This window comes from Staphylococcus sp. LKG3-1 (assembly GCF_048568385.1).
GTDB lineage: Bacteria > Bacillota > Bacilli > Staphylococcales > Staphylococcaceae > Staphylococcus > Staphylococcus saprophyticus.
Genome location: NZ_CP183796.1, coordinates 288357 through 519042 on the forward strand (window position 1 = coordinate 288357; position 230686 = coordinate 519042).

Annotated in this window: 202 protein-coding genes, 4 pseudogenes and 2 riboswitches (2 of these 208 only partly in view); of the genes and pseudogenes, 174 read left to right on the top strand and 32 right to left on the bottom strand. The window is 32.8% G+C overall.

The features are described 5' to 3' along the window. The 5 genes from pyrF to ACM595_RS01445 form a co-directional block, all read left to right on the top strand. Window positions 1–318 carry the 3' portion of an orotidine-5'-phosphate decarboxylase gene (pyrF, locus tag ACM595_RS01425; protein WP_002483524.1) on the top strand. The gene continues 375 nt to the left of window position 1, outside the view, so only the last 318 of its 693 coding nucleotides appear in the window; its start codon lies off the left edge, out of view; its stop codon occupies window positions 316–318. A 1-nt stretch (window position 319) separates the two neighbouring features. Continuing rightward, window positions 320–931 (top strand): orotate phosphoribosyltransferase, encoded by a 612-nt coding sequence (gene pyrE / locus ACM595_RS01430; protein ID WP_115338573.1) that lies wholly within the window; start codon window positions 320–322, stop codon window positions 929–931. 22 nt (window positions 932–953) lie between these two features. Beyond that, window positions 954–1139 carry a hypothetical protein gene (locus ACM595_RS01435; RefSeq protein ID WP_002483522.1) on the top strand — a complete coding sequence of 62 codons (186 nt, stop codon included), beginning with the start codon at window positions 954–956 and terminating at the stop codon, window positions 1137–1139. A 521-nt stretch (window positions 1140–1660) separates the two neighbouring features. Beyond that, window positions 1661–2515, top strand: coding sequence for a YitT family protein (locus ACM595_RS01440; protein WP_002483521.1), 855 nt, complete (start codon window positions 1661–1663; stop codon window positions 2513–2515). Between the two features lie 92 nt (window positions 2516–2607). Then, window positions 2608–3015 carry a VOC family protein gene (locus ACM595_RS01445; RefSeq protein ID WP_115338572.1) on the top strand — a complete coding sequence of 136 codons (408 nt, stop codon included), beginning with the start codon at window positions 2608–2610 and terminating at the stop codon, window positions 3013–3015. A gap of 102 nt (window positions 3016–3117) precedes the next feature. Here the strand turns inward: ACM595_RS01445 and ACM595_RS01450 are convergent, their stop codons facing one another. Further along, a complete protein-coding gene (locus tag ACM595_RS01450) occupies window positions 3118–4815 on the bottom strand; it encodes an Rqc2 family fibronectin-binding protein (protein ID WP_115352987.1) in 1698 nt (565 codons plus the stop codon). A 159-nt stretch (window positions 4816–4974) separates the two neighbouring features. On the opposite strand from ACM595_RS01450, the gene gmk reads away from it, so the two are divergent. The 15 genes from gmk to ACM595_RS01525 all read left to right on the top strand — a co-directional run bounded on the left by gmk (window position 4975) and on the right by ACM595_RS01525 (window position 20367). After that, on the top strand, window positions 4975–5598 hold the full coding sequence (gene gmk, locus ACM595_RS01455) for a guanylate kinase (RefSeq protein WP_002483518.1): 624 nt from the start codon (window positions 4975–4977) through the stop codon (window positions 5596–5598). Beyond that, a complete protein-coding gene (gene rpoZ / locus ACM595_RS01460) occupies window positions 5598–5810 on the top strand; it encodes a DNA-directed RNA polymerase subunit omega (RefSeq protein ID WP_002483517.1) in 213 nt (70 codons plus the stop codon). The genes gmk and rpoZ overlap by 1 nt, the downstream gene beginning before the upstream one ends. Window positions 5811–6046: 236 nt before the next feature. Beyond that, on the top strand, window positions 6047–7255 hold the full coding sequence (coaBC, locus tag ACM595_RS01465) for a bifunctional phosphopantothenoylcysteine decarboxylase/phosphopantothenate--cysteine ligase CoaBC (RefSeq protein WP_041080427.1): 1209 nt from the start codon (window positions 6047–6049) through the stop codon (window positions 7253–7255). Between the two features lies 1 nt (window position 7256). Next, entirely contained in the window at window positions 7257–9665 is a 2409-nt protein-coding gene (priA, locus tag ACM595_RS01470) for a primosomal protein N' (RefSeq protein WP_037538565.1), read from the top strand. A 375-nt stretch (window positions 9666–10040) separates the two neighbouring features. Further along, window positions 10041–10379, top strand: coding sequence for a hypothetical protein (locus tag ACM595_RS01475; RefSeq protein WP_228481169.1), 339 nt, complete (start codon window positions 10041–10043; stop codon window positions 10377–10379). Then, on the top strand, window positions 10304–10999 hold the full coding sequence (locus ACM595_RS01480) for a GNAT family N-acetyltransferase (protein WP_002483513.1): 696 nt from the start codon (window positions 10304–10306) through the stop codon (window positions 10997–10999). Before ACM595_RS01475 ends, ACM595_RS01480 begins: the two co-directional genes overlap by 76 nt. Window positions 11000–11298: 299 nt before the next feature. Then, window positions 11299–11787 (top strand): peptide deformylase, encoded by a 489-nt coding sequence (locus tag ACM595_RS01485; protein ID WP_002483512.1) that lies wholly within the window; start codon window positions 11299–11301, stop codon window positions 11785–11787. Next, a complete protein-coding gene (fmt, locus tag ACM595_RS01490) occupies window positions 11780–12712 on the top strand; it encodes a methionyl-tRNA formyltransferase (RefSeq protein WP_002483511.1) in 933 nt (310 codons plus the stop codon). The genes ACM595_RS01485 and fmt overlap by 8 nt, the downstream gene beginning before the upstream one ends. 2 nt (window positions 12713–12714) lie before the next feature. Then, window positions 12715–14022: a 16S rRNA (cytosine(967)-C(5))-methyltransferase RsmB gene (gene rsmB / locus ACM595_RS01495; RefSeq protein WP_232010403.1), complete on the top strand. Its 1308-nt coding sequence runs from the start codon at window positions 12715–12717 to the stop codon at window positions 14020–14022. 3 nt (window positions 14023–14025) lie between these two features. Further along, window positions 14026–15120 (top strand): 23S rRNA (adenine(2503)-C(2))-methyltransferase RlmN, encoded by a 1095-nt coding sequence (gene rlmN / locus ACM595_RS01500; protein WP_037538561.1) that lies wholly within the window; start codon window positions 14026–14028, stop codon window positions 15118–15120. A gap of 4 nt (window positions 15121–15124) precedes the next feature. Next, the gene (locus tag ACM595_RS01505) at window positions 15125–15868 is read left to right on the top strand and encodes a Stp1/IreP family PP2C-type Ser/Thr phosphatase (RefSeq protein ID WP_002483508.1); all 744 of its coding nucleotides are present in this window, start codon (window positions 15125–15127) and stop codon (window positions 15866–15868) included. After that, complete coding sequence (pknB, locus tag ACM595_RS01510; protein WP_115338570.1) at window positions 15865–17919, top strand: Stk1 family PASTA domain-containing Ser/Thr kinase; 2055 nt, start codon at window positions 15865–15867, stop codon at window positions 17917–17919. Before ACM595_RS01505 ends, pknB begins: the two co-directional genes overlap by 4 nt. 286 nt (window positions 17920–18205) lie before the next feature. Continuing rightward, on the top strand, window positions 18206–19081 hold the full coding sequence (gene rsgA, locus ACM595_RS01515; protein WP_002483506.1) for a ribosome small subunit-dependent GTPase A: 876 nt from the start codon (window positions 18206–18208) through the stop codon (window positions 19079–19081). Further along, window positions 19082–19726 carry a ribulose-phosphate 3-epimerase gene (gene rpe, locus ACM595_RS01520; protein WP_002483505.1) on the top strand — a complete coding sequence of 215 codons (645 nt, stop codon included), beginning with the start codon at window positions 19082–19084 and terminating at the stop codon, window positions 19724–19726. It begins immediately after the preceding gene. A gap of 5 nt (window positions 19727–19731) precedes the next feature. Beyond that, a complete protein-coding gene (locus ACM595_RS01525; protein ID WP_037538558.1) occupies window positions 19732–20367 on the top strand; it encodes a thiamine diphosphokinase in 636 nt (211 codons plus the stop codon). 98 nt (window positions 20368–20465) lie between these two features. Here the strand turns inward: ACM595_RS01525 and rpmB are convergent, their stop codons facing one another. Then, window positions 20466–20654, bottom strand: a complete 189-nt coding sequence (gene rpmB, locus ACM595_RS01530) for a 50S ribosomal protein L28 (protein WP_002483503.1) — start codon at window positions 20652–20654, stop codon at window positions 20466–20468. 250 nt (window positions 20655–20904) lie between these two features. On the opposite strand from rpmB, the gene ACM595_RS01535 reads away from it, so the two are divergent. From ACM595_RS01535 to recG, 5 genes are all read left to right on the top strand, one after another. Next, window positions 20905–21276, top strand: a complete 372-nt coding sequence (locus ACM595_RS01535; RefSeq protein ID WP_002483502.1) for an Asp23/Gls24 family envelope stress response protein — start codon at window positions 20905–20907, stop codon at window positions 21274–21276. A gap of 14 nt (window positions 21277–21290) precedes the next feature. Further along, the gene (gene fakA, locus ACM595_RS01540; protein WP_419744420.1) at window positions 21291–22949 is read left to right on the top strand and encodes a fatty acid kinase catalytic subunit FakA; all 1659 of its coding nucleotides are present in this window, start codon (window positions 21291–21293) and stop codon (window positions 22947–22949) included. A gap of 333 nt (window positions 22950–23282) precedes the next feature. Further along, window positions 23283–23948: an L-serine ammonia-lyase, iron-sulfur-dependent subunit beta gene (gene sdaAB, locus ACM595_RS01545; protein WP_002483500.1), complete on the top strand. Its 666-nt coding sequence runs from the start codon at window positions 23283–23285 to the stop codon at window positions 23946–23948. 12 nt (window positions 23949–23960) lie between these two features. Next, complete coding sequence (sdaAA, locus tag ACM595_RS01550; RefSeq protein WP_002483499.1) at window positions 23961–24830, top strand: L-serine ammonia-lyase, iron-sulfur-dependent, subunit alpha; 870 nt, start codon at window positions 23961–23963, stop codon at window positions 24828–24830. A 2-nt stretch (window positions 24831–24832) separates the two neighbouring features. After that, window positions 24833–26878, top strand: coding sequence for an ATP-dependent DNA helicase RecG (gene recG, locus ACM595_RS01555; protein ID WP_419744421.1), 2046 nt, complete (start codon window positions 24833–24835; stop codon window positions 26876–26878). Window positions 26879–27041: 163 nt separating this feature from the next. Here the strand turns inward: recG and ACM595_RS01560 are convergent, their stop codons facing one another. Then, on the bottom strand, window positions 27042–28604 hold the full coding sequence (locus ACM595_RS01560) for a M4 family metallopeptidase (RefSeq protein ID WP_115338569.1): 1563 nt from the start codon (window positions 28602–28604) through the stop codon (window positions 27042–27044). Between the two features lie 356 nt (window positions 28605–28960). Between ACM595_RS01560 and fapR the strand changes: the two genes are divergently transcribed. The 10 genes from fapR (at window position 28961) to ffh (ending at window position 40340) form a co-directional block, all read left to right on the top strand. After that, the gene (gene fapR / locus ACM595_RS01565; RefSeq protein ID WP_002483496.1) at window positions 28961–29530 is read left to right on the top strand and encodes a transcription factor FapR; all 570 of its coding nucleotides are present in this window, start codon (window positions 28961–28963) and stop codon (window positions 29528–29530) included. Further along, a complete protein-coding gene (gene plsX / locus ACM595_RS01570) occupies window positions 29523–30509 on the top strand; it encodes a phosphate acyltransferase PlsX (protein WP_002483495.1) in 987 nt (328 codons plus the stop codon). Before fapR ends, plsX begins: the two co-directional genes overlap by 8 nt. Then, window positions 30502–31428: an ACP S-malonyltransferase gene (gene fabD / locus ACM595_RS01575; RefSeq protein ID WP_002483494.1), complete on the top strand. Its 927-nt coding sequence runs from the start codon at window positions 30502–30504 to the stop codon at window positions 31426–31428. Before plsX ends, fabD begins: the two co-directional genes overlap by 8 nt. Beyond that, window positions 31421–32155 (top strand): 3-oxoacyl-[acyl-carrier-protein] reductase, encoded by a 735-nt coding sequence (gene fabG, locus ACM595_RS01580; RefSeq protein WP_002483493.1) that lies wholly within the window; start codon window positions 31421–31423, stop codon window positions 32153–32155. Before fabD ends, fabG begins: the two co-directional genes overlap by 8 nt. 243 nt (window positions 32156–32398) lie before the next feature. Then, window positions 32399–32632 carry an acyl carrier protein gene (locus tag ACM595_RS01585; protein WP_002483492.1) on the top strand — a complete coding sequence of 78 codons (234 nt, stop codon included), beginning with the start codon at window positions 32399–32401 and terminating at the stop codon, window positions 32630–32632. Window positions 32633–32859: 227 nt separating this feature from the next. Then, complete coding sequence (gene rnc, locus ACM595_RS01590; protein WP_011303283.1) at window positions 32860–33594, top strand: ribonuclease III; 735 nt, start codon at window positions 32860–32862, stop codon at window positions 33592–33594. A 244-nt stretch (window positions 33595–33838) separates the two neighbouring features. Next, a complete protein-coding gene (gene smc / locus ACM595_RS01595; RefSeq protein ID WP_041080439.1) occupies window positions 33839–37408 on the top strand; it encodes a chromosome segregation protein SMC in 3570 nt (1189 codons plus the stop codon). Beyond that, on the top strand, window positions 37405–38625 hold the full coding sequence (ftsY, locus tag ACM595_RS01600; protein WP_002483489.1) for a signal recognition particle-docking protein FtsY: 1221 nt from the start codon (window positions 37405–37407) through the stop codon (window positions 38623–38625). The genes smc and ftsY overlap by 4 nt, the downstream gene beginning before the upstream one ends. Then, the gene (locus ACM595_RS01605; RefSeq protein WP_011303280.1) at window positions 38612–38944 is read left to right on the top strand and encodes a putative DNA-binding protein; all 333 of its coding nucleotides are present in this window, start codon (window positions 38612–38614) and stop codon (window positions 38942–38944) included. Before ftsY ends, ACM595_RS01605 begins: the two co-directional genes overlap by 14 nt. A gap of 28 nt (window positions 38945–38972) precedes the next feature. Further along, window positions 38973–40340: a signal recognition particle protein gene (gene ffh / locus ACM595_RS01610; RefSeq protein WP_041080441.1), complete on the top strand. Its 1368-nt coding sequence runs from the start codon at window positions 38973–38975 to the stop codon at window positions 40338–40340. Between the two features lie 125 nt (window positions 40341–40465). Here ffh and ACM595_RS01615 read toward each other — a convergent pair whose 3' ends face one another. Together ACM595_RS01615 and ACM595_RS01620 are read right to left on the bottom strand one after the other, a co-directional pair. Next, window positions 40466–41764 (bottom strand): LLM class flavin-dependent oxidoreductase, encoded by a 1299-nt coding sequence (locus ACM595_RS01615; RefSeq protein ID WP_419744422.1) that lies wholly within the window; start codon window positions 41762–41764, stop codon window positions 40466–40468. A gap of 21 nt (window positions 41765–41785) precedes the next feature. Then, window positions 41786–42538: a 3-oxoacyl-ACP reductase gene (locus ACM595_RS01620; protein ID WP_041080443.1), complete on the bottom strand. Its 753-nt coding sequence runs from the start codon at window positions 42536–42538 to the stop codon at window positions 41786–41788. Window positions 42539–42644: 106 nt separating this feature from the next. Next, window positions 42645–42743, bottom strand: a riboswitch (TPP riboswitch). A gap of 213 nt (window positions 42744–42956) precedes the next feature. Here ACM595_RS01620 and rpsP point away from each other — a divergent pair. From rpsP to rplS, 4 genes are all read left to right on the top strand, one after another. Continuing rightward, window positions 42957–43223 (top strand): 30S ribosomal protein S16, encoded by a 267-nt coding sequence (rpsP, locus tag ACM595_RS01625; protein ID WP_002483484.1) that lies wholly within the window; start codon window positions 42957–42959, stop codon window positions 43221–43223. Window positions 43224–43448: 225 nt separating this feature from the next. Next, window positions 43449–43955 (top strand): ribosome maturation factor RimM, encoded by a 507-nt coding sequence (rimM, locus tag ACM595_RS01630; RefSeq protein WP_002483483.1) that lies wholly within the window; start codon window positions 43449–43451, stop codon window positions 43953–43955. Then, window positions 43955–44692: a tRNA (guanosine(37)-N1)-methyltransferase TrmD gene (gene trmD, locus ACM595_RS01635; protein ID WP_002483482.1), complete on the top strand. Its 738-nt coding sequence runs from the start codon at window positions 43955–43957 to the stop codon at window positions 44690–44692. Before rimM ends, trmD begins: the two co-directional genes overlap by 1 nt. A 103-nt stretch (window positions 44693–44795) precedes the next feature. Then, complete coding sequence (gene rplS / locus ACM595_RS01640; RefSeq protein ID WP_069821928.1) at window positions 44796–45146, top strand: 50S ribosomal protein L19; 351 nt, start codon at window positions 44796–44798, stop codon at window positions 45144–45146. A gap of 138 nt (window positions 45147–45284) precedes the next feature. Here rplS and ACM595_RS01645 read toward each other — a convergent pair whose 3' ends face one another. Further along, window positions 45285–47906, bottom strand: coding sequence for a YfhO family protein (locus ACM595_RS01645; protein WP_041080444.1), 2622 nt, complete (start codon window positions 47904–47906; stop codon window positions 45285–45287). A 42-nt stretch (window positions 47907–47948) separates the two neighbouring features. Continuing rightward, a complete protein-coding gene (locus ACM595_RS01650; protein WP_069838012.1) occupies window positions 47949–50528 on the bottom strand; it encodes a YfhO family protein in 2580 nt (859 codons plus the stop codon). A gap of 367 nt (window positions 50529–50895) precedes the next feature. Here ACM595_RS01650 and ylqF point away from each other — a divergent pair, with 367 nt between their 5' ends. The 26 genes from ylqF (at window position 50896) to ACM595_RS01780 (ending at window position 83137) form a co-directional block, all read left to right on the top strand. After that, window positions 50896–51756, top strand: coding sequence for a ribosome biogenesis GTPase YlqF (ylqF, locus tag ACM595_RS01655; RefSeq protein WP_037538552.1), 861 nt, complete (start codon window positions 50896–50898; stop codon window positions 51754–51756). A gap of 6 nt (window positions 51757–51762) precedes the next feature. Next, entirely contained in the window at window positions 51763–52533 is a 771-nt protein-coding gene (locus ACM595_RS01660) for a ribonuclease HII (protein WP_041080446.1), read from the top strand. Between the two features lie 107 nt (window positions 52534–52640). Beyond that, window positions 52641–53807, top strand: a complete 1167-nt coding sequence (gene sucC / locus ACM595_RS01665; RefSeq protein ID WP_002483476.1) for an ADP-forming succinate--CoA ligase subunit beta — start codon at window positions 52641–52643, stop codon at window positions 53805–53807. 21 nt (window positions 53808–53828) lie between these two features. Further along, window positions 53829–54734 carry a succinate--CoA ligase subunit alpha gene (gene sucD / locus ACM595_RS01670; RefSeq protein WP_002483475.1) on the top strand — a complete coding sequence of 302 codons (906 nt, stop codon included), beginning with the start codon at window positions 53829–53831 and terminating at the stop codon, window positions 54732–54734. A gap of 307 nt (window positions 54735–55041) precedes the next feature. Continuing rightward, window positions 55042–55917, top strand: a complete 876-nt coding sequence (dprA, locus tag ACM595_RS01675; protein ID WP_041080447.1) for a DNA-processing protein DprA — start codon at window positions 55042–55044, stop codon at window positions 55915–55917. A 205-nt stretch (window positions 55918–56122) separates the two neighbouring features. Further along, complete coding sequence (gene topA, locus ACM595_RS01680; RefSeq protein WP_002483473.1) at window positions 56123–58189, top strand: type I DNA topoisomerase; 2067 nt, start codon at window positions 56123–56125, stop codon at window positions 58187–58189. Window positions 58190–58343: 154 nt separating this feature from the next. Further along, window positions 58344–59651 carry an FADH(2)-oxidizing methylenetetrahydrofolate--tRNA-(uracil(54)-C(5))-methyltransferase TrmFO gene (gene trmFO, locus ACM595_RS01685; RefSeq protein WP_041080450.1) on the top strand — a complete coding sequence of 436 codons (1308 nt, stop codon included), beginning with the start codon at window positions 58344–58346 and terminating at the stop codon, window positions 59649–59651. 118 nt (window positions 59652–59769) lie between these two features. Next, complete coding sequence (xerC, locus tag ACM595_RS01690; protein ID WP_037538546.1) at window positions 59770–60660, top strand: tyrosine recombinase XerC; 891 nt, start codon at window positions 59770–59772, stop codon at window positions 60658–60660. A 3-nt stretch (window positions 60661–60663) separates the two neighbouring features. After that, the gene (hslV, locus tag ACM595_RS01695) at window positions 60664–61206 is read left to right on the top strand and encodes an ATP-dependent protease subunit HslV (protein WP_041080451.1); all 543 of its coding nucleotides are present in this window, start codon (window positions 60664–60666) and stop codon (window positions 61204–61206) included. 112 nt (window positions 61207–61318) lie between these two features. Beyond that, a complete protein-coding gene (gene hslU, locus ACM595_RS01700) occupies window positions 61319–62731 on the top strand; it encodes an ATP-dependent protease ATPase subunit HslU (RefSeq protein ID WP_115338566.1) in 1413 nt (470 codons plus the stop codon). A 23-nt stretch (window positions 62732–62754) separates the two neighbouring features. After that, the gene (gene codY / locus ACM595_RS01705) at window positions 62755–63528 is read left to right on the top strand and encodes a GTP-sensing pleiotropic transcriptional regulator CodY (protein WP_115338565.1); all 774 of its coding nucleotides are present in this window, start codon (window positions 62755–62757) and stop codon (window positions 63526–63528) included. Between the two features lie 238 nt (window positions 63529–63766). Next, the gene (gene rpsB / locus ACM595_RS01710; RefSeq protein ID WP_194375940.1) at window positions 63767–64555 is read left to right on the top strand and encodes a 30S ribosomal protein S2; all 789 of its coding nucleotides are present in this window, start codon (window positions 63767–63769) and stop codon (window positions 64553–64555) included. Between the two features lie 93 nt (window positions 64556–64648). Continuing rightward, on the top strand, window positions 64649–65527 hold the full coding sequence (gene tsf, locus ACM595_RS01715; RefSeq protein ID WP_037538543.1) for a translation elongation factor Ts: 879 nt from the start codon (window positions 64649–64651) through the stop codon (window positions 65525–65527). Between the two features lie 134 nt (window positions 65528–65661). Continuing rightward, window positions 65662–66384 carry a UMP kinase gene (gene pyrH, locus ACM595_RS01720; RefSeq protein WP_002483465.1) on the top strand — a complete coding sequence of 241 codons (723 nt, stop codon included), beginning with the start codon at window positions 65662–65664 and terminating at the stop codon, window positions 66382–66384. A gap of 16 nt (window positions 66385–66400) precedes the next feature. After that, window positions 66401–66955: a ribosome recycling factor gene (frr, locus tag ACM595_RS01725; protein ID WP_002483464.1), complete on the top strand. Its 555-nt coding sequence runs from the start codon at window positions 66401–66403 to the stop codon at window positions 66953–66955. 229 nt (window positions 66956–67184) lie between these two features. Beyond that, window positions 67185–67949: an isoprenyl transferase gene (locus tag ACM595_RS01730; RefSeq protein WP_011303261.1), complete on the top strand. Its 765-nt coding sequence runs from the start codon at window positions 67185–67187 to the stop codon at window positions 67947–67949. A gap of 17 nt (window positions 67950–67966) precedes the next feature. Beyond that, window positions 67967–68749 (top strand): phosphatidate cytidylyltransferase, encoded by a 783-nt coding sequence (locus ACM595_RS01735; RefSeq protein WP_419744423.1) that lies wholly within the window; start codon window positions 67967–67969, stop codon window positions 68747–68749. Between the two features lie 323 nt (window positions 68750–69072). Continuing rightward, window positions 69073–70359 carry an RIP metalloprotease RseP gene (rseP, locus tag ACM595_RS01740; protein ID WP_115347413.1) on the top strand — a complete coding sequence of 429 codons (1287 nt, stop codon included), beginning with the start codon at window positions 69073–69075 and terminating at the stop codon, window positions 70357–70359. Between the two features lie 19 nt (window positions 70360–70378). Next, window positions 70379–72079, top strand: a complete 1701-nt coding sequence (locus ACM595_RS01745; RefSeq protein ID WP_002483460.1) for a proline--tRNA ligase — start codon at window positions 70379–70381, stop codon at window positions 72077–72079. A gap of 406 nt (window positions 72080–72485) precedes the next feature. Next, the gene (locus tag ACM595_RS01750) at window positions 72486–76802 is read left to right on the top strand and encodes a PolC-type DNA polymerase III (RefSeq protein WP_419744424.1); all 4317 of its coding nucleotides are present in this window, start codon (window positions 72486–72488) and stop codon (window positions 76800–76802) included. A 290-nt stretch (window positions 76803–77092) separates the two neighbouring features. Continuing rightward, entirely contained in the window at window positions 77093–77560 is a 468-nt protein-coding gene (gene rimP, locus ACM595_RS01755; protein ID WP_002483458.1) for a ribosome maturation factor RimP, read from the top strand. 23 nt (window positions 77561–77583) lie between these two features. Then, entirely contained in the window at window positions 77584–78777 is a 1194-nt protein-coding gene (gene nusA / locus ACM595_RS01760; RefSeq protein WP_002483457.1) for a transcription termination factor NusA, read from the top strand. A gap of 17 nt (window positions 78778–78794) precedes the next feature. Then, the gene (gene rnpM, locus ACM595_RS01765) at window positions 78795–79079 is read left to right on the top strand and encodes an RNase P modulator RnpM (RefSeq protein ID WP_002483456.1); all 285 of its coding nucleotides are present in this window, start codon (window positions 78795–78797) and stop codon (window positions 79077–79079) included. Further along, window positions 79076–79393 carry a L7Ae/L30e/S12e/Gadd45 family ribosomal protein gene (locus tag ACM595_RS01770; protein WP_002483455.1) on the top strand — a complete coding sequence of 106 codons (318 nt, stop codon included), beginning with the start codon at window positions 79076–79078 and terminating at the stop codon, window positions 79391–79393. The genes rnpM and ACM595_RS01770 overlap by 4 nt, the downstream gene beginning before the upstream one ends. Before the next feature lie 4 nt (window positions 79394–79397). Then, a complete protein-coding gene (infB, locus tag ACM595_RS01775) occupies window positions 79398–81503 on the top strand; it encodes a translation initiation factor IF-2 (protein ID WP_069825856.1) in 2106 nt (701 codons plus the stop codon). A gap of 638 nt (window positions 81504–82141) precedes the next feature. Further along, complete coding sequence (locus ACM595_RS01780; RefSeq protein ID WP_228481172.1) at window positions 82142–83137, top strand: hypothetical protein; 996 nt, start codon at window positions 82142–82144, stop codon at window positions 83135–83137. Between the two features lie 49 nt (window positions 83138–83186). Here ACM595_RS01780 and ACM595_RS01785 read toward each other — a convergent pair whose 3' ends face one another. Further along, entirely contained in the window at window positions 83187–84059 is an 873-nt protein-coding gene (locus ACM595_RS01785) for an HTH domain-containing protein (protein WP_002483452.1), read from the bottom strand. 442 nt (window positions 84060–84501) lie between these two features. Here ACM595_RS01785 and rbfA point away from each other — a divergent pair, with 442 nt between their 5' ends. The 18 genes and pseudogenes from rbfA to rny all read left to right on the top strand — a co-directional run bounded on the left by rbfA (window position 84502) and on the right by rny (window position 105192). Then, window positions 84502–84846, top strand: coding sequence for a 30S ribosome-binding factor RbfA (gene rbfA, locus ACM595_RS01790; protein ID WP_002483451.1), 345 nt, complete (start codon window positions 84502–84504; stop codon window positions 84844–84846). Between the two features lie 238 nt (window positions 84847–85084). Then, window positions 85085–86002, top strand: coding sequence for a tRNA pseudouridine(55) synthase TruB (gene truB, locus ACM595_RS01795; protein ID WP_037538533.1), 918 nt, complete (start codon window positions 85085–85087; stop codon window positions 86000–86002). Window positions 86003–86015: 13 nt separating this feature from the next. After that, window positions 86016–86987, top strand: coding sequence for a bifunctional riboflavin kinase/FAD synthetase (locus ACM595_RS01800; RefSeq protein ID WP_069821935.1), 972 nt, complete (start codon window positions 86016–86018; stop codon window positions 86985–86987). A 104-nt stretch (window positions 86988–87091) separates the two neighbouring features. Continuing rightward, complete coding sequence (rpsO, locus tag ACM595_RS01805) at window positions 87092–87361, top strand: 30S ribosomal protein S15 (protein WP_002483448.1); 270 nt, start codon at window positions 87092–87094, stop codon at window positions 87359–87361. A 154-nt stretch (window positions 87362–87515) separates the two neighbouring features. After that, window positions 87516–89609 (top strand): polyribonucleotide nucleotidyltransferase, encoded by a 2094-nt coding sequence (pnp, locus tag ACM595_RS01810; protein ID WP_041080458.1) that lies wholly within the window; start codon window positions 87516–87518, stop codon window positions 89607–89609. A gap of 380 nt (window positions 89610–89989) precedes the next feature. After that, window positions 89990–91663, top strand: coding sequence for a ribonuclease J2 (gene rnjB, locus ACM595_RS01815; protein WP_041080459.1), 1674 nt, complete (start codon window positions 89990–89992; stop codon window positions 91661–91663). Between the two features lie 301 nt (window positions 91664–91964). Beyond that, a pseudogene (locus ACM595_RS01820) lies at window positions 91965–92850 on the top strand (cell division protein FtsK); the annotation flags it as partial. Window positions 92851–92951: 101 nt separating this feature from the next. Then, window positions 92952–94415 (top strand): annotated as a pseudogene (locus ACM595_RS01825) (DNA translocase FtsK); the annotation flags it as partial. Window positions 94416–94417: 2 nt separating this feature from the next. Next, window positions 94418–95131, top strand: a complete 714-nt coding sequence (locus ACM595_RS01830; protein WP_002483444.1) for a GntR family transcriptional regulator — start codon at window positions 94418–94420, stop codon at window positions 95129–95131. Window positions 95132–95162: 31 nt separating this feature from the next. Then, window positions 95163–96431, top strand: a complete 1269-nt coding sequence (gene yfmF / locus ACM595_RS01835) for an EF-P 5-aminopentanol modification-associated protein YfmF (protein WP_228161107.1) — start codon at window positions 95163–95165, stop codon at window positions 96429–96431. Then, window positions 96431–97723 carry an EF-P 5-aminopentanol modification-associated protein YfmH gene (gene yfmH / locus ACM595_RS01840; protein ID WP_002483442.1) on the top strand — a complete coding sequence of 431 codons (1293 nt, stop codon included), beginning with the start codon at window positions 96431–96433 and terminating at the stop codon, window positions 97721–97723. Before yfmF ends, yfmH begins: the two co-directional genes overlap by 1 nt. A 2-nt stretch (window positions 97724–97725) precedes the next feature. Beyond that, window positions 97726–98430 carry an elongation factor P 5-aminopentanone reductase gene (gene ymfI / locus ACM595_RS01845; protein ID WP_002483441.1) on the top strand — a complete coding sequence of 235 codons (705 nt, stop codon included), beginning with the start codon at window positions 97726–97728 and terminating at the stop codon, window positions 98428–98430. 341 nt (window positions 98431–98771) lie between these two features. After that, window positions 98772–99602, top strand: coding sequence for a DUF3388 domain-containing protein (locus ACM595_RS01850; RefSeq protein WP_002483440.1), 831 nt, complete (start codon window positions 98772–98774; stop codon window positions 99600–99602). A 32-nt stretch (window positions 99603–99634) separates the two neighbouring features. Then, a complete protein-coding gene (locus tag ACM595_RS01855; RefSeq protein WP_002483439.1) occupies window positions 99635–100027 on the top strand; it encodes a helix-turn-helix domain-containing protein in 393 nt (130 codons plus the stop codon). Between the two features lie 50 nt (window positions 100028–100077). Further along, on the top strand, window positions 100078–100659 hold the full coding sequence (pgsA, locus tag ACM595_RS01860; RefSeq protein ID WP_037538519.1) for a CDP-diacylglycerol--glycerol-3-phosphate 3-phosphatidyltransferase: 582 nt from the start codon (window positions 100078–100080) through the stop codon (window positions 100657–100659). A gap of 229 nt (window positions 100660–100888) precedes the next feature. Further along, window positions 100889–102031, top strand: a complete 1143-nt coding sequence (locus ACM595_RS01865; protein WP_002483437.1) for a CinA family nicotinamide mononucleotide deamidase-related protein — start codon at window positions 100889–100891, stop codon at window positions 102029–102031. A gap of 175 nt (window positions 102032–102206) precedes the next feature. Continuing rightward, window positions 102207–103256 carry a recombinase RecA gene (gene recA, locus ACM595_RS01870; RefSeq protein ID WP_002483436.1) on the top strand — a complete coding sequence of 350 codons (1050 nt, stop codon included), beginning with the start codon at window positions 102207–102209 and terminating at the stop codon, window positions 103254–103256. Window positions 103257–103632: 376 nt separating this feature from the next. Next, a complete protein-coding gene (gene rny / locus ACM595_RS01875) occupies window positions 103633–105192 on the top strand; it encodes a ribonuclease Y (protein ID WP_037538515.1) in 1560 nt (519 codons plus the stop codon). A gap of 281 nt (window positions 105193–105473) precedes the next feature. On the opposite strand, the gene ACM595_RS01880 is transcribed toward rny, so the two are convergent. After that, window positions 105474–105689 (bottom strand): hypothetical protein, encoded by a 216-nt coding sequence (locus tag ACM595_RS01880; protein WP_002483434.1) that lies wholly within the window; start codon window positions 105687–105689, stop codon window positions 105474–105476. Window positions 105690–105851: 162 nt separating this feature from the next. On the opposite strand from ACM595_RS01880, the gene ACM595_RS01885 reads away from it, so the two are divergent. The 20 genes and pseudogenes from ACM595_RS01885 to hfq all read left to right on the top strand — a co-directional run bounded on the left by ACM595_RS01885 (window position 105852) and on the right by hfq (window position 128812). After that, complete coding sequence (locus tag ACM595_RS01885) at window positions 105852–106640, top strand: TIGR00282 family metallophosphoesterase (RefSeq protein ID WP_002483433.1); 789 nt, start codon at window positions 105852–105854, stop codon at window positions 106638–106640. 115 nt (window positions 106641–106755) lie between these two features. Then, window positions 106756–108516, top strand: coding sequence for a 2-oxoacid:acceptor oxidoreductase subunit alpha (locus ACM595_RS01890; protein ID WP_011303240.1), 1761 nt, complete (start codon window positions 106756–106758; stop codon window positions 108514–108516). Then, complete coding sequence (locus ACM595_RS01895) at window positions 108517–109383, top strand: 2-oxoacid:ferredoxin oxidoreductase subunit beta (RefSeq protein WP_002483431.1); 867 nt, start codon at window positions 108517–108519, stop codon at window positions 109381–109383. It abuts the gene before it with no gap. 160 nt (window positions 109384–109543) lie between these two features. Continuing rightward, a complete protein-coding gene (locus ACM595_RS01900; protein ID WP_002483430.1) occupies window positions 109544–110170 on the top strand; it encodes a poly-gamma-glutamate hydrolase family protein in 627 nt (208 codons plus the stop codon). Between the two features lie 80 nt (window positions 110171–110250). Beyond that, a complete protein-coding gene (locus ACM595_RS01905) occupies window positions 110251–110871 on the top strand; it encodes a poly-gamma-glutamate hydrolase family protein (RefSeq protein ID WP_002483429.1) in 621 nt (206 codons plus the stop codon). A gap of 71 nt (window positions 110872–110942) precedes the next feature. Further along, window positions 110943–111326 carry an RrF2 family transcriptional regulator gene (locus ACM595_RS01910; RefSeq protein ID WP_002483428.1) on the top strand — a complete coding sequence of 128 codons (384 nt, stop codon included), beginning with the start codon at window positions 110943–110945 and terminating at the stop codon, window positions 111324–111326. A 216-nt stretch (window positions 111327–111542) separates the two neighbouring features. Further along, the gene (locus ACM595_RS01915) at window positions 111543–111839 is read left to right on the top strand and encodes a thiamine-binding protein (RefSeq protein ID WP_002483427.1); all 297 of its coding nucleotides are present in this window, start codon (window positions 111543–111545) and stop codon (window positions 111837–111839) included. A gap of 794 nt (window positions 111840–112633) precedes the next feature. Further along, window positions 112634–114175: a tRNA (N6-isopentenyl adenosine(37)-C2)-methylthiotransferase MiaB gene (gene miaB, locus ACM595_RS01920; RefSeq protein WP_002483426.1), complete on the top strand. Its 1542-nt coding sequence runs from the start codon at window positions 112634–112636 to the stop codon at window positions 114173–114175. Next, on the top strand, window positions 114175–114525 hold the full coding sequence (locus ACM595_RS01925; RefSeq protein ID WP_002483425.1) for a RicAFT regulatory complex protein RicA family protein: 351 nt from the start codon (window positions 114175–114177) through the stop codon (window positions 114523–114525). Before miaB ends, ACM595_RS01925 begins: the two co-directional genes overlap by 1 nt. Window positions 114526–114564: 39 nt before the next feature. Then, the gene (gene thiW, locus ACM595_RS01930) at window positions 114565–115053 is read left to right on the top strand and encodes an energy coupling factor transporter S component ThiW (protein WP_002483424.1); all 489 of its coding nucleotides are present in this window, start codon (window positions 114565–114567) and stop codon (window positions 115051–115053) included. Between the two features lie 468 nt (window positions 115054–115521). Then, window positions 115522–117892 (top strand): annotated as a pseudogene (gene mutS, locus ACM595_RS01935) (DNA mismatch repair protein MutS); the annotation flags it as partial. 305 nt (window positions 117893–118197) lie between these two features. Further along, entirely contained in the window at window positions 118198–120165 is a 1968-nt protein-coding gene (gene mutL / locus ACM595_RS01940; protein ID WP_002483422.1) for a DNA mismatch repair endonuclease MutL, read from the top strand. A gap of 11 nt (window positions 120166–120176) precedes the next feature. Then, window positions 120177–120710 (top strand): glycerol-3-phosphate responsive antiterminator, encoded by a 534-nt coding sequence (locus tag ACM595_RS01945; protein ID WP_002483421.1) that lies wholly within the window; start codon window positions 120177–120179, stop codon window positions 120708–120710. A 204-nt stretch (window positions 120711–120914) separates the two neighbouring features. Beyond that, a complete protein-coding gene (locus ACM595_RS01950) occupies window positions 120915–121949 on the top strand; it encodes a S66 family peptidase (protein WP_419744425.1) in 1035 nt (344 codons plus the stop codon). A 171-nt stretch (window positions 121950–122120) separates the two neighbouring features. Next, window positions 122121–122939, top strand: coding sequence for an MIP/aquaporin family protein (locus ACM595_RS01955; protein WP_002483419.1), 819 nt, complete (start codon window positions 122121–122123; stop codon window positions 122937–122939). A gap of 177 nt (window positions 122940–123116) precedes the next feature. Next, window positions 123117–124619 carry a glycerol kinase GlpK gene (gene glpK / locus ACM595_RS01960; RefSeq protein ID WP_419744426.1) on the top strand — a complete coding sequence of 501 codons (1503 nt, stop codon included), beginning with the start codon at window positions 123117–123119 and terminating at the stop codon, window positions 124617–124619. Between the two features lie 146 nt (window positions 124620–124765). Further along, the gene (locus ACM595_RS01965; protein WP_002483417.1) at window positions 124766–126439 is read left to right on the top strand and encodes a glycerol-3-phosphate dehydrogenase/oxidase; all 1674 of its coding nucleotides are present in this window, start codon (window positions 124766–124768) and stop codon (window positions 126437–126439) included. Between the two features lie 242 nt (window positions 126440–126681). Next, window positions 126682–127608: an alpha/beta hydrolase gene (locus tag ACM595_RS01970; protein WP_037538506.1), complete on the top strand. Its 927-nt coding sequence runs from the start codon at window positions 126682–126684 to the stop codon at window positions 127606–127608. A 21-nt stretch (window positions 127609–127629) separates the two neighbouring features. Next, a complete protein-coding gene (gene miaA, locus ACM595_RS01975; protein WP_037538505.1) occupies window positions 127630–128586 on the top strand; it encodes a tRNA (adenosine(37)-N6)-dimethylallyltransferase MiaA in 957 nt (318 codons plus the stop codon). Window position 128587: 1 nt separating this feature from the next. Then, the gene (gene hfq, locus ACM595_RS01980) at window positions 128588–128812 is read left to right on the top strand and encodes an RNA chaperone Hfq (RefSeq protein ID WP_002483414.1); all 225 of its coding nucleotides are present in this window, start codon (window positions 128588–128590) and stop codon (window positions 128810–128812) included. A gap of 154 nt (window positions 128813–128966) precedes the next feature. On the opposite strand, the gene ACM595_RS01985 is transcribed toward hfq, so the two are convergent. Then, the gene (locus ACM595_RS01985; RefSeq protein ID WP_370874426.1) at window positions 128967–129443 is read right to left on the bottom strand and encodes a glutathione peroxidase; all 477 of its coding nucleotides are present in this window, start codon (window positions 129441–129443) and stop codon (window positions 128967–128969) included. Between the two features lie 101 nt (window positions 129444–129544). On the opposite strand from ACM595_RS01985, the gene hflX reads away from it, so the two are divergent. The 9 genes from hflX (at window position 129545) to ACM595_RS02030 (ending at window position 138388) form a co-directional block, all read left to right on the top strand. Then, window positions 129545–130780: a GTPase HflX gene (gene hflX, locus ACM595_RS01990; protein ID WP_047503666.1), complete on the top strand. Its 1236-nt coding sequence runs from the start codon at window positions 129545–129547 to the stop codon at window positions 130778–130780. A 15-nt stretch (window positions 130781–130795) separates the two neighbouring features. Further along, window positions 130796–132034 (top strand): aminotransferase class I/II-fold pyridoxal phosphate-dependent enzyme, encoded by a 1239-nt coding sequence (locus ACM595_RS01995; protein WP_011303221.1) that lies wholly within the window; start codon window positions 130796–130798, stop codon window positions 132032–132034. A 259-nt stretch (window positions 132035–132293) separates the two neighbouring features. Continuing rightward, complete coding sequence (locus tag ACM595_RS02000) at window positions 132294–132662, top strand: MerR family transcriptional regulator (RefSeq protein ID WP_037538495.1); 369 nt, start codon at window positions 132294–132296, stop codon at window positions 132660–132662. A gap of 20 nt (window positions 132663–132682) precedes the next feature. Continuing rightward, a complete protein-coding gene (gene glnA / locus ACM595_RS02005) occupies window positions 132683–134023 on the top strand; it encodes a type I glutamate--ammonia ligase (protein ID WP_270908650.1) in 1341 nt (446 codons plus the stop codon). A gap of 639 nt (window positions 134024–134662) precedes the next feature. Next, window positions 134663–134860 (top strand): hypothetical protein, encoded by a 198-nt coding sequence (locus ACM595_RS02010; RefSeq protein WP_002483408.1) that lies wholly within the window; start codon window positions 134663–134665, stop codon window positions 134858–134860. 235 nt (window positions 134861–135095) lie between these two features. After that, complete coding sequence (locus ACM595_RS02015) at window positions 135096–135962, top strand: ABC transporter ATP-binding protein (protein WP_069821949.1); 867 nt, start codon at window positions 135096–135098, stop codon at window positions 135960–135962. A gap of 1 nt (window position 135963) precedes the next feature. After that, the gene (locus ACM595_RS02020; RefSeq protein ID WP_115343853.1) at window positions 135964–136698 is read left to right on the top strand and encodes an ABC transporter permease; all 735 of its coding nucleotides are present in this window, start codon (window positions 135964–135966) and stop codon (window positions 136696–136698) included. After that, on the top strand, window positions 136695–137786 hold the full coding sequence (locus tag ACM595_RS02025; protein ID WP_115347398.1) for a sensor histidine kinase: 1092 nt from the start codon (window positions 136695–136697) through the stop codon (window positions 137784–137786). The genes ACM595_RS02020 and ACM595_RS02025 overlap by 4 nt, the downstream gene beginning before the upstream one ends. Beyond that, window positions 137786–138388 (top strand): response regulator transcription factor, encoded by a 603-nt coding sequence (locus ACM595_RS02030; protein WP_037538489.1) that lies wholly within the window; start codon window positions 137786–137788, stop codon window positions 138386–138388. Before ACM595_RS02025 ends, ACM595_RS02030 begins: the two co-directional genes overlap by 1 nt. A gap of 82 nt (window positions 138389–138470) precedes the next feature. On the opposite strand, the gene ACM595_RS02035 is transcribed toward ACM595_RS02030, so the two are convergent. Next, window positions 138471–138662 (bottom strand): hypothetical protein, encoded by a 192-nt coding sequence (locus tag ACM595_RS02035; protein ID WP_011303215.1) that lies wholly within the window; start codon window positions 138660–138662, stop codon window positions 138471–138473. A gap of 171 nt (window positions 138663–138833) precedes the next feature. Between ACM595_RS02035 and nucI the strand changes: the two genes are divergently transcribed. Next, on the top strand, window positions 138834–139364 hold the full coding sequence (nucI, locus tag ACM595_RS02040) for a thermonuclease NucI (protein ID WP_037538487.1): 531 nt from the start codon (window positions 138834–138836) through the stop codon (window positions 139362–139364). A 262-nt stretch (window positions 139365–139626) separates the two neighbouring features. Here nucI and ACM595_RS02045 read toward each other — a convergent pair whose 3' ends face one another. Then, on the bottom strand, window positions 139627–140490 hold the full coding sequence (locus ACM595_RS02045) for an NERD domain-containing protein (RefSeq protein WP_037538486.1): 864 nt from the start codon (window positions 140488–140490) through the stop codon (window positions 139627–139629). 223 nt (window positions 140491–140713) lie between these two features. Between ACM595_RS02045 and ACM595_RS02050 the strand changes: the two genes are divergently transcribed. Next, window positions 140714–141214 carry a hypothetical protein gene (locus ACM595_RS02050; RefSeq protein ID WP_002483400.1) on the top strand — a complete coding sequence of 167 codons (501 nt, stop codon included), beginning with the start codon at window positions 140714–140716 and terminating at the stop codon, window positions 141212–141214. Window positions 141215–141324: 110 nt separating this feature from the next. Further along, window positions 141325–141918: a hypothetical protein gene (locus ACM595_RS02055; RefSeq protein ID WP_037538483.1), complete on the top strand. Its 594-nt coding sequence runs from the start codon at window positions 141325–141327 to the stop codon at window positions 141916–141918. Between the two features lie 174 nt (window positions 141919–142092). Here ACM595_RS02055 and ACM595_RS02060 read toward each other — a convergent pair whose 3' ends face one another. Next, window positions 142093–143460: an aspartate kinase gene (locus ACM595_RS02060; RefSeq protein ID WP_002483398.1), complete on the bottom strand. Its 1368-nt coding sequence runs from the start codon at window positions 143458–143460 to the stop codon at window positions 142093–142095. A gap of 188 nt (window positions 143461–143648) precedes the next feature. Between ACM595_RS02060 and ACM595_RS02065 the strand changes: the two genes are divergently transcribed. From ACM595_RS02065 to ACM595_RS02080, 4 genes are read left to right on the top strand one after another with little or no spacing between them, the layout of a single operon-like run. Then, window positions 143649–144929 (top strand): homoserine dehydrogenase, encoded by a 1281-nt coding sequence (locus ACM595_RS02065; RefSeq protein WP_002483397.1) that lies wholly within the window; start codon window positions 143649–143651, stop codon window positions 144927–144929. 5 nt (window positions 144930–144934) lie between these two features. After that, window positions 144935–145996, top strand: a complete 1062-nt coding sequence (thrC, locus tag ACM595_RS02070; protein WP_002483396.1) for a threonine synthase — start codon at window positions 144935–144937, stop codon at window positions 145994–145996. A gap of 1 nt (window position 145997) precedes the next feature. Beyond that, window positions 145998–146915, top strand: a complete 918-nt coding sequence (thrB, locus tag ACM595_RS02075; protein ID WP_002483395.1) for a homoserine kinase — start codon at window positions 145998–146000, stop codon at window positions 146913–146915. A gap of 47 nt (window positions 146916–146962) precedes the next feature. Then, the gene (locus tag ACM595_RS02080) at window positions 146963–147766 is read left to right on the top strand and encodes a Cof-type HAD-IIB family hydrolase (RefSeq protein ID WP_002483394.1); all 804 of its coding nucleotides are present in this window, start codon (window positions 146963–146965) and stop codon (window positions 147764–147766) included. Window positions 147767–147906: 140 nt separating this feature from the next. Here the strand turns inward: ACM595_RS02080 and ACM595_RS02085 are convergent, their stop codons facing one another. After that, window positions 147907–148221, bottom strand: coding sequence for a hypothetical protein (locus tag ACM595_RS02085; RefSeq protein WP_011303205.1), 315 nt, complete (start codon window positions 148219–148221; stop codon window positions 147907–147909). A gap of 148 nt (window positions 148222–148369) precedes the next feature. After that, window positions 148370–149815 (bottom strand): amino acid permease, encoded by a 1446-nt coding sequence (locus ACM595_RS02090; RefSeq protein WP_037538480.1) that lies wholly within the window; start codon window positions 149813–149815, stop codon window positions 148370–148372. Window positions 149816–150040: 225 nt separating this feature from the next. On the opposite strand from ACM595_RS02090, the gene ACM595_RS02095 reads away from it, so the two are divergent. Continuing rightward, entirely contained in the window at window positions 150041–151528 is a 1488-nt protein-coding gene (locus tag ACM595_RS02095) for a catalase (RefSeq protein WP_047503682.1), read from the top strand. Between the two features lie 427 nt (window positions 151529–151955). Here ACM595_RS02095 and rpmG read toward each other — a convergent pair whose 3' ends face one another. Further along, window positions 151956–152105, bottom strand: a complete 150-nt coding sequence (gene rpmG / locus ACM595_RS02100) for a 50S ribosomal protein L33 (protein ID WP_011303194.1) — start codon at window positions 152103–152105, stop codon at window positions 151956–151958. A 215-nt stretch (window positions 152106–152320) separates the two neighbouring features. Here rpmG and rpsN point away from each other — a divergent pair, with 215 nt between their 5' ends. The 3 genes from rpsN to ACM595_RS02115 all read left to right on the top strand — a co-directional run bounded on the left by rpsN (window position 152321) and on the right by ACM595_RS02115 (window position 154792). Further along, window positions 152321–152590, top strand: a complete 270-nt coding sequence (gene rpsN, locus ACM595_RS02105) for a 30S ribosomal protein S14 (protein ID WP_002483389.1) — start codon at window positions 152321–152323, stop codon at window positions 152588–152590. Window positions 152591–152779: 189 nt separating this feature from the next. Then, window positions 152780–153766, top strand: coding sequence for a GMP reductase (guaC, locus tag ACM595_RS02110; RefSeq protein WP_041080496.1), 987 nt, complete (start codon window positions 152780–152782; stop codon window positions 153764–153766). A 3-nt stretch (window positions 153767–153769) separates the two neighbouring features. Next, entirely contained in the window at window positions 153770–154792 is a 1023-nt protein-coding gene (locus ACM595_RS02115) for a CAP-associated domain-containing protein (RefSeq protein WP_037538476.1), read from the top strand. 199 nt (window positions 154793–154991) lie between these two features. Here ACM595_RS02115 and lexA read toward each other — a convergent pair whose 3' ends face one another. After that, the gene (lexA, locus tag ACM595_RS02120) at window positions 154992–155615 is read right to left on the bottom strand and encodes a transcriptional repressor LexA (RefSeq protein ID WP_002483386.1); all 624 of its coding nucleotides are present in this window, start codon (window positions 155613–155615) and stop codon (window positions 154992–154994) included. Between the two features lie 142 nt (window positions 155616–155757). Here lexA and sosA point away from each other — a divergent pair, with 142 nt between their 5' ends. The 9 genes from sosA to sbcC all read left to right on the top strand — a co-directional run bounded on the left by sosA (window position 155758) and on the right by sbcC (window position 164676). Continuing rightward, the gene (gene sosA / locus ACM595_RS02125; protein WP_037538473.1) at window positions 155758–155991 is read left to right on the top strand and encodes a DNA damage-induced cell division inhibitor SosA; all 234 of its coding nucleotides are present in this window, start codon (window positions 155758–155760) and stop codon (window positions 155989–155991) included. 120 nt (window positions 155992–156111) lie between these two features. Next, a complete protein-coding gene (locus tag ACM595_RS02130) occupies window positions 156112–156357 on the top strand; it encodes a DUF896 domain-containing protein (protein WP_002483384.1) in 246 nt (81 codons plus the stop codon). A gap of 79 nt (window positions 156358–156436) precedes the next feature. Continuing rightward, window positions 156437–158425, top strand: coding sequence for a transketolase (gene tkt / locus ACM595_RS02135; RefSeq protein WP_002483383.1), 1989 nt, complete (start codon window positions 156437–156439; stop codon window positions 158423–158425). A 206-nt stretch (window positions 158426–158631) separates the two neighbouring features. After that, complete coding sequence (locus ACM595_RS02140; protein WP_041080499.1) at window positions 158632–158871, top strand: YneF family protein; 240 nt, start codon at window positions 158632–158634, stop codon at window positions 158869–158871. A 190-nt stretch (window positions 158872–159061) separates the two neighbouring features. Beyond that, window positions 159062–159286 carry a hypothetical protein gene (locus ACM595_RS02145; protein WP_126424484.1) on the top strand — a complete coding sequence of 75 codons (225 nt, stop codon included), beginning with the start codon at window positions 159062–159064 and terminating at the stop codon, window positions 159284–159286. Window positions 159287–159516: 230 nt separating this feature from the next. After that, window positions 159517–159702: a hypothetical protein gene (locus tag ACM595_RS02150; protein ID WP_002483380.1), complete on the top strand. Its 186-nt coding sequence runs from the start codon at window positions 159517–159519 to the stop codon at window positions 159700–159702. A 234-nt stretch (window positions 159703–159936) separates the two neighbouring features. Continuing rightward, window positions 159937–160404 carry a CcdC family protein gene (locus ACM595_RS02155; RefSeq protein WP_002483379.1) on the top strand — a complete coding sequence of 156 codons (468 nt, stop codon included), beginning with the start codon at window positions 159937–159939 and terminating at the stop codon, window positions 160402–160404. Between the two features lie 111 nt (window positions 160405–160515). Beyond that, entirely contained in the window at window positions 160516–161646 is a 1131-nt protein-coding gene (gene sbcD, locus ACM595_RS02160) for an exonuclease subunit SbcD (RefSeq protein ID WP_037538469.1), read from the top strand. Continuing rightward, complete coding sequence (sbcC, locus tag ACM595_RS02165) at window positions 161647–164676, top strand: exonuclease subunit SbcC (RefSeq protein WP_069825864.1); 3030 nt, start codon at window positions 161647–161649, stop codon at window positions 164674–164676. Window positions 164677–164813: 137 nt separating this feature from the next. On the opposite strand, the gene mscL is transcribed toward sbcC, so the two are convergent. Beyond that, on the bottom strand, window positions 164814–165167 hold the full coding sequence (gene mscL, locus ACM595_RS02170; protein ID WP_002483376.1) for a large conductance mechanosensitive channel protein MscL: 354 nt from the start codon (window positions 165165–165167) through the stop codon (window positions 164814–164816). A 207-nt stretch (window positions 165168–165374) separates the two neighbouring features. On the opposite strand from mscL, the gene ACM595_RS02175 reads away from it, so the two are divergent. The 3 genes from ACM595_RS02175 to menI all read left to right on the top strand — a co-directional run bounded on the left by ACM595_RS02175 (window position 165375) and on the right by menI (window position 170566). Next, the gene (locus tag ACM595_RS02175; protein ID WP_002483375.1) at window positions 165375–167018 is read left to right on the top strand and encodes a BCCT family transporter; all 1644 of its coding nucleotides are present in this window, start codon (window positions 165375–165377) and stop codon (window positions 167016–167018) included. Between the two features lie 261 nt (window positions 167019–167279). Beyond that, on the top strand, window positions 167280–169988 hold the full coding sequence (gene acnA / locus ACM595_RS02180) for an aconitate hydratase AcnA (protein WP_002483374.1): 2709 nt from the start codon (window positions 167280–167282) through the stop codon (window positions 169986–169988). A 119-nt stretch (window positions 169989–170107) separates the two neighbouring features. Next, the gene (menI, locus tag ACM595_RS02185) at window positions 170108–170566 is read left to right on the top strand and encodes a 1,4-dihydroxy-2-naphthoyl-CoA hydrolase MenI (protein ID WP_011303179.1); all 459 of its coding nucleotides are present in this window, start codon (window positions 170108–170110) and stop codon (window positions 170564–170566) included. Between the two features lie 78 nt (window positions 170567–170644). On the opposite strand, the gene ACM595_RS02190 is transcribed toward menI, so the two are convergent. Then, entirely contained in the window at window positions 170645–170941 is a 297-nt protein-coding gene (locus ACM595_RS02190; RefSeq protein WP_002483372.1) for a HesB/YadR/YfhF family protein, read from the bottom strand. 331 nt (window positions 170942–171272) lie between these two features. Beyond that, a complete protein-coding gene (gene plsY / locus ACM595_RS02195) occupies window positions 171273–171881 on the bottom strand; it encodes a glycerol-3-phosphate 1-O-acyltransferase PlsY (protein ID WP_002483371.1) in 609 nt (202 codons plus the stop codon). Window positions 171882–172081: 200 nt separating this feature from the next. Here plsY and parE point away from each other — a divergent pair, with 200 nt between their 5' ends. From parE to glcT, 4 genes are all read left to right on the top strand, one after another. Beyond that, complete coding sequence (gene parE / locus ACM595_RS02200) at window positions 172082–174076, top strand: DNA topoisomerase IV subunit B (RefSeq protein WP_100217393.1); 1995 nt, start codon at window positions 172082–172084, stop codon at window positions 174074–174076. Further along, window positions 174073–176475 (top strand): DNA topoisomerase IV subunit A, encoded by a 2403-nt coding sequence (gene parC, locus ACM595_RS02205; protein ID WP_002483369.1) that lies wholly within the window; start codon window positions 174073–174075, stop codon window positions 176473–176475. Before parE ends, parC begins: the two co-directional genes overlap by 4 nt. Window positions 176476–176723: 248 nt before the next feature. After that, window positions 176724–178166: an alanine/glycine:cation symporter family protein gene (locus tag ACM595_RS02210; protein ID WP_037538464.1), complete on the top strand. Its 1443-nt coding sequence runs from the start codon at window positions 176724–176726 to the stop codon at window positions 178164–178166. 199 nt (window positions 178167–178365) lie between these two features. Beyond that, on the top strand, window positions 178366–179211 hold the full coding sequence (glcT, locus tag ACM595_RS02215) for a glucose PTS transporter transcription antiterminator GlcT (protein ID WP_011303175.1): 846 nt from the start codon (window positions 178366–178368) through the stop codon (window positions 179209–179211). A 163-nt stretch (window positions 179212–179374) separates the two neighbouring features. Here glcT and ACM595_RS02220 read toward each other — a convergent pair whose 3' ends face one another. Further along, window positions 179375–179944: a hypothetical protein gene (locus ACM595_RS02220; protein WP_002483366.1), complete on the bottom strand. Its 570-nt coding sequence runs from the start codon at window positions 179942–179944 to the stop codon at window positions 179375–179377. A 255-nt stretch (window positions 179945–180199) separates the two neighbouring features. Here ACM595_RS02220 and ACM595_RS02225 point away from each other — a divergent pair, with 255 nt between their 5' ends. From ACM595_RS02225 to ACM595_RS02260, 8 genes are all read left to right on the top strand, one after another. Continuing rightward, entirely contained in the window at window positions 180200–181300 is a 1101-nt protein-coding gene (locus ACM595_RS02225; RefSeq protein ID WP_002483365.1) for an acyltransferase, read from the top strand. A 306-nt stretch (window positions 181301–181606) separates the two neighbouring features. Then, window positions 181607–182833, top strand: coding sequence for an AI-2E family transporter (locus ACM595_RS02230; protein WP_002483364.1), 1227 nt, complete (start codon window positions 181607–181609; stop codon window positions 182831–182833). 271 nt (window positions 182834–183104) lie between these two features. Further along, window positions 183105–185630, top strand: a complete 2526-nt coding sequence (gene mprF / locus ACM595_RS02235; RefSeq protein ID WP_419744427.1) for a bifunctional lysylphosphatidylglycerol flippase/synthetase MprF — start codon at window positions 183105–183107, stop codon at window positions 185628–185630. Between the two features lie 510 nt (window positions 185631–186140). Further along, window positions 186141–187106, top strand: a complete 966-nt coding sequence (locus tag ACM595_RS02240) for a LacI family DNA-binding transcriptional regulator (protein ID WP_069821963.1) — start codon at window positions 186141–186143, stop codon at window positions 187104–187106. A gap of 41 nt (window positions 187107–187147) precedes the next feature. Further along, a complete protein-coding gene (rbsD, locus tag ACM595_RS02245; RefSeq protein WP_002483361.1) occupies window positions 187148–187537 on the top strand; it encodes a D-ribose pyranase in 390 nt (129 codons plus the stop codon). A 15-nt stretch (window positions 187538–187552) separates the two neighbouring features. Continuing rightward, window positions 187553–189043 (top strand): sugar ABC transporter ATP-binding protein, encoded by a 1491-nt coding sequence (locus tag ACM595_RS02250; RefSeq protein WP_069825867.1) that lies wholly within the window; start codon window positions 187553–187555, stop codon window positions 189041–189043. Further along, the gene (locus ACM595_RS02255; protein WP_069821965.1) at window positions 189030–189971 is read left to right on the top strand and encodes an ABC transporter permease; all 942 of its coding nucleotides are present in this window, start codon (window positions 189030–189032) and stop codon (window positions 189969–189971) included. Before ACM595_RS02250 ends, ACM595_RS02255 begins: the two co-directional genes overlap by 14 nt. 15 nt (window positions 189972–189986) lie before the next feature. Next, window positions 189987–190895 (top strand): D-ribose ABC transporter substrate-binding protein, encoded by a 909-nt coding sequence (locus tag ACM595_RS02260; protein ID WP_002483358.1) that lies wholly within the window; start codon window positions 189987–189989, stop codon window positions 190893–190895. Between the two features lie 62 nt (window positions 190896–190957). Here ACM595_RS02260 and msrA read toward each other — a convergent pair whose 3' ends face one another. Then, window positions 190958–191473 (bottom strand): peptide-methionine (S)-S-oxide reductase MsrA, encoded by a 516-nt coding sequence (msrA, locus tag ACM595_RS02265; protein WP_011303165.1) that lies wholly within the window; start codon window positions 191471–191473, stop codon window positions 190958–190960. 139 nt (window positions 191474–191612) lie between these two features. Between msrA and ACM595_RS02270 the strand changes: the two genes are divergently transcribed. Then, complete coding sequence (locus ACM595_RS02270; RefSeq protein WP_037538458.1) at window positions 191613–192596, top strand: LCP family protein; 984 nt, start codon at window positions 191613–191615, stop codon at window positions 192594–192596. Window positions 192597–192732: 136 nt separating this feature from the next. Here ACM595_RS02270 and ACM595_RS02275 read toward each other — a convergent pair whose 3' ends face one another. Then, window positions 192733–192918: a 2-hydroxymuconate tautomerase gene (locus ACM595_RS02275; protein ID WP_002483355.1), complete on the bottom strand. Its 186-nt coding sequence runs from the start codon at window positions 192916–192918 to the stop codon at window positions 192733–192735. Window positions 192919–193067: 149 nt separating this feature from the next. On the opposite strand from ACM595_RS02275, the gene ACM595_RS02280 reads away from it, so the two are divergent. After that, the gene (locus tag ACM595_RS02280) at window positions 193068–194330 is read left to right on the top strand and encodes a Y-family DNA polymerase (RefSeq protein WP_002483354.1); all 1263 of its coding nucleotides are present in this window, start codon (window positions 193068–193070) and stop codon (window positions 194328–194330) included. Window positions 194331–194478: 148 nt separating this feature from the next. Here the strand turns inward: ACM595_RS02280 and ACM595_RS02285 are convergent, their stop codons facing one another. Further along, window positions 194479–195570: a prephenate dehydrogenase gene (locus ACM595_RS02285; RefSeq protein WP_002483353.1), complete on the bottom strand. Its 1092-nt coding sequence runs from the start codon at window positions 195568–195570 to the stop codon at window positions 194479–194481. A 175-nt stretch (window positions 195571–195745) separates the two neighbouring features. On the opposite strand from ACM595_RS02285, the gene ACM595_RS02290 reads away from it, so the two are divergent. The 15 genes from ACM595_RS02290 (at window position 195746) to ACM595_RS02360 (ending at window position 210991) form a co-directional block, all read left to right on the top strand. Next, complete coding sequence (locus tag ACM595_RS02290) at window positions 195746–196678, top strand: D-2-hydroxyacid dehydrogenase (RefSeq protein WP_069821969.1); 933 nt, start codon at window positions 195746–195748, stop codon at window positions 196676–196678. 767 nt (window positions 196679–197445) lie between these two features. Next, window positions 197446–198483, top strand: a complete 1038-nt coding sequence (locus ACM595_RS02295) for a M42 family metallopeptidase (protein WP_002483351.1) — start codon at window positions 197446–197448, stop codon at window positions 198481–198483. Window positions 198484–198530: 47 nt separating this feature from the next. Then, window positions 198531–198713: a hypothetical protein gene (locus ACM595_RS02300; protein WP_011303159.1), complete on the top strand. Its 183-nt coding sequence runs from the start codon at window positions 198531–198533 to the stop codon at window positions 198711–198713. Between the two features lie 262 nt (window positions 198714–198975). Beyond that, entirely contained in the window at window positions 198976–199872 is an 897-nt protein-coding gene (locus ACM595_RS02305; RefSeq protein WP_037538456.1) for an ABC transporter substrate-binding protein, read from the top strand. Between the two features lie 298 nt (window positions 199873–200170). Continuing rightward, the gene (locus tag ACM595_RS02310; protein ID WP_011303157.1) at window positions 200171–200383 is read left to right on the top strand and encodes a hypothetical protein; all 213 of its coding nucleotides are present in this window, start codon (window positions 200171–200173) and stop codon (window positions 200381–200383) included. Between the two features lie 592 nt (window positions 200384–200975). Beyond that, window positions 200976–202382 carry an anthranilate synthase component I gene (locus ACM595_RS02315; RefSeq protein ID WP_206237139.1) on the top strand — a complete coding sequence of 469 codons (1407 nt, stop codon included), beginning with the start codon at window positions 200976–200978 and terminating at the stop codon, window positions 202380–202382. Continuing rightward, the gene (locus ACM595_RS02320; protein ID WP_115338542.1) at window positions 202379–202975 is read left to right on the top strand and encodes an anthranilate synthase component II; all 597 of its coding nucleotides are present in this window, start codon (window positions 202379–202381) and stop codon (window positions 202973–202975) included. Before ACM595_RS02315 ends, ACM595_RS02320 begins: the two co-directional genes overlap by 4 nt. Continuing rightward, window positions 202944–203960: an anthranilate phosphoribosyltransferase gene (trpD, locus tag ACM595_RS02325; RefSeq protein ID WP_206237138.1), complete on the top strand. Its 1017-nt coding sequence runs from the start codon at window positions 202944–202946 to the stop codon at window positions 203958–203960. The genes ACM595_RS02320 and trpD overlap by 32 nt, the downstream gene beginning before the upstream one ends. After that, entirely contained in the window at window positions 203944–204726 is a 783-nt protein-coding gene (gene trpC, locus ACM595_RS02330) for an indole-3-glycerol phosphate synthase TrpC (protein WP_194379242.1), read from the top strand. Before trpD ends, trpC begins: the two co-directional genes overlap by 17 nt. Then, the gene (locus tag ACM595_RS02335) at window positions 204723–205352 is read left to right on the top strand and encodes a phosphoribosylanthranilate isomerase (RefSeq protein ID WP_002483344.1); all 630 of its coding nucleotides are present in this window, start codon (window positions 204723–204725) and stop codon (window positions 205350–205352) included. The genes trpC and ACM595_RS02335 overlap by 4 nt, the downstream gene beginning before the upstream one ends. Window positions 205353–205355: 3 nt before the next feature. Continuing rightward, window positions 205356–206570 carry a tryptophan synthase subunit beta gene (gene trpB / locus ACM595_RS02340; protein WP_115343841.1) on the top strand — a complete coding sequence of 405 codons (1215 nt, stop codon included), beginning with the start codon at window positions 205356–205358 and terminating at the stop codon, window positions 206568–206570. After that, the gene (trpA, locus tag ACM595_RS02345; RefSeq protein ID WP_115343840.1) at window positions 206563–207288 is read left to right on the top strand and encodes a tryptophan synthase subunit alpha; all 726 of its coding nucleotides are present in this window, start codon (window positions 206563–206565) and stop codon (window positions 207286–207288) included. The genes trpB and trpA overlap by 8 nt, the downstream gene beginning before the upstream one ends. 135 nt (window positions 207289–207423) lie before the next feature. Continuing rightward, on the top strand, window positions 207424–208080 hold the full coding sequence (locus ACM595_RS02350) for a type 1 glutamine amidotransferase domain-containing protein (protein ID WP_115343839.1): 657 nt from the start codon (window positions 207424–207426) through the stop codon (window positions 208078–208080). A 361-nt stretch (window positions 208081–208441) separates the two neighbouring features. Then, entirely contained in the window at window positions 208442–209704 is a 1263-nt protein-coding gene (locus ACM595_RS02355) for an aminoacyltransferase (RefSeq protein ID WP_002483340.1), read from the top strand. A gap of 27 nt (window positions 209705–209731) precedes the next feature. Next, window positions 209732–210991 carry an aminoacyltransferase gene (locus ACM595_RS02360; RefSeq protein ID WP_002483339.1) on the top strand — a complete coding sequence of 420 codons (1260 nt, stop codon included), beginning with the start codon at window positions 209732–209734 and terminating at the stop codon, window positions 210989–210991. 366 nt (window positions 210992–211357) lie between these two features. Here the strand turns inward: ACM595_RS02360 and ACM595_RS02365 are convergent, their stop codons facing one another. Continuing rightward, window positions 211358–211879: an HdeD family acid-resistance protein gene (locus ACM595_RS02365; protein WP_041080531.1), complete on the bottom strand. Its 522-nt coding sequence runs from the start codon at window positions 211877–211879 to the stop codon at window positions 211358–211360. A gap of 923 nt (window positions 211880–212802) precedes the next feature. Between ACM595_RS02365 and ACM595_RS02370 the strand changes: the two are divergent. Beyond that, window positions 212803–213809, top strand: a pseudogene (locus tag ACM595_RS02370) (siderophore ABC transporter substrate-binding protein). A gap of 76 nt (window positions 213810–213885) precedes the next feature. Here the strand turns inward: ACM595_RS02370 and ACM595_RS02375 are convergent. Further along, window positions 213886–214236: a membrane protein gene (locus tag ACM595_RS02375; protein ID WP_011303144.1), complete on the bottom strand. Its 351-nt coding sequence runs from the start codon at window positions 214234–214236 to the stop codon at window positions 213886–213888. Window positions 214237–214485: 249 nt separating this feature from the next. Between ACM595_RS02375 and pepF the strand changes: the two genes are divergently transcribed. Continuing rightward, window positions 214486–216297 (top strand): oligoendopeptidase F, encoded by a 1812-nt coding sequence (gene pepF / locus ACM595_RS02380; RefSeq protein ID WP_115338538.1) that lies wholly within the window; start codon window positions 214486–214488, stop codon window positions 216295–216297. A gap of 54 nt (window positions 216298–216351) precedes the next feature. Here the strand turns inward: pepF and phoU are convergent, their stop codons facing one another. The 6 genes from phoU to cvfB all read right to left on the bottom strand — a co-directional run bounded on the left by phoU (window position 216352) and on the right by cvfB (window position 222247). Continuing rightward, complete coding sequence (gene phoU / locus ACM595_RS02385) at window positions 216352–217002, bottom strand: phosphate signaling complex protein PhoU (RefSeq protein WP_002483334.1); 651 nt, start codon at window positions 217000–217002, stop codon at window positions 216352–216354. A gap of 7 nt (window positions 217003–217009) precedes the next feature. Beyond that, window positions 217010–217885, bottom strand: a complete 876-nt coding sequence (gene pstB, locus ACM595_RS02390) for a phosphate ABC transporter ATP-binding protein PstB (protein WP_011303141.1) — start codon at window positions 217883–217885, stop codon at window positions 217010–217012. Between the two features lie 108 nt (window positions 217886–217993). Then, window positions 217994–218911: a phosphate ABC transporter permease PstA gene (gene pstA, locus ACM595_RS02395; RefSeq protein WP_011303140.1), complete on the bottom strand. Its 918-nt coding sequence runs from the start codon at window positions 218909–218911 to the stop codon at window positions 217994–217996. Window position 218912: 1 nt separating this feature from the next. Then, entirely contained in the window at window positions 218913–219842 is a 930-nt protein-coding gene (gene pstC / locus ACM595_RS02400; protein ID WP_115338537.1) for a phosphate ABC transporter permease subunit PstC, read from the bottom strand. A 128-nt stretch (window positions 219843–219970) separates the two neighbouring features. Continuing rightward, window positions 219971–220930, bottom strand: coding sequence for a PstS family phosphate ABC transporter substrate-binding protein (locus tag ACM595_RS02405; RefSeq protein ID WP_002483330.1), 960 nt, complete (start codon window positions 220928–220930; stop codon window positions 219971–219973). 417 nt (window positions 220931–221347) lie between these two features. Then, entirely contained in the window at window positions 221348–222247 is a 900-nt protein-coding gene (gene cvfB / locus ACM595_RS02410) for an RNA-binding virulence regulatory protein CvfB (RefSeq protein WP_069821978.1), read from the bottom strand. Between the two features lie 144 nt (window positions 222248–222391). Here cvfB and ACM595_RS02415 point away from each other — a divergent pair, with 144 nt between their 5' ends. From ACM595_RS02415 to ACM595_RS02450, 8 genes are all read left to right on the top strand, one after another. Next, on the top strand, window positions 222392–223996 hold the full coding sequence (locus tag ACM595_RS02415; protein WP_002483328.1) for an ABC-F family ATP-binding cassette domain-containing protein: 1605 nt from the start codon (window positions 222392–222394) through the stop codon (window positions 223994–223996). A gap of 220 nt (window positions 223997–224216) precedes the next feature. Continuing rightward, entirely contained in the window at window positions 224217–225047 is an 831-nt protein-coding gene (locus ACM595_RS02420; protein ID WP_002483327.1) for an aldo/keto reductase, read from the top strand. Window positions 225048–225227: 180 nt separating this feature from the next. Further along, window positions 225228–225406: riboswitch (Lysine riboswitch) on the top strand. Between the two features lie 82 nt (window positions 225407–225488). After that, window positions 225489–226697 (top strand): aspartate kinase, encoded by a 1209-nt coding sequence (locus tag ACM595_RS02425; RefSeq protein ID WP_164548945.1) that lies wholly within the window; start codon window positions 225489–225491, stop codon window positions 226695–226697. A 50-nt stretch (window positions 226698–226747) separates the two neighbouring features. Beyond that, the gene (locus ACM595_RS02430) at window positions 226748–227737 is read left to right on the top strand and encodes an aspartate-semialdehyde dehydrogenase (protein ID WP_002483325.1); all 990 of its coding nucleotides are present in this window, start codon (window positions 226748–226750) and stop codon (window positions 227735–227737) included. Between the two features lies 1 nt (window position 227738). Continuing rightward, window positions 227739–228626 carry a 4-hydroxy-tetrahydrodipicolinate synthase gene (gene dapA / locus ACM595_RS02435; protein WP_002483324.1) on the top strand — a complete coding sequence of 296 codons (888 nt, stop codon included), beginning with the start codon at window positions 227739–227741 and terminating at the stop codon, window positions 228624–228626. Beyond that, window positions 228623–229345, top strand: coding sequence for a 4-hydroxy-tetrahydrodipicolinate reductase (gene dapB, locus ACM595_RS02440; RefSeq protein ID WP_002483323.1), 723 nt, complete (start codon window positions 228623–228625; stop codon window positions 229343–229345). The genes dapA and dapB overlap by 4 nt, the downstream gene beginning before the upstream one ends. Window positions 229346–229367: 22 nt before the next feature. Then, the gene (gene dapD, locus ACM595_RS02445; protein ID WP_069837999.1) at window positions 229368–230087 is read left to right on the top strand and encodes a 2,3,4,5-tetrahydropyridine-2,6-dicarboxylate N-acetyltransferase; all 720 of its coding nucleotides are present in this window, start codon (window positions 229368–229370) and stop codon (window positions 230085–230087) included. 278 nt (window positions 230088–230365) lie between these two features. Next, a protein-coding gene (locus tag ACM595_RS02450; protein ID WP_041080545.1) for a M20 metallopeptidase family protein crosses the window boundary here: on the top strand, window positions 230366–230686 show its 5' portion. It continues 837 nt past the right edge of the window; 321 of the gene's 1158 nt are visible here — the first part of the coding sequence; the start codon lies at window positions 230366–230368; the stop codon falls past the right edge of the window.

Genomic DNA, 230686 nt, shown 5'->3' on the forward strand with positions numbered 1-230686 from the left:
AAGGAACAAAACATTCAAACTTCAATTGAGGAGGCTGTTTTGAACTATGCAACTTTAGCACAATCATCAGGTTTGGATGGCATCGTATGTTCACCACTAGAAGCAGAATTAGTGAAAAATGAATTAGGTAATGACTTTTTAAAGGTAACACCTGGTATCAGACCAAAAGATGCTAGTTCAGACGACCAAAAACGTATTACAACACCAGAAGATGCTAAAGAATTAGGTTCAACACATATTGTTGTTGGAAGACCAATCACCAAAAGTGAAAACCCAGTAGCAAGTTATCATAAAATCAAAGAAAGTTGGTTAGGTTAATATGGCTAAAGCAATTGCAAAAGCATTATTAGAAATTGAAGCAGTATCACTATCCCCGAATGATCCATTTACTTGGAGTTCTGGTATAAAATCACCAATTTATTGTGATAATCGTGTAATACTTGGATATCCAGAAGTACGTCAACATATTAGAGATGGACTGTGTGACTTAATCGAAACATATTTTGGAGACGTGGAAATAGTTTCAGGTACTGCCACAGCTGGTATACCCCATGCTGCGTATGTTTCTGAAAAATTAGCTTTACCGATGAATTATGTTCGTTCTAAAAGTAAGAGTCATGGCAAACAAAATCAAATTGAAGGTGCTTTAAGTAAAGGAAAAAAAGTAGTTGTTATTGAAGATTTAATTTCAACGGGTGGTTCATCAATTACCGCAGTCGAAGCTTTAAGAGAAGCGGGGGCAGATGTTATTGGTGTCGTAGCTATCTTTACTTACGGTTTAAAAAAAGCAGATGAACAATTCAAACAAGCGCAAATGCCATTTTATACATTAAGCAATTACAATGAATTAATTGATGTTGCAAAAGAAAATGGAGAAATTTCTGATAATGATATTAGGTCTTTAGTTGATTGGAGAGACAACTTGTCATAATATACTAAGTGGAGGGGATGTTATGACAAAAGACCCGAAAGAAGCTTATAATCATTTCGCACATTTGAATAAATTTTTGAATAAAAATGAAGATTATAGAGACCAAAACACATCAGATATTGATTACGAAATGTTAAAGCAAAAATCAGAAGAAAATATATATAAAAAATCTAAATCAACTATAAAGCAAAAAGGGCATATTAAATAATAAGCCAAGCGAATAGACGATTTAAGTTAACAACATGTCAAATAAGTAGGGGCTAACCAAATTTATTTTATTAAATAAGTTTGATTAGCCCTATTTGAAATAAGAATGGGAACAACATTTATATTGATTATCATGAATTGTTGATTTCAATTATAGGTGCCCCGTACGTTATAAATTTTTTAATAGCGTATTAGCGGATCATTATTTTAATGATGATATAGCCTACAAGTAATACAAGGGCTGCAATAAGTAAAGGAATAATATAAAAAGACATGAACATTACCTCCAATGTAATTTAATTTCATTTTAACTATAGAAGTTAAAATGGTAAAAGAAAAAGCTATTAGTTTAAGTATAACAGTTAATAAGTATATTCATATGATATGCTTAGTTTACTAAAAAAAATTATTAAAGTATCAAATGATTTATAAACTATGTAGTTAAGATCTATATACTTATTTTAAAATAAATTGTAAAAATAAGATATTAAAGCTTTGATATTTTGGTAAGAGGGGACTTGTATGCAAAAAATTCGACAGTTACTTAAAAACAATACAAAAGATATGATCATTTGTCTTATTGGTTCTTTTATTAGTGCTATTGCAGTCAATTGCTTTATTCTAGGGTCAAATTTAGGTGATGGTGGCACCGTCGGCATGTCGTTAGCGCTTAAGTACGCTTTCGGTTGGTCACCAGCACTTACATCTTTAATTATTAATACCCTCGTCATTATTGTTGGCTGGAAATTTTTAAGCACAAGAACGGCTATTTATACTGTGGTCGCTAATACTTCCATTTCTATATTTTTAGATTTAACTGAACATTGGAAGACAGGGGTAGATAATTTTGTAATTAATGCAACGTTTGGTGGTGTACTAGTCGGTGTGGGCATTGGGTTAGTTATTGCATCCGGTGGTGTTATAGGTGGTACATCAGTTATTGCAAAAATGCTTAATAAGTATTTTGATATTAAAACAGCACAGGGTATTTTTGTATTAGATGGTTTAGTCGTACTATCATTTTTATTTGTATTGCCACTCACGAACGTGCTATTTACAATTATAATGATTTTCATTACTGAGCGTGCAACCTCATTTATAATTGAAGGTTTTAATCCCAAAAAGGCAGTTACAGTCATTTCTAGTAAAAACGAAACGATTAGTGATAAAATCAACAGTTTCACAGGTAGAGGCTCTACGATACTAAACGGTAAAGGTGGTTATGGTAAACATGAGACAAGCATGTTATACGTTGTTGTGCCACAATCACAAGTAACAAGAGTTAAAAAGTTAGTAAATGAAGAAGACGAAAATGCATTTTTAGTGATTCATGATGTACGTGACGTACTTGGTAATGGATTTATTAACTTATCTTAAATTTAGAAATTTACGAACATAAAATGCATAAATTCGATTTTTGATAGTATATCTTTTATTCTAAAGTGTATAAAGGTTTAGGAGGTAGAATAATGGCAATACCTAAGATAACAACTTTTCTGATGTTTAACGGCAATGCAGAAGAAGCTATTAATTTATATGTTAATACATTTGAGGACGCTGAAATATTAGCGTTGGTAAGATATAGTGAAAGTGATGAAGAACCAACAGGCGCTGTTCAACATGCCATTTTTAGATTAAAAGATCAAGTATTTATGGCAATTGATAATATGAATGGGGTAGATATTGAGATGAACCCTGCAATGTCATTATACGTGACAGTTGATAGCGCAATTGAAATGGAGAGATTATTTAGTAAACTGAAAAGTGGTGGCGCCATTTTAATGCCAAAAACAGAAATACCACCTTTTAGAGAATTTGCATGGATTCAAGATAAGTTTGGTGTTAATTTCCAATTAGCCTTACCTGAGAAAAATTAAATACTAATATAGAAGCGGGACGATGAAATCAACATTTCTAAAATTGATCTCATCGTCCCGCTTTTGTTTGTTATAGGATACAACCGTAATATTATATCGTATTTACTTTACTTTCATTTTTTGAATGTGATCATAATCGGGTGTTGCATAAAGTGTTTTTTGGTTATCATAAGTTACAAAACCTGGTTTTGCACCTGAAGGCTTATGCACGTGTTTAATTTCAGTAAAGTCAACTGGAATTTGAGCTGAACTACCTGCTTTTGAGAAGTAACCAGATAACATGGCCGCTTCTTTAATTGTTTCTTCACTCGGATCATCACTTAATATGACGACATGTGATCCGGGAATATCTTTCGTATGGAACCAAAGTTGATGTTTCTTAGCTAATTTATTCGTTAAATAATCATTTTGTTTATTGTTTTTACCAACCATGATTGTATCTCCATCTGTAGATACGTATTCTTGTAACTGCATAGTTTGTTTCTTTTTCTTCTTACTCTGTTTACGTTGTTTCATATACCCTTGCTCGGCTAATTCATCGCGAATGTCATCAATATCATTGACTGAAATATGAGCAAGTTGTTGTTCTATACTTTCAAAATAATTAATGTTTTCTTTGGTTAAATCGATTTGATGGTGCAATTCATGTTCTCTTGTCTTTAATTTATTATACTGTTTGTAATAATTTTGTGCATTCACTGCTGGTGCCTTTGTAGGGTTAAGCGGTATAGTGACTTCTTCACCAGTGTAATAATTTAAGGCTGTGACCGATTTGTCACCTTGTTTAATACGATAAATGTTAGCAGTGATAAGTTCCCCATACAATTGTTGTAATTCTTTTTCTTTTGTACCTTCTTGTTCATCAATCAATTTATTTAATTTATTTTGAAATTTATGCAATTGTTGTTGTACAAATTTCACTAAATCATTTGCACGTTGTTTTACACGCTCTCGCTCTCCACGTGCATCATAATAACGGTCTAATAAATCATGTAATGAGTCATATTCTGTTACATCATCATAAAATTGATTTAATTTCATAAAGTAAAAATCTTCTTTACCCGTCTCGTGATTTTTATGAAAAACGGGTGTAGATGTATGGTTAATTTCATTGATGACTTCATCAAATGCTTCTGGTAACGTATCATTTGTCATAAATCGTTTGCGATTCACAATTTCATTTGTAATTAATGGACTAAAGCCTTCGAAATGATCAAGAAGTTGACGTGCAATTTTGCCCTTATTGAAATCGATATATTGTATGACTTTATTACCAGTTATTTCAAAAGGATTAATTTTATTTTGAGTTGGTGGTGTTTCATATTGAAAGCCAGGCATTACTGTGCGATATTGATTGGTATTCGGTGTTAAATGCTTAAAGCCTTCAATGATTTTACGCTGATCATCAACTAATATTAAGTTACTGTGTTTACCCATAATTTCTAAAATTATAGTTCTATATATTGTATCTCCAATTTCATCTTTGCTTTGAACATCAATTTCTACACGTCTATCATTCCCAATTTGTCTTACTGCTTTAACGATACCACCTTCTATATGTTTACGGAAAACGCGTGCAAACATGGGTGGATCAAATGGATTATCATATTTTTTATTTGTTAAATGCATTCTAGCAAAGCTAGGATGAATAGAAAGTAGAAGCTGATGATTTTTTCGGTTTTGTCGAATAACGACAAGAAGCGTGTCGTTTTCTGGTTGATTTATTTTATGGATTCTTCCGTCTACAAGAAATTGTAACGATTCCACCATTTTTCTTGTAAATAAACCATCATATGCCATTACTATCAGCCACCTTATTTTTTGTCATTCATCATATTGTAACATGGCATAAAGAAATGGTCATGACCAAAGTTTGTGCTGTTGGACGCTATACAACTAAATGAAAATTGTGGTATCATAGTTTAATAATAGAAGAATAGTTTAGAGAGGTAGTAAGTCATGGATAATGAGAAAGGTTTGTTGATTGTACTATCTGGACCTTCTGGCGTTGGGAAAGGTACAGTTAGAAAGAAAATATTTGATGACCCGTCCACATCTTATAAATATTCTATTTCGATGACGACACGTGATAAGCGTCAGGGTGAAGTCGATGGTGTTGATTATTTCTTCAAAGCAAAATCAGAGTTTGAAGAGTTAATAAAACAAGATCAATTTATAGAATATGCAGAGTACGTAGGAAATTATTATGGGACGCCTGTGCAATACGTTAAAGACACTATGGATCGTGGGCACGATGTATTTTTAGAAATTGAAGTAGAAGGTGCAAAACAGGTACGTAAAAAGTTCCCAGATGCATTGTTTATTTTTCTTGCGCCACCAAGTTTAGATCATTTACGTGAGCGCTTAGTAGGTCGTGGTACAGAATCCAGTGAAAAAATTCAAAGCCGAGTGCATGAAGCTCGTAAAGAAGTGGAAATGATGAATTTATATGATTATGTTGTAGTTAATGACGAAGTTGAGTTAGCTAAGCAACGTATTCAATCTATTGTTGAAGCTGAACATTTGAAGAGAGAACGTATAGAAGCAAAATATAGAAAAATGATACTGGAGGCAAAAAAATAATGTTACAACCACCATTAAACCAATTAACATCAAAAATAAATTCAAAATATTTAATTGCAACTACAGCTGCAAAACGTGCGCGTGAAATAGACGAGAAACCTGAAAGTGCATTATTAACAAAATACATTTCAGAAAAACCTGTTGGTAAAGCTTTAGAAGAAATTGCTGACGGTGAAGTTTTCCCAGACGAACTATTCTTAAAAACGTATTAATTAAAAAGCATAGATATTGAATTTTATATAGCCATCTATGTGTTATTAAATGAATATCTTTCAAGTGCACACCATGCAGTCGCAAGGTGTGCTTTTTTTATTTAACTGATAAATTGTGTATAATGAACAGTAATCGAAAAGTTAATTTAATTATGAGGGACATACATTTTGATTTTCAATTATAAGAGACGTCACCCACGTCTGATCTAATTCAATCGAAGGAGAATGACTATATAATGAAACGAATATTACTTGCTGTTACAGGTGGTATAGCTGCATATAAAGCAATTGATTTAACGAGTAAACTGACGCAGGCTGGATTTGATGTCAGGGTCATGCTTACTGATCATGCTCAGGAATTTGTTACCCCACTAGCATTCCAAGCTATTGGGAGAAATCCCGTTTATACGAGTACATTTATAGAGCAAAATCCTCAAGAAATTCAACATGTTGCGCTGGGTGATTGGGCAGACGCAATTATCGTAGCGCCAGCAACTGCAAATACAATTGCTAAATTAGCAAATGGCATTGCAGATGATATGGTTACGTCAACGTTGTTAGCAACTGAAACGCCTAAATTTATTGCACCTGCAATGAACGTGCATATGTATGAAAATAAGAGGACACAACATAATTTAGCGACTTTAAGTTCAGATGGTTACTATTTTTTAGAACCTGGAGAAGGTTTTTTAGCATGTGGATATGTAGCGAAGGGGCGTATGGAAGAACCTTTACAAATTGTAGAGCGCATAAAGCAATACTTTAATGACATAAAACAAAAAGCTGTGCCAGCATCAAGTAGCTTTATTGGTAAACATGTATTAATTACTGCTGGACCCACTGTAGAAGAATTAGATCCAGTTCGTTTTTTATCAAATCGATCTTCAGGTAAGATTGGATACGCGCTTGCTGAATCTTTAGCTAAACGAGGTGCAGAAGTTACTTTAGTTTCAGGACCGACACATTTAACACCACCGAAGCATGTTGATGTAGTACACGTACAAAGTGCAGAAGAAATGTTCGAAGCGGTTCGAAGTCGTTTTGCTAAACAAGATATCGTTTTTAAAGCTGCTGCCGTGTCAGATTATGCGCCAGTAGAAATGTTGGATCATAAATTAAAAAAACAAGATGGTACTTTATCTGTAGAATTTAAACGTACACCAGATATTTTGAAATATTTAGGAGAACATAAAGAATCACAATACTTAGTTGGATTTGCAGCAGAAACACAAAATATTGAAGCTTATGCACAAAAAAAATTGCATAATAAAAATGCAGATGTGATTATTGCGAATAATGTTGGAGACCGTACGATTGGCTTTAGTTCCGATGACAATGATTATACGATGTATTATAAAAATGGAGACGCTATACCTTTAGGCAAACACAAAAAAGTCGAATTAGCTGAGCATATATTGAATAGTTTAGAAACAAGGTGGAAATAAAATGATAGCAAAAGTAATTGTTGATATACCTTCTAAGAGTGTTGATTTTACATTTGATTATATAATTCCTATAAGGTTACAATCAATGATTCAAATAGGTATGCGTGTCATTGTTCCATTTGGACCAAGAACAATTCAAGGTTATGTTATGAAGATAACAGACCAGCCTGATAGCAATATAGATATAAAAAAATTAAAAGAAATTAAAGAAATTCAAGATATAAAACCCGAATTGACTGAAGAATTAATTCAATTTACTGAGTGGTATAACAATTACTTCGTTACAAAACGTATTTCAATGCTTGAAGTTATGCTGCCAAGTGCAATTAAAGCAAAATATACCAAGGTCTTTTCTATTGAAGATACGAATGCACTGCCTGAAACTTTAGCAGGGAAATTTGACTCATCAGGACACTATGCATTTAAAGCAGCACAGCAAAATGATGATTTAACACAAATTGCGCCATTATTAAAACAAGGTATTGTATCTGAAGTAACCTTACTATCACAAAATGTAAATAAGAAAAAACAACGTGCCATATGTGTTGTTGAAGGATTTAACTATGATAGTGTGCTAAATTCATTAGAAAAATCTAAGAAGCAATATGAATTATATGCCTTTTTATTAGATGAACAACATCGCATCGTTTTACTTAAAGAGATAGAAGCAATGGGTTATTCAAAATCTAGTGTAGATACATTAATTCGCAAGGGCTTTGTTGAAAAATATGATGCTGTCGTTGAACGTGATCCATTTGAGACTAGGGTCTTTGAACAAGATGTGAAACAACATCTGACTTCAGACCAACAACGTGCATTTGAAGCCATATCAGAAAAGATACATGCTCATGAACAATGTACCTATTTATTGCATGGTGTGACAGGATCAGGCAAAACAGAAGTGTATTTACAAACAATTGAAGAAGTACTAAATCTTAATAGACAAGCAATGATGTTAGTTCCAGAAATTGCCTTAACACCACAAATGGTATTAAGATTTAAACGTAGATTTGGAGACGAAGTTGCTGTACTACATTCTGGATTATCCAAAGGTGAACGCTATGATGAATGGCAAAAGATTAGAGACGGTAAAGCACGTGTGAGCGTAGGTGCACGTTCAAGCGTCTTTGCACCATTTAAAAATTTAGGGATGATTATTATAGATGAAGAACATGAATCTTCGTATAAGCAAGAAGATTATCCTAGATATCATGCAAGAGATATCGCGCAATGGCGTAGTGAGTATCATCAATGTCCTTTAATATTAGGCAGCGCGACACCAAGTTTAGAATCATTTGCACGAGCTGAAAAGGGTGTATATGAGTTACTATCGTTACCTAACAGAGTTAATCAACAAGCTTTACCTGAGGTAGAAATTGTAGATATGAGAGAAGAATTGAACTCTGGAAATCGCTCTATGTTCTCTAATCAATTACGAGATGCAATACAACAACGCTTAGATAATCAGGAACAAATTGTACTCTTTTTAAATCGACGCGGTTATGCTTCATTTATGTTGTGTAGAGATTGTGGGCATGTTCCACAGTGTCCGAACTGTGATATTTCATTGACTTATCACAAATCAACAGATCAATTGAAATGTCATTATTGTGGTCATCAAGAAGTACCACCTAATCAATGTCCTAATTGTGAAAGTGAGCATATTAGACAAATGGGTACTGGCACACAGAGAGTTGAAGAACTTTTACAAGAAGCGTTTCAAGAGGCTCGTATTATACGGATGGACGTGGATACTACTTCTAGAAAAGGTGCTCATGAAAAGTTATTAAATGATTTTGGTTCAGGAAAAGGGGATATCTTGTTAGGGACACAAATGATTGCTAAAGGATTGGATTTTCCTAATATTACGTTAGTAGGTGTTTTGAATGCTGACACAATGTTGAATTTGCCAGACTTTAGAGCAAGTGAGCGAACATACCAATTGTTAACGCAAGTTGCTGGTCGAGCTGGTCGTCATGAAAAAGAAGGACAGGTGCTTATTCAAACATACAATCCAGATCATTATGCTATTAAAGATGTCCAAGAGAATGATTACACAGCCTTTTTCCAAAAAGAAATGAATTATAGGAAAATTGGAAAGTACCCACCGTATTTCTTTTTAATTAATTTTACTATTGCGCATAAAGAAATGAAAAAAGTTATGGAAGCATCCAAGCATATTCATAAAATATTACTGCAACATTTAACAGACAAAGCACTTGTACTTGGCCCATCTCCGGCCGCATTATCAAGAATCAATAACGAATATCGCTTTCAAATATTAGTGAAATATAAACGAGAACCTGCATTACACGAAGCATTAAAATATTTAGACGATTATTATCATGATCAATATTTAAAAGAAAAATTATCTTTGAAAATAGATATCGCACCGCAGATGATGATGTAATATTAAGCACGTTATATAACGAAGCTAATGTATACTGACTTTTGTATAAAAATATTAGAAAAAAGAACAAATTGTTTTGCTAGGTAAATGATTAGCCATTAAAATAGTTTGTTCTTTTTTTTTGGACAAAAAAACATAAAAGTTAGATATAAATATGAAGTATAGTGATGGCGCTATGGATATAATCTTAACAATTAACTAATATTTATTAAAATTTATAAAAAATAATTTGCTACATTTTTTGCATTTAATATTAATTAAAGTTATATTAAAGAGTAACGAGTCACGCATAAATGATTAGAGTACGTATTGAGAACGACAATAACGATTAAGAAAAGCAACCGACTAAGTGAGAAATGAGATCAATATCTTTTTATGTCTAATCTAAGTAGTACGCCTATGAGTTTAATTCGAAATAGAAAAGCAATTGGATTAAGTATCAATGAGTTGTCAAACAGAATTACGTCCCTTTACGATATCGTATTAAATCCAGAGATGATTAAGCAAATTGAACAACAACAATTAACACTCAATCAAAATGACGCTAAAATATTAGCTGTTTTTTTATTACGACTGCGGAAGATTTACTTTAGTATAGTAACGTTAGTTTATGCTTTAGGGAAAAAAGGAGTGTTCATGTGCGATATAATGAGTTTAAGCAACCCATTGGTGAAGAACAAAATGAGTTTAAACAAGCTCATTTACCCAATGTGAAAGTTTTAGAAGGGCAATATTGCAGATTAGAAAAGTTAGCGCAATGTCATATTCAAGATTTATTTAATTATTTTTCTGATGAAGCGGATGCGCCGAATTGGACATATTTACCTGATGAGCAACCTCACGACTTTCAAGCATTTGAAAATTATATAGATAAGAAAATCAATTCTACTGATCCGTATTTTTTCGCCATTATTGATAAAGAAACATCTGAAGCAGTGGGCATTTTATCTTTACTCAGAATTGATCGCCATAATGGTTCAATTGAAGTTGGTCATATACATTACGCTAATGTCATGAAACAAACACGTATTGCCACGGAAGTGCAATTTTTATTAGCCAATTATGTATTTCAAACATTAGGTTATAGAAGATATGAATGGAAATGTGATGCTTTAAATGAACCGTCTATTAAAGCAGCCCAACGGCTAGGGTTTAAATTTGAAGGTATTTTTAGAAATCATAAAGTGTATAAAAATCGTAATCGTGACACATATTGGTTAGCAATGATTGATAAAGAGTGGCAGCAAAATAAACTTAAATTTGAAAGTTGGTTAGCAGCACAAAATTTCGATGAACTTGGTAATCAAGTGAATCGGTTAACGATTCTAGATTGATGAAAAACAATAAGCTTAAAGAACGATCAATGCTCAATATATAATGAAAAATGTAAAGGTTTGAAATATGTCTTGTATACTATGAACATCGTTTTAAAGTGCAGTATAGATAAAAAGCCCATTTAAATATGAGCAGATATCTATTTCTGCACTTTTTATATTTTATGAATATAGATTGAATGAAGACTTATCCTACTACTTACTCAATATGTTCAGTAAAGTATTCTTTCAATGAATGGTGCAATTTCCACTAAAATAAGTTATAATAATATGATGAATTTTTATGAGGAGAAATCGATATGACAATCAAACAACTTGTAACAAGCAAACACCCTATTCTTAATAAGCCTATACCGGATGTGACAAAATTTGATGAAAATTTAGAACAATTATTGTTAGATTTAGAAGATACAATGTATGATGTTGAAGCATCTGCGATATGTGCGCCGCAGATAGGTGTTGCACAAAAAGTAGCGATGATAGATATGGAAATGGATGGATTGTTACAACTGATTAATCCTCAAATTATAAGTGAATCGGATACAAAAGTGACTGATTTAGAAGGGTCTATCAGTATACCTAATGTTTATGGTGAAGTGGAAAGAAGTAAAATGATTGTCGTTAAGAGTAATGATAAAAAAGGTAATGAAGTTGAGATGACTGCATATGATGATATCGCGAGAATGATTTTACATATGATAGATCATTTTGAAGGAAGATTGTTTACTGAACGTGTAGAGAAATTTTTAAGTGAAAGTGAAATGGAGGCGTATTTTGATAATGAGTAAAGTCATTTTTATGGGAACACCAGATTTTTCAACAAAAGTGCTAGAAATGTTAATTGCTGAACATGATGTGATTGCAGTAGTCACGCAACCAGACAGACCAGTGGGTAGAAAACGTGTTTTAACACCTCCACCAGTGAAAGAAGTTGCAATTAAGCACGGTTTACCAGTATATCAACCAGAAAAATTAGCCCAATCATCAGAGTTAGAACAACTTATTGACTTAGAAGCAGATTTAATCGTAACTGCAGCCTTTGGGCAAATATTGCCTGAATCATTATTAAATGCGCCAAAGTTAGGGGCAATCAATGTCCACGCGTCGTTATTACCTAAATATAGAGGTGGAGCGCCGATTCATCAAGCTATCATGGATGGTCAAACAGAAACAGGTATTTCTATAATGTATATGGTTAAGAAATTAGATGCAGGAGATATCATTTCTCAACAAGCAATAGAAATTGAGCACCAAGATGATGTCGGTACCATGCATGATAAATTGAGCTTTTTAGGTGCAGAATTATTAAAAGAGACTTTACCTTCTATTATTAATGGTACAAATAACCGCATTACACAGAATGAAAGTGAAGCTAGTTTTGCTACTAATATAAGTAGAGAACAGGAAAAGATTGATTGGTACCAATCGGCTGAAGTTATTTACAACCATATAAGAGGTCTGTCACCATGGCCAGTAGCTTATACAGTTATGGATGATGGTAACATGAAAGTATATGCATCCCGAATTGAAAAAGGTAAAACAGGTGAACCAGGTACAATTATTGAAACAACGAAAAAAGCAATCATCGTTGCGACAGGTTCCGACGATGCAATTGCATTAACAGATATTCAAGTTGCAGGGAAAAAACGTATGTTAACTGCAAACTACTTAAGTGGCGTGCAAACTTCACTTGTTGGGAAGGTACTAACATGACAATAGAAACAAATGTGCGAGCGTTAGCATTTGAAACCATTCAAGATATTATAAATGATAAAGCCTATAGTAACATCATCATTAATGATGTGTTATCAAATAATGAATTAAATAGAGCAGATAAAGGATTATATACAGAATTAGTATATGGCACGTTAAAAAGAAAATATACTTTAGATTATTTGCTGAAACCTTTTGTTCAAACAAAGTTAAAAGGTTGGGTCAGACAGTTACTTTGGATGAGTATTTATCAATATGTCTATTTAGATAAAATACCTGAACACGCGATTATTAATGAAGCCGTTGAAATTGCTAAATATAAAGGCGGTCCGCATAATGGTAATGTTGTGAACGGTATACTAAGAAATATTATGCGCAGTGACTTACCAGATTTTACTGAAATTACAGATGACAAAAAACGTATCGCGATCGAATACAGTTTACCCAAATGGTTGGTTGATCACTGGACAACGCATTTTGGTATTGAAAAAACAGAAACAATTGCGCAATCATTTTTAGATAAAGTAACTACAACCGTACGTGTTAACTTAACTCGTATTTCAGTAGACGATGCTATTAGAAGACTCACTGATGATGATTATATTGTAGAACAAGATAGAGAAATCGAAACTTGTCTACATATTAGTGGTAAGTCAATTATTGAATCTCGTATGTTTAAAGATGGACTGATATCTATTCAAGATAAGAGTTCAATGTTTATTGGTGAATTAATGGCATTAAAAGAAGGTGACCAAGTTTTAGATGCTTGTAGTGCACCTGGTGGAAAAGCTTGTCATATTGCTGAAATATTAAATGGTACTGGACAGGTTGATGCGACGGACATTCATGAACATAAAATAGATTTAATAGATTTTAATATAAGAAAATTACGTTTATCTAACATTTCTGCATTTGAACACGATGCAACTGAAAAATATGATAAAGTGTATGATAAGATTTTAGTAGATGCGCCATGTAGTGGTTTAGGTGTTTTAAGACATAAACCAGAAATAAAATATGAACAATCGCAACATGCAATTGAATCTTTGGTTGAAATTCAATTGGAAATCTTAAATAATGTGAAATATAATGTGAAACCTGGTGGTACAATGATTTATTCAACTTGTACGATTGAGCAAATGGAAAATGAAAATGTTGTATATACATTTTTAAAAGAAAATAAAGATTTTGAATTCGATCAATTTGAACATCCAATAACTGGAGAAAAAGTAAAAACGATGCAAATTTTACCTCAAGATTTTAACTCTGATGGCTTTTTCATAACTAGGATAAGAAGAAAGGAAAATTAAAATATGATAACTGCAGAAAAGAAGAAAAAAAATAAGTTTCTTCCCAATTTTGAAAAGCAATCAATTTATTCATTAAGATACGATGAGATGCAAGATTGGTTGGTACAAAATGGTCAGCAAAAATTCAGAGCGAAACAAATTTTTGAGTGGCTTTACGAAAAACGCGTCGATGACATTGATGATATGACAAATTTATCTAAAGAATTAAGAGAAGTACTTAAAGATAATTTTACAATGACAACCATGACAACAGTTGTAAAACAAGAAAGTAAAGACGGTACAATTAAGTTTTTATTTGAATTACAAGATGGTTATACAATTGAAACGGTCCTTATGAGACATGAATACGGGAATTCTGTTTGTGTAACCACACAGGTTGGTTGCCGTATTGGTTGTACGTTTTGCGCTTCTACATTAGGCGGTTTAAAACGTAACTTAGAAGCTGGAGAAATTGTTTCTCAAGTATTAACAGTTCAAAAAGCTTTAGATGAAACAGAAGAGCGTGTATCACAAATCGTTATCATGGGTATTGGAGAACCATTTGAAAACTATGATGAAATGATGGATTTCTTAAAAATTGTTAATGATGATAATGGACTAAATATTGGAGCGCGTCATATTACAGTGTCAACTTCAGGAATTATTCCAAGAATATACGATTTCGCTGATGAAGATATTCAAATTAATTTTGCGGTTAGCTTACACGGTGCAAATGATGAAATTCGATCACGTTTGATGCCGATAAATAGAGCATATAATGTAGAAAAATTAATGGAAGCTATTCATTATTATCAAGAAAAAACAAATAGACGTATTACTTTTGAATATGGTTTATTTGGTGGCGTCAACGACCAAATTGAACATGCTAGGGAATTAGCGCATTTAATTCAAAAATTGAATTGCCATGTTAACTTAATACCAGTGAATCACGTACCAGAAAGAAATTATGTGAAGACACCTAAAGAAGATATCTTTAAATTTGAAAAAGAATTGAAGCGTTTAGGGATAAATGCAACAATTAGACGTGAACAAGGTGCCGATATTGACGCTGCTTGTGGTCAATTAAGAGCTAAGGAACGAAAAGTAGAAACGAGGTAGGGACATGCTAAAAGCACAATTTTTTACTGACACGGGTCGATACCGTGATAAAAATGAAGATGCAGGTGGCGTATTTTATAATCGTACAGAGCAACAGCTATTAGTGCTTTGTGATGGTATGGGTGGTCACCTAGCAGGAGAAGTTGCGAGCCAATTTGTCACTGATGAGCTTCAACGTCGTTTTGAAGTGGAAAATCTTATCGAAGCTGATCAAGCTGAAAATTGGTTGAGAACAACTTTAAAAGCTATTAATCGTGAGTTATATGAAATGTCAGTAGAAAACCCAGAATATAAGGGTATGGGTACAACTTGTGTCTGTGCTTTAGTATTTGATAACTATATTGTAGTCGCAAATATTGGTGATTCACGAGCTTATTTAGTGAATAGTAGAGAGATTGAACAAATTACGAATGATCATTCGTTTGTTAATCATCTCATGATGATTGGGCAAATTACTGCTGAACAAGCATTTAATCATCCTCAACGAAATATCATTACCAAAGTGATGGGGACTGATAAGTTAGTGACGCCAGATATATTTGTGAAAAAAACGAATTTCTATGATTATTTAATGTTAAATTCTGATGGTTTAACCGATTTTGTACGTAACCATCAAATTCAAGAAACATTGGTACAAGCGAAAGAATTAGAGACACACGGTCAAGACTTAATAGAACTTGCACTATCTGAAGATACGAATGACAATGTAAGTATTGTATTGGCTGAGATTGAAGGTGATAAAGTATGATAGGCAAAATAATAAGTGAGCGCTACGAGGTCATTAAAAAACTCGGTGGTGGCGGAATGAGTACTGTCTATCTTGCCGAAGACACAATTCTCAATCGTAAAGTAGCGATCAAAGCAATTAGGATTCCTGCTGGTGAGAAAGAAGAAACTATTAAACGTTTCGAAAGAGAAGTACATAATTTAACACAACTATCACATAAAAATATAGTGAACGTGTTTGATGTTACGGAAGATGATGATAATTTCTATTTAGTAATGGAATATATAGAAGGACCGACATTATCTGAATACATTCAAAAAAACCAACCTTTGGAGACCACAACAGCACTCAACTTTACCAATCAAATTATTAATGGAATTAAACATGCTCATGATACTAAAATCGTACACCGTGATATTAAACCACAAAATATTTTAATAGATAAGCACCAGACTTTGAAGATTTTAGATTTTGGTATTGCGAAAGCTCTAAGCGAAACAACAATGACACAAACGAACCATGTATTAGGTACAGTTCAATATTTATCACCCGAACAAGCACGTGGTGAATCGACAGATAATGGTACCGATATTTATTCAATTGGTGTTGTATTGTATGAAATGCTTATTGGTAAACCACCGTTTTCTGGGGAAACAGCAGTAAGTATTGCAATTAAGCATATCCAAGATCCTATGCCTAATATTACTGATGAACGCTCGGATGTACCTCAAGCACTAAGTAATATTGTACTGAAAGCAACGGAAAAAGATAAGACGGTGCGTTACCAATCAGTAAGAGATATGCAAAGTGATTTAGAAAATGTATTGTCTGAAAATCGTGAGAATGAAGCGAGGTATCAATCCGTTGAGGAGAATACCAAGACAATTCCTATAAATAAATCAGATATTGTCAACCAGACGAGAGATGAAGATAAAGGAAAAAACATAAAAGAAACAATGCAGATTCCTATCGTCAATCAACAACAATTTCAATCAAGTGAAGAACATATTTATGAGGTACCACAAAAAAAGCGTACAAAGAAAAAGAAGTTTTTCTATACACTTATAATCGTCTTATTGCTGTTTGGTTTATTTGGATTCATGGCAATGGGTATGTTTGGAAATAAATATTTAGAAACACCAGATTTATCAGGTAAGACAGAAAAAGAAGCAGAACATATTTTAAAAGAAAATAAATTACAAATGGGTAATATATCGCGTGAATATAGTGATAAATATCCAGAGAATAAAATTATAAAAACGACGCCTGAGAAAGGGGATCGTTTAGAACAACAAAGTAAAGTTGACATTGTTTTATCTAAAGGACCTGAATTGACGGAAATGCCAAATTTATTTGGTATGACAAAATCCGAAGCTTTAGATAAATTAAAAGATTTAGGCATCAAAGATTCAAAAGTGAAACAAGCGTACACGAAACAAAATATCGCTAAAGGTTTAATTGAATCACAAAATGTGAATCCTGGAGATAAAGTGAAAGTGAATGATAGTAATATAGAACTTACTGAATCTTTAGGGACAAAACAAGTTTACGTTGATGACTATGAGAATAAAGCTTTTAAAACGGCAAAATCAGAGTTAGAGGCAAAAGGATTCAAGGTAGTTGTCACTCAGGAAACTGAGGACAAGAAAGTTAAAAAAGATAATGTTATCAGCCAATCGCCAAAAGATGAAGAAATAGACGAAGGTTCAACAATTGAATTCACCGTTTCAAAAGGCGCTCCAAAATCTGATGATGATAAAGAAGATGAGGAAAAAGACGCTGACGATAAAGATAAAGATGACAAAGAATCTAAAGATGATGAACCAGCGACTAAAGATTATACAGAAACGTATGAAGTTCAATATACTGGTAAAGATGACGACAGCCAAGAAGTAAAAGTGTTTGTAAGAGACAAAGATGGCGAAGGGACATCACCTTCACAAACATTTAAAATAAAAGACAATAAAACCATTAAAATACCGATGACAATAGAAAAAGGTAAAACGGCTGGTTATACCGTTCGTGTAGATGGTAAAGTTGTTGCTGATAAAGATATACCTTATGATTTTTAGCGACACTTAGCGAGCGAAGAGAGCATAGTGTCGCTTATGCAAGAGCGAAAGCTCTAGCGAACCACAAATAGAAGATATAAAATGAGCACCAATTTAGTCGAATTTGGATTAAATTGGTGCTTTTAATTTATTATCTCAATTTCATTCATAGAATAATTAAGTGGAAAAGTATCGTTATCGATATTTACAACTGAAAATTTAGCCGAAATCGTTTCAAATCATATTTAAATCAAAAATGCTTTGCTATAATATAAATGGTAAAAGTATTTAAAAGAGGGGTGCCTAAGTGAAAACAGGACGCATCATAAAATCAATCAGTGGTGTTTACCGAGTTGATGTAGACGGTGAAATGTATGATACAAAACCACGTGGCCTTTTTAGAAAAAATAAATTTTCACCTATTGTAGGTGATGTCGTTGATTTTGAAGTAGAAAATGTAACGGAAGGTTATATACATCATGTACATGAACGAAAAAATGAAATAAAGCGACCGCCTGTTAGTAATGTCGACCATCTCATTCTTGTAATGAGTGCTGTAGAACCAGATTTTTCTACACAGTTACTAGATAGGTTTTTAGTAATTGCGCATTCTTATCATATGCGTCCGCGTATTCTTGTAACTAAAAAAGATTTGACATCTTTGGAAAAACAACACGATATTGAAAAATTGCTAGAAGTTTATGAGAATATGAGCTATAAAACACAATTCATAAGTATTAATGAAGATATTGAACAAGTCTTTTCAAGTTGGGGTGATGGTTTAGCTGTGTTGAGTGGTCAATCAGGTGTTGGTAAATCAACGTTATTGAATAAATATTTTCCTAATATAGAGATTGAAACACAACACATTTCTAAAGCGTTAAATCGTGGTCGTCATACAACACGTCATGTTGAATTGTTTGAGAGAGCTAAAGGCTTTATAGCAGATACGCCAGGCTTTAGTGCTTTGGATTATGATCATATACAAAAAGATGAAATCAAAAATTATTTCATGGAAATACATGAATATAGTGCGACATGTAAGTTCAGAGATTGTAACCATATTAATGAACCGAAATGTAATGTTAAAGCTGAATTGGAAAATGGCAATATTGCCCAGTTTAGATACGATCATTATTTACAGCTATTTAAAGAAATTTCAAATAGAAAGGAAAGATATTAAGTGGCAAAATTATATCCATCATTATTATCAGCAGATTTTTTGAATTTACAACAAGAGTTAACTGCTTTAGAAAAGGCAGGCGTTGATGGGGTACATTTTGACGTCATGGATGGACAATTTGTACCTAACATTTCAATCGGACTACCTATATTGGATTCAGTACGTAAAGGTACAGATTTACCTATTGATGTGCATCTTATGATAGAAGAACCTGAAAAATATGTTGAATTATTTGCTGAGCATGGCGCTGATATGATTTCAGTACATGTTGAAGCAACACCCCATATTCACAGAGTGATTGAACAAATTAAGAATAAAAATGTAAAAGCTGGTGTGGTGATTAATCCTGGGACGCCAGTTGATTCAATTCGTCCGGTATTAAAAATGGTAGATTATGTATTGGTTATGACAGTAAACCCTGGTTTTGGTGGTCAAACATTTATAAATGATTGCGTAGAAAAACTGGATCAATTATCTGAAATCAAAAAAGCGCAAGGCTTAAACTTTGATATTGAAGTAGATGGTGGTATTAACAATAACACTGTTGAAACTGTAGTTAACCATGGTGCGACAATGTTAGTTGCAGGGTCATACTTTTTTAAACACGATGAATATCAAACGGTAACTAACACATTGAAAGGTTGACATAGATGAAAGCCAATTTATTATGTGGCAATAGAAATTTGCCCAAGCATATTTTAGTGGAACATAAACATGAACATTGGATTGGTATAGATAGAGGCACCTTGATCTTGCTAGAATCTGGGATTACACCTCAATTTGCAGTCGGTGATTTCGATTCTATTTCTGATTCAGAGAGGAACTTTATACAACAACAGATAGAGATAAATCCTTATAATTCTGAAAAAGATGACACAGATTTAGCTTTAGGCATTGATCAAGCAGTAAAGCGTGGCTATCGAAATATTGATGTTTATGGTGCGACGGGCGGTAGACTAGATCATTTCATGGGCGCCTTACAAATACTGGAAAAACCGGAATATACAAAAATGAATATCAACATTAAATTAATAGATGACACAAATGAAATTCAATTTATACAAAAAGGTCAGTTTAATGTGACATATAGTGAACAATTTCCATATATTTCATTTATACCAGTCATCTATCCAACTGTAATTTCATTGAAAGGCTTTAAATATAACTTACAAAATGAAACACTGAAACTTGGTTCAACGCTTACTATTTCAAATGAATTAAGTCAATCTTGTGGGAATATAGAAATAATTGAAGGCAGTGTATTGATGATTCGAAGTAAAGATTAAATGAGGATTTTTAAATATACGCTGATATCTAAAAGAAAATGAAATAAAAAAAGACCAATCCTCCACATAAGGATTGGTCTTTTCGTGCATTATATTTATTAAACTCTAGTTACTTTACCAGATTTTAAAGCACGTGCAGAAACCCAAACTTTTTTAGGTTTTCCGTCTACAAGAATTCTAACTTTTTGAAGGTTAGCATTCCATCTTCTTTTAGAAGAATTTAAAGCGTGAGAACGATTGTTTCCAGTTGAAGCTTTACGACCTGTTACGAAACATTGTTTGCCCATGAAAGTACCTCCTTTAATAAATATAAATACACGTATCTACTACATACTTGAATAATGTACCACAAATAAGTATAGATAGCAATAAAACGAGAAAAATTTTTCGTTTACATGAATAATACTTTTGTTAATATTAAATTATGGTATAATTGTAAACTGTGGATAAATATAGTATTTTTTTAATAAGATAATCAAGACGCATTGTTTATTATTGGCGATTATGATATAACCATAAACTTAGGAGGCCCATTTTATGACATTAGAAATCACAAATGATTACGGTAGTATAGACATTTCAAACGAAGTAATATCTTCAGTTGTGGGTAGTAAAGCAGTAGAATGTTATGGAATTGTAGGCATGGCTTCTAGACAACAAGTTAGAGATGGCATTGCAGAAATACTCGGACATGAAAATTATGCTAAAGGTATCATTGTACGAGAAGATAATGGCGTTGTTGATGTAGATATGTACATTATTGTAAGCTTTGGAACAAAAATATCTGAAGTAGCTAGCAATGTACAATCAACTGTAAAATATACATTAGAACAAACATTAAAAATAAAAGTAAATTCAATCAATATATTTGTACAAGGTGTGCGCATTAATAATGGCACGAAAAACTAGGAGGACATTACGCAATGGTAAGCAAAATAGATGGTAAATTATTTGCCGAGATGATTATACAAGGGGCGCAAAATTTATCAAATCATGCAGACTTAGTTGATTCATTGAACGTTTATCCAGTACCAGATGGAGATACTGGGACGAATATGAATTTGACGATGACATCAGGGAGAGAAGCAGTCGAAAACAATTTATCTCAACAAATTGGTGAACTAGGTAAGACATTTTCTAAAGGTTTATTGATGGGTGCTAGAGGGAACTCTGGTGTGATTTTGTCACAATTATTTAGAGGGTTTAGTAAAAGTTTAGAAACATATGAAACAATTAATGCTAAACAATTTGCTGAAAGTTTTAAAGCAGGTGTAGATACAGCGTATAAAGCAATCATGAAACCAGTTGAGGGAACGATTTTAACAGTAGCAAGAGATGCAGCTGATGCAGCTATACTAAAGGCAGAAGAAACCGACGATTGTATTGAATTAATGGCTTACATTCTCGAAGAAGCAGAAGTCTCACTTGAAAACACACCGAATTTATTACCAGTATTAAAAGAAGTCGGTGTTGTAGATAGTGGAGGTAAAGGCTTAGCTATTGTTTACGCTGGATTTTTAAAAGCATTAAAAGGTGAAACGGTATCTGCACAGTCACCAAAATTAAATAAAGAGTCTTTAGTTAATGAAGAACATGATTTTCATGGCGTAATTAATACGGAAGATATCGTTTATGGCTATTGTACTGAAATGATGGTTCGTTTTGGAAAAAATAAAAAAACCTTTGATGAGCAGAGTTTTAGAGAAGACATGAGCCAGTTTGGGGATTCTTTATTAGTTATCAACGATGAGGAAATTGTTAAAGTACATGTGCATACAGAAAAACCAGGTGACGTATTTAACTATGGTCAACAGTATGGTGAATTAATTAAGTTAAAAGTCGAAAATATGCGTGAACAACATCGTGAAGTTGTGAAAAAAGAACATGACGGTGGCAAAGCAACATCTACAGAAGAAACGCAGGCAGTCGACACTGCAGTCATTGCAATCTCCATGGGTGAAGGTATTTCAGAGATTTTCAAGTCAATGGGTGCGACACACATGATTAGTGGTGGACAAACAATGAATCCATCAACAGAAGATATTGTCAAGATTATTGAACAATCACAATGTAAACGTGCAATCATTTTACCTAATAATAAAAACATTCTAATGGCTAGTGAACAAGCTGCTGAAATTGTAGAAGCTGATACTATAGTCATTCCGACCAAATCAATACCACAAGGCATTGCTGCGTTATTTAATTATGATGAAACTGATTCACTCGAATCTAATAAATCAAGAATGGTGGAATCTTTAGAAGCAGTACGTTCTGGTTCAGTGACATACGCTGTGAGAGATACTAAAATTGATGGTGTTGAAATTAAAAAAGACGCATTTATGGGCTTGATTGAGGATAAAATTGTAACAAGTCATGCTGATCAATTTGAAACGGTTAAGGGATTAATGGCAGAAATGATTAATGAAGATAGTGAAATCATTACGATGATCGTTGGTATGGATGCTGATAAAACAGTTACTTCAGACATTGAAGATTGGATGGAAGCAACATATCCAGACGTTGAATTAGAACAACATGATGGTCAACAACCTGTTTATCAATATTTGTTTTCTGTAGAATAATATAAATTACAGCATTAGAATCTTAAAAGAGTATCATTTATACAATAGTATATGACTTCAAAAGGAAAAACATCGACTATATCAGTCATGTTACAGATGGGAGTGAGAAAATCAGATTTTAAAATTTGATTAATTCTTACTTCCATATTTTTTTGAAATAATGACATTTTTTAAATAGTTTTAAGGTTGTCAGCAATTTAATTTTGCATTTAATAAGAACAATACAACCAGTTTTGGTTTATAATGTTTATTGAACTTGTTATAATAAACAAGATGTTTAAGAATGAAAGCGCAACACTTTAGAAACATTAAAAATAAGAGTGGGGTATAATTATGAAATATAAAACAGTCTTCGATATAATTGGTCCTACAATGGTAGGCCCTTCGTCTTCTCATACTGCAGGCGCAGTGAGAATTGGTTTAGTAGCTAGAGACTTATTTAATCAATTACCGAAACAAGCTGATATATATCTTTATGGTTCATTTATGGAAACATATAAAGGACATGGCACTGATGTTGCTTTAGTCGGTGGCTTGTTAGGCTACGATACTGATGATGATCGTATACAAACAAGTTTGGAAACTGCTGAGGAAGCTGGGATGAAAGTCAACTTTATTGAAATGGCAGAAGAAAGATCACATCCGAACACGGCTATTATTAATATGCGTGATGGAGACAAAGAAATATCCGTTGAGGGTGTTTCAATTGGTGGCGGAAAAATTGAAGTAGTAGCAATCAATGGATTCAATATCGCGATTAGTGGTAATTACCCGGCATTACTTGTATTCCATAAAGATACGTTTGGTACTATTGGTCGTGTAGCCAATATACTGGGAGACTCAAGTATTAATGTAGGTAGTATGCAAGTATCTAGGAAAGAAAAAGGCGATCAAGCATTAATGACTTGTGAATTAGATGATGCAGTGAATGATGAAATAATAGAGAAAATTAAAAACGTCGATGGTGTAGTGACGGTTTCACTCATGGGAGACGCCTAATGGAGGTATTGCATGTTTAAAAGTGTGAAAGAATTAGTAGAAATGTGTGAAGAGCAAAATAAAAAAATCCATGAAATTATGCTTGAACAAGAAATGGAAGTTACAGGACTATCTGAAGCAGATGTTTATGCACATATGGACAAAAACTTACAAACGATGGAGAATGCTTTAGACGAAGGTTTAGCAGGGGTTACATCTACAACAGGGCTCACTGGTGGAGATGCTGTACTAATTAAAGAATATTTGAAAACGGGGAAATCACTCGCAGGACCAACTTTGTTAGACGCAGTTAGTAAAGCTGTTGCGACAAATGAAGTCAATGCAGCTATGGGGAAAATTTGTGCAACACCTACAGCAGGTTCTGCAGGTGTTGTACCAGGCGTGTTATTTGGTCTTAAACCGCGTTTAGAACCATCAAGAAAAGATATGTTAAATTTCTTATTAACTTCAGGTGCATTTGGTTTTGTTGTTGCCAATAATGCATCTATTTCAGGTGCTGCTGGTGGTTGTCAAGCAGAAGTCGGTTCAGCTGCGGCGATGGCAGCTGGAGCAACTGTAGAACTTGCAGGTGGAACGCCGCAACAGTCAGCTGAAGCTTTTGCAATTTGTTTGAAAAATATGCTAGGTTTAGTATGTGATCCAGTAGCTGGTTTAGTAGAAGTACCTTGTGTTAAGAGAAATGCTGCAGGTGCATCAAATGCAATCGTATCTGCGGACATGGCTTTGGCAGGTGTGACTTCAAGAATTCCTACAGATGAAGTGATTGAAGCAATGTATAAAATCGGTCAAACGATGCCATCCGCTCTACGTGAAACAGGTCGTGGAGGTTTAGCAGGTACACCTACGGGTCAGCGCCTAAAACAAGAAATATTTGGTGATTAATTATGTCAAAAGTCAATTTAATTGAAAGTCCATTTCCATTATCTCAAATAAAAGGATTAGGTCCGAAACGCTTAGCAGTATTGAATGAATTAAATATTCATACTGTTGAAGATTTAATTCTATATTTACCAACACGTTACGAAGATAATACTGTAATTGACTTAAATAAAGCTGAAGATCAAGCGATAGTGACAGTGGTGGGTGAAGTTTATTCAACACCAACTGTCGCTTTTTTTGGTCGTAATAAATCTAAATTAACAGTACATATCATGGTCGACCAAATTGCTGTGAAATGCACATTTTTCAATCAGCCTTATTTAAAAAAGAAAATAGAATTACATGGAACCGTAACAGTCAAAGGAAAATGGAATAGAGCAAAGCAAGAAATCAACGGTAACAGAATGTTTTTTAGCCAACAAATGGATGAGAGCGGACAATATGAACCTGTATATCGCATTAAAGAAGGTATTAAACAAAAGCCTTTAAGAGATATGATTAGACAGGTACTAGATCAGGTGACGATTCAAGAATGGCTCTCTGAAGACTTAAGAAAAAAATACAAATTAGAAACTTTAGAAGATACAATTAAAGCTTTGCATTTTGCAACTGATAAAGCATCTTTACTGAAAGCACGTAGAACATATGCTTTCACAGAATTATTTATGTTTGAATTAAGAATGCAGTGGTTGAATCGTCTTGAAAAAACATCAGATGAAGCAATTGACATAGACTATGATATTAATTTAGTTAAACATTTTATAGATAGTCTACCGTTTGAATTAACAGACGCTCAGAAACATAGCGTGAATGAAATATTCAGAGATTTGAAAGCACCCATTCGCATGCATCGTTTATTACAAGGCGATGTAGGTTCTGGTAAAACAGTTGTCGCTGCTATTTGTATGTATGCCTTGAAAACAGCAGGCTATCAGTCAGCTTTAATGGTTCCGACAGAAATATTAGCGGAGCAACATGCAGAAAGTTTAGTTGACCTATTTGGTGATAGAATGAACGTGGCTTTATTGACTGGCTCTGTTAAAGGAAAAAAACGGAAGCTGTTATTAGAACAACTGAATAATAATGAAATTGATTGTATCATTGGAACACATGCATTAATTCAGGATGATGTTAAGTTTAATAATGTGGGTCTTGTTATTACAGATGAACAACATCGTTTTGGTGTTAATCAGCGACAGTTGTTAAGAGAAAAAGGTGCTATGACCAATGTCTTATTTATGACAGCAACGCCGATACCAAGAACATTAGCCATTTCAGTATTCGGTGAAATGGATGTTTCTTCAATTAAACAATTGCCTAAAGGTAGAAAACCAATCATCACTTCTTGGTCTAAGCATGAGGCTTATGAAAGTGTATTAAATCAAATGACTTCAGAACTGAAGAAGGGTAGACAAGCTTATGTCATTTGCCCACTGATTGAAAGTTCAGAGCATCTTGAAGATGTACAAAATGTTGTTGAATTATATGAATCATTGCAATCATATTATGGAGTTGAAAAGGTTGGTCTGCTTCATGGTAAATTACATTCAGATGAGAAAGATGAAGTGATGCAACGATTTAGCAATCATGAAATTGATATATTAGTGTCAACAACGGTAGTTGAAGTAGGTGTGAACGTGCCAAATGCGACGTTTATGATGATATATGATGCTGATCGTTTTGGTTTGTCTACGTTACATCAATTGCGTGGACGAGTGGGGAGAAGTGAACAACAAAGTTACTGTGTATTAATCGCATCACCGAAAACAGAAACAGGTATTGAACGTATGAATATCATGACCCAGACTACAGATGGCTTTGAACTTAGTGAACGTGATTTAGAAATGAGGGGGCCAGGCGATTTCTTTGGTGTAAAGCAGAGCGGTTTACCTGATTTCTTGGTTGCAAATGTAGTGGAAGATTATAAAATGCTAGAAGTTGCTAGAGATGAAGCCGCCGAATTAATACAGTCGGGTGTCTTCTTTGAACCACAATATAATATATTAAAATCTTTTATTGAAGAAAATTTATTGTATATGAGTTTTGATTAAAAATTGTTGGTTTGTATTTCATGCAAATCCATTGTATACTTTCTATTATATTCTAAATAAAAATGACACTCGTAAATAATTTAATTATTTACGAATGCCATCCGAAGTTAGAATATGATTTATTGTGGGAGTCTGTTAGATAATTAATTATTTAACAGGCTTTTTAATTTACGCCAACTTCTGTCCAAGCCTTATCAATAGCGTCAGCTTCAGCGCTATTATCACCATAAAGTTTATTTGCGGCTTCTTTTAAAGCTGTTTTAGCATCTGAAAATTCTGAATTTTGCGTCAGATATTGAGTTAATGCAAGGTAGTAAATTTGTTCAGCTTTATCTTTTCCAATTTCATTAATTGTCAGATATGCAGCCTTGTTAGGAATACCACTATTTGTGTGTACACCACCATTATCCTGACTACCTGATTGATATTGATCCATGTGTGCCGGTTGATTATATCTTTCAGGGTCTTTTAAGCTTCTAAGACCATCTCCTTCAGTTCCAGGTGTATATACATCTTCACCCATTAACCAGTCATCTGGATCTACAAAATACCCAAATACATCTGAAAATGATTCATTCAAAGCGCCTGATTGATCTTGATATTTTAAGTTAGACGTACGCTCAGTTACGGCATGTGTTAATTCATGAGCGATGATATCATTGGCTCCTGATAATGCTTTGAAGGTTTGTCCATCACCTTCACCGTATATCATATATTGCCCTGTCCACGCAGCATTATTGTAATCTTTATCATAGTGTACGACAGAGTCAATCTTTCCTCCGGCGTTATCATAACTATCACGATGATGTTTATCTAAATAATAGTTATACACTTCATTAGCATAATAATGTGCATCTACGCCAGCCTTGTGTTCTTCCTTGTCGAAATTATTACTATCGTTTGTGATTTCTGAAAAATCATCTGTAATATTATTAGCAGTTTGTGTATGCATTTCTGCATTTTGCGTTGTATCTTTTAATGTGTATTCACCATTATTCTCTGTTAAATTCAATGGTGACTTTTCATCATCGTTCACGCCTGTACCTTTTCCTGTTGCTGAGGCATTTTTGATGACATTTTCTTTATTCAATATTTCTCCAGTGCTAGCATCGACTTGAATTTTCCAATGAGCGGCCTTAGGTGAAATATAGTTTAATTCAACATCGTATACAAGTTTTTGACTGTCGCTGTTAATATCTAATTTGTTTTTATTTACGATATCATAGCCTTTGATATTGTTAACATCTGCCTTGTTTTTTCCTATAGCTTTAAATGCGTTATTTTCAGCATCAACTGCAGAAATTTTCACTTCGTTGTCAACCTTGACAGTTGGTTTATCAATGCTACCGTTTATTAAAGTGACATCACCTTGTTTGTTTACATGAACTTTTAATGCGCTATCTTCAGCAGTTATACCATTGACTTTGGGTTTCAAGGTATAATGAGTGATTCCAGTAGCGTCTTGTTGTTTATCTGTAATTTCATATTGCTCAAATGCATTATCTTTAACATTAGCATTTCCAGATTCTTTAGATTCCTTGATAATCTTTGATACATTATTTTGTAAATATGCTTTTACATCTTGATTATTATGAACTTTTGTATTTATGGGTTTCTTGAGACTTTCTGGTTTGATGCTATTGTTTTCTTGCGCATGTGCTTGTAATGATGTGACAGATATCAGTGAACATGTTACGAGTGTTGTGGTAATCAATTTCTTCATCATGTAATCCTCCTAATTATTAATCTTTTGGCTTTAGAAACAATTGCTTTTCATATAAATATTTATTTACATAAAATATCACACCCTTTTAAATTATTTTGAATTATACGTTCCAAATATTTTTATTTCAATAGTGCACTACAAATAATCTTTTAATTGTTACATTTGTAATAAAATAGTAATGTTAAAAGAGTTTTTTTGATACTATATAAAAAACTTATTATTAAACTGAGCTAATGCTAAAGCAAATTTAATTTAGCGACAGCATATGTTTTTTGTTGAGCAAATGAAATAGAAAGTGTTATGATATGTTAGGAATGTTTAAGACTTGGTACTAAAAACATGGGAGTTTGAATGCGATGAAATTAAAAAAACAAGAACGACGTAATGAAATAAAAAAAGAAATAGAGAAAAATCCTTTTATTACTGACTTAGATTTAAGTGTGTTGTTCTCGGTGAGTATTCAAACGATTAGACTTGATCGTACACATTTAAATATTCCTGAGCTAAGAACACGCATTAAAACTGTTGCAAAAGAAAATTACGAAAGTATTCGCTCTATAGAAGGTAGTGAAATTATTGGGGATGTAATCAATGTACAACCTGATCAAACTGCCACTTCAATTATAAGAATAGACGAAGAATCTGTGTTTACTAGAAATAAAATTGCTAGAGGACATGTATTGTTCGCACAAGCAAACTCCCTGTGTGTGGCACTGATACATAAACCAGTTGTTTTAACAAGAGATAGTAATGTAACATTTATAAAAACAGTAAAATTAAATGAAACGGTACGTGCTGATGCACAAACTATTGAAATTACAGATAAATTTTATACGATAAAAGTGCGATCATATGTAAAAGATACGCTCGTTTTTAAGGGAACTTTCAAAATGTATTATACAAGTGAGGATGAACAAAATGGTTAAATTAGCGATTGATATGATGGGTGGAGATGATGCACCTGGAATCGTTTTGGAAGCTGTTGAAAAAGCGGTTAATGATTTTAAAGATTTAGAAATAATTTTATTTGGAGATTCATCGCAATGTACATTAGAACATGATCGTGTAGAAGTGCGTCACTGTACGGAATCTATCACGATGGATGATGAACCAGTAAGAGCAATTAAACGTAAAAAAGACAGCTCTATGGCGCGTATGGCTGAAGCAGTTAAGTCGGGTGAAGCCGATGGATGTGTTTCTGCTGGTAATACTGGCGCACTGATGTCTGCTGGACTATTCATCGTTGGTCGTATTAAAGGTGTAGAACGACCTGCATTGGTTGTTACGCTACCGACTGTATCAGGTAAAGGTTTTGTATTTATGGATGTAGGTGCTAATGCTGATGCAAAAGCAGAACATTTATTGCAATATGCTCAGTTGGGTAATATTTACGCTCAAAAAATTAGAGGTATTGCTGAACCATCTGTAAGCTTGTTAAATATTGGTACAGAAGCAGCGAAAGGTAATAGTTTAACTAAGAAAGCATACCGTTTAATGGAAGATCAACATGATTTTAACTTTACAGGTAATGTCGAAGCGAAAGGTTTAATGAATGATGTTGCTGATGTTGTAGTCACTGATGGCTATACAGGTAATATGATTCTTAAAAATCTAGAAGGTGTTGCAAAAGCAATGGGTAAAATGTTTAAATCTACACTGTTAAGTAGTTTTAAAAATAAAATGGCAGCACTGATTTTACGCAAAGACTTGAACGGTTTAATGACAAAAATGGATTATGCAGAATATGGTGGTTCAGTATTGTTAGGATTAAATGGTACGGTAGTAAAAGCACATGGCAGTTCAAGTGCAAAAGCATTCTATTCTGCAATTCGTCAGGCAAAAATTGCTGGTGAACAAGAAATTGTGAAAACAATGAAAGAAACGGTGGGTACAGAAAATGAGTAAAACGGCAATTATCTTTCCAGGTCAAGGTTCTCAAAAAGTTGGTATGGCGAATGATTTATACGAACATAATGAAGCAGCGACTACAATTTTAAATCAAGCCCAAAATGCTGTGGATTTTGATATTTTAGAAACGATGTTTACAGATAAAGAAGCAAAGTTAGGCCAAACAGAAAATACGCAACCAGCTTTATTAACGCATAGTTCAGCTTTATTAAACGCCCTTAATGATTTAAATGCAGATTATACTATGGGACATAGTCTGGGGGAATATGTGAGTTTAGTTGCAAGTGGTGTATTGAAATTTGAAGATGCAGTAAAAATTGTAAGAAAACGTGGTCAACTTATGGCAGAAGCCTTTCCAGATGGTGTGGGTAGTATGGCAGCCGTACTTGGACTGGATTATGAAGCGGTTGACGCAATTTGTAAACAGCTTTCTACAGAGAGTGAAATTATTGAACCAGCTAATATCAATTCACCGGGTCAAATTGTTGTATCTGGCCATAAATCATTGATTGATCAGTTAGTTGAAGAAGGGAAATCGCTAGGTGCTAAACGTGTAATGCCATTAGCAGTTTCAGGTCCATTCCATTCATCAATGATGCAAGTTATCAAAGATGATTTTGCAGATTTTATTGACCAGTTTGAGTGGTCTGATGCTCAATTCCCGGTTGTACAAAATGTGCATGCACAAGGTGAAACAGATGCAAATGTAATTAAAGCGCATATGATTGAACAATTATATTCACCAGTGCAATTTATTGATTCTACAGAGTGGTTAATTGAACAAGGTGTTGATCATTTCATCGAAATTGGTCCTGGTAAAGTACTTTCAGGATTAATTAGAAAAATTAATAAAAATGTAAAAGTTACCTCAATTCAAACATTAGAAGATGTGAAAGGTTGGAATGAAAATGACTAAAAGTGCATTGGTTACAGGTGCTTCAAGAGGAATAGGACGCAGTATTGCTATACAATTAGCGGAAGAAGGCTATAAAGTTGCAGTGAACTATGCTGGAAATAAAGAAAAAGCAGACGCTGTTGTGGAAGAAATCAAAGCTAAAGGCGTTGAAGCTTTTGCAATTCAAGCAAACGTTGCAAATGGTGACGAAGTTAAAGCGATGATTAAAGAAGTCGTTAGCCAATTTGGTTCAGTAGATGTGCTTGTTAATAATGCAGGTATCACACGCGATAATTTATTAATGAGAATGAAAGAACAAGAATGGGACGATGTCATTGATACAAATTTAAAAGGTGTATTTAATTGTATTCAAAAAGTAACACCACAAATGTTAAGACAAAAGAGTGGCTCAATTATTAACTTATCAAGTGTCGTGGGTGCAGTAGGTAATCCTGGACAAGCTAACTATGTTGCTACAAAAGCGGGTGTAATTGGATTGACTAAATCAGCAGCTAGAGAGTTAGCTTCTAGAAATATTACAGTGAATGCTGTAGCACCTGGTTTTATTGTTTCTGATATGACAGATGCTTTAAGTGAGGAACTCAAAGCACAAATGTTAGAACAAATTCCATTAGCTAAATTTGGTGAAGATTCTGATATAGCCAATACTGTAGCGTTTTTAGCTTCAGAGAAAGCAAAATATATTACTGGACAAACGATTCATGTCAATGGCGGCATGTACATGTAAGTTGATTTAGAAAAAATAATCATCGCTACAAGCTTTTAAACAATAGTGGTATGACTGATTATATTTTTTAAGTAAAATGTCATTTTGGATGTCTGACACATGCGTCATGATACGGTATAATTGTCAAATTTAGTAGATTATGTGTATTTCTAGTGTATCAATTGAAATACTACTTGTATTTCAATTGATAAAATGGGAAAATATAAAAGTCTATCAATAGACTTTTAAAGGAGGTGAATCGACGTGGAAAACTTCGACAAAGTAAAAGATATCATCGTTGACCGTTTAGGTGTTGACGCTGAAAAAGTAACTGAAGATGCATCTTTCAAAGATGATTTAGGCGCTGACTCACTTGATATCGCTGAATTAGTTATGGAATTAGAAGATGAATTTGGTACTGAAATTCCTGATGAAGAAGCTGAAAAAATCAACACAGTTGGTGACGCAGTTAAATTTATCAACAGTATTGAAAAATAATAAACAAATATCTGAGTCGTTGTCATTACGGCTCAGATTTTTTGTTTTTTTGATAGAATCAATGAATCTTAACGCATGATTTTTTGTACCTTCGATATTAACTACATCCATGACTTGTCGCTGTTTTACATGCGAAAAACAACAGTTTTTTCTTTAGTTTTGATGTGATTTCACGTAAAATATAAAGGTATACAGAATCCTAGCGCTATTTCTGAGGAGGAACTAGATTGACCAATCAAAAAAAGAAAGAAATGGTACAAACATTCCAAAATAAGTTTGAAAAAAAGATGCAAGAATTAAATTTAGATTTTAACCGAGTAGATTTATATCAACAAGCTTTTTCTCATTCAAGCTTTATCAATGACTTTAATATGAACAGGCTTGACCACAATGAGCGATTAGAATTTTTAGGAGATGCGGTATTAGAATTGACGGTTTCACGCTATTTATTTGATAAATACCCAGAATTGCCTGAAGGTAATTTGACTAAAATGCGTGCAACAATTGTTTGTGAGCCCTCACTTGTAATATTTGCGAATAAAATTCAGCTCAACGATTTAATTTTATTAGGTAAAGGCGAAGAAAAGACAGGTGGTAGAACACGACCTTCACTTGTATCCGATGCGTTTGAAGCATTTGTCGGAGCGTTGTATTTAGACCAAGGATTAGAGGCAGTCTGGCAATTTTCTGAACAAATCATTTTCCCATATGTGGAAGATGATGAATTGGACGGTGTTGTAGACTTTAAGACGCAATTTCAAGAATATGTGCATAGACAAAATAAGGGAGATGTCACATATCGTCTGATAAATGAAGAAGGACCGGCGCACCATCGTCTTTTTACTTCTGAAGTGATTCTAGAAGAAGATGCCGTAGCAGAAGGTAAAGGTAAAACAAAAAAAGAATCTGAACAAAAAGCTGCAGAACGTGCATATAAAATATTGAAAAATAAAAACGCTTAACATTGGGTGCGTTTAAACATCATGATTCACTAGATGGAAATATCATAGTTATAAGTATGATTAATGATGACATAGCATTTATATAATTAAAAATTGCGTTTTTAAATATACAGCTAAGATTAAATAATTAAGTTAATCATAATAAGATGGAATAAGTGTTATGAATGGCGAATGAAGTTAAAATGAATTAGCCATTTCATTCCCGTGCTGTAGAACAGTCAGGAATATTTTAAAGGAGAATAGTATGGTTTATTTAAAATCTATAGATGCCTTTGGTTTTAAGTCATTTGCTGAACATACAAATGTCCAATTTGATGAAGGTGTAACAGCAATTGTTGGACCTAATGGTAGCGGTAAAAGTAATATTACTGATGCGATAAAATGGGTGTTAGGTGAACAGTCAGCTAAATCATTACGTGGCGCCAAAATGGAAGATATTATATTTTCAGGCGCCGAGCATAGAAAAGCTCAAAATTATGCAGAAGTAAAATTGAAATTAGAGAATAGTTCTGGAAAGTTACAAGTTGATTCAACTGAAGTAACAGTTACACGTCGTTTGTATCGAAGTGGCGAAAGTGAATATTATTTGAATAATGATAGAGCAAGATTGAAAGATATCATTGATTTATTTTTAGATTCAGGGTTAGGAAAAGAAGCGTTCAGTATTATTTCGCAAGGACGTGTAGACGAAATATTAAATGCTAAGCCTATAGATAGAAGGCAAATATTAGAAGAATCTGCTGGAGTTTTAAAATATAAAAAAAGAAAAGCAACTTCTGTTCAAAAATTGGATCAAACAGAAGATAATTTGTCACGCGTAGAAGATATACTTTATGACTTAGAAGGTCGTGTAGAACCATTACGTGAAGAAGCCGCGATTGCAAAAGAATACAAACACTTATCCAAAGAAATGGAAAAAAGTGACGTCTTAGTAACGGTCCATGATATAAAACAATATAGTGACAATATTAATGAATTAGATGATAATTTAAACCATTTAAAAAGTCAGCAGGCAACAAAGGATGCTGAAAAAGTACAACATACACAATCTTTAAATAAATATAAAGCTGAAAGACAACAATTAGATACACGCATCGAGTCATTAAATTTCGAGTTGGTCAAAGCAACTGAAGAAGTAGAAAAATTCACAGGACAGCTCAATGTATTGGAAGAACGAAAAAGAAATCAATCGGAAACGAATGCACGCTTTGAAGAAGAACAAGAAAGTCTATTAAATCAAGCTGAGAATTTAAATAAAGAGAAGACAGAAGTTCAGTTAGAAATCGATAGATTAAAAGCCCAACAAAAAGAATTAAATGAAAAAGTGCAATATTTAGAATCACAATTGTATGTTACTGATGAACAACATGATGAAAAACTTGAAACCATTAAAGATGAATATTATCAACTTATGTCTGAACAATCAGATGTAAATAATGATATTCGCTTTTTAGAACATACGATACAGGAAAATGAATCAAAACAATCACGTTTAGATTCAAGGTTAGTAGAGGCGTATGAACAATTAAAGCATATTCAATCTGATATTAATGAGGCAGAAAAGCAAAGCACAACAACGAAAAAAGAACTGAAAAACGCAGAACAACAATTGAATGAATACGAACGTAAATTAACACAATTAAAACAACAACGTAGTGAATATGAAGAAAAATTACATCAAGCATATCGTTTTAATGAAAAGTTAAAGTCTCGTATTGATAGTGCGGCAACACAACAAGAAGAATATAGTTATTTTTTTAATGGTGTAAAGCATATTCTGAAAGCTAAAAACAAACAACTTACAGGTATACGAGGGGCAGTTGCTGAAGTTATTCAAGTACCTTCTGATTTAACAAAAGCGATTGAAATAGCTTTAGGCGCCTCTTTACAACATGTAATAGTAGATTCTGAAAAAGATGGCAGACAAGCGATTCAATATCTTAAACAAAATGGATTGGGTAGAGCGACCTTTTTACCTTTAAATGTGATACAACCAAGACATATTGCGAATGATATTTTAAATTCTGCAAAAACGTCCCAAGGATTCATTAATATTGCATCAGAGGCTATCCAAGTCGATTCAGATTATCAGAATGTATTACAAAATTTATTAGGAAACACCATTATTGTCGATGAATTAAAAAATGCAAATGAGTTAGCAAGAAAAATTCGTTATCGCACTAGAATTGTTACGCTCGAGGGCGATATCGTTAACCCAGGTGGATCGATGACTGGTGGTGGTGATCGTAAAACTAAAAGCATATTGGCACAAAAAGATGATCTAGCTAAAATGCGAGCACAACTAGAAGACTATCAACAACAAACCATTGAATTCGAAAAGCAATTTCAAGCAATTAAAGAAGCGTCAGATCAAATTAGTGAAAATTATTTTGAAACAAGTCAACAATATAATTCTGCAAAACAAAGATTACATGATTTTGAATTAGAATTAGACCGTTTGAGAAAAAGTGAAGCACATTTGAAAGATGAACATGAAGAATTTGAATTCGAAAAAAATGATGGTTATCAAAGTGAAACAAGTAAGCAGACGTTAACAGAAAAGAAACAAAGACTTGACCAAATTAAAGCGCAATTACTTAAACTTGAAGAAGACATCAATCTTTACACTAAATTATCAAAAGAAGGTAAAGCAAGCACCACTCAAACCCAACAACAATTACATCAAAAACAGTCAGATTTAGCTGTCGTAAAAGAACGTTTAAATGCCCAAAAACAATCTCTTACAAAAATCACTAAACAATTGGAAAGTGTAGAGAAGCAACAAGAAAAATTGGATGAGCAAATTAAATTATTTAACTCAGATGAAATGACTGGGGAAAAAGCATTTGAAACGATTCAAAGTCATATTGAACAAAGTAAGGTTACTAAAGAAAAACTTACTGTTGATATAGAAGACGTTAAATCGCGCAGACTAGAATTGAATGATACAATTGAAGAGACAGATCAAAAACTTCAAGAGGCTAACCAAGATATATTATCTATTGAAAATCGCTATCAAGATATCAAGGCAGAACAGTCACGTTTGGATGTGTTAATCAATCATGCGATTGACCATTTGAGCGATGATTATCATTTAACTTATGAACGTGCAAGTGAATTATATGAATTAGATGAAGCGATTGATGTATTACGTAAAAAAGTAAAATTAACAAAAATGTCAATAGAAGAACTAGGGCCTGTTAATTTGAATGCAATTGAGCAATTTGAAGAAATTAATACGCGCTATACGTTTTTAGATGAACAACGTGCTGATTTAAGAGCAGCTAAATTAACTTTAGAACAATTGATTGATGAAATGGATCAAGAAGTAAAAGATCGTTTTAAAGAAACGTTCCATGCAGTACAAGGCCACTTTGCTGATGTGTTTAAATCTCTTTTTGGTGGCGGACAAGCAGAACTACGCCTTACTGATGATGATTATTTATCAGCGGGTGTGGATATTATTGTGCAACCACCTGGTAAAAAACTACAGCACTTATCGTTATTAAGTGGTGGGGAAAGAGCACTAAGTGCTATCGCATTATTATTTGCCATACTTAAAGTACGCTCAGCACCATTTGTAATTTTAGATGAAGTTGAAGCCGCTTTAGATGAAGCTAATGTAATACGTTACGCGCAATACTTAAAAGAATTATCAGATCAGACTCAATTTATAGTTATTACACATCGTAAAGGCACAATGGAATTTTCAGATAGATTATATGGTGTGACGATGCAAGAATCTGGCGTATCTAAATTAGTGAGTGTTAATTTAAATACAATTGATGAAGTCATTAAGGAGGAACAAGTATGAGCTTTTTCAAACGGTTAAAAGATAAATTTGCTTCTTCATCAGAAGCGGAAAATAAGCAAGAAGATTTAGAGCAATTACCTGAATTAGAACAACAAGATACGGATCAAACGAAAGAAGACGAACCAAAGAAAAAACCTAAAAAATTAAAAGAAGCCGATTTTGATGATGATGGTCTAATTTCTATAGAGGATTTTGAAGAGATAGAGGCACAACAATTAGGTGCGAAATTTAGAGCAGGTTTAGAAAAATCAAGAGAAAATTTCCAAGCACAACTAAACAACTTAATCGCACGTTACCGTAAAGTAGATGAAGAATTCTTTGAAGCATTAGAAGAAATGTTAATTACTGCAGATGTTGGTTTTAATACAGTTATGCAGTTAGTTGAAGAATTAAGAGAAGAAGCACAAAAACGTAATATATCCGAAACAGAAGATTTACGTGAGGTTATCGTAGAAAAAATTGTTGAAATATACCATCAAGATGATGAACACTCAGAAGTCATGAATATAGAAAACGAAGGTCTGAATGTTATTTTAATGGTTGGTGTAAATGGCGTAGGTAAAACAACTACAATTGGTAAGTTGGCTCATCGTTACCAAGCTGAAGGTAAAAAAGTTATGCTTGCTGCAGGTGACACTTTCAGAGCAGGCGCAATCCAACAGTTAAAAGTATGGGGAGAACGCGTTGGCGTTGATGTTATGAGTCAAAATGAAGGTTCAGATCCTGCTGCTGTGATGTACGATGCAATTAATGCAGCGAAAAGTAAAGGCATTGATATTTTAATTTGTGATACAGCGGGTCGTCTACAAAACAAATCTAATCTGATGAATGAATTAGAAAAAGTAAAACGTGTTATCAGCCGTGCAGTACCTGAAGCACCACATGAAGTACTGTTATGTTTAGACGCAACAACTGGACAAAATGCCTTATCACAAGCTAAATCGTTTAAAGAAGTGACTAATGTAACAGGGATTGTGTTAACTAAACTAGATGGAACTGCTAAAGGTGGTATTGTATTAGCGATACGTAATGAATTGCACATACCAGTTAAATATGTTGGCTTAGGTGAAAAATTAGATGACTTGCAACCATTCAATCCTGAAAGTTATGTATATGGTCTGTTTGCTGATATGATAGAGCAAAATGTAGAAGAAGTCGATGATGTAACTGATGAACAATCGAACGAAATTGAAGGTCAATCTGATGAGTCAAAATGATTTAATAAAAACAATTCGTATGAATTACTTGTTTGATTTTTATCAAGCCTTGCTCACTAAGAAGCAAAGAAATTATTTAGAATTATTTTACCTGCAAGACTATTCATTGAGTGAGATAGCTAATACATTTGATGTGAGTCGCCAAGCAGTGTATGATAACATAAGAAGAACTGGCGATTTAGTGGAAGATTATGAGGAAAAATTGGGATTATATCGAAATTTTGAACAAAGACAGAACTTATATGAACAAATAAAACAACATATTAATGATCCAGAACAAATAAAAAAATATATTCAAGCACTTGAAGATTTAGATTAATTAGAGAACAAAAAGGAGGGTATTTGATATGGCATTTGAAGGATTATCCGATCGTTTACAAGGAACGATGCAAAAAATCCGTGGTAAAGGTAAAGTGACAGAAGCAGACATTAAGCTAATGATGCGTGAAGTTAGACTCGCATTATTAGAAGCCGATGTTAACTTTAAAGTTGTAAAGGATTTTGTCAAAACTGTATCAGATAGAGCTTTAGGTTCAGATGTTATGAAATCATTAACACCTGGACAACAAGTGATTAAAATTGTTCAAGAAGAACTTACCCAATTAATGGGTGGGGAAAATTCAACAATTACGATGGCAAATAAACCACCTACTGTTGTGATGATGGTTGGTTTACAAGGTGCCGGAAAAACAACAACTGCAGGTAAACTCGCATTATTAATGCGTAAAAAATACAATAAAAAACCTATGCTGGTAGCTGCTGATATTTATCGTCCGGCTGCAATAGATCAATTGCAAACAGTTGGTAAACAGATTGATATACCAGTTTATAGCGAAGGTGACCAAGTCAAACCGCAGCAAATTGTAGAAAATGCAATTAAGCATGCTAAAGAAGAACATTTAGACTTTGTTATTATTGATACAGCAGGTCGTTTACACGTTGATGAAGCATTAATGCAAGAGTTAAGTGATGTTAAAGAAATCACAAAACCTCATGAAATCATGCTTGTCGTGGATGCAATGACAGGTCAAGATGCAGTTAATGTTGCACAATCCTTTGATGAACAATTAGAGGTATCTGGTGTAACGCTAACTAAACTCGATGGTGATACGCGCGGTGGTGCTGCGTTATCCATTAGATCCGTAACTCAAAAACCAATTAAATTTGTTGGTATGAGTGAAAAATTAGACGGTTTAGAACCATTCCACCCTGAACGTATGGCATCTCGCATTCTCGGTATGGGTGACGTACTAAGTCTAATAGAAAAAGCACAACAAGATGTAGATGAAGACAAAGCAAAAGATTTAGAAAAGAAAATGCGCACGTCTTCCTTCACTTTAGATGACTTTTTAGAACAACTTGATCAAGTGAAAAATCTTGGTCCTTTAGATGATATTATGAAAATGATACCGGGTATGAACAAGATGAAAGGTATCGATAAACTTAATATGAATGAAAAGCAAATCGATCATATTAAAGCAATTATACAATCCATGACACCAAGTGAACGTAACGATCCAGATACTTTAAATGTATCTCGAAAAAAACGTATCGCTAAAGGCTCAGGACGTTCAGTTCAAGAAGTTAACAGATTGATGAAACAATTCAATGATATGAAGAAAATGATGAAACAATTTTCCGGTGGCGGCAAAGGTAAAAAAGGAAAACGTAAACAGATGGAAAATATGATGAATGGTATGAATTTACCGTTTTAAAATGTGTTTCTTAAATTGAGTAATAATTAAAAAGTAGTAATCCACAGCAGAGTCGTGGATTACTACTTTTTTTGTGCTATATCCAATCTATAAACTAATAGAAAGCGTACGATGTTGAATCACTATTAAATTCCAATATTTTCTCTAAATGTTGTACCTTCGTATTCAGTACGATACAATCCACGTTTTTGTAATTCAGGCACAACATCATCGACAAAATCTTCAAAACTATTTGGAAATTCTGGAGGCATTAAGTTAAAACCATCCGCAACACCCGCGTCAAACCAGCGTTCCATTTCATCTACAATATCCTTTGGTGTTCCGATGAGTGTTAAATGCCCACCTCCAGCACTTAAATAACCTAATAACTCACGTAATGTTGGATTTTTATCTTTAATGATTTCTAGCACAGTTTGATAGCGTCCTTTAGGTCCTTTAAAAGATTCGACAGGTGATAATGGTGGTACCGGTTCATCCAAATCCCAGCTATGGCAATTTTGACGAATAAAAAAGGCTAATTGATTTAAAGCGGTATCAACTTCTAAAGATTCATCGAGTTTTTGTTTTTTTGCATAAGCTTCTTCATAAGTTTGTCCGACATATGTAACTAATCCAGGAAATACTTTCAAACTATCTTTGGGCTTACCTTCTTGTATCAATTTTTGATTTAATTTGTTCTTGAAAGCGCTTGCTTGATTGAAATTCCAAGCAACAGCATAAACTGCATCAGCATATTTAGTTGCTAATGCGATACCAGGATCGGAGGCGCCCGCTTGCATTGCAATGGGTTTCCCTTGAGGGCTACTTGGGGTTGTTAAAGGTCCACGGACATTGAAATGTTCTCCTTCATGATTAATAGCGTTGATTGCTGATGGATTGATTAACTTATTATCTTCTTTATCGTGTAAAAAGTCATCCACTGACCATGATTCGAGTAAACGATTCATCACTTGTGCAAATTCATCTGCTTTTTTATAGCGTTCCTCGTGTTCAGGTAAATGGTCCATACTATGATTAGCAGCTTCCATATCAGTCATTGACGTTACTAAATTCCAACCAGCACGACCTTGACTCATATGGTCTAGACTGAGTAGTTGTCTAGCAGCTGTGAATGGATTGGAGAATGTACTAGATATCGTAGCAACTAGGCCCACATGTTGTGTAACTTGCGATATTGCTGCTAAATTAACGAGGGGATCAAACCAAAATGCAGGCATATCACTTTTCGAACTAGCTGGAAAAGATTGATTGTCAGCAAAAAATATGGCATCAAATAAGCCTTGTTCTGCAGTTCTTGCTAATGATTGATAATAAGTAATATCACCAATACGCTCAATGCTTGAATGTGGCATACGCCATGCAGCCTGATGATGGCCACAAGCATAGATAAGTACACCGATGTTTAAATGTTGTGCTTGTGTCATTGAATGACTCAGTCCTCCTTATTAGTTCATTGTTAAGCCACCGTCGACTGTAAAATTTTGACCTGTGATGCCATTTGCTTCATCTGATAAGAGATATGCAACCATATTAGCAACATCTTGTGGTGCGGTTACCTTTTTTATTGGAGTGGTTTGAGCAATTAAATCGAATACTTCAGTAGTGGTACTTGCACTTGCATCCGTTGTCTTTAATAAGCCGCCAGAAACGACATTAGATGTGATACCATATTGACCTAATTCTGCAGCTAAATTGCGTGAAAAACCAATCAAACCAGCTTTAGCTGTTGTATATTCATGATAAGGGACGACAGGATTTTGAAATAAATTTGTACCAATTGAAATGATATGGCCATTTTGTCTTTCGATGAATTGAGGTATAACACTTTGACACAAATTAAAAGCAGCTTTCAATGTACCATCAATTTGTTGTTGATAATCCTCCCATGTAAGGTCAACAAATGCTTGTTGTTGAACAGGGTCAAATTTAAAGCCAACAAGTGCATTATTGACTATAGCATCTATGTGACCAAAATATTGCGTAGCTTTCTCAACTAACGCGTCTATTTCATTGCGTTTTGTAACATCTGCTTGGATAGCGATTGATTGATGAGTTCCAATTTCATCTACAAGTTGTTGTGCAGCTTGTCTGCTGTTGTGATAGTTTATGACAACGTTATGTCCTTGTTGCGCTAATGTGTTCACGATTGTCGCACCTAATCCTCGACTGCTACCAGTTACAATTACAGTTTTTTTCATTTTATACACTCCTTATTTTCTATAAAAAAATACACAACGCTCCTGAAAGAAGGTTGTGTATAATGAATATAGACATATGTATCAAAGTACTTCAAAATATTGAAATATGCTAGACTTCACACTTTCCTCCGCTAGTTTAAACTAGATCAGGTTCAAAGGGTTTGAGTCAGACTCATCTCAGTTAGAAACACCCCTAGTGCATTTGTTATGTAATTTAAGTTAAATGTATATTTTTTAGTGAATTATGTCAAGTTAAGGGTGATTAAGGAGATGTGGCTTCCCAAGAATTAAAGTAGAAAAAGAATTTTGCGTAATAATGAAATTGGTAAAGAAGAAACTCTTTACAAATTATTGAATTACTGTTATTATTATTTCTTGTAGAAAATAAAAACTATGAAAACAAAAGGAGCGAATATAAATGGCAGTTAAATTACGTTTAACACGTTTAGGTTCAAAAAGAAATCCATTCTATCGTATCGTAGCAGCTGATGCTCGTGCACCACGTGACGGTCGTAATATCGAACAAATCGGTACTTACAACCCAAACAATGTGAATGCAGCTGAAGTTAAAATCGACGAAGAATTAGCACTTAAATGGTTAAAAAATGGTGCGAAACCAACTGATACAGTTCATAATATCTTATCAAGAGAAGGCATCTTGAAGAAATTTGACGATCAAAAATAGGATTTCGACAAATAAACAAATATATGATTTGTAAGGGTACCTTGAAGGGTACTCTTTTTTTATAGACATTATCGATAATAATATAAGCAAGTTGATATTTTAAAAATGTCATTACATGAATATTGTATTTGTGTCACTGCGTATAACTTCACATGTTATAATAATAAGACAAATCATAGCATACATAATCAATTTTAATAGATAAATAATAGTGGAGGCACGTATATGAAGGTAGAGATAGGTAAAATTGTTAATACACATGGTATTAAAGGAGAAATAAAAGTAAAATCAAATTCAGATTTTACAGAAACACGCTTTCAGCCTGGGGAGCTTGTAATTATTGAACGTAAAAATAAAGAGCCATTAGAATTCACAATTGCTTCTTATCGTATGCATAAAGGTCTTCATATGTTGACATTTGAAGGCATTAATAATATTAATGATATTGAATATTTAAAAGGTGAAACCATTATGCAAGAACGAGATCATGAAGAAATAGAACTCGGTGAACATGAATTTTATTATTCAGATATCATTGGTTGCACTGTATTTGATGACGATGATACACCAATTGGACGCGTTACAGAAATTTTCGAAACAGGCGCAAATGACGTGTGGGTAGTTAAAGGTGACAAAGAGTACTTGATTCCATATATCGCTGATGTTGTTAAGGATATTGATGTAGAGGGTAGACGTATTCAAATTACACCAATGGAAGGATTGTTGGATTAATGAAGATTGATTTTCTAACTTTATTTCCAGAAATGTTTAATGGTGTTTTAAACCAATCCATTTTAAAGCGTGCACAAGATAAAAATATGTTAACAGTCAATACAGTTGATTTTAGACATTTTGCAGAAAATAAACATAATCAAGTGGATGATTATCCTTTTGGTGGTGGTCAAGGCATGGTATTAAAGCCTGAACCCATTTTTAATGCAATGGAAAGTATTGAAAAAACAGATGACACAAGAGTGATTTTAATGTGTCCGCAAGGCAAACCATTTACACAAGCGATAGCAAATGAACTAAGCCAATCAGAACATGTAGTGTTTATTTGTGGTCATTACGAAGGCTATGACGAAAGAATACGTGAACACTTAGTTACAGACGAGATTTCTATGGGAGACTATGTATTAACGGGAGGCGAATTACCTGCAATGGTGATGACAGACGCCATAGTGAGATTATTACCAGGTGTTTTAGGTAACCAACAATCTCATGAAGATGATTCATTCCAAGATGGCTTATTAGAATTCCCACAATATACAAGACCACGAGAATATAAAGGGATGAGTGTACCGGATGTATTACTTTCAGGTAATCATGCTCATATTGATCGATGGCGACATGAACAAAAAATTCTACGTACATTTGTAAAACGACCAGATTTATTAGAACGGTATCCAATGACAGTTGAAGAAAAAGATATTGTAGAAAGATACAAAAAGCAATTGAAAAAAGACTAGCAATGTGCTAACATATTTTAAGTGTGCGACACACGAAAAATCACTATGATCCGCTGCTATATTTTGTCGAGGCAAGAACATAGGTTGAAGGAGAGAAAAAATAATGAGTAATCACAAATTAATCGATGCAGTAACTCAATCGCAATTACGCACAGATTTACCTTCATTCCGTCCAGGTGACACTTTAAAAGTGCACGTACGTATTATTGAAGGTACACGTGAACGTATCCAAGTATTCGAAGGTGTAGTAATCAAACGCCGTGGTGGAGGTATTTCAGAAACTTTCACTGTTCGTAAGATTTCTTCAGGTGTAGGTGTGGAACGTACTTTCCCATTACACACACCAAAAATCGAAAAAATCGAAGTTCCACGTCGTGGTAAAGTTCGTCGTGCTAAATTATACTACCTACGTGAATTACGTGGTAAAGCTGCTAGAATTAAAGAAATTCGTTAATCAGCATATTAAGCATATAAAAAGCGGTTCTCATTATGAGAATCGCTTTTTTATTTAAATATATAGCCCACGACGATTAGTAAATGGCAAAGTCGTGGGCTTTTAATATGACCAAATAGGGACTAAAAAAATATGTCCTTAAATTTCTCTTTTTGAAGATTTTGAAATGCGCTTTGTAAAAATAATATTTGAGATGATACCTATCACCGTCAAAATAATTAATGTTTTATGGTAAGGTGGTGCATATTTGAGTTTGATTATTTCTTGTCCTTTATCAACAGGAATGACAGTCATTATACCATTACCTTGCTTTACAGTGACTTTTTTATCTCCTTCATAGGCTTGCATCCCATCTCTATACGCCATTGGCAAGACTAAGTAGCCTGCATCATTTTTATGCTTATGAATCGTATAGCCATTACGTTGTTGTGTGACTTTAACAGCGTCTAATGAACTAGATGCATGGCGCAAGGTATGATAATCTTCGCCATATATGCCTTTAACATTCACTCGATACTTACCTTTAGACAATTTAAGATTAAGTTTTTCGTTTGCTTTAACCCTCATTGTGACTGGTGTTACAAAACGTCTATATTTATAAGATAACTCATTACGATGTTGATTGTATTCGTTAATACCAACGTCATGTTCCTTATCTGGAGAAAGTAATTCAACATCCATTTCAACGTACATATCTTTATATTTATTAGCAATAGACGAAGGCAATTGGTAACTTATACCACCATTGTCTTTTTCTATAATCAGTTGATGATTATCTAATCTATGTGCATCTTTTAGTGTTGCAGAAGTATCGGATAATAAGTTTTTATTCGGCTTGAACGATTGATTGGCTTCTGTATTATTGTCAAAAACGACACCTTGTAGCATGGCTTGTTCTTTATCTAAGGGTGATTTTAAATCATTCGCATTATAAACCTTATTAGTAATGTGTGCACTTGGATAATGGATTTGATTAACTGAATGTATAAATGATTCTTTTTTAGAATGATGAACTATATCTTTCTGTGTAAATCCATAGGGCATATTTAAATCATCAGGCCGACGAATACGGTCCTCTACATGCCATAAAGCCATTAAGTTGGCGCGATTAGATAATAAACGATACGTGCTGTTTTTATCTGTATGCATATTGATTTGTAGTGTTTTATCATAATATTTTAAAATATCGCCATCGAAAATACTTGAATATAAAGCAATGCCATTAAAATGGTAAATCATTGGTGAATTTAATCCATATTGAGACATATAATCGATACGATGTAATGGATCATCTTGCTGGTGGTTGATTGCATTTATTTTTTTGGCTAAAGCTGGGCTATGATAATCAGAGTCCTGTATGGCTTGTTTTGTAGATTCATATCTTTTCACATTATTATAGTAATCATTAGATAATATGAATGCTTGTTGAATTACAAATAAAACTATTATGGATACCTTAAACCAATGATTTTGTAATAAGTTTTTCTTAAATAATAATAAAGCGATAAATACCATAAGTATGAAACAAATAATCATCCATGACATTTTTTGATCTGTAACGATAATATTCATGACTAGCATGATGATACATACTGGAATGCAGGTTAAGATATAGGGTTTCAGAGTTAATTCCGATAGGTGCTGGATAAATAGGGCGATTAAGCCAGCAGACATGATTGCAAATATGTATACCCATCTACGTTCTGGAGTTGAAAATCCATTGAATATGCTATCGAAATGTGGTGTAAGTGACCCAATCAACATGATCCACGTAGCAATTGCAAATAATCTATAATAATAATGTTTGTATAGTTTAAAAGATAATAAAGCGACCACAGTTATTATAGACACTGTAATATAAAAACCATTTGTGAAAAAATGCTTTTGACGTGCGAAATCAGTGAACAGTGGAATTTTAAAATACGGGTTACTAACTCGATCGTTATTGAAAAATGAAGTAACGCCCGTATAAAAGCCCCAGATGCCTATTAAAGTACTTAAAATAACTGCAATAGGAATCAAAATAAGTTGTTGTTTCCGAGAAACCAAATCAGTTGGATGTGGAAAGATAAACCTATAAGCGACGTATGCTAGGAGGACAATCGCTTCGTAATAACTAAAATAAAAATTTGAAAATAAGGTTAGTGCAATGGCGAATATGAATAAACCAATTTTCTTTTCTTTATAAAATCGTTCAACACCTAGTAATGATAAAGGAAGGAAAATAAGTAAATCACCGTAATACGACCAAGTGAAATTAAAATAAATCACAGTCGTTGATGAAGCATAAAGCATTGCAGCAAGCAACGTAGCATAATTTTTAAATTTTAAATATCTAAAAAAGTAAAATGAAATGACAAACGTGACAACACCTTTGACAAAAGCAACAATAATTTGATTGCTTGCCCAATAACTTATTTGGTTAGGATGACTATTAAATAAAATCTCTGAAAACCAAACAAAAATGAAGTTAATCCATGTTAAAGGTGAGGTCGAATAATAATATGATAAGTCTTTAACATAATCGCCACCTAGCCCAAATGAGTGATCATAAAATTGTTTGAATTGGCTAAAGTGTTCATAAAGGTACATTTGAAAGGGCATCATTTGCCTAAAACCGTCACCTGATCCACTAAATACATTACCTTGCGTTATATATCGATAGATGTACGGTGTAAATGTTAATAGTGCAACTAAAATGCCCATTGCTATAATACAAAATAATCTTGAAACTTTGTGAGACCAAAGTTTACGAAACATGGTTATACCTCATCTCCGACAAACTCCTTTTAAATTATGAATTTATTTGTTTTTATATCTCTTTCTCATAAACCATGATAGCGATCCTATAATGAAAATAATTGAAATAGCAGTAACCGTATACCAATATTTTGGACGATATTTGATTATGATTTCTTTGCTATCTTTTGAAACTGGCACGCCAGTCATCATATAATTCACATTTAATGGTTTAATTTTTTTGTTGTCGACATATGCAGTCATGCCTTCACGATACGGTATATTAATCGTAGCGATTCCTTTTTCGTGAGGACCTAACTTAACCTTCACGCCATTTTTAATATCTGTATAATGTCCATCGTTATTTTGCTTTGCATATGCTGATTTTAAATGATTGTAGTTTTCACCATGCAAACTTTGAATATCTAGATAGTAATTACCTGTTGGGCTTAGCCCAACATTTATATTACCATTTTTATCAGGTTGTGTTCTATAAAGTTGTGTATCCACACCTGTTCGATAAGTCGAATTGTTGTACAAGCGGTTATTTGTATAGTTATTTATTTGGACTGAAAAATTACTATCTGGTAGACCACGTTTGACTTTAATCGTTAAATAAAAGTCATGATAACGTTGTCTTAAATGTTTAGGTATATGAATTTGTACATGGCTATCGTTTTTAGAAGCATGTATTTGATGATTGCGTTTGTTATCTATATCTTTGTACGTGATACGAGTTTGATTTAATAAATTTGGTGCCTTTGCCGTATAAGATGCACCTTTATTATTTAAAATAACGCCATCCATCATTGCATGTTCTTTATCAATAGGGTTATGTAAATCATTTGAATTATACTTTTTATTAGAAACACGTACAGATGGTAAATTTAAAGTGTTTTCATAAATTTCATATTGACCATCGTTTTTAATCTTTTTGAAGTATGCAGGAATATTATGTTGATAGCGCTTGACCATTAGATATTTAATAGAAAATAAACTGCTCATATTTTGACGCCCATTGGTTGATTGATATCTACTCACTGATTCTTCTTGCATATTGATTTTTAGCTCATCATAGTAAAAATCTAATATGTTATGATCAAATATACTAGAATAGATACTGAGTCCTTTAAATTGTTGATACATCGGCGTATTGTCTTGTTCATTGACACGCCAATCTATGCGCTCATCTTCAAGTTTATGTGTATTCATATCTTTAACTAATTGCTGTTGTAATGGTGTGTTAAAAAGGCTTGCATTCACAAAATAAGCATTAGCACGTTTGACATGGTCTTCAAAATAAATTTGATTTCGTATAAATACAGTAGAAACTAAGACTGTTAAAATCATTATTGATAAAACAAATAAATGTGTAAGTTTAAGTTTGATATGAGATTCATTGATTAATAGAATTAAAAAGCCAATTAAACTCACTATGGGTGCGAACCAAACCCATGCTACAACATCATCATAATACCATGCACTTAAGCCAATAATACTTAATGAGATAACGGATGAAAAAATATAGTTTGGTATAGAAATTGTCCGAAAATATTTTACATATAAGCCAATTAAAACTGCAGAATTAAATGCTATTAAATAATGCCAACGTTTTTGTGGCGCTGAAAAGCCATTAAATATCTGATCGATAAAAGGAACAAAACTAGCACAAATTAATATAAGCGTAGAAATTGCAAATAATTTGAAATAATAATGTTTGTATAATTTGAATGATAATAACGCCTGACCAGTGATAAATAATATTACGATTAAATAATTATCATAAAAAACATTGGTATTTTGATTGAATGGCTCAAATAAATCTACATTACCGTCAAAAGGTGTGCGTCTATTATTAAAGAAACTTTGAATTGCTGGGAAAAAGAATGGAAGACTACATCCTAATCCAATAACTGATGCAATAAATAAAGACATGAAAGACTTGAACCTAGGAATGATATCAGCTTGATGTCTAAACACTAGTCTGATAGTTAAATAAATTAATCCAGTTAATAATTGATAATATGCAAAATAAAAATTATTGATTAATGTAATGGCTACTATAATGATAAAGAAACCAATCTTCCCACTTTTTAAAAAACGTTCGATTGACCAAAATAACAACGGTAACCAAATAAAAACATCACTGAAAAATGGCCAATATACTGTGAACCTGAAATAGATTGGTGAAATTACAAAAATGAACGCAGCTAGAACGGCAATTTTTTTATTTAAAGCTATATAACGGACATATAGATAAGTCGCAAGCATTGCAATCGCAGATTTAAAAATAGAAACAATGAGTGCATTGGTCATCCAAAACATAATATGAGTAGTATCCAGTGTTATAAACGTCTTTAATAAAACAATTACAATCACATTTATGATAAAAATAATATTTGTGGAGAAGTAATAGCTTAAGTCACTAAAAAAATCACCACCGAGTCCAAAATCTGAAGCATAAAAGAAATTACCATGATGCCAGTTATCAAATAGATACATTTGTATCGGCACCATTTGTTCCATACCATCATTAGGACCCGTGAATAAAACACCATCATGAATAAATCTATATATGATGTAACTATGGCCAACGACTGCCAATGTTACGAATAAACAAAGATATAATAATTTTTGTTTCATAGGCAATCTCCTATTTATTTGTTTAATATAATTCTATTGTATCTACATTTTTAGTATTTAGATAAAAATAACTATTATTATTTAGAAAAATTTTAATTTTGAATGTTAGGTTTTTAATTTTTACAAAGAAAGGTTAGAAATTCAAGTTATTGTTTAATGAATCATTGGTATTGTAAATAAAAATGAAAATATCATGCACTTGCTGTTTTTTTTGTTGTAAAATTAAGAATGAACAGTGATTATCTAATTAATTTGTTTATAACACATGCACCAACGTGTTATGATGCTAAAGCAAACTAAACGGTATGAACGAATAAAATAATAAACAAAATTGATAAAAGTCATAAGTAATAGAAGGGTGAGATATATGGTAATTCAGTGGTATCCAGGTCATATGGCCAAAGCAAAAAGAGAAGTTTCAGAGCAATTAAAAAAAGTAGATGTTGTATTTGAACTTGTAGATGCGCGCATACCTTATAGTTCTAGAAATCCAATGATTGATGAGGTTATACAACAAAAGCCTAGAGTCGTTATTTTAAATAAAAAAGATATGGCAAATTTAAAAGAATTAGAGAAATGGGAATCATATTTTAAAGAAAAAGGCTTTTATCCAGTTGCAATTGATGCGAAGCATGGTAAAGGTCTAAAACAAGTTGAACAAACTGCTATCAAAGCAACCAAAGAAAAATTTGAAAAAGAAAAACAAAAAGGATTAAAACCACGTGCGATTAGAGCAATGATAGTAGGGATACCCAATGTAGGTAAATCAACATTGATTAATAAATTAGCTAATAAATCAATTGCAAAAACGGGTAACACCCCTGGTGTTACAAAGCAACAACAGTGGATTAAAGTAGGTCAATCGCTACAATTATTAGACACACCAGGTATATTATGGCCAAAATTTGAGGATCAATTGGTTGGAAAAAAACTAAGTGTTACGGGTGCAATCAAAGATAGTATTGTTCACTTAGATGAAGTGGCAATCTATGCGTTAGACTTTATGAAAGCACATGATTATGACGGTTTAATACAGCACTATAAAACAGATGTTTCAAAAGAAGCAGAAAATATAGAGTGGTTTGATGCGATAGGCCGTAGAAGAGGATTGTTAAGACGAGGTAATGAAATTGATTACGAAGCGGTCATAGATTTAATTATACACGAAGTGAGAAACGCTAAAATCGGTACGTATACATTTGATATTATTTCCGAAATGGACGTGTAATGGATTATGAGCGAAACGATAAAGGACATTAAAAGTAAGTTACAGCATATGCTGTCAATAAGTGAATTAGAGCGAAGTGAATATAATAATGATGCACGCAAAGGTGTGCAAAATGCAATGATACAAAGACGTAAACAATTAGAAAAAGAACAAGTGTTATTAGATAATTATGTGAAAATGACAGAATTTGAAAATAGCATCTTAGCAGAAAATCCAGACGCGCTTATTTGTGGTATAGATGAGGTGGGGCGTGGTCCATTAGCAGGTCCAGTTGTTACATGTGCAGTTATTTTAAATAAAAATCATCATTTCACAGGGTTAAATGATTCTAAAAAACTTTCAGCAAAACAAAGGCATTCAATCGAAGGTCAATTACTGAATGATGTGTATGCTTATGCATATGGATATGCTTCGGTGGAAGAAATAGATGAAATAAATATTTATGAGGCAACGAAATTAGCAATGCACAGAGCGATTGAAGGATTGAGAATTAAACCAACACATCTACTTGTAGATGCTATGACATTGGATATTGATATACCGCAAACATCTTTAATTAAAGGTGACGCTAGAAGTGTTTCGATAGCTGCTGCTAGTGTCTTAGCTAAAGAACACAGAGATCAATATATGCGAGATTTAGGTAGAAAATATCCAGGTTATGGTTTTGAAAACAATGTTGGATATGGTACGCAACAACATTTAGATGGAATTAAAAAATATGGCATTTTAAATGAACATCGAAAAACATTTGAACCAATTAAATCTTTGGTAAATTAATAGTTAAAATAAAATAATTGGATTAAGTAGGATAAATGAGTTTACAATAGCGCTTTCATTTCTTATAATTGAATATGAACTTAACCTAAGAAACAGGAGGATGGAGAATGAATATCCACGAGTATCAAGGTAAAGCAATATTTCGTTCTATGGGCGTTGCTGTCCCAGAAGGACGCGTAGCATATACTGCTGAAGAAGCAGTAGAAAAAGCAAAAGAATTAGATTCAAAAGTTTACGTGGTTAAAGCACAGATTCACGCAGGGGGCAGAGGGAAAGCAGGCGGTGTTAAAATCGCTAAATCTCTTTCTGAAGTTGAAACTTATGCTAAAGAATTGTTAGGTAAAACACTTGTTACACATCAAACTGGTCCAGAAGGTAAAGAAATTAAACGCCTTTACATAGAAGAGGGCTGCGATATTCAAAAAGAATATTATGTTGGTTTTGTCATCGATCGTGCGACAGATAGAGTTACTTTGATGGCTTCAGAAGAAGGCGGTACTGAAATTGAAGAGGTTGCTGCTAAAACACCTGAAAAAATATTCAAAGAAACAATTGATCCTGTTGTAGGATTGGCACCATATCAAGCTAGAAGAATTGCTTTTAACATTAATATTCCTAAAGAATCTATAAATAAAGCAGCTAAATTTTTAGTATCACTTTATAATGTTTTCATCGAAAAAGATTGCTCAATCGTTGAAATCAACCCACTTGTTACTACGGGTGAGGGTGAAGTTTTAGCATTAGATGCTAAAGTTAATTTTGATGATAACGCATTATTTAAACATAAAGATATTCAAGAATTACGTGATTTAGAAGAAGAAGATCCAAAAGAAACCGAAGCTTCTAAATACGATTTATCATATATCGCTTTAGATGGTGATATTGGTTGTATGGTTAACGGCGCTGGTTTAGCAATGGCAACTATGGATACAATCAATCACTTTGGCGGTAATCCGGCTAACTTCCTTGACGTAGGGGGCGGCGCAACTAAAGAAAAAGTTACTGAAGCATTTAAAATTATCTTAGGTGATGAAAATGTAAAAGGTATCTTTGTAAATATCTTTGGTGGCATTATGAAATGTGACATTATCGCTGAAGGTATTGTTGCTGCAGTTAAAGAAGTCGAGCTTACTTTACCACTTGTCGTACGTTTAGAAGGTACAAATGTTGAAAGAGGTAAAGAAATTCTTAAAGAATCTGGATTAGCAATTGAACCAGCAGCTACAATGGCTGAAGGCGCACAAAAAATCGTAAAACTTGTTAAAGAAGCATAAGGAAAGGATGGGAGCACGAAGATGAGCGTATTTATTGATAAAAATACAAAAGTAATTGTACAAGGTATAACAGGGTCAACTGCCCTTTTCCATACAAAACAAATGCTTGAATATGGTACACAAATTGTTGCTGGGGTAACTCCAGGTAAAGGCGGACAAGTTGTTGAAGGCGTTCCAGTATTCAATACAGTTGAAGAAGCACAAAAAGAAACAGGTGCAACAGTATCAGTTATTTATGTACCAGCACCATTTGCTGCTGATGCAATTTTAGAATGTATCGAAGCTGAACTAGATTTAGCTATTTGTATCACAGAACATATTCCTGTAATTGATATGGTTAAAGTAAAACGTTATTCAGAAGGTAAGAAAACACGTGTAGTAGGACCTAACTGTCCAGGTGTCATTACTGCTGATGAATGTAAAATTGGTATTATGCCAGGATACATCCATAAAAAAGGTCATGTAGGCGTTGTATCACGCTCTGGTACATTAACATATGAAGCGGTACATCAATTAACTGAAGAAGGTATCGGTCAAACGACTGCGGTTGGTATTGGTGGCGACCCAGTTAATGGTACAAACTTTATAGATGTATTAAAAGCATTTAATGAAGATGATGAAACTAAGGCTGTCGTTATGATTGGTGAAATCGGGGGTACTGCAGAAGAAGAAGCTGCTGAATGGATTAAAGCTAATATGACGAAACCTGTTGTAGGCTTCGTAGGCGGTCAAACAGCTCCTCCTGGTAAACGTATGGGCCATGCTGGTGCGATTATCTCAGGTGGTAAAGGAACTGCAGAAGAGAAAATTAAAACACTTAACAGTTGTGGTGTTAAAACAGCAGACACACCTTCTGAAATTGGTACAACTTTAATTGATGCAGCTAAAGAAGCTGGCATCTATGAACAATTATTGACTGTAAAATAATTTTATTTATTAAAAGTCAGCGCAAATTCCGATAGTATGTCGGAGTTTGTGCTTTTTTAGGTTGTATGAGCTGATATTAAAATTAAAAAAATGCATTTGATAAAGTACTTTATATAGTAGAAATGCGACCGCTAAATTAAAGATAAATAAAATTAATATCTCCAATTGAAAGATCAGATGTTGTCAATTTAGAAATTTAAAATTACTCTTTAAAATCATATGACTTATTACGATCATTTGACAAAATTTTGTAATACGCAGCATATATATTTTATCGTATAATATGAGGTATAAAGGAGTATGATAAATGAACGATTTAGACCTTTTAAAGCTTCGATTTGCTGGACTATCTACACAACAAATACATCGATTATTAAGATTTTCTCCCTCTTTTATGAAATATAGTAAGGTAGATAAACAATACATACTCAAACAATTTTTGGGAACAGTAAAAATAACTGCAAAAAATGAAAATGTATACCGATTATATGTGACAACTAATTTTGAAATACTATTCAAACAATTAAAAGCATGGAAAGTTCATTTCATAACAATTAATCACCGTTTATATCCACAGTTATTGCGAGAAATTTATGATCCACCCCTAATCCTATTTTATCGCGGTAAGCTCACTTTAATGCAATCTCCTCGTACCCTAGCTATTATTGGATCTAGACAAGCGACACAATATACATGGCAATCACTTCAAACATTTTTTCCTTCATTTAAAAAACATCATTTGACGATAATATCAGGGCTTGCAAAAGGTGCAGATATGATGGCGCATCAACATGCTTTGTTATTTAAGTTACCTACAATTGCGGTATTAGGATTTGGACATATGCATCATTATCCGAAAGAAACTAAAGAGATAAGACAGCAAATTGAAAAAGATGGAATAGTTATAAGTGAATATCTCCCTCTCGAAAAGCCCAAAAGATACCATTTCCCAGAAAGGAATAGATTGATTAGTGGACTTTCTAAAGGTATCTTTATCACAGAATCTGCAGAAAATAGTGGCACAAGTATCACGACGCGATTTGCATTAGAACAAAATAGAGATGTGTATGTCTTACCTGGTACAATATTTAATAAAATGACATTAGGCAATTTGCGTAGTGCTCAAGAAGGTGCGAAAATTGTATTGAATGCGGATGATATATTAGAAGATTTTATTATATGAAAAGTAAATAACACACAACTTTAAAACAGATTTTATTTAACGCTTTGTTTTTTAATAATATATGAAAAAATACTGCTGATTGATAAAGTTTGGGATGAAATAACGGTATAAATTTAATCAAGTCAAAATTAAAAACATTGACAAAAACAAAATACACCGTTTATCATTTATCTTTGTAATTAGAAAATGCAAGGGGGTAACTACTTTGGCAGAAAATTTAGTCATAGTTGAATCGCCTGCAAAAGCTAAAACCATTGAAAAATATTTAGGTAAAAAATATAAAGTAATCGCATCAATGGGGCACGTTAGAGACTTGCCTCGTAGTCAAATGGGTGTAGATGCTGAAAATGATTATGAACCCAAATATATTACGATACGTGGTAAAGGTCCAGTTGTAAAAGAATTGAAAAAACATGCTAAGAAAGCGAAAAAAGTATTCTTAGCGAGTGACCCCGACCGTGAAGGTGAAGCTATTGCTTGGCATTTAGCGAATATATTAAACTTGGAAGATTCAACAGAAAATAGAGTAGTGTTTAATGAAATAACAAAAGATGCAGTAAAAGATAGTTTTAAACATCCAAGAGGCATCGAAATGGAACTCGTTGATGCGCAACAAGCACGACGTATTCTAGATCGTTTAGTCGGTTATAATATCTCACCTGTATTATGGAAAAAAGTTAAAAAAGGGTTATCTGCTGGTCGTGTACAATCTGTGGCATTAAGACTAGTTATAGATCGTGAAAATGAAATTAGAAATTTCAAACCAGAAGAATATTGGAAAATTGAAGGCGAATTTAGATATAAGAAAACAAAATTCACAGCTAAATTTCTTCATTTTAAAAATAAACCATTTAAATTAACTGAAAAAGCAGATGTTGAAAAAATTACTACGCAGTTAGATGGCGATCAGTTTGAAGTGACTAAAGTGACTAAAAAGGAAAAAACGCGTTATCCAGCTAATCCTTTTACAACGTCAACACTTCAACAAGAAGCAGCTCGTAAATTGAATTTCAAAGCACGTAAAACAATGATGTTAGCCCAACAACTATATGAAGGTATAGATTTGAAAAAGCAAGGTACAGTTGGTTTAATCACTTATATGCGTACAGATTCAACAAGAATCTCAGACCAAGCGAAATCAGAAGCGAAAAATTACATTCAAGAAACATATGGTAATGACTATACATCTAATCGAAAATCAAAAGGTCAAGGCGATCAAGATGCCCATGAAGCTATCAGACCGTCTAGTACTTTACGTACACCAAATGAAATGAAAAATTTCTTAACTAGAGATCAACATAGATTATATAAATTAATTTGGGAACGTTTTGTTGCCAGTCAAATGGCACCTGCAATTTTAGATACAGTTGCAATGGATTTGACGCAAAATGACATCAAATTCCGAGCAAATGGACAGACAATCAAATTTAAAGGTTTTATGACTTTATATGTTGAAACCAAAGATGACAGTGAAGATGGTAAAGATAACAAATTACCAAATATTGGTGAAGGTGAAATGGTTACAGCTACGAACATTGAACCATCACAACATTTTACTCAACCACCACCACGCTATACTGAAGCGCGTTTAGTGAAAACAATGGAAGAATTGAAAATTGGACGTCCTTCCACATATGCACCAACAATCGATACAATCCAGAAAAGAAATTATGTGAAAAATGAAAGTAAACGTTTTGTGCCAACTGAATTGGGCGAAATTGTTCATGAACAAGTTAAAGATTACTTCCCAGAAATTATCGATGTTGACTTTACAGTAAACATGGAAACATTATTGGATAAAGTTGCCGATGGTGAGATTGGCTGGAAAAAAGTGATTTCAGATTTTTACAGTAGTTTCAAACAGGATGTAGAACGCGCAGAAGAAGAAATGGAAAAAATAGAAATAAAAGATGAACCTGCTGGTGAAGACTGTGAAGTCTGTGGTTCACCTATGGTTATTAAAATGGGTCGTTATGGTAAATTCATGGCTTGTTCAAATTTCCCAGATTGTCGAAATACAAAAGCTATTGTTAAGACAATTGGTGTGACTTGTCCTAAGTGTAAAGAAGGCGACGTTGTAGAACGTAAATCTAAAAAGAATCGTATTTTTTATGGTTGTTCTAAATATCCAGAGTGTGATTTTGTAACTTGGGATAAACCGATAGGAAGAGATTGTCCTAAATGTGAGCATTACTTAGTTGAGAAAAAACAAGGACGTAAGAGCCAAGTAGTATGTTCAAATTGTGATTACAAAGAAGAAGAGCAAAAGTAATATAGTATAGCGAATTTACGCTTGCAATCGTATTTATGAAAGAAATAGTTTAAACAATAACAGCAACTTATGACACATATATATAATGTAGATGCATGTATTTATATTTATGATACGATGTCTAAGTTGCTTTTTAATTATGGGAGGAAATCGAATGACTCAAGTTGTAAATGTAGTAGGTGCTGGTTTGGCTGGTTCAGAAGCAGCATATCAATTAGCGCAACGAGGCGTAAAAGTAAATCTTATAGAAATGAGGCCGGTGAAACAGACACCTGCACATCATACCGATAAATTTGCAGAACTCGTATGTTCGAATTCACTACGAGGCAATGCTTTAACAAATGCTGTCGGTGTACTTAAAGAAGAAATGAGACAGTTAGATTCTTTAATTATCAGTGCAGCGGATAAAGCGCGTGTGCCTGCCGGTGGCGCTCTAGCAGTCGATCGACATGATTTTGCTGGCTATGTGACTGAAACATTAAAAAATCATCCAAATATCACAGTTTTAAATGAAGAAATTAATAGCATACCTGAAGGATATACGATTATTGCAACAGGTCCTCTAACGACAGACAAGTTAGCAAACGAAATTGTGGAGGCAACTGGAAAAGATCAGTTGTATTTCTATGACGCTGCGGCACCAATTATTGAAAAAGACAGTATTGATATGAATAAAGTGTATTTGAAATCCCGCTATGATAAAGGTGAAGCCGCATATTTGAATTGTCCTATGACAGAAGATGAGTTTAATACATTTTACGATGCGCTCATGGAAGCTGAAGTTGCACCTGTAAATGAATTTGAAAAAGAAAAATACTTTGAAGGTTGTATGCCATTTGAAGTAATGGCTGAACGTGGTAGAAAAACATTATTGTTCGGTCCAATGAAACCCGTGGGTCTCGAAGATCCTAAAACAGGCGAAAGACCATACGCTGTCGTACAACTACGCCAGGATGATGCTGCAGGAACACTATACAACATTGTAGGTTTCCAAACACATTTAAAATGGGGAGCTCAAAAAGATGTCATCAGATTAATTCCAGGATTAGAAAATGTTGAAATAGTTAGATATGGTGTCATGCACCGTAACACATTCATCAATTCGCCTGATGTTTTAACTGAAACTTATGAATTAAAAGGAAGAGAAGAACTTTATTTCGCAGGTCAAATGACTGGTGTTGAAGGATACGTAGAGAGTGCCGCTAGTGGACTCGTTGCAGGTATCAATGTAGCACATAAAATGCTTAACAAGGGAGAAGTCATTTTCCCTAGAGAAACAATGATAGGTAGCATGGCATATTATATTTCACATGCCAAAAATGAAAAAAACTTCCAACCAATGAATGCTAACTTTGGTTTACTACCAACATTGGAAAAGAAATTAAAAGATAAAAAATTACGTTATGAAAAATTAGCAGATCGTGCTTTAACATATTTAGATAATTATAAACAAACGCTATAAAATATTGTATTTTTATAATTCTTTCCGAAAATTTTGAAAGTTTTACTCAATTTAATAGTTATTTTTCGCAGACCCCTCTATCAATATGCTACAATTTATGTTGATGGAGGGGTTTTTATTGGAAAAAATCCAACAAGCGTATTTATATATGCTAAAAGTAGAAAAACAATTTTCAGAGCACACTTTAAAATCCTATCATGATGATTTAGAACAATTTAATGTTTTCTTAGCTCAAGAACATTTAGATTTGAATGCGTTTGAATACAAAGATGCTAGGAACTATCTCAGTTACTTATATTCAAAAAACTTGAAAAGAACCTCAGTTTCACGTAAAATTTCTACGCTGAGAAGTTTTTATGAATATTGGATGACACAAGATGAAGCGGTGGTAAATCCGTTCATACAATTGGTACATCCGAAAAAAGAACATTATTTACCACATTTTTTCTATGAAGAGGAAATGGAAGCATTATTTGACACGGTTGAAAATGATGCAAAAAAAGGCTTGCGAGATAGGGTAATCTTAGAACTACTTTATTCTACTGGTATTAGAGTTTCAGAGTTAGTGCATATAAAAGAACAAGACATAGATATGACGTCGCCAGGTGTAAAGGTATTAGGTAAGGGTGGCAAAGAACGTTTTATCCCCTTTGGCGAGTTTTGTAAACAAAGTATGGAACGATATTTAGCGTCATTCAAACCTAAATTAAATAGTGATCACGATTATTTATTAGTTAATATGAAAGGCGATCCTATCACTGAACGTGGCGTTCGTTATGTATTGAACGACGTAGTGAAACGAACGGCCGGTGTTACAGAGATACATCCTCATAAACTTAGACATACATTTGCGACACACATGTTAAACCAAGGTGCAGATTTAAGAACAGTGCAATCTTTGCTCGGTCACGTTAATCTGTCAACAACTGGTCGATATACACATGTGACAAATGAACAATTAAGAAAAGTATATTTAAATGCACATCCTCGTGCAAAAAAGGAGAATTAAATAATGAGTACATCTATACATGCAACAACAATATTTGCAGTACAACATAATGGACATGCAGCAATGGCTGGAGATGGTCAAGTTACTCTAGGTGAACAAGTCATCATGAAACAAACAGCGAGAAAAGTGAGACGTTTATATAATGATAAAGTATTAGCTGGTTTTGCTGGAAGTGTAGCAGATGCGTTCACTCTATTTGAAAAATTCGAAACAAAATTACAACAATTTAGTGGGAATTTAGAAAGAGCTGCAGTGGAATTAGCACAAGAGTGGAGAGGCGATAAACAATTACGTCAGCTAGAAGCTATGTTGATTGTAATGGATGAAACATCAATCTTAGTAGTTAGCGGTACAGGAGAAGTAATCGCACCAGATGATAATTTGATTGCAATTGGATCAGGTGGTAACTATGCGTTAAGTGCAGGTAGAGCGCTAAAACGTAATGCAACACATTTGTCTGCGAGCGAAATGGCTTATGAAAGTTTGAAAGTTGCTTCAGATATTTGTGTATTTACAAATGACCAAATTATAGTTGAGAATTTATAGCTGAGTAAATAAATTAATGAAAATGTCTAAATTTAGAATTAATTGGCAATAGTAAACATGTATAAATTATAAGTTGTTTTAAAGCACAAAATTAATGGAGGTAACGTATCATATGGAGACAAATGGAATAAAATTAACACCTAGAGATATTGTATCAAAACTTAATGAATATATTGTTGGTCAAGACGATGCTAAACGTAAGGTTGCAATTGCATTAAGAAATAGATATAGAAGAAGTCTATTAACTGAAGAAGAAAAACAAGAGGTCGCACCTAAAAATATTTTGATGATTGGACCTACGGGTGTAGGTAAAACGGAAATTGCAAGACGTATGGCTAGAGTAGTTGGCGCTCCATTTATTAAAGTTGAAGCAACTAAATTTACAGAAGTAGGTTATGTTGGACGTGATGTAGAAAGCATGGTTAGAGACCTTGTAGATGTTGCTGTTAGACTTGTAAAAGATCAAAAAAAGGCATTGGTACAAGATGAAGCCCAAGATAAAGCGAATGAAAAGTTAGTGAAATTGTTAGTACCTAGTATGAAGAAAAAAGCTAATAACAATACGAACAGTAATAACCCATTTGAATCTTTATTTGGTGGTTCAATCCCTAATTTTGGTCAAAATAATGATGACGAAGAAGAAACACCTACTGATGAAGTGAAAACGAAACGTTCAGAAATTAAGCAACAATTATTAAATGGTCAATTAGAAGATGAGAAGGTACGCTTAAAAGTTGAACAAGATCCAGCTGCTATGGGCATGCTAGGTACGAACCAAAACCAACAAATGCAAGACATGATGAACCAATTAATGCCTAAGAAAAAAGTTGAAAGAGAAGTTCCAGTTAAAACTGCACGTAAGATATTAACTGATGAATTTGCTGATGAATTGATTGATCAAGAAACAGCTAACCAAGAAGCTATTGAATTAGCTGAACAAATGGGCATTATATTTATTGATGAAATAGATAAGGTTGCGACAAATAATCAAAATTCAGGGCAAGATGTATCTCGCCAAGGTGTTCAAAGAGATATATTACCAATTCTTGAAGGTAGCATGGTTCAAACAAAGTATGGTACTGTTAACACTGAACATATGCTATTTATTGGTGCTGGAGCATTCCACGTGTCTAAACCAAGTGATTTAATTCCAGAGTTGCAAGGCCGTTTTCCAATTCGCGTTGAACTAGAAAGTCTTTCAGTTGAAGATTTTGTTCGAATCTTGACGGAACCTAAATTATCACTTATCAAACAGTATGAAGCGTTACTACAAACAGAACAAGTAACGGTTAAATTTACAGATGAAGCAATTAAACGATTAGCAGAAATTGCATTCCAAGTAAACCAAGATACTGATAACATTGGTGCACGTCGATTGCATACTATACTTGAAAAAATGCTAGAAGATTTATCATTCGAAGCACCAAGTATGCCCGATGCGGTTGTAGATATTACACCACAATATGTTGATGATAAGTTGAAATCAATTTCAACAAACAAAGATTTAAGTGCATTTATTTTATAATATAAATATAAAGGAGTAGGAATATGAGCTTATTATCAAAAACGAGAGAATTAAATACACTTTTGCAAAAGCATAAAGGTATTGCGGTAGATTTTAAAGATGTAGCACAAACGATAAGTAGTGTGACAGTAACAAATGTTTTTATAGTTTCAAGAAAAGGTAAAATTTTAGGTTCGAATTTAAATGAATTATTAAAAAATGAACGTATCATCGAAATGTTAGAAAATAGACATATCCCTGTAGAATATACAGATCAATTGATGGATGTGAAAGAAACACAATCCAATATTGGTATTGATAATGTACTAACTGTTTTCCCACCTGAAAATAATGATTTATTCGGTGATAGCAGAACAACAATTTTCCCAATTTTAGGTGGTGGCGAAAGACTTGGTACATTAGTTCTAGGACGTGTGACAGAAGATTTTTCTGAAAACGACTTGGTATTAGGTGAATACGCAGCTACAGTTATCGGTATGGAAATATTACGTGAAAAACATAATGAAGTAGAACAAGAGGCAAGAGATAAAGCAGCTATTAGTATGGCGATCAACTCATTATCATATTCTGAAAGTGAAGCGATTGAACATATATTTGAAGAACTAGGTGGTAAAGAAGGCTTACTAATCGCTTCAAAAGTTGCAGATAGAGTCGGCATTACACGTTCAGTTATTGTAAATGCCTTGCGTAAACTAGAAAGTGCGGGTGTAATCGAATCTCGTTCATTAGGTATGAAGGGTACATTTATTAAAGTTAAAAAAGACAAGTTCTTAGATGAACTAGAAAGAATCAAATAAAATTTTATTGCGTAACGACTTAATTGAGAACGACTAATAGATGGGCTTAGTCGTTCTTTATAATGTGTAAATTAATGGACAAAAACTATTGATTTGCATAGGTAAATATGATATATTTATTGACGGCTATGAAGCCAATACACACACAGAAAGTTAAAGTATAAAGGGTGCGATATTTAATTGTCGTGTTTATATGAGCTTTTTGTGGAGGTAATAAACCAATAGGAGGAATTTTATTATGGCAGTAATTTCAATGAAACAATTGCTAGAAGCAGGTGTTCACTTCGGTCACCAAACACGCCGTTGGAACCCAAAAATGAAAAGATACATTTTCACTGAGAGAAACGGTATTTACATTATCGATTTACAAAAAACAGTGAAAAAAGTAGAAGAAGCTTATAACTTCATTAAACAAGTATCAGAAGATGGCGGAAAAGTTTTATTCGTTGGTACGAAAAAACAAGCACAAGATTCAGTTAAAGCTGAAGCAGAACGTGCTGGTCAATTCTATGTAAACCAAAGATGGTTAGGTGGAATCTTAACTAACTATAAAACAATTTCTAAACGTATTAAACGTATCTCTGAAATTGAAAAAATGGAAGAAGATGGCTTATTCGAAGTATTACCTAAAAAAGAAGTTGTAGAACTTAAAAAAGAATATGACCGTTTAATTAAATTCTTAGGCGGAATTCGTGATATGAAATCTATGCCTCAAGCATTGTTCGTTGTTGACCCTCGTAAAGAGCGCAACGCAATTGCTGAAGCACGTAAATTACACATCCCAATCGTTGGTATTGTAGATACTAACTGTGATCCAGATGAAATTGATTACGTTATCCCTGCAAACGATGATGCTATCCGTGCCGTTAAATTATTAACTGGTAAAATGGCAGATGCAATCTTAGAAGGTCAACAAGGTGTATCAAATGAAGAAGTAGCAGCTGAACAAAATATTGATTTAGATGAATCAAAAGAAGCTACTGAAACAGAAACAACTGAAGAAAACACTTCTGTTGAATCAAACTAAGAATAATGTAAAATGGGTGATAAGATATTGAAGCTTATCACCTTTTTTTAAAATAAATAAAATAAAATTCATTAAATAATGGAGGAATTTGAAATGGCAATTTCAGCTAAACTTGTAAAAGAATTACGTGAAAAAACTGGCGCTGGTATGATGGACTGTAAAAAAGCGTTAACAGAAACTGATGGTGACATCGATAAAGCGGTAGACTTCCTACGTGAAAAAGGTATCGCTAAAGCTGCTAAAAAATCTGACCGTATTGCGGCAGAAGGTTTAGTACACGTTGAAGAAAGAGGAAACGAAGCAGCAATTGTTGAAATCAATTCTGAAACTGACTTCGTTGCTCGTAATGAAGGTTTCCAACAATTAGTGAAAGAAATTGCTATCCAAGTATTAGATACTAAAGCAGAAACAGTTGAAGCACTTTTAGAAACTAACTTACCAGATGGTAAATCAGTTGACCAACGTGTTAAAGAAGCTATCTCAACTATCGGTGAAAAATTAAGTATCCGTCGTTTTGCTGTTAGAACTAAAACAGACAACGATTCGTTCGGTGCTTATTTACACATGGGTGGACGTATTGGTGTATTAACTGTAGTTGAAGGTTCTACTGATGCTGAAGCAGCTAAAGATGTTGCAATGCACATTGCTGCAATCAACCCTAAATATGTTTCATCTGAACAAGTAAGCGAAGATGAAATCGCTCATGAAAGAGATGTTTTAAAACAACAAGCTCTAAATGAAGGTAAACCAGAAAATATCGTTGAAAAAATGGTTGAAGGTCGTTTACGTAAATATCTACAAGAAATTTGTGCAGTTGACCAAAACTTTGTAAAAGATCCTGATCAAACAGTTGAAGCTTTCTTAAAATCTAAAGGTGGTAAACTAGTTGACTTCGTACGTTATGAAGTAGGCGAAGGCATGGAAAAACGTGAAGAAAACTTTGCTGACGAAGTTAAAGGACAAATGAAATAATTTTTCATAAGTTAAAACAAGGAAGAAGACACCTTTTGTGCTCCGTATGAAAGATTCACTTTTGTATTGGAAGACCTATTGTGTCTTCTTTACTTGTATAATTTACATATTTTTACAATAGAGAGGATAAGACAATGGCTCAAACTTCTAAATACGAACGTGTTGTATTAAAATTAAGTGGCGAAGCACTCGCAGGTGACGATGGATTTGGAATTAACCCAATTATAATCAAAAGTATTGCAGAACAAGTAGCTGAAGTAGCTAAATTGGACTGTGAAATTGCAGTTATCGTTGGTGGCGGTAATATTTGGAGAGGTAAAACTGGTAGCGATTTAGGCATGGATCGTGGTACAGCAGACTACATGGGTATGTTAGCTACAGTAATGAATGCATTAGCATTACAAGATAGCCTCGAACAATTAGAATGTGATACACGTGTTTTAACTTCAATAGAAATGAAACAAGTTGCAGAACCTTATATTCGTCGTCGTGCAATCAGACATTTAGAAAAAAATCGTGTGGTCATCTTTGCAGCCGGTATAGGTAACCCTTACTTCTCTACTGACACAACTGCAGCATTGCGTGCAGCTGAAGTTGAAGCTGATGTTATCTTAATGGGCAAAAATAATGTCGACGGTGTTTATTCTGCTGATCCGAAAGTAGATCCAAATGCAATCAAATATGAGCACCTAACGCATATCCAAATGTTACAAGAAGGTTTACAAGTTATGGATTCAACAGCTTCATCATTCTGCATGGATAATAATATTCCATTAAATGTATTTTCAATAACTGAAGAAGGTAATATTAAACGCGCTGTCATGGGTGAAAAAATAGGAACATTGATTACAAAATAATTAGAGGTGTATGACTATGAGTGACATTATTAATGAAACGAAATCAAAAATGCAAAAATCAATAGACAATCTTTCAAGAGAATTAGCTAATATCAGTGCTGGTAGAGCGAATTCAAACTTATTAAATGGTGTAAATGTTGATTATTACGGTGCGCCAACACCAGTTCAACAACTTGCTAGTATTAGTGTGCCAGAAGCACGTTTATTAGTCATTTCTCCATATGATAAATCATCAGTTGGCAATATTGAAAAAGCAATCAATGCAGCTAACTTAGGTGTTAATCCTTCAAGTGATGGAGAAGTTATCCGTATCAGTGTACCAGCATTAACTGAAGAACGTCGTAAAGAGCTTGTTAAAGATGTTAAAAAAATTGGCGAAGACGCTAAAGTTGCAGTAAGAAATGTGCGTCGTGACTCAAACGATGAGCTTAAAAAACAACAAAAAAATTCTGACATCACTGAAGATGATTTAAGAACACAAACAGATGATGTACAAAAATTAACTGACGATTCAATTAAAGAAGTTGAAAAATTGTTAGAAGAAAAAGAACAAGATATTATGTCAGTATAAACATGGTAATGATGATAATGGCTTCAATCATTAAGGCGATATAATTGAACTTATATTGTTGCTGATTAAGAGGCTAATCATATTCTTATCTGAACTGTATCAAATCAGACTTTGGTACAGTTTTTTTATTTGTTTATTCAATGCAACAATCTAGTATGATAAAATGGTAGATAATTGCATATAGAACCTATTATAATAAACATAGATGATCACGCTCGGAGGAAATACCATGTTTAAAAAGTTAATTAAAAAAAATAAAAATCAGCCAATCCAATCAGAGTTTGGCTTGGACTTACATAACATACCTGAACATGTTGCTATAATCATGGACGGTAATGGTCGCTGGGCAAAACAAAGAAAATTGCCTAGAATTAAAGGTCACTATCAAGGTATGCAAACAGTTAAAAAAATCACAAAAGTTGCTAGTGATATTGGAATTAAATATTTAACATTGTATGCATTTTCTACAGAAAATTGGACTAGACCTGAAAATGAAGTCAATTATATCATGAACTTGCCAGTTAACTTTTTAAAAACATTTCTACCAGAGTTGATAGAAAATAATGTAAAAGTCGAGACAATTGGTTTTATGGAATATTTGCCATCATCTACACTCAAAGCAATCGCTAAAGCCAAAGAAGATACTAAAGATAATACAGGTTTAAAATTAATCTTCGCGATTAATTATGGTGGTCGTGCTGAAATATTAAACAGTGTGAAAACAATCTATGATGAACTAACTGCTAAAGGATTAACTAGTGATGACATTACAGAACAGATGATTGATGATCATTTGATGACACATGCATATCCTGACCCAGATCTTTTGATAAGAACATCAGGTGAACAAAGAATAAGCAATTTCCTTATTTGGCAAGTATCTTACAGTGAATTTATTTTCAATGAAAAGCTATGGCCAGATTTCGATAAAGAAGAATTAATAAATTGTATTAAAATTTATCAATCAAGGCAGCGCCGATTTGGTGGATTATAAATAGTTAGGAGAATAGTATGAAAGTTAGAACTTTAACGGCAATTATAGCACTTATCGTTTTCCTCCCAGTTTTACTTAAGGGTGGCCTTATTCTAATGCTATTTTCATATTTATTGGCATTCATCGCTTTAAAAGAATTGCTTAATATGAATATGATTAAGTTCTTATCAATACCAGGGATAATTAGTGCATTAGGTATTTTAATCATTATGTTACCTCAAGACGCGGGGAGCTGGGTTAACGACCTTCAATTAAAATCGTTAATAGCAATGAGTTTTATTTTATTAAGTTATACAGTACTTTCTAAAAATAGATTCAGCTTTATGGATGCGGCATTTTGTCTAATGTCCATCGCATATGTAGGTATCGGATTTATGTATTTATATGAAACACGCTCAGAGGGTTTACATTACATATTATTTGCGTTTTTAGTGGTTTGGTTAACTGATACAGGTGCGTATATTTTTGGTAGATTGATGGGTAAACACAAATTATGGCCAGTCATTAGCCCTAACAAAACTGTTGAAGGCTTTGTAGGTGGTTTGATTTGTAGTTTAATCGTACCGCTAGTAATGATGATCTTTGTAGATTTCAATATCTCACTATGGTTATTGCTAATCATTACGATTATTTTAAGCATGTTTGGTCAATTGGGTGACTTAGTAGAGTCAGGGTTCAAGCGTCACTTTGGCGTAAAAGATTCTGGAAGAATTTTACCAGGTCACGGTGGCATTTTAGATCGTTTTGATAGTTTTATGTTTGTCTTACCATTATTAAATATTTTATTAATTCAAATATAATACATTTACGATATGACTTTTATAATTTTATAAAAATGCGAAAGGAGTTAATGGATTGAAATAACTGGTTATTTAATAACAGTTAATGATATTCTTAACTCCTTTTGACAAGGTCGAAAGATTTCACAATGCTAAATTAAATTTTCAATATTTATAAGTTAGCATGTTGATAACTGTTGAATAAAAATGATTAGAGTTACGTGTATGACAAAGTATAGTTGTGGTATACTTTTATAACTTAAAGTTGGTAGTATACATTACTGACACATTGCATGTTATCCAACATGCAGTTAATTTATTAAGAAAATATGAGGTGTATCAAATTGAGTTTTCTAGTAACAATTATTTCTTTTATCATTGTTTTTGGTGTCCTCGTAACCGTACATGAATATGGGCATATGTTTTTTGCTAAACGCGCAGGAATTATGTGTCCAGAATTTGCTATTGGTATGGGACCTAAAATATTTAGTTTTAGAAAAAATGAAACATTATATACGATACGACTATTACCAGTTGGTGGTTATGTGCGTATGGCTGGTGATGGTTTGGAAGAACCGCCGGTACAACCAGGTATGCATGTTAAAATAAAATTGAATGATAAAGATGAAATTACACATATCATTTTGGATGACCAACATAAATTCCAACAAATTGAAGCGATAGAAGTGAAACAATGTGATTTTAAAGATGGCTTGTATATCGAAGGTGTAACGCCTTATGATCAAGAACGTCATAGGTATAATATTGCTAAAAAATCATATTTTGTTGAAAATGGTAGCTTAATTCAAATTGCACCAAAAGATAGACAATTCACGTATAAAAAGCCTTATCAAAAGTTTTTAACATTATTTGCTGGACCACTATTTAACTTCTTACTTACATTGGTATTATTTATCGGTCTTGCGTATTATCAAGGTACACCGACAAATGGCATTGATGAAGTCATGAAAGATTCACCGGCACAACAAGCTGGTCTTAAATCTGGTGATAAAATTGTTAAATTAGATGATAAAAAAATTAAAAATAAAGGCGATATAGATAGTGTTGTAAAAAATATTAAAGATAATAAGACAGAAGTTACGGTTGAACGTGATGGAAAAACACATACGATGGATATCAAGCCTAAAAAAGTAGAACAAAAAGTAACGAAAACTAATACACAAACTAGATATTTATTAGGCTATAGTGCAAGTACCGAACATACAATATTTAAACCAATTGCAGCTGGTGTTGAACGATCACTAGAGGCGGGTAAATTAATATTTACAGCTATTGTAAGTATGATTGCCAGCATATTTACTGGTCATTTTTCTTTCGATATGCTAAACGGACCAGTTGGTATATATCACACTGTGGATTCAGTAGTTAAAACAGGTATCATTAATTTAATTTCTTGGACGGCACTATTAAGTGTTAATCTAGGCTTAATGAACTTGTTACCAATACCTGCACTAGACGGTGGCCGTATTTTATTCGTCATATATGAAGCGATATTTAGAAAACCGGTTAATAAGAAAGCCGAAACAACAATTATTGCGATTGGTGCTGTTTTTGTACTTATTATAATGGTCTTAGTGACATGGAACGATATTCAACGTTATTTCTTATAAAAGGGAGAGAGGTAGTTAAATGAAACAATCAAAGGTATTTATTCCAACAATGAAAGAAGTACCAGCAGGAGCAGAAGCACTGAGCCATCGTTTATTACTGAAAGCTGGTTTAATTAAACAAAGTACAAGTGGGATCTATAGTTATTTACCTTTAGCTGCACGCGTACTGAATAATATTGAAGCAATTGTGCGTGAAGAAATGGAACGCATAGATGCGGTTGAAATCTTAATGCCTGCATTACAACAAGCAGAATTATGGGAAGAGTCAGGTCGCTGGAGTGCTTACGGTCCAGAACTGATGCGTTTACAAGATCGTAACGGACGTGAATTTGCATTAGGACCAACACATGAGGAAGTTGTAACGTCCATCGTTAGAGATGAATTGAAGTCATACAAACAATTACCACTTACGTTATTCCAAATACAATCTAAATACAGAGATGAAAAGCGTCCACGCTTCGGTTTGTTACGTGGTAGAGAATTTATCATGAAAGATGCTTATTCGTTCCATGCGGATGAGGACTCTCTAGATGCATCTTATCAAGACATGTATAACGCATACGGTCGCATATTTAAACGTGTTGGTATTAATGCGCGACCAGTTGTTGCAGATTCAGGAGCAATTGGTGGCAGTCACACACATGAATTTATGGCACTAAGTGAAATCGGCGAAGATACGATTGTGTATAGTGAACAGAGTGACTATGCTGCAAATATTGAAAAAGCGGAAGTAGTCTATCAAGCCAATGAAAAACATGAAGATTTACAACCATTAACAAAAATAGAAACACCAAATATTCATACTGCGCAAGAACTGGCTACATTCTTAGACAAACCCTTAGACGAAATTACTAAATCTATGGTATTTAAAATAGATGGAGAATTTATTATGGTCTTAGTTCGTGGTCACCATGAATTGAATGATATTAAGTTAAAAGCATACTTTGGTACGGATAATATTGAATTAGCTTCTGAAGACGAAATTGTTAATCTTTTAGGTGCAAAACCTGGCTCGCTAGGTCCAGTTTTTGATAAAGAGATTAAAGTCTATGCCGATAATTTCATTCAAGATTTAAATAATATTGTCGTTGGTGCAAACGAAGATGGCTATCATTTATTAAATGCTAATATTGGTCGTGATTTCGAAGTTGATGCTTTCGGAGACTTTAGATTTATATTAGAAGGTGAACCATTATCAGATGGCTCCGGACCAGCTCGCTTTGCAGAGGGCATTGAAGTTGGACAGGTATTTAAATTAGGAACGAAATACTCTGAATCAATGAATGCAACATTTTTAGATAATCAAGGTAAAGCACAGCCACTATTAATGGGTTGTTATGGAATTGGCGTATCAAGAACATTAAGTGCGATTGTTGAACAAAACAATGATGAAAATGGCATCATTTGGCCAAAATCTGTAACACCATTTGATTTACACTTAATTACGATTAATCCTAAAAAAGATGATCAACGTGAATTAGCAGATCAATTATATACCCAGTTAAAAGAAAACTACGATGTTTTATATGACGATCGTAAAGAACGTGCAGGTGTTAAATTTAATGATGCTGATTTAATTGGATTGCCAGTGCGTGTGGTTGTTGGTAAAAATGCAGCAGAGGGTATAGTAGAAGTGAAACGTCGTGATACAGGTGAAAGTGAAGAGGTCTATGTGGATAATTTAATTAATTATGTAAACACATTGTATTCTAATATCTAATTTTAGAGCAGGAACTAGGATAATTTGTTATAATATACAAAGTAAACTGTGCGTTAAAAAGTATAAATATGGGAGATAGGTAGAAACCGAATTTTTCAAAAGGTTTCATTGTCCCAGCTTGACAATTATGACTAGGGTAGATGATTACTTGAATTGAAGCTCATGTATAAGAGTGAGACTTTACATCTACTGCCAATTGACTAAAAAGTCTGAGACATCTATTTGTGTCTCAGACTCTTTTGTTATTCATGTAAAGTAATATCATAGTGCGACAAGTTGAACTAATAGAAATTTTTAGATATTCCGTTATAGTATAGAACATGTAAATTCATACATACACCGTCATAAAATATAAGTATCTATATATAAGAAAAGTAGTGTAATTAATAGTAAGGTGGTTATCGTCATGGCAATGACAAATGAGGAAAAATTTAAAATACTAGCTGACCAAATCAAAATTGCTGAGCATTTAGATTCAGAAATATTGGAAAATAGTGAATTAACACGTGTTGATGTCAAAACATCAGATCGAACTTGGGTATTTCAAATTACATTCCCACATTTTCTAACAATTGAAAATTATTTGCTTTTTAAAGGTGCAATCATTGAAGAATTTAGAACGATTGCAGATGTAAAATGTAATTTCACGGTAAAAGATAAAACAAATCAAGATGAATTTGCAATAAAATATTTTAGCCACTGTATTGATCAAACAAAATTATCACCCAAAGTAAAAGGACAATTAAAACAAAAACGCTTAATTATGTCAGGTGATGTATTAAAAGTCATGTGCCAAAACGATGTTGAACGAGATCACTTTGATAAAGCGTGTAATGGTAGTTTGATTGCAGCATACCAACAGTGTGGGTTTAATATAAGTAAAGTCGTTTTCGAAACAGATAGTGCAGTTAACGATGGGGATTTAGCGTCATTAGAAGCACATATTCAAGAAGAAGATGAGAAAAGTGCGCGTGAAGCAACAGAAAAATTAGAGAAAATGAAGGCTGAAAAAGCAAAACAACAGGACAATAACGAAAGTGATGTTTCAAAATGTCAAATTGGTAAACCAATCCAAGTTGAAAATGTACGTCAAATTGACTCAATTATCGAAGAAGAATTTAAAGCTGCTGTAGAAGGTGTTATTTTCGATATCAATTTAAAAGAATTGAAGAGTGGGCGTCATATTGTAGAATTAAAAGTAACAGATTATACAGATTCTCTTGTCCTGAAAATGTTCACACGTAAAAATAAAGATGATTTAGCGCATTTTAAAGCTTTAAGTGTAGGTAAATGGGTTCGTGCACAAGGGCGTATTGAGGAAGATACATTTGTACGTGACCTAGTTATGATGATGTCAGATATCGAAGAAATAAAAAAAGCTACAAAACAAGATAAAGCTGAAGACAAACGTGTTGAATTCCATTTACATACGTCAATGAGTCAAATGGATGGTATTCCAAACATATCAGATTATGTAGATCAAGCTGCGAAATGGGGACATAAAGCCATTGCGGTAACAGACCATAATGTTGTGCAAGCATTCCCAGATGCACATAGTGCTGCCGAAAAAAAAGGAATTAAAATGATTTATGGCATGGAAGGTATGCTGGTAGATGATGGTGTACCAATCGCATATAAACCAAAAGATTGTGACCTAAAAACAGCTACTTATGTAGTATTTGACGTTGAGACAACGGGACTTTCAAATCAATACGATAAAATTATTGAACTTGCAGCTGTTAAAGTAAAAGATGGCGAAATTATTGATAAATTTGAACGATTCAGTAATCCTCATGAACGATTGTCAGAAACAATTAAAAACTTAACGCATATTTCAGATGACATGTTAGTAGATGCCCCTGAAATAGAAGAAGTGCTCACTGAGTTTAAATCATGGGTAGGCGACGCCATTTTTGTAGCGCATAATGCATCATTTGATATGGGTTTCATCGATACAGGCTATGAACACGTTGGCATTGGTGCTTCCACGAACGGTGTCATTGATACATTAGAATTATCTAGAACAATTAATACAGAATATGGTAAGCATGGCTTAAATTTCTTAGCTAAAAAATACGGAGTTGAATTAACGCAACACCATAGAGCGATATATGATACAGAAGCAACGGCCTATATGTTCATAAAAATGCTTAAGCAACTAGAAGCGCTTGGTGTTCACAACCATCAAGATATCAATACGTCATTGTCAAATGAAGATGCGTATAAGCGTGCACGACCAAATCATGTAACACTCATTGTGCAGAACCAAGATGGTTTGAAAAATCTATTTAAAATTGTGAGTGCTTCTCTTGTTCAATATTATTACCGTACACCAAGAATTCCACGTTCCTTGTTGGATGAGTATAGAGAAGGAATACTTGTAGGCTCTGCGTGTGATGAGGGCGAAGTATTTACAGCAGTTATGCAAAAAGACCAGTCTCAAGTAGAGCGAATTGCCAAATATTACGATTTTATTGAGGTTCAACCGCCAGCACTTTATCAAGATCTAATTGATAGAGAGCTAGTAAGAGATAATGAAACTTTACATGAAATTTATAATCGTTTAATTCGAGCGGGGGATGTAAATAATATTCCAGTGATTGCAACAGGTAATGCACATTATTTAAATGAACATGATGCGATTGCTCGTAAAATATTAATTGCCGCTCAACCGGGTAATCCATTAAATCGCTCTACTTTACCAAAAGCGCATTTTAGAACAACGGATGAAATGTTAGATGAATTACACTTTTTAGGTGAGGAAAAAGCATATGAACTTGTAGTTCAGAATACGAATGATTTAGCAGATAAAATAGAACGTGTCGTACCAATTAAAGATGAACTATTCACACCGAGAATGGAAGGTGCGAATGAAGAAATACGTGAAATGAGTTACGATAATGCAAAAGCACTTTACGGCGATGATTTACCACAGATTGTCATTGATCGTTTAGAGAAAGAATTGGAAAGTATTATAGGTAATGGTTTCTCAGTAATATATTTAATTTCTCAAAGATTAGTTAAAAAATCACTGAATGATGGTTACTTAGTAGGTTCACGTGGTTCTGTTGGTTCGAGCTTTGTGGCAACAATGATTGAAATTACAGAAGTGAATCCCCTACCACCACATTATATTTGTCCAGAGTGTAAGCAAAGTGAGTTCTTTGATGATGGTTCTGTTGGTTCTGGATTCGATTTACCAGACAAGAAATGTGAATCGTGCGGTTGTGATTTGATTAAAGAAGGCCAGGATATTCCATTCGAAACTTTCTTAGGATTTAAAGGGGATAAAGTACCTGATATTGACTTGAACTTTAGTGGTGAATATCAACCTGAAGCGCATAACTATACTAAAGAGCTATTTGGTGAAGATAAAGTATTTCGTGCGGGAACGATCGGTACGGTTGCAGAAAAAACTGCTTTTGGTTTTGTGAAGGGATATTTAAACGATCAAGGTATTCATAAACGAGGAGCAGAAATAGACAGACTTGTAAAAGGTTGTACTGGTGTTAAACGTACGACTGGACAACATCCAGGTGGTATTATTGTTGTTCCCGATTATATGGATATTTACGATTTTACACCTGTTCAATTCCCAGCAGATGATCAAGGTTCTTCTTGGATGACAACGCACTTTGATTTCCATTCCATTCATGATAATGTGTTGAAATTGGATATACTGGGTCACGATGATCCTACTATGATACGTATGTTGCAAGATTTGTCAGGTATTGATCCAAAAACGATTCCAGTAGATGATAAGGAGACGATGGGCATTTTTAGTTCGCCAGAGCCTTTAGGTGTCACTTCCGATGAAATTTTATGTAAAACAGGTACATTTGGTGTACCAGAATTCGGAACTGGATTTGTTAGACAAATGTTAGAAGATACGAAACCAACAACATTTTCTGAATTAGTTAGAATTTCAGGGCTATCTCATGGTACGGATGTATGGTTAGGTAATGCACAGGATTTAATACGCTCTGGTAAATGCGATTTAGCAAGTGTAATTTGTTGTCGTGATGATATCATGGTCTACTTGATGTATAACGGTTTGGAACCTTCATTAGCCTTTAAAACAATGGAATTTGTTCGTAAGGGTAAAGGTTTAACTGATGATATGGTAGAAGCGATGGTTGATAATGAAGTGCCAGATTGGTACTTAGACTCATGTAGAAAGATTAAATACATGTTCCCTAAAGCCCACGCAGCAGCTTATGTACTAATGGCTGTACGTATTGCTTATTTCAAAGTGCACTATCCATTATATTACTATGCTAGTTACTTTACTGTACGTGCTTCAGACTTTGATTTAATCTCAATGATTAAAGATAAAGAAAGTATACGTAACACGGTAAATGATATGTATTCACGTTATATGGATTTAGCAAAAAAAGAAAAAGATACGTTAACGGTGCTTGAGATTATGAACGAGATGGCACAACGTGGCTACCGAATGCAACCAATCAGTTTAGAGAAGAGCAAAGCATTTGAATTCATAATCGAAGGGGATACTTTAATTCCTCCATTTATTGCTGTACCAGGTTTAGGTGAAAATGTTGCACAAAGAATTGTAGAAGCGCGCGATGAAGGGCCTTTCTTATCTAAAGAAGATTTAAATAAAAAAGCTGGTTTATCTCAAAAAGTTATTGAGTATCTAGATGAATTAGGTTCATTACCTAATTTGCCAGATAAAGCACAGCTTTCCATTTTTGATATGTAATCCTTAAATATGATTTACTAGAGACTATTTAGATTTCAATTAAGTGTATTATTTTATAGATTTAGTAAAAGTATAAGAGGTTGATATATTTTACTTGAATTTGACATTAATTAAATATAAGTAAATTTGAGAATAACTTAAGTAAGTTGTCATTGTGCCGTTTAACAAATATAGTTATTTGTATAGAAAATGAACATATGGTATAATAATAGTGCTTAAAAAATTAGACTCAGGCAGAAAGAGTGGGCATAATACCCGCTCTTTTCTATTTGCCAAAAAAGGAGGTCAGCATGAGTAAAATAACTGAGCAAGTTGAGACTATCATTCAACCTGTCCTTAACGACTTAAATTTTGAATTAGTAGAAGTTGAGTTTACCAAAGAAGGAAAAGACCATTTTTTAAGAGTATCTATAGATAAAGAAGGCGGCGTTGATTTAAACGATTGTGCGCTAGCTTCTGAAAAAATCAGCGAAGTCATGGACGCGGAAGATCCTATACAAGAAATGTATTATTTAGATGTCGCGTCACCTGGTGCTGAAAGACCAATTAAAAAAGAAAAAGATTTCCAAAATGCAATAACAAAACCAGTATTTGTTTCTTTATATGCACCAATTGAAGGTTCTAAAGAATGGTTAGGTATTTTACAATCTGTTGATGAAACAAACATTGTTATGGAAGTTAAAGAAAAGGCTAAAACAAAGCAAATTGAAATTCCAAGAAATAAAATCGCAAAAGCACGCCATGCTGTAATGATATAACGTGATGAGGAGGATGATAAGTCGTGTCAAGTAATGAATTATTATTAGCTACTGAGTACTTAGAAAAAGAAAAAAAGATTCCTAGAGAAGTATTGATCGATGCCATTGAAGCAGCTTTAATCACTGCTTATAAAAAGAACTACGATAGCGCGAGAACTGTACGCGTAGAATTAAATATGGATCAAGGTAGTTTCAAAGTAATCGCTCGTAAAGAAGTGGTTGAAGAATCAATGGATGATAGAGAAGAAATTAGTTTAGATACTGCATTAGTAAAAAATCCAGCCTATGAAATTGGTGATATTTACGAAGAAGATGTAACGCCAAGTGACTTTGGTCGTGTAGGTGCGCAAGCAGCGAAACAAGCTGTTATGCAACGTTTACGTGATGCAGAACGCGAAATCCTTTACGATGAATTCATCGATAAAGAAGATGATATTGTAACAGGTTTAATTGATAGAGTAGACCACCGTTATGTATATGTGAATTTAGGGCGTACTGAAGCTGTACTATCTGAAGCTGAAAGAAGCCCAAATGAAAGCTATATTCCGAATGAAAGAATTAGAGTGTACGTAAATAAGGTTGAACAAACTACAAAAGGTCCACAAATTTATGTTTCTAGAAGTCATCCAGGCTTATTAAAACGTTTATTTGAACAAGAAGTGCCTGAAATATTTGATGGTACAGTTATTGTTAAATCTGTTGCACGTGAAGCAGGAGATCGCTCTAAAATCAGTGTGCATTCTGATAACCCTGATATTGATGCAGTTGGCGCATGTGTTGGTGCTAAAGGTGCACGTGTAGAAGCGGTTGTAGAAGAACTTGGTGGCGAAAAAATTGATATTGTTCAATGGAATGAAGATCCTAAGGTATTTGTTAAGAATGCATTAAGCCCTTCACAAGTGCTACAGGTTATCGTGGATGAGCCAAATCAATCAACAGTCGTTGTTGTCCCTGACTATCAATTATCACTAGCAATTGGTAAACGCGGTCAAAACGCGAGATTAGCAGCAAAATTAACTGGTTGGAAGATCGATATTAAATCAGAAACTGATGCGAGAGCAGCAGGCGTTTATCCTGCAGAAGAAGCATTAAATGAAGAAGATGAAATGCAATTAGATGATGTTGTGTCGTCTGAAAATATTGAAGTAGAAGAAGATACTACTGAATCGCAACCAACAGAGACAGTTGAAATAGAAGACGAAGACGCAGAAAAATAAATTGGAGTGGATACTTTATGAAAAAGAAAAAAATTCCAATGCGTAAATGTATACTATCAAATGAAATGCATCCTAAAAATGACATGATTCGAGTTGTAATCAATAAAGATGAGCAAATTTTTGCTGATGCGACAGGTAAACAACAAGGTCGTGGTGCCTACGTATCAAAGGATGTTAAGCTAGTAGAAGAAGCTCAACAAAAAGGTGTTTTAGAAAAGTATTTTAAAGCTGATGCTGATACATTAGAGCCTGTGTATAAAGAAATTATACGTCTTATATACCGTGAAGAGATACCTAAATGACCAAAGAACAAATCGTAAATTTTTTAGGTTTAGCAATGCGTGCTGGAAAAGTAAAAACAGGTGAATCAGTTATTTTAAATGATTTGAAAAAGAACAAACTAAAGCTCGTAATCATTGCAACGGATGCTTCTGATAACACAATTAAAGTGATACAGAACAAATGTGAAAGTTACCATATATCATTACGTATATTTGGAACGAGAGCTGAATTAGGACAAGCTTTGGGTAAAGCAGAACGTGTAAACATTGGAATCACTGATCAAGGCTTTGCTAAAAAGTTATTGTCAATGATTGATGAATATCGTAAGGAGTGACTATATGAGTAAAAAAAGAATTTACGAATACGCAAAAGATTTAAAAATTAAAAGTAAAGAAATTATTGATGAATTGAAAAAAATGGACGTTGAGGTAACGAGTCATATGCAAACGTTAGAAGACGACCAAATTAAAGCTTTAGATAAAATTTACAAACCAGAAAAAGCAGAACAAAGTGAGAAATCACAACAAAAGAATACTCAAAATAAACAACAAACAACTCACAATAAAGGTAACCAATCTAATAAAGGTAACCAAAATAATAAGCCGAATAATAAGAAAAATAATAAAAATAACAAGAACAACAAAAATAATAAAAATAACAAACAACCTAAACAAGAAGAACCAAAAGAAATGCCATCAAAAATTACCTACCAAGATGGCATAACAGTTGGTGAACTTGCTGAAAAATTAAATGTTGATTCTTCAGGTATTATCAAAAAATTATTCTTATTAGGTATCATGGCTAATATCAATCAATCATTAGATGACGAAACATTAGAACTTATTGTAGACGATTATGGTGTTGAAATTGAAAAAGAAATCGTAGTTGATGAAGAAGACTTGGCGATTTATTTTGATGATGAAACAGAAGATGAAAATGCAATAGAACGTCCAGCAGTAGTTACAATCATGGGGCATGTTGACCATGGTAAAACGACGTTATTAGATTCTATTCGTCATACGAAAGTGACAGCTGGAGAAGCTGGTGGTATTACACAACATATCGGTGCTTACCAAATTGAAAATGATGGCAAAAAAATCACTTTCCTTGATACACCTGGTCACGCTGCTTTTACAACAATGCGTGCACGTGGTGCTCAAGTTACCGATATTACTATTTTAGTAGTGGCAGCTGATGATGGGGTAATGCCTCAAACAATTGAAGCAATAAATCATGCCAAAGAGGCTGAAGTGCCAACAATTGTAGCTGTAAACAAAATTGATAAACCTACTTCAAATCCAGACCGTGTGATGCAAGAATTAACTGAATACGGTTTAATTCCAGAAGACTGGGGTGGCGATACAATCTTCGTTCCACTTTCAGCATTAAGTGGCGACGGTATTGAAGATTTATTAGAAATGATTGTATTGACTTCAGAAGTACAAGAATTAAAAGCTAATCCAGAAAAAAATGCTGTAGGTACAGTGATTGAAGCTGAATTAGATAAGTCACGCGGTCCGTCTGCTTCATTATTAGTTCAAAATGGTACACTCAATGTGGGTGATTCACTCGTAGTTGGTAACACGTATGGTAGAATTCGTGCAATGGTTAATGATTTAGGCCAACGTATTAAAACGGCTGGTCCTTCTACACCAGTTGAAATTACTGGTATTAATGATGTGCCACAAGCTGGTGACAGATTTGTTGTATTTAAAGATGAAAAACAAGCAAGACGTATTGGTGAAGCACGCCATGAAGCTAATGTGATGCAACAACGTCAAGAAAGTAAGAGTGTTTCATTAGATAATTTATTTGAACAAATGAAACAAGGTGAAATGAAAGATCTTAATGTCATCATCAAAGGTGACGTTCAAGGTTCAGTTGAAGCACTTGCTGCGTCATTGATGAAAATAGATGTTGAAGGCGTTAATGTGCGTATTATACACACAGCTGTAGGTGCTATAAATGAATCAGACGTTACTTTAGCTAATGCCTCTAACGGTATTATTATCGGTTTCAATGTTCGACCAGATACTGGTGCAAAACGTGCGGCAGATAATGAAGGCGTAGATATGCGTTTACACCGTGTCATTTACAACGTTATAGAAGAAATAGAATCAGCAATGAAAGGTATGCTAGATCCAGAATTTGAAGAACAAGTTATTGGGCAAGCAGAAGTTCGTCAAACTTTCAAAGTTTCTAAAGTCGGTACAATTGCAGGTAGTTATGTTATTGATGGTAAAATCACTCGTAATGCAGGTGTACGTGTCATTAGAGACGGCATTGTACAATTCGAAGGTGAACTAGACACATTGAAGCGTTTTAAAGATGACGCAAAAGAAGTAGCTCAAGGTTACGAATGTGGTATCACAATTGAAAAGTATAATGACCTTAAAGAAGGTGACATCATTGAAGCGTTCGAAATGGTAGAAATTAAAAGATAAAATTTAAATTAAAATAAAGATTCAGGCATATAATCACCTCAGACTAACGATAATCATTTTCTTTATTGAAATCATCATAAGCACGCCAAAAGTGAGATTAAAATCTCATTTTTGGCGTGCTTTTTTATTATCAATGAAGTTTCTGTATAAGGGCGTAAATTGAGTCACCATCAGTCATCATTAGGGACTTTTAGATTTAATTAAGATATGTTTATGAATCGATGAGAGTATATCTGTTAACAACTAAATAGATTATATTTGATAATGATGTAAAGCTTTCGTACTCTGAAGCATCGTATAAAAGAGAGTGTTGATAGTAGATGTGAAAAATATCAGGGATGTTGATTTTACGTATTATGTTGTTATATAATATATATTCCAAAATTCGATGGCTTATCAGTGATTCGAATTTTAAGTATACGTCGTTTATAGTTTATTAAACAATTAATATCAAAAGATATTAAAATTAAATAATTGAAACATAGAAATGTTATCGCACTATTTTATATAATTAATAGATGTTTTTATAGTTGTAAATTAGATATAAAAAATATTGTAAAATTACCTTTATTTATATTGGCTGACACTGGCTGTCTATGTGCATGATTAAACTTAGAATAAATAGGAGGTTATAAATGATGAGTGAATATTTAAAAGAAATAAATGAATTCTGGCAACAATATTTAGATCAATATAACTCTATTTATGATGAATCGACATTAAAAGCAATCATTAAAAATAATGATACTACAGCATTTTTACATCCTAGAGATTTAGAATATATAAAAAAACATTTCGGTGAAAATTTTATGGAAATTCCAAGATTTAAGAAAATGATTGATTTCGCTAATGGTAAAGTGACAGTTAATAAAAATAGACAAAAAGTGACATTCGAAAATGCTGAACTTAATCCTGCGACTGCGCGACCTTATTTTGGAAATCCTGAAATTGCAGATATCGTTATATTAAAAAAACAACCCGAAAATGATTTTAAAACATACGAACTCAGTTTGCCTGAAGCTGAAGCAATAGAGTATAGAAAGAGGATCTTGTTAGATATTCAAGGTAAATTAACATTTGAGGGTCAAAAATTATTTTTACCTTATATTGATCGCCATAGATGGTTTGTAAAATATTTATATAGTAATGCGTCAACTTTAAAATACTTTAATATTGACCCTAATCGTTTAATGGTTATTAAATTTTTCCCTTATCAAACAGGTCATGCAGCAGGTATACCGAAAGATTTCTTATCATTTAAATATATACTTCCTTCCCAGAGGCAAAATTTTAACTTGTTAATTAAAATGCTAAAAGATGATAAAAAACGAATTTATATCGTAAGTGAGGAAGAATTATATATATCCATTTTCAAAAATTTTGCGGATAGTGATATTTGTGAATATTTAATTGAAAACCTATTTGTATTATCTTCTAAACAAAATAGACATCTTACGTTATGTAACGTATTGAGTTATAAAGAGCATAGGGAACGTCTGAGAAAAAAACAAGCGTTATCAAAAATTGAGTATTACAAATGGAATCAAGAACAAAAGGCTGCACGCGAAAATGGTGATTCTGATTTTCACAAGAAAATGGATTCTATGAGATATGAATTTTCTAATTCTAACTAATAAATAAAAAAGCTTATAGTATGTGTGTATCACTAACTGTAAGCTTTTTTTAAATGTCGTAATTATTGAATAAAACTTGTATTTTTCTTTTAAATTCATCGACATAGGATTGTGGTTGTAGAAGTATGATAGCCTGAGGATATAGATACGCTAAATGCATACTTTCTTCTTTTGAAATAATTAGGTTAACGATAGTCCCATCTGCTGAAGGAGTAGTATCTAAGATAATGAATTGTCTCTTTATTTCTGGCCAAATATCATCTTTCACTAGCAGTTTCACTTGTTTAATATGATTAAAGATATCGCGTTCAAATACTTGATTTGTTAGTTTAATATCTGTAATTGTTGTTAAATCACGCGTATATATTTCTCCCTCATATAAGTACGTAATCCAATACACGTTATCAAAATAGCGCGTATAAATTGGAATGATGTTAGGGAGCTCGACATTATCAAGTTGTATAGTGAGTTTATGATTATTCTCGATTGCAAGTTGAATTTTATAGATTAAAGTAGACTCATTGAGTTCACGATGTATTTTGAATTGGCTTAATAATTTATTAGATAATAATTTTTCTGCTAGATTTGAATTAGCATTCAAACCACGAATGAGATTATATGTATCTTCATGAATAACCGGGGTGAAATCTTTCATTCGAAAAATAAGATTTAGCAATCTATTATTTTTAAATTTATATCTATCAATCTTTAAGCGATGTTTTTCAATTGTAGTATCGTATATTACTTTGCCTTCAAGACCATGCCATTCATGATCTTCATAAATAAAATTATTTATATCACTAATGTCTCTTTGAATCGTACGTATATTAACTTGTAGTTTTTGTGACAAGGCTTCTTTGCTTATCGTTTTACCATTTAGTAATCGGGTGTAAATATAGAGCAGACGTTCTGGTTTTTCCAAAAAAGATGCAACTCCTAAAGTTTTAAAATCAAATCAATTATAATATCGATTAGTTTTATAGTATAGCACTATATTTTTATAAATGTGTAAAATCATTATGAATTGACGTACTAAAGTTGATGGCTTTGATGAAAAACACATGCCATTTACACTTAAGCATAAAAATTCATCGCTTAGGCAATTTAAATATAAAATTATAGCGTTCTTATGAAATAATGTTTCAAAAATTAACAGTTAGGAATTAAAATTATGCTCAACTGTCATATAATATGTTGTATTTATATATGACATGCAATATATTGTAATGACAAACATAACTCTACTGATTCGATAAAAGGGAATACAAAGTAATAATATTTGTTTGACGTCATGAAATAAACTGTCATATAATTTGTTAGTAAGGAAACAATTGACGAAGTAAGATATATGTGAGGTGAAAAATATGAATATGAGAGCAGAACGTGTAGGTGAACAAATGAAACAAGAAATCATGGATATCGCTAATAATAAAGTTAAGGATCCAAGAATTGGTTTTTTAACAATTACTGACGTACAATTAACCAATGATTTATCTATTGCAACGGTTTATTTAACTGTTTTAGGTAATGAAAAACAAAAAGCAGATACCTTCAAAGGCTTAGAAAAAGCTAAAGGCTTTATAAAATCTGAATTAGGCTCTAGAATGAGACTCCGTATCATTCCAGAATTGAATTTTGAATATGATGAATCGATTGATTATGGTAATAAAATCGAAAGAATGATTCAGGATTTGCATAAAAAAGACTAAATATTAATTAACGTGTCTTTGATTCAATATGAAGTGGACAATTGATTAATATATTTTCACAGGATGATTACATTCTATTTAGCTCAATATTTGAATTTAGATTGTAGATTCTTAGTGTAGGAGCGAGAACTTGAAATCGAATAGATTTCAGTCTCGCTCTTTTTTACATAAACGCGTAAATCAATACATGTTAGTATAGTATATATAATAAAAATGAGACTCTGAAGGTGAATTGAAAATGTATAATGGGATTTTACCGGTGTTTAAAGATCGTGGATTAACAAGTCATGATGTTGTATTCAAGTTGAGGAAAATTTTAAAAACGAAAAAGGTTGGTCACACGGGTACGCTAGACCCAGAAGTTTCAGGTGTTCTACCAATTTGTATTGGCAGTGCTACGAAAGTGAGTGACTACATTATGGAAATGGGTAAAACTTATAAAGCTACAGTTAGTTTGGGCATAACAACGACGACTGAAGATCAGACTGGAGAAATATTAGAACAAACAGCTGTTAATGAGCAAGATGTTTCTGCTAAGTCGATAGATGATGTTTTACAACAATTTAAAGGTGAGCTGATACAAATTCCACCAATGTATTCTTCCGTAAAAGTAAATGGTAAGAAACTATATGAATATGCAAGAAACAATCAAGTAGTTGAAAGACCAGAGCGAAAGGTCAACATTTATCAAATTAATCGAATTTCAGATTTGCGTTTTGTAGACGATACTTGTCAATTTGATATGATAGTTGAATGTGGTAAAGGTACATATATTAGAACACTTGCCACAGATATTGGTAAAGCACTTGGGCTACCTGCACATATGTCAAAATTAACACGTACGCAAAGTGGTGGATTTGATATCAATGATAGTCTAACACTTGAAGATATAAAGTCACTGCATGAGCATGACACGTTACTTGAGAAATTATTTCCTATAGAATATGGTTTGAAAGGTATTGAACAAATTTTAATTACTGATAACGCCATTAAAGGAAAAATATTAAATGGACAAAAGTTTTACAAAGCTGAGTTCAAGCAAAATATAGACGACATCGTTATAATGGTCGATAATGAAACACATAAAGTGTTAGCAATTTATGAACCACACCCAGAAAAACTTGATGAAATTAAACCTAAAAAAGTGTTTAACTAAAGGAGTCATACACATGAAAGTGATAGAAGTAGCTCATCCAATTCAAGATAATCAATATATAACAGAAGCGGTTGCGATGGCTTTTGGATTTTTTGACGGTATGCATAAAGGTCATGCAAAAGTATTTGAAACATTAGATGCCAAAGCAAAATCCCAAAATTTAAAAAAAGCAGTCATGACATTTGATCCGCACCCTTCAGTTGTATTAAATCCTAAATTAAAGAGAACAGATTATTTAACACCAATTCAGGATAAGGTGGAAATTTTAGAGTCATATGGTATAGATTATTGTATCGTTATTAATTTTTCATCTAAGTTTGCTGAAGTTACGGCTGAAGAATTTATTCAGGATTATATTATCAAAAATAATGTAAAAGAAGTGATTGCTGGCTTTGACTTTACATTTGGTAAATTCGGTAAAGGGAACATGATGATTCTTGACGAAATGTCTGAGTTTAATACAACAGTTGTGAGTAAACAAGAGATTGAGTCAGAAAAAATATCTACAACAGATATTAGAAAATCGCTTAAAACAGGCGATTTGCAGAAGGCCAATGAAGAATTAGGTTACCGATATCGTATTAAAGGTACAGTTGTTCAGGGTGAAAAACGAGGGAGAACAATTGGTTTCCCTACGGCTAATGTGCAACCGAGTGGTGATTATGTATTGCCGAAAAATGGCGTTTATGCTGTCAGCATGGAAATTGGTGTAAACAAAGAAACATATCGAGGCGTAGCCAATGTTGGGGTTAAACCGACGTTTCATGATCCTTCCAAAGCACAAGTAGTTATTGAAGTGAATTTATTCGACTTTAGTGAAAATATTTATGGTGAACGTGTAACCGTATATTGGCATCACTATTTAAGACCAGAAATTAAATTTGATGGAATAGATCCTTTAGTTGAACAGATGAACAAAGATAAAGAAAAAGCAAAATATCTATTATCGGTTGATTTTGGTGATGAATTATCATATAATATTTAAGTCGAATGTGTAATCCACATTTATGCACCTTTACCTTGGCAGCTCGAGACTCCGACGTTTTGCTCGGATAAAGGCGAATAAAAATTAAAAGGAGGAAATTGACAATGGCAATTTCACAAGAACGCAAAAATGAACTAATTAAAGAATATCGTACACACGAAGCAGACACTGGTTCTCCAGAAGTCCAAATCGCTGTATTAACTGCAGAAATCACTGCATTAAACGAACATTTACGTGAACACAAAAAAGATCATCATTCACGTCGCGGATTATTAAAAATGGTAGGTCGTCGTAGACACTTACTTAACTATTTACGTGACAAAGATGTTCAACGTTACCGTGAATTAATTAAATCATTAGGTATCCGTCGTTAATTTTAAGACGTTTATTGATAGGGAAAGAACCTTTAGGGTCCTTTCCCTTTTTTATAATTTAGAACAGCTATTTTTTAAAAAGGAATATACTAATATAAAATTATTCTAAGAAATGATATGATAGAACTAATAGATATATGAGAGGAGATTCGTAATGTCTCAAGAGAAAAAAGTTTTTAAAACCGAATGGGCAAACAGATCATTAACGATTGAAACAGGTCAACTTGCTAAACAAGCTAATGGTGCCGTACTCGTTCGTTATGGTGATACAGTAGTTTTATCTACTGCAGTAGCTTCAAAAGAACCACGTGATGGTGACTTTTTCCCATTAATGGTTAACTATGAAGAAAAAATGTATGCAGCTGGTAAAATTCCAGGTGGATTTAAGAAACGTGAAGGTCGTCCAAGCGATGAAGCAACGTTAACTGCACGATTAATTGATAGACCAATCCGCCCATTGTTCCCTAAAGGTTATAAGTATGATGTTCAAATAATGAATACTGTACTTAGTGCTGATCCAGATTGTTCACCAGAAATGGCAGCTATGATAGGTTCATCTATGGCATTGAGTGTTTCTGACATTCCATTCCAAGGGCCTATTGCCGGTGTGAATGTGGGATATATTGATGGTGAATACGTAATCAATCCAACGGTAGCACAAAAAGAAGTGTCGCGTTTAGACCTAGAAGTTGCTGGTCATAAAGATGCAGTGAACATGGTTGAAGCGGGCGCTAGTGAAATTACTGAGAGTGAAATGCTAGAAGCTATTTTCTTTGGACATAGCGAAATTCAACGATTGGTTAATTTCCAACAAGAAATTGTTGATCATATCCAACCAGAGAAAAAAGCATTCGTTCCTGTAGAAAAAGATGAAGCATTAGTTGAAAAAGTTAAACAACTAACACAAGAGAACGGTTTAAAAGATGCTGTTTTAACATTTGATAAACAACAACGTGATATCAATTTAGATGCGCTCAAAGAAAAAGTAGCAGCTGAATTTATTGATGAAGAAGACGCAGATAACGAAGCGTTAATTAAAGAAGTGAATAGTATATTAAATGACTTAGTGAAAGAGGAAGTTAGACGTTTAATTGCTGAAGAAAAAATCAGACCTGATGGCCGTAAAACAGATGAAATTCGTCCATTAGAATCAGAAGTAGGTGTCTTACCTAGAGCGCATGGTTCTGGTTTGTTTACACGTGGTCAAACACAAGCACTATCTGTCCTAACTTTAGGTTCAATGAGTGAATATCAAATCCTAGACGGTTTAGGGGAAGAAGAACAGAAACGTTTCATGCATCATTATAACTTCCCAAACTACTCAGTAGGTGAAACGGGTCCTGTTCGTTCTCCAGGTCGTCGTGAAATTGGTCATGGTGCATTAGGTGAACGTGCATTGAGCCATATTATACCGGATTTGAAAGACTTCCCATATACTGTAAGAATTGTAAGTGAAGTATTAGAATCCAATGGTTCGTCTTCACAGGCATCAATTTGTGGGTCTACATTAGCATTAATGGATGCTGGTGTGCCGATTAAAGCACCTGTTGCAGGTATTGCTATGGGCTTAGTGACACGTGATGATAGTTATACAATCTTAACAGACATTCAAGGTATGGAAGATGCACTTGGCGATATGGACTTTAAAGTTGCAGGTACAGCTGAAGGTATCACTGCAATTCAAATGGATATTAAAATTGATGGTTTAACAAAAGAAATTATTAAAGAAGCGTTAGATCAAGCACGTGAAGGTCGTCTAGCTATATTAGATCACATGCTACAAACTATCGATACGTCTCGTAGCGAATTAAGTGCTTTTGCACCTAAAGTAGTTACGATGACAATTAAACCAGAGAAAATTAGAGATGTCATTGGACCTGGTGGTAAAAAAATTAATGAAATCATTGATGAAACTGGCGTGAAACTTGATATCGAACAAGATGGTACGATCTTTATTGGTGCAGTTGATAAAGATGCCATAGCACGTGCACGTTCAATCATTGAAGATATTACACGTGAAGCAGAAGTTGGACAAGTTTATGAAGGTAAAGTCAAACGTATTGAGAAATATGGTGCGTTTGTTGAATTATTCCCAGGTAAAGATGCACTTGTTCACATTTCGCAAATTGCGAATGAACGTATTGATAAAGTCGAAGATGTTTTAAAAGTCGGCGATATTTTCAAAATCAAAGTAACTGAAATTGACAAACAAGGTCGTGTCAATGCATCACATAAAGCATTACTATAAATTAGAGTTTTATCATAAAATTGGTATTGTAACTATAACGAGAGACTAGTTAACTGAATGTAACTTCCTACAATAGCATGTCATCGATTCTATTGTTGGAAGTATCACATTGCAGTATTTGCTAGTTTCTTTTTTTATACATATAAAAATGCTAATAAGGAAGTTTGTAATTATAAATAGTATATAAACGGAATTTCAGTTTGTGGAAAATTTTCAAGTCGCATTGTATATTAAGTCAATATAAATTGAGTGATTATAGAATTAAAATAGATATAAACTATTTGTTGTAATTACTTTAATAGTGTACATAAAGCGCATTTTAACTTATAATAAATTATGAGTTTATATATGGACGGGGAAATTAAATAGGAGGTAACATTTTGAGTTTAATAAAGAAAAAAAATAAAAACATTCGTATCATTCCACTCGGCGGAGTTGGAGAAATTGCGAAAAATATGTATATCGTCGAAGTGGACGATGAAATGTTTATGCTTGATGCTGGTTTAATGTTCCCAGAAGACGAAATGCTGGGCGTAGATATTGTTATTCCAGATATTCAATACGTAATAGAAAATAAAGAAAAATTAAAAGGGATCTTTCTAACGCATGGACACGAACATGCTATTGGTGCTGTAACGTATGTGTTAGAACAAGTTGATGCTCCGGTATACGGTTCGAAATTGACGATTGCTTTAATTAAAGAGAATATGAAAGCACGCAATGTAAATAAAAAAGTTAGATACTACACAGTGAATAATGAATCAGTGATGCGTTTTAAAGGGGTAAATGTCACTTTCTTTAATACGACGCATAGTATTCCAGATAGTTTAGGTATTTGTATCCATACTTCTTATGGCGCAATTGTTTATACGGGTGAATTTAAATTCGACCAAAGTTTACATGGACATTATGCACCAGATTTGAAGAAAATGACTGAGATAGGCGAAGCGGGTGTGTTTGCTTTAATTAGTGATTCGACTGAAGCTGAAAAGCCAGGTTATAATACACCAGAAAATGTGATTGAATCACATATGTACGATGCATTTACAAAAGTGAAGGGCAGATTAATTGTATCTTGTTATGCTTCTAATTTTATAAGAATTCAACAAGTATTAAATCTTGCGCAAAGATTAAATAGAAAAGTGTCATTCTTAGGACGTTCACTTGAAAGCTCATTTAACATTGCTAGAAAAATGGGATATTTTGATATTTCAAAAGATTTATTAATTCCAATCAATGATGTTGAAAATTATCCTAAGAATGAAGTGATTATCATAGCCACTGGTATGCAAGGTGAACCTGTTGAAGCGCTTAGTCAAATGGCTCAGAAAAAGCATAAGATAATGAATATCGAACCAGGGGACTCTGTCTTTCTAGCTATTACAGCTTCTGCCAATATGGAAGTGATAGTAGGTAATACTTTAAATGAATTAGTACGTGCAGGTGCTGAAATTATACCAGATAGTAAAAAGATTCATGCTTCTAGTCACGGTTGCATGGAAGAGTTGAAGATGATGATTAACATAATGAAACCAGAATACTTTATACCAGTAAATGGAGAATTTAAAATGCAAATTTCTCATGCTAAATTAGCTAATGAAGCAGGTGTACAACCTGAAAAAATCTTCCTTGTAGAAAAAGGCGATGTTGTTAACTACGATGGTGAAGAAATGATTTTAAATGAAAAAGTAAATTCTGGAAATGTACTTATTGATGGTATCGGTGTAGGAGATGTCGGTAATATCGTATTAAGGGATCGTCATTTATTAGCGGAAGACGGTATATTTATTGCTGTGGTTACGCTTGATCCAAAAAATAGAAGAATAGCGGCAGGTCCAGAAATTCAATCAAGAGGTTTCGTTTATGTAAGAGAAAGTGAAGCACTTTTAAATGAAGCTGAAGAAAAAGTCCGTGAAATTGTCGAATTAGGTTTACAAGAGAAACGCATTGAATGGTCTGAAATTAAACAGAGTATGCGTGATCAAATTAGTAAATTATTATTTGAAAATACGAAACGTCGTCCGATGATTATTCCAGTTATTTCTGAAATTTAATAATTTTAATACTAAACAAAGAGGTTAAGACATACGCTTAGGTAAATATATTTAAAAGTAGATTAAGGTGACATGTTAAGCAATTTTGCCATAAATCCAACCTTTAAATGCACTAAGAGCGAAAAAATGTCTTACCTCTTTTATGTTATTATGTAAGAATGCGAAACTTTATTTATACATAAATATTAATAACTATGAGAAACATGCATATATTTTAAACGAAAATGTTATATCACATATGTAGGAATTGAACATATGATGACGCATATTTGAAAACTGAGTCGAAAAGAAGGTGTTAAATTTGGCACAAACGAAAAAAAGATCAACAGCTAAGCGAAAACCTGCAAATACAAAAAGAAAGACATCCAATAAGAAGAAACAACAAGGTGATCATCCCTTAAGATATATATTGGCAATTGCAATTTTTGTCATCATCGTCTTAGGTGCTTTTCAACTTGGTATAGTGGGAACAATGATTGATAGTTTCTTTAATTATTTATTTGGTAACAGTAGATTTTTAACTTATATACTTATTTTGATTGGAACTATATTCATTACATATTATAAAGCATTACCTAAAACGAGACGTACAGTGGGTGCCTTCGTATTACAATTAGCTTTATTGCTAGTTACACATATTGTTTTTTATTTTACAAACAAGGTACAAGCGCAACGTGAACCAGTATTGTCATTTGTATATAGTTCATATAAACATACGAATTTTCCGAATTTTGGCGGAGGACTCTTAGGTCATTATTTATTATCGATATCTATACCGCTTATTTCAATTGTAGGTATTATTATTGTCACAATTTTACTTATAGCTTCAAGTATTATTTTACTTTTAAAACAAAAGCACCGAGATGTATCTAAAATATTATTTGAAAAGTTAAAAGTTAAAAGTCAGGATGCTTCAGAAAATTATAAAGAAAAGCGCAAACAAAATAAAATCAAAAAAGAAGCGAATGCACGCGTAAAAGCTGAGAAGAAAGCTGAGCGTGAGAAACAACAACTAGAAGCGACTGAGCAACAAGACATTAAAGATGTTAGCGAGCTAGAAGAAGTACCAAACGAAACAAGTAACCAACAATTATCTATCCCTATATACGGACATAGTGAAAATGATGAAGAATCTACAAATCAAAGTCCAAATACTAAAAAACAACGTACTAAACGCATGTACGATCATGAAGCGGATAATGTTCAACATACAGATCATGATACAAATGATGCGGATTTGGCTTCATTAGATCAATCTATGGATGCTACTGAAGAAACTGAAGATAGTCAAAGCGATGCGGTTAACTCGATTTCAGAAGCTGGAGAAGTGGAAAACGAGGCATACACGATTCCACCACTCTCATTACTTAAGCAACCAGCGAAACAAAAAGCAACTTCAAAAGCAGAAGTTCAGAAAAAGGGGCAACTGCTAGAAACAACACTTAAAAACTTTGGTGTAGATGCCAGAGTGACACAAATAAAAATCGGTCCTGCGGTAACACAATATGAAATTCAACCTGCACAAGGTGTTAAAGTAAGTAAAATTGTAAACTTGCACAATGATATCGCACTTGCACTTGCAGCTAAGGATATTCGTATTGAAGCACCTATTCCAGGACGTTCTGCAGTGGGTATTGAAGTACCAAATGACAAAATTTCACTTGTATCACTTAAAGAAGTATTAGATGAGAAGTTCCCTGCAAAAAATAAATTAGAAGTAGGATTAGGAAGAGATATCTCAGGTGATCCTATAACAGTTGAATTAAATAAAATGCCTCATTTACTTGTTGCTGGATCTACAGGTAGTGGTAAATCCGTATGTATCAATGGTATTATCACTAGTATTTTACTTAATGCAAAGCCGCATGAAGTAAAACTTATGTTAATTGATCCGAAAATGGTAGAATTGAATGTATATAATGGGATTCCCCATTTATTGATACCGGTAGTTACAAATCCTCATAAGGCATCTCAAGCTTTAGAAAAAGTTGTGGCCGAAATGGAGCGTCGTTATGATTTATTCCAACATTCATCTACAAGAAATATAGAAGGTTACAACGAAGCGATTAGAAGACAAAATCTTGAGCTAGATGAAAAACAAGCTGAACTACCTTATATCGTGGTTATTGTGGATGAATTAGCTGATTTAATGATGGTTGCTGGTAAAGAAGTAGAAAATGCAATTCAAAGAATTACTCAAATGGCTCGTGCAGCAGGCATTCATTTAATCATTGCAACACAACGCCCTTCTGTGGATGTGATTACTGGTTTAATCAAAAATAACATTCCAAGTAGAATTGCTTTTGCTGTTAGTTCACAAACGGATTCTAGAACGATTATTGATAGCGGTGGCGCAGACAAGCTATTAGGAAAAGGTGACATGCTATATGTTGCAAATGGTGGTTCTACAAGAACGCGTGTGCAGGGTGCATTTTTAAGCGATCAAGAAGTGCAAGACATTGTTAATTATGTAGTAGAACAGCAAAAAGCGAATTATGTTAAAGAAATGGAACCAGACGCACCAGTAGAAAAATCAGAAATGAAGAGTGAAGATGCGCTTTATGATGAAGCATATTTATTTGTCATTGAACAACAAAAAGCGAGTACTTCTTTATTACAAAGACAATTTAGAATTGGTTATAATCGCGCTTCCAGATTAATGGACGATTTAGAACGAAATCAAGTTATTGGACCACAAAAAGGAAGTAAACCTAGACAAATATTAGTGGATTTAGATAGTGATGAGGTGTAAAAATGGAACTGACTTCTGTTTATAAAGTTAAAGAGTGGATGATACAACAAATCAAAGATGGCAAATTACAACATGGTGAACCATTACCAAGTAATTTAGCAATAGCTAGAACATTAAATGTAAAGACAGATGATGTCTATGATGCAGTAGATGAATTAATCACTGAACAAGTTTTATCAAATAATTTAGAAGAAGGTGCACGTGTTAAATCACTGCACCCATTCTATTATCCTTTAGGAGAAGTTGTAAGTATAAGTAGAATGATTGAAGATCAGGGTTATAGTGCTGGGACAGAATATATTAGTTTTGATGAAAAACCAGCGACCTCATTAGATTCAAAACGATTAAATATTGCAGATAAGGCAAACGTTACAATTATAGAACGTGTCAGAACGGCAAATAAGAAACCCGTAGTATATTGTTTAGATAAAGTGCCTGCGAGTGACTTAACATGCGCACAATATCAAAATAGCGATGAATCGTTACTAGGTGCTATCGAAGCACATGCGGGAAAAAAAGTGGCATATGCTGATACTGAAATGGAGGCCATCAGTTATGAGCCGCACATTTCAGACATCTTAGGTGCATCACCACATGAAGGGCTTATGTTATTGAAATTAGTCCATTATGATAAAGATGACCAACCAATACTTTATTCTTTTAATTATTTCAAAAGTAGTTTAGTAAAATTTAAAACGGTTAAAAATAGTTTATAATAAGAAATTTATGAAAGTGAGGCATGACAATTTGAAGAACAAAAATACTCAGAATGACATACATATTAAAGTAATGCCAACTACAAAATTTAAAACGACCACAATAACGTTGAAATTTATGGCTCCCTTAGAAAGTGACACCATGACTGCGCGTTCGATTCTAAGCAAAGTATTAGTTCGAGCAACCAAACAATGGCCTACAGATAAAGCATTCAATAGACATTTATCACATTTATATGGCGCCTATGTGAATAGTTTTGTTTCAAAATTTAAAGATAAGCATGTTATAAGCATTTCATTAGAGTTAATTAATGAACGTTATTTGAAAGACCAAACACCATTATTTGAAAAAGGTGTGGCATTGTTAAAAGAAATTATTTGGAACCCGTTAGTGACTGATCAACAATTTGATGAGGTTTTTGTGTCACAAGAAAAATCTTTATTAGGTAAAAAACTAGAAGCGATGGTTGATAACAAATCGCAGATTTCATTTTTAAATTTATTAAAACATATGTTTGGAGAACATCCTTATAGACATTTGGCTACAGGTCAAATAGAATACATAAAAAGTGTAACGCCAGAAACTTTATACGATATATATCAATCTATGCTACAAAATGATTATTGTGCAGTTTACGTCGTTGGTAACGTAGATGAAGCACAAGTTAAAACGCAATTGAAAACTTATTTCGATATCAAACCTTTCCACTTTGAATTAACGCAAGACGCACCTATGAAACAAGCACATACATTACCACAAGAAATTGTTGAAGTGGACGATGTAGATCAAGCTAAGTTGAATATGGGCTTTAGAATGCCTGCAAAATATGGCGACGCAGCGTATTTTACAATGGTTGTATTTAATGTAATGTTCGGTGGTGACCCTTCATCTGTATTATTTAATGAAGTCCGTGAAAAACAAAGTTTGGCATATTCAATTCATTCACAAATTGATGCAAAAAATGGCTTCATGTTTGTACTGAGTGGTGTATCCATAGATAAATATGAAGTTGCAAAAGATACAATTATCAAAGAATTTGAAAAGTTCCAAAACGGTCAATTTGAAGAAGATAAGCTAGCATTAGCTAAAAAAGTAATTCTTTCGCAGAGACAAGAATCACATGACAGACCAAAAAGTATGATAGAAATTTTAAACAACAATATCTTATTAGATGAGCCTATGTCAGAAGAAAGTTATTTTGAAGGTATCCAAAGTGTTACAAAATCAGATGTGCAACAATTAGCGCAAGCGGTTGTGCTTGATACCATTTATATTCTGACAAAAGGAGGTAATGACTAATGCGAGAAAATTATTATGAACAAATAGATGAACGTGTATTTGAAGCAGAATTAAATAATGGATTGAAATTATTTATTATCCCCAAAAAAGGGTTCCAAAAAACATTTGTGACGTATACTACAAAGTTCGGCTCGTTAGATAATAAATTTAAGCCACATGGTAGTGATACTTTTGTCACTGTTCCAGATGGTGTAGCGCATTTCTTAGAACATAAATTGTTTGAAAACGATGATGAGAGTGAAGATTTATTTACGGCATTTGCTGAAGATAATGCACAAGTCAATGCATTCACTAGTTTTGATCGTACAAGTTATCTATTTAGTGCAACAGATCATGTGGAGCGTAATATTAAACGCTTATTAACAATGGTTGAGTCACCTTATTTCACTAAAGAAACAGTAGATAAAGAAAAAGGCATCATAGCTGAAGAAATTAAAATGTACCAAGAACAGCCTGGTTACAAATTAATGTTTAATACATTGAAAGCTATGTATGATACACATCCTATTCGTGTGGATATTGCAGGCAGTGTAGAGAGTATTTATGAGATTACTAAAGATGATCTTTATTTATGTTATGAGACATTTTATCATCCATCGAATATGGTACTCTTTGTTGTCGGCGATGTAGATGTAGCAAATATTTATGATGTCGTGGCAACGCATGAAAATCAACGCGATAAAGAAGCACAACCGCAAATAGTTAGAGATCCATTGATAGAAAAAGCAACTGTAAATGAATCCAAAGTGACTGAAACTATGAAATTGCAATCACCTCGATTGATGTTAGGCTTTAAAAACAATCCGTTAGTTGATGAACCCGACGCATCTTTTGTAAAGAGAGATTTAGAGATGACACTTTTCTATGAAATGTTATTTGGTGAAGAAACAGATTTTTATCAATCTTTACTTAACGAAGATCTAATTGATGAGACATTTGGATATCAATTTGTATTAGAACCGACATATAGTTTCTCAGTAATTACGAGCGCAACACAGTATCCTGATAAATTAAAAGCGTTACTTTTAACAGAAATTGAAAACAACCAAGGACAACTGAATGATGAAGAAGCATTTAGTTTACTAAAAAAACAATTCATAGGTGAATTTATTTCAGGGTTAAATTCTCCGGAATACATAGCGAACCAATATACGAAATTATATTTTGAAGGCGTAAGTTTATTCGATTTATTGGAAATTGTTGAAAGCATCACTTTAGAGAGTGTAAACGAAACTTCAAAAATGTGCTTGAACCTAGAGCAAGTTGTTGATAGTCGTTTGGAGATGAAATAAAAATGAAGGCATTAGTGATGGGTGGTTCTGGTAGTATAGGTACAGCTATCGTTGATCGTCTATTGTCTGACGGTTATGAAGTTATCATTCAGTATAATCAGGCTAATGTTGATACACTGCAGTCGCAATATAAAAGTCAGCCTGTACAATTCATACAAATAGATTTAATGCAGGACATCGATTTTGCGGATTACTTTGATTTTATTACTAATTTGGATTGCCTTATTTATGCGAGTGGCACTGCATTATATGGACAAATACAAGATATGACTGACGAAATGATTGATTTAGCTTATCAAATTCACGTAAAACAATTCATACGTGTTTCTAGGTATTTTGTTGATCAACTAAGACAAAGTCAGAGTGGTAGGATTGTTGTTATTTCATCTATTTGGGGTGAAACAGGTGCAAGTATGGAATCAGTTTATTCTGCAATGAAAGGTGCCCAAATTGCTTTTGTAAAAGCATTGAGTCAAGAACTTGCAATGACTTCAGTAACGGTGAACGCTATTGCACCCGGTTTGGTAAGTGGTAATATGGCTCGAGTTTGGAGTGAAGCGGAATTGGCAGTAATTACTGAAGACTTGCCACAACAAAGATTGATAGATCCGACTGAAATTGCTCACACATGTAGTTATCTATGTCATCCTTTTGCGAAAAGTATCACCGGAACAATTCAAAAAGTGAATGGCGCTTGGTACTTGTAAATAATTTAAGTAAACTATAGAAAATAAAACAACTTTGAAACATTCAATGATATAATGTCAGTAAGTATGAGGAAGTAATTTTCTAAAAAGTTTTGTATTACTATTTAACTTAGATGACTGATGAAAGGATTGCTATAGCTAAAGTGAAGTAGCACGTTTGTAGTTCATTCTAGTCGTTAGTTGTTCATATGATCTAATAGGATGATTCTTATATTTATGCTCAGCTAATAAAACAAAACGTCAATGATATAATTTATAAAATAATGTTTATTTAAAGTGTATCATTTGCTGTTTATCATAAAAGACAACATATGGTTTATAAACAAAGGGGTGTTTATTTCATGACAGTAGCAACTAAAAAAGAATGGTATTTAGAATATGAGATAACAATGAACCGAGCTGGCCTTTTAGGAGATGTTTCTAGTTTATTAGGTTTGATGGGAATTAGTATTGTGACTATCAATGGTATTGATGAAGGTCGTAGAGGGCTATTAATAAAGTCAGATAGTCTAGATAAAGTGCATAGATTTGAAAATATCGTAACAGAAATAGATGATATATCTATAACAAAATTGCGTAAACCAGAGTTACGTGATCGTTTAGCTGTGAGACATGGAAGATACATAGAACAAGATGCAGATGATAAAAAAACGTTTCGTTTTGAAAGAGATGATTTAGGTTTACTTGTTGATTTTATGGCAGAATTATTTAAAGAGAAAGGCCATAAATTAATTGGTATTAGAGGTATGCCGAGAGTAGGTAAAACTGAATCAATCGTTGCAGGTAGTGTGTGTGCGCACAAGAGATGGTTATTTATCAGTTCAACGTTAATTAAACAGACTGTTCGTAGCTCTTTAATTAAAGGAGAATATGATTCTGATCATGTTTATATTATCGACGGTGCAGTCACAGCGAGAGAGTCTAGTCAAAAACATCAAGAATTAGTTAAAGAAGTTATGAGTTTACCAGCAATAAAAGTAGTCGAACATCCTGACTTGTTCGTTGAAACGAGTGATTATGAAATGAGTGATTTTGACTATATCATCGAATTACGAGAAAATAAAAATCAAGAAATTCAATATGAAGAAATGAAAAAGAAAACAGTTAAAAGTAAAAATAACTTAGATTTTGGTGATGATACGTTTGGTGGCGGATTTGGATTTTTTGAATAAAATATGAATAGTTATTGAGGAGGACTAACATTTTGAATTTAGTTGGTCAAACTTTAAAAGGACGTCGAGAACGTTTAGGTATGACACTAAACGAACTTGAAACGCGTACCCAAATAAAAAGAGAAACACTTACACTGATTGAGAATAATGATTTTGAATCGTTGAAAAATGTAAATTATGCAGAAGGTTTTATTAGGAAATATGCAAAAGCAGTGAATATCGACTCAGTACAGTTAATTGAGGCGCATAGAGAAGAAATTCCTAGTAATGATGAATCGCTTCAAAATACAATAACTGCTTTTTCAAAAGAAGATAAACCGACTTATCGAACTAAAAATAAAGAACCATTGCAAGTGGCCGTTGTAATAAGTATATTTGTTATTATTACAGCACTTTTATGGATTTTTTCAGTATTAATTTTTTAATCTGTAAGTCCAAGTACGTCATAAGTTATAAATAGAAAAGAGGACTTTGTATGAATATACCGAATTGGATAACTGTATTTAGAGTTATACTCATTCCAATCTTCCTATTGTTTGCTCTAGCGGATTTTGGATTTGGTAAAATTTCATTTATCGGTGGTAATGAAATTAGAATAGAATTATTAATTAGTGGCATTATTTTTATCGTCGCATCATTAAGTGACTTTGTAGATGGTTACTTAGCGCGTAAATGGGAACTTGTAACAAACATGGGTAAATTTTTAGATCCATTAGCAGATAAATTACTAGTATCAAGTGCTTTGATTGCGCTCGTACAAGTAGATTTAACCAATTCTGTAGTTGCAATTATTATTATTGCTCGAGAATTTGCTGTTACGGGATTACGCTTATTACAAATAGAACAAGGTTTTGTTAGTGCTGCAGGTCAGTTAGGTAAAATAAAAACTGCTGTTACTATGGTTGCCCTTGTTTGGATTCTTTTAGGCGATCCATTGTCTAGCTGGATTGGTTTTGAATTAGGACAGGTATTACTATATATCGGTGTATTTTTCACTATCCTATCAGGAATTGAATATTTTTATAAAGGTAGAGATGTGTTTAAGGCAAAATCATAAACACATTAACATCATAACGCTATAAATCGGGGCATGTAGATAATTTGGACATGCTTCGATTTTTTTAATTTTTATAAACAAGTCGTATAGAAGCGCTTTTACATGAACGAATCTTTCGTTATTTATGGTTTTTCATTTTATAATATAGGGAAGTAGAAATATATTGTTAATTAGAAGCTATAAGGAATAAATTATTTACAAAAATGTAAATGTCTCAGGAGGAAACGTTTTGAATATATCTATTATTGCGGTAGGATCAGAATTATTATTAGGACAAATCGCTAATACTAATGGTCAATACTTATCAAAATTATTTAATAGTGCTGGCCATAATGTGGTTGAACATACAGTGATTGGTGATAACCCACAAAGATTAGAGAGAGTAATTAATAAAGCATTAGAAAATTATGATACCGTTATATTAACTGGAGGCTTGGGCCCTACAAAAGATGATTTAACTAAGCATACAGTTGCGAAAGTATTAGATCGAGATTTAGTTATCGATCAAAATGCACTCGACTACATCGAACAATATTTTAATGAACAAAACGTCGAAATGACGCCAAATAACCGTCAACAAGCGTTAGTCATTGAAGGTGCGCATGTCTTGGATAATAAGGTCGGTATGGCCCCAGGAATGCTTGTCCAACAACATGGAAAGCAAATTGCTTTGTTACCAGGTCCACCAAAAGAAATGAAACCGATGGCTAAAGAGGCGTTATTACCTTATTTTATAAATGGTGAAAATACAATATTTTCAGAATTACTTCGCTTTGCGGGTATAGGAGAATCAAAGGTCGAAACAGAATTAATGGATTTAATCGATCAACAAACGAACCCTACGATAGCACCATTAGCTGGGTCTCACGAAGTCAATGTAAGATTGACAGCAAGTGGTGAGACACAACAAGTATGTGAAACGTTAATAGCGCCGCTTAAAGAAGAAATTTTAGAACGTATCGGTAAATATTATTATGGTTCTGATGATATTGTTATAGAACAAGCATTTATGAATAATATGACAAAAACATTTGCCATTTATGATGGGGTGACAGATGGTATATTATTTTCTCGGATGAAAAATTTTGATAATAATCAGTTACTTCAAGGTATGTTATCTCACCACACGCAATTTATAGATGAACGTGATATAATAACATCTCAACTTTCAGTATCTGCTCAGATTGTCAAAGACATGTTTAACACGGAAATAGGTATTTCAGTGATACATCAACATGATACGGTATATTTAGGTATTTTAGAAAATGATGAATTAGCTGTACAATCATTTAAAATGACACAAAGAAGACATTTAATTAAAAGCAGAACTCAAAATTATGTGTTGATTAGATTACTAAATTGGTTTAAATAAATACGAACAGTATACAGAAAATGCGAAAAATAGCACGTGTGTTCTATTTTAGCATTATTGAATTCAAATATTAGCGAACAAATATTCGCAAAATACTTGCGAAATTATCTGAATCAAGGTATAGTGAATATAAGATATTTTTTCGAGAGATAAATCTCATTTAGGAGGTCCAGCATTGGATAACGATCGTCAAAAAGCTTTAGATACGGTAATTAAAAATATGGAGAAATCATTTGGTAAAGGTGCTGTTATGAAATTAGGCGACAACAAAGCGCGCAAAGTTTCGAGTGTATCAAGTGGTTCTGTAACATTAGATAATGCTTTAGGTGTAGGTGGTTACCCTAAAGGAAGAATCGTAGAAATTTATGGTCCAGAAAGTTCTGGTAAAACAACTGTAGCGTTACATGCTATCGCTGAAGTACAAAAAAATGGCGGTGTTGCAGCGTTCATAGATGCTGAGCATGCATTAGATCCTGTTTACGCAGAAGCTTTAGGCGTAGACATACAAAATTTATATTTATCTCAACCTGATCATGGGGAACAAGGTTTAGAAATTGCCGAAGCATTTGTTAGAAGTGGCGCTGTTGATATCGTTGTGGTCGATTCAGTTGCTGCGCTTACACCTAAAGCTGAAATTGAAGGTGAAATGGGAGATACGCACGTTGGTTTGCAAGCACGTCTTATGTCCCAAGCTTTGAGAAAGCTTTCCGGTGCAATTTCAAAATCAAATACAACAGCAGTATTTATCAACCAAATCCGTGAAAAAGTTGGTGTGATGTTCGGTAATCCTGAAGTTACACCAGGTGGACGTGCTTTGAAATTCTATAGCTCTGTTCGTTTAGAAGTGCGCCGTGCGGAACAATTGAAACAAGGTCAAGAAATTGTTGGTAATAGAACAAAAATTAAAGTCGTTAAGAATAAAGTAGCACCACCATTTAGAGTTGCAGAAGTTGATATTATGTATGGTAAAGGTATCTCTAAAGAAGGAGAATTAATTGACCTAGGTGCTGAACATGAAATTGTAAATAAATCAGGGGCTTGGTATTCATACAATGGTGAACGTATGGGACAAGGTAAAGAAAATGTGAAATTATACCTCAAAGAAAACCCTGCTATTCGAGAAGAAATTGATCAAAAATTACGGGAAAAATTAGGTATCTTTGACGGTGACGTTGAAGAAAAAGAAGCTGAAAGTCCTGCTACACTTTTTGATGAGGAAGAATAACTAAAGTTCTGGTTATCAGTAGAGCGTTATAAAATATAATTTGAGTTATTTATTACTAATAACATAATAATAAGCTTAGACATTCAAGCGTGTCTAAGCTTATTTTTTGTATATGAATAAGAATATAAAAATATTATATGAAAATATTTTTCATTTCAAATGTGCTGTGAGTTAAGTAAGCGCAATCGGTAAAGTAAATATTGTGTAAAAGGAACGCTTCAAATATTATATTAATGTGTATGGAAACCTTGACACTTCTTAGCTGTAAACCGTACAATTACATTGTATGATTCTTTTAGAACTTCATATAATCATATTTAATCATATTGAAATTTGATATACAGAGCAAAATCCTAGATAAAAAGGGGGTGTTTGTGTGAATTTATTAGGCCTCCTACTCATTTTGCTAGGTATTATTCTCGGAGTTGTTGTAGGGTATATTGTTGCCCGAAATTTGTTGCATCAAAAGCAATTACAAGCAAGACAAACTGCCGAAGATATTATCGAACAAGGTAATAAAGAAGCAGAGAATATTAAGAAGGAAAAGCTCCTAGAAGCTAAAGAAGAAAATCAAATCATAAAAGAGCAAAGTGAAATTGAACTTCGTGAAAGACGTGGTGATCTTCAAAAGCAGGAAGCAAGACTTCTACAAAAAGAAGAAAACTTAGAGCGAAAATCTGATCTATTAGATAAAAAAGATGAGATTTTAGAGCAAAAAGAGTCTAAACTTGAAGAACGACAACAACAAGTAGATGCAAAAGAGAGTAGTGTTCAAACATTAATAAATAAGCATGAACAAGAATTAGAACGCATCTCTGGTCTCACTCAAGCAGAAGCTGCACAAGAGCAACTTCAAAGAGTTGAAGATGAATTGTCACAAGATATTGCAATACTTGTTAAGGAAAAAGAGAGAGAAGCAAAAGAAGCAGTCGATAAAAATGCAAAAGAACTATTAGCAACTACTGTTCAAAGGTTAGCTGCAGAGCATACTTCTGAATCTACAGTTTCTGTTGTTAATTTACCGAATGACGAAATGAAAGGTCGAATCATTGGTAGAGAAGGTAGAAATATCAGAACGTTAGAAACGTTAACTGGTATTGACTTAATTATAGATGATACACCAGAAGCCGTAATTCTTTCTGGTTTTGACCCAATTAGACGTGAAATTGCAAGAACTGCATTAGTAAATCTTGTTTCGGATGGTCGAATCCATCCTGGACGAATTGAAGATATGGTAGACAAAGCTCGAAAAGAAGTAGACGACATTATTAGAGATGCAGGGGAACAAGCTACATTTGAAATAAATGTACATAACATGCATCCAGATCTTGTTAAGATCTTAGGTCGTTTACAGTATCGTACTAGCTATGGACAAAATGTATTGAAACATTCTATCGAAGTTGCTCACTTAAGTGGTATCTTAGCAGCAGAATTAGGTGAGGATATTACATTAGCTAAACGTGCTGGCTTACTTCATGATGTTGGTAAAGCTATTGATCACGAAGTAGAAGGTAGCCATGTTGAAATCGGTGTAGAATTAGCGAAAAAATACGCTGAAAATGAAACAGTCATTAATGCAATACATTCCCATCATGGTGATGTTGAACCAACTTCAATTATTTCTATCTTGGTTGCTGCAGCAGATGCACTTTCAGCTGCGAGACCGGGTGCTCGTAAAGAGACTTTAGAAAATTATATTAGAAGATTGGAAAGATTAGAAACACTATCTGAAAGTTATGAAGGTGTTGAGAAAGCATTCGCAATCCAAGCAGGTAGAGAAATTCGAGTTATTGTATCACCAGATACTATCGACGACTTAAAATCACATCGCTTAGCAAGAGATATTAAGAGCCAAATTGAAGATGAACTTCAATATCCAGGTCATATAAAAGTGACAGTTGTTCGTGAGACTAGAGCAATTGAATATGCAAAATAAAAGTTAATTATTAAACGATTAATTTTTGAAATTTAAACAAACTAAACGATATTTCGTTTAGTTTGTTTTTTTTAATATTTTAGAATAAAAGAACATCCGCGACAATTTATTTATGTCGCGGATGTTTCACATTGAGGTTAAAAATAACTGCAATGAAAAGTATTGGTAACAACTCATTAAGATAATGTAGTATATGTCATACTTTTATACAGTTTATCGATACGCTCAATGATGTATATGGATTTAATAATCCAAGTTCATTGTAATTAACATATTAAAATTTAAGTGAGCTCTAAATCTGCCTGTTGTACTTCTTTAATTATTTCTGCAGTATCATAACAGTTTGTAGAGATATTGGCATACCTTTCAGCTAAACGGTATGCATTGATATATAGCTCCAAACTTTCTTTAGCTATGTCTTCTGCATCTTCACTTTTTGATGGATTTGCTGTAACAACTAAGTCAGCAAAATGTTGTGGATCGATATTAATTGACATGTATTACTTCCAACTCCTATATTTTGGATTAGCTCTTAACTACTATAATCTATACCACTATTTTTATAATTAAAACTTAGCTAATTTAATAAATTTTCATCAGCACCTTTTCATTGTAAATAAATTGAATTAAACTAACACTAAGAGAGGATGAACACGTAAATGAGATTATTATTTATTGGGGATATTGTAGGAAAAGTGGGGCGCGAGGCCATTACAACATATTTATCAAGACTGAAGCAGACATATCGTCCTACAGTTACAATTGTGAATGCTGAAAATGCGGCACATGGTAAAGGCCTGACAGAAAAAATATACAAAGATTTATTAAGAGAAGGCGTAGATTTTATGACGATGGGTAACCACACATATGGTCAGCGTCAAATTTATGATTTTATAGATTCAGCAAATCGTATGGTAAGACCGGCTAACTTTCCAGAAGAAGCACCAGGCGTAGGTATGCGATTTATTCAAATAAATGAAATTAAGCTAGCTATCATCAACTTGCAAGGTCGTGCTTTTATGCAAGATATTGATGATCCTTTTAAAAAGGCAGATGAGCTTATAAACGAAGCAAAAAAAGAAACGGATTATATATTCGTAGATTTTCACGCTGAAACGACATCTGAAAAAAATGCTATGGGTTGGTATCTTGATGGTAGAGCAAGTGCTGTTGTGGGCACGCACACACATATACAAACTTCGGATGAACGTATATTACCAGGAGGGACAGGTTATATTACGGATGTTGGTATGACAGGTTTTTATGATGGTATATTAGGTATAAATAGACATGAGGTGATTACGCGTTTTATTACAAGTTTGCCACAAAGACATGTTGTGCCAGATGAAGGTCGCAGTGTATTATCGGGCGTGATTATAGATATCAATAAAGAAGGAAGAACAACACACATTGAACGTGTATTAATCAATGACGATCATCCTTTTTAAAATATCGTCCATTAGTATGAATTTAAAAAAAGTACCACTCTGTACATAGTAATAGGGTGGTTTATTTTGGTATGATGAACAATGAATTATTATAACCACTAGGAGGCAAGATGATATGAAATCACAAGTATCATGGAAAGTGGGCGGTCAACAAGGCGAAGGTATTGAATCTACTGGGGAAATCTTTGCTACTGCTATGAACCGTAAAGGATACTACTTATATGGATATCGTCATTTTTCAAGTAGAATCATGGGCGGACACACGAATAATAAAATACGCGTATCCACGACACCAGTGCATGCAATTAGTGATGATTTAGATATCTTAATTGCATTTGATCAAGAAACAATCGAATTAAACCATCATGAAATGCGTGAAGACAGCGTAATTATTGCAGATAGTAAAGCAAAGCCAGAGAAACCAGACAACTGTCGTGCTCAATTGATAGACCTACCATTTACTGCAACTGCTAAAGAATTAGGTACTGCATTGATGAAAAATATGGTAGCGATTGGTGCCACTTGTGCTGTTATGGACCTCGATATTTCAGATTTTGAAACATTAATTACAAACATGTTTACTAAAAAAGGTGACAAGGTTGTAGAATTGAATATAGAGGCGTTAAATGAAGGTTATCGTTTAATGAATGAACAGTTAAATAACGTTGATGCTGATTTTATCTTAGATAAAACGGATGGAAAGCCACATCTATATATGATTGGTAACGATGCCATTGGTTTAGGTGCGTTATCAGCAGGATCAAGATTTATGGCGGCTTATCCAATAACACCAGCTTCAGAAATTATGGAATATATGATTGAAAATCTTCCAAAAGTGGGCGGAACAGTTGTACAAACTGAAGATGAGATTGCCGCAGCAAACATGGCAATCGGTTCAAACTATGCAGGTGTACGTGCATTTACTGCTAGTGCGGGACCAGGACTATCGCTAATGATGGAAGCGATTGGTTTATCAGGTATGACAGAAACGCCTTTTGTAGTTATAAATACACAGCGTGGTGGCCCTTCAACAGGATTGCCAACGAAACAAGAGCAATCAGACTTAATGCAAATGATTTACGGTACACATGGTGATATTCCTAAAATTGTAGTCGCGCCTACTGATGCAGAAGATGCATTTTATTTAACTATGGAAGCTTTTAATTTGGCTGAACAATATCAATGTCCAGTCATAGTATTAAGTGATTTACAACTTTCATTAGGTAAACAAACGGTTGAACAATTAGACTATAATAAAATAGAAATCAATCGTGGTGACATGATCCAATCCGATATAGAACGTGAAGAAAATGACAAAACTTACTTTAAACGTTATGCATTAACAGAAAGTGGTGTTTCCCCAAGACCTATTCCTGGGGTAAAAGGCGGCATTCATCATGTTACAGGTGTTGAACATAATGAAGAAGGAAAAACGAGTGAAGCTGCAGATAATAGACAACAGCAAATGGATAAACGTATGCGTAAAACAGAAAACCTATTAATACAAAATCCAGTAGAAGCTGATGTACAACATGAAACAGCAGACATACTATATTTAGGATTTATTTCAACTAAAGGTGCAATTCAAGAGGGTAAATCAAGATTAGAATCACAAAATATTAAGGTTAACCACATACAAATTAGACAATTGCATCCATTCCCTAGTGAAACGATTCAAAAAGAAGTCGACAAAGCTTCAAAAGTCGTTGTAGTTGAACATAATTATCAAGGTCAACTTGCCAATATATTAAAAATGAACGTAAATTTAGGTGATAAATTAGTAAATCAAACGAAATACGATGGCACACCATTTTTACCACATGAAATTGAAGCTAATGGACTTGAGATAGCTAAAGAAATAAAGGAGTTGGTATAAATGGCGACATTTAAAGATTTTAGAAATAATGTAAAACCTAACTGGTGTCCTGGTTGCGGAGATTTTTCAGTACAAGCAGCCATTCAAAAGGCAGCAGCCAATGTTGGTTTAGAACCGGAAGAAGTAGCGATTATTACGGGGATTGGTTGTTCTGGACGTTTATCAGGATACGTAAATTCATATGGCGTTCATGGTATACATGGCCGTTCATTACCATTGGCACAAGGTGTAAAAATGGCTAATAAAGATTTAACGGTTATTGCTTCTGGTGGTGATGGAGATGGTTATGCCATTGGTATGGGTCATACGATTCATGCATTACGTAGAAATATGAATATGACTTACATTGTTATGGATAATCAAATTTATGGCTTAACTAAAGGTCAAACGTCACCTTCTTCAGCTCAAGGATTTATTACTAAATCTACACCAAAAGGAAATATTGAACAAAATGTAGCACCTTTAGAGTTAGCACTTTCATCAGGTGCAACATTTGTAGCGCAAGGTTTTTCAAGTGACATTAAAGGACTAACAAAAATGATTGAGGACGCAATTAATCATGATGGCTTCTCATTTGTGAATGTATTTTCTCCATGTGTAACATATAACAAAGTGAATACGTATGATTGGTTTAAAGAAAATTTAACAAATATCGATGATATTGAAGATTTTGATATTAAAGATAAGCAAAAAGCCACTCAAAAAGTGTTAGAATATAATTCATTAATAAAAGGTATTGTTTATCAAGATACTGAAACACCTTCATATGAATCACAAATTGAAGAAATGAACGGTACACCTTTAGCTAAACAAGACATTCATATCGATGAAGAACAATTTGAGGCATTAACGAAACAATTTGTATAAAATATTTTTAACTAAATAAGCTAATGAACTGTCACATTATTAACGAAATAATCATGCACGCATTGATTGTCGTATTGAGCATGTGACAGTTTTTTTGTATGTTTGAGTAAGCATGATTTGTAGAACATATTTTCATTACACGATAGAGAGGACATTCATTATGATAGATCAATTTATGTCAATGTCAGAACTGATTGATCACACCGAAGAACATAAAGATTGGCAAATTTTATATAACGAGCGTGTTGCAAAAAGTTTAATAACAGCGGTTCATGGTGGTGCGATTGAACGTGGCACATCAGAAATTGCACAATTAATTAGTGAAATTGGTGGTTATAGTTTTTATACATTTAAAGGAATCAGGAAAAATAAAAATCATGAACTTCATGTTACATCAAAGCATTTTGATGAGCCCATACTTAATGAATTAGTACCGACACATGAAGCTGTAGTATCGTTACATGGTTGTATGGGTGATGATGTAGCACTTTATATTGGAGGTAAAGATTTAGAATTATCCTATGAAATTACACAACAATTACAAAAAATAGGCATAAAGGTCAAACCGGCTCCAGCACATATAGCTGGTATGCAAACAGAGAATTTTGTAAATAAGGGTAAACGTGACGCAGGTGTACAATTAGAACTAACTGTGGCATTAAGGAAACAATGTTTTAAAAATAATAAATATAATTTACATGATAGAGAGAATCGAGAGAATTGGTCGCAGTTAATGTTTTCATTTTCTACTGCAATTGCCAATGCTTTAAAAATATTAAATGATTAGGTACGACTTTACAAAATCTTAAGATAATAGTGCTTAAGTTAGGGAATAGGTTGAATAGAAACTATGAAGGGTGTTTATTTATGGCAGATAAATATAAATCAATGACTGAATTGGCTGAATATACGACTGAAAATAGTGATTGGTCAGTGGTTCGTCGCGACTTAGATAGCCAAGTTATTATTTCGGCGATTCATGGTGGAGCGATTGAACCTGGTACAACGGAAATTGCTGATTTAACAGCACAAAAGGGTGATTTTGATTATTTTACTTTTAAAGGAACAAAATCAAAAGGAAATGAAGCGTTACACGTAACCTCTCGTCATTATGACCAACCGGATATGATGGAAATGGTCAAAAATAAGACACACGCAGTAACAATTCATGGCTGCGTGGGTGATGATAGCATTGTATATATGGGCGGCAAAGATGAAAGTTTGATTCGTGCATTAAAAGAACAATTTGAGCAATTAGATATTAAAGTAGATCAAGCGCCTAAACATATGTCTGGTGCACACGATGATAATATTATCAATTGTTGTAGCACAGGTGAAGGTGTACAGCTAGAATTAACTTCGGGATTAAGAAAATTGTGCTTTAAAAATCAAAAATATAATAAACATAGCCGAGAAGACCAAAGTAATTGGAGTCAGTTTATGGATAACTTTACAAGTGCAATCGTTCAAGCGATACAAAAGGTGTAGTAACGCTTGTAAATAATGGACACTTAAGCTATTATAGATTCAAGATGTCTATAATAGGAAGATGATGATAAATGAAATATTCTAAAGCGACCAATTATGCGTTACACGCGTTATTATTTATGATTAAAAATAATGGTGATGTTCAACGAATTCCGGTACAAGATCTTGCTAAAGCATTAGGTATTTCTACAACTTACTTGTCAAAAATTTTAACAAGATTAGTTAAAGTTGGTGTTATTTCAGCGAGTAGCGGTGCTAAAGGTGGATACCAATTAAGTTTAAAGTGGCAAGATGTAACAATCTATGAAGTGATTACAACAATTGATGGTAAACAAAGCTTGTTTGAAGATAGTTTTAATCATGGTGATAGTTGTCCAATTAATAAGTTAATGATTGAAGCGGAGCAAGCGCTCATAGGCAGTTTGAAACAAAAAAAGCTAAAGGATCTCATATAAATAATTGAGGTTCTTTAGTTTTTTTGTACGAGTAATTTAGATATTGGATGATTATAAAGCTGTACATCATGAGTACACATGATGAAATGATAATTGCATTGTTGTACATTAGTTTTCATTTTGTTTTTGAATAAAGTAACACGCGAATAACTGTGCGTATTATGTTTAATTTGCTAAAATATAAAGTAAATAAAGTAATTAAGGGGTTGACGTAGTATGAATGATACATTAATGAGTATTCAGATTATTCCTAAAACTGCTAACGGAGAAGACGTAATTCCATATGTTGATGAAGCGATTAAAGTAATAGATGACGCAGGTTTAACGTACCGAGTAGGTCCATTAGAAACAACAGTACAAGGTGAAATGAATGAATGTTTAATATTAATTCAAAAATTAAATGATCGCATGGTTGAACTAGAAATTCCTAGTATTATAAGTCAGGTTAAATTTTATCATGTACCTGAGGGGATAACGATTGAGACACTGACTGGAAAGTATGATGAACTTTAAAAAGTTCAAATATAGATTTATGTATGCGCCAGATTTATTTTATAAATAAACTTTTTTTTAGAACCACTTCTCAATTTATTGAGTTAGTGGTTCTTATGCAAGTGCAAAGGCACTTGTAAACCCAAGCTGATACTTCTCAATTTATTGAGATAGTGGTACTTATGCAAGTGCTCTGGCACTTGTAAGCCCAAGCTGATACTTCTCAATTTATTGAGTTAGTGGTTCTTATGCAAGTGCAAAGGCACTTGTAAACCCAAGCTGATACTTCTCAATTTATTGAGATAGTGGTACTTATGCAAGTGCTCTGGCACTTGTAAGCCCAAGCTGATACTTCTCAATTTATTGAGATAGTGGTACTTATGCAAGTGCAAAGGCACTTGTAAACCCAAGCTGATACTTCTCAATTTATTGAGATAGTGGTACTTATGCAAGTGCTCTGGCACTTGTAAGCCAAGCTAGAGCTGCTCAATTTATTTTCTTCGTATTGCTTAATCTATAAACTTTAATTGCTGAAAGTCATTGATTTCATACTGACATAGCTACTTTTGATTATATTTTTGAGCGCGGCCACATTTATTGAATGATGAAAGTTGTTTATAAAGGTTAACTGCAAAAAAAGTTGACTTTAATTATTTACAAGTCTTTTTGCACTTTGTGTTCAAATTTAATATAATGTAATAATGATTATGGATAAAGTTATAGAACTTAGAACTACGAGGTTGTTAAACAAAATGATGCGAAATCTTTTGAATTACTTGTTCTTAGTTTTTATGATATAGAAAGGATTTTGTAGAGTGAATGAAGAACAAAGAAAAAGTACTTCTATTGATATCTTAGCAGAACGTGAAAAAAAGACTAAAGATTATAGCAAGTATTTTGAACACGTGTATCAGCCCCCGAGTTTAAAAGAAGCACGAAAACGTGGTAAAGAGGAAGTTAATTATAATGACGATTTTCAAATAGATGAAAAGTACCGAAACATGGGACAAGGCAAAACATTTTTGATTAAAACATATGGTTGTCAAATGAATGCGCATGATACAGAAGTCATGGCAGGCATACTTGGAGCATTGGGTTATACACCAACGGAAGATATTAATCATGCAGATGTTATATTAATTAATACATGTGCGATTCGAGAAAACGCTGAGAATAAAGTATTTAGTGAAATAGGTAATTTAAAACATTTGAAAAAAGAAAAACCTGAAACGGTCATTGGTGTATGTGGTTGTATGTCACAGGAAGAGTCTGTGGTCAATAAAATATTAAAATCTTATCAAAATGTTGATATGATATTTGGAACACATAATATTCATCGTTTACCTGAAATTTTGGAAGAAGCTTATCTTTCAAAAGCAATGGTTGTTGAAGTATGGTCTAAAGAAGGAGACGTCATTGAAAATCTTCCTAAAGTAAGAGAAGGTAATATCAAAGCGTGGGTTAATATTATGTACGGTTGTGACAAATTCTGTACATACTGTATAGTGCCTTTTACTAGAGGTAAAGAGCGAAGCAGACGACCAGAAGATATCATAGATGAAGTCCGTGATTTAGCGCGCCAAGGCTATAAGGAAATCACATTATTAGGTCAAAATGTTAATGCTTATGGTAAAGATATTGATGGCTTAGCATATGGTTTAGGAGATTTATTAGAAGACATTTCAAAAATTGATATTCCGAGAGTAAGATTTACGACGAGTCATCCATGGGATTTCACAGACAGAATGATTGAAGTCATTGCAAATGGTGGAAATATTGTGCCACATGTCCATCTTCCTGTACAATCTGGTAATAATGCAGTGCTTAAGATTATGGGACGTAAATATACACGTGAAAGTTATTTAGATCTCGTTAACAGAATTAAGACACATATTCCTAATGTTGCACTTACAACTGATATTATAGTTGGTTATCCAAATGAAACAGATGAACAGTTTGAGGAAACTTTAACATTATACGACGAAGTTGAGTTTGAACACGCATATACGTATATATACTCACAAAGAGATGGCACCCCTGCAGCTAAGATGAATGATAATGTGCCATTGGATGTAAAAAAAGATAGATTACAGCAATTAAATAAAAAAGTTGCGTATTATTCTGAACGTGCAATGCAACAATATGAAGGACAAACAGTTCAAGTATTATGTGAAGGTGTAAGTAAAAAAGATGATACGGTCTTATCTGGTTATACCTCAAAAAATAAATTAGTGAATTTTAAAGCTCCTAAATCAATGATTGGAAAAATAGTTAATGTATATATTGACGAAGCTAAACAATTTTCACTTAATGGCACGTTTATCAGTGTGAATGATAAAACGGTGGTGACACAATAATGTATGAAAAAGATGATATTTTAGCTGAAGCAGAACGTTTGAGTGAACGTATTAAATCTCTAGATACTGTCAAAGAATATCATAAAGTAGAATCACAAATTCATCATAATGAAAATTTAGAACAACGAATGAAAGAATTAAAGAAAAATCAAAAGCAATCGGTCAATTTGCAAAATTACGGTAAAATACATGCGTTACAGGCCTCGGAAGAAAAGATTCAAGACATAGAAGAAGATATCAATATACTGCCAATTGTAGAAGAATTTAGAGAATCACAAGCAGAAGCCAATGATTTATTACAAATGATGATTCACACAATGTCCGATAGATTAAATAAACACCAAGAATAAGCAATTTTTTATTGCACTTATGGAAAGGGTTTGAACACTATGAAGACTAAAAAGTTAACATTAACAGCAATTTTTATTGCTATAAATGTTGTGTTAAGCAGTATAATTGTGATTCCACTAGGTCCTATAAAAGCAGCACCTATGCAGCATTTAATTAACGTACTTTGCGCTGTATTTGTAGGTCCTTGGTTTGGACTTGCTCAAGCTTTCATTTCATCAATCTTGCGCATGATTTTTGGTACCGGTAGTTTCTTTGCCTTTCCAGGTAGTATGATTGGTGTATTACTCGCTAGTGGTTTTTATTATTATAGAAAGCACCTATTTATGGCAGCTGTGGGAGAAGTGATTGGCACTGGAATTATCGGTAGCATCATGTGTATACCACTTGCTTGGGTCCTTGGTTTTTCAAATCTTGCAATTAAACCATTAATGCTCGCTTTTATTGTTTCAAGTGTAATTGGGGCAATTATTAGTTATATCATTTTAATGATATTGAAGCGAAAAGGCATTTTAAAACGCTACTTATAAAACACTATTATTATGAGATTGAGACATATTATTTTAATCAATAAGTAAATTTATGAAGTTAACTTGTAATCGTTAAGGTCATTTATTACTTAAAGATAAAATAAAGTGTCTTAATCTCTTTTGTTATATATGGGAGTTGGATTATGAAATCTCTATTAGAAAATTTGATTTCTGTCCCGCTCCCATTGAATTTTTAATATGATGAGAAATGTTTAAATTTAATAAACAGGCGTAAATTGAAAACTTATGTTAAAATTTAAGAGTTAAATTAGCTAGAAAAGCTGAAAATCGTGTGGTTATTAAAACAAATTTCAAACAATATAACGAGATAGTAAAATGATATTAGATGTAAGTACATCTCTTATAATCAATGTAGGATGAGATGCAAAAAGACAAAACTTACTTTCTATGACTAAATCAATGAACTAAGTGAAAATAAGAAAAATAAAAGGATTGTGAAATATATTTATGACAAACCAAACCCCAATGATGCAGCAATATTTAAAAATAAAATCACAATATCAAGATTGCCTATTGTTTTTTAGATTGGGTGACTTCTATGAAATGTTTTTTGAAGATGCTAAAGTAGCATCGAGAGTACTAGAAATTACTTTGACAAAACGTGATGCAAAAAAAGAAGACCCGATTCCAATGTGTGGTGTGCCATATCATTCAGCTAATGGCTACATTGAGACATTAATAAGTAACGGTTATAAAGTAGCCATTTGTGAACAAATGGAAGACCCTAGACAAACTAAAGGCATGGTTCGACGTGAAGTTGTTCGTATTGTCACCCCTGGTACAGTAATGGATCAAGGCGGTGTAGATGAAAAACAAAACAATTATATTCTGAGTTTTATTCAAAGTGCATCAATGTATGCATTGAGTTATTGTGATGTTTCAACAGGTGAATTAAAAGTAACTCATTTTGAAGATGAAGCAACTTTAATTAATGAAATTACGACAATAAATCCAAATGAGATTGTTGTTAAAGAAGCCATTGGTGAATCGCTAAAACGACAAATTAGTCTAACGACAGAGACTATCACGGTGCTTCCAGATATTTCTGATGTAAAATATGATGTTAATACAACGAATGATAGCCATTTATATCACGTAACACAATTATTATTAGATTATATTTATCATACGCAAAAAAGAGATCTTTCTCATATTGAATCTGTGATTACATATGAAGCAGTAGACTTTATGAAAATGGACTTTTACGCAAAACGTAATCTTGAATTAACAGAAAGTATACGTTTAAAATCAAAAAAAGGAACGTTACTTTGGCTAATGGATGAAACGAAAACACCTATGGGTGCCAGACGTTTAAAACAATGGATCGATAGACCGCTTATTCAAAAAAAGCAAATTGAATCACGTCTTGATACAGTAGATCAATTTATCAATCATTTTATTGAGAGAGATACATTGAGAGGCTATTTAAATCAAGTGTATGATATTGAACGTCTAGTTGGTCGTGTGAGTTACGGCAATGTTAACGCACGTGATTTAATTCAGCTAAAACATTCTATTTCAGAAATACCCAATATAAAAAATCTCTTACAAGCTTTTGATGAACAAATGACAGCACAGTTTGAGGCGTTAGAACCACTAGATGATTTGCTTAATTTATTAGAAGAAAGTTTAAAAGAAGAACCACCCATTTCAGTTAAAGAAGGCGGTTTATTTAAAACTGGATTTAATGAAACGCTTGATAGCTATTTAGAAGCTTCAAAAAATGGAAAAAATTGGTTAGCAGAATTACAAACAAAAGAAAGACAACGAACTGGAATTAAGTCATTAAAAATTAGTTTTAATAAGGTTTTTGGTTATTTCATAGAAATTACTAGAGCTAATTTACAAGGGTTTGATCCCACTGAATTTGGATATCATAGAAAGCAAACACTTTCAAATGCAGAACGTTTCATTACCGATGAATTAAAAGAGAAAGAAGATATCATTTTAGGTGCAGAAGATAAAGCTATTGAATTAGAATATCAATTGTTTGTGCAACTTAGAGAACAAATTAAAGCATATACGGAAAGATTACAAAAACAAGCAAAAGTAATCTCTGAACTGGATTGCCTGCAGAGTTTTGCTGAAATAGCTCAAAAATATAATTATGCTCGCCCGACTTTTAGTGAAGATAAGACATTAGAACTTGTTAATTCACGACACCCAGTTGTAGAACGGGTTATGGATCATAATGATTATGTGCCTAACGATTGTGAATTAGATAAGGAAACGTTTATATATTTAATTACTGGCCCTAATATGTCGGGTAAATCAACATATATGAGACAAGTCGCAATTATTAGTATCATGGCTCAAATGGGTGCTTATGTACCGTGTGAATCGGCAATATTACCTGTGTTTGACCAGATTTTCACTAGAATAGGTGCAGCGGATGATTTAGTTTCTGGGAAAAGTACTTTCATGGTAGAAATGTTAGAAGCTCAAAAAGCACTTGCACATGCTACAGAACACAGTTTAATCATATTTGATGAAATCGGTAGGGGTACATCGACATACGATGGTTTGGCTTTAGCTCAAGCAATGATTGAATATGTCGCACATACGTCGCATGCTAAGACTTTATTCTCAACACATTATCATGAATTAACTACGCTAGATCAATCATTGGCATGTTTGAAAAATGTGCATGTTGCTGCAAATGAATACAATGGTGAATTGATTTTCTTACACAAAGTTAAAGATGGCGCCGTAGATGATAGTTACGGTATACAAGTAGCTAAATTAGCGCATTTACCAGAGGAAGTGATTAACCGAGCGCAAGTGATATTGGATGCATTTGAACAATCGAATAATCAAACAAACAATAAGAATACCATGAATCATGTTGATATCCCTACTGATAAAAATCTAAATGCTTCAAGTGATGAAGTGACAGAAACAAAAGCTACGTATTATGTTGATAATGAACAGTCAGCTGCAACACAACATGCAAAAAGTGATGGACAATTTGAGCAAGCTGCCTTTGATTTATTTGATTCACCTGCAAAACAAAGTGAAATAGAAAATGAAATTAAAACATTAAATTTATCAAATATGACGCCAATTGAAGCATTAGTAAAACTAAGTGAATTACAAAAACAATTGAAATAGAGGTGAAGTCATATGGGTAAAATTAAAGAACTACAGACATCCTTAGCGAATAAAATTGCTGCTGGCGAAGTTGTAGAACGACCTGGATCAGTAGTGAAGGAATTGTTAGAAAATGCGATTGATGCCCAAGCGACTGAAATCAATATAGAAGTTGAACAATCCGGCGTAGCATCTATACGAGTTGTGGATAATGGCACAGGTATCCACATAGACGATTTAGGCCTCGTCTTCCACAGACATGCTACGAGTAAATTGGATGCAGATGATGACTTATTCCATATACGTACACTCGGTTTCCGAGGTGAAGCTTTAGCAAGTATCTCTTCAGTAGCAAAGGTTACATTAAGTACATGTACAGATAATGAAGAAGGACAACAGATTTATGTGGAAAATGGTGAAATATTAGATCAAAAACCTGCTAAAGCGAAACGTGGTACAGATATCTTAGTAGAATCGTTATTCTATAATACGCCAGCGCGTTTGAAATATATTAAGAGTTTGTATACGGAATTAGGCAAAATTACAGATATTGTTAATCGTATGGCAATGAGTCATCCAGATATTCGTATTTCATTAATATCAGATGGCAAAACGATTATGAAAACAAATGGTTCGGGCCGTACAAATGAAGTAATGTCAGAAATTTATGGTATGAAAGTGGCAAAAGATTTAGTGCATATTTCTGGTGACACGAGCGATTACCATTTAGAAGGTTTTGTTGCAAAACCAGAACATTCACGTAGTAACAAACATTATATATCGATTTTTATCAATGGGAGATATATTAAAAATTTCTTGTTAAATAAAGCCATTTTAGAAGGTTATCACACCTTGCTCATGATAGGTCGTTACCCAATATGCTATATCAATATTGAGATGGATCCAATTCTAGTTGATGTCAACGTTCATCCGACTAAATTAGAAGTAAGACTGTCCAAAGAGGATCAATTATTTAATTTAATAGTTGAAAAAATACGTGAAGCTTTTAAAGATCGTATTTTAATTCCGCAAAATGATATGGATAAAATTACCAAAAAGAATAAAGTGTTGGATCAATTTGAGCAACAGAAATTAGATTTTGAAAAGAAACAACAACAAGAGAATCATTCACAACCTGTAAATAGCCATGATGAAGATGAAAAGAATGACGACAAAGCATATCATTCCAGTCAAACTCATTACGAACCTACAGATTATATACTGAAAGAGGAAAACACCACATCAGTTTCTACATCGCCTAATAGTGATGATGACTATACCCAAACGCAAAAATCTGTTTTATATGATTTAGAAAATGAAAAACAATCTGAATTTATAAATGAAGCTGATTTTGATTCAGATATAAGCAATCACTCAGATTCTGATATTAAAGGAAGTGTCAGTAAAGACCCTTCATGTCGTGTGCCTTATATGGAAGTGGTCGGACAAGTTCATGGCACATACATTATCGCTCAAAATGAAAATGGTATGTATATGATTGATCAACATGCGGCACAAGAACGTATTAAATATGAATATTTTAGAGAGAAAATTGGTGAAGTGACGAATGAAATTCAAAATTTGTTAATTCCGTTAACTTTCCACTTTTCAACTGATGAATTAATGATTATTAATCAGCACAAAGAAGAGTTAGATAAAGTAGGCGTTCATCTTGAACCATTTGGGGGTAATGACTATATTGTAGATAGTTATCCGGTTTGGTTTCCCACAGCTGAAGCAGAAGAAATTATAAAAGATATGATTGAATATGTTTTAGAGCATAAGAAAGTAAATGTAAAAAAAATTCGAGAAGACGCTGCCATAATGATGAGTTGCAAAAAATCAATTAAAGCAAATCACTATTTAAAAAATAATGAAATGGCAGATCTAGTCAACCAATTGAGAGAAACTGAAGATCCTTTTACTTGTCCACATGGTAGACCAATTATTATTAATTTCTCAAACTACGAATTAGAAAGATTGTTCAAAAGAACTATCTAGGAGGTAAGTGGATGAAACCATATATTTTACCAGCAATTAGATCAATGAAAGATTTAGAAAAAATGACGCAAACAGATTATAAAGAATGCGTATTGCTCGATACACATATTGGTCATATTAAAAGTATAATGGATTTATTAAATAAGCATCACATTGAAACATATATGCATATTGATTTAATTAAGGGCATGAGTCACGATGAATTTGCCTGTGAATATATTATTCAAAATTATCATCCTAAAGGTATTGTCTCTACTAAGACTAAAGTGATCAACAAAGCCAAAGCATTGAATACGACGACTGTGTTCCGTGTTTTTGTATTAGATAGTCATGCATTACGTAGAAGTATTGAATTAATCAAACGTGTAGAACCAGACTATGTTGAAGTATTACCGGGAGTTGCAACTAAAGCAATACAAATTATCAACGAGGAAACGAACACGTCTGTAATTGCAGGTGGATTAATCAATACGGTAGAAGAAGTTGATATCGCAGTTAAAAATGGTGCTAAATATATAACGACAAGTGATCGCCATTTATGGTAACCATCATGAAGAAAACATCAATTCTATTTAAACAAAATTTAAGATAAAAGCTAGGCTAGCCAAACACAGAGATAATATTGCTATTTGACAAAGATATTAGCGATACTCTGTTAGCGCTAGCCTTTTTTTCTGATATTGTTAAAGGATTCAATATATATGTTATGATTAGTGAAATTTTATTAGATTGTGTTAAGGGGTGATTTGATGATTAAACCAAAACAATTAAAGCGTGGCGATACGGTAGCAATTGTTTCTTTATCATCAGGACTAGCTGGTGAAACTGACATGTTATGGCGTACGTATCAAGGTATTAATCGATTGAAATATGTATTTGGTTTAAATGTGAAGGTAATGCCAAATGCTTTAAAAGGAAGAACTTATATTAGCCAACATCCCGAAGCGCGGGCTGAAGATTTTAATAATGCCGTTAAAGATCCCACAATAAAGGGTATTATCAGCTGTATTGGTGGTGATGATGCTATTAAAATATTGCCATTTGTGAATCTAGAAGCACTACGGGAGCACCCAAAAATTTTTTCGGGCTATTCTGATTCAACCACGGTTCATATGATGTTTTATAAAATGGGTGTTGTCAGTTTTTATGGGCCTGCATTACTGACAGATTTTGCAGAAAATATTGCTATGGACGATTATACGGTTCGAGATATAGAGAAATTTTGGTTTAATACTAATATAATAGGTGAGATTCTTTCAGCAAAGTATATTAGACCATTTGGATTAGCGTGGCATATAGAAAATAAAATGATTGCTAGACAAACGATACAACAACAAGGTTATGAGTTGATTCAAGGATATGGTATTCAACAAGGACACTTAATTGGTGGGAATTTGGAAACATTGACTAGTTTAAAAAACACGGACTTATTTCCAAATAAGACAGATTTTGAAGATGCTATTATATTTTTAGAAACATCTGAAGATACACCAGATCCTCAAGCATTTGAAGCGATGTTGGTCCAATTAATTCAACAAGATGCATTAAAACAGTGCAATGGAATGATTATAGGTAAACCATTTGATAATGTGTATTACACAGCTTATAAAGAAAAAATATTAGATGTATTGAAACAATACAATTACACGAATATACCAGTATTATACAACATGTCTTTTGGTCATAATGAGCCTAAGCACATGCTACCGTATGGTTTACAAGCAAAAATAGATTGTAATAAAAAACAATTTAAAATCAAGGAAAATGCTGTCAATATCACTTGAAATGTGACAAGATTTTTACAAAAAGATTGACAACGCTTACAAAATCGGTGTAAGATGAACACAAGTTAATAAATAGAACAGAGATGGGAGATTTCTACAGTAATTAAACCGGTGGTTCGCAACTGGCTATAATTGTAGGAATCTCTCTATCTTTTTTTAGGAGGAGTCTCTATGAGTGTGTATTTTGCTGAATTTTTGGGAACAGCAATACTAGTATTATTTGGGGGTGGCGTTTGTGCCAACGTCAATTTGAAAAAAAGTGCCGGTAACGGTGCAGATTGGATTGTTATTGCATTAGGTTGGGGGCTTGCAGTTTCAATGGGTGTATATGCGGTTGGAAATATTTCCGGAGCGCATTTAAATCCCGCAGTTACATTAGCGTTTGCTATGGACGGCGCGTTAAGTTGGAGTATGGTACCAGGCTATATCGTTTGTCAAATGCTCGGCGGTATTTTCGGTGGTGTTTTAGTTTGGTTAATGTATTTAGCACATTGGAAACAAACAGAAGATCAAGGCGCAAAATTAGGTGTATTCTCTACAGCACCAGCAATTAAAAATTATTTTGCCAACTTTTTAAGTGAAATCATTGGTACTGCTACACTTACTTTAGGATTACTATTTATTGGGATGAATAAAATTGCTGATGGATTAAATCCATTAATCGTTGGCGGTTTAATTGTAGCGATTGGTTTAAGTTTAGGTGGACCAACTGGCTATGCCATTAATCCCGCGCGTGATTTAGGACCTCGTATTGCACATGCGATATTACCAATTGCTGGGAAAGGGAAATCTAATTGGAGCTATGCGATTGTGCCAGTTTTAGGCCCAATTACTGGAGGAATGATTGGTGCAGTCATTTATAGATTATTCTATAAAGGCGCGTTTGATACAATGTCAGTTGTAGCGATTGTATTACTAATTGTTACTATTGCGCTTGGTGTAGTGTTAAATAAAGCTAAAAGTGCAAAAGGTATCGAATCTGTATATTGATTAAGTTTTAAACAGTCCTGTTTATAAGTTAAACTATAAGTAGGCTTTATATTATAACAATTTATGATTTAGATTAATGTTTGTAAAAATGAATATATGGCAATGTGTATAATAACGTGTAAAAACGAGTTACATATATATAGCCGCGATAAACGAGATAAGAGGGAGATTTTAATTATGGAAAAATATATTTTATCAATTGACCAAGGAACAACAAGTTCAAGAGCAATTCTTTTTGATAAAGAAGGTAAAATTAAAGGTGTCGCACAACGTGAATTCAAACAATTCTTTTCAAAATCTGGTTGGGTAGAACATGATGCTAATGAAATTTGGACATCTGTTTTAGCTGTTATGGCAGAAGTATTAAATGAAAGCAATGTAGGAGCAGAACAAATTGCTAGTATTGGTATCACAAACCAACGTGAAACAACAGTTGTGTGGGATAAACATACGTCACGTCCTATATATCATGCAATTGTATGGCAATCTCGTCAAACACAAGGTATTTGTCAAGACTTAAAAGAACAAGGCCTTGAAGATAAATTCCGCAATAAAACTGGTTTGCTTTTAGATCCTTATTTTGCAGGTACAAAAGTGAAATGGATTTTAGATAATGTGGAAGGTGCAAGAGAAAAAGCTGATAACGGTGATTTATTATTTGGTACGATTGATTCATGGCTTGTTTGGAAATTATCAGGTGGACAAGCGCATATTACAGATTATACAAATGCAAGTCGTACATTAATTTATAATATTTATGATTTAGAATGGGATCAAGAATTATTAGATATTTTAGAAATTCCTAATACAATGTTACCTGAAGTCAAAGCATCAAGTGAAGTTTATGCACACACAATTGATTATCATTTCTTTGGTGAAGAAGTACCAATTTCAGGTATTGCTGGCGACCAACAAGCAGCATTATTCGGACAAGCTTGTTTCGACCGTGGAGATGTAAAAAATACTTACGGTACGGGTGGATTCATGTTGATGAATACAGGTGAAGAAGCTGTTTCATCTAAGAGTGGTTTATTAACTACGATTGCTTATGGTTTGGACGGTAAAGTGAATTATGCTTTAGAAGGTTCAATATTTGTTTCAGGTTCTGCAATTCAATGGCTAAGAGATGGATTAAGAATGATTAATTCAGCGCCACAATCTGAAAATTATGCTGAACGTATTGAATCAACAGAGGGTGTATATGTCGTGCCTGCATTTGTAGGTCTTGGTACACCATACTGGGACGCAGATGCACGTGGTGCAATCTTTGGATTAACACGCGGTACAGAAAAAGAGCATTTCATCCGTGCAACATTGGAATCACTTTGTTACCAAACACGTGATGTATTAGAAGCAATGGAAAAAGATTCTGGCATCAAAGTAAATAATTTACGTGTTGATGGTGGCGCGGTAAAAAATAATTTTATTATGCAATTCCAAGCTGATTTATTAGACGTAGGTGTTGAGCGTCCAGAAATTAATGAAACAACAGCATTAGGTGCAGCGTACTTAGCAGGTTTAGCTGTAGGTTTCTGGGATAGTAAAGATGAAATTGCTAATCGTTGGAACTTAGAAAAAGAATTCCAACCAGATATGATTGAAAAAGATAGAGAAAGATTTTATAAAGGTTGGAAGAAAGCTGTAGAAGCAACACAAGTATTTAAATTAGAAGATGAGTAAAAAATTAGACTTAATATTGTTATATATGCTACAATACGGGTAAGTTAATAATATCGAGATGAGAAATGAGAGATTCAATTCGTACAATTATATATGTATGGGATTAATCTCTCTTTTTTTAATACTTTAGGAGGCGCTTGTTTATTATGAGTTTATCAACGTTGAAAAGAGAACAAATAAAAAAAGATTTAAAAGATCAAGAATTTGATGTCGTTATCATTGGCGGAGGTATCACTGGTGCTGGTATTGCTTTAGATGCAAGTGAAAGAGGTATGAAAGTTGCACTTGTTGAAATGCAAGACTTTGCACAAGGAACAAGCTCACGTTCTACGAAATTGGTACATGGTGGGTTACGTTACTTAAAACAACTTCAAGTTGGAGTGGTAGCTGAAACTGGTCGTGAACGTGCGATTGTTTATGAAAATGGACCGCATGTTACTACACCAGAACGTATGCTTTTACCAATGCATAAAGGCGGTTCAATGGGCAAATTCACTACTTCTATTGGATTAGCAATGTATGATAGATTAGCAGGTGTTAAGAAAGCTGAACGTAAAACAATGTTAAATGCTAAAGAAACATTAGAAAAAGAACCATTAGTTAAAAAAGCTGGTCTAAAAGGTGGCGGTTCTTATGTTGAATATCGTACAGATGACGCGCGTCTAACTATTGAAGTTATGAAACGTGCAGAAGAAAAAGGTGCGAAAGTTATTAATCATACAAAATCAGTACATTTCACTTATGATTCAAATGAAAAAGTCAACGGTATACAAGTTGAAGATCAAATCAATAATGAAACGTATCCAATCAAAGCTAAAAAAGTCATTAATGCAAGTGGCCCATGGGTAGATGAAGTTCGCAGTGGAGACTATGCACGTAACAATAAACAATTACGTTTAACAAAAGGTGTTCACATTGTTATTGATCAATCTAAATTCCCATTAGGTCAAGCAGTTTATTTCGATACTGAAAAAGATGGACGTATGATTTTCGCTATTCCTCGTGAAGGTAAAGCATATGTTGGTACGACTGATACGTTCTATGACAACAATAAAACTTCACCATTAGCTAACCAAGAAGATAGAGACTATCTCATCGATGCTATTAATTATATGTTCCCAGATGTAAATGTAGCTGATGAAGATATTGAATCTTCATGGGCAGGTGTCAGACCGTTAATCTTAGAAGAAGGTAAAGATCCATCTGAAATTTCACGTAAAGATGAAGTATGGGAAGGAAAATCTGGTTTATTAACAATTGCCGGTGGTAAATTAACTGGTTATCGTCATATGGCACTTGAAATTGTGGATTTACTATCTAAACGCTTGAAATCAGAATTCGGTCTTAAATTTGATAAATGTGCGACGAAACACTTAACTATCTCAGGAGGAGATGTTGGTGGTAGTGCGAACTTCGATAAGTTTATTGAACAAAAAGTTGAAGAAGCAAAATCTTATCAAATTGATGAGTCAACTGCACGTCACTTTGCTTCAAAATACGGTTCAAATGCTGAAGAACTATTCAAGATTGCACAAACAGCACAATATCAAGAAACTGGTTTACCTTTAGACATTTATACTGAATTAGTTTATTCAATCCAAAACGAAATGGTATATCGTCCAACAGACTTCTTTATTCGTCGTACAGGTAAACTATACTTCAAAATTGATGACGTCTTAAATTATAAAGAACAAGTTATTGATGTCATGGCTGGCTTATTAGGATACACAAATATTGAAAAAGAAGCTTATACAAAAGAATTACAAATTGCAATTGATGAAGCACAAACTGGTAATCATCAACCAGCAGTAAAAGAATAATTTAAAGTACTTTTTCAATAATATAATTTAAATAGAAATAGCTGCTAACTTTGCGAGGTTGGCAGCTGTTTTTTTTAACCCAAAATGGTAATTTAAAGCATGATTAAAATTTGAAAATACTTTTATTAAAACAATGTTTGTACATACTGAGCTGATTGCGTACTATTTGATAACATGCTCATTTGAAGGTATATTGTATAATATACAAAAATATAAGTCGTAAAGTATGGGAGGCCTATAACATGAGTAAAAATGAATTTAAAATTACAGTTGCAGATGGCACAATGATAGAAGTTAAATTGAATAAAGCTAAAAAAACAACTATCGGTGTCGTGCATATACTTCATGGAATGGCAGAGCATATGGATCGATATGATCAGCTTGTGAAATCATTAAACCAACAAGGTTATGATGTGTTACGACATAATCATCGGGGCCATGGCAAAGATATAAATGAAGATGAACGTGGACAAATTGATGACCTGTCTCAAGTTGCGGAAGATGCATATGAAATTGCTGAAACGGTGTGTTCACATTATCAACATATCCCATATATTATTATAGGACATTCAATGGGATCAATTGTGGGACGTATATTCGCTCAAAGATATCCAGATGCAGCTCAAGGTATGATATTAACCGGAACAACGCAATATCCAACCTTTTTGAGCATTTCCATTTGTACATTACTAAAAATAATTACATTGGTGTTAGGAAAACATCGTAGATTAGATTGGTTAAACAAAATAATGTATAAATCGTTTAATAAAAACATTAATAACCAAAAAACGGCAAGTGACTGGCTCTCTAGTGATGCGAATGAAGTAGAACAATTTATAAAAGATCCATATACAGGATTTTTAGTCTCAAATCAGTTGATTTATCAAGTTATGAAACAAATGGTATCAACAAGTCGAATGAAAAATATAAAACAAATGAACGCCAATCTTCCTGTATTGTTAATTTCAGGTAAAGATGATCCTCTAGGAGACTATGGTAAAGGGATTAGGAAACTGGGTAGATTATATAAAAAAGCAGGTATTAAACATATCACAGTACAACTGTATAAAAATAAAAGACATGAAGTACTTTTTGAAAAAGGCTATGTTGAAACATGGCATCATATGTATGAATGGATAGAAAAACAAATTTTAAAAAAGAAAAAGTAAATAGCAAATAAATAAAGAGAGATGATACACGTGGAAAACGACAAGCCCTTTATAGTTGTTCTTGTTGGACCAACTGCAGTAGGTAAGACTGAATTTAGTATTGAATTAGCCAAAAAATATAACGGTGAAATTATCAGTGGAGATTCAATGCAAGTTTATAAAAATATGGACATCGGCACAGCAAAAATAACACTTGATGAGATGTCTGGCATACCACATCATATGATAGACATATTAGAACCCGATGAACCTTTTTCGGCTTATGAATTCAAAAACAGAGCACAAAAATTAATCAAAGAAATTACTCATAGAGGCCGTGTGCCAATCATTGTAGGTGGCACAGGTTTATACATACAATCACTTATTTATGATTATGCCTTCGAAGATGAAACTATTTCAGAAGCGCATAGCGAAAGTGTAGAAACGCAGCTAGCGGAACTTGATCAACTATCAAATGATGAATTACATCAGTATTTGGCATCGTTTGATGAAATTTCTGCGCAAGATATTCATCCCAATAATCGAAAAAGAGTTAGACGTGCTATACAATATTATTTAAAAACAAAAAAACTTTTGAGTTCACGTAAGAAAGTACAACAATTTACAGAAAATTATGATACATTATTATTAGGGATAGAAATGTCGCGTGACATATTATATCAAAGAATTAATACACGTGTTGATATAATGTTGGAACGTGGATTATTAAGTGAAGTGAAACAACTCGTTGAAAATGGTTATGAAACAAGTCAAAGTATGCAAGCAATTGGCTATAAAGAGATTGTACCCGTTATTAACGGACAAATTAGTCTAGATGAGGCAACTAATAAATTAAAGCAACATTCTAGAAATTATGCTAAACGACAAATGACTTGGTTTAAGAACAAATTAGACGTCTTGTGGTTAGATAGAGAGAAAATGTCACTTTCACTAATGTTAGATGAAGTTTCAGTCCAAATACAGAAAAGGAGAACATAAAATGAATACAACAGAAAACATCCAAGACAAATTCCTAGGACAATTTAAGGCTGATCAAACAAAAATAATTGTATTTTTAGTGAATGGTTTTCAAATGAAAGGTACGATTGAAGATTACGATAAATACATCGTATGTTTATTATCTCAAGGAAAACAACACCTTATTTATAAGCACGCCATAAGTACCTTCACTATTGACGAAGCAGCCACAACTGAAGAAAGTTAATTTACATTTAAAAATTATGAAAAATACTTAAGTAAAACCGAGGTTGGAACAAATAAATGTTTCAACCTCGGTTTTTTGTATAAAAAAGCATTGCCGTGTTTAAGTAAGGATACGACAATGCTTTTTAATATCATATATAAAATTGTATTTTCAGTTATAGTAATGCTTCAATTTCTGATTCCAATTGACTTGGTTTTTTCTGTGGTGAAAAACGTTGAACCACATCGCCATTTTTATCCACTAAAAATTTAGTGAAATTCCATTTTATTTTTTCATTGAAAAATCCATTTTGAGCTTCAGTTAAAAATTTAAATAGAGGATGTTGTTGTTCACCTTTAACATCAATTTTTTCATGCATTGGGAAAGAAACACCGTAATTGATTTTACAGTTTTGAGTAGCTTCCTCACCTGTACCAGGTTCTTGGCCACCAAATTGATTACAAGGGAATCCTAAAATGATGAAATCTTGCTCTTTATACTTATCATATAATGCTTGTAGCCCTTCAAATTGTGGTGTAAATCCACATTCACTAGCCGTGTTTACAATTAACATCACTTTGTTTTTATAAGCATCTAATTTATAAGCATCTCCATTTGGTTTTTGCACTTCTATGTCGTAAATAGTCATAATACTTCACCTCTTTTTATTAATTTAACATAATTTAAGTTTATAGTCTTTATTTTGGCACTATGATAGAATGGCAAAGAATACTTTGAAAAGAGGTGCATGTTATGACCCAACAACAAACATATACAACGGAACAGAGTTTAGAAACAGCAATATTAGTTGGAGTGCATGCTCAAACGGATGAAGACTTTAACTTTGAGTCAACAATGGAAGAATTAGCGTCTTTATCTCAGACATGCCAATTAAACGTAAAAGCACAGTTTAGCCAAAATAGAACTAACGTAGACAATAAATTTTATGTTGGTAAAGGTAAATTGGATGAAATTAAAGCATATGTTGAATTTCATGACATAGACGTTGTTGTAGCCAATGATGAGCTTACAACTGCACAATCCAAAACTTTAAATGGTAATTTAAACGTCAAAATAATTGATAGAACGCAGCTTATATTAGAAATATTTGCTCTACGCGCACGTAGTAAAGAAGGTAAACTACAAGTAGAATTAGCGCAATTAGATTATCTTATGCCCAGATTGCAGGGTCATGGCCGAAGTTTGTCTCGACTAGGTGGCGGCATCGGAACAAGAGGTCCTGGTGAAACGAAATTAGAAATGGACCGTAGACACATCAGAACGAGAATGAATGAGATTAAACACCAATTAGAAACGGTAGTAGAACACCGTGAACGCTATCGTAATAAAAGAGAACAAAATCATGTATTTCAAGTAGCATTGGTAGGTTATACTAATGCTGGGAAATCGTCTTGGTTTAATGCATTAGCAAAGGAATCTACTTATGAAAAAAAACTGCTTTTCGCCACACTTGATCCCAAAACGAGACAGATACAGATAAACGACGGCTTTAATCTCATCATTTCAGATACAGTAGGATTTATTCAAAAACTACCAACAACGCTTATAGCGGCTTTTAAATCAACTTTAGAAGAAGCAAAAAATGCAGATTTATTATTACATGTTGTCGATAGTAGTCATCCTGAATATCGCGCGCAATATGATACCGTTAATCAAATTGTAAATGATTTAGATATGGGACAAATACCTCAGGCCATCATTTTTAACAAGAAAGATTTGCATGATGGCTCATTACCAGCTACAAACAAACCTCATGTATTTGTTTCTAGTAAAGATGAAAAAGATATAGAGAAAGTAAAATCATTGTTATTTAATCAAATTAAACAAGTGCTTACTTATTATGAAGAAAGTGTACCGAGTGCAAATGCAGATCGCTTATACTTTTTAAAACAACATACGCTGATATCAGAATTAGTATTTGACGAGATAAATGCTAATTATCAAGTTAAAGGATACAAAAAAGAATAGAAGGAAGTTATGAAAATGGAAGAGATGAAACAACTGATTGCGGACACAGAGGCTACATTAGCGCCATATTTTAAAGCAATAGAAGAAACCGCCTTTGTTAATCAGGAAAAAGTACTTAATGCGTTTCATGAAGTGAAAGCTACTGAAAGTGATTTACAAGGGACGACAGGTTACGGGTATGATGATTTTGGTAGAGATCATCTTGAAGAAATTTATGCACACACGTTTAAAGCAGAAGATGCTTTAGTTAGACCTCAAATCATCTCTGGTACACATGCAATCACGATTGCGCTGCAAAGTACTTTGAAACATGGTGATGAGTTATTATATATCACTGGCAATCCTTATGATACTTTATTAGAGGTCATTGGTATCAATGGCAATGGTATTGAAAGTCTTAAAGAACATGGCGTCCAATATAATAAAGTGGATTTGAAACATGGTGATATAGATATAGAAACGGTAATGCAACAAATTCATAGTCGAACAAAAGTCATCGCTATCCAACGTTCCAAAGGCTATGACCAACGTCCTTCTATCAATTTAAATTTAATCGAAAAGGCCATACAACAAATTAAGGCGCAATATCCAGAAATCATTATTTTTGTCGATAATTGCTATGGTGAATTTGTAGAAGAACGTGAACCTATTGAATGTGGAGCGGATTTAATTGCAGGCTCATTAATTAAAAATCCAGGTGGCGGTTTAGCAAAAATCGGCGGTTATATTGCAGGAAAAAAAGATTTAATTGCACGTTGTGGTTATCGTCTAACTGCGCCTGGTATAGGTAAAGAAGCAGGTGCATCACTCAATTCGTTACAAGAAATGTATCAAGGGTTCTTTTTGGCACCACATGTTGTTAGTCAAAGTTTGAAAGGGGCTTTATTTACAAGTCTTCTTCTAGAGAAGATGGATATGCGAACAAGTCCAAGATACGATGAAGCGCGAACAGATTTAATTCAAACGGTTTCTTTTGAGAATAAAGAACAAATGATTCAGTTTTGTCAAAGTATACAGCAAGCCTCTCCCATTAATGCACATTTCAGTCCTGAGCCAGCTTATATGCCAGGATATGAAGACGATGTAATCATGGCGGCAGGGACATTTGTACAAGGATCTTCTATTGAACTTTCTGCTGATGGGCCAATTAGACCGCCATTTGAAGCCTATGTTCAAGGCGGATTAACATATGAACACGTAAAATTAGCTGTCTCAAGAGCAGCGAGAAATCTAAAATCACAACAATTGATTTGATTTTTGAATGAACTTCCATATATGTTTTGTAAAAAGAGATAGTATATACATGCTATTTTAATTTATAATCCCATATATGGATTTTTTTGAATAAATTTAAGGAATTTTCTAAAAATTATAGATTTAAGACGACGAATTAACAGATGAAAGTAGTCATATCAAGGGATGAGAACTTAATGTTAGAAAACCTTACATATCTTTGAATTAATCTGATTATTATGCTAAATTTATTACAAGTTCAAAAGTAGAGGTGATCGGATTGAAGTCAAATGATACATTACGACGAAGTATGCCCGTTTTCCCTATGAGTGTTGTAACAAAATTAAGTGAATTGTCTGCTAGGCAAATTCGTTATTATGAAACACATGAACTCGTTAAGCCACAACGATCAGAAGGAAACAAAAGACTTTTTTCATTAAATGATTTAGAACGCTTACTTGAAATTAAGAAGTTAATTGAAAAAGGGTTCAATATTAAAGGTATTAAACAAATTATTAATGATGAACAAGATCACCTTACTGATGATGAACAAGAGACAAGAAAACAAATGATAGTTGAAGCTACACAGAAACCACAGCAAGAAGCAATTCCAATAAATCGTGGTGACTTATCACGTTTTATTAAATAAAAATACGGGGGACATATATTATGCCAAAACGTTCATTTACAAAAGAAGATATTCATAAGTTTGCTAAAGAGGAAAATGTAAGATACTTACGACTACAATTTACAGATATATTAGGCGTTATTAAAAACGTTGAAGTACCAGTAAGTCAATTAGAGAAAGTATTAGATAACGAAATGATGTTTGACGGATCTTCAATTGAAGGGTTCGTACGTATTGAAGAATCTGATATGTACTTATATCCAGATTTAGATACTTGGGTTATTTTCCCATGGACTGCTGGTCAAGGAAAAGTTGCACGACTTATTTGTGATATTTACAAAACAGATGGTACACCATTTGAAGGGGATCCACGTGCAAACTTAAAACGTGTCTTAAATGATATGAGAGAATTAGGTTTTTCTGAATTGAACTTAGGACCTGAACCAGAATTCTTCTTATTCAAATTAGATGAAAAAGGAGAGCCAACATTAGAATTAAATGATGATGGTGGTTACTTTGACCTTGCACCAACGGATTTAGGTGAAAATTGTCGTCGTGATATTGTATTAGAATTAGAAGATATGGGCTTTGATATTGAAGCGAGTCACCATGAAGTTGCACCTGGACAACATGAAATTGATTTCAAATATGCAGATGCAATTACAGCATGTGATAATATTCAAACATTTAAGCTTGTAGTTAAAACAATTGCGCGTCAACATAACTTACATGCAACATTTATGCCAAAACCATTATTTGGCGTTAACGGAAGCGGTATGCATTTTAATATGTCATTATTCAAAGGTAAAGAGAATGCGTTCTTTGATCCAAATGGTGATATGCAAATGACTAAAGATGCTTTCCATTTCGTAGCAGGTATCTTAAAAAATGCACGTGGATTTACAGGCGTATGTAATCCATTAGTTAACTCATATAAACGTCTTGTTCCTGGCTATGAAGCACCGTGTTATATTGCATGGAGTGGTAAGAACCGTTCACCATTAATTCGTGTGCCATCATCTCGTGGACTATCAACACGTGTTGAGGTGCGTTCAGTAGACCCGGCTGCCAATCCTTACTTAGCATTAGCAGCAATATTACAAGCTGGCTTAGATGGTATTAAAAATAAACTTGAAGTACCAGAACCAGTGAATCAAAATATCTATGAAATGAACCGTGAAGAACGTGAAGCGGTTGGTATACAAGATTTACCTTCAACTTTATATACTGCAATTAAAGCAATGAGAGACAACGAACCAATCAAACAAGCACTTGGTAATCACATCTATCACCAATTTATTAACTCTAAATCAATTGAGTGGGATTACTACAGAACTCAAGTTTCTGAATGGGAAAGAGAACAATACATCAAGCAATACTAGGTGCTAAACAAAGGGGTTAAACACTAGGTATATAAGCAATCCATTTATTCTTTATGAATAGATTGGGTTGCTTTTTTGCGCCCACTCATTAAAAATAACCAACTATACCTTTAGCGAGTTATAGATGGTCATAAAAATAAAATAATCATAAAACTGTATCGCTTTTTAAAGCATGTAATTAACCGATACACACAGTGTGTTACCAATTTGTATGTATCAATAAGAATAATAAAAAATGATCAAATATTTGAGATATTCAAGCTATATTAGATTTATCAGATTTAATAAAAAAGATAGAATGCACTCGTAAAAGTTAACGAGCCATTTTATCTTTAAACATTAGTGATGAAACTAATGCTTAACCAAATATTGCGTGCGAAAATGGTATTAAATATAAGACGATTAATGTAAGACTTACTAAAAAGTATATAATAAACGCACGCACTTCTTTTGACTTAAAGAAGATAATCACCTCACTCATGTTTAGTGAACTTTAATTGTAGAACAAGCGAATTTATCAGTCAACTTTGACTTATTAATGGGAAGAAGATTGACTAATTACCTTTAAAATTTGTGTGCAATATAAACCCATAGTATAATATACTTAATAAAATTTACTTATCATAAGGGGATGGAATCATGCAAGAAGTAAAATTAGTAACATTAAAAGCACTTTCACTAGATGATTTAGAAAAAGAAATTAATAACTATTTAAAAACAGACGAAATATCTGGTTATAAATTATTAAATTCTACTGTACGTGAAGTTGAAGAACGTACATTTTCAGCTAACGAGCAAGAATTTCATGCATTTTTAACATTTACAAAAGATATTTAAATGGCATATCATTAATTGAAAATACTGCGTAGAAAGATTAATTTCTTTCTGCGCAGTATTTTTTTGTGCCAAAGCTAATATATAAACAACTATAATAATATTATGTAAACTTTATAATTTCATGATATTCATTTTACTTAATGACATTTGTCATATGTAATTTATGACAATATTCACTACTGCCTTTCTATTAGATTCGTCATACTTAAAGTAGAAAATGAAAGGAGTGTATAAAATGATTAAAATAAAACATTTAACTAAAACTTATAAACGAGTAAAAGTCGTTGATGATGTGACGTTTGATATAAATGAAGGTCATTGTACTGCATTAATAGGACCGAATGGCGCTGGTAAATCTACGCTTATAGACATGATTATAGGTGATCGACATGCAAATAAAGGCGAAATACTAGATACGGCACAATTATTGGATTCTAAGAATTTAGGGATTATGTTTCAAAAAACAAATTTTCCAGATTTAATAAAAGTAAAGGAACTTTACCAACTGTTTGCTCATTTATATACGGATGCCATTACTTTAAAAGAGTTTAGTGAAATTACACTTTTTAATGAAAGTCAATTAAATCAATATGCTAATAAATTATCGGGTGGGCAAAAGCGGATTCTTGATTTTGCACTCGCACTTATAGGTAAACCCCAATGTATAATTTTAGATGAACCGACGAGTGCCATGGATGTACAAATGCGTGGCCATTTTTGGGAAGTTGTAACGAAGCTGAAGGACGACGGGGTAACGATATTTTACACCTCTCATTATATAGAAGAAGTAGAGCGTATGGCTGACCGAGTAATTGTTTTGGAAAAAGGACGTGTGATTTTAAATGACAATCCGGAAACGATAAGAACACGTCAACATACATCAATCATTAGTTTACCAAGCAAATACCAAGACAAAGTTGAAACGAATTTATCTAGTAAGCACTTCGAATATACATTAGAGAATCATAAAATACGGATAACTACGACAGATGTACAAATGATCATTGAATATCTCATTTCGATACATGTCGATTTGAATGAAATAGAGATCAATAAAGCAAGTCTGTTAGAAACCGTATTTAATAAAGAAGAGGTGAAGTAGTATGTTAACTTATTACTTAAAGACAGAAATTCAATTATTATTTAGAAAGAAAGTGTATTTGGTGCTATCTATACTGGTACCACTTGCTTTATATTTATTATTTACATCTATACTGGATTTGCCTGAAGAAGCGAAAAAACCATTTTATAAAGAATATATGTATAGTATGATGGCATTTAGTTTATCGAGTTTTTGTTTAATGCAATTCCCGATAGATTTAATTAATGAAAAGACGACAGGCTGGTATAAAAATTTAATGCGTACACCACTACAGTCACATCAATATTATATGGCTAAAGTCTTTAAAATGATGTTCCAATTTATTTTAGCCATCTTACTTATTTTTATTGTCGCACACTTTATGAAAGGTGTTGAAATGTCAACTTCAGATTGGTTACTTTCCGGTTTAATATTATGGATTGGGGCGAGTACTTTTTTATCTGTTGGGGTATTGATATCACAAATCAATGAAATTCAAAAAGCAAGTAGTATTGGTAATATTTTGTATTTAAGTTTAGCTATTCTTGGCGGTCTATGGTTTCCTGTAAGTCAATTTCCTGAATGGATGCGCAAGATTGCTTATGTCACACCGACTTACCATTTGAAGCAAGTCGCTTATGAAATTGGTAAAGGAGGGACGCTAGACTATTTATCACTTTTTGTTTTAGTTGGTTATAGTATACTCTTTTTAGTAGTTGCACTTATTATTCAAAAGAGAAGAGACGTGGATATATGATTAAAAGATTGAAAGTCAATGTAATTGATTTATCGAGTTTAGTATATCTCATATTTGCAGTGATACCATTGTTTACATTTGACTTAAAAGGGTCATATTGGATGTATGTTATTATATTTATTATTTTTACAATTTCATATACTGCTTTGGCCATATTTACGGAAGTGTTATCAACAAAAATGATATATACTTTTCTAATTTTACATTATATTGGTATCACTTATTTTGTTTATAATGTCGGGCCAGCGACGAGTTTATTCTTTTTCTTTAGTTCATTTATTTTACCATATGTATTGAAAGTGAAAATGAAATCTATAGCCTTTTTAATTTTCATTGTTGTCATGCTTATTAATTTTATTTTAATTTATGTCACAGATCCGCTAAGTTTAGGCTTTATAGCAGTCATGCATATCGCTATATTACTTATAACTGTTGGAAACTTCAAACAGAGTGAAACAATAAAAATGAAAAATGCACTGGAAGAAAAGAATAAGCATATCAATGTACTCATTGCCGAACAAGAACGAAATCGCATTGGACAAGACTTACATGATACGTTAGGTCATGTTTTTGCAAGTTTAAGCATAAAATCAGAACTAGCAATCAAACTGATTGATAGCGATTCAGAAAAAGCAAAATTACAAATGATTGAAGTTAACAATATATCTAAGGAATCATTAAATAAAGTTCGCAGTATCGTGAATGATTTGAAAATACAGTCATTTGAAGAAGAAGTAGCTTCGATGGAAACGTTGTTAAAAAATGCAAATTTAAATTTTGAATTTTTTAATGCCGAACTAGCAAAAGGTATTAGTCCAGCTAAACAAGCTATTTTGGCGATGATTTTGAGAGAGGCAATTAATAATGTGTTGAAACATGCTCATGCAACATCGGTAACTGGTTCATTAACAGAGACACAAAATGATATTACATTGACTATTATTGACAATGGGATTGGTATGGATGATTTAAAAGAGCATGATTTGAAGAGTATTAAAGAACGTGTAGCCCTTATGAATGGATCGATTGAAATACAATCGAATCATGGCTTATGTATATCCATTAAAATATCTCGAGGTGACGCATGATGATAAATATCATACTAGCAGAAGATCAAACGATGTTAAGAGAAGCAATGGTTCAGCTTATTAATTTAAATGAACAGTTAGAAGTAGTTGGAAGTTCAGGTAACGGAAAAGAAGCGTATGAATTAATTAAAGTAAGACAACCACAGGTTGCTATCTTAGATATTGAAATGCCTGGCATGACAGGTTTAGAAATATTGAGAAATATTAAAGAACAACAACTTGATGTGAAAGTAATTATAGTTACAACATTCAAGAGACCCGGTTATTTTGAATCAGCGGTAGCGAACGATGTAGATGCTTATGTATTGAAAGAACGCTCTATAGATGAATTAGTCACAACGATTTATAAAGTATTGAATAACGAAAAAGAATATAGTGAAGCACTGATGACGTCGCTATTTAAAGAAAAAAATCCATTAACACCTAAAGAACAATTGGTTTTAAGAGAGATAGGTGAGGGCCATACGAGTAAAGAGATTTCCAAGCATCTCTTTTTATCTTATGGAACAATTAGAAATTATACATCTACGATTATTGATAAACTTGATGCCGAAAATCGATTTGAAGCATGGAATATTGCTAGAAATAAAGGATGGATTTAAATGATTTAGCACTTGCTAAATATGTTGTATGGTTCAAATTAAATAATAAAAACTGCCGATAAGTCTATAACGGCAGTTTTTATTATTTACGTTTATTTTTGGATGCGATAGATTGGATAATGAAAATGATAAATCCGATTAATATGCCTAATAAAACTGCTACAACGGCAGAAACCATTAGCGGTAGTTGAAATTGGTTTTGTAAGATTAGACCTACGATGACGGCAATGACAACTGCAATAATCGTTATCATGTTTTCTTTGAAAATGCTCAATTTGTTCACTCCTATTCAAGATTATTATAGCACGAGTTATTTACATAGATAAACAATATCATGTTATTTAAAACATCAGCTAATTTATGAGTTAGTGTATAATGTGGTCTTGACGATAGTTTGCTTTTTCTATATGATAATTTGGAATATTTAAAAGAAGTGGGTGCAACAATGAAATCTAAGAAAAAAATGACTAGTTTAGTCGTTATCGTAGTAGTGTTAGGTGTATTAGCTTTTCAATATATTAATCAAACAGGACCATTTCAAAATAATGGTGCAGATACGTCAACAGGACCACAAGATTCTGAAAAAGTTCATGTGTCACGTGTTGTAGATGGAGATACATTCGTTGCTGAAAATGACAATAATGAGCAATTGAAAGTTAGACTGATTGGCGTTGATACGCCCGAAACAGTTAAACCCAATACACCGGTACAACCTTATGGGAAAGAGGCTTCTGATTATACTAAAAAGCATTTAACAAATAAAGACGTGTATTTAGAGTACGATAAAGAAAAAGAAGACCGATACGGTAGAACATTAGCTTATGTTTGGCTTGATGATAAGACAATGTATAATGAGCAATTAGTCAAACAAGGCTTAGCTAGAGAAAAATATTATTCTCCAAATGGAAAATATAGAGAAGCCTTTGAAAAGTCTGAAGACATTGCTAAAGAGAAAAAATTAAATATTTGGAGTTAAACTTTGAATTTATAATGTGAAAAAAAGCCGAGACCTATATTAATGTCTCGGCTCTATAATATTATATTTTTCATAACGTATTGGAAGTAATTTGGGCCGACTCCTGTGGAAAAGCACTGGCCGAAGACTACAGGCTAAGGCTGTGTCCACGGAAAGCGTGCACAAAAAATTGCCCACAAAAACGGAGGCTTTAGCTAAAGTTTGAAGAGTCTGAGACATCTATTTTTGTCCCAGACTCTTCTTTCCTATATAGTATATTAATTTAATAAAAACGTGCTACTAATTTATCATATTGCTCTTTAGTCAATGCCTGATCTGTTGATTGAACAGTATCTCCAATAATTTGTTGTAAGGAAGATTTAGATGAGACTGTTTCAACGTAATCACCTCTTGTAGACGGGCCGTCAATAATATTTACGCTACCATCAGTGAAATAAACAAGTCCAATATTCTTGATTTGTTGATTGAGTTTCTCATATATCTTAGCCTCTAAAGCCTGTGTATTGATAGATGATTGTTCAAAAGGATCATAATTATAAAAATCATAGGTTACAGAATTATTTTTAATACGTTCAATGAATGTATACGTTGTCGAACGTGTTGATTGAAACTGACTATGAAATTGATTAGCAATATAACGTCCTACAGTTTGGTCTATATTATCATTCACTTTAGATTCATTGCTGTTTGTTGTATCTGCAGTGAAATGATAAAATGTTTTTTGCTTCCAATTTTTAACATTGATATTAAAAATGCCTTTTTCTGTAATTACAACATAATCGAAAGTTCTAGCGTACTCAAAAAGGGGATGTTTTACAGCTAAGTTACCAGTAGCTATAATATCAAAATGTTGAATGACACCTTCGTTTTTATATTGATTTAAGATACTATTTAAATCTTGCTTCGCTTTTCTTAAACCATGATGGTGCGTATCATTGTTTCCATCTATATTCAGCATTTGATTTTTTAATTGTGTATTTTCTCGAGTTACTGTACTTATTTTTGTAACTAATTGATCTTTTGAATACGTTTCAGTTTCAAGTTTATTTTGCATTACTCGATGGTCAATTATTACAATAACAATTAATAGTATTATAATTACAATTAATATTAACGGGAAAAACATATGTATCATCCTAATCTTATTTAATTTTTTATTATATCTTATTTTACGCTTTTATTTAGTTTAGCACAAATTCTATAATTTTAAATTAGTATATTAGTGCTATGACAATAGAAAGACCATTACTTACAAAAGCAATATTTTGATGTAATATTACTAAATAAATTTTATTGGTTCTTTAAAACTGTTGTGGAATTTGTATAATTCAAGTCATTAAACAGTTATAATGAATTACGCACAATATCTTTCAATGAAGAAGGTGAATAGCAAGTTGAGCAATATAAAACAATATTTTGAACATATCATAGAAACGATCCAGTGGGACGATATTATTGCATTTGATAATCATCCGTTTGCTTATAAAATGATAGATGAACTATATAAAGCAAATATAAAAATATCAGTAATAAGTTATTCTACAGATATTATAAGGTATGTATCAAAATATACAGATTTTAATATAATCATTCCAAATGGTATGGTTGATAGCGCTAGTCATGTGATACTAGGCAAAGGTGTATTAGAAACCTTTTCAAAATACCAAATTCGCTTTTATTTTGTTTCAGCACCTTTTATGAATGAAGATAAGTTATATCAAACCGTACCTGCAATAGCAGAAATACAAAATACGATAAAGAACTGTACTCATAGTGTGCTCCTAATGAATAGACCAGATCCTATTATTGGAGATTCAAATGGGCAATACATAGAAATTGGTGATTTTTAAAGTTATTTGTGCTTTATTTCACATTTTTGCGTTTAATGCATTGAAAAATGCGCATACAAATTATATAATATGTATTATTGGAAGCGCTTACTTTGATAGGAGGTGCACTTTTGGATAATGAAAATAATGAAAAAGTTAAAGACATTGTAAAATCTTTAAATGAAAATGTACCTAACTTATTTAAATTTAATGGTGAAGTTGCCAAACAACTATTTTTACGTGACGAATTTAACCTAAATGGTAAAGTTGATATCAGCGTTGAAAGAAAATTTTTAGGTGAGGTCTTAAAATATATTCCTAATGACAATCGTAAGGTGCTCCACGATACCAATCACGCATCATCTAATTATGACGAATTAAATTTCGAAAATATTACACATGCAGAAATATTTGAGGGTAAAAAATTAATTATGACTATCATTGTCTATGATGTTGTAGATGAAGAATGGATGTTTAGATGGAATCATAATATTCGATTGCCAGAAAAAAATATTTATTTTCACTCTATTAAATGGGATGTAGACTATATTAAGCCAGAAATCGTTTTAATGTATGAATTATTAGATCCTATTGATTATCATCAATTACCAAATTATAGAAGTGTTATAGATTCATTGAGTTATTATCAATTTGTAATACTACGTTTAGTAGTGGGCGATGAAAGAATTAATCAAGTGCTTATATCAGAGAAAAAAGCCATATAAAATCCTTCAAATCATTGGAAAGTTTAACCAACAGATACAATGAATTTGAAGGATTTTTGTTTGGCTTGATTTATGAAATATTATTTAAAGCGAGTTTGAATTTGTATGACTTCAATCATATCATTAAAACTACTTTAAGTATCTTTTGATTTATATAACGATAATAAAAGCTACTTAAGATTTTAAACATATGCCATTATAACAATATTCATAAGTGGATTTGACTGCTTTATCGGCATCAGAGACATGTATACCAAACATGATTGATATCTCTGATGCCCCTTGATTCATCATTTTTAAATTGATATTCGATTCAGCTAACGCGTGCGTAATTGTATTTGCAGTACCGACAATTCTATGCATACCTTCACCAACAATCATTAAGATAGCTAAATCATGTTCCACACTTAACTCATCAACATCGCAATTTTTTCGAATGTCATTTAAGACTTGTTCTTCTCTATTTTGGATTTCTTTGGAGCGCATAATAATACTAATATTATCTATACCTGATGGCATATGATCAAATGAAATATCATAATCTTCTAAGACAGCTAATATTTTTCTTGTAAAACCAACTTGTCTATTCATTAAATATTTTTTAATGTTTAAAACTGTAAACCCTTTATCACAACTAATACCACTGACAATGTTATTAGAATTTATTTCTCTATCATGGCGAATATATGTACCAATATCATCAGGTCTATTTGTATTTTTTATGACAACTGGAATTCTATCTTTGTGTAAAGGTTGTAAAGCTTCATCGTGAAACACTCCAAATCCAGCATAAGAAAGTTCACGCATTTCTCGATAGGTAATTTCATCGATGACTTCAGGATTTTTAACAATCGTAGGATTTGCTCTAAAAATACCAGAGACATCAGTGAAATTTTCATATAAGTCTGCCCGTACACCTCTAGCTACTATAGCACCTGTGATGTCAGAGCCACCTCTTGGAAATGTAACAATATAATTTTGTCGTGAAACCCCAAAGAATCCAGGAATTATGAGTTTTTCATTATATTCACGTAATTTATATAGCGTATTATAAGATTGCTCTAAGATTTGTGCATTTTGTGGTAAATCAGTAACTTGAATGCCTGCCTCACCAGGAGATACATATCTTGTAGGAATACCTTGGCTATTGTTATATTCTGCAATGAGTTGCGCATTAAAATCTTCTCCACAGGATAGTAATGCGTCTAATAAACGAGAAGGTTTATCTTTTAATGTAGCAATGTATGACTCTAATGTTTCATCAATTGAAGTTAGTAAATGATAATCCATGTTTAATTCATTTATGATATCTGCGTATCTTTGAATGATTTCTTTCTTTTTAGACGTGTAATCTAATCTATCAATCACTTTTTCATACAAACGAATTAGTAAGTCCGTTGTTTTTACATCTTCGCTGTGACGTTTACCCGGTGCTGATACGATGATAATTTTCCGATCAACATCTGAATTTACGATATTTAATACTTTTTTAATCTGTTCTGCATTAGAAACAGAACTTCCTCCAAATTTAGCTACTTTCATTGTAAATACCAACCTTTCTAAAAAATCAGAAAATTTTGTTTAGTTTTTATCACAGGAGTGATAGGATAGATATACGATTAAATATTGAACCTTTACAAAAATAATGAATGAATTTATACTATACCATATTCAAGTATTTTTCAACTGTACAATTGTATTTTTAAGAAGAACAACGGAGGAATGAAGTTATGAGAGAATTAAACGTAGCCTTACTTGGTTTAGGAACTGTAGGTTCTGGTGTAGTTAAAATTATAGAAGAGAATAAAGAACAAATTAAAGAAACAATGAATAAAGATATCAATATTCGACACATTTTAGTTAGGGATAAATCAAGACAAAGACCAATAAATGTGTCGAGTTATCATTTAACAGAAGATATTGATGAAATATTAAATGATGATTCAATTGATATCATTGTAGAAGTTATGGGTGGTATTAAACCAACTGTGGATTGGCTAAAACGTGCATTAAGTCAGAAGAAACACGTCGTAACAGCAAATAAAGACTTATTAGCAGTCCATTTAAATGTATTAGAAGATTTAGCGCAAGAAAATGATGTTGCGTTGAAATATGAAGCAAGTGTTGCAGGTGGTATTCCTATTGTAAATGCTATAAATAATGGGTTGAATGCAAACAACATTAGCAAATTTATGGGCATACTGAATGGTACGTCTAATTTTATTTTAAGTAAAATGACTAAAGAGCAAACAAGTTTTGAAGCTGCCTTAGACGAGGCTAAAGCATTAGGTTTTGCAGAAGCAGATCCTACAGATGATGTAGAAGGTATTGATGCGGCAAGAAAAGTGGTCATTACTTCTTATTTATCATTTAACCAGGTTATTAATTTAAATGATGTCGATAGACGTGGTATCAGTGATGTTGAATCTGAAGACATTCAAGTTGCAGATCAATTAGGTTACAAAATTAAATTAATCGGTAAAGGTACATATGAAAATGGACAGGTACAAGCTTCAGTTGCACCGACGTTCATTAATAAAGCGCACCAACTTGCAGCGGTAGAAGATGAATTTAATGCAATTTATGTTATTGGCGATGCTGTTGGAGAAACAATGTTTTACGGAAAAGGTGCAGGCAGTTTAGCAACTGGTAGTGCTGTAGTCAGTGATTTATTAAATGTCACATTGAATTTTGAAACTAACTTGCATACATTACCGCCTCACTTTGAATTAAAAACTGAAAAAACCAAAGAACTGATGGATGAATCAGAAACTGTTTCACTTAAAGAGAAAGAAAGTTATTATGTTGTAGTTCAAACTGATGGTGAAGAAGTAAATAAAGTTGAAACGTTACTTAAAGGTCAATTACCGTTTCATAAATCATTGGCTGTAACTGAGCGAGATGCTCATACGGTTGGTGTTGTAATTGTTGGTATAGATGAAAATCCTGAAGCATCCATCACAGAATCTGGATATATCGTTAAGAAAATTTATCCAGTAGAAGGAGTTTAATAACTATGAAAAACTGGCAAGGTTTAGTTGAAGAATTTAAAACATATTTACCTGTAAATAAAGCAACACCATCACTAACATTAAATGAAGGACATACGCCACTCATATATTGTGAACGGATGTCTGAAAAATTAGGCATTGAACTCCATGTGAAATATGAAGGTGCGAATCCTACAGGCTCTTTTAAAGACAGAGGTATGGTTATGGCGATGGCCAAAGCCAAAGAAGAAGGGAAAAAAATCGTAATCTGTGCATCGACAGGTAATACGTCAGCATCTGCAGCTGCATACGCTGCTCGAGCTGGCTTAAAAGCAATTGTAGTAATTCCTGAAGGTAAGATTGCACTAGGTAAATTATCACAAGCTGTTATGTATGGCGCAGAAATTGTTTCAATCGAAGGTAATTTTGATGAAGCATTAGAAATCGTGCAAGAAGTTGCAAAAAATGGAGAAATCGCATTAGTTAATTCAGTCAATCCTTATCGACTTGAAGGTCAAAAAACTGGCGCATTTGAAGTTATTCAACAATTGGGTGGTTCGGCGCCTGATATACTCTCTATACCGGTTGGTAATGCAGGAAATATTTCTGCATATTGGAAAGGTTTTAAAGAATATAGTGATAAAAATGGCACTCAATTGCCTAACATGTATGGTTTTCAAGCAGAAGGTGCCTCTCCTATCGTTCAAAATAAAGTTGTTAAAAATCCTGATACAGTGGCAACAGCAATTAGAATTGGTAATCCAGCAAGTTGGGATAAAGCGACGAATGCACTAGAAGAATCAAATGGTTATATTGATAGTGTGACAGATGAAGAAATTTTAGAGGCATACCAATTAATGGCTCGCAATGAAGGTGTATTTAGTGAACCAGCAAGTAATGCATCAATTGCAGGATTGATAAAGTTACATCGCGCTGGTAAATTGCCTCAAGGCAAAAAAGTTGTTGCAGTTCTAACAGGTAATGGACTGAAAGACCCTGATACAGCCATTTCACTATTAGATAATCCAATTAAACCATTACCAAATGATAGACAGAGTATTTTAGATTACATCAAAGGGGCACTATAGCATGAAAGAAGCGTTACATTTAAAAATTCCGGCATCTACAGCTAACTTAGGTGTCGGATTTGATTCTATAGGAATGGCTTTAAATAAATTCTTATATTTAGACGTTACTGTGAACGATGAAGATCAATGGTCTTTTAATCATATTGGACCTAATGTAGATGAACTGCCTAATGATGAGAGCCACTACATTTACCAAATCGCACAAAAAGTTGCTGAAACATATGAAGTTGAATTGCCAAATTTAAATGTAGAAATGAGAAGTGAAATTCCTTTAGCAAGAGGATTAGGTTCATCTGCTTCGGCTTTAGTGGGTGCATTGTATATCGCTAACTACTTTGGAGATATTGAACTATCTAAATATGAACTATTACAACTTGCGACGGACTTTGAAGGGCATCCAGATAATGTAGCGCCAACAATTTATGGTGGTCTTGTGCTTGGTTATTATAACGGTGATACAAAAGTTACAGATGTCTCCTACATTGATACACCTAAAGTTGATATTATTATAACGATACCAAGTTATAAATTAAAAACAATTGATGCAAGAAACGCATTACCTGATACATTTTCTCATGAAAAGGCAGTTCAAAATAGTGCAATTAGTAATACGATGATTAGTGCATTAATTCAACATAATTATGAATTAGCTGGAAAAATGATGGAACAAGACGGTTTCCATGAACCTTATAGACAACATTTGATTCCAGAATTTCAAACAATTAAAGGTATTGCGAAACAACATCTAGCATACGCAACAGTAATTAGTGGTGCCGGCCCAACAGTACTCACATTAATAGCACCTGAACGAAGCGGCGAATTAGTACGTGCACTAAAGCGTGAATTTAAAGATTGTAGATCAGAACTTGTTACAATCAATGAAACAGGTGTAACGACTAAAGTATTGTACCAACGTTAATAATCTGTTGTAATATAGAATATAGACGTTGAAGGGAGATTAGCAACATGGGTAAGTATAAAATGGTAGTCATGGACATGGATGACACATTGATGAATAATGAAAATCAAATGAGTCCAGAGACAGAATCTTATTTATTAGATATACAAAAACAAGGATATAAAGTCGTATTAGCATCTGGTAGACCTACTGAAGGCATGTTACCAACTGCTAAAAAATTAAAACTTGATACATATCAAAGTTATGTAATTAGCTATAATGGTGGTAAAACTGTCAATGTGAATACTGAAACTGTAGAAAAAAGTCGAACGGTAACTAAGGAAAATTTCGATTTAATTGTGGATTATTGTCGCAAAAATAATTTATTCATTTTAACATATGAAGATGGTCATATTGTTTACGAAGGTGAACATGAATATATGAATATAGAATCGGAATTAACTGGGTTACCTATGGAACATGTAAATGATTTAAAGGATTTCATCCAGGATGACGTGCCTAAAGTAATGGGTGTAGATTATGTATCAACTATCTCAAAACTTAACACTGACTTAGCTGGTCACTTTAATGAAGATATAGATGTAACAACAAGTAAGCCGTATTTCTTAGAATTTATGGCTCAGGGTGTTTCTAAAGGTAATGCAGTAACAGATTTATCTAAAAAATTAGATATTGCATTATCTGAAGTAGTTGCATTCGGAGATAGTTCAAACGATATTTCTATGCTGCAAGTGGTCGGTCATGCTGTTGCTATGGGCAATGCCAATGACCAGGTGAAAGCAGTTGCTAATGAAATTACATTGAGCAATAGTGACAATGGCATTCCACATACATTGAGACAGATTTTATAAAAGTTAAAGCGTTTAATGTATTAATATCGTTTTTGTAATTATTTGTTTGTATGCGCACTGAAATTACGATTTGTAGTATTTAATAAAAAAGAGGTTAGAACTTCAAATAAAAGTCCTAACCTCTTTTTTAATAGATGTATTTATTTTGCAGTATGTGTCCATTCATTTTTACCTCGATGTCGTTTTACATGTGCATAGACATGGTCTGCAGCATAATCTAGGTTTGTATAAACAGTGATTGAAAATGCGGACTGATCCTCCTCAAATGTTTCTTCTAAAAATAGGTCTTTTAAATGTTCAAAGAGGCTTTCCATTTGTGAATGCTCTAAACTACTGTATTCTCTTAGTGTGCGTTTGATTAAGCGTTGATGCTTTTCCTCAAGTGATTGCACAACTATAACGAAACGTTCTTCAGTCTCTAATATGTCATCAAATAAATTCGTTTGTCCAACCATAGTTTCCACCTCTAGGTTAAGTCATTATTATATGTTATTATACTACACTTCTTGACCAGTGAAAATATCCTTACTTCTATAATTAAATTGTTAGCAAATTAAAAAACATCGGAATAAACACATAACAGTTTATTCCGATGTTTTAATTTTAATTATAATCGTGTCTCTTCAAATCCATCTCACTGAGTTTGACGATTTTAGTTTTCTTAATAAATTTGTGAACGATATAAATTACAAATAAAATAATCATAGGTGCTAAATTTCTAAATAGTGCGGCAAAATCTCCAGATAAAGCAGCATCTAACGAGTTACCAACAAATAAGAATAATAACGCTATAATGACAATAATTGGTCCAAATGGATAAAACGGTGCTTTGTAAGGCAACACTTCATTTGGATCTTTATTTTGTTTCTTAATAGCAGAGCGTAACCTAATTTGTGATAAGATACTAGACGCCCAAATCACAATAACGAGTGATCCTATAATATTTAATAACGAGAACACTATATCTGATTTGAATTGCGCTAGTATTATGATGAACAATACAATTACAAATGTAGCAATTAATGCAGTCATTGGTAATTTTGTAGTCTTGTTTAATTTAGATAAGAACTTAGGTGCTTGTCTATCTTCTGCCATAGAGAATAACATTCTACTTGTAGTATAAATCCCAGAATTAGCTGCTGATAATAAAGAAGTTAAAATAACTGCATTTATTACTGAAGCTGCAAATGCAATGCCAACACGATCAAACACAATGGTAAAAGGGCTTTGAGAAACCGATTCGTTTTTATTCAATAACATTGGGTCTGTATAAGGAATAATTGCTGATATAACTGCGATTGATAATACATAAAAGAGTAAAATTCTCCAGAAAACTTGTCTGATAGCTTTTGGCATTGAGCGATCAGGGTTAGAAGATTCGCCTGCAGTAACAGCAACGACTTCTGTACCTCCAACTGAAAAGCCTGCTACCAAGAGGACGCCTAGAAAACCTGAAATACCACCAACAAATGGTGCCTCACCAGTTGTGTAATTCGATAATCCATAAGTTTTCCCACCTAATATTCCTACAATCGTTAATACACCAATGAGAATAAACACGATGATGGTTACAACTTTGATGAGAGATAACCAAAATTCTGTTTCACCGAATGCTTTAACAGAAAATATATTTAATAAGAACAGTAAGCATAAGAATATAATGCTCCATGTGACAGGACTGAAAAATTGAAAAGCATCCCAGTAATAAAGTACACTTGAAGAAATAATAATATCAACGCTCGTTACAAGTAGCCATATTGCCCAATATAGCCAACCCATGGTAAACCCTAATGATTTATCTACAAACCTTGTAGAATAAGAACTAAACGATCCAGAAACAGGATAGAAAGTTGCTAGCTCCCCGATTGATGACATTAAGAAATACAACATAATTCCAATAATTAAATAAGCTAATATAGCGCCACCAGGTCCTGCTTGAGAAATGACATTCCCAGTTGCAACAAAAAGTCCAGTACCAATGGCACCACCAATTGCAATCATTGAAATATGACGAGAATTTAGACCGCGATTCATATTGTTTTGTGCCATAAAAAGTCTCCTATATTCGATTGAAATTTTATATATACAATCCATTTTAATGCTTTTACTGAATACAAGCAATGCTTTTTGTGAGTAATAATTACAAAATGTTTAAATATTGCGAAAATTGTCAATAAAATTAGTGAGCCAATGTTTGCTTTTACGTGGAGGATACATTAAAATAAATACTAGATAATAATTATTATTATCTAGATGAAGTAAGGGGGAAGTAAAATGAGCAATAATAAAAAATTGACAAGCCTTTTCGGTGCGCCAGTCTCAGATAGAGAGAACAGTATGACAGCGGGTCCAAGAGGACCGTTATTAATGCAAGATTGGTACTTTTTAGAACAAATGGCACACTTCGATAGAGAAGTGATTCCGGAGCGCCGTATGCACGCTAAGGGTTCAGGTGCTTTTGGTACTTTTACGGTAACAAATGATATTACACAATATACTTCAGCAAGTATTTTCTCTGAAGTAGGTAAACAAACAGAAATGTTCGCACGTTTTTCAACAGTAGCTGGTGAACGTGGTGCAGCTGATGCAGAACGTGATATTCGTGGTTTTGCATTGAAATTCTATACGGATGAAGGTAACTGGGACTTAGTTGGTAATAACACACCAGTATTCTTCTTTAGAGATCCGAAATTATTCGCAAGTTTAAACCACGCAGTTAAACGTGATCCTAGAACAAATATGCGTAGTGCTCAAAACAATTGGGACTTTTGGACATCATTACCAGAAGCTTTACATCAAGTAACAATCTTGATGACAGATCGTGGTATTCCAAAAGGCTTTAGAAATATGCATGGCTTTGGTTCACATACGTACTCAATGTACAATGATAAAGGTGAACGTGTTTGGGTTAAATTCCATCATAGAACACAACAAGGTATTGAAAACTTACAACCGGATGAAGCGGCACGAACAATTGCAGAAGATAGAGAATCTTCACAAAGAGATTTATTCGAAGCAATTGAAAATAAAGATTATCCAAAATGGAAAACGTATATCCAAGTAATGACTGAAGAACAAGCAAGAAATCATAAAGATAATCCTTTTGACTTAACTAAAGTATGGTATAAAGGCGACTATCCACTAATCGAAGTTGGAGAATGGGAACTTAATCGCAATCCAGATAACTATTTCCAAGATGTAGAACAAGCAGCATTTGCACCAACTAACATTGTACCTGGTATTGACTTCTCTCCAGATAGAATGTTACAAGGACGTTTATTCTCATATGGTGATGCACAACGTTATAGATTAGGTGTGAACCATTGGCAAATTCCAGTAAACCAACCTAAAGGTGTAGGGATTGAAAATATCTGTCCATTTAGTAGAGATGGTCAAATGAGAATTCTGGATAACAATCAAGGTGGTAGTACACACTATTATCCAAACAGTGAAGGTGCATTTGAAGATCAACCTGAATTTAAAAAACCTGGATTAAAAGTAGAAGGCGAAGCTTACGAATATGATTTCCGTGAAGATGACGATAACTACTTCGAACAGCCAGGACGTTTATTCAGATTACAATCTAAAGAACAACAAGAGCGTATTTTTGAAAATACAGCGAATGAAATGCAAGGTACAACATTAGAAGTACAACACCGTCATATTCGTCATTGTTATAAAGCGGATAGTGAATATGGTAAAGGTGTAGCTAAAGCATTAGGCATTGACATTAATGATGTTGATCTTGAAGTTAAAGACTAATTTAACACAATTTAAGAATAAAATAAGCACAAGTTGAATAAACATCATATTTAAAGCCAACGAAATTTATTTCGCTGGCTTTTTTGAGGTAAGGCTTAATTTTATTAACAAAAGTAGGATGACTAGGATTGAAAAGTTTTCAGCGCTGAAGCGCATGAATAAGTCTACTAGCATTTTTATACATAAGAACTACTAATTTTCATAAATAGAAGTAGTAGTTCTTTAAAGCAGTGGGACTTTACATTTTCTATTCAGTCATCTACTGCCTAAACGAAAAAGAGTCTGAGACATCTATTTTTGTCCCAGACTCTATTGTTCAAAACTCAGAACATTAGACTAATATGCTGCTTTTTAAATTAAAAAAACAACATATATTACAAATTCGAATTTTTAAATGTCGTATTTAAAAGATAAGTAATGAAATGTACTACTTAGTTTCACGATGTAACGTATATTTATTTAATCTTGGACAAAATTTTTTAAGTTCAATACGTTCAGGATGATTACGTTTGTTTTTTGTAGAAATATAATTACGATCGCCACATTCAGTACATGCTAATGTAATATTTACGCGCAAAGTTAACACCTCTTTCTTAATAGTAATGATTACGTTTTATAATATTACCACATAAAATTTAATCTTTCAACATTTTAATAATGTGCAATTTGAAGGATTACATTAAAATACATATCCACTAAAAATTAATTAAAGATTAAAGATTGAATAGATAGAAAAATATGTTATGATATAAAACGTAATAATTGCGATTTGTAAAAAGGAGAGGAAAATAGATGGCAAAAAAATCTAAAATAGCAAAAGAGCAGAAAAGAGAAAAGTTGGTTGCACAGTTTTACGAATTGAGAAAAGAACTAAAAGATAAGGGCGATTATGAAGCTTTAAGAAAATTGCCAAGAGATAGTTCTCCTACGAGATTAACAAGAAGATGTAAAGTAACTGGCAGACCTAGAGGTGTTTATCGTAAATTTGGTATGTCACGCATTGCATTAAGAGATTATGCACATAAAGGGCAAATTCCAGGAGTGAAAAAATCTAGTTGGTAATTTACGACTAAAGTCAGTTTACATTTGATATAAAACAATGTATATTATCTATTGGAAAAGATAAATAAAAAAGTTATTGTTCGGAAAAATGATAAAATTATCAATTATTTCAATAATAATGCTCATTAACATCATGAAAATCTTACCATTATATAAAAGTTTTATTAAAAATGTTAGGGGTTTGTTAAAATGAAAATTTTTGATTATGAAGATATACAACTTGTACCAAATAAATGTATTGTAAACAGTCGTTCGGAATGTGATACAACAATTCAATTTGGACCTAGAAGTTTTAAACTACCTGTAGTACCGGCAAATATGCAAACAGTAATGAATGAAACATTAGCGGAATGGTTCGCTGAGAATGATTATTTCTATATTATGCATAGATTTGATGAAGAAGGTCGTATTCCTTTTATTAAAAAGATGCAAGAAAAAGGTTTATTTGCTTCAATTTCAGTTGGTGTTAAAGAACGCGAATTTGGTTTTGTTGAATCATTAGCTGCTGAAAACGTGATTCCTGAGTATATTACGATTGATATCGCTCATGGACATTCTGATTCAGTTATCAATATGATTAAACATATTAAAAAACATATTCCAGAAGTATTTGTAATTGCTGGAAATGTAGGTACACCAGAAGGCGTACGTGAATTAGAAAATGCAGGCGCTGATGCAACAAAAGTAGGTATTGGACCAGGTAGAGTATGTATTACTAAAATTAAAACTGGATTTGGTACAGGTGGTTGGCAATTATCTGCTTTAAATCATTGTAGTAAAGCAGCGCGTAAACCAATAATAGCTGATGGTGGTATTAGAACACATGGTGATATTGCAAAATCAATTCGTTTTGGTGCATCAATGGTTATGGTAGGATCATTATTTGCTGCACATGAAGAATCACCAGGTGAAACAGTGGAATTAGATGGCAAAATGTATAAAGAATATTTTGGTAGCGCATCTGAATTCCAAAAAGGTGAACATAAAAACGTTGAAGGTAAAAAAATGTTTGTTGAACATAAAGGCTCACTTTTTAATACTTTAACTGAAATGCAACAAGATTTACAAAGTTCAATTTCATATGCAGGTGGCAAAGACTTAAATTCATTAAGAAAAGTAGATTACGTTATCGTAAGAAACTCAATTTTTAATGGTGATAGAGACCAAAAATTATAGTAGGTGTTTAAAATCAGAAGACTTTTATTATATATAGTCATTTTTTTGATCATTGTATTAGTCGTCCCTATCAAAGAAACGGCACCTATGACATCGTTACAGCAGCAACTCAAATCGAGTGTTGATAGTTGGACTTCAAGCGAAACAGCAACGAACGATGAACTGAAAGTACCTAATAAACAAGATTTTGCTGTGAATAATATTCAAATGAATATGTCAAAACAGGACGTCGATAACAAACTTGGCAAAGCTAAACGAGTGACATCAAATGAATATGGCACACAGTGGCATACGTATTATTCTGATGATTATAGAGCATTTGTAATGGTAAGTTATATTGATGATAGAGTGAATGCACTTTATAGTAATCAAAATCTAATTTCTTCTAAATCGAAAATTAAATACGGTACACCTAAACAAATTGTGCGAGATAGACTTGGCGAACCAATTAAAGATAAACAAAAAGGTAACGTAAAATTTGATGTTCAAGACGATGAATATGATAATTTTCATAAAGACAGTATTTATACAACGGCATTTTATGATAAACATGAGAACAATAACTTAACTGCGCTTTTACAGGTTAGTGACAAAATGGAAAATCGTTTACAACAACAATATGGTGCACCTTCTGATAATTTAGCCCAAAGTTTCGAACTACAAAACTTTGATTTAGTAAATGCTGAAAGGGTTCAACATAATTTAAATACATTAAGCTATTCATCTAGTATTTCAGATACTGCCAGAAAACACAGTAAAGATATGGCTGATAATAACTATTTTGATCATAACAATTTATCAGGAGAATCTCCTTTTGATAGATTGGAGGCAGATGGACATGATTTCAATGTAGCAGGAGAAAATTTAGCATATGGTCAAGCAAATAGTATTTATGCACACCAAGGTTTAATGAATTCATTAGGTCATAGAAAAAATATACTTAAAAAAGAATTTAATACTCTTGGTGTGGGTGTCGATTTTAATAAAAATAGGCAACCTTACTGGACAGAAAATTATACAGGCTAATGTTTTATTATAGTTGTATACGGGTATCCATGATTTGTGAGGATGGATAAGTTATGACAACAAATAAAAAAGATAAAACAGAAGATATACTTGAAAAAGTTAAAGAAGTTTTAGAAAAGAATAGAAAAAAATAGGCGAATGCGCAATTGCGCATTCGCCTATTTTTTTGAGAGTGTCTTAAATTGCTCTAAATTACCAATTACATTTCTCTAAATAATCCGACCACTTTTCCTAAGACAGTAACTTGATCTAAATAAATAGGGTCCATTGAATTATTTTCTGGTTGTAGACGGTAATGTGCTTTTTCCTTAAAGAAGCGTTTGACTGTAGCTTCATTTTCTTCAGTCATAGCGACAATAATATCACCATTTTCGGCAATTGTTTGGCTTCTAACAATGACTTTGTCTCCATCAAGAATACCTGCTTCAATCATACTATCTCCAACTACATTTAAAATAAAAATATCACTATTGTGTGTAGATGTGAAATGTTCTGGTAATGGGAAGTACTCTTCAACATTTTCAACAGCAGTTATTGGTATACCTGCTGTTACTTTACCAATTACAGGAACATGAATTGTTTCTTCCATATTAATAGGTTCACCTAATTGTTCAGTTACTATTTCAATGGCACGTGGTTTAGTAGGATCTCTTCTAATATAACCTTTTTCTTCTAATCTAGATAAATGACCATGAACTGTTGAGCTAGATGCGAGACCAACAGCTTCACCGATTTCTCTAACACTTGGTGGGTATCCTTTAGCGTGAACAGTTTGTTTTATATATTCAAAAATCTCATTTTGTCGTTTAGTTAACTCTCTCATAATAGGCACTCCCTAATCTAATTTAACCTAATTATAGCATGTGTATATCCGTTTTACAAACGTTTGTTCGTTCCAGTGTTGACACAGAACAAATGTTCTGATAAAGTAACTATACAAACAAACGTTCTAGGAGTGACTATAAATGATAAAAATATATAAATCTCAAATAAAAGCTTATACAACGGTGTTAATTGCAACTATGGTTCTTTGCGCAATTTTTATATTAAGTGCTTATAACAATGCTAATTCAGAACAGACGTACGAAATGACAGATCACCAAATGACGCAACAATCTAACAATAGCGAACAAAACAATACTAAATTGGAGCAGAAAAGCGAACAAGATTCACAACCCGTAATGGCATCAATGTATTAAAATATATATAAAAGACAATGATTAATGATGATAATAAGGTTGGGTTAAGGTGAGCGAAACAATTTAGTTTCGTTCACTTTTTTGTTATATTTTTTATATTAATAATAACGGAGGTTTATAATGTCTCAAAAAGATGGTGTAGATATAAAAAGAATTAATAAATTAGCAAAAAAGAAAAAGGAACAAGGACTTACAGAAAATGAAGCTAAAGAGCAATCGAAATTGCGAAAAGCTTATTTAGAATCTTTTAGAAAAAACTTTAAACAACAAATTGAAAGTACAAGAGTCATTGATCCTGAAGGTAATGATGTCACTCCAGATAAAGTGAAGAAAATTTTAGATGAGAAAGAGAAAGAAGATAAATAGAAAATCAATATTTTGTTAAATAGATATTAAATAAGGTATAATGATATAGAATCTTGTTAGAAGAAAGGAAGTCATTTAGATGAATAAAGAAAAAGATCAATTAGCGGTTGATACGATTAGAGCATTGAGTATCGATGCTGTTGAACAAGCCAATTCAGGACACCCTGGATTACCAATGGGTGCTGCTCCAATGGCATATACACTATGGACACGCCATTTAAATTTTAACCCCCAATCAAAAGATTTCTTTGATAGAGATCGCTTTGTATTATCTGCTGGACATGGTTCTGCTTTATTATATAGTTTATTACATGTTTCAGGTAGTTTAGAATTAGAAGAGTTAAAACAATTTAGACAATGGGATTCTAAAACACCAGGACACCCAGAATTTAAACATACAGATGGAATTGAAGTAACAACTGGTCCACTTGGACAAGGTTTTGCTATGTCTGTAGGTATGGCGATGGCTGAAAAACATTTAGCTGGTAAATTTAATAAAGAAAATGCTAACGTTGTTGATCATTACACATATGTTCTTGCTTCTGACGGTGACTTAATGGAAGGTATTTCTCATGAAGCAGCTTCTTTAGCAGGTCATAATCAATTAGATAAATTAATCGTTTTATATGATTCAAATGATATCTCGTTAGATGGAGATTTAGATAAAGCATTCTCTGAAGATGTAAAAGGTCGTTTCGAAGCTTACGGTTGGAAACACATTTTAGTTAAAGATGGCAATGATTTAGATGCAATTGATAAAGCTATTGAAGAAGCTAAATCACAAGATGTTCCAACAATTATAGAAATTAAAACTGTAATCGGTTTCGGTGCGCCTAATAAAGAAGGTTCTCACGGTGTGCACGGTGCGCCACTTGGAGAAGATGAAAGAAAATTAGCGTTAGAAAACTATGGTTTAGATCCAGAAAAACGCTTTAATGTACCAGAAGAAGTTTATGAAATCTTCCAACAAAGCATGTTAAAACGTGCAAATGAAAAAGAAGAAGCATGGAATAAACTTGTAGAAACTTACAGTAAAGATTATCCTGAGCTTGCAGAAGAATTTAAATTAGCAATCAGTGGTAAATTGCCTGTCAATTATAGTGAAGCATTACCTCATTTTGAAGCTGGACACAGTGGCGCGTCACGTGCAGACTCAGGTGAAGTGATTCAAGCATTAAGTAAAACAGTGCCTTCATTCTTTGGTGGATCAGCAGATTTAGCTGGTTCAAATAAATCAAATGTTAAAGATGCACCTGATTTCGATAAAGAAACGCCAGAAGGTAAAAATATTTGGTTTGGTGTACGTGAATTTGCAATGGGTGCCGCTGTAAATGGTATGGCTGCTCACGGCGGATTACATCCATATGGCGCAACATTCTTTGTATTTAGCGACTACTTAAAACCAGCATTACGCTTATCATCAATTATGGGTCTAAATTCAACATTTATCTTTACACATGACTCAATCGCTGTTGGTGAAGATGGTCCAACTCATGAACCAATCGAACAATTAGCTGGTTTACGTGCAATTCCAAATATGAACGTTATTCGTCCAGCAGATGGTAACGAAACACGTGTTGCTTGGGAAGTTGCTTTAGAATCAGAAGGCACACCAACTTCATTAGTATTAACACGTCAAAATCTTACAACTATGGATCTTTCTAAAGAAACTGTAGAAGAAGGTGTTCGTAAAGGTGCTTATGTAGTATTTGAATCAGATAATGCACCAGAATTCTTACTATTAGCTACTGGTTCTGAAGTTAACTTAGCTATAGAAGCTGCTAAAGATTTAGAAGCTCAAGGTAAAGGTGTACGTGTTGTTTCTATGCCAAACTGGAACGCTTTTGACCAACAAGCTGATGAATATAAAGAATCTGTATTACCATCATCAATTACTAAACGTGTTGCTATTGAAATGGCATCACCACTTGGTTGGCACAAATATGTAGGTACAGAAGGTAAAGTAATTGGTATCGACGGATTTGGTGCTAGTGCTCCTGGAGACTTAGTTGTTGAAAAATATGGCTTTACTAAAGAAAATGTATTAAATCAAATTCAAACATTTTAATTAGTGTAGTGAAAATTGATTTTGTTGGTATGAGAACTTAAGTTCTCATACCATTTTTTATTTTATAATTAAAATAAGCTTATATTTACAAATTGATTTTGAAATTGATATAATACATGAGTCGATAATTTATATAAATAGAGTTGCTCTTGAAAATGAGCACTAATTTTAGTAAAATTCATTAGGATAGGAAAGTGGGTGAAACAATGGCAACTTGGTTAGCAATCGTATTAATCGTGTTAGCATTAATTTTAGGTTTAGTAGGTGGATTTTTCCTTGCAAGAAAATATATGATGGATTATCTTAAAAAGAACCCACCAATCAATGAAGAAATGCTACGAATGATGATGATGCAAATGGGTCAAAAACCTTCTCAAAAGAAAATAAATCAAATGATGACAATGATGAACAAGAACCAACAGGAACAATTGAAGAAGTCTAAATAGAACATCATTAAAGGGCTGGGAGCTACTTGTAAAAAGTAACTTTCAGCCCTTTATTTTTTGCTCTGGCAACACAGTGGCAAAATGACTATGAATTTTTAAATCGCATTTATAAATACATTGTTTAGTATTTCATAACTTCTTTTTCATTATTCGGGTACAAAATTATGAATTAAAAGCATTTGGAATGTTTTTGAAAATAATAATTTCAGATGATGAAAATATACCTTTTCTTAATACTACAAATGTAGATAATAAAGGGTATGAAAGTGCATCAAAAAATCAAAGGAAGTGGTTGATCGATGGTAACACTCAATTCCCAAAATCGATTCAAGTTGCAAAGGTTACCTTCACAGCTGTAACTGATGAAAAAGATAAAATTCACTACCTAACAGATAGTGTAAGTCAAAAGTTATAAGATTAATATATGAATGAGGATATTGAGAATTTTAAAAATAAGTTATATAACATTCTTTTTGAAAAATAAGAATACAATAATCAATTTACAATATATTCTTATAGGTAATTTATAGAATGAATACGTAATTAGTGTAGGAGAGTATAACAATAAAAATTGGAATATTCAGAAAAATAATTGATTATAGATTGTAGTTTGTTATAATATGAATATAAGGGAGGTAGTAATAAGTGAAGGATGCTTATGCCATGGAAGATAAAGAAGTACTTGATCGACTAGCAAATATGCATATTAACTTTCAGACCGACGAAGCATTTAAGAAATATCATAACGCGATGCAATTACATGATATGAATTATCTTAGATACACTTTAAACGATGCATTGTCCGCATGTACACAAACAAATGCAATATAAATAAACATGTAGTAAAATCAGCTTAAATATAAGCTGGTTTTATTTTGTGTATATTGTGAATAAGCATTTGACTATGTCGTTTTCTACATAACTAAAAGACATGATATGAACATTAAGCCTTAAATTTTGAAGATTAAATAATAAATTAGGCTATAAATACTGATTATTAATTTATTAAGTGATATACTATCCAAGGTAAATATCATCTTGTAGAAACGCAAAGAAGGTGTAAGCATGTTGTATTTAGTATTTTCAATAGTTTTCGCATTTTTAATGGGTATTGGTGTCATTATAGTCAGAATGAAAGCACAACAATTTCCCGTAAATGAAAAGAAAATTATACTACCTCCATTTTTTATGGCAACAGGTGCATTGATGTACGTGGTACCTTATTTTAGATTAACTGGAACTGAGATTTTAGAATGTATCATTATGGGGTTATTATTTTCTACCATATTAATTTGGACATCTAGATTCGAAACACAGGGTAGTGAAATTTACATGAAACGTTCAAAAGCGTTTCCAATTATTCTTATATCATTGTTGTTAATTCGTACAGTAATCAAAATATTTATAAGTAACCAAATTGATCCAGGGGAAATTGCAGGTATGTTTTTCTTATTAGCATTTTGCATGATTGTACCTTGGAGAATAGCAATGTTATATAAATTCAAAAAAGTTAAAAGTAATTTAATTCAATAAATTATTGCCGTTTATCTATAAAGGTAAACGGCTCTTTTAATATACTTGAAGCGTTATGAAAAATATAATAAACTATTAATACGAACAAACGTTCTAAGAGAGGGCGATATAATGAAAATCATACATACTGCGGATTGGCATTTAGGGCGAATATTAAATGGGAAGTCGTTACTAGAAGACCAAGCGTATATACTAGATAAATTTATTGAGGCAATGAAATTAGAACAACCCGACGTTATTGTCATTGCGGGTGATCTATATGACACAAGTTATCCAAATAAAGATGCGATTCAATTACTTGAACAGACAATTGATATATTAAATTTAGAAATGAGTATTCCTTTAATTATGATTAATGGTAACCATGATAGTAAGGAAAGATTAAATTATGGCTCAAAATGGTTTGAAAAATCACATATGTACATACGTACTGACCTTAATGATATGAATAAACCAGTAACGATTGGGAACGTTGATTTTTACACAATGCCTTTTGCCACTATAAATGAAATGCAATATTTCTTTGATGACAAAGCTATAGAAACACACCAACAGGCTTTAAACAGAGTGTTGGTATATATGCATGAAGTCATAGATGAGAATAAAGTGAATATTTTTGTTGGTCATTTAACAGTACAAGGTGGAATTCGCTCTGAATCTGAAAGGCCGTTGACTATAGGTACAGTTGAGTCAGTTGATGAGAATCTATTTAATCAGTTTGATAGAGTTATGCTTGGACATTTACATCATCCTTTCAGTATTGAATCTAATTTTATAAATTACAGTGGTTCATTGTTACAATATTCATTTTCAGAAACGAAACAACCAAAAGGTTATAAAATAGTAGAAATTAAAAATCAAAAAATAACAGACAAATTTATACCATTAAAGCCTCTAAGACAATTAGAAGTGATTGAAGGTAATTATGAAGATGCAATACAAGAAAAGTTAGAAGTAAAACATAAAGAAAATTATTTACATTTTAAATTAAAGCATATGTCACATGTGAGTGATCCTATGATGCATTTGAAGCAAATTTATCCTAATACTTTAGCGTTAACCAATCAGACGTTTGATTTTAATACATCTATACACCATGAAAATATTGAAATTCAAAAATTAGATGATGAAACAATAATTGATAATTTTTATAATAGTATAACGGATGAACATTTAACTACGAATCAAAGTAAAAAAATAGAAAAAATTATGACAGCATTACTTGAGGAGGGTTCTAAATAAATGAGACCCATTAAACTGAATTTAACTAATTTCGGTCCCTTTTTAAATGAAACAATTGATTTTAATAATGTAGAAAATAACCAACTCTTTTTAATCAGTGGAAAAACTGGTTCAGGCAAGACGATGATATTTGATGCTATTGTGTTTGCATTATTTGGTGAAGCTTCCACAAAAGATAGAAAAGAAAGCGATTTAAGGAGTCATTTTGCTGAAAGTAAAAAACCAATGGTTGTCGAATTTGAATTTAAATTAAGAAATCAATATTTTAAAATTCAAAGACAAGGTGCATTTATAAAGGAAGGTAATAAAAATAAAACACTAGGGCAACTAGCAGTTTATCAATATGAACAAGATGATTATGCACTTAGAGAAAGTAAAATTAATAGTGGTAATCAATTTATCAAAGCGCTACTAGGTGTGAATGCTGAACAATTTCGACAACTGTTTATATTACCACAGGGTGAATTTAAACGATTTTTACTCTCGAAAAGTGTGGAAAAACAAGATATATTAAGAACACTGTTTAACAGTCAGAGATTTGAAGAAATTCAAAAAAAATTATCTGATGATGTAAAAGAAGTAAGAGAGCAAATAGAAAAAAGGTACAACGATTTAGAAAATCATTGGAAAGAATTGGAAACTTTTGATGATGAAACATTATGCGAGCATAAAGTAATAAGTGCTAGACAAACGAACAATATCATTAAGGTATTACCAGATTTTAAAATGAAAGCACAAATAATACGAGATGACTTTGAACAGAAAAAAGAAATATTAAAAAATAAAGTCAACAGTACAGAAAATGATTTAAATAATAATATTAAATTAGAGTATGCTTTAAATAAGCTCAATGAAAATCAACAAAAATATGAAGCATTATTAGTTAATGAACACGAAATCCAAGAAAAAGTTAAGCGTGTAACAGAAATCAACGAAGTAAGACCCATTACGAATTTATTAGAAGTAAAAGAAAATACAATTTCCAAAAAAGGTAAAGTAGCGCAAAGTATTGAAGAAAAATCTAAAAGTATCTTTGATTTGGAGGATAAGATAAAACAAAGTAACCTTGAAGCGGATAACCTTAAAGAGAAGCAAGATGATATTGAGGAACTAAGGCGTTTTATTGAACAGACGCAATTGTTTTTTGAAAAAGCAAATAAATATAAAGATGCCTACAACAATTATCAGTTCACGAAAACAGCATTTACAGATTTAGAAGCGTATTTAACTCAAAAAAATGAGGAAATCAAAGATACTACAGCTAAATTAAATCAACGTCAGCCTGATTATCGAAAGATAGAACAAATTACGGAAGCAATATACAACCTTAATAATGATATTAAACAATTGAAGCAAAATGAAAAAGATAAAATTGAGTATGATGCATTACAGAAAAGAAAAATGCAAAAGCAACGTAATCTTAAAGATTTAAGTCAAAAGCGTGTGCAACTCAATGAGGAATATAATAATATTGATAAATCTAAATTAGATTTAAACAACAAACAAGATGTAATTGCAACAGTACAAGCAGCTCTACATACTGGTGAAACTTGCCCAATCTGTGGTAATGAAATTCATACATTATCGAGTCACGTGGATTTTGATGAAATAATGGAAAGACATCAACAGCTCACGCTATTAGAAGAAAAAATAGCTACTGTAAAAGGAGATATTATTAAATGTGAAAGTGAATTGTCACACATTGAGGAGCAATTATCAAAATATACTATAGCTTCATTGGAAAATATAAATTATGAAGCTATAGAAGATGAAGTTGAGAAGAAATATCAAGAAAAGAAAAAAATAGATGAAGAAAATAATGAAATAGAAAAATTAAAAGACCAATTACAACAATATGAAAAAAGTTCACACGATTTACAGATGAATATTCAAAAAAAAGAACACATATTAAAAGAAAATGAAACTGCGATAAACGATTTTGAAAATACAACAGGTTATAAACGGGTTGATGAATTTTTAACAAAATTTGAAGATGCTTATAATCAAATACGCCAATTTGATCAAACGCTAAATGAAATTGAACAAAAAATACAAAATTATAAGAGTACTTTAGCAATAGAAAAAAATAGTGTAACTTATTTAAAAAATAACCTTGCTGAAATAGAAACTGAAATCAATGAGACTGATATGAAAATCAATGAGGAAATGCAACGTATTGGTTTTACATCATTAGAACAAGTTGAAAAAGTAACAGCACAAGCATCAGAAAAGCAAAATTTAGAAAAAGAAATTGAAACTTTCAAAAAAGAGAAACAATCTTACGAATTATATATAGCGCAACTAAAAGCTGAAACAAATAATAAGAAGCTAGATGATACACAACAACTAAAAGAACGATTTGAAGAAATGCAACAAGCATATGAAACAGCTTCAACTGAATTAAGTCAACATGACTATAAAATGGAGTTTAATTCTAAAAAAATAACTGAAATAAATAAAATTATAGATGAGTTAAATAGTGAATTGCAATCTCAACAAGAAGTATTTCAATTAGCAGAAATTTTAGCAGGGAAAAATGAACAAAAATTAACGTTGGAAAATTATGTATTAATATATTACTTGGAGCGTATTCTTACTCAAGCTAATCAGCGCTTAGCAATTATGACGGGACAGAGATACCAATTAACGAGACGAGCTCAAATATCTCAAGGCTATAGTGGACTAGAAATAGATGTGTTCGATGCACATTCAAATCAATCACGCCACATTACATCGTTATCTGGTGGAGAAACATTTCAGGCATCATTAGCATTAGCATTGGGATTAAGTGAAATTGTGCAACAAGAATCAGGTGGGATTTCACTTGATTCAATGTTTGTAGATGAAGGATTTGGTACTTTAGATCAGGAAACACTAGAAACTGCACTAGATACATTGCTAAGTTTAAAATCAACGGGTCGCATGGTTGGGATTATTTCTCACGTAAGTGAACTCAAGCAAAGAATACCGCTTATATTGGAAGTAACCACAGAACAATATCAAAGTACAACGCATTTTAAAAAACAATAGAGTATAAAAAAATATATTTAAATAAGAAAAAAGCCAAGACATTTTGAAATGTCTTGGCTTTTTTGATTTAAACTAGAGCGAACTATGAAAATTTTAAAAAAGCTTAATTTTTTTCGCTTTATACTAATTAAATCGAATTAATTTTTTTCACGTAATAAGTCGCGGATTTCCGTTAATAATACAGTGTTTTCTTCGATTTCTTCTTCCTCTTCTTTCTTCATTAACGTATTAGCAATTTTAACGAAAAGGAATAAAGCGAATGCAATGATGATGAAATCAATAATTGATTGAACGAACATACCATATTTAATACCCATAAATGACCAGCTTTCAGCAAAGTCAACAGTACCGAAAATTAAACCAATTAATGGCATGATAATGTATGAAACTAAAGCAGTAACAATTTTATTAAATGCTGCGCCCATAACTACAGCAACTGCTAAATCTAAAACATTACCTTTAAGTGCAAACTCTTTGAATTCCTTTAACATATAATTAACTCCTCTTAATTAAATTTAAAGTTTATTATACATTATATGTAAAGTTTAGAAAATAGTTTATTTAATGAAATTTGATATTAACTCATTGTTTTGTTATTGTAATACGTGGCTATTACATAAAATAGTAGTGTTTAGAAATTCTAATCATTCTATTTTAGATTCGAAAATTTAATATGATAAGAAAGGGAGTAATTAATTATGAATTCTTCTAGTAACCAACCTAATGGTAAGAAGATATCTCCAGTTTTTATCTATAGTGCAATTATCGTAGCGATTGTTGTTATTATCGGCGCAGTGTTACCGGAACAATTTGATCATGTTACGAATACAATTAAACTATGGATTACAGATAAACTAGGATGGTATTACTTAATTCTTACAACGTTTATTGTATTCTTCTGTATTTTCCTAATCTTTAGCCCGATTGGTAAATTGAAGTTAGGTAAACCGAACGACAAACCTGAATTTAATACAATTTCATGGTTTGCTATGTTGTTCAGTGCTGGTATGGGTATTGGGCTTGTATTCTATGGTGCAGCAGAACCAATGGCTGACTTTGCAGCGCCGCCAAATGCGGATCCGAAAACTGCAGCAGCTTATACCGAGGCCTTACGTTCAACATTTTTCCATTGGGGATTCCATGCATGGGCAATTTATGGCGTAGTTGCATTAGCGCTCGCTTATGCCCAATTTAGAAAAGGCGAACCTGGATTAATTTCTAGAACATTACGTCCTATCTTAGGAAATAAAGTTGAAGGCCCAATTGGGACAATCATTGATGTGCTTGCTGTATTCGCTACAGTAGTAGGTGTTGCCGTATCACTAGGTATGGGCGCATTGCAAATCAATGGTGGGCTTCACTATTTATTTGGCATACCAAATAATGTTTGGGTACAAGCAATTATTATTGTAGTTGTAACTATTCTATTTATTATGAGTGCTTGGTCTGGTTTAAGTAAAGGCATCCAATATTTAAGTAATTTAAATATTAGTTTAGGTGCAATTTTAATGATTGCTGTTTTAATCATTGGACCGACAGTATTGATTTTAAATATGATGACAAGTTCTACAGGTAGTTTGTTGAACTCATTCTTATTAAATACGTTTGACACTGCAGCTTTAAACCCTCAAAAACGTGAATGGATGTCTAGTTGGACACTTTACTATTGGGGTTGGTGGTTAAGTTGGAGCCCATTCGTAGGTATTTTCATTGCACGTGTATCTAAAGGACGTTCTATTCGTGAATTTATTGCTGGGGTACTTTTAGTACCAGCGTTAGTAAGTTTCGTTTGGTTCAGTGTATTCGGTGTACTTGGAATTGAAACTGGTAAGAAAAATCCAGAATTATTCGATATGACTGCTGAAACACAACTCTTTGGTGTGTTCAATGAAATTCCACTAGGTATTATACTATCTATTATTGCATTAGTATTAATCGCATCATTCTTTATTACCTCTGCTGACTCAGCAACATTTGTATTAGGTATGCAAACGACAAATGGTTCATTAGAGCCTTCTATTATGATTAAAGTTACATGGGGTATCGCACAATCATTAATTGCATTCGTATTATTATTTGCTGGTGGAGGTAATGGTGCTGAAGCATTGAATGCGATTCAAAGTGCCGCCATTATAAGTGCCTTACCGTTCTCCTTTGTAGTGATCATGATGATGATTTCATTCTACAAAGATGCGAACCAAGAGCGTAAGTTCTTAGGACTTACTTTGACACCAAATAAACATAGATTGCAAGATTATGTACAACATCAACAAGAAGATTATGAAGATGATATTATTGAAAAACGTACACCATTAAGAGATGCAGAAAAAGCAGAAAAATAATATTGATTAATAGTCAAAAACTGAGAATCCAATTGGGTTCTCAGTTTTTTTGTAGGATAATGAAATTAGCTGATAATGATTCTCAATTGATAATAATAACTTATTACACCTGCATTTAGCAATAAGTTTTGCTTATGTATACTGATTGAAAAATCAAATCTAATTTAGCCATGTTTCTGGCTCTATCTAGTTGTTTTAAACTACATATAATTATACAATTTAACTAACGGCATATATTAAAAAAATTCAAGGGGGATTTATATGGCTTCTAATATTAAACAGCAAGCGAAAAAATCGTTTGACTTAAATGGGAAATCATACACGTATTATGATTTAAACACTTTAGAAGAACAAGGTTTAACTAAAGTAGCGAAACTGCCATATTCAATTAGAGTATTACTAGAATCTGTTTTAAGACAAGAAGATGGTTTTGTAATTACAGATGAACACATCAAAGCGTTATCTGATTTTACTGAAGGTGCAAAAGGAGAAGTGCCTTTCAAACCTTCACGTGTAATTCTACAAGATTTCACAGGTGTACCTGCTGTCGTAGACTTAGCTTCATTACGTAAAGCCATGAATGATGTAGGTGGCGACTTAAATAAGATCAATCCAGAAGTGCCTGTTGATTTAGTTATCGACCACTCAGTACAAGTAGATAGCTATGCTAATCCAGAAGCACTAGAACGAAATATGAAATTAGAGTTTGAAAGAAACTATGAACGTTACCAGTTCTTAAATTGGGCAACTAAAGCATTTAATAATTATAGTGCTGTTCCACCAGCAACGGGTATCGTACACCAAGTTAACTTAGAATACCTAGCTAACGTTGTGCATGCACGTGAAGTTGATGGTGAAACTGTTGCATTCCCAGATACATTAGTTGGTACCGATTCACATACGACAATGATTAACGGTCTTGGCGTATTAGGTTGGGGTGTCGGTGGTATTGAAGCCGAAGCTGGTATGTTAGGTCAACCTTCATACTTCCCAATTCCTGAAGTTATTGGTGTTAGACTATCAAATGCTTTACCACAAGGTGCTACTGCAACGGACTTAGCATTACGTGTAACACAAGAGTTACGTAAAAAAGGCGTTGTAGGCAAATTTGTTGAGTTCTTCGGTCCAGGTGTACAACATTTACCATTAGCTGACCGTGCAACAATTGCTAATATGGCTCCTGAATACGGTGCTACTTGTGGTTTCTTCCCAGTAGATGAAGAAGCATTAAAATATATGCGTTTAACAGGTCGTTCTGAAGAACAAATTGACTTAGTTAAAACATATTTAGAAGAAAATAGCATGTTCTTTACTGTAGAAAAAGAAGATCCTGAGTACACAGATGTTGTAGAACTTGATTTAGCTACTGTTGAAGCTTCATTATCAGGTCCTAAACGTCCACAAGATTTAATCTTCTTGAGTGACATGAAAAAAGAATTCGAAAAATCAGTAACTGCACCAGCGGGTAACCAAGGTCATGGTTTTGATAAGAGTGAATTTGATAAAACTGCAACAATTGAATTTAAAGATGGCACTTCAACAACTATGAAGACGGGTGATTTAGCGATCGCTGCGATTACTTCATGTACGAATACGTCTAACCCATATGTTATGTTAGGTGCTGGACTTGTTGCTAAAAAAGCAGTTGAAAAAGGTCTTAAAGTACCTGAATATGTTAAAACATCATTAGCTCCAGGTTCAAAAGTTGTTACTGGTTATTTAAGAGATTCTGGTTTAAATGAATATCTTGATGACTTAGGATTCAACCTTGTTGGTTATGGTTGTACAACATGTATCGGTAACTCTGGTCCATTATTAGAAGAAATTGAAAAAGCGATTGCTGAAGAAGATTTACTTGTTACTTCTGTTTTATCAGGTAACCGTAACTTTGAAGGTCGTATTCATCCATTAGTTAAAGCTAACTATTTAGCATCACCACAATTAGTGGTTGCTTATGCTTTAGCTGGTACAGTAGATATTGACTTACAAAATGAACCACTTGGTAAAGGTAAAGATGGCGAAGATGTATATCTAAAAGATATTTGGCCATCAATCAAAGAAGTTTCAGACACAGTTGATACTGTTGTTACACCAGATTTATTTAAAGAAGAGTACGAAACTGTATATAACAATAACGAAATGTGGAATGAAATTGATGTAACAGATCAACCTTTATATGATTTTGATCCAGAATCAACTTATATCCAAAATCCTTCATTTTTCCAAGGTTTATCTAAAGAACCAGGAACAATTGATTCATTAAATAATTTACGAGTAATGGGTAAATTTGGTGATTCTGTAACGACAGACCATATTTCTCCAGCAGGTGCGATTGGTAAAGATACACCAGCAGGTAAATATTTAATTGAACATGGCGTGCCAATTCGTCAATTTAACTCATATGGTTCTCGTCGTGGTAACCATGAAGTTATGGTGCGTGGTACATTTGCGAATATTCGTATTAAAAACCAACTTGCACCTGGTACTGAAGGTGGCTATACTACTTACTGGCCTACAGGTGAACAAATGTCTATATTTGATGCAGCTATGAAATATAAGGAAAACGGTACTGGATTAGTTGTATTAGCAGGTAACGACTACGGTATGGGTTCTTCACGTGACTGGGCAGCCAAAGGTACAAACTTATTAGGCGTTAAAACAGTTATTGCGCAGAGTTACGAACGTATTCACCGTTCAAACTTAGTAATGATGGGCGTATTGCCGCTACAATTCCAAGAGGGCGAATCAGCTGATAGTTTAGGTATCGATGGTACTGAAGTTATCTCTGTAGACATTGATGAAAATGTTAAGCCACACGACTTAGTTAAAGTCCAAGCTAAAAAAGACAATGGTGAGGTAATTGAATTTAAAGCTATTGCTCGTTTCGACTCAAATGTAGAAATGGATTACTATCGTCATGGTGGTATCTTACAACTTGTATTAAGAAATAAACTAGCTGGACAACAATAAAAAAACAAACCTGTATAATAAGTTTACTGATGGACTGGCCATATGCTAGTCCATCTTTTTTATGTTAATATTTAAGGTATGATATGTATCAGTAGAAATATTGAAAAGAGGATGCAAAAATGATTTACAGTATGACACAAATTGAAGCACGTTATTCAGAAACTGATCAAATGGGTGTAATCTATCATGGTAATTATCCTACGTGGTTTGAAGTAGCAAGAACAGATTATATTTCTAAACTAGGTTTTAGTTATAAGGATATGGAAGATAGTGGTATTATTTCGCCAGTAATCGATTTAGATATCAAGTATATTAAATCGATCTTTTATCCGGAAAAAGTAACAATAAAAACATGGGTTGAAAGATATTCACGTTTGCGATCCATATATAAATATGAAATCTATAATGAAGCAGGGGAACTTGCAACAACAGGTTCAACGGCATTGACTTGTATAAAAAAAGAAGATTTCAAACCAATTAGATTAGATAAATATTTCCCTGAGTGGCATGCAACTTATAGTGAAGTTGATAAAAGAAACAAGGCTGGAGAGTGCTTAGAGGTCATAAACGGCTTATAAAACGAAGTGGTTAATATCTATATCTATATATAATAAAAAGCGTCTGACACTTGAGTCAGGCGCTTTTTATTATATAGGTTATTTTGTAGCATATGAAATTTCATCAATGCCATCATTTACGTCAATAAATAAATTATGGTCTTCAAAATACCATAAATCTTTTTCAGCAATTACGACATCTAAACCGTCGTAATGATTTTCATAACCAATTTCAACATCCTCTTTTTTGTCAACGCTAAATGCAGGACTGAATCCTTGTTTTAATTGGAATTCGCCACCATAACGTACAAAGAATTGTAAGACTTTGTCACCTTCAGGTAATTCAAGTTCTTCTTTAAACCAAGACACGGCATTATTTGAAAGTTCTATTTCCATAATAAAAGTCTCCTTTCGGTTCACAAGTACTTAACTTATGACTATTGGCAACTAAATTGAATTAGTATTTTTATATATTACCCACTTTCAGTAATATTAAAAGTAGTATAACATAATTTTTCAATTAGTTATGTCAAATCATTCTACAATGCGGAGAAATATATATAACGCATGATAATGATACATATAAGTAGTATAATAGAATTAATGATCATAAAGCTGTGTTTAAATCTTACGATTCAATATGTGATATAAAAAAGCTGGAGGCATTAACGCCCCAGCTCAAATTTTGTTTACAACATATTATTTTGTAGAAAGACTATTGTAATAGTTACATCCATTTAATTTTAGGTTCTTCACCCTTAAATATCCTTACAATATTAGTTCGATGTCTAATAATGAGCAATACACCGACACCAATACTAACAATAAATAGGATATAGTCTCGAATTAATAATGCACCAATGACGCAACAAATAGATGCAATGATACTTGATAACGATACATATTTTGTTAAATATAATATTCCAAAGAAAATTGCTGCTAATATTAATAATAAGACAGGATTGACACCTAGTATGACACCAGCACTTGTTGCAACGGCTTTTCCGCCTTTGAATCCAAGATAAACTGGATATACATGGCCTAAAATTGCAAAAGCACCAACAATAAGTCCATTTGTGAAAAATGTAGTTATTGGGCCTTCAGCTTGGACAGGTAACCATAGTGGAAAGAACACTACAATGAACCCTTTAAATATGTCTAGGAAAGTTACAAGAAATCCAGCAGGTTTTCCTAATACTCTAAAGCTGTTTGTTGCCCCAGTGTTACCACTTCCGAATTGACGGATATCTTTTTTGAAAAATAGTTTACCTATTACATAGCCACTTGGGAAAGCACCGATAAGGTAACTTAGTATTAACATGATTACAATCATCATATATAATCCACATCCTTTAATGACATTAAAATTATTTTACCATATAAGCATAGGATAATACGAATGAAAATTTAAAATGGGTATTATTTCTCAATTGAAAATTCATTTGATACTTGCATTTTATCAAGATTTATATAAGAATAACTAATGTATAGTTTTAAAAACGAACGTACGTTTGTAGGAGGGCGAAACGATTGGCAATGAATAAGAAAAATAATTATTCGGATGATTCCATTCAGGTACTTGAGGGATTAGAGGCCGTAAGAAAAAGACCTGGGATGTATATTGGTTCTACCGATAAACGTGGATTACATCATCTAGTATATGAAGTTGTCGATAATTCCGTCGATGAAGTATTAAATGGTTTTGGTAGCGAAATCCAAGTTACAATTAATAAAGATGAAAGCATTACAATTGAAGATAATGGTCGTGGGATGCCAACAGGTATACATACATCTGGAAAACCTACAGTACAAGTCATTTTCACAATACTTCATGCTGGTGGAAAATTTGGACAAGGCGGATATAAAACATCAGGTGGATTACATGGTGTTGGTGCATCCGTTGTTAATGCATTAAGTGAATGGTTAGAAGTAGAAATATACAGAGATGGCAATATCTATACTCAAAGTTTTGCACAAGGTGGTAAACCAACAACTGGTTTGGTTAAACACGGGAAGACTAAAAAGACTGGAACTAAGGTGACATTTAAACCAGATCCAGAGATATTTAAATCAGCAACATCTTTTAATTATGATGTTTTAAGTGAGCGACTTCAGGAGTCAGCTTTTTTACTTAAGCGTCTTAAAATAACATTGAAAGACTTAAGAGCTGGAAAAGAACGTGAAGATGTTTTTCACTATGAAGATGGTATTAAAGAATTCGTTGCTTATGTTAATGAAGGAAAAGAAGTTTTACATGATGTAGCCGACTTTTCTGGGGAAGCTAATAATATCGAAGTTGAAGTTGCATTCCAATACAATGATCAATATTCAGAAGGTATTTTGAGCTTCGTTAATAATGTGCGTACAAAAGACGGGGGGACACATGAAGTTGGCTTCAAATCTGCAATGACACGTGTATTTAATGATTATGCACGCCGTATTAATGAACTAAAAGAAAAAGATAAAAATTTAGATGGAAATGATATTAGAGAAGGGTTAACAGCTATTATTTCCATCCGTATTCCGGAAGAGTTACTTCAATTTGAAGGACAAACAAAGTCTAAATTGGGTACACCAGAAGCTAGAAGTGCAGTGGATTCTGTAGTAGCAGACAAACTTCCATATTATTTAGAAGAAAAAGGTCAGTTATCAAAATCACTTGTTAAAAAAGCGCTGAAAGCACAACAAGCTAGAGAAGCTGCGCGTAAAGCTCGTGAAGATGCACGTTCCGGTAAGAAAAATAAACGTAAAGATACTTTACTTTCAGGTAAATTAACGCCAGCTCAAAGTAAAAATACTGAGAAGAAAGAACTTTATCTTGTTGAGGGTGACTCAGCAGGTGGTTCAGCAAAATTAGGTAGAGATCGTAAATACCAGGCTATTCTGCCTTTAAGAGGTAAAGTCATTAACACAGAAAAAGCACGTCTAGATGACATATTTAAAAATGAAGAAATTAATACGATTATTCATACTATTGGTGCTGGTGTTGGAAATGAATTTAAAATTGAAGATAGTAATTATAACAGAATAATTATTATGACTGATGCGGATACGGATGGTGCACATATACAAGTACTGTTATTAACATTTTTCTTTAAATATATGAAACCACTTGTAGAAGCTGGAAGGGTATTTATTGCCTTACCCCCCCTCTATAAATTAGAAAAAGGGAAAGGCCCCTCAAGAAAAATCGAATACGCATGGACTGATGAAGAATTAGAAAAATTACAAAAAAAATTAGGCAAAGGTTTCTCATTACAACGTTATAAAGGTTTAGGTGAAATGAACGCTGATCAATTATGGGAAACGACAATGAACCCAGATACAAGAACACTCATCAGAGTTCAAGTTGAAGATGAATTACGTTCTTCTAAACGTGTAACAACATTAATGGGTGACAAAGTTGCGCCTAGACGTGAATGGATAGAAAACCATGTTGAATTTGGATTACAAGAAGAACAAAGTATATTAGACAATAATGAAATCCAAATTTTAGAACAGGAACATCCTAATGAGGAGGAAATCAATTGAGTGAAATAATTCAAGATTTATCGCTAGAAGATGTTATTGGCGATCGTTTTGGTAGATATAGTAAATACATCATTCAAGAGCGTGCATTGCCAGACGTTCGTGATGGGCTCAAACCTGTTCAAAGACGTATTTTGTATGCTATGTATTCTAGTGGTAACACATATGATAAAAATTTCCGTAAAAGTGCGAAAACAGTCGGTGACGTAATTGGACAGTATCACCCTCATGGCGACTCATCTGTGTATGATGCTATGGTAAGACTCAGTCAGGGATGGAAGCTGCGTCATGTGCTCATAGAAATGCAAGGGAATAACGGTAGTATAGACAATGACCCGGCTGCAGCAATGCGTTATACAGAAGCTAAGTTAAGTCGTATTTCTGAAGAACTTTTAAGAGATATTAATAAAGAAACAGTACCATTCATGCCAAACTATGATGATACTACTTTGGAACCGATGGTATTACCAGCAAGGTTACCTAATTTATTAATTAACGGAAGTACGGGTATTTCTGCTGGTTATGCAACAGATATTCCACCACATAATTTGGGTGAGGTGATTCAGGCTACACTTAAATTTATCGATAATCCTGATATCACAGTAGCTCAGTTGATGAAGTATGTTAAAGGACCAGATTTCCCAACAGGTGGCATTATACAAGGTATAGATGGTATAAAAAAAGCTTATGAAACTGGTAAAGGTAAAATTATTGTTCGTTCAAAAGTCGAAGATGAAGAATTAAGAAATGGCAGAAAGCAATTAATTGTTACTGAAGTCCCATATGAAGTGAATAAGAGTTCACTTGTTAAAAAGATGGATGAATTACGTGCTGATAAAAAAGTGGATGGTATTGTTGAGGTAAGAGATGAGACAGACCGTACTGGATTACGTATTGCCATTGAATTGAAAAAGGACGTAAATAGTGAAGCTGTATTAAATTACTTATACAAAAATACAGATTTACAAGTTGCTTATAACTTTAATATGGTTGCTATTAGTGAAGGTAGACCAGTATTAATGGGGATTCGTCAATTTATTGATAGTTATTTAAATCATCAAATTGATGTTGTGACTAAACGTACACGTTATGAATTAGATCATGCTGAAAGCAGAATGCATATTGTTGAAGGTCTTATGAAAGCATTATCTATTTTAGATGAAGTTATCAAGTTAATTAGAGCTTCTAAGAATAAAAAAGATGCTAAAGACAACTTAGTCGCTGAATTTGATTTTACAGAGGCACAGGCCGAAGCGATCGTAACACTACAATTATATCGTTTAACGAACACAGATATTGTGCAACTACAAGAAGAGCACGATGAATTAAAATCACTAATTGGACGTTTAAAAAATATTTTAGATGATCATAGTGCACTTTTAAATGTAATAAAAGAAGAATTAACAGAAATTCGCAATCGTTTTAAACAAGGGCGTTTGTCTTCAATAGAAGCAGAGATTTCTGAAATTAAAATTGATAAAGAAGTTATGATTCCTAGTGAAACGGTTATTATGAGTGTTACAAAACACGGTTATATAAAACGCACTTCATTACGTAGTTATAATGCCAGTGGCGTAAATGAAATTGGTGTAAAAGACGGTGATGTACTTATGAAACATCAAGAAGTCAATACACTTGATACTGCATTGGTCTTTACTAATAAAGGGCGTTATCTATTTATTCCAGTACATAAATTAGCTGAAATTAAATGGAAAGAATTAGGTCAACATGTTTCTCAAATTGTGCCACTTGATGAAGGTGAATTTATCATCGATGCGTATTGTGAAAGTGATTTTAAACCAGACGCATTTTATATTTTAGCTACGCGTCATGGAATGATTAAACGCAGTAATGTTTCTATGTTTAAAACATCACGATTCAATAAACCTCTCGTTGCAATGAAAGTGAAAGATGATGACGAAATTATTAATGTCATGCGCATAGACTCTACTCAATTAATTACTGTTATTACAAACAAAGGTATGTCATTAACCTATAGTAGTGATGAACTCTCTGATACAGGATTGAGAGCAGCTGGCGTTAAATCAATTAATCTAAAAGATGAAGACTTCGCCGTGTTAACACAGGTCATTAGTGCAAACAACTCAATTTTAATGGCAACACAACGAGGATCACTAAAACGTATTGGTTTCAAAGTACTACAAACAGCCAAACGTGCACAACGTGGAATTACATTACTGAAAGAATTGAAAAAATCACCGCATCGTATTGTAGCGGCTGACGTAATTCAACCTGAGCACACGACTTACACGATTTATTCTGATAAACAACAAGAATCTGGCGCCATTAAAGATATTCATTTGTCTGAACAATATACAAATGGCAGCTTTATTGTAGATACAAGTGAATTTGGTGAAATTATTGACTTAGAAGTTAATTAGGGGTAATTTTTTAAAAATTATTAGTAAATACAGCTATATGGTGATAAAATACCAGTTAGGTGCAATAAATTATTAAAAAAGAGGTTTATAGCAGTGTGAAAAGTATCGTATTAGGCGTATGACTAGGGCGTACTTTTTCATCATTTTATAAGTGGCATGTAATGAAATGTTACAATTCCTTATAAGACTGTCTATAAATCTCTTGCTCTAATTTGAAATTAAATATTACATAGATGAGAGGGATTAAATTGAAAGATTTTGATAGTTTAATTCCAGATTGGTTCAAAGCTTTTGTTCAAGTCGGGAATGATTTAATCTGGTCACAATATCTAATTGGACTTTTAATAACAGCGGGTATATTCTTTACTATCGGCTCTAAATTTGTGCAATTAAGATGGATTCCAGAAATGTTTCGTGCTATTGGTGAAAAACCTGAAACATTAGATAACGGTAAAAAAGGTATTTCTCCATTCCAAGCATTTGCGATAAGTGCTGGTTCTAGGGTTGGTACTGGTAATATAGCGGGTGTTGCTACAGCTATAGTACTTGGTGGTCCTGGTGCAGTCTTTTGGATGTGGGTTATTGCATTTATAGGTGCAGCGAGTGCGTTTATTGAAGCAACTTTAGCACAAGTATACAAAGTGCCTGATGAAGAAGGCGGTTACCGTGGTGGACCAGCTTATTACATAACTAAAGGTTTAAATCAAAAATGGTTAGGTATCGTGTTTGCTGTATTAATTACGGTTACTTTTGCTTTTGTATTTAATACAGTTCAATCTAATACAATTGCTGAATCATTGAAAACACAATATAATGTAGATCCTATAATAACAGGCATTATTTTAGCGGTACTTACTGCTATCATTATATTTGGTGGTGTACGTAGTATCGCCAATTTATCTTCAGTTATTGTACCTGTTATGGCTATTATTTATATCGGTTTAGTTCTAGTGATTCTTATCATGAACTATGATCAAATTATTCCAATGATTTCTACAATTATTAAAAGTGCATTTGGATTTGAACAAGTAACAGGTGGTGCAGTTGGTGCTGCCATACTACAAGGTGTAAAACGTGGTCTATTTTCTAATGAAGCTGGTATGGGTTCTGCGCCTAACGCAGCAGCGACAGCAGCACCACCACACCCTGTTAAACAAGGTTTAATTCAAGCACTCGGTGTATTCTTTGACACGATGCTAGTTTGTACAGCAACGGCTATTATGATATTGCTTTATAGCGGTTTAGAGTTTGGTGAAAATGCATCACAAGGTGTTGCCGTAACGCAATCAGCTTTAAATGAGCATCTTGGTAGTGCTGGTGGTATATTCTTAACGATTGCCATTACACTCTTTGCATTTTCTTCAGTAGTTGGTAATTATTACTACGGCCAATCTAATATTGAGTTCTTATCAAAAAATAGAACAATATTATTTATCTTTAGATGTTTAGTTGTCGTATTAGTGTTTGTTGGTGCAGTAATTAAGACAGAAACTGTTTGGAGTACTGCAGATGTATTTATGGGATTGATGGCGATTGTCAACTTAGTAGCAATCATAGGTCTTTCAAACATTGCATTTGCTGTTATGAACGATTACCAACATCAACGTAAAGCTGGCAAAAAACCAGTTTTCAAACCAGAAGAATTAGAAATCAATTTATTTGGTATTGAAAGTTGGGGCATGAAAAAATAATCAAATTGATAATTAGTTCATAAATATCAAAGCTTAAAGCGTCTTTTAAGATTGTCACGATAAAGTGACATCTTAGAGGCGTTTTTTGTTTTTTTAATCAACTCGTAAGGCATATTTATTAATTAGAATAGAATAATTCTTTCATTTTATAATTAGTCACTATATAATATTGAGTAAGATAAAGATAAGGATGATTGATGTGAATGATTTCTTAATAACTAAGGTTCTCAATAATAATGTGATTATTTGTACAAAAGCACAAGCGGAATATGTATTAATTGCAAAAGGCATTGGGTTTAATAAAAAAAGTGGCATGATTTTACAAGAGAATCAAACGATAGAAAAAATATACATATTGGATCAAAAATCACAGCAAGACCATTATAAAACATTAATGGAGCTAGCAAATGATACTTTAATTCAAGCAGTGATAGAAGCAGTTAATATTATTACGAATTCGGAAATGAAGGTAGATAACCAAAAATTAGTCATTTCATTAACCGATCATATTATTTTTGCTTATAAGCGGTTGAAGCAAAATCAGTTGATTAATAATCCTTTTATTGTAGAAACTAAACAGTTGTATAGCAAAGAATACAAAATAGCTGAAAAAGTAATTGAACGTTTAAATCACGTATTGGAGGTTCACTTTCCTGAAGATGAAATTGGTTTTATTGCATTACATATTGCTTCGAATACTGAATCATTGTCCATGCGTGAGATGGATTTAATCAACGAACTGATTAATAAGAGTGTTTTTATTTTAGAAAATGATTTGAAACAAACGATAGATAAGGATACTATTCAATATCAACGTTTTATAAGACATATTCAATTCTTAATTAAACGATTACGAAATGGTGAATCATTAAAGAAAACCAATGCTTTTGAAGCACTACTCAAAGAACAATATCCATTATGTTTTAATATTGCATTGAAAATCATGCGACTTTTACAACAAGAATTGAAAATAAAAGTGTATGAGGCAGAGGTTATCTATTTAACGCTACATGTCTACCACTTTATGGAAAACCATAAATCTTAACAAGATAGTAGTTAAACAGAAAGTCATATATAAAGTGGATTGATAATTGAATGTATAATAAAAACAAACCAGATGCTATATTTGCCATCTGGTTTGTTTTTTGTATTTGTGAATCATATCCATAAATGATAGGCGTCATAGGATATAACAATTTAATTATTTATTAGTTAGCGCTGGCGTGAAGACTGATATGAATGTTTTTGCCATAATATTGTTGGTCATATGTATTTATAGGTTTATTTAGTACAATTTCTATTTGTTTTGGTTGTTTTTGTGAATCTAATTTAGTGAATGCATAGCCACGTTTCTTAGTACCTGAGTCTAACTCATCTACTAGAGTGGTTGATTTTGGCATATTTAATTTTGTTTTTTTATCTAATATGATTTTTACATCACCAGTATATTTTATAGGTACTGGTGTTTCATTTATAACGTCACCAAAATATCCTAAATAAAGGTCATGTGTCTTTGTATTTTCAATTAGTAAATAGGAAAATGCTGTTCTAAAAGTTTTGTTATTTGTTGATGTTATACCTGTTTTAGATGAATGGTTATTTGTATATTTTTGAACTGATTTATAAGTAGTATCATTATTTTTAGAATAAAATGTGCTACCTATCTCAGCTTTAGCAAATATCAGTGGATCTGTCATTTGCTTTTTTGAACTTTTGGTATAACTGTAACCAGCTAAACCGATTAGAAGAATTAATATAATGACTATTGTCTTTTTCAATGAAATGCTCCTATTTTAAGTCGTGTATTATATGTGTAATTATATTATACGATTATAAAATGAATAAATAAAGATGATTAATGAAAAATAATATATTAATTGGTGTAAAACTAAAAGAAAATGATTAATGTTTGTTAATTGTGTGTAATGTAATTATTAAGATTTATAATTTGATTGTAAATTCTATTTACAAGTATATTGAATCATCTTATACTTGGTGTTCTGTCTGATTTGAATTTAGGGGGACGTACGTGTATGAAGTATTATGATGAGGTACCGATAATAAGATCTGTTGCCGCTATGTTAGTTGTGGCGATACATACAGTTAATAGTATAGCTTTGTCAGGAGGGACATTTACATCAGATGGCTTAGGTTACGTTAACCAAATAGCAAGGTTAGGAACGCCTATATTTGCTGTAATAAGTGCGTTTTTATTAACAATCTCAGTAGTGAATAAAGGGTTTAATTTAGATTATTTTGTTAAATCACGTTTTAGTAAAATATTTATTCCTTATATCATTTGGACAGTATTTTACTTATTATATAGAGCCTTTTATTTACATAATCTTGAAGATGATGGGAAATTATTGAATTACTTTGTGTATGGAAAAGCAAATTTCCACTTGTATTTTATTTTGACTGTTATTCAGTTTTACTTTTTATTTCCGTTATTACAGAAAATCAAAAAAGGTTGGCCTATTATTATAGTGTATATATTAGCGACAATCGCTAATATCATTTGGATTAGAATGGGGCCAGTTTCATTAGGTGGCGGTGGTGTCGAACGTTTTGTGAATGATAAATTATTCATTATGAATTGGATATCATTCTTTATGTTAGGTATTGTATATGCTAAATTTTACAATGAAATTAGAATCCTCATCTTTAAGCACAAAGCCATATTATCTACTATTATAGGTATATTATTTATCGATTTCCTATTGAGTATTGATTTGGATCATTTACAAAGTTCAATTACTGTGTCGAATATGATTTATATTCCATTTTTCATTGTGTTTCTAAATTATTTATATGAACATGTTAAAAAGAATCACACCATTTTAAAAACCTTAACCTTAATTGGTAATTATTCTATGGGAATTTATTTAGTGCATTACGTTGCAATTCAATTCGTAAAACGTTTGCCTATAATTGAAGATATCGTGCCACAAAGTAAATTTATGGGCGTATTTATATTAACAGTAGCAGTATCTGTATTGATTGTTTATCTAATAGGTAAAATCCCCTATGGTAACTATATTGTTCCAATTCCAAAGAAAAAAGCAACGCAAACCACAGATGTAGACAAAAAGAAAGTTACTCAAAGCAAAAACACACCTAATTATAATTTATGAGCATATTATAAAATAAAGTCTGAAGCATTGATGATAAATGTTTCAGGCTTTTTTATGCGAAAAAGGGTATGACAATGGTTTTATATTATTGGGGATATATTTAAACTAGAATTATTAAGACGTATGAATTAGGGTACATATATGTTATAAAAATAGATATGTGAAATGTTAATAATGTGATATGATGAGGATTAGTAATTAAGACGATTAAAGCATTCTATGATATAATTTTGTACAGTATTTTTTATCTGGTAGATTATATGATTATAATTTTTAAGAATTAAGTTAAGGTATGGTGAGTTATATATGTCGAATGAAGACAATGTTAGACAAGAAACAAAAAATAAAAAAGAAAAATTGAGACTTAGTTTTCCAGAGACCCGCTTCATGAAATTTATGGGAGGCAAAGATTTATTATTCGCCTTAATCATGCTGATACTCATTGGTATTGCGATATTTATATTTGATCAAGTATCCTATATATTTAAACCATTTATCATTGTATTTAATACGATTGTAGCACCGATTATTGTATCCATCATTCTATACTATTTATTCAATCCATTAGTCAATTTGATGGAACGCTATAATATATCACGTCTTTGGGGCGTTATTATTTTATTCCTAGTTATTATTGGGGTTATCGCGTTAGCAATTAATTTATTGATACCAGTCATTGGTACTCAATTTAAAAGTTTCGGTAATAATTTTCCGCATTATGTAGATAAAGTGAATCAATTTATTGATAATCTTACTAGAAATTCCTTGATTTCTAACTTTTATGGACAAATACAAGAACAATTAGATGCTTTAGCTAACAAGGTACCATCAATGGTTTCTGATTATTTTAATGGTTTCGGTTCAAAAGTGAAAAACTTTGCTGAAGCTATTGTAAATGTAGGGGTAGTCATTGCCACAACACCATTTGTCTTATTCTTTATGTTAAAAGATGGCCATCATTTCAAAGAATATTCTACGAAATTAATGCCACCAAAATTCAGAAAAGATTATCATGATTTATTAGACAAAATGAGTGTACAAGTTGGATCTTATATCCAAGGACAGATTATTGTTTCATTTTGTATCGGTATTTTACTATTTATTGGTTATAGTATTATCGGATTAGATTATAGTTTAATTTTAGCATCTATAGCTGCTGTGACGAGTGTTGTACCATATTTAGGGCCTACAATTGCAATTTCTCCAGCTATCATTATTGCTTTAATTACTTCTCCAATTATGCTCTTGAAATTAATCATAGTATGGACTGCAGTTCAATTTATAGAAGGTCACTTCATATCGCCTAATATTATGGGTAAAACGCTGAAGATTCACCCACTCACAATTATCTTTATCTTATTGAGTGCAGGTAATCTTTTAGGTGTTGTTGGTGTCATCTTAGGTATTCCAGCCTACGCTATATTAAAAGTGTTAGTGTCACATTTATATTCAATGTATAAACGCAGATATAATAAATATTATGGCGATGATGCAGGTGAATATGAAATTACAAACGATGAACAAATACGCTAGAATTTACAACTGAATACTTCATTATTCATCATACATGTAAGAGATTGATAAATGAGTCTGGGACAAAAATAGGTGTCTCGGACTCTTTTTCATTTAGGAAATAGCTAACGGAATTAAAAATGTAAAGTTTCACTTGTTTAAAGAAACGATTTTTCATTTTTACGGGCCTAACAATTATGTTAGAAGTTATTATTAAAATTTTATTTCTTATATATTATTATTGTGCTATATTTTTTATTGAGCTTAGATTATTAAAAAGTGAAGTGAAAACATGTCTAAAGAAATGAGAAGTAGATTATTTTCTATTTTAAAAGTTGTGTTTGCGGTGGCCTTATTTAGTATCGTAGTGTTTACTTTATATAAGGAATTGTCGCATATTAATATTAAAGAAACGATTCAGTCGTTTGGAAAAATTAATCGTGTATGGTTAGTCGCCTTATTTGTAATTGGCGGGGCATCCATTATTGTACTTTCGATGTATGATGTCATATTAGCGAAATCATTAAATTTAAAGATTTCTTTATTAAAAACGATACGTGTTGGGTATATTGTCAATGCGCTTAATGCTGTCGTAGGTTTTGGTGGTTTTATTGGCGCAAGCGTGCGTTTTTTATTTTACAAAAATGCCACCGATGATAAAAGAGCGTTACTGCATACGATTTCTATTGTATTGATTTCTATGTTAACAGGGTTAAGTTTATTATCCATTTTAGTAGTCATCCATGTATTTGATGTATCACATCTATTTACACCATACCCATGGATTAAATGGCTAATGTATGTTGTAGCCTTGTTCTTACCGGTGTTTGTAATTTTTACGATTTTACGACCAGTACAAGAAAATCAAAAGTTATTAGGTGTTTATTGTACGATTGTATCAAGTGTTGAATGGCTTGTTGCGGCACTCGTTTTATATATGGCTTTAACAATAGTAGGCGTTCATGTACCAATCTCAATATTTATGGGCATATTTATCATTGCAGCTTTATCAGGACTTATCAGTTTTATACCTGGTGGATTTGGTACATTTGATTTAGTAGTATTACTTGGGCTTAAGCATTTGAATATAGATGAAGAATCTATAGTTTTAGGGTTATTACTTTATCGTTTTGCGTATTATCTATTTCCTGTGCTCGTTGCTTTAATTTTATCTACATTTGAATTTCGTGGTACAGCTAAACGCTACTGGGAAGATGCAAGAATACTTGTTCCGGTGAGAGATATGACATCATTATTATCATCTTACCAAAAGGATATTATTGCACGTGCACCCTCGTTTTCAATTGCTATTTTATTAATGTTTACGAGTCTATTATTTTTCTTGAATAATCTAACTATTATCTACGATGGACTATATGATCCGAATCACTATATCTATTACATTATCGTATCGGTTCACACATGTGCATGCTTATTATTACTTTTAAATGTGGTAGGTGTATATCGCTTATCTAAACGTGCCATTTTATTTTCGATTATTTCTATTATATTAATTTTTATTGTAACAGCCTATACGTATGCTTCATTTATATTACTTAGTTGGCTTGTTGTAATGTTAATTTTATTGTTCATTTTTTACAGAAGAGCACGAGTTATAAAACGTCCATTTAGATATTTAAAATTATGCTTAAGTTTTATAATGGGTGCGCTCGTACTTTATATTAATCATATTGTTATTGCGAGTACGTTTTATACATTAGACATTTATCACATTGAGATAGACACCTCTATTTTGAGATATTATTTCTGGTTTACTATCTTATTGGTAGCGGTTATTGTTGGTCTGATTGTTTGGTGGTTTGAATATCGTTATAGAATATCTAATACACGAGAAGATACTAAAATATGTGCGTCTATTGTAAAACAATACGGTGGTAATTATTTAAGTCATCTTATGTATAGTGGCGATAAAAAATTTTTTATTAATGAAAATGAAGATGCCTTTATAATGTATCGTTATCAACGCAATGCATACATTGTACTTGGAGATCCTATAGGTAATCCCCAATCTTTCTATAGTTTACTAGAGTCTTTCTATCAAGAAGCAGAGTATCTTGGCTATGATATTATTTTTTATCAAGTAACGGATAGAAATATGTCTCTTTATCACAGTTTCGGTAATCAATTCTTTAAATTAGGTGAAGAAGCGGTTATCGATTTGAATGAATTTACGATTTCTGGTAAGAAAAAACGTGGTTTACGGGCAACTTTAAATAAGTTAGATGATTTAAAATATACTTTTGAAGTTATAGAACCTCCATTTACGCAAGCTTTAATTACGGATTTGAAAACAATTAGTGATGAATGGCTCGCCGATAAAAAAGAAATGCATTTTTCAGTAGGTAGTTTCAATGAATCGTACTTATCAAAAGCACCCATTGCAATTATAAAAGACAGTAATGGACTTATTATTGCATTTTGTACGTTGATGCCAACTTATTATAAAGGAACGATTTCTGTTGATCTCATACGTTGGAAACCAGATTGCACATTGCCATTAATGGATGGTTTATATTTAAATATGTTGTTATGGTCACAAAAACAAAATTATCAACATTTTAATATGGGAATGGCTACGTTATCGAATGTAGGTCAATTACCTTATTCATTTTATGGAGAACGTATTGCAGGTCGTGTTTTCGAACATTTTAATGGTTTATATAGATTTCAAGGTTTGAGAAAATATAAAGAGAAATTTAATCCAAATTGGGAACCAAGGTTTCTTGTTTATAGAAAACGTCATTCCTTATGGCTTAGTATGATAAAAGTAATGCGTGTCATTAGAAAACATAAATAATATGAATGACAAAACACCCCACATGTGCTCAGCATGTGGGGTGTTTTTAGGAGTTGATAGTGCTTAATGGTTTTGGTGTAATTAATTACTGGAGAAGTTATTAATTACATTAATAAACTAACTATAAAATTTCTAAATATCATTTTGACTCTAACTATGAATTTAACATTACCTTGTTACTTAAGGTATAACCATAATATACCACCAATAGAAAACGCTTTCAACAAGGTATTACCATATTATTTCTTTTCTTTTTAACATATTATCTCTATATATTCTTTTTAAATATTAAAGGTATTATTACACTATGAATCTAATGTTATCTATTCGAAATGATTTTTATTGTAGCTAAATAGCTATCCTAATTATTTATGTTATATCAATAATAACAATTTTAAGCATTATAATTATAGTGTGAAAAAATAATTAAATAACAAGTTTATGAAAATAGACTATTAAATAGTAAAATCTTATGTTAATATGAAAACGGTTACATAAAAGAGGTGAAACATGGCAACGATTAAAGATGTAGCGACTTTAGCAGGATGTTCTGTAGCAACTGTCTCAAGGGCAATTAATAACAATGGTTATGTTAAGGCAAAAACACGACTTCATATAGAAGAAGCAATTGCCGAATTAAACTACCAACCAAATGAAGCAGCACGCACATTATATAAAAGAAAGTCTAAACTAATAGGTTTATTACTGCCGGATATGAGTAATCCTTTTTTTACACTTATCGCTCGTGGCGTTGAAGATGTTGCTTTAGCACATGGTTACCAAGTACTTATTGGTAATAGTGAGAATGATATAAAAAAAGCACAAGACTACTTAGCAACATTCGTATCACACAATTGTACAGGCATGATATCTACAGCATTTAATGAAAATATTATCGAGAACACACTGACTGATCATCACATTCCATTTGTTTTTATAGATCGTATTAATAATGAGCATAATGGGATTTCAACGAATCACTTTAAAGGTGGTCAACTTCAGGCAGAGGTAGTACGAAAAGGTAAGGGTAAAAACGTTTTAATCGTACATGAAAATTTATTAATCGATGCATTTCATCAACGCGTCCAAGGTATTAAGTACATATTAGATCAACAGCGTATCGATTATAAAATGTTAGAAGCAACGTTATTAGATAATGATAAAAAATTTATTGACTTAATTAAGGAACTTAGCATCGACAGTATTATTTGTAGTAATGATTTATTAGCGATAAACGTTTTAGGCATTGTACAAAGATATCATTTTAAAGTTCCAGCAGAAATACAAATTATTGGATATGATAATATTCCATTTTCAGAAATGACCTATCCACAAATTACTACTATAGATCAATCAGCATATCATTTAGGTGAAATTGCCGTTTCCCAACTATTAGGTTTGAATACGGATAATTTAACAAACAACCATAAGCAATTGGCACTTGCAGTTAAACATAGAGGAAGTACACGTAATTAAATGACATTATGTAACGGGTTACATATAAGGAGGTAAATTTTATGTATAAAACAGGGATATTAAATAGCGATATTTCAAAATTACTTAGTGATTTAGGTCATACAGATGAAATTATGATTGCTGATTGTGGTCTTCCAATTCCAAACGGTGTTAAAAAAATAGATTTAGCATTGGATTTTGGTAAACCATCATTCTTAGATGTATTTCATATTGTGAAATCGCATATGGCCATCGAAAAAATGACTTTAGCAAGTGAAATGAAAACTGAAAATGAATCACTTTATAACGTTTTAAAAGAAGAAGAAATTAAATTGACTACTGAATCCCATGAATTATTAAAGCAACATAGTAAGCATGTAAAAGCTATCATTCGTACGGGTGAAGCGAAACCTTATGCGAATGTCATATTAGCTAGTGACGTTTTATTTTAAAGGAGGGATCAATGGATGATTGAAATGAAGAATATTTATAAATCTTTTGGTCAGAATGATGTTCTTAGAGGTGTGGATTTTGATATTGCGGATGCCGAAGTTCATGCATTGATGGGGGAGAATGGTGCCGGCAAAAGTACGTTAATGAAAATTTTAACCGGCGTTTATGAAGCAAATGGTGGACAAATTTTAGAAGATGGTAAACCACTTCAATTTAAAAATACAAAAGACGCTGAGCAACATGGTGTGTCATTTATTCAACAAGAATTAAATATTTGGCCTAATTTAACGGTTTTAGAAAACCTATTTTTAGGTAAAGAACCAACGAAGTTTTTAGGGATAATTGATCATAAAGTGATGAGAAAGCAAGCGTTGGAAATATTTAACAATTTAAATATACAGCTTGATTTGAATCAAATGGCTGGGACGTTATCAGTAGGTATGCAACAAATGTTAGAAATTAGTAAAGCATTAATGCAAGATTCTAAAGTCATTATTATGGACGAACCAACGGCAGCTTTAACGACTAGTGAGATTGAAGTGTTATTCACACAAATTAATAAATTAAAATCTAAAGGTGTTTCATTTATTTATATTTCACATAGAATGGAAGAAATTTTTAATATTGCAGACCGTATTACAGTGATGAGAGACGGCCGGTCTATATTAACTTCGAACACGCAAGAGGCCTCTAATGCAAAAATTGTAAAAGCCATGATTGGTAGAGATTTGGATAACCAGTATCCAGAAAGAAATTATAAGCAAGATGAATTAGTGCTGTCAGTTAATCAGTTAAGTTCTACGGTATATGACTTAAATGATGTACATTTTGAGTTACACAAGGGTGAGATTTTAGGATTCAGTGGACTTATGGGGGCTGGTAGATCTGAAATCATGCGCGTGTTATTTGGCCTAGACAAAGGACAAATGCAAGTAACACTTAATGGTAAAACCATTCACATGAATAATCCTAAGACGGCCATAAAGCACGGGTTAGCGTTTATTACTGAAAATAGAAAAGAAGAAGGTTTAGTTCTACAAGATTCTATTATAGAAAATATTTCATTACCTGCATTGAAAAGTTTTTCAAAGGGTGTTTTTTTAACACCAACAGCGATGAACAATTATACAGAACAGATGATTCAGCGTTTGAATATCAAAGGTGGAAAAGATGATATTTGTATGGATTTATCTGGAGGAAATCAACAAAAGGTTGTTTTGGCTAAATGGATTGCTACTGCACCACACGTTTTGATTTTAGACGAACCAACTAGGGGAATTGACGTTGGCGCAAAACGTGAAATTTATCAATTAATGAATGAACTGACAGAACGTGGTATGTCTATCATTATGATTTCATCAGAATTACCAGAAGTGATAGGAATGAGTGATAGAGTTGCCGTTGTACATGAAGGTAATATTGCAGGTGTTTTAAATAAAAAAGATCTAACTGAGGAACGTATTATGACATTAGCTACAGGAGGGAATATCAATGAAACAATCTAGCTTATCATTTTCATATTTAGAAAAAATTATTCCATTTATTGGTTTAATATTATTAGTCATTATCATTAGTGTATTAAATAGTGCATTTTTAGAACCATCTAATCTGTTTAACTTATTGAGACAAGTTTCTATAAATGGATTAATTGCATTTGGTATGACATTTGTAATTTTAACGGGCGGCATAGACTTATCTGTTGGTTCTACACTAGCGTTATCCAGTGCGCTTATAGCTATTTTAATGGTCTCAGGTGTAGATTCTATGATTGCGCTATTAGTAGGCTGTATTTTTGGTGCGATTTTAGGTGCTATTAACGGGCTTTTAATTACGCTTGGTAAGATGGCGCCATTTATAGCGACTTTGGCTACAATGACTGTCTTTAGAGGTTTGACACTGGTTATTACAGATGGCAATCCAATTACTAATTTAAATGGCAGCTATGCCTTTCAATTATTTGGACGAGGTTATTTTTTAGGTATTCCAGTTCCAGCAGTGACAATGTTTATTACTTTCATTATTTTGTATATCATTTTACATAAAACAATATTTGGTAGACAAACTTATGCTATGGGTGGTAATGAAAAGGCAGCTTTTATCTCTGGTATTAAAGTGAATAAATTAAAAATCATGATTTATAGTTTAGCTGGTTTAATGTCTGCAATGGCTGGTGCGATTCTCACATCTCGTTTAAACTCAGCGCAACCAACTGCAGGTATGTCATATGAATTGGATGCAATCGCTGCTGTTGTATTGGGTGGTACATCTTTAACAGGTGGTAAGGGACGTATACTTGGCACATTAATAGGTGTATTAATTATAGGTGTGTTGAATAATGGACTAAATTTATTAGGGGTTTCTTCATTTTACCAACAAGTAGTTAAAGGAGTTGTCATTATTATTGCAGTACTCATTGATAGAAAGAATAAATAAAGTAGGAGGTTTATCATGAAAAAATTATTTTTAAGTATGATGGCAATGATACTGTTGTTAGCTGGTTGTTCTTTAGAGTCTCCTCTAGAAAAGCAAGATAGTGGTAAATCAGACAAGAAAAAATCAGATATTGTGGTTGGTGTAAGTATTTCTACATTGAATAATCCATTTTTTGTGAAAATTAAAGATGGTATATCAGCTGAGGCGAAGAAACAAGGTATTAAGGTTAAATTTGCAGATGCTCAAGACGATGCAGCAAAGCAATCTAATGATATTGATGATTTAATACAGCAAAATGTAGATTATCTTATCGTGAATCCAACTGACTCAGATGCTATTTCGGGTAGTGTTCAAATTGCGAATGATCAAAATATTCCTGTTATCACATTAGATAGAGAGGTTGCTAAAGGAAAAGTTGCTTCGTTTATTGCTTCAGATAATGTTAAAGGTGGAGAAATGGGTGGCAAGCTCATTGTTGATAAATTTGGTAAAGGTACAAAAGTAGTAGAGCTTGAAGGCATACCAGGTGCTAGTGCAACTCGTGAGCGTGGTAAGGGATTCCACAACGTTGCTGATGATGAGTTAGATGTCGTATCAAAACAAAGTGCCAAATTTAATAGAACAGAAGGTCTAAATGTAACGCAAAATATGATTCAAGCGCATCCTGATATTAAAGCAATATTTGCACAAAATGACGAAATGGCTTTAGGGGCTGTTGAAGCGGTTGGTAATAAAGATATTAAAGTTGTTGGATTTGATGGTAATGAAGATGCAATAAAATCTGTTGAAAACAACAAACTATTTGCAACAGTCGCACAACAACCCAATTTAATGGGAGAAGAAAGTATTAAAACGGTTATGGATTTATTTAATGGTAAAAAAGTTCAAGAAAAAAATAAGATACCTTTAGAAATGAAAAAATAAAAAATAGGATTTATGAGAAAAAGCCGGATACAGTGATCATCGTACTGTTTCCGGCTTTTTGTTTATTTATCTGTCTGTTGCTTATAATTTTGACGGTCTTGTTGTTCTTTGGCGTAACGTTCTGGATTTTTTTTATAAAAATCTTGATGTTCTGGCTCTGCTTCATAAAATGTAGCAGCAGGTAATACTTGTGTTGCAATAGCTTTATCTTTATCGATTGTTTCTTTGAGTTGTTCAATATATTCTTCGGCAACATTTTTTTGGTCTTCATTGGTATAGAAGATAGCAGTTTTGTACTGTGCACCTCTATCTTGAAATTGTCCGCCTTCATCTGATGGGTCTATTACTGAAAAGAAAATTTCTAATAATTTATTGTATGAAAACAGTGCTACATCATATTCGATTTCAACAGTTTCCAAATGTCCAGTGTTGCCTGTCTTAACTTGCTCATATGAAGGATTATCCACATGTCCTCCCATATAGCCAGAGGTTACGCTTTCAATACCTTCAAATGTGTCGAAGGGTTTAACCATACACCAAAAGCAACCTCCTGCGAAGTAGGCTTTGTTTATATTCATGCTTAACATCCTTTCCGTATTAGACCTTAGTACCATATATTAAGATATTACTTGATTTTTATACACTTTTTATATAACTTTAATATATGTTAATTATAGTACATAGAAGTGCAATTTTGAAGATATAAGGTTGATACTAATGAATGAAGACAAACTAAGAAGTAGTAAGAACACACAAGGCAATACTAATCCTCCGCCAATGCGTAGGGGGAAAAAGAAGCGGTTTAGGAAACTACCATTTATTATTTTGATTGGTATTATTATTTTAGCAATTATCATAGGCTATTCCGTACATGGTTATAATTCCGGCATAAAATATGCTAAAGATCATGGTAAAACGTTGAAACAGCATAAATTTAATGGTGCCGTAAAGAATGATGGTAAAATTACGGTTATGGTACTAGGTGCGGATAAAGAACAAGGCGGAATTTCTAGAACGGATTCTATTATGATAGCGCAATACGATTATATTCACAAAAAGATGAAAATGATGTCTGTGATGCGTGACATTTATGCTGATATTCCTGGAAACGGACAGCATAAAATAAATTCTGCATATTCTATCGGTGGACCAGAATTGTTAAGACAAACATTGAAGAAAAATCTTGGCATTGATCCTGAATATTATGCGATTTTAGATTTTACTGGATTTGAAAAAATGATAGATGAACTAGAACCTAATGGTGTGCCAATTGATGTTGAGAAAGATATGTCAAAAAATATTGGCGTGTCATTGAAAAAAGGACATCATCGTCTGAATGGTAAAGAATTATTAGGTTATGCTAGATTTAGACATGATCCAGAAGGCGATTTTGGTCGTGTACGTAGACAACAGCAAGTAATGCAGTCTCTTAAGCAAGAACTCGCAAGTTTGGATACATTACCGAAGTTACCAAAAGTTGCTGGTATTTTAAGAGGTTATTTAAATACGAATATGCCAGATTCTGCATTAATACAATCAGGTTTAAACTTTGGTATCCGTGGTGATAAGAAAGTCGACTCTGTTACATTACCTATTAAAGGTACTTATCAGGATATTCAAACACCAATGGACGGTAGTGCTTTAGAAATTGATAAAGCCAAAAATAAAGCTGAAGTTAAAAAATTCCTTGAAGAAGATTAAGATAGTTTCGACATAAATAAAAAGCGTACGTTACCCTATGGATAGCGTACGCTTTTTTTATATAGAAAATTTTTCATTTGTAATCAGGTGGGTTAGGTGATGAACTTGATTACATTTTTGATCATTAATTCTGTTTTTATTGATCAGATTTTCTCACACCAGCTACGCCATAGTGAGATGCTTTCATTTCTTCTATGACAACTTTTATCGCCTCTTTATTAGCACCTGTTGTTTTTTCTACAGCATTTGTAACCTCAGTTACCAAATTTTTAAGTTGTTCATCTGAACGTCCTTCTAATAACTTTACATTTACGATTGGCATATGTAATTCCTCCTTTAATAATTTAAAGATATTATAGCATGAAAATTCGGAAAATTATAAATATATCAAATCGAAACATTTGTTCTTATCGCTATTGAAATAGAACATTTGTTCGTATATAATAAAATTAATTGAGGGAGGCATGAGATATGTATGATTATAATCTGGTGGAAGAGAGAGATGTATTGTGTATAGATCAAAAAAGTTTTTTTGCTAGCGTTTCTTGCATACAAAAAGGATTAGACCCAATGAAAGAAAAATTAGCTGTTGTTGCTGATACTAAAAGACAAGGTTCAGTTGTGTTAGCAGCAACGGGACCTTTGAAAGCATTAGGTGTAAAAACGGGATCTAGATTATTTGAAATACCACATAGAAATGACATATATATTATTAATCCAAGTATGAGAAAGTATTTAGAAGTTTCTGTAGCAATATCAAAAATTGCATTGCGCTATATTGCTCCTGAAGATTTACATCAGTATAGTGTAGATGAGTTTTTTATGGATGTGACCAATAGTTATCATAGGTTTAGTAGTACGGTTCAATCTTTTTGTCAAAAATTGCAATTTGAAATCAAAGAAGAAACAGGCATCAATTGTTCTATAGGTATAGGATCTAATATGTTATTGAGTAAGATTGCCATGGATGTAGAAGCAAAGCATACTAAAAGTCTAATTGCAGAATGGCGTTATCAAGATGTTCCAAAAAAACTTTGGCCAATCCAACCATTAAGAGAATTTTGGGGAATTAGTAGAAAAATTGAAGCGAAATTGAATAAAAGAGGTATTTTTACGATAGGCGATTTAGCACATTATCCTCACCAATACTTAAAAAGAGATTTAGGTGTTATAGGTGTGGATTTACATTTACATGCGAATGGTATCGATCAAAGTAGAGTGAGAGATAAATATAGAGTAATGAATCCATCTATTTGTAAGAGTCAGATACTGATGCGTGATTATCGTTATGAAGAATCTAAAGTAGTGATGCGAGAATTAATTGAAGATGTGGCGAGTCGTGTTAGAGGGCGAAATCAATTGGCAAGAACAATTCATTTTTCATTTGGTTATAGTGATGAGGGTGGCATAAATAAACAGTATACATTAGAAGAACCGACGAATTTAGAAGACAGTATTTTTAAAGTTGTCGAATATTTTGCTGATAAATTATGTGATCGTACCGCATTGATTCGTACAGTAAGTATTTCATTAACACAGTTTATAGAAGAGACAGATAGACAATTGAATTTGTTTATAGATGAATATGAAAGAAAGAGAAATGAAAAATTAGCTAAAACGATTGATGCATTGCATCGCAAATTTGGACGAGGTATTGTATCTAAAGCTGCTTCTTACACTGAAGCAGGAACAAAACACGGGAGATTAGGGCTTATGGCTGGCCATAAAATGTAAAGTCCCAAATAGCATTCTACTGGGCTTATACATGGAAGGTAGCTCAGGTAAATCTAAAAAATACTGCTTCATCCATTAAACAAGTAGGACAACGAAAATCAAATTTACCAAAAATGATTTCGCTGTCCCACTCATAAAATTTCATATATTAATCAAAATAAGTATCAAAATCACTAAGCGCATCTGCACCATCTTTGCGATCTTGTGGGTTTTTAAAACTAACTCGAAGTGCACCATAAATATCTTCACGAACTTCTAATATTCTCAAGTTGCTTATAGAAATATTATGTAAACTTAGGATGTTTGTAACTTTGCTTATCATACCCGGTTTATCCGGAATGTCTACATATAGATCATACTCCACAGATAGTGCACCTTGTTGTTTAAGGGGTAACTGATCACGATAAACTTTAGCATCGTTGAAAAAATCATAAAGTTCATCAGGATTATTGTGTTCGATTATATTAATGACATCAGACATTTGATTTTTCCATTCTTTTAAAATGCGCAATATTGTATTTTTATTTTCAATAGTAATATCACGCCACATAATAGGATTACTACTTGCGATTCTAGTAATATCTCTAAAACCACCAGCTGCAAGCGTCTTAACAAGTGAAGAATCTTCGACATGTTGCGCATTCAAATGAACGAGACTTGAAGCAATGATATGAGGGACGTGACTCACAATACCAGTGACAAAATCATGTTCTTCCGCTGTTGTAGAAATAAATTTAGCACTCGTTGTTTGTAATAAGTGCTGTATTTCCTCAAAAGCAGCATCATTATCAGTTTCATTATGAACTAAAATATAAAAAGCATTTTCAAATAAATGTTTTTTTGCATTTAATACTCCAGATTTATGGCTTCCTGCCATAGGATGGCCACCAACCAAATGAATATCATGATTTAAAAGAAACTGCTCATATTGTTGAATCGTTGACTTTGTACTTCCAGTATCTGTAATAATTACATGTTTTTTTAGTTGATAGTTTGGTAAATCTTGTAAGTATTTAACAGTCTGCTGTACCGGTGTTGCATAAATAATAATGTCAGCATTTTCAACACTAGTTTTATAGTCAGTTGATTGATAATCTATGATACCAATAGACAATGCTTTATCTAATTGTGAAGTATCCGCATCAAAGGCGGTTATTTCGATATCATCATGATAATATCTTAAGTTACTCGCTAAGCTTCCGCCAATAAGGCCTAAGCCAACGAAAAGAATTTGTTTCATTTAACAAACCACCTCTATCAAAATTTTCAGAATAGTAACATTGTATAGTAGCGTATACAATTTCGCAATATGAATTAAAAGTAGAAGTAAAAGTGAATAACTTTATAGAAGGTATGCTAAAGTAAACATATTATGCTTACTAAAATAAACATAGCATGGATTAGGAGAGAAGGCATTGGAAATAAATCATATTTTAATAGCCGGTGACTATAAATCAATTTTCCAAAAATATTTAAAGGATTTAAAGAATTACCAATTAAGTTTTAAGTCAGTTGAATCAATTACAAATGAAGATTTAGATTGGGCAGATGCTTATGTGGGATTTGAGCCATGTGAGCAATTTAAACCATCACAGGTGAAATGGGTGCATACGTTTAATGCAGGCATCAATAACTATTTAGCTATAGACGACTGGCAAACATCGCAAACTTTACTCACAAGAACAATTAGTGATTTTGGAGAAAAAATGAGCGAATATTGTTTGAGCTATATATTAGCTGATTTACAACATCATAAGTTATTTGAAGAACAGCAAGATGAAAACATTTGGCTCAAACAATCACCACAAGCATTGCGAGATCAAACTATAACTATTTTTGGTACTGGAGAAACTGGACAAACCATTGCTAAGATATTTTCATTATTAGGTATGACTGTCTACGGTATTTCTAATAGTGGGAAAGCAAAAGCCTATTTTAAAAAAATGCTTCCTATCCATAAAGCTAAGACATTAGTTCAGCAAGCAGATTATATTATCAGTACTTTGCCACTAACAACAAAAACAGAAAAATTATTCAATCAAACTATGTTTGAAGCATTTGATCAAGCTTATTTTATCAATGTTGGTAGGGGACAAGTGGTGGATCAAGAAAGTTTAAAATCAGCTTTAAACAAAGGTAACGTCAGACATGCGGTATTAGATGTTTTTGAGTCAGAACCATTACACAAAAACTCTGAATTATGGCAAAGAAATGATATCACTATCACACCTCATATTTCTGCATTAACCGATTTGAATGAAGCTGTCACATGTTTTTATCATACTTTGAAAAATATAGAGCATGGTGAAATACTTGAAAATCAAGTGGATTTAAAAAGAGGCTATTAACAACGAACAAGCTGTACATATAACAAAAGCAATCATAAAGCTGTTTCTAAAAGTAAAATAAAGCTACTATCATCATCTCTATGTAAAGGATAGTAGCTTTATAATTAAAATTTAAGTATGTTTGGCAACATCAATTTAGCATATGGTTTTAAAATGTTATTGTATATTTTTAGATTTAGAATTTATATTTAACCTTTTTTCTAATACAGATATAAAAATAAAATTAACTAAAACAACTAAAAAAATAGTGCCAATATTTCCAAGTAAATGAGACAAATCAAAATATAGTATTATAATCATCAATAGGATATTTGTATAAACATAAATATAAACATGAGTCATTATTTTTCGTTTAAGTTTATTTGATGCTGAGCCGAAGAATTTGAGAAGGCTTAATAAACCTAAAATTAATAAAAAACTTACTGCAATCATACTAGTGAAAACGTTATATTTTGTTGAGCTTGAAGTCAGAAGGATATTTAATACATATAAAATAAAAAAGATTATAGATATCGTATATCTTAATCTAACTTCCAATTTTAAAAGTTTGTCATTTTTCGTAAAGTTTTATACACCCCTAAAGCATAAAGATTATTTAATACATATTATTTAGCATTTCAAAATAATATTTAAAAATGTTGTTGTATGCAATGTAACATAAATTTTTAAATTCAACTATGTATTTTAAAAGGGATATAGTATTAATGGTATTATTTTTAAAATTTAAACGTTAGACTATATATATAATATATTTGGAGGGGGATTAGATGTCAGAATCAATTTTTAATACAATCCAAGCATTGACGGCAATAAATAGTCCGTCAGGGTACGCAGAAAAAGCCATTCAATACGTAAAAGGTGAAGCAGAACAATTAGGCTACCCAACAGAAGTGACTAACAAAGGAGCGCTATTAATTACAGCAAAAGGTGAAAATGATGAAGCGCAAAAATGTGTTACAGCACATGTGGATACGCTTGGCGCTATGGTCAAAGAAATTAAGGAGGATGGTCGTTTATCACTAGATTTAATCGGTGGGTTTAGTTATAACGCAATAGAAGGGGAATATTGTGAAATTGAAACTTCGTCAGGACAAATCTATACAGGAACCATTTGTTTACATGAAACAAGTGTACATGTATATCGCAATAATGACGATATCTCGAGAGATATTGAACATATGGAAGTAAGAATAGATGAAAAAGTCTCAACCAAAGAAGAAACTCAAAGTTTAGGTATAGAGGTAGGCGATTTTATAAGTTTTGATCCAAGAACACAGATTACATCATCAGGTTTTATTAAATCACGCCATTTAGATGATAAAGCAAGCGTAGCCATGATTATTGAATTTTTAAAGACTATAAAAAATGAAAATTTAACTTTACCACATACGATTCAATTCTATATATCAAATAATGAAGAAATTGGTTATGGTGCTAATGCGTCTATATCTCCAAAAATAAGTGAATTTATAGCATTTGATATGGGAGCATTAGGAGATGGACAAGCATCGGATGAATACACAGTTTCTATTTGTGCAAAAGACGCATCTGGTCCATATCATAAAGGGTTACGAGAGCAATTGGTTGAATTATGTAAGATAAAGCAAATACCGTACAAGGTAGATATTTATCCATATTATAGTTCTGATGCTTCTGCAGCATTAAAAGCGGGTGCTGATATCAAGCACGGTTTATTTGGTGCAGGCATTGAATCCTCTCATGCATTAGAACGGACACATATCGATTCTATAAAGGCAACGCAAGCATTGTTACAGGCTTATTGTCTAGCAGCTATACAGAGCTAAATGTTTATACTAATTGTTTAAATTATTAGTTGAAAAGGAGAATTTGAGTGGAACAGTCACTACTTTGGTCAAGAAAATTCATACCTGTGTATTTCATAGTAGCAGCGCTACATTTCATATTTTTTAAGATGTATATCCAAACAGACAATTATTCTATTTATTTGATGACTATTTTACTTGTTGGTTTAGGTATTGCTTCTTGTATATATAATTATAGAAATAGGTCATAATTTAAATGAAGTACTAGCTATGTTAATGGAATTAGAATCTTTGATGCCATAAAAACTTAGACATATTAAAAAAAAGAGCCATTTATGGCTCTTTTTTTGGTTTGGAAAATCATAACAGTCTAGTAAGTGAATTCAACAAAGTTAATGAACAACTTAAACAATAAATAAATTTAAATGAAAACTCAGACATCTTATTGATAATCAATATCAATTACTGCATAATAAAATGATATTGAAAGAATATACTAAAAGGGATGATACGATGAAAAGATTAATTGTTTTATTTTTAAGTTTATTAATTATTTTGTCTGCTTGTGGTCAAAATAAAGACTCGAATAAAGAAACAAAAACGTTTAAAACGCAATCAGGAAAGAGTATTAAAATACCAAAGCACCCAAAAAGGATAGTAGTTTTAACTTCAAATTTCGGTAATTTTAAAGATTTAGGCGTTACACCTGTGGGTGTTAATAATGATTTTCCAAAATCAAAATATATCAATGAAAAAGGTGCTAAACGTGTAGGTTCAGAAGATGTTGAAGGTGTTGCAAAATTGAAGCCAGACCTAATTTTGACTTATGATGTAAATACTAAAATAAAAAAATATCAAAAAATCGCACCTACAATACCAATAAAATACAATGATTATTCATATAAAGAAATGCATCTTGCAATAGGGAAAATACTAAATAAAGAAAATGAAGCTAAAAAACAAATTAAAGATATGGAGAAACAACTTCAATCTGATGGAAAGGTAATTAAAGATAAAATAGGCTCAAATAAAACTTTTACCGTAATGGAAATCAAACCTAAGCAACTTTCAATTTTTGGTGAAAATTTTGGTAGAGGCACGCCAATAATATATCAAGAATATCAATTACCATTTCCAAAAGGTGTAAAGGGAATGCTTGATAAAGATGGCTTTAAAACAATACCACATGAGCAATATAGCAAATATGCTGCTGATTATATATTAATTCCGACTGAAAAAGGTAACCCTATCAACAATGAATATACAGAATCATCGCTTTGGAAAAATCAGCCAGCTTATAAAAATAATCATATATATTATTATCCTAAAAATGAGGCTACCTATTCTGATCCTTCGTCGCTTAAGAAACTTTCAAATTATTTCAAGGATAGATTGCTAGAGCAAAAATAAACATATGATGATATTGACGTGACATCTTTGATTATGGAATATAAAATTGTACTAATCAAAGATGTCTATATATTACTTATTAAAGAAAGATAATCTCAATGGCCAAAATGATTTAAATAACGCGTAGGGTGGTTTTTAAACTGAAGAAAACGCTGCTTTATTAGCTTTTTTAATAATAATGAACCGTTTATAACAATTTAAGGGTAACTGTTGGCATCTCGATGTATATACCATTAAAATAGAAATTAACGACTAACTATAAAAAAAGCAATCAAATGTAATATGGGAGTATAAAATCATGAAAAAACCGAGTTTAAGAACGATATTGTTAACGATATTTTGGATATTAGTTTTACTATATGCGATGTATGTAACATTTGCTGACCATAAATTTCAATATCATCCAATTATCTTTTTATTCTTATTTGCCATAGGTGCAAATTTAATCAAAAAAGTCGCTCCAAAAGATAATTATGAAAAATATCAAAATAATAAAGACAAGCTAGAATAGGCTTATCTAATATGGCTTTGTAATATAATCGATGTATTTTTCAATAGCACGGAAAGTATAAAAATGAAATTAATGATTGACAAATTGATTTTATCCTAGTAGGATTCTAGGTAATTACTTTTTGCAACGAAAGTTGCCATTTGAAAGATAACGTAGCAAATATGTCATGTAGCAAAAAGAAAGCTAATGGTTGATGAAAATTAGCACTGCATATATTGTGAATTGGGCTTTTAAATGTACTAAATTAATAGCAATGAAAGTGAACAATGAATTTGTTAACTAAGGTGGCACCACGGTAACGCGTCCTTACAGTATGTATGCGTTAATGTGGTGTTTTTTTATATTAAATTTGAACTGAATTAGAAAACAAAATGAAGTAAGTTATGGCAGGGTAGTTACAGAAAGTTAGTGGTTGATGCAAACTAACACCCACATATACTGAAATTGGGTTTTGTTGGATTAAAACGAATAAAACAAAGAGCGAGTAGATGATTTTAAATTAATTGTTTATCTACTAATTTTAGGTGGTACCGCGCGTCAGCGTCCTTAACATAGTTTAAGGGCGCTGTTTTTTTATAAGGAGGAAAGTTAAATGAAAGTACAATATCAAAAGTTAAATGCTGAAGTTACCCCAGAAGCATTAGCAAGATTAAGAAAAAATAAAATGATTTTAGAAAGCTCAGATCAATCACAATTAAAAGGACGTTATTCTATAGTGATTTTTGACACTTATGGAGCAATTACTTTGGATAATGATGAAATGACTATTCAAACAGCTACTAACAAAACGATAGAACAGAATCAACCTTATGAAAAAATGCAAGCTTTTATAGATCAATATAAAACTAATATAGAGGATGCAATATTAGAAGATTTACCTTTTATTTCAGGTTTCGTTGGTTCGTGTAGTTTTGATTTGGTAAGACATGCATTTCCTGTTTTAAAAGAAATTGAATTAACAGATCACCCACAACACGACGCAAAATTATATATGGTAGAAGATGTTTATGTTTTTGATCATTACAAAGAACATTTATACGTCATCGCAACGAATTTATTTTCTAATCAAAGTGATGAACAATTGAAAGCACGTGTGCAACGTCGTGTAGAAGAATTACAACGAATTAATATCTATCCTTTACGAAATGAACAAAAAGTAACAGAAAAAAACATAAAATCTAATATGGCAACGGAACAATTTATAGCAACAGTAGAAAAAATGAAGCATCTTATACAACAAGGTGATATGTTCCAAGTTGTGCCATCTATCATATACAGCTATGAACACAATTTTGGACAACAGTTACATCAATTATCTTATCAGTTGTATCAAAATTTAAAACGTCAAAACCCAAGTCCGTATATGTACTACTTGAACATGGATGAACGCATTGTCGTCGGCAGTTCACCTGAGAGTTTTGTAAAAGTTCAAGGTCAAACAGTAGTGACCAATCCTATTGCTGGAACAATAAAAAGAGGAAGCACTCTGGAAGAAGACAATGCAAACGAAACACAATTGAAAAACGATCACAAAGAATTAAGTGAACATCGCATGTTAGTTGATTTAGGAAGAAATGATATTCACAGAGTAAGTGAAACAGGTACTTCTAAGATACAAAAGTTAATGGCAATTGAACGTTATGAACATGTTATGCATATTGTAAGTGAAGTAACAGGACAACTTAAGCAAGACTATTCTCCAATGTCTGTGATTGCGAGCTTACTACCTACTGGTACAGTGTCGGGTGCTCCAAAACTAAGAGCCATTCAACGTATCTATGAAGCGCAACCACAAAAACGAGGTGTCTATAGTGGCGGTATAGGCTACATCAATTGTAATCATGATCTAGATTTCGCCTTGGCAATACGTACAATGATGATTGATGAAACACATGTAAATGTTGAAGCTGGATGTGGCGTTGTCTATGACTCAATACCTGAAAAAGAACTAGAAGAAACAAAGTTAAAAGCTAAGAGTTTATTGGAGGTGTCACCATGATATTAATCGTTGATAACTATGATTCATTTACCTATAACCTAGTAGATATGATAGCCAAAAATAATGAAGTGATAGTGAAATATCCTGATGATCCGGAGATTTATCATTTAGATGTAGATGGTGTAGTCATATCACCTGGGCCAGGGCACCCATTAGATAAAGAAGATTTAATGAAAATTATAAAGCATTATGAAAATAAACCAATCTTAGGTGTATGTTTAGGTGCTCAAGCATTAACATGCTATCACGGTGGAGATGTTATTCAAAGTGAATTCATCATGCATGGTAAAACGGATCAAATGAGAATCATAAAACATACAAAGTTGTATAGAAATATTCCAGAATATTCTGAAATAATGAGGTATCATTCATTGATTAGTAATTCAAAAACAATACCTGAAGCATTTATTATAACAGCAGAAACAAAAGATTGTATTCAATCATTTGAACATAGTCAATTGTTACACTTCGGAATTCAATATCATCCTGAATCTTTTGCAACAGCGGATGGTGTGCAAATCATCAATAATTTTTTGAATATAGTAAAGGAGGACAAAAGTAATGGAACTACAAGCACAATTAAAACAGTATAAACCATTAAATCAGCAACAAATGAATGAATTTATAGAACTACTTATTGCTGATGATATATCAAACGAAGTAAAAGCAAATTTATTATCATCGTTCTCAGAAAAAGAGATTACTCAAGAAGAATTAACATATATTTCAAAAAGTTTGATTCATTCTATGTATCGACAGCAGCCTTATTATCCGAATGGTATGTGTGTTTGTGGTACAGGGGGAGATAAATCAAATAGCTTTAATATTTCAACGACAGTTTCATTTGTAATTGCTAGCGCAAATATCCCTGTGATTAAACATGGCAATAAGAGTGTTACCTCATCATCAGGTAGTACAGATTTGCTAGAGGCAATGGGTATAAATACAAGTTCTGTTGAAGCAACACCAAGTCAATTGAATCAAGTTGGTTTAGCTTTCTTGAGTGCAACAGATACGTACCCGATTATGAAAAGCATTCAACCTATTAGAAAAATGATGACTAACCCAACAATTTTTAATATAACTGGTCCGATTATTAATCCATTTAAATTAGAATATCAAGTGATGGGTGTATATGAAACATCAAAATTAGAAAAGATTGCTCAAACACTTAAAGATTTAGGCCGTAAAAAAGCAATCGTTGTCTATGGAGCCAATGGCATGGATGAAGCAACGCTTTCTGGTGATAATATGATATACGAAGTAAATGAAAACGAAGCTACTAAAAATTATACTGTAAATCCAAAGGACGTTGGTTTAGCGTATGCACCAAATGAAGCGCTCATTGGTGGTACACCACTTGAAAATTTAGAGATTACCAAAAATATTTTGACGGGTGTTGATCGAAGCGCAAAACGTGATGTAGTGGTGTTTAATGCGGGTATCGCTTTATATGTTGCTGAGAAGGTCAGTTCTATTAAACAAGGTGTAATTGAAGCACAACGCTTAATTGATAATGGCAATGCTATTGCACAATACAACAAAATGGGAGGAATGACATATGACTATATTGGATGAAATCGTGGATTATAAAAGAAATTTAATAAAAGAAGGTTACTATGAAGAGAAATTAAAGACATTAAATGAGGTAGACATTACGCATAAATCTTCGTTTAAGTCGCAATTAGATGAGTCTAACCAATTAGCAGTAATCGCAGAGATTAAATCTAAAAGTCCAACATTAGATCAATTACCAAATAGAGATTTAGCACAACAAGTTAAGGATTACGAAGCTAACGGTGCAAATGCAGTCTCAATTCTCACAGATGAGCATTACTTTGGAGGTAGCTATGAAAGATTGCAAGATTTAACATTCCAAACGACTTTACCGGTACTATGTAAGGACTTTGTTGTCGATAAAATTCAAATTGATGTAGCAAAAAAAGCCGGAGCATCAATCATATTGTTAATCGTTAATGTATTAACAGATCAACAAATGAAAGATTTATATCAATATGCGACATCACTAAATTTAGAAGTACTAGTAGAAGTACATGATAAAGAAGAATTGGAACGCGCTTACAAATTAAGCCCGCAACTTATTGGTGTAAACAATAGAGATTTGAAACGATTTGTCACAGATGTGTTGCATACAAATGAAATATTAGAAAACAAAAAAGAAGGCTACCATTATATTTCGGAAAGTGGGATTCGGGATGCACAGGATGTAGCGAATGTGGTTGAGTCAGGTATTGATGGTCTGTTAATAGGTGAGTCGTTAATGAAATGTGAAAATTTAAGTCAATTTTTACCAGGATTGAAATTAACTAAGGTGACAAAGTGAAAATAAAATTTTGTGGATTTCGTACGTTAGAAGATGTTGAAAAGGCAAAAGCATTGAATATCGACGCTATGGGCTTTATACATTTTACTGAGAGTAAGCGATTTGTTGATATTCAAACGATTAAACAATTTACAGATATTATACCAAATGATAAGGAAAAAGTGATTATTCTAGTAAATCCTGAACGCGCTACAATAGATAGCATTATTAATCATACAGGTATTACAACAATACAACTTCATGGAAACGAACCTATAAGTACGGTGCAATATATTAGACAACAAAATAGTAACTTAAAAATTATTAAAGCATTACCTGCAGTAAATCAACAAACATTATTGACATCAATAGATGATTACAAGCATTCAGTTGACCAATTTATTATTGATACACCATCACAATCCTATGGTGGTACTGGCAAAACGTATGATTGGAAAATTTTAGATACCATACATGATGTTGATTATTTAATTGCAGGTGGCATTAATTATGAAAATATACAAAAGATAGAAAACTTATCACTTCATCATACTGGTTATGATATTGCAAGTGGCATAGAAACGAATCATAAAAAAGACTTAAATAAAATGTTAGAAATTATAAAACTTTTAAAAGGAGCTCAATAAACTATGATTGAAAATATACAAACAGAAGCAGATACATTTGGTTTTTTCGGTAATTATGGTGGACAATATGTACCAGAAACATTAATGCCCGCAATACAAGAATTGAAACAAGCTTATCAGGACGCTAAAAATGATCCTCAATTTCAGATAGAACTTGATGATTACTTAAAAGATTACGTAGGTCGTGAAACACCGCTAACATATGCTAAGTCTTATTCGGAATTACTTGGTGGTGCAAAAATCTATTTGAAACGTGAGGATTTAAACCATACGGGTGCACATAAAATTAATAATGCACTTGGTCAAGCACTGTTAGCTAAACGCATGGGAAAAAATAAATTAGTAGCCGAAACTGGAGCGGGGCAACATGGTGTTGCTAGTGCAACTGTAGCTGCCTTATTTGATATGGAACTCGTTGTGTTTATGGGTGAAGAAGATATCAAAAGACAATCATTAAACGTGTTTAGAATGGAACTATTAGGCGCAAAAGTGGAATCAGTCACTGAAGGACAAGGCACATTATCTGATGCAGTCAATAAAGCATTACAGTACTGGGTAAGCCATGTTGATGATACGCATTATTTGCTAGGCTCTGCACTGGGACCTGATCCTTTTCCTACTATTGTAAGAGACTTTCAAAAAATTATTGGTCAAGAAATTAAAGCACAAGTTCATGAAAAAGAAGGTCAATTACCAGATGCTATTGTCGCATGTGTAGGCGGTGGTTCTAATGCCATCGGGACGTTTTATCCATTTGTAAAGGATGATGTTAAGCTTTACGGTGTTGAGGCAGCGGGCGACGGAATAGATTCAGATAAACACGCGCTTGCTATAAATAAAGGTCAAGAAGGCGTGTTACATGGTACAAAAATGTATTTAATTCAAGATGATGATGGTCAAATACAATTAGCACACTCAATATCTGCAGGATTGGATTATCCTGGCGTTGGTCCAGAGCATTCATATTATCATGACATTGGAAGAGTGAAATATGCTACTGCAAGTGACAAACAAGCGATGGATGCTTTAGTGCGATTTACTAAAGCGGAAGGTATCATACCAGCTATCGAAAGTGCACATGCCTTAAGTTATGTAGAAACATTGGCACCTACGATGCGTAACGATGAAATACTTGTGGTTACAGTATCAGGCCGCGGTGATAAAGATATGGAAACGATCAGAAATTATATGAAACAGGAGGGTGACACGCATGCATAAATTATTTGTACCTTATGTTATGGGCAACAGAGACTTTATTGAAAATGTAAAAATACTAAGTGAAGCAGGTGCAGATATAGTTGAAGTGGGTGTTCCATTTTCAGACCCTGTTGCTGATGGGCCGGTAATCATGAATGCTGGTAATAAAGCAATTCAAGAAGGCGTTAATATACAATATATTTTCGATCAACTTACAGAAAATCAAGATGAGATTCAAAGTAAGTATGTGTTAATGACATATTACAATATCATAAATCATTATGGTGAATCAGCATTTTTGAATGCTTGTGAAGAAGCAGGTGTGTATGGTTTGATCATACCTGATTTGCCTCATGAGTTGGTGCAACAACTTAAAGCGCGTCATCCAGAACGAAAAACAAATATTATTTCATTAATTGCTATGACAACTTCAAATACTAGAAGTCATCAAATAGCTAAGGATGCAGAAGGATTTATTTATACTGTAACGATGAATGCGACTACAGGCGAAGATGGTAAATTTCATCCAGAGCTAAAAAATAGAATTAAAGATATAAAAGCACATACTGAAGTTCCTGTAGTAGCTGGATTTGGTATAAGAACAGCAGCACATGTAAAAGATATTATTGAAGCTTCAGATGGCGTAGTGATAGGTAGTGAAATAGTAAAACGCTTTGAAAATGACGATAAACAAACTACCATTGAGTATTTAAAAACAATAAGAAATGTCTTGAATTAAGCAAAGATTGTCATATATTTTTATGTGTATGCATTAAAAATAAGGGTAATATGATATCAGAGGAAGAGTTAGATAAATAGTATCGTTGGTATTATTTATCGTTCATACCTTTATTTTTAAAAGAGGTGACTTAATTTGAGTAAAAAAGTATTATTCATAATTACGAGTAGAAGTCAATATGATGATGGCACGGCAACTGGACTATGGTTAGAAGAGGCGAGCGAACCTTATAATATATTAACAGAAGCAGGTATTGATGTGGATATCGTGTCGATTGAAGGTGGAGAAATTCCATTAGATCCAAATTCTACACAAAATGATGAATTAAATCAGTATGCTAATTTTGTTGAAAAGTTAAAACAAGTACCAAGTATTGAAAATATTGATGTATCACAGTACGATGCAGTCTATTTACCTGGTGGACATGGTACCGTATTTGATTTTGCACATAACCAACAATTAGCAGATATCCTTGCAGACTTTAAAGAAGAAAAGAAAATTATTTCTTCAGTATGTCACGGACCAAGTGCATTTGTGGGTGCCAAAGATAAACAAGGCAATTTCTTAGTTAAAGGTGTTACATTAACATCATTTACAGATAATGAAGAACGTACGATGGGCTTGGAAGACAAAGTTCCATTTTTAACTCAAACGGAATTGGAAAATCAAGGTGCTAAGTTTGTGACAAAAGATGATTTTACAGAGCATATTGAATCTGATGCCCAATTTATCACTGGTCAAAATCCACAATCAAGTGTAGCAATAGGTAAAGCAATCAGAGATGCTTTATAATTAGAAACTTTTTCTTGAAATAATATAAAACCGGAGAACGAGATAAGTTCTCCGGTTTTATCATGTATTTACAAATAAATTAAGTGAAGATGACAGTAAATATATAATTAAGGTAATAAAACCAAAAGTTATTCATAATTAAATTATAAATCTAACATGTTAAATATGAATAAATGCTTACGCTTTGTTAAAATAAAAGTAGTGATATAATTAAATAATACATAAAACGCAGTGTAATCATTGCATTAGAAAGATTATGTACAGGCTAATGATTTAGTTTTATAAATGAATATTGTATAATAATCTAGATTGAGAATTAAACTCGAAAATAGAACTATAGATAAATAGGAGTATATAAAAAATGAAATTTACGAATTTAACTGCAAAAGAGTTCGGTGCATTTACGGATAAAATGCCGAATAGTCATTTTACGCAAATGGTTGGAAATTATGAATTGAAAATTGCAGAAAGTACAGAAACACACCTAGTAGGAATTAAGAATAATGATAATGAAGTAATTGCAGCATGTTTACTTACAGCTGTGCCTGTTATGAAATTCTTCAAGTATTTTTATTCCAATAGAGGTCCAGTCATAGATTTTGAAAATAAAGAACTCGTGCATTACTTCTTTAACGAATTAGCAAAATATGTAAAAAAACATAATGCCTTATATTTACGAGTAGATCCTTATCTTGCTTATCAATATCGTAATCATGATGGTGAAGTATTAGCAAATGCGGGTCACGATTGGATTTTTGATAAAATGAAACAACTCGGTTATAAGCATGAAGGTTTTTTAACTGGCTTTGACCCAATACTTCAAATAAGATTCCATTCTGTTTTAGATTTAGCTGGAAAAACTGCTAAAGACGTACTTAATGGTATGGATAGTTTACGTAAACGAAATACTAAAAAAGTACAGAAAAATGGTGTGAAAGTAAGATTTTTAGGTGAAGATGAGTTGCCAATATTCCGCTCATTCATGGAAGATACTTCTGAAACAAAGGATTTTGACGATAGAGATGACGATTTTTATTATAATAGGTTAAGATATTATAAAGATCGTGTGCTTGTCCCATTAGCTTATATGGATTTTGATGAATATATAACAGAATTAAAGGCTGAACGCGAAGTATTAAGTAAAGATATAAATAAAGCAGTTAAGGATATAGAAAAAAGACCAGAAAATAAAAAAGCGTATAATAAAAAAGAAAATTTAGAACAACAACTGATTGCAAACCAACAAAAAATAGATGAAGCCACTGCGTTACAAGAAAAGCATGGTAACGAATTACCGATTTCTGCAGCTTACTTTATTATTAATCCTTATGAAGTCGTTTACTATGCAGGTGGTACATCTAATGAATTTAGACATTTTGCTGGTAGTTATGCAATACAATGGAAGATGATTAATTATGCTATAGATCATAATATAGATAGATATAATTTTTATGGTATTAGTGGTCATTTTACTGAAGATGCAGAAGATGCAGGTGTTGTTAAATTTAAAAAAGGTTTTAATGCAGATGTAGTAGAATATGTTGGTGATTTTATTAAACCGATTAATAAGCCAATGTACAAAATTTATACGACATTGAAAAAAATTAAGGATAAAAAGAAATAAACATAAATAGAAGGGAACTAAGCTAGAATGAAATTTACAGAGTTAACTGTCAAAGAATATGACAATTTTGTACAGAATCCAGCATTAGAGAGTCATTATTTTCAAGTGAAAGAAAATATTGCGACAAGGGAAGAAGATGGATTTCAAGTTGTATTATTAGGCTTAAAAGATGACGATAATCAAGTTATTGCTGCTAGTCTTTTCTCTAAAATTCCTACAATGGGAAGCTATGTTTATTATTCAAATCGCGGTCCAGTTATGGATTATAATGATTTGGGGTTAGTAGATTTCTATTTACGTGAATTAGACACTTATTTGCAACAGCATAATTGTTTATATGTCAAAATGGATCCATATTGGATTTATCAAATATATGATAAGGATATTAATCCATTACCTAATCATGATAAGAATGATGCACTCGTTAATTTATTCAAATCTCATCGTTATATACATCACGGATTTACAACATCGTATGATACATCTAGCCAAGTTAGATGGATGGGCGTATTAAACCTTGATGGTGAAACACCAGCTTCATTAAAAAAACAATTTGATAGCCAAAGAAAACGTAATATAAATAAGGCAATTAATTTTGGCGTGAAGGTAAGGTTACTAACAAGAGATGAATTTGATATTTTCTTAGAATTGTATCGTGAAACAGAAGAACGTACTGGTTTTGTTTCTAAAACGGATGAATACTTTTATAACTTTATAGACAATTACGGTGATAAAGCATTAATCCCATTGGCATACATTGATTTGGATGAATATATTAATCATACTCAAGAAAGCATTAATGAAAAAGAATCACGCCGCGATAAAATGATGCAAAATGAGAATAAATCTGATAAGCAATTGAAGAAAATTGCAGAGCTAGACAAACAGATTGAACATGATAAAAAAGAATTACTTCATGCGAGTGAGTTAAGACTAACTGACGGTGCTATTTTAAACTTAGCCGCGGGTGTTTATTTTGCAAATGCATATGAAGTGAATTATTTCTCAGGTGGTTCATCAGAAAAATATAATCAATATATGGGACCCTATATGATGCACTGGTATATGATGAATTATTGCTTTGATCATGGCTATGGTCGTTATAATTTCTATGGTCTATCAGGTGACTTTACTGAAAATAGCGAAGATTACGGTGTATATCGCTTTAAACGAGGCTTTAACGTACAAATTGAGGAATTGATTGGTGATTTCTATAAACCAATTAAGAAATCGAAATATTGGTTATTTAATACGTTGAATAATGTTAGAAAGAAAATTAAAAAATAATATTAAAAAGAAAGCATACTGGTTGTAAGCGTATATCAGTATGCTTTCTTTTGTTTAGGATTCGTTATAAAAGGATGGCTTTCCAATATAACGGTAATCTAGTATGTGGCATATTCTATGAGGTTGATTCTAATTGTTAGCCACATTTTTTAGTATAGCATAAAATTATATAATATCAATATAACAATAGCATAATGATTAAAAAAAGTAAATATAAAAAATGTATATATTTATTCGGTGTAAGTAATAAAATAGGTTAAAAAAACCATGTTGTAATTCGACAAATCACAACATGGTTTTTATGGTTTTTGATTTTTATGATTAAGCGCCCTAGTTAAAATATAAAATTTCATTTGCTATATTAAATTAATTCAAAGCATCAATAATATATGTGATACCTATGATAAAGAATACAATACACATAAATATAGCAATAATTACCGCAGCGATTAACGGGTTGAATAATAAAATAATACCAAAAACAATTTCAATTACATTTAGTAAAATTGAAAAAGTATGGAAAGCTTTATTCGACTTTTCAGCTGGTGTTACGGTGAATATATTGAAAATAGCATTAATAATAAACCAAATAGCAAATAAATAAATAATAAAGGTTGTACTCGTTACGACATTAAATAGGATTAACAAACCGATGATTATATTAATTATACCAAGTATAATCAGTAATTTGGAGCCCCTTTGTGTCGCTTTTTTCATTATACGACGGATGAAAATTTCTATAAAACCATTAATAATAAATAAAAGACCAATTAACCAAGTTATAGCAAATAAGTTTTCTTCTGGAAAACTAACGATAAATACGCCAATAACTAAGAAAATAACACCAATGATCAAACTTGACCATTTAATACCTGAAGATCGTTGCATAAATTTCACTCCTAAAATATTCTCTAAACAGTATATACCCAAAAAAAGAAAAGGAACACTAAAAATTTTTAAGATTATCATATTTATATTATGTAAACCTATAATGTAGTTTGAACTTAATAAAAACCATTTATTTAAGGATTACTGAGATTGTGATAGCGATTGGATATCTTATTTAGTAATTATTTTAGTAAGCGTTAAACATAGGCGCTGAGATTTGCATTTCTGAGCATTTTAAAATGATATTGTGGGTACTTGTTCATGTGATTGCAAATAAATAACTTAAAATGAAATGGCCATTTGTAGTCATAACAACAAGTGTTGAAATTATCTATAACAAAGAAATGATTTACAAATAGATAACTTAAGTGAGAATCAAATTTAAAATCATGTGTATCATACGAAACATTAAACAGAACAATTAAGTATAAAAATCAGGTAATTCATTATAGTTACTAAGTTAAGGTTAAATGCTATGAAAGCATAATAATTTTCCAGTAAAAATATTTTCTGTATTTTAGTTTACATAATATATATTATAGGAAGTTATGTATATTGAGATATTTTCCAATTTCGGAACCCTTTTTCTTAGTACATGCTTGTACTATCTATATAATTTCTATGCTAATATGAATACATTACATATGCTTCACATTGTTTTAGCTTGATTATAATTTGCTAAATCATTATTGCTCGTTGACTTTCTTTAATATGATAATTATACGTATATTGATAATCTCATATGTGTTATTTCCTGTAGACTTAATCATTAGACTTGATCATTAGACTTAATCATTGCATTGGTATGTTAATTCGAAATTGCTATGAACTTCACACAATCATTTAGTATTTCTAAAATCTCTAATTGATAATGATTTTCAATTAATGTATAATTAACTTTTATATTAAAGGAGAGATTGTATATGAATAAGTTTATATGTATTGCATTAACCGCCCTTTGCTTTTTATTTTTAGGTGCTTGTAGTCATACCCAAAGTAATAAAGCATCTAAAGAAACAGTTAAAATTGAAACTTCTTATGAGTTTAAAGATAAAAATCAAGATCATAATAAAGGCGAAATTAAGCATGAAGTTGTAGAGGTTCCGGTTAATCCTAAACGCGATGCAGTAATGGATTACGGTGTGTTAGATGTGATGCAACAATTAAAATTGCAAGACCATATCGTTGCTATTGCTAAGGGTCAAGGTGCTTCATTTTACCAGACAGCCTAAAAGCATTTAAAAGCAGCCAATACAACAATATTGGCAACCCAGGTCAACCTAATTACGATAAATTAGCAAAATCTAAACCAGATGTTGTTTTTGCTTCTTTCAGGCAAGCACATACTAAAACTTTAGAAGAAATGAAAAAAGCTGTACCAAATGCTAAAATTGTTTTTATTAGTCCTCAAAACGATGATTACATAACTTCAATTAAGAAAAATACTGAAAATATAGGTAAAATTTTTGACAAGCAAAAAGAAACAAAGGCATTAATTACAGAACTGGATGATAAGGTTGCTGAAACTAAAAAAAGAATTGAAAATGAATCTGTATTATTTCTAAATGTAGATGATAAAGGTATAAAAACCTATGGTACTACTGGTAGATTCGGTGGTTTTTTAAATGAAGATTTAGGCATTAAACATGCTGATAAAAAAATGAAACCGAACTCAAGTGGTATACTTATTTCAAATGAATATTTAAATGAAATGAATCCAGACAAATTATTTGTTATTGATCGAACTAAACATGGAAATGTAAAAAGTGAAAGTATGCCGCAAGCGTTACAGAATGATGTTATAAAAAATTCAAAGGCAATTAAAAATAATGACGTTACATTATTTGAAGCAAACAGTTGGTTTTTCGGTGAAGGTGGTATCAAATTAACCATCGACCAACTTGAACAAATACAGAAAGCATTTAAATAATCTTCCCCACTATCCTATTTAGTGGCAATAATAAAAGGCATTGTAATGTAACCCACTACAATGGCTTTTATTATATCTATCTTTTTTCTCGATAGTTCTCAATTTCATCTTTAGGAATACCACCACGTTTACGAATTTCTTTTTTCGCTTTTTTCTCGCGACGGCTTCGTCTCCAATTGCGTGTGAAATACCAAATTAAGAAACTAATAATTAAACTGATTACAGCCATAAATGCCGCAAATCCTAATAATGGTTCATATGTAATATCTTCAAAATTAGGAATCAAGAAAGCAGCTATTCCTAATACGACGATTGTTAATACAGCTGGGACAAACCATTTATTTAAAGCTAGATTACAGAAAATAGTTACTAATATCACAGCAACTACTGAAATCCATAAATAATTAGGCATATCAAATATTGTCATGTGTTGCACTCCTTACATATCTTTTGTTTATAATTTTAACTTAATGATTAAGATTATACTACAATTTACCACAATCTTATTCGGACTATAGTAGTATGTACTAATCTTTTGTTTTAAAGACAAAAGATTCCATACATTTCATCTAATTACCTTCCCTGTTTCAATGATAATTAAACTTGCAATTGTGCTTTGTTATCGTCTTTCATGTATAATCAATATGAAACCTAAATTATGTGAAGGAGTGATTAAATGACTGGAACATTACAGTTTAGAAGTGATGTCCCTAAAGACGAAACTTGGGATATTACTGAATTATTTAGTTCTGATGAAGCATTTTATCAAGTGTTAGATGAAACTTTAGAAGCAGCCAAAGCATTTAATAAACAATATACAGAACGTTTGAATCATGCTGAAATGATTGAAGTTGCACTCAATGCATATTCTGATATATTAATTCAATTGGATAGAATGGCAAATTACGCCGAATTGAATTTAAGTGTCGATACGGCTAATGAACAAGCACAAACATTGAGTGCTAAATTTTCAACTTCCTATGGAAAGATAGCAAGTGAATTATCATTTGTTGTTTCAGAGATTATCGAACTTTCAGATACGACATTAGATGAATTAATTAAAACATCACAATATCCACATTTTTTAACAAAAATTAAAGCTAAAAAAGCATATAAATTATCTCCAGAAGTTGAAAAAGTTTTAGCTAGTTTATCCCCTACTTTTGACGGTGCTTTTGATTTATATGGAACAACTAAAATGCTAGATATTGACTTTGAATCATTTGAGCACAATAATCAAAATTATCCTTTAGATTATGCAACATTTGAAAATGAATACGAAGATAATCCGGATAGAGGTTTTAGAGAAACAAGCTTTAAATATTTTAGTGATGCGCTACGTAAATATCAGCATACAACAGCAGCAACTTATAATTTACAAGTTCAACAAGAAAAAATTGAAGCTGATTTAAGGGGCTACGAGTCGGTTATTGATTACTTATTACAAGACCAAGAAGTTACACGTGATATGTTTGATCGACAAATTGATGTAATTATGAGTGATTTAGCGCCTATTATGCAAAAATATGCTAAGTTAATCAAACGCGTGCACGGTCTTGATGTTATGGGCTTTGAAGATTTAAAAGTATCTATTGATCCAAATTATGAGCCAGAGATTTCCATAGAGGACTCAAAACAATATATCTATGGTGCATTAGATGTACTTGGACAAGATTATTTGAAGATGGTCGAAGCTGCATATGAAGAAAGATGGATTGATTTTGCACAAAACAAAGGTAAAGATACAGGCGCTTATTGTGCAAGTCCTTATGCTTCACATTCTTATGTATTTATTTCTTGGACAGGTAAAATGACTGAAACATTTGTCTTAGCGCATGAGTTGGGTCATGCTGGCCATTTTACATTAGCGCAAAAACACCAAAATTATTTGGAATCAGAAGCATCAATGTATTTTGTTGAAGCACCTTCTACAATGAATGAGATGTTGATGTCTAACTATTTATTTAAAAATAGTGATGATCCGAAGTTTAAACGTTGGGTAATTGGTTCAATTATTTCTAGAACGTATTATCATAATATGGTTACACATTTACTAGAAGCAGCCTATCAAAGAGAAGTTTACACAAAAGTCGACAATGGTGAGTCGTTAACAGCACCTGTGTTAAATCAAATTATGTTAGATGTTTATAGTCAATTTTTTGGAGATAGTGTGAAATTAACTGAAGGTACAGAATTGACTTGGATGAGACAACCACACTATTATATGGGGTTATATTCTTATACTTATTCTGCAGGATTAACTATTGGTACAGTTATGTCACAACGTATTCAAACTGAAGGCCAACCTGCCGTCGATGCATGGTTAGAAACATTAAAAGCTGGTGGCAGTAAATCACCAGTTGAATTAGCTGACATTGCAGGTATTGATATTCGAACAGATGCGCCATTGAAATCAACCATTGGTTATATTGGCAAGCTTGTTGACGAATTAGAAATGCTGACAGACGAAATTGAAGCAGAACAATAAAAGAAAAGCGCAGTGAGTAGAAAATCAATTTCACACTCACTGCGCTTTTCTTTGTTATTTATTGTAAGATTCGTAACGATTACCAGTAATAAAGAAATATATATTTTCAGCAATATTCGTAATGTGATCTCCGATGCGTTCTAAATGACGTGCTGCTAGATGCGCTTGTCCGGCAACAAAAGGATCATTATCAATGAGATAGGTAGTGTTAACAATATTTTTATATAGATCATCAATATCCTCATCGCGTTCAATGATTTCTTTAATAAGTGTGATATCATTGTTTCTAACCGCATCATTTAAATCTTTTAACATTAACAATGCTAATTTACCCATTGTGTTGAGCCTTGTTAGCACATATTTATCTATAATCTTTGCTCTTAATCTAATTTCAGCAATATTAGCAGCGTTATCTCCTATACGTTCAAAATCAGAAGCAATTTTTAATGCTGCCATCATCAATCTTAAATCAGTAGCAATTGGTTGCTGTTTAGTAATCAGCATAATAACTTTTTCATTAATTTCAGTTTCAAGTTCATTAATATTTTTATCTTTTGCAATAGATTCTCTTGCATAGTTTCTATCTTCTTCACTTAACGACATTAATGCAAATTCAATATTATGATATACATGAAGACCAAGCCGACGCAGATCTTTCATTAAATCATCGAGTTGGCCTTCGTATTTTTGTCTGATTATAGCCATAGATTAATCAACCGAAACGACCTGAGATATAATCTTCAGTTTGTTTATCAGAAGGATTAGAGAAGATTTTATCTGTATCATCGTATTCGTTTACATAGCCGTTAAGGAAGAATGCTGTTTTATCTGATACACGTGCTGCTTGTTGCATGTTATGTGTAACGATAATAATTGAATATTTTTCTTTTAATTCTTGTACTAATTCTTCAACTTTTAATGTTGAAATTGGATCTAATGCAGATGTTGGCTCATCCATTAAAATAACATCTGGTTCAATTGCTAATGTACGTGCAATACATACACGTTGTTGTTGACCACCTGATAAGCTATAGGCATTTGTATCTAAGCGGTCTTTTAACTCATCCCAAATTGCAGCGCCACGTAAAGATTTTTCAACAATTTCATCTAAAACTTTTTTGTTTTTAATGCCATGGATTTTTGGACCATACGTAATATTATCGTAAATTGATTTAGGGAATGGATTTGGTTGTTGGAATACCATACCTACATTTGTTCTTAATTTTTCTACTGAATGTTTGTCGTCAAAAATATTTTTATCACGATATAAAATTTTACCTGCAGTTTTAACAGATGGTACAAGTTCTACCATACGGTTTAAAGCCTTGATATATGTTGATTTACCACAACCTGATGGTCCTATAATAGCAGTGACATTATTTTCTAGAATGTCTAGGTTAATATTTTTAAGTGCGTGATTCTCGCCATACCATAAGTCTAAATTTTTTGTAGAATAGACAATTTTCTTTTCACTATCTGGAATTTTGTTCTCTTTATGATTCGATTCAATTGTTGCAATAGGTTTATCATTGCGATCTGTATGTGCTTGTAAGTCATCATTTTTATCAATTATTTGTTTATTAGCCATAATTAAAACTCCTTTTTTATATAAGGCTAGCCAGACTATAGATTTAATATCCATAGTATATTCCCAGTAGACTAGCCTTGGTTAAATACACTTTATATTTGAGTACGATTAGAATTTTTTACTGTATTTGTTTCTTAAGAAAATAGCAATTGCGTTCATCAATAATAAGATGACGAGCAATACGATAATGCCTGCTGATGCGACGTTTTGGAATTCTGCTTGTGGTAATTTCGCCCAGTTGTATATAGCCATTGGTAAAGCTTGGAACTGATCAAAGATACTTGATGGTAATTGTAATAATACTGTCGGGATACCAATTAGAATTAAAGGTGCCGTTTCACCTAACGCACGTGATAGTGCCAAGATAAATCCAGTTAAAATACCAGGGATTGCAGCTGGTAAGACTACACGGCGTATTGTTTGCCATTTATTACCACCTAATCCATATGATGCTTCTCTTACTGAATTAGGTACTGCTCTGATTGCTTCCTGACTCGCAACAATAATTACTGGTAAGATAAGCAGTGACATCGTGAGTGCGGCAGCTAATATGGAATTACCTAGTGCTAATGATTCGATACCCATACCTCTTACAAAAATTGTTAAGCCTAGTAAACCGAATACGACTGATGGTACACCAGCTAAATTCGAGATACTTACTTTTATGAAACTTGTGAATGCATTATCTTTTGCATATTCTTCCAAATAAATTGCTGTACCTACGCCTAAAATAATAGAAATAGGAATAATTGTAATCATCAACCATACAGTACCAATCAAGGCGCCTTTGATGCCGGCCATTGATGGTGTTGAAGATGAGAAGCTCGTAAAGAATGAAGGAGTTAAATGTCCAACACCTTTAATTAAAGTATCAATAATTAATGCCGCTAAGACGAGTAAGCCGATCATTGTACATGCAAAGAATGCCCACTTATTAAGTTTATTTATCGACAATCTCCCAGAGAGTTTCTTTTCAACGGTGTTTTGATCGACAAGTGCTTTACTATTGTTGTTAACTTCAGCCATTTTAATACTCCTCTCTGAAACGTTTCGTAATCCAATGTGAAATTAAGTTCATAATTAATGTGAATAAGAATAATGTAAAACCTACTGCATAAATACTGTAATAAATATCTGAACCGAATGTCGCATCACCTGTTGCTACTTGCACGATATAACCAGTCATTGTTTGAATAGATCCTGTTAAATCTAATGATGAAGACGGTGTACTACCTGCAGCTAATGATACAATCATCGTTTCACCGATTGCACGAGAAATTGCTAATACAATTGAAGCCATGATACCTGATGTTGCAGCAGGTAAAACAACCTTAGTTGCAACTTCAAATTTAGTAGCGCCTAAGCCTAAAGCACCCTCGCGCATTTTATTTGGTACAGATGACATAGCATCTTCACTCATACTTGAAATTAAAGGTATAATCATGACACCTACTACAATTCCGGGACTGATAGAGTTGAAACTACCTAGTTCTGGAAAGACAGAACGTAGTATAGGCGTTACGAATGTAAGTGCAAAGAAACCAAATACAATTGTTGGAATACCTGATAAGATTTCTAGTATAGGTTTGATAATGCTTCTTGCTCTACTTGAAGCATATTCACTTAAGTAAAGTGCAGCACCTAAACCAATTGGTACAGCTACAATAGTCGCGATAACTGTAATTTTCAATGTACCTAGAATCAATGCCAAAATACCATATTTAGGTGTTGATGAAAATGGATTCCAGTCCATTGTTAGGAAAAAGTCTGCAAATGAAACTCGTGTAAAGAATGTAATTGTTTCAGTTAAAAGTGTCACGATAATTCCGATAGTTGCTAAAATAGAAAAAACTGCAATGATTCCTAAAATGACCGGTGCAATTTTATCGCTTGTACCATTCTTTTTAGCGTTGTTTTTTTCAATCATTTCACTTACGGAAAGATTATTATTCGCCATGTGAATTCCTTCCTTCTTGTAAATTCCCAATTATTTAAAAAAAGTTGGGTCTGGAAAAATGACAAAGTAGCGTACGAATCTAACTTTGCCCCATTCCAGAATCCCAACCCTAAACGATCTTACTATAATTATTTACTGTCTTTGTCGTCGTCTTTTTTACTATCTTTACCAATGATGTCATCTAATTTAGATTGTTGTTCTGTGTAGTCTTTCTTAGGTAATGCAACAAATCCTGCATCTTCAGCTGATTTACCTTTGTCTTCAAGAACAAATTTCATGAAGTCTTGGAATCCTTTGTTATCTTTTAATTTTTTCTCGTTAGTGTAGATATACAATGGTCTACTCAATGCATATGAACCATCTTGGATAGTTTTCTTAGTTGGTTCAGTTGTTTTACCTGAATCATCTTTAACTTTAACTTCTTTTAATTTATCTTTATTTTGTTCATAGAAGTTATAACCGAAGTAACCAATACCTTGTTCATTTTTTTGAACAGATTGTACAATTACATTTGTATCAGCATTTTTCTCTGCTTTGATATCCCCTTTGTCCATAACTTCTTCAGTGAAGAAATCGTAAGTACCATGTGATTGGTCAGGTGAGTAAGCTTTAATCTCTTTAGATGGCCATTTTGGATTTACATCTTTCCAAGTTTTAGCTTTACCTGAGTAAATTTCTTTAAGTTGTTCTTTAGTAAGTTCGTCAACGAAATCATTATCTTTATTGACTGTGATTGTTACACCGTCTTGAGCAATTTTGAATTCATCGTATTTAATACCTTTGTCATCCAATTTTTTCTTTTCTTCATCTTTTATTGGTCTAGATGCATTTGAAAAATCAGTGCTACCTGAGATGAATTTTTCAAATCCCCCACCTGTACCTGAAGTACCTGATGATACTGTTACATCTTTATTATCTTTAGCAAATTTTTCGTTAAGTTTTTCAATGATTGGACCTACTGTTGATGAGCCATCGCCTTTAACTTCTCCTTCGCCTTTACCTGAATCAGCGTTACCTCCGCCGCCACAAGCACCTAATAAAAGTGAAGCACCGATTGCTGTAGTACCAAATAATTGCCATTTTTTCATTGAAACATCCTCCTAATAAGTGAATAACCCAAAAGTTATATGTATTTCTTACAGTCTCTATACTACACACCTTTTATTAAATACAAATATAGATAATGTAAATGTTTTGTTAAGGAATTATTGTTGTTGTTTACAATATTTATATTTGTAATGTTAGGTGATCACTTTGGTTCAAAAATCGCTTTAAATCAACGTTATACTCCTCTTTTAATATTACAGAAGTTTTGAATTTGTAATGTTAAAATACAAAAAAACCTAAAAATAACTACAAAAAAGTAGTATTTTTAGGTTTTAATATTGATTGCTGTATGATGTTTTACTGAATCAATGAATAGCAATTGTAATAAAGTGCTTAAATAATGAAGTGTGATTTAAATTTCATTAATTCAATCGTTCACTGCTTTATAATAGAAGAAACTATTTTTCGATTCTTGCCCAACCTTTTTGGGTTAAGGCAATTTTACCACTTTCGATCGTGATAATTTTATTTTTATAAAGATGGCCTATTGCTCTCTTGAATGAGCCTTTACTCATATTAAATATTTCTTTGATTGCTTCTGGACTAGATTTGTCTGAAAAAGGTAACTCCCCATCATATTCAACTAATAAGTCAAATATGTGTTGGCCATCATCATCTAATCGCTCATGTGCTAAGGGTAAGAATGAGCCATTTAGTTCCCCTTTTTCATTATGACCAATGATACGAACGCTAACATTTTCACCTAATCGAGGTTCTTCTTTACGTTCTGTTTCATGAACGAATATTTTATAACCATCTTTAGATAGTAAGAAACTGCCAATTCTTAGTAAACGATAAGGTCTTGCTTCTATCACTTGGTTTTGCTTCTCGTCATCGAACACAGGTGTATACATTTGTTCAACGATTGTTTCTGTCGCTAATCGAGCAAACATGTTGTTATCTCTGTCGATACGTAAAGTAACAAATAGTTCATCACCTTGTACTGGCCAAACATCTTTAACTTTCGGAAGATCTTCCCAAGGAATCAGTACTTCTCGTGGTAACCCAACATCTACGTGTGCACCATCTCTATCAGTTTTTAAAACTTTTACAAAATCATATTTATTCGTAGTAATGTCAGGCATATTTTGAGTAGCGAATAATGCACCTGATCTATTAGGATATACAAAAAAGCTATATTCTTCACCTATTTGTAATTCATCTTCATCATTAATTTCAGATTGGTTTAATTTAACTTCTTCACCATTGGGTCCTTTTAATTTGTAAGTGGAACTTTCTAAACCTACAACTTCAAGGAATTCTATTGAACCTACAATATCTTTTTCATCTTGGGCCATACTTTTCTCCTTCGTTCATAAAATTTATTCTTCTATATTATAACATGCTATAGGAAAACAAGCATCAGTCTAGCGCGAAAGGTCGAAAGTGCAAGATAAGTGTGTTATAATTTGTGCGGTAGATTAACGAAAAGGAGTAAATGCATGTTACAAGTTACTGATGTAAGTTTACGATTTGGCGATCGTAAGCTATTTGAAGATGTAAATATTAAATTTACAGATGGCAATTGCTATGGTTTGATAGGTGCAAATGGTGCAGGTAAATCAACGTTCTTGAAAATTTTATCTGGAGAATTAGATGCACAAACTGGTCATGTTTCAATGGGGAAAAATGAACGTTTAGCAGTATTAAAACAAGATCATTTTGCATTTGAAGATGAACGTGTTATAGATGTTGTTATTAAAGGTCACGAACGTTTGTATGCTGTTATGAAAGAAAAAGATGAGATCTATATGAAACCTGATTTCAGCGATGAAGATGGTATTAGAGCAGCAGAATTAGAAGGCGAATTTGCAGAAATGGATGGATGGAATGCAGAAGCAGATGCTGGTTCCCTACTATCTGGTCTTGGTATAAAAGCAGATTTACAAGATAAAACAATGTCAGAATTAGAAAATAATCAAAAAGTTAAAGTCTTATTGGCTCAAAGTCTTTTTGGTAAACCAGACGTATTGCTACTAGATGAGCCTACCAATGGTTTAGATATCCCTGCAATTAGTTGGTTAGAAGATTTCTTAATTAATTTTGAAAATACAGTTATTGTAGTTTCTCATGACAGACACTTTTTAAATAACGTATGTACTCACATTGCCGATTTAGATTATGGGAAAATTAAAGTTTACGTTGGTAACTATGATTTTTGGTATCAATCTAGTGAATTAGCAATGAAAATGGCACAAGATCAAAATAAGAAAAAAGAAGAAAAAATCAAAGAATTACAAGATTTCGTTGCGCGTTTCTCTGCAAATGCTTCAAAATCAAAACAAGCAACAAGTCGTAAGAAACAACTTGAAAAAATCGAACTCGATGATATTCAACCTTCATCGCGTCGTTACCCATTTGTTAAATTCACTCCAGAACGTGAAATTGGGAATGACTTATTGTTTGTAGAAAACCTTTCAAAAACAATTGATGGTGTTAAAGTTCTAGACAATATTTCATTTACAATGGATCCTAATGATAAAGCTGTATTAATTGGAGATAGTGAATTTGCTAAATCAACATTATTGAAAATCTTAGCTGGTGAGATGGAACCAGATGAAGGTTCAGTAAGATGGGGTGTCACAACTTCACGTAGTTACTTCCCTAAAGATAACTCTGACTACTTTGAAGGTGTAGACATGAATCTAGTAGATTGGTTACGTCAGTATGCACCGGAAGACGAACAAACTGAAACATTCTTACGTGGCTTCTTAGGACGTATGCTATTTAGTGGTGAAGAAGTTAAGAAAAAAGCAAGTGTGCTTTCAGGTGGAGAAAAAGTACGTTGTATGCTAAGTAAAATGATGCTATCAAGTGCAAACGTGCTATTGTTAGACGAACCGACAAACCATTTAGATTTAGAAAGTATTACTGCGGTAAATGATGGATTAAAGAACTTCAAAGGTTCAATCATCTTTACGTCATATGATTTTGAATTTATTAACACAATCGCGAACCGTGTTATTGATTTAAATCCTGCTGGTGCAGTTTCAAAAGAGATTTCTTATGAAGCCTATTTAGAAGAAACTGGTGTATTAGCTAAATAATTGTAATCATATTTAAGCGTCTAAGACATAAATAAATGTTTTAGACGCTTTTTTCATATCATCACCTAATTATTGTAGTTATGACATCACATTTTTGAAAATAGACTTTTGTCACGTTTTTTCATTCCCCTACTTTAAAAAGAGGTATAGGCCGATTGCTTTAAAAAGCATTTTCACAATTATATAATCATAATTAATTAACTGTAGGAGGAATGTTTAAATGAAAAATTTAAATATGATTGACGGTCAAGTATTACCTCAAATTGGATTTGGTACATATAAGCTTAATGGTGCGCATGGTGCACACGCAATAACGAATGCATTAAATCAAGGATATCGCTTGTTAGATACAGCATATAATTATGAAAACGAAGGTACTGTGGGCAAAGCGATTGACAATAGTCATGTGACAAGAGATCAAGTTATCATTACTTCAAAATTACCAGGTCGTTATCAAGATTATGATGCAGCTATGGTTGCGATTCAAGAATCAATCTATCGTTTAGGTGTTGAGTATTTAGATTTATACTTAATCCACTGGCCTAATCCTAAACAAGGCAAGTATGTAGAAGCATGGCAAGCAATGATAGATGCGCAAAAAGCTGGCTTGATAAAATCTATTGGTGTTTGTAATTTCTTACCAGAACATATTGAAAATTTAGAAAAAGAAACAGGTGTGTTGCCTGTAGTTAATCAAATTGAACTGCATCCCTATTTTAATCAGCAGGACATGATTGAATATCATAATCAAAAAGGCATCATTACACAAGCCTGGAGTCCTTTAGGTCGTGCATCTGAGGTGATTAAGGATAAAGATATTGCTGTTATAGCAGAAAAATATAATAAAACAATCCCTCAAATCATTTTAAAATGGCATGTACAAAATGGTATTGTCCCTATTCCTAAATCAACATCGATTGCGCGACAAATTCAAAATAAAGATATATTTGATTTTACTTTAGAACAACAAGATATTGATAAAATTAATAGTCTGACACAGCAAGATGGCCGACTAAAAGGTCAAGATCCGGCATCGTACGAGGAATTTTAAAAGAATCATCATTTTGTGTTTTAAAAAAGCAACACCTCAAAAAGATATCATTTTACACTCTTGAGGTAAAAAACACTCCTTAAATGTCATATTTTTCAGTAAATTTAAAAAATTAAAGAAAAGCGGTTTACAGTACATGTAAGCCTATGTATAATGTGAAACATAAACAAAAATTTAATAAGGTTTTGATGAGGCGCATCAATCATTAGTAAAGATTAGAAGAATCTGACTGCTAGCAGCTAATTTTGAAAGGGTGAGATGCCGAAACGGTTATAATAGCAGCTTATAACATGTTGGACTTTATGGTTAAGAGCTAAGAGTCTGTCATTATTTTAAGATAATGGAGTGCATCACTTGTATATATAATATAGAACAGGTTCGCATTTCGGACTTGTTCTTTTTTTATATAACTGTGATTCTCCCCTATTCAACGAGGAGGATATGAATTTGGAAAGAAGTGTTTTGAAATTTGGTGGTTCTTCAGTTAGTGATTTTACTAAAATTAAAAATATAGCTGAGATGTTAAGTTTGAGAATTGCACAAGGAGAACAACTTATTGTCGTAGTAAGTGCTATGGGTAAAACGACCGATGAGTTAATGGCAAATGTATCTACATTAACCACTAGTCCAAAGGATCAAGAATTAGCGCTATTACTCACAACTGGTGAACAACAAACCGTTTCATACTTATCGATGGTTTTGAATGACATTGGCGTTCGAGCTAAAGCTATGACAGGTTATCAAGCTGGTATCAAAACGGTTGGGCACCATTTGAAAAGTCGTATAGCTGAAATTAATCCTGAAACATTTGAACAAGCATTTGAAGAAAATGACGTGCTTGTTGTGGCTGGTTTCCAAGGTGTTAATGATGATTTAGAAGTAACGACTTTAGGACGTGGAGGTTCTGATACGACTGCTGTTGCATTAGCTGCGAGTAATCATACGCCTTGTGAAATTTATACAGATGTGGATGGTGTTTATGCTACAGATCCTCGCCTATATAAAGATGCGAAGCGACTCGATTATGTATCGTATGAAGAAATGATGGAAATGAGTGCTTTAGGTGCAGGCGTATTAGAAACAAGAAGTGTTGAATTAGCAAATAATTATAACATTCCCCTATATTTAGGTAGAACTTTATCAAATGTGAAAGGAACATGGATTATGCCACAAACAGAAATTTTAGAAAAGAAAGCCGTCACAGGTGTTGCATTAGATACACATATGATGCATGTTACAATTAGTTACCCCTTACCAGATAATAAATTACTCACAAAATTATTCAGTCAATTAGAAGATGGTTCTGTAAATGTAGATATGATATCTCAAATTGTTAATTTAGAAGGCTTACAAATGTCTTTTACAATTAAAGATACGGATGTTGCACAAATTTCATCTATACTGGAAACTTTAAAAGAAGACTTTAGTGCCTTGGACTTCAGAATTAATGAAGAATACGTTAAAATTTCTTTAATAGGTTCAGGTATGAGAGATATGTCTGGTGTAGCTTCAAAAGCATTTATTACTTTAATTGAAAATGATATCTCATTTTATCAAACGACAACATCGGAAATTAGTATTTCATGTGTCATCGATGCTGAAAACGGTGAACGTGCTGTACAGACTTTATATCAAGCTTTTGATATCTGAATTTTCAAAACTTTTTAAAATCAACTAATAAAAAATGGAGTGTTTTGTATATGACTAGATTAGCTATTGCAGGTGCAACAGGATTAGTAGGAAGAAAAATGTTAGAAACAGTAGATAGAAAAGGCATTGCCTTTGATGAGTTAGTATTATTCTCTTCAGCGCGATCAGCGGGAGAACAAATTGAATTTCAAGGTAAAACATACACAGTACGTGAATTGACTGATGAAGCAGCTAGCGAACCTTTTGATTATGTATTAATGAGTGCGGGTGGTAGTACAAGTGAACATTATTCCCCTATTTTCGAACAAGCAGGAGCTATCGTGATTGACAACTCTAGTCAATGGAGAATGACTGAAGGTATTGATTTAATAGTACCAGAAGTGAATGAACCTAAATTAGATAGAAAAATCATTGCCAATCCAAACTGTTCTACGATTCAATCTGTCGTGCCACTTAAACCATTACAAGAAGCATTTGGATTAAAACGTGTTGCATATACAACTTATCAAGCAGTATCTGGTTCAGGAGTGAAAGGTAAACAAGATTTAGCTGAAGGAGCAAATGGTAAAGCGCCAGAGGCATACCCTCACCCTATTTATAATAATGTGTTACCACATATAGATACTTTTCTCGAAGATGGGTATACAAAAGAAGAACAAAAAATGATTGATGAAACACGTAAAATTTTACAAGATGATCATTTAAAGGTAACAGCTACTTGCGTCCGTGTACCTGTACAAGACAGTCATAGTGTACACATGAGTGTAACATTAGAAAAAGAAGCAACAGTTTCAGCCATTCAAGAGTTATTTGAAAAAGATGATCGTGTTGTACTTGTAGATAATCCTCAAAACAATGAATATCCATTAGCAATTCATTCAACTGGTAGAGATGAAATCTTTGTTGGACGCATTCGTCGTGACGATAGCTTAGACAATACTTTCCATGTATGGTGTACTTCTGACAACTTATTAAAAGGTGCAGCATTAAATGCAGTACAAATACTTGAACAAGTTATGAGCTTGAAAGGAGTAAAATAATATGGGACATATATTTGAAGGTGTAGGTGTTGCACTAGCAACGCCATTTACACACAATGAAGTTGACTTTGATGCATTGAGAAGACATGTGAAATATTTACTAGATAATAATGCCAAATCAATCGTAGTCAATGGTACTACAGCTGAGAATCCAACATTAACTGATGAAGAGAAGGATCAAATTTTAGAAGTCGTTGTCAATGTTGTTGATGGTCGTGTGCCTGTCATTGCAGGTACTGGTACGAATAATACTCAAAAGTCTATTCAAGCTTCTGTGCGTGCAAGAGAAATTGGTGCTGATGCGATTATGCTTATTACACCATACTATAACAAGACAAATCAAAGAGGTTTAATTGCCCACTTTACAACAATTGCAGATGCAGTGAAATTGCCTGTTGTATTATATAATGTACCGTCACGTACTAATATGACAATCGATGCAGAAACAGTGGAAACTTTAAGTGAAAATGAGTATATCGTTGCATTAAAAGATGCGACAAATGATTTTGATTACTTAGAAGACTTAAAACAACGCCTTAATTTAGATGAGTTTGCTTTATATAGTGGCAACGACGATAATATTGTTGATTATTTCAATCAAGGTGGTCACGGTGTTATCTCGGTGGTTGCCAATGTTATTCCAAATGCTTTCCAATCTTTATATGATGCAAAACAAAATGACGAAAACATACAGTCTCAATTCCAGCCTATTCAAACGTTATTAGATGCGTTAGCAGTAGATGTTAACCCTATTCCTGTAAAAGCATTAACAGCAGTTGAAGGATTTGGTAACTATGAAGTACGCTTACCACTTGTTACACTTGAAGACAGTGATCGCCAAAAATTAGAACAAGCTTACGAACAATTTAAAGCAGGTGGAAATTCATGAAGATTTTATTAATTGGATATGGTGCTATGAATCAACGCGTAGCAAGGTTAGCAGAAGAGAAAAATCACGAAATCGTTGGGGTTATTGTGAGAAACAGTGAAAAGCACTATCCCTACCCTACTTTTGAACATATTTCAGAGGCTACAGAAGCGGATGTTGCTATTGACTTTTCAAATCCTGAACTACTCTTACCATTATTAGAAGAAGACTTTAATTTACCAGTTGTCATTGCTACAACGGGTGAGAAAGAACAAATCATAGATAAATTAAAAGCGTTGAGTACAGATATGCCAGTGTTTTTCAGTGCGAATATGAGTTATGGTGTACATGCACTTACAAAAATCTTAGAAGCAGCTGTACCGCTCTTGCAAGATTTTGATATTGAACTTACAGAAGCACATCATAATAAAAAAGTTGATGCACCGAGTGGTACATTAGTGAAATTATATGATGTTATTGAGTCTTTACGTGAGACTACAACGCCTGTATATGATAGACATGAAACGACTGAAAAACGTACCCAAGATGAAATAGGTATTCATTCTATTCGTGGCGGCACGATTGTTGGAGAACATGATGTGCTTTTTGCAGGTACGGATGAAACAATTGAAATTACACACCGCGCACAATCTAAAGATATATTTGCCAACGGTGCGATTGGCGCAGCAGAAAAACTAGTACAAAATAAAAATGGTTATTATACATTTGATAACTTATAAACCCTAAGGAGCGAATTTAATTATGATACAACATTTAACGGCAGAAGAAATTATTCAATATATAAGTGATGCAAAAAAATCTACACCATTAAAAGTCTACATCAATGGTGATTTTGAAAACATTACTTTCCCAAGTGATTTTAAAGTATTTGGTTCATCTGATTCCAAAGTTATTTTTTGTGAAGCAGATGATTGGAAACCATTTTATGAGTCTAATCAATCAGTTATTGATGAAATTGAAGTTGAAATGGATCGACGCAACTCAGCTATTCCATTGAAAGATTTAACAAATACGAATGCACGTATTGAACCTGGTGCATTTATTCGTGAACAAGCCATTATTGAAGATGGTGCTGTAATCATGATGGGTGCAACAATTAATATTGGTGCTGTTGTTGGAGAAGGCACAATGGTTGATATGAATGCTACATTAGGCGGACGTGCTACAACAGGTAAAAATGTACATGTCGGTGCTGGTTCAGTTTTAGCTGGTGTAATCGAACCACCAAGTGCTTCACCTGTTATTATTGAAGATGACGTACTTATTGGTGCTAATGCAGTCATTCTTGAAGGTGTGCGTGTCGGTGCCGGTGCCATTGTCGCTGCTGGTGCCATTGTTACTCAAGATGTACCCGCAGGCGCAGTTGTAGCTGGTACGCCAGCAAAAGTGATTAAACAAACAACTGAAGTCGAAGATTCAAAACGTGAAATCGTTTCGGCACTAAGAAAATTAAACGACTAGAGTACTAAGGATATAAACTTATACAAGTTATATATTACCGTATGTATTTTACACAAAATGATACGGAATTATTTTGTTGAATATAGGAGGTTTAGACGAGACAATATTTATTTTACTATGATGTCTCCCCTTATCTATTGCTAAGTGTTAAACTACGCTTTGTTTCGATAAGTTTGTCTATCCTCCTATTTTTATAAATTAAATACATAATACATAGCAAACTAACAATTATGCTTATTTAGTGTAATTAATATAATAATTTAAAGGATTTGATATCGATGACTGAGTTGGAATTTGTAACAGAACATAGACGTTATTTACATAAGCATCCAGAATTAAGTTTACATGAATATGAAACAACAAAGTATATTGCGCATTTTTTAGATGATTTAGGTGTGCCATATGAGCGTCCATTAGATACAGGCGTTATCGCCTATTTATCTGGAAATAGTACACATACGATTGCATATCGTGCTGATATAGATGCATTACCGATTTACGAAGAAAATGACGTATCCTACCGAAGTGAAGTAGATCATGTTATGCATGCTTGTGGACATGATGGCCATACAACTGCCCTTATGCTATTTGTTAAACGA

What these genes read in the sequence shown, in the direction of transcription:
- ACM595_RS02085 (WP_011303205.1), bottom strand. Translation starts at nt 148,221, where the DNA reads ATGGTTGGACAAACGAATTTATTTGATGACATATTAGAGACTGAAGAA.
- ACM595_RS01485 (WP_002483512.1), top strand. Translation starts at nt 11,299, where the DNA reads ATGACAATCAAACAACTTGTAACAAGCAAACACCCTATTCTTAATAAG.
- thrB (WP_002483395.1), top strand. Translation starts at nt 145,998, where the DNA reads ATGAAAGAAGCGTTACATTTAAAAATTCCGGCATCTACAGCTAACTTA.
- codY (WP_115338565.1), top strand. Translation starts at nt 62,755, where the DNA reads ATGAGCTTATTATCAAAAACGAGAGAATTAAATACACTTTTGCAAAAG.
- ACM595_RS02260 (WP_002483358.1), top strand. Translation starts at nt 189,987, where the DNA reads ATGAAAAAATTATTTTTAAGTATGATGGCAATGATACTGTTGTTAGCT.
- ACM595_RS02305 (WP_037538456.1), top strand. Translation starts at nt 198,976, where the DNA reads ATGAAAAGATTAATTGTTTTATTTTTAAGTTTATTAATTATTTTGTCT.
- coaBC (WP_041080427.1), top strand. Translation starts at nt 6,047, where the DNA reads ATGAAACGAATATTACTTGCTGTTACAGGTGGTATAGCTGCATATAAA.
- ACM595_RS02140 (WP_041080499.1), top strand. Translation starts at nt 158,632, where the DNA reads ATGGCAACTTGGTTAGCAATCGTATTAATCGTGTTAGCATTAATTTTA.
- ymfI (WP_002483441.1), top strand. Translation starts at nt 97,726, where the DNA reads ATGAAGGCATTAGTGATGGGTGGTTCTGGTAGTATAGGTACAGCTATC.
- mscL (WP_002483376.1), bottom strand. Translation starts at nt 165,167, where the DNA reads ATGTTAAAGGAATTCAAAGAGTTTGCACTTAAAGGTAATGTTTTAGAT.
- ACM595_RS02015 (WP_069821949.1), top strand. Translation starts at nt 135,096, where the DNA reads ATGATTAAAATAAAACATTTAACTAAAACTTATAAACGAGTAAAAGTC.
- ACM595_RS01650 (WP_069838012.1), bottom strand. Translation starts at nt 50,528, where the DNA reads ATGAAACAAAAATTATTATATCTTTGTTTATTCGTAACATTGGCAGTC.
- sucD (WP_002483475.1), top strand. Translation starts at nt 53,829, where the DNA reads ATGAGCGTATTTATTGATAAAAATACAAAAGTAATTGTACAAGGTATA.
- ACM595_RS02155 (WP_002483379.1), top strand. Translation starts at nt 159,937, where the DNA reads ATGTTGTATTTAGTATTTTCAATAGTTTTCGCATTTTTAATGGGTATT.
- ACM595_RS02050 (WP_002483400.1), top strand. Translation starts at nt 140,714, where the DNA reads ATGAATTACGCACAATATCTTTCAATGAAGAAGGTGAATAGCAAGTTG.
- cvfB (WP_069821978.1), bottom strand. Translation starts at nt 222,247, where the DNA reads ATGGCCCAAGATGAAAAAGATATTGTAGGTTCAATAGAATTCCTTGAA.
- ACM595_RS02175 (WP_002483375.1), top strand. Translation starts at nt 165,375, where the DNA reads ATGAATTCTTCTAGTAACCAACCTAATGGTAAGAAGATATCTCCAGTT.
- ACM595_RS01535 (WP_002483502.1), top strand. Translation starts at nt 20,905, where the DNA reads ATGACATTAGAAATCACAAATGATTACGGTAGTATAGACATTTCAAAC.
- ACM595_RS02365 (WP_041080531.1), bottom strand. Translation starts at nt 211,879, where the DNA reads ATGCAACGATCTTCAGGTATTAAATGGTCAAGTTTGATCATTGGTGTT.
- ACM595_RS01995 (WP_011303221.1), top strand. Translation starts at nt 130,796, where the DNA reads ATGGAAGAGATGAAACAACTGATTGCGGACACAGAGGCTACATTAGCG.
- frr (WP_002483464.1), top strand. Translation starts at nt 66,401, where the DNA reads ATGAGTGACATTATTAATGAAACGAAATCAAAAATGCAAAAATCAATA.
- pgsA (WP_037538519.1), top strand. Translation starts at nt 100,078, where the DNA reads ATGAATATACCGAATTGGATAACTGTATTTAGAGTTATACTCATTCCA.
- ACM595_RS02310 (WP_011303157.1), top strand. Translation starts at nt 200,171, where the DNA reads ATGAAAAAACCGAGTTTAAGAACGATATTGTTAACGATATTTTGGATA.
- pknB (WP_115338570.1), top strand. Translation starts at nt 15,865, where the DNA reads ATGATAGGCAAAATAATAAGTGAGCGCTACGAGGTCATTAAAAAACTC.
- plsX (WP_002483495.1), top strand. Translation starts at nt 29,523, where the DNA reads ATGGTTAAATTAGCGATTGATATGATGGGTGGAGATGATGCACCTGGA.
- ACM595_RS01770 (WP_002483455.1), top strand. Translation starts at nt 79,076, where the DNA reads ATGACCAAAGAACAAATCGTAAATTTTTTAGGTTTAGCAATGCGTGCT.
- dapD (WP_069837999.1), top strand. Translation starts at nt 229,368, where the DNA reads ATGATACAACATTTAACGGCAGAAGAAATTATTCAATATATAAGTGAT.
- ACM595_RS01645 (WP_041080444.1), bottom strand. Translation starts at nt 47,906, where the DNA reads ATGTTTCGTAAACTTTGGTCTCACAAAGTTTCAAGATTATTTTGTATT.
- fabD (WP_002483494.1), top strand. Translation starts at nt 30,502, where the DNA reads ATGAGTAAAACGGCAATTATCTTTCCAGGTCAAGGTTCTCAAAAAGTT.
- rpsO (WP_002483448.1), top strand. Translation starts at nt 87,092, where the DNA reads ATGGCAATTTCACAAGAACGCAAAAATGAACTAATTAAAGAATATCGT.
- ACM595_RS01910 (WP_002483428.1), top strand. Translation starts at nt 110,943, where the DNA reads ATGAAATATTCTAAAGCGACCAATTATGCGTTACACGCGTTATTATTT.
- ACM595_RS02250 (WP_069825867.1), top strand. Translation starts at nt 187,553, where the DNA reads ATGATTGAAATGAAGAATATTTATAAATCTTTTGGTCAGAATGATGTT.
- glpK (WP_419744426.1), top strand. Translation starts at nt 123,117, where the DNA reads ATGGAAAAATATATTTTATCAATTGACCAAGGAACAACAAGTTCAAGA.
- ACM595_RS02430 (WP_002483325.1), top strand. Translation starts at nt 226,748, where the DNA reads ATGACTAGATTAGCTATTGCAGGTGCAACAGGATTAGTAGGAAGAAAA.
- ACM595_RS01885 (WP_002483433.1), top strand. Translation starts at nt 105,852, where the DNA reads ATGAGATTATTATTTATTGGGGATATTGTAGGAAAAGTGGGGCGCGAG.
- mutL (WP_002483422.1), top strand. Translation starts at nt 118,198, where the DNA reads ATGGGTAAAATTAAAGAACTACAGACATCCTTAGCGAATAAAATTGCT.
- dapB (WP_002483323.1), top strand. Translation starts at nt 228,623, where the DNA reads ATGAAGATTTTATTAATTGGATATGGTGCTATGAATCAACGCGTAGCA.
- rlmN (WP_037538561.1), top strand. Translation starts at nt 14,026, where the DNA reads ATGATAACTGCAGAAAAGAAGAAAAAAAATAAGTTTCTTCCCAATTTT.
- trmD (WP_002483482.1), top strand. Translation starts at nt 43,955, where the DNA reads ATGAAGATTGATTTTCTAACTTTATTTCCAGAAATGTTTAATGGTGTT.
- pyrE (WP_115338573.1), top strand. Translation starts at nt 320, where the DNA reads ATGGCTAAAGCAATTGCAAAAGCATTATTAGAAATTGAAGCAGTATCA.
- ACM595_RS01800 (WP_069821935.1), top strand. Translation starts at nt 86,016, where the DNA reads ATGAAAGTGATAGAAGTAGCTCATCCAATTCAAGATAATCAATATATA.
- pstB (WP_011303141.1), bottom strand. Translation starts at nt 217,885, where the DNA reads ATGGCTAATAAACAAATAATTGATAAAAATGATGACTTACAAGCACAT.
- ACM595_RS01475 (WP_228481169.1), top strand. Translation starts at nt 10,041, where the DNA reads ATGTCTAATCTAAGTAGTACGCCTATGAGTTTAATTCGAAATAGAAAA.
- parE (WP_100217393.1), top strand. Translation starts at nt 172,082, where the DNA reads ATGAATAAGAAAAATAATTATTCGGATGATTCCATTCAGGTACTTGAG.
- rimM (WP_002483483.1), top strand. Translation starts at nt 43,449, where the DNA reads ATGAAGGTAGAGATAGGTAAAATTGTTAATACACATGGTATTAAAGGA.
- ACM595_RS01450 (WP_115352987.1), bottom strand. Translation starts at nt 4,815, where the DNA reads ATGGCATATGATGGTTTATTTACAAGAAAAATGGTGGAATCGTTACAA.
- ACM595_RS02025 (WP_115347398.1), top strand. Translation starts at nt 136,695, where the DNA reads ATGATTAAAAGATTGAAAGTCAATGTAATTGATTTATCGAGTTTAGTA.
- acnA (WP_002483374.1), top strand. Translation starts at nt 167,280, where the DNA reads ATGGCTTCTAATATTAAACAGCAAGCGAAAAAATCGTTTGACTTAAAT.
- rpoZ (WP_002483517.1), top strand. Translation starts at nt 5,598, where the DNA reads ATGTTACAACCACCATTAAACCAATTAACATCAAAAATAAATTCAAAA.
- smc (WP_041080439.1), top strand. Translation starts at nt 33,839, where the DNA reads ATGGTTTATTTAAAATCTATAGATGCCTTTGGTTTTAAGTCATTTGCT.
- miaA (WP_037538505.1), top strand. Translation starts at nt 127,630, where the DNA reads ATGATACACGTGGAAAACGACAAGCCCTTTATAGTTGTTCTTGTTGGA.
- ACM595_RS01950 (WP_419744425.1), top strand. Translation starts at nt 120,915, where the DNA reads ATGATTAAACCAAAACAATTAAAGCGTGGCGATACGGTAGCAATTGTT.
- ACM595_RS02320 (WP_115338542.1), top strand. Translation starts at nt 202,379, where the DNA reads ATGATATTAATCGTTGATAACTATGATTCATTTACCTATAACCTAGTA.
- dapA (WP_002483324.1), top strand. Translation starts at nt 227,739, where the DNA reads ATGGGACATATATTTGAAGGTGTAGGTGTTGCACTAGCAACGCCATTT.
- ACM595_RS02375 (WP_011303144.1), bottom strand. Translation starts at nt 214,236, where the DNA reads ATGACAATATTTGATATGCCTAATTATTTATGGATTTCAGTAGTTGCT.
- ylqF (WP_037538552.1), top strand. Translation starts at nt 50,896, where the DNA reads ATGGTAATTCAGTGGTATCCAGGTCATATGGCCAAAGCAAAAAGAGAA.
- trpB (WP_115343841.1), top strand. Translation starts at nt 205,356, where the DNA reads ATGATTGAAAATATACAAACAGAAGCAGATACATTTGGTTTTTTCGGT.
- phoU (WP_002483334.1), bottom strand. Translation starts at nt 217,002, where the DNA reads ATGGCTATAATCAGACAAAAATACGAAGGCCAACTCGATGATTTAATG.
- ACM595_RS01880 (WP_002483434.1), bottom strand. Translation starts at nt 105,689, where the DNA reads ATGTCAATTAATATCGATCCACAACATTTTGCTGACTTAGTTGTTACA.
- ACM595_RS02285 (WP_002483353.1), bottom strand. Translation starts at nt 195,570, where the DNA reads ATGAAACAAATTCTTTTCGTTGGCTTAGGCCTTATTGGCGGAAGCTTA.
- ACM595_RS01830 (WP_002483444.1), top strand. Translation starts at nt 94,418, where the DNA reads ATGGAACTGACTTCTGTTTATAAAGTTAAAGAGTGGATGATACAACAA.
- fabG (WP_002483493.1), top strand. Translation starts at nt 31,421, where the DNA reads ATGACTAAAAGTGCATTGGTTACAGGTGCTTCAAGAGGAATAGGACGC.
- rbsD (WP_002483361.1), top strand. Translation starts at nt 187,148, where the DNA reads ATGTATAAAACAGGGATATTAAATAGCGATATTTCAAAATTACTTAGT.
- ACM595_RS02065 (WP_002483397.1), top strand. Translation starts at nt 143,649, where the DNA reads ATGAGAGAATTAAACGTAGCCTTACTTGGTTTAGGAACTGTAGGTTCT.
- pyrH (WP_002483465.1), top strand. Translation starts at nt 65,662, where the DNA reads ATGGCTCAAACTTCTAAATACGAACGTGTTGTATTAAAATTAAGTGGC.
- ACM595_RS01900 (WP_002483430.1), top strand. Translation starts at nt 109,544, where the DNA reads ATGATAGATCAATTTATGTCAATGTCAGAACTGATTGATCACACCGAA.
- pstA (WP_011303140.1), bottom strand. Translation starts at nt 218,911, where the DNA reads ATGGCTGAAGTTAACAACAATAGTAAAGCACTTGTCGATCAAAACACC.
- ACM595_RS02415 (WP_002483328.1), top strand. Translation starts at nt 222,392, where the DNA reads ATGTTACAAGTTACTGATGTAAGTTTACGATTTGGCGATCGTAAGCTA.
- ACM595_RS02270 (WP_037538458.1), top strand. Translation starts at nt 191,613, where the DNA reads ATGAATGAAGACAAACTAAGAAGTAGTAAGAACACACAAGGCAATACT.
- ACM595_RS01965 (WP_002483417.1), top strand. Translation starts at nt 124,766, where the DNA reads ATGAGTTTATCAACGTTGAAAAGAGAACAAATAAAAAAAGATTTAAAA.
- sbcC (WP_069825864.1), top strand. Translation starts at nt 161,647, where the DNA reads ATGAGACCCATTAAACTGAATTTAACTAATTTCGGTCCCTTTTTAAAT.
- sosA (WP_037538473.1), top strand. Translation starts at nt 155,758, where the DNA reads ATGATAAAAATATATAAATCTCAAATAAAAGCTTATACAACGGTGTTA.
- glnA (WP_270908650.1), top strand. Translation starts at nt 132,683, where the DNA reads ATGCCAAAACGTTCATTTACAAAAGAAGATATTCATAAGTTTGCTAAA.
- trpD (WP_206237138.1), top strand. Translation starts at nt 202,944, where the DNA reads ATGGAACTACAAGCACAATTAAAACAGTATAAACCATTAAATCAGCAA.
- rbfA (WP_002483451.1), top strand. Translation starts at nt 84,502, where the DNA reads ATGAATATGAGAGCAGAACGTGTAGGTGAACAAATGAAACAAGAAATC.
- rpsB (WP_194375940.1), top strand. Translation starts at nt 63,767, where the DNA reads ATGGCAGTAATTTCAATGAAACAATTGCTAGAAGCAGGTGTTCACTTC.
- sbcD (WP_037538469.1), top strand. Translation starts at nt 160,516, where the DNA reads ATGAAAATCATACATACTGCGGATTGGCATTTAGGGCGAATATTAAAT.
- nucI (WP_037538487.1), top strand. Translation starts at nt 138,834, where the DNA reads ATGAAATCTAAGAAAAAAATGACTAGTTTAGTCGTTATCGTAGTAGTG.
- ACM595_RS01615 (WP_419744422.1), bottom strand. Translation starts at nt 41,764, where the DNA reads ATGACACAAGCACAACATTTAAACATCGGTGTACTTATCTATGCTTGT.
- menI (WP_011303179.1), top strand. Translation starts at nt 170,108, where the DNA reads ATGATTTACAGTATGACACAAATTGAAGCACGTTATTCAGAAACTGAT.
- dprA (WP_041080447.1), top strand. Translation starts at nt 55,042, where the DNA reads ATGAACGATTTAGACCTTTTAAAGCTTCGATTTGCTGGACTATCTACA.
- rimP (WP_002483458.1), top strand. Translation starts at nt 77,093, where the DNA reads ATGAGTAAAATAACTGAGCAAGTTGAGACTATCATTCAACCTGTCCTT.
- ACM595_RS02275 (WP_002483355.1), bottom strand. Translation starts at nt 192,918, where the DNA reads ATGCCAATCGTAAATGTAAAGTTATTAGAAGGACGTTCAGATGAACAA.
- ACM595_RS01750 (WP_419744424.1), top strand. Translation starts at nt 72,486, where the DNA reads ATGGCAATGACAAATGAGGAAAAATTTAAAATACTAGCTGACCAAATC.
- priA (WP_037538565.1), top strand. Translation starts at nt 7,257, where the DNA reads ATGATAGCAAAAGTAATTGTTGATATACCTTCTAAGAGTGTTGATTTT.
- pnp (WP_041080458.1), top strand. Translation starts at nt 87,516, where the DNA reads ATGTCTCAAGAGAAAAAAGTTTTTAAAACCGAATGGGCAAACAGATCA.
- ACM595_RS01905 (WP_002483429.1), top strand. Translation starts at nt 110,251, where the DNA reads ATGGCAGATAAATATAAATCAATGACTGAATTGGCTGAATATACGACT.
- ftsY (WP_002483489.1), top strand. Translation starts at nt 37,405, where the DNA reads ATGAGCTTTTTCAAACGGTTAAAAGATAAATTTGCTTCTTCATCAGAA.
- ACM595_RS01735 (WP_419744423.1), top strand. Translation starts at nt 67,967, where the DNA reads ATGAAAGTTAGAACTTTAACGGCAATTATAGCACTTATCGTTTTCCTC.
- yfmH (WP_002483442.1), top strand. Translation starts at nt 96,431, where the DNA reads ATGCGAGAAAATTATTATGAACAAATAGATGAACGTGTATTTGAAGCA.
- ACM595_RS02280 (WP_002483354.1), top strand. Translation starts at nt 193,068, where the DNA reads ATGTATGATTATAATCTGGTGGAAGAGAGAGATGTATTGTGTATAGAT.
- ACM595_RS01445 (WP_115338572.1), top strand. Translation starts at nt 2,608, where the DNA reads ATGGCAATACCTAAGATAACAACTTTTCTGATGTTTAACGGCAATGCA.
- fapR (WP_002483496.1), top strand. Translation starts at nt 28,961, where the DNA reads ATGAAATTAAAAAAACAAGAACGACGTAATGAAATAAAAAAAGAAATA.
- ACM595_RS01945 (WP_002483421.1), top strand. Translation starts at nt 120,177, where the DNA reads ATGAAACCATATATTTTACCAGCAATTAGATCAATGAAAGATTTAGAA.
- ACM595_RS01435 (WP_002483522.1), top strand. Translation starts at nt 954, where the DNA reads ATGACAAAAGACCCGAAAGAAGCTTATAATCATTTCGCACATTTGAAT.
- trpC (WP_194379242.1), top strand. Translation starts at nt 203,944, where the DNA reads ATGACTATATTGGATGAAATCGTGGATTATAAAAGAAATTTAATAAAA.
- sucC (WP_002483476.1), top strand. Translation starts at nt 52,641, where the DNA reads ATGAATATCCACGAGTATCAAGGTAAAGCAATATTTCGTTCTATGGGC.
- ACM595_RS02225 (WP_002483365.1), top strand. Translation starts at nt 180,200, where the DNA reads ATGAAGTATTATGATGAGGTACCGATAATAAGATCTGTTGCCGCTATG.
- ACM595_RS01660 (WP_041080446.1), top strand. Translation starts at nt 51,763, where the DNA reads ATGAGCGAAACGATAAAGGACATTAAAAGTAAGTTACAGCATATGCTG.
- ACM595_RS02090 (WP_037538480.1), bottom strand. Translation starts at nt 149,815, where the DNA reads ATGGCACAAAACAATATGAATCGCGGTCTAAATTCTCGTCATATTTCA.
- ACM595_RS02230 (WP_002483364.1), top strand. Translation starts at nt 181,607, where the DNA reads ATGTCGAATGAAGACAATGTTAGACAAGAAACAAAAAATAAAAAAGAA.
- hslU (WP_115338566.1), top strand. Translation starts at nt 61,319, where the DNA reads ATGGAGACAAATGGAATAAAATTAACACCTAGAGATATTGTATCAAAA.
- rpsN (WP_002483389.1), top strand. Translation starts at nt 152,321, where the DNA reads ATGGCAAAAAAATCTAAAATAGCAAAAGAGCAGAAAAGAGAAAAGTTG.
- ACM595_RS02405 (WP_002483330.1), bottom strand. Translation starts at nt 220,930, where the DNA reads ATGAAAAAATGGCAATTATTTGGTACTACAGCAATCGGTGCTTCACTT.
- ACM595_RS01780 (WP_228481172.1), top strand. Translation starts at nt 82,142, where the DNA reads ATGAGTGAATATTTAAAAGAAATAAATGAATTCTGGCAACAATATTTA.
- trpA (WP_115343840.1), top strand. Translation starts at nt 206,563, where the DNA reads ATGCATAAATTATTTGTACCTTATGTTATGGGCAACAGAGACTTTATT.
- fakA (WP_419744420.1), top strand. Translation starts at nt 21,291, where the DNA reads ATGGTAAGCAAAATAGATGGTAAATTATTTGCCGAGATGATTATACAA.
- ACM595_RS02425 (WP_164548945.1), top strand. Translation starts at nt 225,489, where the DNA reads ATGAATTTGGAAAGAAGTGTTTTGAAATTTGGTGGTTCTTCAGTTAGT.
- ACM595_RS02190 (WP_002483372.1), bottom strand. Translation starts at nt 170,941, where the DNA reads ATGGAAATAGAACTTTCAAATAATGCCGTGTCTTGGTTTAAAGAAGAA.
- gmk (WP_002483518.1), top strand. Translation starts at nt 4,975, where the DNA reads ATGGATAATGAGAAAGGTTTGTTGATTGTACTATCTGGACCTTCTGGC.
- ACM595_RS01605 (WP_011303280.1), top strand. Translation starts at nt 38,612, where the DNA reads ATGAGTCAAAATGATTTAATAAAAACAATTCGTATGAATTACTTGTTT.
- rnpM (WP_002483456.1), top strand. Translation starts at nt 78,795, where the DNA reads ATGAAAAAGAAAAAAATTCCAATGCGTAAATGTATACTATCAAATGAA.
- hflX (WP_047503666.1), top strand. Translation starts at nt 129,545, where the DNA reads ATGACCCAACAACAAACATATACAACGGAACAGAGTTTAGAAACAGCA.
- ACM595_RS01440 (WP_002483521.1), top strand. Translation starts at nt 1,661, where the DNA reads ATGCAAAAAATTCGACAGTTACTTAAAAACAATACAAAAGATATGATC.
- ACM595_RS01620 (WP_041080443.1), bottom strand. Translation starts at nt 42,538, where the DNA reads ATGAAAAAAACTGTAATTGTAACTGGTAGCAGTCGAGGATTAGGTGCG.
- ACM595_RS02030 (WP_037538489.1), top strand. Translation starts at nt 137,786, where the DNA reads ATGATAAATATCATACTAGCAGAAGATCAAACGATGTTAAGAGAAGCA.
- ACM595_RS02315 (WP_206237139.1), top strand. Translation starts at nt 200,976, where the DNA reads ATGAAAGTACAATATCAAAAGTTAAATGCTGAAGTTACCCCAGAAGCA.
- msrA (WP_011303165.1), bottom strand. Translation starts at nt 191,473, where the DNA reads ATGAATATAAACAAAGCCTACTTCGCAGGAGGTTGCTTTTGGTGTATG.
- ACM595_RS01890 (WP_011303240.1), top strand. Translation starts at nt 106,756, where the DNA reads ATGAAATCACAAGTATCATGGAAAGTGGGCGGTCAACAAGGCGAAGGT.
- ACM595_RS01505 (WP_002483508.1), top strand. Translation starts at nt 15,125, where the DNA reads ATGCTAAAAGCACAATTTTTTACTGACACGGGTCGATACCGTGATAAA.
- ACM595_RS01970 (WP_037538506.1), top strand. Translation starts at nt 126,682, where the DNA reads ATGAGTAAAAATGAATTTAAAATTACAGTTGCAGATGGCACAATGATA.
- ACM595_RS02080 (WP_002483394.1), top strand. Translation starts at nt 146,963, where the DNA reads ATGGGTAAGTATAAAATGGTAGTCATGGACATGGATGACACATTGATG.
- ACM595_RS02020 (WP_115343853.1), top strand. Translation starts at nt 135,964, where the DNA reads ATGTTAACTTATTACTTAAAGACAGAAATTCAATTATTATTTAGAAAG.
- hfq (WP_002483414.1), top strand. Translation starts at nt 128,588, where the DNA reads ATGAATACAACAGAAAACATCCAAGACAAATTCCTAGGACAATTTAAG.
- ACM595_RS01850 (WP_002483440.1), top strand. Translation starts at nt 98,772, where the DNA reads ATGACAGTAGCAACTAAAAAAGAATGGTATTTAGAATATGAGATAACA.
- fmt (WP_002483511.1), top strand. Translation starts at nt 11,780, where the DNA reads ATGAGTAAAGTCATTTTTATGGGAACACCAGATTTTTCAACAAAAGTG.
- tkt (WP_002483383.1), top strand. Translation starts at nt 156,437, where the DNA reads ATGAATAAAGAAAAAGATCAATTAGCGGTTGATACGATTAGAGCATTG.
- ACM595_RS01525 (WP_037538558.1), top strand. Translation starts at nt 19,732, where the DNA reads ATGAAAGCCAATTTATTATGTGGCAATAGAAATTTGCCCAAGCATATT.
- ACM595_RS02045 (WP_037538486.1), bottom strand. Translation starts at nt 140,490, where the DNA reads ATGTTTTTCCCGTTAATATTAATTGTAATTATAATACTATTAATTGTT.
- ACM595_RS02255 (WP_069821965.1), top strand. Translation starts at nt 189,030, where the DNA reads ATGAAACAATCTAGCTTATCATTTTCATATTTAGAAAAAATTATTCCA.
- plsY (WP_002483371.1), bottom strand. Translation starts at nt 171,881, where the DNA reads ATGATGATTGTAATCATGTTAATACTAAGTTACCTTATCGGTGCTTTC.
- rplS (WP_069821928.1), top strand. Translation starts at nt 44,796, where the DNA reads ATGAGTAATCACAAATTAATCGATGCAGTAACTCAATCGCAATTACGC.
- ACM595_RS01915 (WP_002483427.1), top strand. Translation starts at nt 111,543, where the DNA reads ATGAATGATACATTAATGAGTATTCAGATTATTCCTAAAACTGCTAAC.
- ACM595_RS02295 (WP_002483351.1), top strand. Translation starts at nt 197,446, where the DNA reads ATGTCAGAATCAATTTTTAATACAATCCAAGCATTGACGGCAATAAAT.
- ACM595_RS01560 (WP_115338569.1), bottom strand. Translation starts at nt 28,604, where the DNA reads ATGATGAAGAAATTGATTACCACAACACTCGTAACATGTTCACTGATA.
- pepF (WP_115338538.1), top strand. Translation starts at nt 214,486, where the DNA reads ATGACTGGAACATTACAGTTTAGAAGTGATGTCCCTAAAGACGAAACT.
- lexA (WP_002483386.1), bottom strand. Translation starts at nt 155,615, where the DNA reads ATGAGAGAGTTAACTAAACGACAAAATGAGATTTTTGAATATATAAAA.
- rpsP (WP_002483484.1), top strand. Translation starts at nt 42,957, where the DNA reads ATGGCAGTTAAATTACGTTTAACACGTTTAGGTTCAAAAAGAAATCCA.
- ACM595_RS02240 (WP_069821963.1), top strand. Translation starts at nt 186,141, where the DNA reads ATGGCAACGATTAAAGATGTAGCGACTTTAGCAGGATGTTCTGTAGCA.
- ACM595_RS01925 (WP_002483425.1), top strand. Translation starts at nt 114,175, where the DNA reads ATGTATGAAAAAGATGATATTTTAGCTGAAGCAGAACGTTTGAGTGAA.
- recG (WP_419744421.1), top strand. Translation starts at nt 24,833, where the DNA reads ATGTCAAAAGTCAATTTAATTGAAAGTCCATTTCCATTATCTCAAATA.
- ACM595_RS02360 (WP_002483339.1), top strand. Translation starts at nt 209,732, where the DNA reads ATGAAATTTACAGAGTTAACTGTCAAAGAATATGACAATTTTGTACAG.
- truB (WP_037538533.1), top strand. Translation starts at nt 85,085, where the DNA reads ATGTATAATGGGATTTTACCGGTGTTTAAAGATCGTGGATTAACAAGT.
- pstC (WP_115338537.1), bottom strand. Translation starts at nt 219,842, where the DNA reads ATGGCGAATAATAATCTTTCCGTAAGTGAAATGATTGAAAAAAACAAC.
- ACM595_RS02130 (WP_002483384.1), top strand. Translation starts at nt 156,112, where the DNA reads ATGTCTCAAAAAGATGGTGTAGATATAAAAAGAATTAATAAATTAGCA.
- infB (WP_069825856.1), top strand. Translation starts at nt 79,398, where the DNA reads ATGAGTAAAAAAAGAATTTACGAATACGCAAAAGATTTAAAAATTAAA.
- sdaAB (WP_002483500.1), top strand. Translation starts at nt 23,283, where the DNA reads ATGAAATATAAAACAGTCTTCGATATAATTGGTCCTACAATGGTAGGC.
- ACM595_RS02420 (WP_002483327.1), top strand. Translation starts at nt 224,217, where the DNA reads ATGAAAAATTTAAATATGATTGACGGTCAAGTATTACCTCAAATTGGA.
- thiW (WP_002483424.1), top strand. Translation starts at nt 114,565, where the DNA reads ATGAAGACTAAAAAGTTAACATTAACAGCAATTTTTATTGCTATAAAT.
- ACM595_RS02355 (WP_002483340.1), top strand. Translation starts at nt 208,442, where the DNA reads ATGAAATTTACGAATTTAACTGCAAAAGAGTTCGGTGCATTTACGGAT.
- sdaAA (WP_002483499.1), top strand. Translation starts at nt 23,961, where the DNA reads ATGTTTAAAAGTGTGAAAGAATTAGTAGAAATGTGTGAAGAGCAAAAT.
- ACM595_RS01895 (WP_002483431.1), top strand. Translation starts at nt 108,517, where the DNA reads ATGGCGACATTTAAAGATTTTAGAAATAATGTAAAACCTAACTGGTGT.
- rpmB (WP_002483503.1), bottom strand. Translation starts at nt 20,654, where the DNA reads ATGGGCAAACAATGTTTCGTAACAGGTCGTAAAGCTTCAACTGGAAAC.
- ACM595_RS02010 (WP_002483408.1), top strand. Translation starts at nt 134,663, where the DNA reads ATGCAAGAAGTAAAATTAGTAACATTAAAAGCACTTTCACTAGATGAT.
- ACM595_RS01730 (WP_011303261.1), top strand. Translation starts at nt 67,185, where the DNA reads ATGTTTAAAAAGTTAATTAAAAAAAATAAAAATCAGCCAATCCAATCA.
- ACM595_RS01745 (WP_002483460.1), top strand. Translation starts at nt 70,379, where the DNA reads ATGAAACAATCAAAGGTATTTATTCCAACAATGAAAGAAGTACCAGCA.
- ACM595_RS02060 (WP_002483398.1), bottom strand. Translation starts at nt 143,460, where the DNA reads ATGAAAGTAGCTAAATTTGGAGGAAGTTCTGTTTCTAATGCAGAACAG.
- ACM595_RS02095 (WP_047503682.1), top strand. Translation starts at nt 150,041, where the DNA reads ATGAGCAATAATAAAAAATTGACAAGCCTTTTCGGTGCGCCAGTCTCA.
- hslV (WP_041080451.1), top strand. Translation starts at nt 60,664, where the DNA reads ATGAGTACATCTATACATGCAACAACAATATTTGCAGTACAACATAAT.
- ACM595_RS01955 (WP_002483419.1), top strand. Translation starts at nt 122,121, where the DNA reads ATGAGTGTGTATTTTGCTGAATTTTTGGGAACAGCAATACTAGTATTA.
- thrC (WP_002483396.1), top strand. Translation starts at nt 144,935, where the DNA reads ATGAAAAACTGGCAAGGTTTAGTTGAAGAATTTAAAACATATTTACCT.
- ffh (WP_041080441.1), top strand. Translation starts at nt 38,973, where the DNA reads ATGGCATTTGAAGGATTATCCGATCGTTTACAAGGAACGATGCAAAAA.
- tsf (WP_037538543.1), top strand. Translation starts at nt 64,649, where the DNA reads ATGGCAATTTCAGCTAAACTTGTAAAAGAATTACGTGAAAAAACTGGC.
- mprF (WP_419744427.1), top strand. Translation starts at nt 183,105, where the DNA reads ATGTCTAAAGAAATGAGAAGTAGATTATTTTCTATTTTAAAAGTTGTG.
- trmFO (WP_041080450.1), top strand. Translation starts at nt 58,344, where the DNA reads ATGACTCAAGTTGTAAATGTAGTAGGTGCTGGTTTGGCTGGTTCAGAA.
- guaC (WP_041080496.1), top strand. Translation starts at nt 152,780, where the DNA reads ATGAAAATTTTTGATTATGAAGATATACAACTTGTACCAAATAAATGT.